The organism is Novosphingobium profundi (assembly GCF_018491765.1).
GTDB classification, from domain to species: domain Bacteria; phylum Pseudomonadota; class Alphaproteobacteria; order Sphingomonadales; family Sphingomonadaceae; genus Novosphingobium; species Novosphingobium profundi.
This window is the reverse complement of record NZ_JABWCU010000006.1, coordinates 113,327-342,298: the sequence shown is the minus strand read 5'-3', so window position 1 is coordinate 342,298 and position 228,972 is coordinate 113,327. Positions and strand designations below refer to the sequence as shown.

205 protein-coding genes and 1 pseudogene (2 of these 206 only partly in view) are annotated in these 228,972 nt (G+C 66.5%); 91 read left to right on the top strand and 115 right to left on the bottom strand.

Going from position 1 to position 228,972, the window contains the following annotated elements:
- Both HT136_RS08270 and HT136_RS08265 read right to left on the bottom strand, forming a co-directional pair.
- Window positions 1-112 carry the start of a mannose-1-phosphate guanylyltransferase gene (locus HT136_RS08270; protein ID WP_214199160.1) on the bottom strand. Its footprint begins 944 nt before the window's first position, so only the first 112 of its 1,056 coding nucleotides appear in the window; it begins with the start codon at window positions 110-112; the stop codon falls past the left edge of the window.
- A gap of 195 nt (window positions 113-307) precedes the next feature.
- Window positions 308-1,576 carry a mechanosensitive ion channel family protein gene (locus HT136_RS08265; protein WP_343222139.1) on the bottom strand — a complete coding sequence of 423 codons (1,269 nt, stop codon included), beginning with the start codon at window positions 1,574-1,576 and terminating at the stop codon, window positions 308-310.
- Window positions 1,577-1,840: 264 nt separating this feature from the next.
- Between HT136_RS08265 and otsB the strand changes: the two genes are divergently transcribed.
- From otsB to otsA, 3 genes are read left to right on the top strand one after another with little or no spacing between them, the layout of a single operon-like run.
- Window positions 1,841-2,650 (top strand): trehalose-phosphatase, encoded by an 810-nt coding sequence (gene otsB, locus HT136_RS08260; RefSeq protein WP_214199158.1) that lies wholly within the window; start codon window positions 1,841-1,843, stop codon window positions 2,648-2,650.
- Between the two features lie 7 nt (window positions 2,651-2,657).
- On the top strand, window positions 2,658-4,562 hold the full coding sequence (locus HT136_RS08255; RefSeq protein WP_214199156.1) for a glycoside hydrolase family 15 protein: 1,905 nt from the start codon (window positions 2,658-2,660) through the stop codon (window positions 4,560-4,562).
- A 59-nt stretch (window positions 4,563-4,621) separates the two neighbouring features.
- Complete coding sequence (gene otsA, locus HT136_RS08250; protein ID WP_214199155.1) at window positions 4,622-6,046, top strand: alpha,alpha-trehalose-phosphate synthase (UDP-forming); 1,425 nt, start codon at window positions 4,622-4,624, stop codon at window positions 6,044-6,046.
- Window positions 6,047-6,070: 24 nt separating this feature from the next.
- Here otsA and HT136_RS08245 read toward each other — a convergent pair whose 3' ends face one another.
- Window positions 6,071-7,204 carry an acyltransferase family protein gene (locus HT136_RS08245; protein WP_214199153.1) on the bottom strand — a complete coding sequence of 378 codons (1,134 nt, stop codon included), beginning with the start codon at window positions 7,202-7,204 and terminating at the stop codon, window positions 6,071-6,073.
- A 225-nt stretch (window positions 7,205-7,429) separates the two neighbouring features.
- On the opposite strand from HT136_RS08245, the gene fcl reads away from it, so the two are divergent.
- The 3 genes from fcl to HT136_RS08230 are packed head-to-tail and all read left to right on the top strand — an operon-like array spanning window position 7,430 to window position 11,033.
- Window positions 7,430-8,386, top strand: a complete 957-nt coding sequence (gene fcl / locus HT136_RS08240) for a GDP-L-fucose synthase (protein WP_214199151.1) — start codon at window positions 7,430-7,432, stop codon at window positions 8,384-8,386.
- Window positions 8,387-8,433: 47 nt separating this feature from the next.
- A complete protein-coding gene (locus HT136_RS08235; protein WP_214199149.1) occupies window positions 8,434-9,651 on the top strand; it encodes a WcaI family glycosyltransferase in 1,218 nt (405 codons plus the stop codon).
- 32 nt (window positions 9,652-9,683) lie between these two features.
- Window positions 9,684-11,033: a lipopolysaccharide biosynthesis protein gene (locus HT136_RS08230; RefSeq protein WP_214199147.1), complete on the top strand. Its 1,350-nt coding sequence runs from the start codon at window positions 9,684-9,686 to the stop codon at window positions 11,031-11,033.
- Between the two features lie 69 nt (window positions 11,034-11,102).
- Here HT136_RS08230 and HT136_RS08225 read toward each other — a convergent pair whose 3' ends face one another.
- On the bottom strand, window positions 11,103-12,290 hold the full coding sequence (locus tag HT136_RS08225; RefSeq protein ID WP_214199145.1) for a glycosyltransferase family 4 protein: 1,188 nt from the start codon (window positions 12,288-12,290) through the stop codon (window positions 11,103-11,105).
- 365 nt (window positions 12,291-12,655) lie between these two features.
- Here HT136_RS08225 and HT136_RS08220 point away from each other — a divergent pair, with 365 nt between their 5' ends.
- The 3 genes from HT136_RS08220 to HT136_RS08210 all read left to right on the top strand — a co-directional run bounded on the left by HT136_RS08220 (window position 12,656) and on the right by HT136_RS08210 (window position 16,758).
- Window positions 12,656-13,735: a glycosyltransferase family 4 protein gene (locus tag HT136_RS08220; protein ID WP_214199144.1), complete on the top strand. Its 1,080-nt coding sequence runs from the start codon at window positions 12,656-12,658 to the stop codon at window positions 13,733-13,735.
- A 160-nt stretch (window positions 13,736-13,895) separates the two neighbouring features.
- On the top strand, window positions 13,896-15,719 hold the full coding sequence (locus tag HT136_RS08215; RefSeq protein ID WP_214199142.1) for a hypothetical protein: 1,824 nt from the start codon (window positions 13,896-13,898) through the stop codon (window positions 15,717-15,719).
- A gap of 184 nt (window positions 15,720-15,903) precedes the next feature.
- Entirely contained in the window at window positions 15,904-16,758 is an 855-nt protein-coding gene (locus HT136_RS08210; RefSeq protein ID WP_214199140.1) for a sulfotransferase family protein, read from the top strand.
- A gap of 398 nt (window positions 16,759-17,156) precedes the next feature.
- On the opposite strand, the gene HT136_RS08205 is transcribed toward HT136_RS08210, so the two are convergent.
- The 4 genes from HT136_RS08205 to HT136_RS08190 all read right to left on the bottom strand — a co-directional run bounded on the left by HT136_RS08205 (window position 17,157) and on the right by HT136_RS08190 (window position 22,450).
- Window positions 17,157-18,251: a hypothetical protein gene (locus HT136_RS08205; RefSeq protein WP_214199138.1), complete on the bottom strand. Its 1,095-nt coding sequence runs from the start codon at window positions 18,249-18,251 to the stop codon at window positions 17,157-17,159.
- A gap of 57 nt (window positions 18,252-18,308) precedes the next feature.
- The gene (locus tag HT136_RS08200) at window positions 18,309-20,492 is read right to left on the bottom strand and encodes a GumC family protein (RefSeq protein ID WP_214199136.1); all 2,184 of its coding nucleotides are present in this window, start codon (window positions 20,490-20,492) and stop codon (window positions 18,309-18,311) included.
- 197 nt (window positions 20,493-20,689) lie between these two features.
- On the bottom strand, window positions 20,690-22,003 hold the full coding sequence (locus HT136_RS08195; RefSeq protein ID WP_214199134.1) for an O-antigen ligase family protein: 1,314 nt from the start codon (window positions 22,001-22,003) through the stop codon (window positions 20,690-20,692).
- 180 nt (window positions 22,004-22,183) lie between these two features.
- A complete protein-coding gene (locus HT136_RS08190) occupies window positions 22,184-22,450 on the bottom strand; it encodes a hypothetical protein (protein WP_214199133.1) in 267 nt (88 codons plus the stop codon).
- A gap of 102 nt (window positions 22,451-22,552) precedes the next feature.
- On the opposite strand from HT136_RS08190, the gene HT136_RS08185 reads away from it, so the two are divergent.
- The 6 genes from HT136_RS08185 to HT136_RS08160 all read left to right on the top strand — a co-directional run bounded on the left by HT136_RS08185 (window position 22,553) and on the right by HT136_RS08160 (window position 28,031).
- Window positions 22,553-23,446: a M48 family metallopeptidase gene (locus HT136_RS08185; RefSeq protein WP_214199131.1), complete on the top strand. Its 894-nt coding sequence runs from the start codon at window positions 22,553-22,555 to the stop codon at window positions 23,444-23,446.
- 177 nt (window positions 23,447-23,623) lie between these two features.
- Entirely contained in the window at window positions 23,624-24,322 is a 699-nt protein-coding gene (locus HT136_RS08180) for a polysaccharide biosynthesis/export family protein (RefSeq protein ID WP_214199129.1), read from the top strand.
- A 116-nt stretch (window positions 24,323-24,438) separates the two neighbouring features.
- Window positions 24,439-25,440, top strand: coding sequence for a UDP-glucose 4-epimerase GalE (gene galE / locus HT136_RS08175; RefSeq protein ID WP_214199128.1), 1,002 nt, complete (start codon window positions 24,439-24,441; stop codon window positions 25,438-25,440).
- Window positions 25,441-25,781: 341 nt separating this feature from the next.
- Entirely contained in the window at window positions 25,782-26,924 is a 1,143-nt protein-coding gene (gene gmd, locus HT136_RS08170; protein ID WP_214199126.1) for a GDP-mannose 4,6-dehydratase, read from the top strand.
- A gap of 73 nt (window positions 26,925-26,997) precedes the next feature.
- Window positions 26,998-27,597 (top strand): NUDIX domain-containing protein, encoded by a 600-nt coding sequence (locus HT136_RS08165; RefSeq protein WP_214199124.1) that lies wholly within the window; start codon window positions 26,998-27,000, stop codon window positions 27,595-27,597.
- Between the two features lie 131 nt (window positions 27,598-27,728).
- Complete coding sequence (locus tag HT136_RS08160) at window positions 27,729-28,031, top strand: hypothetical protein (RefSeq protein ID WP_214199122.1); 303 nt, start codon at window positions 27,729-27,731, stop codon at window positions 28,029-28,031.
- A 37-nt stretch (window positions 28,032-28,068) separates the two neighbouring features.
- Here the strand turns inward: HT136_RS08160 and HT136_RS08155 are convergent, their stop codons facing one another.
- From HT136_RS08155 to HT136_RS08140, 4 genes are all read right to left on the bottom strand, one after another.
- Entirely contained in the window at window positions 28,069-28,641 is a 573-nt protein-coding gene (locus HT136_RS08155; RefSeq protein WP_214199120.1) for a DapH/DapD/GlmU-related protein, read from the bottom strand.
- Window positions 28,638-29,777, bottom strand: a complete 1,140-nt coding sequence (locus tag HT136_RS08150) for a glycosyltransferase (protein WP_214199118.1) — start codon at window positions 29,775-29,777, stop codon at window positions 28,638-28,640. The genes HT136_RS08155 and HT136_RS08150 overlap by 4 nt, the downstream gene beginning before the upstream one ends.
- A 67-nt stretch (window positions 29,778-29,844) precedes the next feature.
- Entirely contained in the window at window positions 29,845-31,257 is a 1,413-nt protein-coding gene (locus HT136_RS08145) for an O-antigen polymerase (protein WP_214199116.1), read from the bottom strand.
- A gap of 117 nt (window positions 31,258-31,374) precedes the next feature.
- Window positions 31,375-32,511 carry an acyltransferase family protein gene (locus HT136_RS08140; RefSeq protein ID WP_214199115.1) on the bottom strand — a complete coding sequence of 379 codons (1,137 nt, stop codon included), beginning with the start codon at window positions 32,509-32,511 and terminating at the stop codon, window positions 31,375-31,377.
- Between the two features lie 288 nt (window positions 32,512-32,799).
- Between HT136_RS08140 and HT136_RS08135 the strand changes: the two genes are divergently transcribed.
- The 4 genes and pseudogenes from HT136_RS08135 (at window position 32,800) to HT136_RS08120 (ending at window position 36,994) form a co-directional block, all read left to right on the top strand.
- The gene (locus HT136_RS08135; RefSeq protein ID WP_214199113.1) at window positions 32,800-33,453 is read left to right on the top strand and encodes a sulfotransferase family protein; all 654 of its coding nucleotides are present in this window, start codon (window positions 32,800-32,802) and stop codon (window positions 33,451-33,453) included.
- 43 nt (window positions 33,454-33,496) lie between these two features.
- Window positions 33,497-34,481, top strand: a pseudogene (locus HT136_RS08130) (GDP-mannose 4,6-dehydratase).
- A gap of 66 nt (window positions 34,482-34,547) precedes the next feature.
- Window positions 34,548-35,858 carry a UDP-glucose dehydrogenase family protein gene (locus HT136_RS08125; RefSeq protein ID WP_214199111.1) on the top strand — a complete coding sequence of 437 codons (1,311 nt, stop codon included), beginning with the start codon at window positions 34,548-34,550 and terminating at the stop codon, window positions 35,856-35,858.
- Between the two features lie 482 nt (window positions 35,859-36,340).
- Window positions 36,341-36,994 (top strand): Crp/Fnr family transcriptional regulator, encoded by a 654-nt coding sequence (locus HT136_RS08120; RefSeq protein WP_213503655.1) that lies wholly within the window; start codon window positions 36,341-36,343, stop codon window positions 36,992-36,994.
- A 28-nt stretch (window positions 36,995-37,022) separates the two neighbouring features.
- Here HT136_RS08120 and HT136_RS08115 read toward each other — a convergent pair whose 3' ends face one another.
- From HT136_RS08115 to HT136_RS08090, 6 genes are all read right to left on the bottom strand, one after another.
- Window positions 37,023-38,495 (bottom strand): TRAFs-binding domain-containing protein, encoded by a 1,473-nt coding sequence (locus tag HT136_RS08115; protein WP_214199109.1) that lies wholly within the window; start codon window positions 38,493-38,495, stop codon window positions 37,023-37,025.
- A 29-nt stretch (window positions 38,496-38,524) separates the two neighbouring features.
- A complete protein-coding gene (locus HT136_RS08110; protein ID WP_214199108.1) occupies window positions 38,525-39,001 on the bottom strand; it encodes a nucleotide synthetase in 477 nt (158 codons plus the stop codon).
- A 51-nt stretch (window positions 39,002-39,052) separates the two neighbouring features.
- Window positions 39,053-40,627, bottom strand: a complete 1,575-nt coding sequence (locus HT136_RS08105; protein WP_343222137.1) for a toll/interleukin-1 receptor domain-containing protein — start codon at window positions 40,625-40,627, stop codon at window positions 39,053-39,055.
- Between the two features lie 203 nt (window positions 40,628-40,830).
- Entirely contained in the window at window positions 40,831-42,210 is a 1,380-nt protein-coding gene (locus HT136_RS08100) for an efflux transporter outer membrane subunit (protein WP_214199104.1), read from the bottom strand.
- Window positions 42,211-42,223: 13 nt separating this feature from the next.
- The gene (locus HT136_RS08095; RefSeq protein WP_214199101.1) at window positions 42,224-44,224 is read right to left on the bottom strand and encodes a MacB family efflux pump subunit; all 2,001 of its coding nucleotides are present in this window, start codon (window positions 44,222-44,224) and stop codon (window positions 42,224-42,226) included.
- Window positions 44,225-44,237: 13 nt separating this feature from the next.
- Window positions 44,238-45,443, bottom strand: a complete 1,206-nt coding sequence (locus tag HT136_RS08090; RefSeq protein ID WP_214199100.1) for an efflux RND transporter periplasmic adaptor subunit — start codon at window positions 45,441-45,443, stop codon at window positions 44,238-44,240.
- Window positions 45,444-45,549: 106 nt separating this feature from the next.
- Here HT136_RS08090 and HT136_RS08085 point away from each other — a divergent pair, with 106 nt between their 5' ends.
- Together HT136_RS08085 and HT136_RS08080 are read left to right on the top strand one after the other, a co-directional pair.
- Complete coding sequence (locus HT136_RS08085; protein WP_213503662.1) at window positions 45,550-46,284, top strand: response regulator transcription factor; 735 nt, start codon at window positions 45,550-45,552, stop codon at window positions 46,282-46,284.
- The gene (locus tag HT136_RS08080) at window positions 46,281-47,591 is read left to right on the top strand and encodes a HAMP domain-containing sensor histidine kinase (RefSeq protein WP_214199098.1); all 1,311 of its coding nucleotides are present in this window, start codon (window positions 46,281-46,283) and stop codon (window positions 47,589-47,591) included. Before HT136_RS08085 ends, HT136_RS08080 begins: the two co-directional genes overlap by 4 nt.
- Here HT136_RS08080 and HT136_RS08075 read toward each other — a convergent pair whose 3' ends face one another.
- The 12 genes from HT136_RS08075 to HT136_RS08020 form a co-directional block, all read right to left on the bottom strand.
- On the bottom strand, window positions 47,592-49,379 hold the full coding sequence (locus HT136_RS08075) for a sensor domain-containing diguanylate cyclase (protein ID WP_214199096.1): 1,788 nt from the start codon (window positions 49,377-49,379) through the stop codon (window positions 47,592-47,594).
- Window positions 49,380-49,472: 93 nt separating this feature from the next.
- On the bottom strand, window positions 49,473-51,266 hold the full coding sequence (gene nifA, locus HT136_RS08070; RefSeq protein WP_214199094.1) for a nif-specific transcriptional activator NifA: 1,794 nt from the start codon (window positions 51,264-51,266) through the stop codon (window positions 49,473-49,475).
- Window positions 51,267-51,457: 191 nt separating this feature from the next.
- The gene (locus tag HT136_RS08065; RefSeq protein ID WP_214199093.1) at window positions 51,458-51,763 is read right to left on the bottom strand and encodes a ferredoxin family protein; all 306 of its coding nucleotides are present in this window, start codon (window positions 51,761-51,763) and stop codon (window positions 51,458-51,460) included.
- A gap of 41 nt (window positions 51,764-51,804) precedes the next feature.
- Window positions 51,805-53,118 (bottom strand): FAD-dependent oxidoreductase, encoded by a 1,314-nt coding sequence (locus HT136_RS08060; protein ID WP_246543447.1) that lies wholly within the window; start codon window positions 53,116-53,118, stop codon window positions 51,805-51,807.
- A 14-nt stretch (window positions 53,119-53,132) separates the two neighbouring features.
- Window positions 53,133-54,233, bottom strand: a complete 1,101-nt coding sequence (locus tag HT136_RS08055; protein WP_214199091.1) for an electron transfer flavoprotein subunit alpha/FixB family protein — start codon at window positions 54,231-54,233, stop codon at window positions 53,133-53,135.
- A 17-nt stretch (window positions 54,234-54,250) separates the two neighbouring features.
- Window positions 54,251-55,108 carry an electron transfer flavoprotein subunit beta/FixA family protein gene (locus HT136_RS08050; RefSeq protein ID WP_214199089.1) on the bottom strand — a complete coding sequence of 286 codons (858 nt, stop codon included), beginning with the start codon at window positions 55,106-55,108 and terminating at the stop codon, window positions 54,251-54,253.
- A gap of 4 nt (window positions 55,109-55,112) precedes the next feature.
- Window positions 55,113-55,454, bottom strand: a complete 342-nt coding sequence (nifW, locus tag HT136_RS08045) for a nitrogenase stabilizing/protective protein NifW (RefSeq protein WP_214199087.1) — start codon at window positions 55,452-55,454, stop codon at window positions 55,113-55,115.
- Entirely contained in the window at window positions 55,441-56,124 is a 684-nt protein-coding gene (gene cysE / locus HT136_RS08040; RefSeq protein WP_214199256.1) for a serine O-acetyltransferase, read from the bottom strand. Before cysE ends, nifW begins: the two co-directional genes overlap by 14 nt.
- Before the next feature lie 68 nt (window positions 56,125-56,192).
- On the bottom strand, window positions 56,193-57,347 hold the full coding sequence (nifV, locus tag HT136_RS08035; RefSeq protein WP_214199085.1) for a homocitrate synthase: 1,155 nt from the start codon (window positions 57,345-57,347) through the stop codon (window positions 56,193-56,195).
- Between the two features lie 33 nt (window positions 57,348-57,380).
- Window positions 57,381-58,586 (bottom strand): cysteine desulfurase NifS, encoded by a 1,206-nt coding sequence (gene nifS / locus HT136_RS08030; RefSeq protein WP_214199083.1) that lies wholly within the window; start codon window positions 58,584-58,586, stop codon window positions 57,381-57,383.
- Window positions 58,587-58,614: 28 nt separating this feature from the next.
- A complete protein-coding gene (nifU, locus tag HT136_RS08025) occupies window positions 58,615-59,535 on the bottom strand; it encodes a Fe-S cluster assembly protein NifU (RefSeq protein WP_214199081.1) in 921 nt (306 codons plus the stop codon).
- Between the two features lie 12 nt (window positions 59,536-59,547).
- Window positions 59,548-59,868, bottom strand: coding sequence for a HesB/IscA family protein (locus HT136_RS08020; protein ID WP_214199079.1), 321 nt, complete (start codon window positions 59,866-59,868; stop codon window positions 59,548-59,550).
- 255 nt (window positions 59,869-60,123) lie between these two features.
- On the opposite strand from HT136_RS08020, the gene HT136_RS08015 reads away from it, so the two are divergent.
- The 3 genes from HT136_RS08015 to HT136_RS08005 all read left to right on the top strand — a co-directional run bounded on the left by HT136_RS08015 (window position 60,124) and on the right by HT136_RS08005 (window position 62,302).
- Entirely contained in the window at window positions 60,124-60,732 is a 609-nt protein-coding gene (locus HT136_RS08015) for a hypothetical protein (protein ID WP_214199077.1), read from the top strand.
- A 144-nt stretch (window positions 60,733-60,876) separates the two neighbouring features.
- Window positions 60,877-61,941, top strand: a complete 1,065-nt coding sequence (locus tag HT136_RS08010) for a hypothetical protein (protein WP_214199075.1) — start codon at window positions 60,877-60,879, stop codon at window positions 61,939-61,941.
- 97 nt (window positions 61,942-62,038) lie between these two features.
- The gene (locus HT136_RS08005; RefSeq protein ID WP_214199073.1) at window positions 62,039-62,302 is read left to right on the top strand and encodes a hypothetical protein; all 264 of its coding nucleotides are present in this window, start codon (window positions 62,039-62,041) and stop codon (window positions 62,300-62,302) included.
- A gap of 49 nt (window positions 62,303-62,351) precedes the next feature.
- Here HT136_RS08005 and cowN read toward each other — a convergent pair whose 3' ends face one another.
- From cowN to nifH, 14 genes are all read right to left on the bottom strand, one after another.
- Window positions 62,352-62,627 carry a N(2)-fixation sustaining protein CowN gene (cowN, locus tag HT136_RS08000; RefSeq protein WP_214199071.1) on the bottom strand — a complete coding sequence of 92 codons (276 nt, stop codon included), beginning with the start codon at window positions 62,625-62,627 and terminating at the stop codon, window positions 62,352-62,354.
- 70 nt (window positions 62,628-62,697) lie between these two features.
- Window positions 62,698-63,405: a Crp/Fnr family transcriptional regulator gene (locus tag HT136_RS07995; RefSeq protein WP_214199069.1), complete on the bottom strand. Its 708-nt coding sequence runs from the start codon at window positions 63,403-63,405 to the stop codon at window positions 62,698-62,700.
- Window positions 63,402-63,827, bottom strand: coding sequence for a Rieske (2Fe-2S) protein (locus HT136_RS07990; RefSeq protein ID WP_214199067.1), 426 nt, complete (start codon window positions 63,825-63,827; stop codon window positions 63,402-63,404). Before HT136_RS07990 ends, HT136_RS07995 begins: the two co-directional genes overlap by 4 nt.
- The gene (locus tag HT136_RS07985) at window positions 63,824-64,249 is read right to left on the bottom strand and encodes a group III truncated hemoglobin (protein WP_214199065.1); all 426 of its coding nucleotides are present in this window, start codon (window positions 64,247-64,249) and stop codon (window positions 63,824-63,826) included. Before HT136_RS07985 ends, HT136_RS07990 begins: the two co-directional genes overlap by 4 nt.
- Window positions 64,246-64,881 carry a nitrogen fixation protein NifQ gene (locus tag HT136_RS07980; RefSeq protein ID WP_214199063.1) on the bottom strand — a complete coding sequence of 212 codons (636 nt, stop codon included), beginning with the start codon at window positions 64,879-64,881 and terminating at the stop codon, window positions 64,246-64,248. The genes HT136_RS07985 and HT136_RS07980 overlap by 4 nt, the downstream gene beginning before the upstream one ends.
- An 80-nt stretch (window positions 64,882-64,961) precedes the next feature.
- On the bottom strand, window positions 64,962-65,252 hold the full coding sequence (gene fdxB, locus HT136_RS07975) for a ferredoxin III, nif-specific (protein WP_214199061.1): 291 nt from the start codon (window positions 65,250-65,252) through the stop codon (window positions 64,962-64,964).
- Window positions 65,249-65,452: a CCE_0567 family metalloprotein gene (locus tag HT136_RS07970; RefSeq protein ID WP_214199059.1), complete on the bottom strand. Its 204-nt coding sequence runs from the start codon at window positions 65,450-65,452 to the stop codon at window positions 65,249-65,251. Before HT136_RS07970 ends, fdxB begins: the two co-directional genes overlap by 4 nt.
- 13 nt (window positions 65,453-65,465) lie before the next feature.
- On the bottom strand, window positions 65,466-65,924 hold the full coding sequence (locus HT136_RS07965) for a NifX-associated nitrogen fixation protein (RefSeq protein WP_214199057.1): 459 nt from the start codon (window positions 65,922-65,924) through the stop codon (window positions 65,466-65,468).
- A 2-nt stretch (window positions 65,925-65,926) separates the two neighbouring features.
- Entirely contained in the window at window positions 65,927-66,331 is a 405-nt protein-coding gene (nifX, locus tag HT136_RS07960; protein WP_214199055.1) for a nitrogen fixation protein NifX, read from the bottom strand.
- Window positions 66,328-67,725, bottom strand: a complete 1,398-nt coding sequence (gene nifN, locus HT136_RS07955) for a nitrogenase iron-molybdenum cofactor biosynthesis protein NifN (protein WP_214199053.1) — start codon at window positions 67,723-67,725, stop codon at window positions 66,328-66,330. Before nifN ends, nifX begins: the two co-directional genes overlap by 4 nt.
- Window positions 67,726-67,727: 2 nt before the next feature.
- Window positions 67,728-69,206: a nitrogenase iron-molybdenum cofactor biosynthesis protein NifE gene (gene nifE, locus HT136_RS07950; protein WP_214199051.1), complete on the bottom strand. Its 1,479-nt coding sequence runs from the start codon at window positions 69,204-69,206 to the stop codon at window positions 67,728-67,730.
- Window positions 69,207-69,285: 79 nt separating this feature from the next.
- Window positions 69,286-70,845 (bottom strand): nitrogenase molybdenum-iron protein subunit beta, encoded by a 1,560-nt coding sequence (gene nifK, locus HT136_RS07945; protein ID WP_214199049.1) that lies wholly within the window; start codon window positions 70,843-70,845, stop codon window positions 69,286-69,288.
- Between the two features lie 36 nt (window positions 70,846-70,881).
- Complete coding sequence (gene nifD / locus HT136_RS07940) at window positions 70,882-72,384, bottom strand: nitrogenase molybdenum-iron protein alpha chain (protein ID WP_214199047.1); 1,503 nt, start codon at window positions 72,382-72,384, stop codon at window positions 70,882-70,884.
- Window positions 72,385-72,505: 121 nt separating this feature from the next.
- Window positions 72,506-73,384: a nitrogenase iron protein gene (gene nifH, locus HT136_RS07935; protein WP_214199046.1), complete on the bottom strand. Its 879-nt coding sequence runs from the start codon at window positions 73,382-73,384 to the stop codon at window positions 72,506-72,508.
- 391 nt (window positions 73,385-73,775) lie between these two features.
- Between nifH and HT136_RS07930 the strand changes: the two genes are divergently transcribed.
- Complete coding sequence (locus tag HT136_RS07930) at window positions 73,776-74,207, top strand: response regulator (protein WP_214199044.1); 432 nt, start codon at window positions 73,776-73,778, stop codon at window positions 74,205-74,207.
- Between the two features lie 148 nt (window positions 74,208-74,355).
- Window positions 74,356-74,562, top strand: coding sequence for a TOBE domain-containing protein (locus HT136_RS07925; RefSeq protein WP_214199254.1), 207 nt, complete (start codon window positions 74,356-74,358; stop codon window positions 74,560-74,562).
- Between the two features lie 50 nt (window positions 74,563-74,612).
- On the opposite strand, the gene HT136_RS07920 is transcribed toward HT136_RS07925, so the two are convergent.
- From HT136_RS07920 to HT136_RS07825, 20 genes are all read right to left on the bottom strand, one after another.
- The gene (locus HT136_RS07920) at window positions 74,613-76,001 is read right to left on the bottom strand and encodes a DUF1501 domain-containing protein (RefSeq protein ID WP_214199043.1); all 1,389 of its coding nucleotides are present in this window, start codon (window positions 75,999-76,001) and stop codon (window positions 74,613-74,615) included.
- Window positions 76,002-76,012: 11 nt separating this feature from the next.
- Window positions 76,013-77,521 carry a DUF1800 domain-containing protein gene (locus HT136_RS07915; protein ID WP_214199041.1) on the bottom strand — a complete coding sequence of 503 codons (1,509 nt, stop codon included), beginning with the start codon at window positions 77,519-77,521 and terminating at the stop codon, window positions 76,013-76,015.
- Window positions 77,522-78,001: 480 nt separating this feature from the next.
- Window positions 78,002-78,769, bottom strand: coding sequence for a siderophore-interacting protein (locus HT136_RS07910; RefSeq protein ID WP_246543446.1), 768 nt, complete (start codon window positions 78,767-78,769; stop codon window positions 78,002-78,004).
- A 122-nt stretch (window positions 78,770-78,891) separates the two neighbouring features.
- A complete protein-coding gene (locus tag HT136_RS07905; RefSeq protein WP_343222136.1) occupies window positions 78,892-79,389 on the bottom strand; it encodes a TOBE domain-containing protein in 498 nt (165 codons plus the stop codon).
- 2 nt (window positions 79,390-79,391) lie between these two features.
- The gene (grxD, locus tag HT136_RS07900; protein ID WP_214199039.1) at window positions 79,392-79,706 is read right to left on the bottom strand and encodes a Grx4 family monothiol glutaredoxin; all 315 of its coding nucleotides are present in this window, start codon (window positions 79,704-79,706) and stop codon (window positions 79,392-79,394) included.
- Window positions 79,707-79,708: 2 nt separating this feature from the next.
- Complete coding sequence (locus HT136_RS07895; protein ID WP_214199037.1) at window positions 79,709-79,963, bottom strand: BolA/IbaG family iron-sulfur metabolism protein; 255 nt, start codon at window positions 79,961-79,963, stop codon at window positions 79,709-79,711.
- 14 nt (window positions 79,964-79,977) lie between these two features.
- On the bottom strand, window positions 79,978-80,277 hold the full coding sequence (locus tag HT136_RS07890) for a 2Fe-2S iron-sulfur cluster-binding protein (protein WP_214199035.1): 300 nt from the start codon (window positions 80,275-80,277) through the stop codon (window positions 79,978-79,980).
- A gap of 40 nt (window positions 80,278-80,317) precedes the next feature.
- Window positions 80,318-81,496 (bottom strand): DegT/DnrJ/EryC1/StrS family aminotransferase, encoded by a 1,179-nt coding sequence (locus HT136_RS07885; RefSeq protein WP_214199033.1) that lies wholly within the window; start codon window positions 81,494-81,496, stop codon window positions 80,318-80,320.
- Window positions 81,493-81,768 carry a hypothetical protein gene (locus HT136_RS07880; RefSeq protein ID WP_214199031.1) on the bottom strand — a complete coding sequence of 92 codons (276 nt, stop codon included), beginning with the start codon at window positions 81,766-81,768 and terminating at the stop codon, window positions 81,493-81,495. The genes HT136_RS07885 and HT136_RS07880 overlap by 4 nt, the downstream gene beginning before the upstream one ends.
- Window positions 81,769-81,781: 13 nt before the next feature.
- Window positions 81,782-82,159 carry a DUF3024 domain-containing protein gene (locus tag HT136_RS07875; protein ID WP_214199029.1) on the bottom strand — a complete coding sequence of 126 codons (378 nt, stop codon included), beginning with the start codon at window positions 82,157-82,159 and terminating at the stop codon, window positions 81,782-81,784.
- A 16-nt stretch (window positions 82,160-82,175) separates the two neighbouring features.
- On the bottom strand, window positions 82,176-82,430 hold the full coding sequence (locus HT136_RS07870) for a nitrogen fixation protein NifZ (RefSeq protein ID WP_214199028.1): 255 nt from the start codon (window positions 82,428-82,430) through the stop codon (window positions 82,176-82,178).
- Entirely contained in the window at window positions 82,427-82,774 is a 348-nt protein-coding gene (locus HT136_RS07865; RefSeq protein ID WP_214199026.1) for a nitrogen fixation protein NifZ, read from the bottom strand. The genes HT136_RS07870 and HT136_RS07865 overlap by 4 nt, the downstream gene beginning before the upstream one ends.
- Complete coding sequence (locus tag HT136_RS07860; RefSeq protein WP_246543445.1) at window positions 82,755-83,336, bottom strand: hypothetical protein; 582 nt, start codon at window positions 83,334-83,336, stop codon at window positions 82,755-82,757. The genes HT136_RS07865 and HT136_RS07860 overlap by 20 nt, the downstream gene beginning before the upstream one ends.
- On the bottom strand, window positions 83,333-83,554 hold the full coding sequence (locus HT136_RS07855; protein WP_214199024.1) for a 4Fe-4S binding protein: 222 nt from the start codon (window positions 83,552-83,554) through the stop codon (window positions 83,333-83,335). The genes HT136_RS07860 and HT136_RS07855 overlap by 4 nt, the downstream gene beginning before the upstream one ends.
- A 6-nt stretch (window positions 83,555-83,560) precedes the next feature.
- Window positions 83,561-85,150, bottom strand: coding sequence for a nitrogenase cofactor biosynthesis protein NifB (gene nifB / locus HT136_RS07850; RefSeq protein ID WP_246543444.1), 1,590 nt, complete (start codon window positions 85,148-85,150; stop codon window positions 83,561-83,563).
- 250 nt (window positions 85,151-85,400) lie between these two features.
- On the bottom strand, window positions 85,401-85,802 hold the full coding sequence (locus tag HT136_RS07845; protein WP_214199022.1) for a hypothetical protein: 402 nt from the start codon (window positions 85,800-85,802) through the stop codon (window positions 85,401-85,403).
- A 181-nt stretch (window positions 85,803-85,983) separates the two neighbouring features.
- Window positions 85,984-86,832, bottom strand: coding sequence for an SIR2 family protein (locus HT136_RS07840; RefSeq protein WP_214199020.1), 849 nt, complete (start codon window positions 86,830-86,832; stop codon window positions 85,984-85,986).
- A gap of 5 nt (window positions 86,833-86,837) precedes the next feature.
- The gene (gene nifT, locus HT136_RS07835) at window positions 86,838-87,056 is read right to left on the bottom strand and encodes a putative nitrogen fixation protein NifT (protein WP_214199018.1); all 219 of its coding nucleotides are present in this window, start codon (window positions 87,054-87,056) and stop codon (window positions 86,838-86,840) included.
- 3 nt (window positions 87,057-87,059) lie between these two features.
- Window positions 87,060-87,935, bottom strand: a complete 876-nt coding sequence (locus HT136_RS07830) for a 4Fe4S-binding leucine-rich repeat protein (protein WP_343222135.1) — start codon at window positions 87,933-87,935, stop codon at window positions 87,060-87,062.
- A 23-nt stretch (window positions 87,936-87,958) separates the two neighbouring features.
- Window positions 87,959-88,153: a 4Fe-4S binding protein gene (locus HT136_RS07825; protein ID WP_214199016.1), complete on the bottom strand. Its 195-nt coding sequence runs from the start codon at window positions 88,151-88,153 to the stop codon at window positions 87,959-87,961.
- 299 nt (window positions 88,154-88,452) lie between these two features.
- Here HT136_RS07825 and HT136_RS07820 point away from each other — a divergent pair, with 299 nt between their 5' ends.
- On the top strand, window positions 88,453-89,457 hold the full coding sequence (locus HT136_RS07820) for a hypothetical protein (protein WP_214199014.1): 1,005 nt from the start codon (window positions 88,453-88,455) through the stop codon (window positions 89,455-89,457).
- 30 nt (window positions 89,458-89,487) lie between these two features.
- Here HT136_RS07820 and HT136_RS07815 read toward each other — a convergent pair whose 3' ends face one another.
- Window positions 89,488-90,894 (bottom strand): alginate export family protein, encoded by a 1,407-nt coding sequence (locus HT136_RS07815; protein ID WP_214199009.1) that lies wholly within the window; start codon window positions 90,892-90,894, stop codon window positions 89,488-89,490.
- Window positions 90,895-91,222: 328 nt separating this feature from the next.
- Between HT136_RS07815 and modA the strand changes: the two genes are divergently transcribed.
- From modA to HT136_RS07800, 3 genes are read left to right on the top strand one after another with little or no spacing between them, the layout of a single operon-like run.
- A complete protein-coding gene (gene modA / locus HT136_RS07810; protein WP_214199008.1) occupies window positions 91,223-91,993 on the top strand; it encodes a molybdate ABC transporter substrate-binding protein in 771 nt (256 codons plus the stop codon).
- A gap of 2 nt (window positions 91,994-91,995) precedes the next feature.
- Window positions 91,996-92,700, top strand: coding sequence for a molybdate ABC transporter permease subunit (gene modB / locus HT136_RS07805; RefSeq protein ID WP_214199007.1), 705 nt, complete (start codon window positions 91,996-91,998; stop codon window positions 92,698-92,700).
- Window positions 92,690-93,412 carry a molybdenum ABC transporter ATP-binding protein gene (locus tag HT136_RS07800; RefSeq protein ID WP_214199006.1) on the top strand — a complete coding sequence of 241 codons (723 nt, stop codon included), beginning with the start codon at window positions 92,690-92,692 and terminating at the stop codon, window positions 93,410-93,412. The genes modB and HT136_RS07800 overlap by 11 nt, the downstream gene beginning before the upstream one ends.
- Here the strand turns inward: HT136_RS07800 and HT136_RS07795 are convergent.
- Window positions 93,339-93,722, bottom strand: coding sequence for a winged helix-turn-helix domain-containing protein (locus tag HT136_RS07795; RefSeq protein ID WP_214199005.1), 384 nt, complete (start codon window positions 93,720-93,722; stop codon window positions 93,339-93,341). The two genes, HT136_RS07800 and HT136_RS07795, sit on opposite strands and share 74 nt — an antisense overlap.
- 244 nt (window positions 93,723-93,966) lie before the next feature.
- Between HT136_RS07795 and HT136_RS07790 the strand changes: the two genes are divergently transcribed.
- The 5 genes from HT136_RS07790 (at window position 93,967) to HT136_RS07770 (ending at window position 100,957) form a co-directional block, all read left to right on the top strand.
- Window positions 93,967-94,617, top strand: coding sequence for a TetR/AcrR family transcriptional regulator (locus HT136_RS07790; RefSeq protein WP_214199004.1), 651 nt, complete (start codon window positions 93,967-93,969; stop codon window positions 94,615-94,617).
- A 269-nt stretch (window positions 94,618-94,886) separates the two neighbouring features.
- The gene (locus HT136_RS07785) at window positions 94,887-96,308 is read left to right on the top strand and encodes an FAD-binding oxidoreductase (RefSeq protein WP_214199003.1); all 1,422 of its coding nucleotides are present in this window, start codon (window positions 94,887-94,889) and stop codon (window positions 96,306-96,308) included.
- Between the two features lie 28 nt (window positions 96,309-96,336).
- On the top strand, window positions 96,337-97,755 hold the full coding sequence (gene astD, locus HT136_RS07780; protein WP_214199002.1) for a succinylglutamate-semialdehyde dehydrogenase: 1,419 nt from the start codon (window positions 96,337-96,339) through the stop codon (window positions 97,753-97,755).
- A 117-nt stretch (window positions 97,756-97,872) separates the two neighbouring features.
- A complete protein-coding gene (locus HT136_RS07775) occupies window positions 97,873-99,129 on the top strand; it encodes a glycosyltransferase family 2 protein (RefSeq protein ID WP_214199242.1) in 1,257 nt (418 codons plus the stop codon).
- Between the two features lie 55 nt (window positions 99,130-99,184).
- Window positions 99,185-100,957 carry a hypothetical protein gene (locus tag HT136_RS07770; protein ID WP_214199001.1) on the top strand — a complete coding sequence of 591 codons (1,773 nt, stop codon included), beginning with the start codon at window positions 99,185-99,187 and terminating at the stop codon, window positions 100,955-100,957.
- Between the two features lie 9 nt (window positions 100,958-100,966).
- On the opposite strand, the gene HT136_RS07765 is transcribed toward HT136_RS07770, so the two are convergent.
- The gene (locus HT136_RS07765; RefSeq protein ID WP_214199000.1) at window positions 100,967-101,851 is read right to left on the bottom strand and encodes a LysR family transcriptional regulator; all 885 of its coding nucleotides are present in this window, start codon (window positions 101,849-101,851) and stop codon (window positions 100,967-100,969) included.
- A gap of 310 nt (window positions 101,852-102,161) precedes the next feature.
- Between HT136_RS07765 and HT136_RS07760 the strand changes: the two genes are divergently transcribed.
- The 3 genes from HT136_RS07760 (at window position 102,162) to HT136_RS07750 (ending at window position 104,529) form a co-directional block, all read left to right on the top strand.
- Complete coding sequence (locus tag HT136_RS07760; RefSeq protein WP_214198999.1) at window positions 102,162-102,749, top strand: CHAP domain-containing protein; 588 nt, start codon at window positions 102,162-102,164, stop codon at window positions 102,747-102,749.
- 79 nt (window positions 102,750-102,828) lie between these two features.
- Window positions 102,829-103,536 carry a ZIP family metal transporter gene (locus HT136_RS07755; RefSeq protein ID WP_214198998.1) on the top strand — a complete coding sequence of 236 codons (708 nt, stop codon included), beginning with the start codon at window positions 102,829-102,831 and terminating at the stop codon, window positions 103,534-103,536.
- A gap of 147 nt (window positions 103,537-103,683) precedes the next feature.
- On the top strand, window positions 103,684-104,529 hold the full coding sequence (locus tag HT136_RS07750; protein WP_214198997.1) for an alpha/beta fold hydrolase: 846 nt from the start codon (window positions 103,684-103,686) through the stop codon (window positions 104,527-104,529).
- Here the strand turns inward: HT136_RS07750 and HT136_RS07745 are convergent.
- Together HT136_RS07745 and HT136_RS07740 are read right to left on the bottom strand one after the other, a co-directional pair.
- A complete protein-coding gene (locus tag HT136_RS07745; RefSeq protein WP_214198996.1) occupies window positions 104,526-105,557 on the bottom strand; it encodes a nitrilase-related carbon-nitrogen hydrolase in 1,032 nt (343 codons plus the stop codon). The two genes, HT136_RS07750 and HT136_RS07745, sit on opposite strands and share 4 nt — an antisense overlap.
- Window positions 105,554-106,660 carry an LLM class flavin-dependent oxidoreductase gene (locus HT136_RS07740; RefSeq protein WP_214198995.1) on the bottom strand — a complete coding sequence of 369 codons (1,107 nt, stop codon included), beginning with the start codon at window positions 106,658-106,660 and terminating at the stop codon, window positions 105,554-105,556. The genes HT136_RS07745 and HT136_RS07740 overlap by 4 nt, the downstream gene beginning before the upstream one ends.
- Window positions 106,661-106,809: 149 nt before the next feature.
- Here HT136_RS07740 and HT136_RS07735 point away from each other — a divergent pair, with 149 nt between their 5' ends.
- Window positions 106,810-108,006, top strand: coding sequence for a CobW family GTP-binding protein (locus tag HT136_RS07735; protein ID WP_214198994.1), 1,197 nt, complete (start codon window positions 106,810-106,812; stop codon window positions 108,004-108,006).
- 21 nt (window positions 108,007-108,027) lie between these two features.
- Here the strand turns inward: HT136_RS07735 and HT136_RS07730 are convergent, their stop codons facing one another.
- The gene (locus HT136_RS07730; RefSeq protein WP_246543443.1) at window positions 108,028-109,167 is read right to left on the bottom strand and encodes an FAD-dependent monooxygenase; all 1,140 of its coding nucleotides are present in this window, start codon (window positions 109,165-109,167) and stop codon (window positions 108,028-108,030) included.
- A gap of 153 nt (window positions 109,168-109,320) precedes the next feature.
- On the opposite strand from HT136_RS07730, the gene HT136_RS07725 reads away from it, so the two are divergent.
- The 3 genes from HT136_RS07725 to HT136_RS07715 are packed head-to-tail and all read left to right on the top strand — an operon-like array spanning window position 109,321 to window position 113,788.
- Window positions 109,321-111,774 (top strand): TonB-dependent receptor, encoded by a 2,454-nt coding sequence (locus tag HT136_RS07725; protein WP_246543442.1) that lies wholly within the window; start codon window positions 109,321-109,323, stop codon window positions 111,772-111,774.
- A 53-nt stretch (window positions 111,775-111,827) separates the two neighbouring features.
- Entirely contained in the window at window positions 111,828-112,748 is a 921-nt protein-coding gene (locus HT136_RS07720; protein ID WP_214198992.1) for an NAD-dependent epimerase/dehydratase family protein, read from the top strand.
- 23 nt (window positions 112,749-112,771) lie between these two features.
- The gene (locus HT136_RS07715; protein ID WP_214198991.1) at window positions 112,772-113,788 is read left to right on the top strand and encodes a LysR family transcriptional regulator; all 1,017 of its coding nucleotides are present in this window, start codon (window positions 112,772-112,774) and stop codon (window positions 113,786-113,788) included.
- Window positions 113,789-113,804: 16 nt separating this feature from the next.
- Here the strand turns inward: HT136_RS07715 and HT136_RS07710 are convergent, their stop codons facing one another.
- A complete protein-coding gene (locus HT136_RS07710) occupies window positions 113,805-114,263 on the bottom strand; it encodes a winged helix-turn-helix transcriptional regulator (RefSeq protein WP_214198990.1) in 459 nt (152 codons plus the stop codon).
- A gap of 89 nt (window positions 114,264-114,352) precedes the next feature.
- On the opposite strand from HT136_RS07710, the gene HT136_RS07705 reads away from it, so the two are divergent.
- The 4 genes from HT136_RS07705 (at window position 114,353) to HT136_RS07690 (ending at window position 118,252) form a co-directional block, all read left to right on the top strand.
- On the top strand, window positions 114,353-115,165 hold the full coding sequence (locus HT136_RS07705) for an SDR family NAD(P)-dependent oxidoreductase (protein WP_214198989.1): 813 nt from the start codon (window positions 114,353-114,355) through the stop codon (window positions 115,163-115,165).
- Window positions 115,162-116,745 (top strand): phytoene desaturase family protein, encoded by a 1,584-nt coding sequence (locus HT136_RS07700; RefSeq protein ID WP_214198988.1) that lies wholly within the window; start codon window positions 115,162-115,164, stop codon window positions 116,743-116,745. The genes HT136_RS07705 and HT136_RS07700 overlap by 4 nt, the downstream gene beginning before the upstream one ends.
- Window positions 116,745-116,984, top strand: a complete 240-nt coding sequence (locus HT136_RS07695) for a hypothetical protein (RefSeq protein WP_246543441.1) — start codon at window positions 116,745-116,747, stop codon at window positions 116,982-116,984. The genes HT136_RS07700 and HT136_RS07695 overlap by 1 nt, the downstream gene beginning before the upstream one ends.
- A 197-nt stretch (window positions 116,985-117,181) precedes the next feature.
- Window positions 117,182-118,252, top strand: coding sequence for a VOC family protein (locus HT136_RS07690; RefSeq protein ID WP_214198987.1), 1,071 nt, complete (start codon window positions 117,182-117,184; stop codon window positions 118,250-118,252).
- Window positions 118,253-118,301: 49 nt separating this feature from the next.
- Here the strand turns inward: HT136_RS07690 and HT136_RS07685 are convergent, their stop codons facing one another.
- From HT136_RS07685 to hisD, 7 genes are all read right to left on the bottom strand, one after another.
- The gene (locus tag HT136_RS07685; protein ID WP_214198986.1) at window positions 118,302-119,144 is read right to left on the bottom strand and encodes a class III extradiol dioxygenase family protein; all 843 of its coding nucleotides are present in this window, start codon (window positions 119,142-119,144) and stop codon (window positions 118,302-118,304) included.
- 4 nt (window positions 119,145-119,148) lie between these two features.
- On the bottom strand, window positions 119,149-119,547 hold the full coding sequence (locus HT136_RS07680) for a protocatechuate 4,5-dioxygenase subunit alpha (RefSeq protein ID WP_246543440.1): 399 nt from the start codon (window positions 119,545-119,547) through the stop codon (window positions 119,149-119,151).
- Between the two features lie 141 nt (window positions 119,548-119,688).
- Window positions 119,689-119,979, bottom strand: coding sequence for an antibiotic biosynthesis monooxygenase family protein (locus tag HT136_RS07675; protein ID WP_214198984.1), 291 nt, complete (start codon window positions 119,977-119,979; stop codon window positions 119,689-119,691).
- Window positions 119,976-120,383, bottom strand: coding sequence for a VOC family protein (locus HT136_RS07670; protein ID WP_214198983.1), 408 nt, complete (start codon window positions 120,381-120,383; stop codon window positions 119,976-119,978). Before HT136_RS07670 ends, HT136_RS07675 begins: the two co-directional genes overlap by 4 nt.
- A 26-nt stretch (window positions 120,384-120,409) precedes the next feature.
- The gene (locus HT136_RS07665; RefSeq protein WP_214198982.1) at window positions 120,410-121,564 is read right to left on the bottom strand and encodes an alpha/beta hydrolase; all 1,155 of its coding nucleotides are present in this window, start codon (window positions 121,562-121,564) and stop codon (window positions 120,410-120,412) included.
- Between the two features lie 26 nt (window positions 121,565-121,590).
- Window positions 121,591-122,355 (bottom strand): SDR family NAD(P)-dependent oxidoreductase, encoded by a 765-nt coding sequence (locus HT136_RS07660; protein WP_214198981.1) that lies wholly within the window; start codon window positions 122,353-122,355, stop codon window positions 121,591-121,593.
- Window positions 122,356-122,481: 126 nt separating this feature from the next.
- Window positions 122,482-123,813 (bottom strand): histidinol dehydrogenase, encoded by a 1,332-nt coding sequence (hisD, locus tag HT136_RS07655; protein ID WP_214198980.1) that lies wholly within the window; start codon window positions 123,811-123,813, stop codon window positions 122,482-122,484.
- Window positions 123,814-124,014: 201 nt separating this feature from the next.
- On the opposite strand from hisD, the gene HT136_RS07650 reads away from it, so the two are divergent.
- Genes HT136_RS07650 through HT136_RS07640 form a run of 3 tightly spaced genes read left to right on the top strand, consistent with a single transcriptional unit; the run spans window position 124,015 to window position 126,260 of the window.
- Window positions 124,015-124,959: a fumarylacetoacetate hydrolase family protein gene (locus HT136_RS07650; protein WP_214198979.1), complete on the top strand. Its 945-nt coding sequence runs from the start codon at window positions 124,015-124,017 to the stop codon at window positions 124,957-124,959.
- The gene (locus HT136_RS07645) at window positions 124,956-125,501 is read left to right on the top strand and encodes a cupin domain-containing protein (RefSeq protein ID WP_214198978.1); all 546 of its coding nucleotides are present in this window, start codon (window positions 124,956-124,958) and stop codon (window positions 125,499-125,501) included. The genes HT136_RS07650 and HT136_RS07645 overlap by 4 nt, the downstream gene beginning before the upstream one ends.
- Window positions 125,502-125,510: 9 nt before the next feature.
- The gene (locus HT136_RS07640) at window positions 125,511-126,260 is read left to right on the top strand and encodes an SDR family NAD(P)-dependent oxidoreductase (RefSeq protein WP_214198977.1); all 750 of its coding nucleotides are present in this window, start codon (window positions 125,511-125,513) and stop codon (window positions 126,258-126,260) included.
- 29 nt (window positions 126,261-126,289) lie between these two features.
- On the opposite strand, the gene HT136_RS07635 is transcribed toward HT136_RS07640, so the two are convergent.
- The 4 genes from HT136_RS07635 to ligK all read right to left on the bottom strand — a co-directional run bounded on the left by HT136_RS07635 (window position 126,290) and on the right by ligK (window position 130,354).
- Window positions 126,290-127,522 (bottom strand): MFS transporter, encoded by a 1,233-nt coding sequence (locus HT136_RS07635; protein ID WP_214198976.1) that lies wholly within the window; start codon window positions 127,520-127,522, stop codon window positions 126,290-126,292.
- A gap of 217 nt (window positions 127,523-127,739) precedes the next feature.
- Window positions 127,740-128,630: an amidohydrolase family protein gene (locus HT136_RS07630; protein ID WP_214198975.1), complete on the bottom strand. Its 891-nt coding sequence runs from the start codon at window positions 128,628-128,630 to the stop codon at window positions 127,740-127,742.
- Window positions 128,623-129,687: a 4-oxalomesaconate tautomerase gene (locus HT136_RS07625; RefSeq protein WP_214198974.1), complete on the bottom strand. Its 1,065-nt coding sequence runs from the start codon at window positions 129,685-129,687 to the stop codon at window positions 128,623-128,625. Before HT136_RS07625 ends, HT136_RS07630 begins: the two co-directional genes overlap by 8 nt.
- Window positions 129,680-130,354: a 4-carboxy-4-hydroxy-2-oxoadipate aldolase/oxaloacetate decarboxylase gene (ligK, locus tag HT136_RS07620; protein WP_214198973.1), complete on the bottom strand. Its 675-nt coding sequence runs from the start codon at window positions 130,352-130,354 to the stop codon at window positions 129,680-129,682. Before ligK ends, HT136_RS07625 begins: the two co-directional genes overlap by 8 nt.
- Window positions 130,355-130,473: 119 nt before the next feature.
- Between ligK and HT136_RS07615 the strand changes: the two genes are divergently transcribed.
- From HT136_RS07615 to HT136_RS07545, 15 genes are all read left to right on the top strand, one after another.
- Window positions 130,474-131,625, top strand: coding sequence for a LysR substrate-binding domain-containing protein (locus HT136_RS07615; protein ID WP_214198972.1), 1,152 nt, complete (start codon window positions 130,474-130,476; stop codon window positions 131,623-131,625).
- A gap of 86 nt (window positions 131,626-131,711) precedes the next feature.
- A complete protein-coding gene (locus HT136_RS07610; protein ID WP_214198971.1) occupies window positions 131,712-132,575 on the top strand; it encodes a DUF1932 domain-containing protein in 864 nt (287 codons plus the stop codon).
- Window positions 132,576-132,578: 3 nt separating this feature from the next.
- A complete protein-coding gene (locus HT136_RS07605) occupies window positions 132,579-133,604 on the top strand; it encodes an amidohydrolase family protein (RefSeq protein WP_214198970.1) in 1,026 nt (341 codons plus the stop codon).
- A gap of 47 nt (window positions 133,605-133,651) precedes the next feature.
- Window positions 133,652-134,062 (top strand): protocatechuate 4,5-dioxygenase subunit alpha, encoded by a 411-nt coding sequence (ligA, locus tag HT136_RS07600; protein ID WP_214198969.1) that lies wholly within the window; start codon window positions 133,652-133,654, stop codon window positions 134,060-134,062.
- A gap of 1 nt (window position 134,063) precedes the next feature.
- Window positions 134,064-134,972 (top strand): class III extradiol dioxygenase subunit beta, encoded by a 909-nt coding sequence (locus HT136_RS07595; protein ID WP_214198968.1) that lies wholly within the window; start codon window positions 134,064-134,066, stop codon window positions 134,970-134,972.
- Window positions 134,973-135,068: 96 nt separating this feature from the next.
- A complete protein-coding gene (locus HT136_RS07590) occupies window positions 135,069-136,025 on the top strand; it encodes a Gfo/Idh/MocA family oxidoreductase (RefSeq protein WP_214198967.1) in 957 nt (318 codons plus the stop codon).
- Entirely contained in the window at window positions 136,025-137,014 is a 990-nt protein-coding gene (locus HT136_RS07585; RefSeq protein ID WP_214198966.1) for an aldo/keto reductase, read from the top strand. Before HT136_RS07590 ends, HT136_RS07585 begins: the two co-directional genes overlap by 1 nt.
- Window positions 137,015-137,222: 208 nt before the next feature.
- On the top strand, window positions 137,223-137,726 hold the full coding sequence (locus HT136_RS07580) for a nuclear transport factor 2 family protein (protein ID WP_214198965.1): 504 nt from the start codon (window positions 137,223-137,225) through the stop codon (window positions 137,724-137,726).
- 123 nt (window positions 137,727-137,849) lie between these two features.
- Window positions 137,850-139,169, top strand: coding sequence for a M24 family metallopeptidase (locus tag HT136_RS07575; protein ID WP_214198964.1), 1,320 nt, complete (start codon window positions 137,850-137,852; stop codon window positions 139,167-139,169).
- Window positions 139,166-140,491, top strand: a complete 1,326-nt coding sequence (locus HT136_RS07570; RefSeq protein ID WP_214198963.1) for an MFS transporter — start codon at window positions 139,166-139,168, stop codon at window positions 140,489-140,491. The genes HT136_RS07575 and HT136_RS07570 overlap by 4 nt, the downstream gene beginning before the upstream one ends.
- Window positions 140,492-140,662: 171 nt before the next feature.
- Entirely contained in the window at window positions 140,663-141,469 is an 807-nt protein-coding gene (locus tag HT136_RS07565; RefSeq protein ID WP_214198962.1) for an SDR family oxidoreductase, read from the top strand.
- 193 nt (window positions 141,470-141,662) lie between these two features.
- A complete protein-coding gene (locus tag HT136_RS07560) occupies window positions 141,663-142,442 on the top strand; it encodes an IclR family transcriptional regulator (RefSeq protein WP_214198961.1) in 780 nt (259 codons plus the stop codon).
- A 329-nt stretch (window positions 142,443-142,771) separates the two neighbouring features.
- Entirely contained in the window at window positions 142,772-145,168 is a 2,397-nt protein-coding gene (locus HT136_RS07555) for a TonB-dependent receptor (protein WP_214198960.1), read from the top strand.
- A gap of 168 nt (window positions 145,169-145,336) precedes the next feature.
- A complete protein-coding gene (locus HT136_RS07550; RefSeq protein WP_214198959.1) occupies window positions 145,337-146,803 on the top strand; it encodes an MFS transporter in 1,467 nt (488 codons plus the stop codon).
- A gap of 42 nt (window positions 146,804-146,845) precedes the next feature.
- Window positions 146,846-147,151 (top strand): hypothetical protein, encoded by a 306-nt coding sequence (locus HT136_RS07545; RefSeq protein ID WP_214198958.1) that lies wholly within the window; start codon window positions 146,846-146,848, stop codon window positions 147,149-147,151.
- 53 nt (window positions 147,152-147,204) lie between these two features.
- Here the strand turns inward: HT136_RS07545 and HT136_RS07540 are convergent, their stop codons facing one another.
- Window positions 147,205-147,681, bottom strand: coding sequence for a nuclear transport factor 2 family protein (locus HT136_RS07540; protein WP_214198957.1), 477 nt, complete (start codon window positions 147,679-147,681; stop codon window positions 147,205-147,207).
- Between the two features lie 192 nt (window positions 147,682-147,873).
- Between HT136_RS07540 and HT136_RS07535 the strand changes: the two genes are divergently transcribed.
- Window positions 147,874-148,995 carry a class I SAM-dependent methyltransferase gene (locus HT136_RS07535; RefSeq protein WP_214198956.1) on the top strand — a complete coding sequence of 374 codons (1,122 nt, stop codon included), beginning with the start codon at window positions 147,874-147,876 and terminating at the stop codon, window positions 148,993-148,995.
- A gap of 57 nt (window positions 148,996-149,052) precedes the next feature.
- On the opposite strand, the gene HT136_RS07530 is transcribed toward HT136_RS07535, so the two are convergent.
- On the bottom strand, window positions 149,053-150,429 hold the full coding sequence (locus HT136_RS07530) for an FAD-dependent oxidoreductase (RefSeq protein ID WP_246543439.1): 1,377 nt from the start codon (window positions 150,427-150,429) through the stop codon (window positions 149,053-149,055).
- Window positions 150,430-150,684: 255 nt separating this feature from the next.
- Between HT136_RS07530 and HT136_RS07525 the strand changes: the two genes are divergently transcribed.
- The 3 genes from HT136_RS07525 (at window position 150,685) to HT136_RS07515 (ending at window position 155,697) form a co-directional block, all read left to right on the top strand.
- Window positions 150,685-152,082, top strand: a complete 1,398-nt coding sequence (locus HT136_RS07525; RefSeq protein WP_214198955.1) for an MFS transporter — start codon at window positions 150,685-150,687, stop codon at window positions 152,080-152,082.
- Window positions 152,079-153,131: a class I SAM-dependent methyltransferase gene (locus HT136_RS07520; protein ID WP_214198954.1), complete on the top strand. Its 1,053-nt coding sequence runs from the start codon at window positions 152,079-152,081 to the stop codon at window positions 153,129-153,131. The genes HT136_RS07525 and HT136_RS07520 overlap by 4 nt, the downstream gene beginning before the upstream one ends.
- 256 nt (window positions 153,132-153,387) lie before the next feature.
- Complete coding sequence (locus HT136_RS07515; RefSeq protein WP_214198953.1) at window positions 153,388-155,697, top strand: TonB-dependent receptor; 2,310 nt, start codon at window positions 153,388-153,390, stop codon at window positions 155,695-155,697.
- Window positions 155,698-155,755: 58 nt separating this feature from the next.
- Here HT136_RS07515 and HT136_RS07510 read toward each other — a convergent pair whose 3' ends face one another.
- Entirely contained in the window at window positions 155,756-156,985 is a 1,230-nt protein-coding gene (locus tag HT136_RS07510) for a serine hydrolase domain-containing protein (RefSeq protein ID WP_214198952.1), read from the bottom strand.
- 138 nt (window positions 156,986-157,123) lie between these two features.
- On the opposite strand from HT136_RS07510, the gene HT136_RS07505 reads away from it, so the two are divergent.
- The 9 genes from HT136_RS07505 to HT136_RS07465 all read left to right on the top strand — a co-directional run bounded on the left by HT136_RS07505 (window position 157,124) and on the right by HT136_RS07465 (window position 165,068).
- Window positions 157,124-158,062 carry an alpha/beta hydrolase family protein gene (locus HT136_RS07505; RefSeq protein WP_214198951.1) on the top strand — a complete coding sequence of 313 codons (939 nt, stop codon included), beginning with the start codon at window positions 157,124-157,126 and terminating at the stop codon, window positions 158,060-158,062.
- Between the two features lie 63 nt (window positions 158,063-158,125).
- Complete coding sequence (locus HT136_RS07500) at window positions 158,126-159,175, top strand: class I SAM-dependent methyltransferase (RefSeq protein WP_214198950.1); 1,050 nt, start codon at window positions 158,126-158,128, stop codon at window positions 159,173-159,175.
- Complete coding sequence (locus HT136_RS07495; protein ID WP_214198949.1) at window positions 159,172-159,486, top strand: hypothetical protein; 315 nt, start codon at window positions 159,172-159,174, stop codon at window positions 159,484-159,486. Before HT136_RS07500 ends, HT136_RS07495 begins: the two co-directional genes overlap by 4 nt.
- Window positions 159,487-159,579: 93 nt before the next feature.
- Complete coding sequence (locus HT136_RS07490; protein ID WP_214198948.1) at window positions 159,580-160,788, top strand: MFS transporter; 1,209 nt, start codon at window positions 159,580-159,582, stop codon at window positions 160,786-160,788.
- A 184-nt stretch (window positions 160,789-160,972) separates the two neighbouring features.
- Window positions 160,973-161,746, top strand: coding sequence for an IclR family transcriptional regulator domain-containing protein (locus HT136_RS07485; RefSeq protein WP_214198947.1), 774 nt, complete (start codon window positions 160,973-160,975; stop codon window positions 161,744-161,746).
- Between the two features lie 152 nt (window positions 161,747-161,898).
- Window positions 161,899-162,678: an IclR family transcriptional regulator gene (locus tag HT136_RS07480; protein WP_214198946.1), complete on the top strand. Its 780-nt coding sequence runs from the start codon at window positions 161,899-161,901 to the stop codon at window positions 162,676-162,678.
- A gap of 166 nt (window positions 162,679-162,844) precedes the next feature.
- A complete protein-coding gene (locus tag HT136_RS07475; protein WP_214198945.1) occupies window positions 162,845-163,786 on the top strand; it encodes a LysR family transcriptional regulator in 942 nt (313 codons plus the stop codon).
- 86 nt (window positions 163,787-163,872) lie between these two features.
- On the top strand, window positions 163,873-164,406 hold the full coding sequence (locus HT136_RS07470) for a phosphoribosyltransferase (protein WP_214198944.1): 534 nt from the start codon (window positions 163,873-163,875) through the stop codon (window positions 164,404-164,406).
- 83 nt (window positions 164,407-164,489) lie between these two features.
- Window positions 164,490-165,068 carry an LOG family protein gene (locus HT136_RS07465; RefSeq protein WP_214198943.1) on the top strand — a complete coding sequence of 193 codons (579 nt, stop codon included), beginning with the start codon at window positions 164,490-164,492 and terminating at the stop codon, window positions 165,066-165,068.
- A 48-nt stretch (window positions 165,069-165,116) separates the two neighbouring features.
- On the opposite strand, the gene HT136_RS07460 is transcribed toward HT136_RS07465, so the two are convergent.
- The 17 genes from HT136_RS07460 to HT136_RS07380 are packed head-to-tail and all read right to left on the bottom strand — an operon-like array spanning window position 165,117 to window position 183,510.
- On the bottom strand, window positions 165,117-166,133 hold the full coding sequence (locus tag HT136_RS07460) for an adenosine deaminase (protein ID WP_214198942.1): 1,017 nt from the start codon (window positions 166,131-166,133) through the stop codon (window positions 165,117-165,119).
- Window positions 166,130-167,419, bottom strand: a complete 1,290-nt coding sequence (gene guaD, locus HT136_RS07455) for a guanine deaminase (RefSeq protein ID WP_214198941.1) — start codon at window positions 167,417-167,419, stop codon at window positions 166,130-166,132. Before guaD ends, HT136_RS07460 begins: the two co-directional genes overlap by 4 nt.
- Window positions 167,419-168,336, bottom strand: coding sequence for a xanthine dehydrogenase accessory protein XdhC (gene xdhC, locus HT136_RS07450; protein WP_214198940.1), 918 nt, complete (start codon window positions 168,334-168,336; stop codon window positions 167,419-167,421). The genes guaD and xdhC overlap by 1 nt, the downstream gene beginning before the upstream one ends.
- Window positions 168,333-170,654, bottom strand: coding sequence for a xanthine dehydrogenase molybdopterin binding subunit (xdhB, locus tag HT136_RS07445; RefSeq protein WP_214198939.1), 2,322 nt, complete (start codon window positions 170,652-170,654; stop codon window positions 168,333-168,335). Before xdhB ends, xdhC begins: the two co-directional genes overlap by 4 nt.
- Window positions 170,647-172,071 (bottom strand): xanthine dehydrogenase small subunit, encoded by a 1,425-nt coding sequence (xdhA, locus tag HT136_RS07440; RefSeq protein ID WP_214198938.1) that lies wholly within the window; start codon window positions 172,069-172,071, stop codon window positions 170,647-170,649. The genes xdhB and xdhA overlap by 8 nt, the downstream gene beginning before the upstream one ends.
- Window position 172,072: 1 nt before the next feature.
- Window positions 172,073-172,405 carry a hydroxyisourate hydrolase gene (gene uraH / locus HT136_RS07435; protein WP_214198937.1) on the bottom strand — a complete coding sequence of 111 codons (333 nt, stop codon included), beginning with the start codon at window positions 172,403-172,405 and terminating at the stop codon, window positions 172,073-172,075.
- Entirely contained in the window at window positions 172,402-173,835 is a 1,434-nt protein-coding gene (locus tag HT136_RS07430; protein WP_214198936.1) for an FAD/NAD(P)-binding protein, read from the bottom strand. The genes uraH and HT136_RS07430 overlap by 4 nt, the downstream gene beginning before the upstream one ends.
- Window positions 173,832-174,272, bottom strand: a complete 441-nt coding sequence (uraD, locus tag HT136_RS07425; protein WP_214198935.1) for a 2-oxo-4-hydroxy-4-carboxy-5-ureidoimidazoline decarboxylase — start codon at window positions 174,270-174,272, stop codon at window positions 173,832-173,834. The genes HT136_RS07430 and uraD overlap by 4 nt, the downstream gene beginning before the upstream one ends.
- Window positions 174,272-174,652, bottom strand: coding sequence for an oxalurate catabolism protein HpxZ (hpxZ, locus tag HT136_RS07420; protein ID WP_214198934.1), 381 nt, complete (start codon window positions 174,650-174,652; stop codon window positions 174,272-174,274). Before hpxZ ends, uraD begins: the two co-directional genes overlap by 1 nt.
- The gene (gene puuE / locus HT136_RS07415) at window positions 174,649-175,554 is read right to left on the bottom strand and encodes an allantoinase PuuE (protein ID WP_214198933.1); all 906 of its coding nucleotides are present in this window, start codon (window positions 175,552-175,554) and stop codon (window positions 174,649-174,651) included. Before puuE ends, hpxZ begins: the two co-directional genes overlap by 4 nt.
- Entirely contained in the window at window positions 175,551-176,807 is a 1,257-nt protein-coding gene (locus tag HT136_RS07410; protein WP_214198932.1) for a pyridoxal-phosphate-dependent aminotransferase family protein, read from the bottom strand. The genes puuE and HT136_RS07410 overlap by 4 nt, the downstream gene beginning before the upstream one ends.
- The gene (locus tag HT136_RS07405; RefSeq protein WP_214198931.1) at window positions 176,797-178,047 is read right to left on the bottom strand and encodes an allantoate amidohydrolase; all 1,251 of its coding nucleotides are present in this window, start codon (window positions 178,045-178,047) and stop codon (window positions 176,797-176,799) included. Before HT136_RS07405 ends, HT136_RS07410 begins: the two co-directional genes overlap by 11 nt.
- Window positions 178,041-179,618, bottom strand: coding sequence for a gamma-glutamyltransferase family protein (locus tag HT136_RS07400; protein ID WP_214199235.1), 1,578 nt, complete (start codon window positions 179,616-179,618; stop codon window positions 178,041-178,043). Before HT136_RS07400 ends, HT136_RS07405 begins: the two co-directional genes overlap by 7 nt.
- Window positions 179,619-179,646: 28 nt before the next feature.
- Window positions 179,647-180,573: a 5'-methylthioadenosine/S-adenosylhomocysteine nucleosidase gene (locus HT136_RS07395; RefSeq protein WP_214198930.1), complete on the bottom strand. Its 927-nt coding sequence runs from the start codon at window positions 180,571-180,573 to the stop codon at window positions 179,647-179,649.
- Entirely contained in the window at window positions 180,573-181,913 is a 1,341-nt protein-coding gene (locus HT136_RS07390) for an NCS2 family permease (RefSeq protein ID WP_214199233.1), read from the bottom strand. The genes HT136_RS07395 and HT136_RS07390 overlap by 1 nt, the downstream gene beginning before the upstream one ends.
- Before the next feature lie 32 nt (window positions 181,914-181,945).
- Window positions 181,946-183,307 carry an AtzE family amidohydrolase gene (locus HT136_RS07385; protein WP_214198929.1) on the bottom strand — a complete coding sequence of 454 codons (1,362 nt, stop codon included), beginning with the start codon at window positions 183,305-183,307 and terminating at the stop codon, window positions 181,946-181,948.
- A complete protein-coding gene (locus HT136_RS07380; RefSeq protein ID WP_214198928.1) occupies window positions 183,304-183,510 on the bottom strand; it encodes a hypothetical protein in 207 nt (68 codons plus the stop codon). The genes HT136_RS07385 and HT136_RS07380 overlap by 4 nt, the downstream gene beginning before the upstream one ends.
- Window positions 183,511-184,008: 498 nt before the next feature.
- Between HT136_RS07380 and HT136_RS07375 the strand changes: the two genes are divergently transcribed.
- The 3 genes from HT136_RS07375 to HT136_RS07365 all read left to right on the top strand — a co-directional run bounded on the left by HT136_RS07375 (window position 184,009) and on the right by HT136_RS07365 (window position 188,773).
- The gene (locus HT136_RS07375) at window positions 184,009-186,507 is read left to right on the top strand and encodes a TonB-dependent siderophore receptor (RefSeq protein WP_246543438.1); all 2,499 of its coding nucleotides are present in this window, start codon (window positions 184,009-184,011) and stop codon (window positions 186,505-186,507) included.
- Between the two features lie 133 nt (window positions 186,508-186,640).
- On the top strand, window positions 186,641-187,777 hold the full coding sequence (locus tag HT136_RS07370) for a purine nucleoside permease (protein ID WP_214198927.1): 1,137 nt from the start codon (window positions 186,641-186,643) through the stop codon (window positions 187,775-187,777).
- 78 nt (window positions 187,778-187,855) lie between these two features.
- Window positions 187,856-188,773 carry a helix-turn-helix domain-containing protein gene (locus tag HT136_RS07365; protein WP_214198926.1) on the top strand — a complete coding sequence of 306 codons (918 nt, stop codon included), beginning with the start codon at window positions 187,856-187,858 and terminating at the stop codon, window positions 188,771-188,773.
- On the opposite strand, the gene HT136_RS07360 is transcribed toward HT136_RS07365, so the two are convergent.
- From HT136_RS07360 to HT136_RS07330, 7 genes are all read right to left on the bottom strand, one after another.
- The gene (locus tag HT136_RS07360) at window positions 188,757-191,072 is read right to left on the bottom strand and encodes a beta-glucosidase (RefSeq protein ID WP_214198925.1); all 2,316 of its coding nucleotides are present in this window, start codon (window positions 191,070-191,072) and stop codon (window positions 188,757-188,759) included. The genes HT136_RS07365 and HT136_RS07360 overlap by 17 nt on opposite strands.
- A 153-nt stretch (window positions 191,073-191,225) precedes the next feature.
- Complete coding sequence (locus HT136_RS07355; RefSeq protein ID WP_214198924.1) at window positions 191,226-194,216, bottom strand: TonB-dependent receptor plug domain-containing protein; 2,991 nt, start codon at window positions 194,214-194,216, stop codon at window positions 191,226-191,228.
- A 521-nt stretch (window positions 194,217-194,737) separates the two neighbouring features.
- A complete protein-coding gene (locus HT136_RS07350; protein ID WP_343222133.1) occupies window positions 194,738-197,260 on the bottom strand; it encodes a hypothetical protein in 2,523 nt (840 codons plus the stop codon).
- Between the two features lie 220 nt (window positions 197,261-197,480).
- Window positions 197,481-199,574: a c-type cytochrome gene (locus HT136_RS07345; RefSeq protein ID WP_214198923.1), complete on the bottom strand. Its 2,094-nt coding sequence runs from the start codon at window positions 199,572-199,574 to the stop codon at window positions 197,481-197,483.
- Window positions 199,571-200,962: an MFS transporter gene (locus HT136_RS07340; RefSeq protein WP_214198922.1), complete on the bottom strand. Its 1,392-nt coding sequence runs from the start codon at window positions 200,960-200,962 to the stop codon at window positions 199,571-199,573. The genes HT136_RS07345 and HT136_RS07340 overlap by 4 nt, the downstream gene beginning before the upstream one ends.
- Before the next feature lie 253 nt (window positions 200,963-201,215).
- Window positions 201,216-201,908: a 2'-5' RNA ligase family protein gene (locus HT136_RS07335; protein WP_214198921.1), complete on the bottom strand. Its 693-nt coding sequence runs from the start codon at window positions 201,906-201,908 to the stop codon at window positions 201,216-201,218.
- 30 nt (window positions 201,909-201,938) lie between these two features.
- Complete coding sequence (locus tag HT136_RS07330) at window positions 201,939-204,152, bottom strand: penicillin acylase family protein (protein WP_214198920.1); 2,214 nt, start codon at window positions 204,150-204,152, stop codon at window positions 201,939-201,941.
- A 155-nt stretch (window positions 204,153-204,307) separates the two neighbouring features.
- Here HT136_RS07330 and ybaK point away from each other — a divergent pair, with 155 nt between their 5' ends.
- On the top strand, window positions 204,308-204,781 hold the full coding sequence (gene ybaK, locus HT136_RS07325; RefSeq protein ID WP_214198919.1) for a Cys-tRNA(Pro) deacylase: 474 nt from the start codon (window positions 204,308-204,310) through the stop codon (window positions 204,779-204,781).
- Between the two features lie 118 nt (window positions 204,782-204,899).
- Window positions 204,900-205,658, top strand: coding sequence for a hypothetical protein (locus HT136_RS07320; protein ID WP_214198918.1), 759 nt, complete (start codon window positions 204,900-204,902; stop codon window positions 205,656-205,658).
- A 12-nt stretch (window positions 205,659-205,670) separates the two neighbouring features.
- Here the strand turns inward: HT136_RS07320 and HT136_RS07315 are convergent, their stop codons facing one another.
- Window positions 205,671-207,533, bottom strand: a complete 1,863-nt coding sequence (locus HT136_RS07315) for a bifunctional sugar phosphate isomerase/epimerase/4-hydroxyphenylpyruvate dioxygenase family protein (protein ID WP_214198917.1) — start codon at window positions 207,531-207,533, stop codon at window positions 205,671-205,673.
- A 307-nt stretch (window positions 207,534-207,840) separates the two neighbouring features.
- Here HT136_RS07315 and HT136_RS07310 point away from each other — a divergent pair, with 307 nt between their 5' ends.
- The 6 genes from HT136_RS07310 to HT136_RS07285 all read left to right on the top strand — a co-directional run bounded on the left by HT136_RS07310 (window position 207,841) and on the right by HT136_RS07285 (window position 216,288).
- Window positions 207,841-208,506: a TetR/AcrR family transcriptional regulator gene (locus HT136_RS07310; RefSeq protein WP_214198916.1), complete on the top strand. Its 666-nt coding sequence runs from the start codon at window positions 207,841-207,843 to the stop codon at window positions 208,504-208,506.
- Window positions 208,507-208,563: 57 nt separating this feature from the next.
- On the top strand, window positions 208,564-209,781 hold the full coding sequence (locus tag HT136_RS07305; protein WP_246543437.1) for an MFS transporter: 1,218 nt from the start codon (window positions 208,564-208,566) through the stop codon (window positions 209,779-209,781).
- 166 nt (window positions 209,782-209,947) lie between these two features.
- A complete protein-coding gene (locus HT136_RS07300; protein WP_214198915.1) occupies window positions 209,948-210,829 on the top strand; it encodes a shikimate dehydrogenase in 882 nt (293 codons plus the stop codon).
- Window positions 210,830-212,980: a TonB-dependent receptor gene (locus HT136_RS07295; protein ID WP_214198914.1), complete on the top strand. Its 2,151-nt coding sequence runs from the start codon at window positions 210,830-210,832 to the stop codon at window positions 212,978-212,980.
- Window positions 212,980-214,779 carry a tannase/feruloyl esterase family alpha/beta hydrolase gene (locus HT136_RS07290; RefSeq protein ID WP_246543436.1) on the top strand — a complete coding sequence of 600 codons (1,800 nt, stop codon included), beginning with the start codon at window positions 212,980-212,982 and terminating at the stop codon, window positions 214,777-214,779. The genes HT136_RS07295 and HT136_RS07290 overlap by 1 nt, the downstream gene beginning before the upstream one ends.
- 108 nt (window positions 214,780-214,887) lie before the next feature.
- Window positions 214,888-216,288 (top strand): aldehyde dehydrogenase, encoded by a 1,401-nt coding sequence (locus HT136_RS07285; RefSeq protein ID WP_214198913.1) that lies wholly within the window; start codon window positions 214,888-214,890, stop codon window positions 216,286-216,288.
- A gap of 66 nt (window positions 216,289-216,354) precedes the next feature.
- On the opposite strand, the gene HT136_RS07280 is transcribed toward HT136_RS07285, so the two are convergent.
- The gene (locus tag HT136_RS07280) at window positions 216,355-216,801 is read right to left on the bottom strand and encodes a MarR family winged helix-turn-helix transcriptional regulator (protein ID WP_214198912.1); all 447 of its coding nucleotides are present in this window, start codon (window positions 216,799-216,801) and stop codon (window positions 216,355-216,357) included.
- 91 nt (window positions 216,802-216,892) lie between these two features.
- Between HT136_RS07280 and HT136_RS07275 the strand changes: the two genes are divergently transcribed.
- The 3 genes from HT136_RS07275 to HT136_RS07265 all read left to right on the top strand — a co-directional run bounded on the left by HT136_RS07275 (window position 216,893) and on the right by HT136_RS07265 (window position 221,341).
- Complete coding sequence (locus HT136_RS07275) at window positions 216,893-217,726, top strand: p-hydroxycinnamoyl CoA hydratase/lyase (protein WP_214198911.1); 834 nt, start codon at window positions 216,893-216,895, stop codon at window positions 217,724-217,726.
- A gap of 73 nt (window positions 217,727-217,799) precedes the next feature.
- A complete protein-coding gene (locus HT136_RS07270; protein WP_214198910.1) occupies window positions 217,800-219,929 on the top strand; it encodes an acetate--CoA ligase family protein in 2,130 nt (709 codons plus the stop codon).
- An 83-nt stretch (window positions 219,930-220,012) separates the two neighbouring features.
- Window positions 220,013-221,341: an MFS transporter gene (locus HT136_RS07265; protein WP_246543435.1), complete on the top strand. Its 1,329-nt coding sequence runs from the start codon at window positions 220,013-220,015 to the stop codon at window positions 221,339-221,341.
- Window positions 221,342-221,359: 18 nt separating this feature from the next.
- On the opposite strand, the gene HT136_RS07260 is transcribed toward HT136_RS07265, so the two are convergent.
- The 4 genes from HT136_RS07260 to HT136_RS07245 all read right to left on the bottom strand — a co-directional run.
- Entirely contained in the window at window positions 221,360-223,660 is a 2,301-nt protein-coding gene (locus HT136_RS07260) for an arylsulfatase (RefSeq protein ID WP_214198909.1), read from the bottom strand.
- An 89-nt stretch (window positions 223,661-223,749) separates the two neighbouring features.
- Window positions 223,750-226,104, bottom strand: coding sequence for a TonB-dependent receptor (locus HT136_RS07255; protein WP_214198908.1), 2,355 nt, complete (start codon window positions 226,102-226,104; stop codon window positions 223,750-223,752).
- A 29-nt stretch (window positions 226,105-226,133) separates the two neighbouring features.
- The gene (locus HT136_RS07250; RefSeq protein WP_214198907.1) at window positions 226,134-227,849 is read right to left on the bottom strand and encodes a dihydroxyacetone kinase family protein; all 1,716 of its coding nucleotides are present in this window, start codon (window positions 227,847-227,849) and stop codon (window positions 226,134-226,136) included.
- Window positions 227,846-228,972: the 3' portion of a spinster family MFS transporter gene (locus HT136_RS07245; protein ID WP_214198906.1), read on the bottom strand. Its footprint extends 205 nt past the window's final position; only the last 1,127 of its 1,332 coding nucleotides appear in the window; the start codon falls outside the window, past its right edge; it ends in the stop codon at window positions 227,846-227,848. The genes HT136_RS07250 and HT136_RS07245 overlap by 4 nt, the downstream gene beginning before the upstream one ends.

The following is a 228,972-nucleotide window of genomic DNA, read 5'->3' as shown; positions in this document are numbered from 1 at the left end:
GGGTCTGCTTGCCGACCAAGGGCAGAAACGGCTTTGGCTTCGAGGCGCGGCTTCGCGGCCAGAGTCGCGTGCCGTTCCCTCCGCAAAGGATAACTGGAACTATTTCTGCCATTCCCCACTTCCACATTTGAAAAATTCAGCTCTCTGTAAGCAGTGGATACTGCATTTATGCTGCATTGCAACGCCAGCCTCGCAACTTGTTGGGAAGGTACTGGCTGCAGCTGCGGATGACGAAGGTGGCGCCCTCCCCAGGGGGTTGCACTGCGCCATCTTGTACAACCTTCCTAGCCCGAACCCGCAATCTACCTCACGCCCGGTCGACGGGCGAACGCAGCCCGCCAAGTGCCTGAACAAGGTCAGCTCCGCCGGGCTTCTGAAAAACGCGCAAGCCGAAGCGGGGCATAATTGCGACTAGATGGTCGAAGATATCCCCCTGAATCGCCTCGTATTCCCCCCAGTCGACAGTGTTCGTGAAGCAATAAATCTCAAGTGGGAGACCGTTCTCGGTCGGATCGAGCTGGCGCACCAGCAAGGTGCCACGATCGGCGATGCGGGGGTGGGCCTGGAGATAGGCAGCGACGTAGGCTCGGAACGTACCCAGATTGGTCGGTTGGCGACGGTTGACCACGCCGCCCTCGGCCTCCTCCTGCGGTGCATGCGCCTCATTCCATTCACGCAGTTCCTGTTCCTTTCCCACCATGTACGGGCGCAGGATCGTGAAGGCGCGCAATTCCTCCCACTGCGCCGCGGACAGGAAGCCCGCGGTCGTCTGGTCGATCAGGAGCGCGCGCTTGATCCGCCGGCCTCCCCATTCACGCATGTGCCGCCAGTTGCGGAAGGATTCGGTGATGAGCTTCGCGGTCGGAACCGAGGTCACTGTCTTGTCGAAATTCTGCACCTTGATCGTGTGCAGCGCGATGTCGATGACATCGCCATCGGCGTTGAGCTGGGGCATCTCGATCCAGTCGCCCACGCGCACCATGTCGTTCGAACGCAACTGCACCGAGGCCACGAGCGAAAGGATGGTGTCGCGGAACACCAGCATGAGGACCGCCGCCGCGGCGCCCAGGCCCGACAGCAGGATCACCGGCGACTGGCCGATCAGGATCGCGACGATCAGCAGGGCGGCCGTGGCGTAGACCCCGATCTTGCCGATCTGGACATAGCCCTTGATCGGCCGGCTGGCCGCCTCCGGCTTGAGTTCGTAGGCATCGTTGCCCAGTTCGAGCAGGTCTGCGCCCGCGCGCGCCAGCGTAAGCACGATGAACGCACGGGCGAGCGCCTGCACCACGCTTACAAGGGTATCGGGAAGCCCTCCGATCACACCGATGCCCTGCAGCAGGATGACCGCCGGCACAACATTGGACAAATGGGTGACCAGCGCCCGGACGTCGCCCGCCTCGTTGCGCAAGGGCGTGCGCGCGATCAGCCGTTCAACCGGATGAACGACCACGCGCTTGGTCAGCCAGTTCGCGAAACCGGCCAGCAGCACGATCCCGGCGAGCGCCAGCAGCGGCCTCGCCCAGGCCACGTCCGCAAGGCCCCAATCCGAGAGCGCGATGCCCCACTTCTCCACAATCGAAATGCCGTCCTCCCGCTTGCCGTTCCAGGGTTCCGATCCCGCGGGCCGACCCCGGGGACGCCCGTGTGCCTATTTCAAGGCCGGGCCGCCGGGTCAACGGCTGGAACCCGAACGCCTGCCGATTGTTGAGCGTAAAACCGCCCCGGGCAATCCCTCGCGCGTTGCATCGCGTCACCCTGCCGACGCGGGCCTGGCACTCACCCCGTCCGCCTACCTTAGGGCTGGCCATATCGATCCAATGGTGCAAGACTGAACACAATGACCGATCCGAGCGACAGTCTCTCGCTGGCGGAACATGGCGCGGCCCCGCGCGATCTCCCGCCCCCTGCCCCTTTGCGCCTGAACGCGCGCACGGCGCTTTTCCTCGACTTCGACGGCACCCTCGTCGAAATCGCCGATCACCCCGACGCGGTCTTCGTGCCCGATACGCTGGGCGAGACGATTCACGCGCTCGCGCGCGCGCTTGAAGGGCGGCTCGCGCTTGTCAGCGGGCGGGCGATCGACGCGCTCGAGGCGATGCTCGGGCCCCTAGAGGTCGCCATCGCCGGCTCGCACGGCGGCGAATTCCGCCCGGCGGGTGCGCGTGAGGCCGAGGCCCTTGCCGAACCCCTGCCCGCGCACGTACTCGAGCGCCTGTCCAGCTTCGCACGCGCCAACGGCGACATGCTCGTCGAGCCCAAACCGCACAGCGTGGCCGTCCACTACCGCCGCCATCCCGGCGCCCTGACCGGCCTGCTCGCCTGCGCCGAAGAGATCGCCCGCAGCGAAGGCATCGCGATGAAGCACGGCAAGCAGGTCGTCGAGCTGGTCATGCCCGGCTCGGACAAAGGGTCGGCGGTGCGCGCCTTCATGCAGCGCCCCGAATTCCAGGGCACGAGCCCCTTCTTCGTGGGCGACGACGTGACCGACGAGGACGCCTTCGAAGCCGTTGGATCGCTGGAAGGCGCCGGCGTCCTGGTCGGCCCACTGCGCGCGACCGCCGCGCACTGGCGCCTGCCCGATGTCGACGCCGTCCATGCCTGGCTCGACGCTGCACTCAACCCATCTGCTGCTTCCAAGGGGATCTGACGCAAACATGACCGTGACCAGATCGACCAAGCCCGCGCCCCGCCCTGCCCCGCGCATCGCGCCCGAAGGCGACACGCACGTTGCCGGCGCTGCGCATCCAAGTTCGCTCGAACTCTGGCCGATCGGCAATTGCCAGGTCAACGGCCTCATCGACGAACGCGCCGCGCTGGTCTGGGGCTGCGTGCCGCGAGTCGACGGCGACCCCACGTTCTGCGCGCTCATGCGCGGCGACAAGGGGCAGGATGCGGGAACCTGGCGCTTCGAGCTGGAGAACCAGGTCTCGGTGACCCAGCACTATGTGCGCAACACGCCGATCCTGATCTCGCGGCTGGAAGATGCCGATGGCGGCGCCATCGAAGTGGTCGACTTCTGCCCGCGCTTCGAGCGATCGGGTAGGATGTACCGCCCGGTCGCCTACGCGCGCATCGTGCGGCCGGTGGCGGGGTCGCCACGGGTGCGCTGCGTGCTCACCCCGATGAGCGGCTACGGCGCGCAGCTCGCGCCGATGACGCACGGCTCGAACCACATCCGCTATCTGGTCGAGCGCAACGCCCTGCGCCTCACCACCGACGCTCCCATCGGCTACGTGCTCGACGAAAGGCTGTTCCGGCTCGAGCGCCCGCTGCACTTCTTCCTCGGCCCCGACGAGCCCTTCAACGGCAACGTCGAGCACGAGCTGCGCATGATGTACCGCCTGACCGATGCCTACTGGGGCAACTGGGTGCGCAGCCTTGCCACCCCGCTCGACTGGCAGGAAGCGGTGATCCGCGCGGCAATCACGCTGAAGCTGTGCCAGCACGAGGAGACCGGCGCGATCGTCGCCGCGCTGACCACCTCGATCCCCGAGGCGCCCGGCTCGCAGCGCAACTGGGACTACCGCTACTGCTGGATCCGCGACGCCTACTACACCGTACAGGCGCTCAACCACCTCGGCGCGCTCGATGTCCTGGAAAAGTACCTCGCCTACTTGCGCAACATCGTCGACGACGCCGAAGGCGGCTTCATTCAGCCGCTCTACGCGGTCAGCGGCGCCAAGGAAATCATCGAATGGGTGGCCGACGACTTGTGCGGCTACCGCGGCATGGGCCCGGTGCGCGTGGGCAACGCGGCCTATTACCAGGTCCAGAACGACTGCTACGGCCAGATCGTGCTTCCCTCGATCCAGGCCTTTTCGGACCAGCGCCTGATCCGCATGGCCAACTACGACGATTTCGAGAGCCTCGAGAAGGTCGGCGAGATGGCTTGGAAGACGCACGACCAGCCCGATGCGGGCCTGTGGGAGCTGCGCACGCGCACGGCGGTCCACACGTATTCCAGCGTGATGAGCTGGGCGGCGTGCGACCGCCTCGCCAACGCCGCCGAGCGCCTCGGCCTCTCCGACCGCACGCTGTTCTGGCGCGAACGGGCCGATACGATCCGCGCCAATATCGAGAAAGGCGCCTGGCACGCGATCGAGGGCCCGGACTTCGACGACGGCGGTGCGGGCGGACACTACGCCGCCGCCTTCGGGGGCGACCAGCTCGACGCGAGCCTGCTGCAGATGGTCGAGCTGCGCTTCGTCGAGGCCGACGACCCGCGCTTCCAGGCAACGCTTGCCGCCGTCCAGAAAAGCCTGCGCCGCGGCGAGCACATGCTGCGCTACGCCAACGAGGACGATTTCGGCCTGCCCGAGACCGCCTTCAACATCTGCACCTTCTGGCTGATCGAAGCGCTGCACCGCTCTGGACAGGACGAGGAGGCGCGCCGCCTGTTCGAGGCCATGCTTGGCCATCGCACCAAGTCAGGGCTTCTTTCGGAAGACATGGACTTCGAGACGAGCGAGCTGTGGGGGAACTTTCCCCAGACCTACTCGCTTGTCGGGATCATCAACTGCGCCGGGCAACTGTCGCGTTCCTGGCGCGACTGGCGCTAGGATTCCACCCGCGCGATGCGGATTTCTCGCGCAGGGATGCGCTGCACAGGGGATTAGACATGAGCCGACTGATCGTGATCTCGAACCGGGTATCGGTTCCCAAGGCCGCCGGTGCCGCCGGTGCGCAAGGGGGGCTCGCGGTCGCGCTCAACTCGGCGCTGCGCGAACACCGCGGCATCTGGTTCGGCTGGTCGGGCCAGGAGACCGAAACCTTCACCGGCCACCTCGACATGCAGCGCAACGACGGGGTGACGACGGCCACGATCGACCTCGAACCCCAGGACATCGAAGAGTACTACAACGGCTACGCGAACCGCACCTTGTGGCCTCTCTTTCACTACCGGATCGACCTCACCGAATACGACCGCAACTTCGGCGAGGGCTACGAGCGGGTCAACGCGCGTTTCGCCGATTCGGTGCGCCCGCTGATCGACCAGGACGACCTCGTCTGGGTCCACGACTACCACCTGCTGCCACTGGGCTCATTGCTGCGCGGCAAGGGCGTGAAGAACCGCATGGGACTGTTCCTGCACACCCCCTGGCCCCCTACCCGCCTGCTGGTATCGCTTCCCTTCCACGAGCGGCTGGTGGAATCGATGCTGGCCTACGACGTGATCGGCTTCCAGACCGAAGAGTGGCTGGGCAGCTTCCTGCATTACCTCGAGAAGGAAATGGGGCTTGAAATCGGTACGGACGGCTGCATCGAGTACCAGGGCCGCCGCATCGTCGCGCGCGCGTTCCCGATAGGCATCGACTTTGCCGAGTTTACCGAAGGCGCCAACAGCCAGGAGGCCGCCGAAGCGCATGACAAGCTGAAGGCGAGTGTGCGCGGCCGCAAGATGCTGATCGGTGTCGACCGGCTCGACTATTCCAAGGGGCTGGGTGAGCGCTTTGAGAGTTTCAGCCGCTTCCTCGCCGACAATCCGGACCAGGCCGCGCAAGTCGTGCTGCTCCAGATTGCGCCCCCCTCGCGCGGCGATGTCGCCAGCTACCAGCAGATCCGCGAGGATCTCGAGCGCAAGACCGGCCATATCAACGGCGCCCACGCCGACGTTGCCTTCGTGCCGATCCGCTACGTCAACCGTGGTTATCCGCGCCGACAGCTCGCCGGTTTCTATCGTGCCGCCGAAGTCGGCCTCGTGACCCCCTTGCGCGACGGCATGAACCTCGTCGCGAAGGAATATGTCGCCGCGCAGAAGGAAGACGATCCCGGCGTGCTCATCCTTTCGCAGTTCGCCGGGGCGGCCCTGCAGATGGAAGAGGCGCTTCTCGTCAATCCGCACTCGATCGAACACGTCAGCGAGGCCATCCAAAAAGCGCTGACGATGCCGCTTGGCGAACGGCGCAGGCGCCACGAACGACTGCTCCAGTCCGTCCGTGACGAAGACGTCCTGAACTGGCGCGAAGCGTTCGTCAGCACGCTGTTCGAAAGCCGCTGCGACAACGTCCCGGATACTTTGGCGACGACGGACGGGCCGGGGTGATTTCCGGCCTCGTGTCGCGGCCCGTCACTGCCCGCCCAACGATTCGGGAGCCGGCGTCAGGCGCGCCTTGACGAAGGCACGAACCAGCGGCGTGCGCCCTTCCGTCCACCGCGAAAAAATCCATCCGTACGCAAGTGCAGCAAGAACGACGACGCCGAGCACCAGCAACGCGGTGAGCCCCGGCATGAGCCGCTGTCCGCGCAGCAGGAATGCGGCGACGAGGGCCGCGAAGGGGAAATGCACGACGTAGAGCGAAAAGCTCGATCCCGCACCGTAGCGACCCAGTGCACGCGCGAAGCCAGGCACCTTCGGATCGAGCAGCAGCAACGACCAGAACAGGCCGGTAAAGCACAGTCCGACCACCAGATCGGCGGACATCTCAGGCAGGATCTGCAAGCGCGAAGCGCCCGCCGAGATCAGCGAAAGAATCAGCATGAGCGCGCACAAGCCCCATTTCGCGGGTCGGCCGATCCGCGCGGCCAGGACCTTGTGCTTGTCCAGACGGTAAAGCGCGCTACCCATGAGCCAGACCGCAAACCCCAGCAGAAGCTTTGGCCAGAGCACTGCGACCAGCAGGCTGGCCAGGAGAAGCGAAACGCGCCGCCGAACCGCCAGGATCATCAGCGCGGGATACCACATGTAGTACCAGAACTCGTTCGCAAGGCTCCACAAGGGCCCGTTCGAACCGAAAGTCTCTACGGCAAGTGTCTGCAAGAACAGAATATTTCCAAAGAATACCTGAGGTTGCAAGCGCGATGCGACCGCGTAAGTCATCGTCTGCGCGCCCGAATTCCCTGTGTAGAGCGGCCCGTGCAGCCCGAACGCACCAATGGCATCCAACAATCCGCCGATGACCAGCGCCGGGATCACGACGACTTCGAGACGCACGATACGATCGACCAGATAGCTGGGCCAGAAATCCGGGCGATGCATTTTGCGATCAACCGTCGAACTGATCCAGAAACCGGACAGGACGAAGAACACCATGACCGCCTCGTGCCCGAACCCGGTGAGGAAGTAGACGACTTTGTAGACCGCGCCGAAGCCCCCCACCCGCGCCGGTTGCCAGAACAGGTCGCGCGCATGTTCGAGAACGACCGCCGTCGCCGCGAGGAAGCGAAAGACGTCGAACCAGGTATAAGAAAACCTTTCCTTCACCACACTTTCATCCTCCGGCTACGTCGATCAATCGCGCGCCATTTGCCAAATACGAAACCTGCCGCCAGCAAAAGGTCCAATGGCCAACGATGCCTGTGATTTCAGTCAGAACATCCGGAATTTGAGACAAAGAGCCTCGGCGAAGTTTCCGGAAGTAATTGCGAAGACAGGTCTTACGCGCTAATCATGCGGCATTGCAACATGGAACCTGAGGTGGCCTTCCCTATGTTTGACCTTACCGGAAAACGCATTTTTGTCGCAGGCCATCGCGGCATGGTGGGTTCCGCGATCGTGCGGCGTCTCGCCAGCGAAAATTGCGAGATCCTGACCGCCGGGCGCCAGGACATGGACTTGCGCGAACAGCAGCAGGTCCGCGATTGGTTTGCACGCGAAAAACCTCAGGTCGTCGTCCTCGCTGCAGCAAAAGTGGGTGGAATTCTGGCTAACGACAGTTTCCCGGCCGAGTTCCTCTATGACAACCTGATGATCGAGGCGAACATCGTCGAAGCCGCCCATGCGGCAGGGGTCGAAAAGCTTCTCTTCCTGGGATCCTCGTGCATCTATCCCAAGTTTGCAGAGCAGCCGATCGTCGAGGACGCACTGCTCACCGGCGCGCTCGAGCCGACCAACGAATGGTACGCGATCGCGAAGATCGCAGGCATCAAGTTGTGCCAGGCCTACCGCCGCCAATATGGCTGCGACTATATTTCCGCGATGCCTACCAATCTCTATGGGCCCGGTGACAATTTCGACCTCGCCGGCAGTCACGTCATGCCCGCCCTCATCCGCAAGGCCCACGAGGCACGCGAGAGCGGGGCTGCCTCGATCACGATCTGGGGTACGGGCACGCCCCGCCGCGAATTCCTGCATGTCGACGACCTGGCCGACGCCTGCGTCTTCCTCCTGAAGGAATATTCCGGGACCGAACACGTCAACGTGGGTTCGGGGACCGACATCCCGATCCTCGAACTGGCCCAAATGGTCTGCAAGGCTGTGGGTTTTCACGGCCAGATCGTCACGGATACGAGCAAGCCCGACGGCACGCCGCGAAAGCTGATGAGCGGAGAGAAGCTTGCCAAGCTGGGCTGGCGCGCTTCCATCGAACTCGATCGCGGCATTGCCGACGCCTACGAGCATTTCCTAGCGGGCGAAGGACGCGGCCTCGAGCAAGCGGCCGTCTGACCTTGCAGGATGCAACGGCAAGCGCAGCCCCCCCCGCGCGTCGCCTGATGGTCCTCGGGCTCAATTATGCCCCCGAGCCCGTCGGTATCGGCCCCTATACCACCGGACTGGCGGAATTCTTCGCAGCGCGCGGAGATACCGTCGAAGTCGTCGCCGGCGAAGCCTATTATCCGCAATGGTCGCGCTACGCAGATCAGCCTCGTAACGGTACGCGGCACGAAGGCAACGGCGTGGGCATCACCCGCGTCGCCCACTTCATTCCGCCATCGCCCAGCGGCCTGAAGCGCATGCTGCACCTGGCGTCATTCTCGCTGACCAGCCTGCTACCTTCGGCGCGGGCCGCACGGCGCATCAAGGCCGATCTGGTCTTCACCGTCGCGCCGTCGTTGCTTTCGGTTCCGGTCGCCTGGATCGCCGCCAAGGCCAGCGGCGCGAAGTTGTGGGTCCACGTTCAGGACTTCGAGGTCGAGGCCGCGATGGCAACCGGCCTGCTCAAGCCCGGCGGCACCGCCAGCAAGGTCGGCAACTGGCTGGAATCGCGCATTCTCAAGCTGGCCGACATGGCTTCGACGATCAGCCCCCAGATGTGCCTCAAGTTGCGCGAAAAAGGACTGGCCCCCGAAGCGATCTACGAATTGCGCAACTGGGCCAACGCCGAATTCGCCACCGATCAGGCCGAGGCCGACGCCTACCGCGCGCAGTGGGGCATCGGCAACCGGCACGTCGCGCTCTATTCGGGCAACATCGCGAACAAGCAAGGTATCGAGATCATCATCGAAGCCGCCCAGCTTCTGCGCGATCGCAAGGACCTGGTCTTCGTCATCTGCGGCCAGGGCCCCAACCGGGCACGCCTGGCGGAACTGAGCGAAGGGCTGGACAACGTCCAGTTGCACGATCTCCAGCCATTCGAGCGCATGGGCGGGCTGCTCGGCCTCGCCTCGCTGCACCTGCTTCCGCAAATTCCCGGCGCGGCCGATCTCGTCCTTCCCTCCAAACTGACCAACATGCTAATCTCCGGTCGACCGGTCGTCGCGACCGCGGCACCGGACACGGGCCTCGCCAGCGAAGTCGAGGGATGCGGGGCGGTCACGCCACCGGGCGATGCCGAGGCCTTCGCGAACGCGATCGCCGCTCTGCTCGACGATACGCACGAACGCCAGCGCCTGGGGACAGCGGCCGCCCAGCGGGCCGAGGAACGCTGGCAGAAACCGACGATCCTTTCGCGCCTGTCGCAGCGTTTCGACGGCCTGCTTGCCAACGCCTAGCCGCACAACGCGGCTTTCGAGGTGACCGAAGAATGAAGAAGCGCGTTCTCATGGGTATCGTGGCGATGGGCTACAGCAAGGGCGTCGTCGCCCTGATGCAGCTCGTCATGGTGCCCGTGCTGGCCAAGACCTGGGGGCTCACCCTCTATGGACAATGGCTGATCCTGGCCTCGGTCCCCATGTTCATGGGAGCCAGCGACCTGGGCTTCGGCCTTGCCGCCAGCAACCGGTTCATCGCCGAAAGCGCCAACAAGCAGGATCGCGAGGCGCTGACGACCTTCCACAGCGCGCTGCTTCTGATCTCGATCTGCGGGGCCACACTGGTCGCGCTTTCCTATGCCCTGTGCCTGTTGCTGCCCGACAGCACGTTTCGCGTCGAGGGTGGCCTGCCAACGCACGATGCCCGCATCACGCTGGCCTTGCTGTGCACCTATGCCGTCGTCGCCCTCTACATGCCGCTGATGAACGGCGTCTCGCGTTCGGTCGGAAAGCTTGCCAAGGCGGTCAGCATCGTCGCAACTGGCCAGATGGCCGAAGGGCTGGGCGTCATTGCCGCCGCCCTGCTCGGTGCGGGCGCGATCGGTGCGGCTGCGGCCATGCTGGCCGTTCGCGTGAGCACGATCTCAATTCTCTCGTTCACCGCAACGCGGCACGCCGGCTGGGCCCACCTCGGCATCGGCCAAGCCCGCTTCCAGCGCATCAAGGACCTGACCCGGCCCGCCTTCGCCGCCATGGTCCTTCCGCTTTCGCAGGCCGCATTCCTGCAGGGCACGGCCTTTGCGGTCGGCCTTGCCGGGACGCCCGCCATGGTGCCGCTCTACACGACGCTGCGCACACTTTCCCGGATCGGCCTTCAGGTCATGTCCGCGATCGCAATACCGGTCATGCCCGAATTCGCGATCGCGCGCGCACGCGGAGACAATGCGCTCGCCTCACGCATCGGCGGCATGCTCACCATGGGCTGTGCAGCCGTGGGTCTGGGAGCCACGCTGACCCTCAGCCTCTTCGGGGTCGAGATCATCCACCTGTGGACGGGCGGCGTCGTCCAGCCCCCCTATTTGATGGTGCTCATATTCGGCATCGGCATTGGCCTGGACTTGCTCTGGGCCCCGCTTTCGGACCTGCTCCTTGCCGTGAACCGCCACGAAACCTACAGCTACACCTACCTCGTAAGCGCTTTCCTTGTCGTCGGCCTGACTTATGTCCTCGTCCAGCGCTTCGGGGTCGTCGGTGCCGCTGCAGCCAACTTGTGCCTCGAGATCGTCATGTTCCTGACGGTGACGCTTTCACTGCGCCGCAATTTTGGCCGGTTCGAATACGACCTGCATTCGATGTTGGACCTCCTGCCCGGTCGACGGCGCAAGTCCGCCAAGCCGGGCTGATGCCGTTCCCGCGGACGCGCCTCACGCCTGTCTAGCCCGCGCTCAAGGCACGCGCGTTGCGAGGAAGGCTCAGGCCCCGACGACATCCCTCGCATGGCGAACGATTCCGTCGCGAAATTGCGACCAGCGCCAATTGCCTGCCTCGGCAGCGATCGATGGAGCGTGCAACTCGCCATCGGCCTTTCGCTGCGCGGTGCCGTGCAACGCCTCGCCCAGCGCAGCGAGGTTGCCGACCTCGACGATCGTCGCCGCCTTCTCGCTCAACGGCAGATCGGGCAGGCCGGTGTTTACGGTGCCGATCACATGGCAACCCGCGGCAAGCGCCTCGAGGTAGACGAGACCGAAACCCTCGACCAGCGAAGGAAGGACGAAAATGTCCGCCTTTGCAAAAAGGGCGTCGAGCGCCGCGCGTTCCTGCCGTCCAAGCAAGACGATCGACGGGCAATCGATCATCGCCTTGATACCCGGATCGATACGGTAGCAGACCAGCGTAAGGCGGGCATTGGGCGGGGGTGAGGCCTGCCAGGCGCGGATCAGGTGGTGCAATCCCTTGCGGCTCACCCCCTGGCCGACGAACAGAAATTCGCAAGTCCCCTGCGGACGCGCTTCGGGCACGGAAGCGGGCGCGGCGAAACCATAGGGGATCACCGTGATGCGCTCGGGCGGGCAGCCGACATGCTCGAGCGAACGCTGCGTCATCGAACTCGCGCACACGACCGCATCGGCCTCGCGCCAGACTTGCGTGACCTGTACGCGGTTGAGAATTTCTTCTTCGTGCAGCATCGACCACGCCACCTCGGGGTAGCGCTTCGCATCATCGGACAAGAGCTGCCAGGTAAGTTGCGGATGCGGATGGAATTCGAAGTCGATGACCTTGATCCCTTCCGGCTTCTCTCCGGGGCGGGGCATGTAGGACGAATAGCAGTAGAGATTGGCCTTGTGCGCGGCGGCTCTCTTCATGGCCTTGCGGGCAAGAAGGCGATCCGAACGCTTGATCATGGTCCGCCGATAGCGCTTGAAGCGTTCGCCGAAGGCCTGCAGCACGAAACTGCCCCAGGTGCTCGACGCCTTTGCGCTGGGAAGCCCTTCGCAGGAACGCGCCCTCAGGATTGCGGGCAGCCACGAGCCCCCCCGCGCAGGCGCGTAGAAATCCGTCACCATCGCATCGAGAAGGCCACCCTCTTCCAGAGCGCGAGGAACATTATAACCATCTCTGTTGCGATTGGCGACAAAGACAAACTTCGTGTCCTTGGACATCGGCCCCCCAGGGTTCTGCGTAGAGACCGGAAGGGTTAGGGTTCGCCATGGCCGCTTGCAAGCATCAATCTCGCGAATGCAGCATGTTGCATGTGAAACACGACGAACGCCTGCACAATAACGATGAATCTCCCCGAAATAGCACCTCCCCCTCCTTTCGGATGGCCAAGTTTCAGCCTATTTCTGCGGCATTGCGGCGTAAGCTTGTTTGCAAATGCCCACTGGCGGGTTAGTTCCTAGCGCAAGAGCTGTCCAATCCCCCATGAACGGGAGAATCCATGCCCAAGTCTTCACCTGTCGTCTGGGTTTCCCAAGCATTTGGGTATCATGGTGACTTTCTTTATTTCGGGGAAATCTTTCAAGCCTTGCGCCAGCACGAGCCCGAGCTCGCGATCGTCGTCGAACGCGGCGTGGAGTTTCGCAATCCTTACCAGGCCAAACTCCTGCCGATGCTGCGCATGTACAAGAAGAAGCTGAAGCGGGTCGTCGATGGCACGGCTTACGAGACCTACACGAAGCTTCCACTCCCAGATCTGAGCTTCGGCCTGCGCCGCCTGGCACCACAAGCGGTCATCATGGTGGAATTCACGCCAGTCGCCCTGATGTCGCTGCTTGCCTGCCTGACCATGCCCGCAACGGCCCGGATCCAACTCGTCGAATCGGATCCGAGAAGCCGGGGGGCAAGCCGCAATCCCCTGGTCCTCAAGATGAAGCGCTGGATGGTCGGCAAGATGGACATCATCCAGACGAACACGCCCGAAGGCCGCGACTACCTCGTCGATACCCTCGGCGCACCGCCTCAGCGCGTGCGCGTCGCGCCTTATCTCAGCTCGCACCCCCCCGGCCCGCCCTCGCGCCCCCACGACCCGCAAGGGCCGGTCAACCTGCTTTTCGCCAATTCACTTACCCGGCGCAAAGGCCTCGACCGAATCGTGGCCGCGCTCAGCGCCTGCGATCCAGCGACCCGCCAGGCGCTGCGCCTGATCGTGATCGGCGATGGCCCCGAGCGTGCCGCGCTCGAAGAAAGCGTGCGTGCAAGCGCGCTGGAGGAGATCGTCACCTTCGTCGGCCGAAAGTCCTACGACGAGATGGGCCCCTATTTCGCTGAGGCCGACGTCCTGCTTGTCCCCAGCCTGGCCGACTACCGTTCGCTTGCCAGCTTCGAGGGCCTCTCCTTCGGCTTGGCCCTCATCGCATCGAAATTTGATGGCGCCTCGCGCGAGACGGTCGTCGACGGGCGCAACGGCTATGTCATCGACCCCGACGACATTGGCGCAATTGCCCGTTCGCTCACCGCATTGGTCGGCGACCGTGCGCACCTCCAGGAATGTCGGAACGCCAGTTCCGCGCTGTTCGCCGCGAAATATTCCATTCCCCAAATCGCCCAGAACCTGCACGATTCGCTGGAAGCGGCGCGCGCGCGCCGCCGCGCGCGCGCGCGTTAGGCGGTCCGCCTTGCCGGACCGAAGAAACGCGCCGAGCCGACCGCCCTGCGCGATACGCGACAAGAGGCCCGGCTGGCCGGCGTTAGCGGGGAAAGGTGGGATTAAGCCTTGGCGCGATAGCCGCTGAACGCCCTTCGCACCGTTGAAAGGAAGCCTCCGCGTGCAACACCACCTTCCCTTCCCGCCTGTTTTCGGGAAAGCGTTCCATCTGCACCTTTTCGATGCGCAGACCGGCAAGAGCGCACGCGCCTATCACGACCCCGAGCGCACGCTCGCGCACCCCGCGCGCATCGAGCCGGAGGCGAACGGGCTCCTGCCCACGATCATTCTCGATCCCGCGAAGCGTTACCACGCCAAGCTTTCCTCAGCGTCTGGCGTGCCTCTGGCGAGCTATATCATCGAGCCGGCCATGCTTGCGCAGGCCAGCGTGGGGCCCGACGACGCGGGGCTCTTCACCGGGCTTTCGGACATGTCGATCCCCTCGGGCGTGACCCGAATCCGAACCGAAGGATGGGCGCGCCCCGGCCTTGGCGGCGGCGACTACGTGGCCGATGACCGTGCCAACGCCGAATTCGCCCGTGCCCATCCGCGTTTCTGCACGCGCACCGCGAACGGCCGCTATTTCCGCCTTCTCGACAATGGCGGCCTGATCACCGTCGAACAGGGCGGCGCGAAAGGCGACAGCGAAGGTGCCAACCGGATCAACGATCGCGATGCCTTCCAGGCCGCCCTGGATTACGCCCACGCAACCGGCCTTGCCCGTATCGCCATGGCCCAGCCGCGTTACAGCCTGTGGTGCACACAGCGACGGGCCGCCGAACGCGGCACCTTCCACGAACCCGACGGCAGCGCCCTGATCATTGCCGCTGGCCAGAACATACATCTCATTGGCCTTGCCGCGGAGCGAACGAGGCTCGTCTTTCGCCTTCCCGACGGCTCCAGCTTCCAGGGAAGCGGCGGGAGCAAAGGCTATCATCTGGTCGAGGGCCGGGTATGGCGTGGTTGCGGGCTCTATGTGCGCGGCACGGGCCCAATCGATCGCACTGCGCTGCGCCGCGAAACACACCAGAGGCTGCGCATCGAGCATCTGGTCATCGATGGCGGTACGAAGAAGTCCTCGAACTGGTCGATTCCCGCCAACCCGGCGAACGGCGAAGGCTGGGATATCACGCATAAGGGCATTTACGCCGAAGCCGACCGGGCGGGCGGCGACATCGAGATCGTCGATTGCGAAATGTGTGGCTGGCGCGGCGAGACCGTCTATACGTCCAACGATCCGAGCGCCACGCTGTTCGTGCGCAACGCCAGCTTCCGGGAGGCCAGCGGACAAGGGCTCAATCCCAACGGCTGCCGGGTCGATGTCGAGGACTGCCTGATTTCGGGATGCTACATGGGCATCGAGGGCTGGCTGGGGCTGGGCGGCGGGCGCATCGTCCGGACAGCGATCGTGGATTGCTATGGCGACTTCGGGAAAAGCGGCGGGGCGTTCGCGCTCGACGGTGGCTACTACGACAATCGCAAACGCATGGACGGAAAGGCCGTGCCAAGGCTCGCGGCCGCCCAGCCCACCGCAGGCACGATTGATATCGAGGTGCGCGACTGCGGGCGCGCCTTTCTGGGTTCATGGATGAAGGGGCGCATCTCGCTGCGCGCGACGCGCCTGTTCATTGGCGCGGCCTCACCCTATTCGAGCGGCTCGCAGGATCTCGACCTGGCCATTGCCCTGGCGCCCGACGGTCGGGCAGCCTCGCAGGTCTGGCTTGGAGGGGGCGCGGGAAAACCGGGCGCGAAGCTGACCGATCGCATCGATCTTCGCATAACGGGCCTGGCCGGCAAGGCGGCGTGGAAGAACGTACCCCCCATCGTGTGGCGTGGGTCGCTCGGGCCAGATGTCCGCATTGCGCAAAGCGGCCTTTCGGATCGCGCCCGCCCCCAGGCGCTGACCCCCGTCAGCGATTTCACACCGCAACTGCGAACTCCGTGATCGGGATCGTAAAACGCCACAAAATCGATCCAAATGACGCTGATCGTATCCACCGTCCATTTGATCGCACTGCAGCAACGGGATGTACGCTGCAATGCAATAAGTGGGTTGCCCAAGGCAAATGGTGTAACTAGAACGATCGAACAGTTACATACTCTTACCCAGTAAGGCGGACAGGAACTCCATGCGCAAGCTCAAGTGGCACTACAATCGCATCAAGTCCTACATCGGCCGCCCTCGTCTGATCGTTCAGGAAAAGCCGATCGTTCTCGACGACACGAACCGGTGCGAAAATCCAATCTTCATCATCGGCGTACATCGCTCGGGTACCTCGCTCGTACGCCGCATGTTCAATTCGCATCCGGATATTGCATGTCCTCCCGAAACGTTTTTCATGCAAGGTTACGTCGATCTCTTCAACGATCACCTGAGCGAAGTGGGCTATCAGGCCTTCGGATACGACAAGGACGCCATGCGCCAGGATCTGGCCCGCAAGGCAAGCAGCCTGCACGAGGCTTTCCGCATCAGCCAGGGTAAGTCACTCTGGGCCGACAAGACCCCACAATACACCGCCATCATCGACGATCTCGATCGCCTGTTCGGACGCAAGGCCCGTTTCTTCCTGGTAATGCGGCACCCTTGCGACGTGGTCTATTCGAATTTCAAGCGCGGTTGGTCGTTCAACGATATCGAGGACCCTTTCGAATCGACCATCAAGCACGTGCGCGACGGTATCGACAACATTCTCGCCTTCGAGCAGGCCCAGCCGGATCGTTGCGCGAGAATCGACTATCGCGAGCTGTGCATCGACCCCGCCGCCACGCTGGAAACCGCCATGTCCAAGCTTGGCCTGAGCTATCACCCCGAGATGCTCGAGTTTGCCAGCAAATCGCACAATTACGGCCTCGAAGACCCGGTCGTGCGCGGCAAGAAGACGGTCGAGGCAAGCGCCGGCGCCTGGCAGTCGCTGACCTCGGGCCAGCGCGATCAGCTCGCCCAGGCTTTCGGGCAAAAGGTGAAGGAAGACGCCTACTGGTAAAGGGCGCTCGCGCGCGCCGTCGCCCCTGGACAGGCACACGCTCGCGGCGAAACGGCGCGCACGACAGGCGAGCAGAGGTCCCTTGCTCGCGTCTACAATGGGCACCGGCAGCCATCGCTCCTTCGACGCGATGAAACGGCATCATTGCCGGCAGCGAAGTCTGTCTTGCGCCAGCCACCAATCAACAACGAAACCGGTTGCCCAGCGCCCCTGCGTGACCGGGCAGCCCCCGCCTCGCAGGTCGCAGTGGGCGCCTTGCCAACGTGCGGCCACTGCACCAATTTTCCGCGACCACCCTGGCCGATTTCGGCCCGGGCGCCGTTGCACCCTAGGCGTGGCTCGTTCGTGTCTGCGCATAATCAGCCGAACGCAGCTGGTGCATTAGCGCCGCCCCCCAGTCAGGAAAAACGGATCGCCCGGACGTCGCCCTCTCCGGAGCCGACAAGAACATCGATTCGCTGCGCCGGACACCCCTTTGCAGGAATGTCAAAGGTGTCCTGCCCCAAGGCCGGATCAATCTCCTGGACGCTGGACGCACCCTTGCCGGGCACCAGGCAAATCATCCGCACCAGCAACTTGCGCGGCCTGAGACCTTGAGCATCCCCCATATCGAGGCGCACGGCATGCGAACCTGGCGCGAGCGCGACAAGGCGTTGCGCGAGCAACCTCTTGATCGCGTCCTGATTGCGGTAATGCAGGATAGGTCCCGAACCATCCGTCTGGAACTCTCGGGTCAGGCCCCCTTGCCCCGGGTAGCTCCAGTCGAGTGGTCCCGCGCCCTGATCAAACACGAAGGCGTCCGAAGTCTTCTTTGGCGTGCCCGGCTGAGCACATGCACCTGACCAGACCGCCTCCCCGCGCGCGAGTTCTCCCAGCAATGCGAAATTGCGAGCGGTCTCCGCCAAGTCCGCGCAATCGAACGCGTACCCCTTGGCGCGGGCGATCCGGAACGTCTGCACGATCGCTTGCGGCGGCAGGATCCTGGCGCCCCACAGCGCGAAGTCGTCCATCCCGTATTTGCCGCTCGTCAGGCGGCTGGTCAGCAATTTCCGGCCATCGGGGCGGTCGAGGAGAACCTTGGTCAAGGCATAGGCCTGTGGACCGGTCGTCTGCGTTTTCCACAAGGCCGACAAACGATCGGCCGCGATGCCATCCTCGTTTGCTTCCAGGGCGAAATTGGCCATCGCCACCTGAACGGTTGGATCTCGCCAACCCCGGGATGCCGCCACCGTCAAGGCATCGACTCCAGCCTGAAGGTCACCCGCCTGGATCCTTGCGACCGCAAAGGCCGAAACGGCCTCGGAGATGACCGGTCGCTTCGACAGCAGGCTGCGGGTCTGCGCTTGCAGGTCCTGCCCCTGCTCGTCGTGCGCGACTTGCATCAACAGGGCATCGTAACGAAACGGCTCAGGAACGAACCGGGTAAGACCGGGATCAATCAGGGTCTGGCGATCGAGTTGCACGAACACCGTGAGGCTGGCGAGCAGCAGCATCGCCAGCCTCCACAAGACCGTCCACGGGGCGCTCACCGAGTTCGATCCCACCATGGCTCAGCCGCCCGCGCTCTCTCCGTAGGAATAGTAGTTGTAGCCGTAATACTGCGCTTCCTTGCCGCCGCCCGCAGGGTCGTACTTGCACAGCACCACGCCAAGCACCCGCCCCTTGACGAGACGAAGGCGGCGCAAGGCGGACTTCACGGCTCCGCGATGGAAGGAACTGGCATCGACGACGAACAGGACGCCTTCCACATGGGGGGCAATCGAAATCGTGTCAGCCAGGCCCAGCATCGGCGGGCAGTCGAAGATCACGGTATCGAAGCGGCCCTTAAGGTCCTCGATGAGAGCGCCCATGCGCTCGCTGCCGAGCAATACAGTCGGGTCGGGCGGAATGGGAAGCGCCGTCATGACCGTCAGGTTCGGCTGGTCCGAGGGAAAGAGCGCGTCTTCGAGGCCGATCTTGCCGATCAGAAGATCGGTGACGCCAGGCTTAGCGCTCGCCCCCTCAAGCTGGTGCAGGCGAGGCCGGCGCAAGTCGAGATCGACCAGCAGCACCGACTTGCCCAGGCGCGCAATATCGCGCGCAAGCAAGTGGGACGTCGTGGTCTTGCCCTCCGACTCCGATGTGCTCGTGACCGCTATCGTCCGGGGAACGCCTTGCGCCGTGGCGTAAGAAAGATTGGTGGAAAGCGTGTGATACGCCTCTGCAATCATGCGCGGCGGCGCGCTGATGATCTCTCCGCGCTCCTCATCAGGATGACGCGGAATGAGACCCAGCATCGGCAAGCCCAGCTTGGCTTCGACATCCGAGGGCACCTTGATGGCATCGTCAAAGAGTTCACGCAGATAGACCACCAGGCCGGCGACGACGAGCCCGAGGAACAAAGAGACCACCATGTTGTAGATCAACTTGGGCGAACTCGGGATGGCGGCAGGCTCGGCGCTGTCGACCAGGCTGATGTTGTTCGACGTTGCCCCGGCTGAAGCGCTGAGCTGGTTGTAACGTTCCAGAAGGGCGTTGTACTGCGCCTTGTTCGTGTCCGCCACGCGCTGGAGCAGATTGTACTGCACTCGACGGTCCTGTTCGGAAAGCGCATCGCCCTGAAGCTCGGAGACCCGCGCCTTGAGCGAGTCCTCCTTCTCCTTCGCCGCCTGGTATTCGAGGTAGACCGTCCGCTTGATCGAGTTGCCCAAGCTCTGGATCCGCTTGTCGAGTTCCGCGATTTGGCTGCGCAGCGAATTGACCGACGGATAATCGGACAAGTGCCGGGTGCGTTCGTCGGCAAGCTTGGCCTGCAACTCGGCCTTCTGCTGCATCAGATTCTGAACCGCGCCGTTGGAGATCACCTGGGGAACGGAGAGTACCGGCTCCTTGGCGATCGTTTCCCAGTTGTCCTGCGCGGCGATACGATTGGAAGCCGCGACACCGAGATCGTTGTTCGCCTGCACGAGAGCGTTACTCGTGATCGAGATGGAACCGTCGGAACCATCCGAGGATTGCCCCTCGACCCGGATAAGGCCGGCGGTGCGCGAGTACCCATTGAGGTCGTGCTCTGATTGCGCAACGTTGGCGCGCGCTTCCTCAAGTTGATCGGACAGGAACTGGCGCGCGTAGGAAGAACTGTCGAACTTGCGATTGAGGTTGTTCTGGATGAACGTGTTCGCCGTCTCGTTCGCGACCCTGGCCGAATAGACGGGGCTTCCCGTTTCGGACTGGACCTGCACCACGCGGCTGTTCTGCGGAAGGTCGACCCGCAGACTACCCATTACCAGATCGGTCGCGAGGTTCAGGCGCGCCTGCTGGAGATCTTTCTCGTTCGAAACGCCCGAATCACCGATTTCCGGCATCTTCTCGTGGAAGGCGTCGAAAAAACGGGCATCGCCCGCGAAATTCGCGTTCTGCACGGTGCGCTTCGCAAGCGAACGGCTGGTAATGATATCGATCTGGGTCTGCAAGAAGCGGCCGGTGTCCGGTCCACTGTCGCTGTTCGAGCGCAATTCGCTGCCTTCCACGATCTGATCGGCTTCGTCCTCGATCAAGACCTGGGCCTCACTGATGTACTTGGGGCTCATGAGCAACGTGGCCACGACCCCCCCGGCAAGTGCCACGCCCAAGATGATCAGGATGATCAGCCAATTGCGACGAACGGCATCGATAATGCCCTGGACGCTGATACCCATGAAGGAGCTTTCGCCGCCGTATTCGACGTCAACTTCAACATCACCGGAAGAAGTCATCCAGTCTAGATCCTTACCCTGTCTGTTCATCACATCTTCCTGCAGCGATTCTGCATCAACATTATTGCACTAGGAACATTGCGTTCCCGCCAGTTCGTTCCAATCGCGATGCTTGGTGAAGCCAAGGCATTCTCAATTGAGCAGAATCATTCCACGCGATCACTCGAACCTTGCAAGCCAGAGACAAGCGCGTGCGTTCATTGCGAATTCCCCTCCCTCTTGTCGCCATTTCGCGCGACCAGCAAGCTCACAGCCAATGCTGCGACGCAAAAAAGCGACAGATTGCGCAAGGGATAGTCTACGAAGGATTGAATGGCCAGAGCCACGAGCATCGTCACATACCCGGCCGTCGCGAGATCGCTCGGCTTGCGCAGCGCAGCAAACGCCTCGCGCAGGCCCCAGACAAACCAGGCCAGCACCAGCAAGCACCCGGCCGCGCCGGCTTCGATCACGATTTCGAGATAATCGTTATGGGCACGCCCGGCGCGAAGCGGGCCGAGATACTCGAGAGACTCATGGATCTGGAAAAGGTCGGCGAAACTCCCGATACCCGCGCCGAACGGCAGGAATCGCTGCATGAGCCCCCAGGAATCGCCCCATATGAGCAAGCGAATATCCTGCAATTCATCAAATCGCCCGAGACTGGCCGCGATCCGGGCATTGCCAAGCAAGAGCGCGACAACAACAGCTCCGGACAACGCGCAAATGGCGGCTCCCGCCCACAGAACGCGGCGATCGACCTTACCCGCCCCGCCCATCCGGACGAAGCTCCAGCCCAGATAGGCCGCCGGAAGCAGCAGCAGACCCATGCTTGAGCGCGACTGCGTCAAGGCGACGACCAGAACGCCGATGAGCATCGCCGCCGCTCCCGCGATCCGCAGCGCAAGGCCCATCGGCCGGGTGGCGAACAGGATGGCAGCTGCCACCAGCACGAGATCGAAGAAGAGGCCCGAGGAATTGTGGTTCGCGAAAGTACCGAACAGACCCATGCCCCCGCGCGCCTCGCCATAGGGCATGGCAAGCATGTTGTTGCTGGCGATTTGCAGGCCGCCCAGAACCGCGACGAACACCCCGAGAAGACAGAGAAGCTGCAAGGCGCGGAGCGCCCCCTTGCGGTCGACGTCATGGAAAGCGACAAGCGTCGCGAAAGGCACGAGGAGCGCTAGCCAGCCCATGAACGTGCGCTGCGGCACCACGCTGATCGGCCACCACGCCGCCTCCCGCCCAACGAGTCCGAGCGAGCTATAGACCAGATCATGCCCCGGCAGACCTGCCGAGACCGCCGCCGGCAAAGGGACCAACTGAACAAGCGGAAGAAGAAGGGTCGCGCCAGTCAGAATAACCAGAAAGCGGGGCCCGTCCCTGAAGAAGTTCGCAACTCGCCCCGGGAACAGTGCAAGATAGCACAGCGCGGCAAGCTCCACGATCAGGTTGGCAGCCCCCTGCTGCGAACCGCCACCGCCACACACGACAGCCACGCCGATGAGCAGAAGACCCGCAGCCTGCTCCATCGTGTTGTTACCAAACTTTCGCCTACGACGCCCGGACGCATTTTCGTGCCGTACAGAATGCATTCAATTCCCTAGCCTTATGGACCGAAACACCCCTACTAAAACCGAACGGAATCGGCAAAAAAAAGGGTGCCCAGGTCTCTCCAGGCACCCAATCTTTAGGTATACAGAACGGAGGGCTCAGCCGCCGTTCGAACCGTTGTCGTCGTCGATGAGTTCGACAAGGCCCCAGACCGCAAAACCGCCAGCAGCGGCGATCAACAGACCCGTACCGGCGTTCAGATTCTGCTTCTTCTCGACGGTGGTCGACTTGCGGCTGGTTACACCAGCGAGGGACGCGGTCGACTGAGGAACCGAAGCTCCCGCAACCGTTCCCGCCTGAGCCACGGCGGGCACAGCCGCAACCGCAGCTGCAGCAGCAGCCATCATTACAGAGTGTAGCTTCATAAAAGCTCCTTTTTTCGAAACGGCCCACAGATGGACATTACGAGCCCTTTTATATAGTGCGCCGCACAATAAAAATCAATTCGAAAGGTTAGGCACTTAGCCATGCGCAAACGGCTCGTCCTATTTTTGATGCTATTCGTATCAAGCCGGGCATACGCTGCTACCGACGAACAATGGCCCGCAGCTCTGCAGAACCAGATGATTCGATTGACAACTATCGGCTATCACCTCACCGACGCAGCCAAGACGAGTTGCGCACCTCAGGAAGCGGCAAGCGGCCTGGTCCTTGATTACATCAACGCCTACCCCGAGGAAGACCGGGCCCTTGTCGCCCGTGTCACTGGCCTGCGCTCCGACCCGCAGGTCATCGGGACCGTGCCGGGGAGTCCGGCCGATTCAAGTGGCCTGAAGGCAGGCGATGCGATCGTCGCCATCAACGGCCGAACACTTGCCCAATTCCGCGAAAACCTGAAGGATCCCGACCTGCTGGGCGATGCTCTCGAGCAGGCCCTGCTCGCCGAACCGGCCGGCCAGCCCTTCACTCTTTCGGTCACTCGTAACGATCGCCCGCTTCGGTTCGAGATAACGCCCAGACACAGTTGCGCGGTACGCTTCCTCATCAAGTTCGGCGAAGGCGAAAATGCCTTCACCGACGGCGTAAACGTGGCAATTGGCGCCAGCGTAATCGACCACGCCACGAGCGACGACCAGATCGCGCTGGTGGCCGCTCATGAACTGGCCCACATTCTCAACCACGACCGCAAGGCAACCGGGCTCGGCGACCGCAGGAACATGGAGCGCCGCGCGGATATCCTGGGCGGACGCATCGCGCGCTGTGCAGGCTACAGCCTCGAGGACGGAATGGAATATCTCTCCAATTTCAACCATCGTGACTGGCTGCGCTTTTTCCGGGATCCCTCACACCCATCGACATCCTCGCGCCTCAAGGCCTTGAAGGCGGATGCGGGCTCGGTGGAGTGCCCGCCTCGGTTGTGACACCGCACTCTCCGGACCAGCCGCCGGCTCGCACCGCCGCAGCCGTGCTGCAACGCATCATAAAAATAGTTCCAGCGCGATTCTCCTGGTTTTCCTTTCCTCTGTCCCTGGTCTAAGAGGCAAGACCCATCTACTTGAATTGGCCCCACGCCAACATCGCGAGAGAGAGTGCCTTGCATGCGCAATAACGATGTCTTTCTGATTTTCATGACAAGCGTCACGCTAGCGGGGTGCACTTCGACTTCCATTGACCCAACCCTTCCGCAAGGCCAGGAATCCTACCGGTCCTTCCCGGTCAATCTTCCGCCGCCCACGGCCTACACCATTCGCGCCACCGACGTGCTGGGCATCCAAGTCTTCGGCGAACCCGATCTCACGCTCGACAAGGTCCGCGTCGACGACGCCGGCTTTATCCAGTACCCGTTCCTGGGACAGGTCAAGGCGGAGGGAATGACTCCGGACGAACTGCGCGGAGTTCTCGCCAAGGGGTTGGCGCGCAACTATCTCGTAAACCCGCAGGTAACCGTGAGCGTCCAGGAAGCCGCCCAGCAGCTGGTCTCGGTTGAAGGCGAAGTCGAGAAGCCGGGTGTCTATGAAATCGACCGCAACGCCACCCTGCTTTCGGCCATCGCCCGGGCGGAAAGCACCACCAACGTCGCCAAGCTCGACGAAATCGTGGTGTTCCGCAACCAGGGTGATCAACGCCTTGCCGCGCGCTTCAATCTGAAGGAAATCCGAGGCGGCAAGGCCCCCGATCCGCGCCTGATGAATGGCGATACGATCGTCGTGGGATCCTCAGGCGCCAAGAGCTTGTGGCAGGACGTCCTGCGGGCGGCGCCGATCTTCAACGCCTTTGTCGTGCTGGGCCGGAACTGAACCCACACGTGATGTCATGACGAGGCAGGTCTCACGGTGATGGCCTGACGAAGCCTGGGGCTTGTCCCTCGGACCATGCCAAGAAATGCGCGCCGTGTCCGATCAGGAGGATTTGAATGACTGAAAAGATTCCCGTTCTCGTGACCGGCGGCGCTGGCTTCATCGGCAGCCATGCCGTCCTGGCGCTGCACGACAATGGCTGGGACGTCAGCGTGATCGACGATCTGAGCACGGGCTTTCGCTTTGCCCTGCCCGAGAGCGTCCCGCTCTACGAAGGTGACATCGCCGACGTCGCGTTGCTCAACCGGATTTTCGAGGAGCGAAAGATCCGGGCGATCATGCACTTCGCGGGCTCGATCATCGTGCCGGAATCGGTGGAGAACCCGCTCAAGTATTATCGCAATAACACCGTCAAGAGCCAGGCCCTGATCGCCGCGGCGGTCGATGCGGGCATCGCACACTTCATCTTCAGCTCGACGGCAGCAACTTACGGGGTTCCCGAAGTCTCCCCCATACGCGAAGACGCGCGCAAGGCGCCGATCAATCCCTACGGCATGTCCAAGCTCATGACGGAATGCATGCTGGAAGATACCAGCAAGGCGCATCCGATCAATTATTGCGCCCTGCGCTACTTCAACGTGGCGGGCGCCGATCCCCAGGCCCGCACCGGACAATCGACCGCCGGCGCCACGCACCTCATAAAGGTGGCGGTCGAAGCCGCGCTGGGAGAGCGCAGCCACGTGGGTGTATTCGGAACCGATTTCGATACCCCCGACGGCACCGGAGTCCGCGACTACATTCACGTCTCGGACCTGGCCAATGCGCATCTCCTGGCCCTTGAGGCCCTCATCGCTCAGCCCGAACGCTCGCTGACCCTGAATTGCGGTTACGGACAGGGCTTTTCCGTCCTTGAAGTGCTCGATGCCGTCGATCGCGTGACCAATCGAGCGATCGAGCGGCGGCTCGAAGGACGGCGCGCAGGCGACCCCGCGATGCTCATCTCCGACAACAGTCGGATCAAGGAAGTCCTTCCCTGGACGCCGCGATTCAATGATCTGCCCACGATCGTCGAGCATGCGCTCGCCTGGGAACGCCGCCTAAAGGAAATTCGCGGCTAGCGAACGACCGAACCGGCCGTACCAGGGGAGCCGGTTCGCCGCGGAGTTGCCGATCCCGGCAGTGTTCGGCTGCATGTGAGCCGCCTCCGCCAAGCGAAGCGGTGCGGGCGCAGCAATATTCCGCGCGCGCTCGGCTACGATTTGGAGCGGCACTCTGGCAAAGCCGCTTCGCCCGGGCTGTTTCAATCGGTCCTTAAACACCTGACGTCGTTAGACAGAACTGGAAAGCTCTTTTCTCGGAGTTTGCCCTTCATTTCGCACCGACTGCCTATTTTGCATTGCAGCAAAATCCGAGGGCGACTATTGATCTGAATTCTCGAAATATACAGAAGGGCGAAAACATGGGCAGCACGTCGGGTTCCAGTCGAAAGACCGCCCTGATCACCGGCATCACCGGACAGGATGGCTCCTATCTTGCGGAATTTCTTCTGCAAAAAGGCTACGAGGTGCACGGAATCAAGCGCCGCACCTCGCTCTTCAACACGTCCCGTATCGACCACATCTATGAAGATCCGCACGCACATGGCCAAAAGCTCAAGCTGCATTATGGCGATCTTTCCGACACTTCGAACCTGACCCGCCTGATCCGCGACATTGAACCCGATGAGGTTTACAACCTGGGAGCCCAGTCGCATGTCGCGGTGAGCTTCGAGGCGCCCGAATACACCGCCGACGTCGACGCGATCGGAACCCTTCGCCTCCTCGAGGCGATCCGCTTCCTCGGCCTCGAGAAGAAAACCCGCTTCTATCAGGCCTCGACGTCCGAGCTCTATGGCCTTGTCCAGGAAATCCCGCAGAAGGAAACCACCCCCTTCCATCCCCGCTCACCTTATGCGGTGGCCAAGCTTTACGCCTACTGGATCGCGGTCAACTATCGCGAGGCCTACGGGATGTATGCGTGCAACGGGATCCTGTTCAATCACGAATCCCCACGCCGCGGCGAAACTTTCGTCACGCGCAAGATCACCCGCGGGCTTGCCAACATCGCGCTTGGCCTCGAGCCGTGCCTGTACATGGGCAACATCGATTCCTTGCGCGACTGGGGCCATGCGAAGGACTACGTGCGCATGCAGTGGATGATGCTGCAACAGGAAGAGGCGCGCGACTTCGTGATCGCCACCGGTGTCCAGTACTCGGTGCGCGAATTCATCACCTGGACTGCGCGGGAACTGGGCATCACGCTCGAGTTCTCAGGCGAAGGCGTCGAGGAAATTGCCACGGTCGCCGGCATCGAAGGCGACATGGCCCCGGCACTGGCCGTTGGCGATGTCGTGATGCGCATCGATCCGCGCTATTTCCGTCCCGCGGAAGTGGATACCCTGCTCGGCGATCCCAGCAAGGCCAAGGAACTGCTCGGCTGGGAACCGCTTATCACCGCTCAGGAAATGTGCGCCGAGATGGTGGTCGAGGATCACAAGGCCGCGCGTCGCCACGCCCTGCTCAAGGAACACGGCCTGGCGGTCCCGGTCAGCCTCGAGGGTTGACGCGCATCTTTGGGAAGGGCCCGCGGCAAGGGCCCTTCATGCTTCTCCAAGGCCAGTTGCAAAACGGTAGGCGATGACCAGCGCTCGAGACCAGAATGCCCCCGAAATCGTCTCGCGCGATCTCGTGTACGAGGGCTGGTACCGCCTCGAGCGCCTGGGCGTGCGCATGCCCGATGGTGTAACGGTTGAACGTCACCTGCTCGACAACGGATCGGCGGCGGCCGTTCTTCCTTATGATGCGGAACGCGGATGCGTGCTGCTCGTCCAGCAGGCGCGAGCCGGCGTCCTCGATGCGGGCATGCCCCCTCTGCTCGAATGCATCGCGGGCAACCTTTCCGGCGACACCCCCGAGGAATGCGTGCGCAAGGAAGCCCTAGAAGAGGCAGGCCTGCGGCTTGGCGTGCTCGAGCCGATCGCCAATATCTGGCCGATTCCCCCCGTCTCGACCGAGCGTGTCCAGCTCTACCTGGCCCCCTATCGCGCGGATGACCGGATCGCGGCCGGGGGTGGCCTGCGCGAGGAAGGCGAGCATATCGCGGTGGTGGAAGTGGATCTCGCGCAGCTGCGGCAACTCGCCCTCCAGGGCGAACTGACCGACGCCAAGACACTGATCGCGGCCCAGGCACTCATGTTGCACCATCCCCGGCTCTGGCCCCCTGCCCCATCGTCCTGAACGGCCCCTCAGGGCGATGCGCGTCGCACGCGTCTCCTTAGCCCGGAAGCTCCCCCTTCACCCGCATCAGCAGCGGTTCAGCCGCGCGCGCCGATGCCTGCAACCCGACCGGTCGAACGCTGAGTATCACGGTGCAACACTCATTTCGCTTCCTTGCCAGGAACTGGCTGGCACTTGCCTTTGCCCTTGCCGGCACGATCAGCCGATGTACCTTCCGCTATTTCGAGACACGCTGGCAGATCCTGATCTTCCTTGCGCTTGCCCTTGCCTTCGAGGCCCTCGCCTTTGCGATGGGCCGCAAGCCGAGCTGGCTCCGCCTTGGCCGCAATGCCACCGCCGCCACGATCGCCATCCTCGCGGCGAAATGGCTACTCGAGATCGTCATTCCCCTTGCGGCACGCCTGGGACGCATGGCGTTACGAAACCTGGGCTGAACCGGGCGACAGGCCTGGGCCCTGCCGCTTGCGGAAATCAGCTGCCTTCGCGCAGTTCTCGCGCACGCACGAAAGCGGCTGGATTGCCCCGGTATATCCCGCCAGCCTGCGCATCCGAGAACAGCGCGCCCCTTGCCGCCAGCACGGCGCCATCACCGATGTGAACGCCAGGCCCGACAAAGGCATCGGCCGCCACCCAGCAGCCATCGCCGATCCGCACCGGCTTGAGGACGAGCTGGAACTTGGGGTCGCGCACATCGTGCGAACTGGCGCAGATATAGGCTCCTTGCGAGATTACCGTTCCCGAACCGATCGCGATGTGGCCCTGATTGTAGAGGTGCGCGCCTGGTCCGATCAGGCTGTCCTCCCCGATCGAGAGATTGGCCGGTAACCAGATCCGCACACTTGCATGTACCCGCGCACCCGGCGCGATCCGGGCCCCGAACCGTTTCAGCACGAAGCGCCTCCAGCGGTGGCAGGGCGGTGGAGTCCAGCGCGCGAGCAGCAACCAACTCACTCCCCAGAGGACTCGGGCCATGCGATTGGCAAGCGAAAAGCTGGGGCCGCCGGCCAGAGTACTCGACTGGCTGGCATCGAGAGGCGTGCTCATGCGACAGCTTCCGCAGCCATGGGTGCACGATCCGGAACGCCGTAGGCCTCGGCCCACTGCCGCGCCACGACCTCCTCCGAAAAACGCGTACGCGCGAGTGCAAGCCCGCTGGCGGCCATTCGCTCGCGCGCTTCGATCGGCATGGCTGCGGCCTTGCCCAGACATGTCGCGATATCGCCGGCTTCGAAACCGCAATCGAGCGCCGCCCCCGAGGCAAAGCCTTCGGGCAGGTTGCATTCGCGCGTCATGAGAACGGGCGTCCCGGAAGCCCACGCCTCCAGCACGACCATGGGCAAGCCTTCGCTGTGCGAGGGCAGCACGAAATAGTCCGCTTCCGCATAAGCCTGGGCCTTGGCTTCACCAAACAACGGCCCCACGAATTGCACCGAAGGATCGCCAAGTGCCTGCAGCTTCGCCTTGAGCGCCTCGACGTGCGCCTCTTCCCCCCATCCGGCGATCTTCAGCTGCTCCCTCGGCCCATCGGGTGCGCGCCGCCCCAGTGCGGCCCAGGCATCGACCAGCGCATCTATGTTCTTCTTGGGATGGATACGCCCGAGATAGAGGAAACGCGCGCCGCAGCCAACGAGGCTGGTTTCGCTGGCCACGGGTCCGGCGTTGGGGATCACAACGCTTTGCCCCCGGCCGGTTTCGCGCTCGATATCCTGCGCTTCGCGTTCGGTCAGGGCATGGAAACGCCGAGCACTCTTCCAGCTGCCCGCCTCGTAACCGATCCGCGCAACGCGCTTCTTCAGCCTGCCACGCGCGGTAATCCAGGGGTCGAGCATCCCGTGCGGGCTGATCAGATAGGGGCGGCCGGTCCGACGTGCCCAGACCGCACCGGCCCGGCTTGGGAACGTCCAGATGCCATGCAGATGAAGAACATCCAGTTCCGCCGCCAACAGCTGCCGCACCATGCTTGGGGCGAAACCGATCTGGCGTGGCCCGATCACCTTCGCGAGGTAGACTTCGGCACCTTCGAAACGGGCGCAATCTTGCGCCGAGAACTCGTCTTCAAGAGCGAACACGACCGGCGTCGCGCCCATGCTGCGGATCGCTGCGGCCTGCTGCACGACCGCCTCGAATACCCCTCCGTTGAGCCGCGAGGCCCAGGTGGTCAGAAGACCAATGCGCATCATCCTCATCCTTCACTATGCGGCATGACTTGTCGGTGCGCCGCGCCCAGCCCATGTCCCGCCGGCGGGCTCAAACCATTCCCGTGGCGGATGGCCTCGCATTGCGGGGCCTGACGCGCAGCTTGATGGTCCCTCGCTCGATCATGGCGCGCACCCGATCCAGGCCCGGAACCCGGTCGATCTTGGCGATGACGTACCAGAGCAGGAGTGGAAAGCCGAACCAGAACGCCGTCTTCACGAAGGTAATGATGATGCCGTCACGGAAGAAGGTCAGCAGCAGGGGTGTCAGGACACAGAACGAGGCAACGGTGAAATTCGAATGCTGCGAATTCACGACGCGCTCGTATACCCATCCGCAAAGGGCACCGATGAAGGCGCACCAGATCACCACCCCGGGCCAGCCAAGCTGCATCCAGCCCTCGCCCGGCAAGGAGTAGGTCAGCCCGAAAGGCGTCCCGTAGTCGAACAGGTTGAACATCTGGATCGGCGCACCGATCGGCTTGCCCTTCCACAGCATGCGCGGGATGGGCTCGGTCAGGAGCTGGAGATTGTCGAGGAAGTAGCCGAACGTTCCCGTGCGCTTGGGCACGACATGGACGATGTATTCGTAGAATTCCATGTTGCCGAAGTCCATGCCCTCGAGGGAAGCCTGGATCGGCGAGCGGTCGTCACTGCGGTGCTTGACGACGCGGCTACTGGTCTGGTTGTCCATGACCAGACTGCGCAGCCCTGCGCCGCGGTCGGCACCGATGAAGCTGAACACCAGCAGGATGGCGACACCGGCCGCGACGGCTCCAGGCGTGATCCGGTAGCGTTGCCGCTCGTACAGGTAGAGCAGGATGAGCGATGCACAACCGATCACGAAAGGCCAGCGCCCCCCCGTGCCGCCGCGCAGGATCACGAACATGACCATCGGAATGAAGCTCCAGCTGCGAAAGCGGAACAACCATGCAAAAATCACCGCGATCGGCCCGAGCATGATATTGGCCGAAGTGATGTAGGCGGTATTGGTCGTATTGATGAGCGTGCCGGTGGCCACGTCGAGAACCGCGGTTCCGCTGCCGGTCGCCTTGCTGATCCACGCCTTGTAGGTCGAATAGAGGATCAACGGCATGCAGATCGCCGATGCGATCAGGAACGGTTTGATGAGGAATGCACGCTGGGCCTTGTGGACGATGCCCTGACGGAACGGCATCGGCGTCTTTCCGATAAGCGTGGCCGGCACGCAGAAGGCCACCAGGCCCAACATCGTCCCGAGTTGCACCGTCATCTTTTCTTCGAACGTCGGCTGAAAGGAGAAAAACCCGTAGATCGCATGAAAATCGTAATAATACGCGGCCAGCCCGCGCAGGACGAAGATCACGGAATGGAAGAAGAGATAATAGGTGACGGGGTGAAAAAAGGTCGCCGCCGGCCGTCGAATGTACCACAAGAGCACGACCACGGTTAGCAGGGCATTGAGCCACAGGACAGTCAGATACATTCACGCGATCCTTCGACGATCGAACTGCGCCCGCCCCGAGCCCATTTGCTCGTCTGACCGGCCACCATGTGCGAACAATGCAAAATCATTCCTCCAACGTCGCTCCCACGCTCCGGCTCACTTCCTGGGCGGCCGCCCGATGCCATCGATCCAGCGCCGCGCTGGCGTCTCGAACAGCTTGAAGGACAGGAATGCGGCCACCAGGATTCCTGCATAAGCCCCGAAGCATACGACAATCATCATGGGCTGCGACAGCTTCAGGAACTTGTCCGCCGCGGCACTGATCACGATCAGGACAACCAGATCGTGTATCATGTAAAGCGAATACGTAAGTTGTCCAAGGGGCGCAAACCGGCGGGTGACCCGCGACACACGCCCGCTGACATCCGCGGCGATCGCGCAGACCGCGCCACCATAGGCCAACATCAGCACGACACCTTCGTGCCATTGCAGGAACGAACCCGCCACGACCCCGCCAAAACAGGCGAGGGCCAGATACTGCGCACCGGGAAGCCGCGCGAGATGGTGGCGATACCGGAAAACCGCCATGCCCAGAAGGAAGCCCGGGAAGGCGCGCAGCACACCGAGGTAGGTCCCCCAGGCGTCAAGGCCCGGTCCCTGCGAAATGCAGATCGCCAGCACCACCGCCGGAACGAGGAACGCAAGGGGCCCCGCCTTGCGCAAGATCATCGCAAAGAGCGGAAACAACAGGTACATCGCCATTTCGGCGCTGATCGACCAGCTGACGCCATTGGGCGAAGGCCCGTTCCCGCATTCCGAGATCGCGTGCAAGAGGAACGCCGTCTTGGCGAGGCACGTCGCCGATGTGTTCGGCGGATGGTTCATGTTCACCCCGACGAAGGTGACCGCGAAGATGAAGAGTGTCGCGATCAGCAACGTCGCCCAGTGCAGGGGGATGAGCCGGCCGACGCGGCGCTGAAGAAAACGTCCGTAAGCCGGCAACGAGGTGATGCGGTCGTTGTAGACGAATGCGATGACGAAACCGGACAACACGAAGAAGAGGTCGACGAAAAGCGCAAGTCCAGCTGTCTGTGCATGCCCGAGCGTGCGCATGTCACGCGGGAGCATGAACTCCCATGAATGGCACAGCACGATCCCGGCGGAGGCGAGAAACCGCATCAGATCCACGTTCAGAAGCTCGTCGCTCGCCGCGCGCAGGGTCCAGAATTCACGCACCTTCGGGGGATTGGCGAGCGGCTGCTGGCGCATCGGGATAGTTACCTGCTCTGGCATTTCACGCCCCCCTTTATCGTCGCGCATATTGCGAGCGGATCGCATTCATCGCCTTATCGAAAGGCTGGAGCACTCTCCAGAAGTTTATTGCTGCAGTGCAACGATATTCGGCGAAAGGTGCAAAATTTCTGGCACTTCGCGGCCCGCTTTCTGTTATGCCTGATCCAGATGATTGACGCACGGCGCGAAGTCGACCTAGTTGCATCGCACTGAACGCGAGCCTTTTTCGCATTCCAAGGTGGGAGCATTCCTTTGCATCAGAAATTTGTGCAGTTCTCACGCGGCGTAATGCTCGATTTGGTTGGTGACAAGGCGCTGCGCCGGATTCGCGCGCGCCGGCGCTCGGCCGTGTTCGAGCAGGCCGGAATCGTCTTCGTTCACGTTCCCAAGGCCGCGGGCACCAGCATCGCAGATCAGCTCTATGGCCGCTTTATCGGTCACTTTTCGATATCCGACGTCATTGCGGGATGCCCTGCGCGCGTGCTGGCGCTGCCCCGCTTCACGGTTGTCCGCAATCCCTGGGACCGGCTCGTATCGGCCTGGAGCTTCGCGCGAGCGGGATCGGGTAGCGGGGGCAACGTCAAGGTCGGCATGCACCGGCCCGGACAATACACGAGCCCCGACTTCGTCGATTTCGACCGCTTCGTCCTGGAGTGGCTCCCCGCACAGGATTGGACCGCCATCGACGGCGTATTCGAGGAGCAGGCTGCCTACGTGCTCGACGACAAGGGCCAGCTTGCCCTCGACCATGTCGGCGACCTTGGCCGAATGAACGCGACCGAGGCCTGGGTTTCCGAGGCAATCGGCAAGGAAGTGCGGTTCGGCAAAGGCAACAGCAGCAGCCATGCCGACTACCGCAGCTACTACCGCCCCGAAACAATCGACGCCGTCGCATCGCATTACAGGCGCGACATCGCCTTGTTCGACTTCACCTTCGAATAGACTTCGCGCTTCGCCGTCCGCATTGCGCGCGGACCTCAGCGGGATTGAGCCCCCCACCGCCGACAGGGACACCCCATCAACCGTGCTCGTTACCGGGGTGGCCGGTTTCATTGGAGCCTCAGTCGCCGACGCCCTCGTGCAGCAAGGTCAGGCGGCCACTGGAATCGACTGCCTCAACGATTGCGACAGCGTCGCTCTCAAGCGCGCACGGCTTGCTCACCTCGAAACACGCCACGCCTCTCTCGTCCGCTCCCAGCAGCTGGATTTTGCAAAGCCCGAAGCGCCCGAGAAGGGGCTTGCCACCCATGGCCTCTCGACGATCGTTGGCACTCAAGCTGGTGTTCGCAATTCGCTCGAGAATCCCCATGCCTAGCTGGCCTCGAACCCGATGGGGCATGTTGCCTCGCTCGAACTTGCCCGATCGCGAAACCTCGCACACATGGTCCAAGCCAGTTCGAGCGCAGTCTATGGCGGCAACGAGAAGCGGCCCTTCAACGTCGAAGACCGCGCCGGCGATCTGGTGAGCCAGGCGTACGCTCGTTTCTTGCGCATCCCGCTACGGGCCTGCGGTTCTTCACCGCCTACCGCCCCTGGGTACGCCCGGACATGGCCATATGGGAGTACACCGAACGCATGTTCGCAAAGCGCCCCAACGACGTTTACAACAACGACGAAATGCCTCGCGATTTTACCTATGCCGACGCCAATGTTTCAGGAGTACGCGTATGCCTCGACCGCCCTCCAGCCCCCGACAATGCTCCAAAGCCGGGCGGCAGCACAAATCCGCACGCCCTTTGCAACATCGGCAACAACCGTGCCCAACGGCACATGGAGCTCATCGGCGGGCTCGAAGAGGCATGTGACATCATGGCCCAGTGCAACTTCGGCCGATGCGGCCGGGCAGCATTCCCGCGACCTATGCCGACATCTCAGCCCTAACCCGCGACACCAGCTACCAGCCGAGTACGTCAATCGACCCGGGTGTCCCCCGGTTCGTCGCATGGTACCACGCTTATCACGAGCTCTAGGGCGGCAAGTGGACATTTATCGGCAGAGCTCTATGAGAGAGACAATTCCCATATGACGAGGGCACAATGAAGATTGCAATGGTTGGATCGGGCTATGTCGGCCTTGTGTCCGGCGCCTGTTTCGCGGATTTCGGTCATGACGTGGTCTGTATCGACAAGGACCAGGGCAAGATCGATCGCCTGCACCAGGGCATCATGCCGATCTACGAGCCCGGCCTCGATGCCCTTGTCCTGCGCAATGTCGAACAAGGCCGTCTGTCTTTCACCACCGACCTGCCCGAAGGCATTCGCGGCGCCGACGCGATCTTCATCGCCGTGGGCACGCCTTCGCGGCGCGGCGACGGTCACGCCGATCTCACCTATGTCTACGCCGTCGCCCAGGAAGTCGGCCAGAACCTGGCGAACGACGCGGTGATCGTCACTAAGTCGACCGTCCCGGTCGGTACGGGCGACGAAGTCGAGCGCATTATCGCCGCGTGTAATCCCGCGCACCGTTTTGCAGTCGTCTCCAACCCCGAATTCCTGCGCGAAGGCGCCGCGATAAACGACTTCAAGCGCCCCGACCGCATCATCATCGGTGCCGAAGACGAATTCGGGCGGGACGTCATGCGCGAGGTCTATCGTCCGCTGTTCCTGAACGAGTCCCCGCTCCTGTTCGTCAGCCGTCGTTCCTCGGAGCTGACCAAGTACGCGGCCAACGCCTTCCTCGCGGTGAAGATCACTTTCATCAACGAGATGGCGGACTTGTGCGAGAAAGTGGGCGGCAATGTCCAGGACGTCGCGCGCGGCATCGGGCTCGACAAGCGCATCGGATCCAAATTCCTCCACGCCGGCCCCGGCTATGGCGGTTCGTGCTTCCCCAAGGACACGCTGGCCCTCCTCAAGACTTCCGAGGACTACGAGAGCCCGGTTCGCATCGTCGAGGCGGTCGTCAAGGTCAACGACCTGCGCAAGCGCGCGATGGGCCGCAAGGTCATCGAAGCGCTCGGCGGCATGGACGTCGCCCGCGGCAAGCGCGTCGCCCTGCTCGGCCTGACGTTCAAGCCGAACACCGACGACATGCGCGATTCACCCGCGATCGCGATCGCGCAGACCCTCCAGGACGCTGGCGTAACGACCACAGCCTACGATCCCGAAGGCATGGAGCAGGCCCGCCCGCTCATGCCCTTCGTCGAAATGACGACAGATCCCTACGCCGCCATCAGCGGTGCCGATGCGATCGTCATCGTGACCGAATGGGATGCGTTCCGTGCGCTCGACCTGAAGCGTGTGCAGGAACTGGCCAACAACCCCGTGCTGGTGGACCTGCGCAACATCTACAATCCCGAAGACATCCGCAAGGCGGGCTTCACCTACGTTTCGGTCGGACGCAACTGATCGCCTCCTCGGCCCACGCCTGCCATTGCGGCACGGCGCGGGGCCGAGGCCGGGACCTTCGTCGCCCTCTCAATTCGGCCCAAGCAGGCCGGCGTGGGGTCCTTGGCGGGCCCCGTGATACCAGCAGGCGGGCAAACCGGTACCGCCGCGCGCGCCCTCTCCTCGAACATCAGCCTCATGGCCAAAGGGCAGAGCACCCGATCGCCACGCGTCATCACGCCCGCGCACGCCTTCTCGCCATACCAAATGCGCATAAAAAATGGCCCGAAAGCCATTAGACTTCCGGGCCAGGTAAAAAGGTTGCTCTAACAGAGCCACCTTCGGGTCGCAGCGAGATCTTAGCTCGATTCTTGCGCGGATCGCGTGACATAGATCACGCTCTGCTCATCCACATGAGCAACAATTGAATTATCTGGATATTTCACGCACATTCCATCAAGGGTGCAGCCTGACAAATGCGGGCGGATCAAAGGCGGAACGTGGTGACGGAGGACGAGAAGATCGACGCCATCTGCGCGATTTTTCGCTGCGGCGCGGATTCGGCCCGCCTCCTGCTTCCCGTCTTCTCAACCCGCAAGGTCGCCAGCCGTCAGGTCCTCGCCAGCCAGGGCATGCCCTGCCGGCAATGCTGGATCGTGATCGAGGGGGCGATACGCGTCGACACGATCGGGCTCGACGGGCAATTGCAGCAATTGTCCCACTACGGCCCCGGCGAATTTCTGGGAAGCTACCCCGAGGAAAGCATCGGACGCGCCGAAATCAGCGCAGCGAACCGCTCGGTCCTGCTCGGCGCCGACTCTCCCCGACTTGCGGAAATGATCGAAGCCGATGTGCAATTGGCCTCGGGAATGGCGCGGCTCCTCGCCCGCCAGCTCGATCGGGCGCTCGACCGCATGGTCATGCGCACGACCTACACCGCAGCGGGCCGCGTCTATGCCGAACTGATGGCGCTGGCGGACTCCTCGAGTGTGATTGCCCCGCCGCCCAAGGTCACCAACCTGGCCCTTGCCGCCAACACCACGCGCGAGACCGCATCACGCGCGATCAACGAGTTGATCCGGCGCGGCATCGTGTCGCGCGACGAGACCCGGATGGTCATCCAGTCGCCGCGCATGATCGCCGAACTTATCTACTGATCCGCAGAGTTCTCTCGCGGCCAGCGTGTCACCCCACGCCCATCGGCGTGAAACGGGCGATCGGGATGTCTCCCAGGGGCGTGACCATCTCACCCGCGACTTCGAAGCGTGTCCCGGGCTCGAGCAGGTCGAGGCCGGCCAGTTCAGGCCAAGGTGCGCATATCTCGCTCTCGTCCGCCGCCTGTGCCAGGCAGGCGGCAAGCTGGGCGGCTTGCGCGCTCGGCCCCGGCTGCGTCGCGGCCATCCAGACGAGGCCGAGCCGGCTCTTGGGCGCATGCGCCAGCGTACGCCGGGCGTGACCAAGGGCAGCCCGTACATCTTCGAAGACGGCGACGAACACCCCTTCGTCGAGTTCGCCGATTTCGCAGGGACAATCCGGTGCCAGCGCGAACTTCGACGGGCTCGCCAGGATCGCCTGCATCCGGCCCGACGCGAGGGCCCTGCCCTCGTCGCGACCGGGCCAATCACGGCGGATCTCGAAGACCGGCAACCCGCGCTCGCGCCATTTCTCATAGCCATGCGCGGCGCCGTCGCCTTCGCGCCCGACGTGGAGCGCAAGCGCTTCGCTGGCCAGTTGTTCGGCCCGGCGCAGTGCAAGCCCCATCGCGATCTCGCACGCCTGGCCAATACCGGCCTGGCTCAGCACGGCCTGGCCGGGCAGCTCGAAAACACTGTGCGCCTCGGCGATGAGCCGATCGAAACGCGCGCCCCAGTGCGAGCCGAAAGGTTCGACCGAAACCGCGCGGAACTGCTCGAGCGTGCCCGGCAGCACGACGTGCAACTGGGCCTCGTGCGCCAGGGCCATTTCTGCGACGAGAATGTCGGTGCCGGCCGCCAGGGCGCCAAATGCCGCGCCGGGCCGTTCCCGGATGAACAGATCCTCGACCTGGCGCAGAACGATCTCTTGCGCCTCGCCCAGATCCATGATGCCGCTGAAGTAGAGGCTGGGTGGAGGCGAAAGCCCCTCGAGCAGTTCCGGCCCCTCTCCCGTCGCCAGCAATATCTCGCGCAATTGCCGGATCGTCGCCGCCCGGTCCTCCCAGGCTTCGGGAGCGACCTCCAGCGCATCGAGCAGCGCGGCGCGACACCCTGCCTTGTCGCCCAGAAGGAGGCGCGCCTCGGCAAGTGTCGCATGAAGCCAGTACGAGGTTTCGGGTTCGTGATCCCCGCTTTCGAGAATGGCCAGAATGTGCCGGGCATCCGCCCGCGCCTGCGCGACGTCGCCACACAGATAAGCGATCGTGGCGGCGTTGATCAGCGGGTAGGTCGCACGTCGGGACCCCGCGCTGGCACGATATGCGGCCGAGGCCGCACGCGCCATCGCGATACGGGCCTCTCCCTCGAGTCGCAGGGCGCGATCCTTGAGCAGGCGCCCCTTGAGCGCAAGGGACTCGGGGCTGTCCTGGACCCCGAGTCCGGCGCTCTCGAACATCTGCCACGCCCGCACCGTGTCGCCCGCGCGGGCGATCTGTCGAATCCGGGCGAAGACGGAGATGTTCATGGTCAAGCTTCCATGTCCTGCGCTCAGACTTAGCGCGGCGGCGGGTTCTGGATGTCCGGGTCGATCGACAGGCCCGTCCAGCTCACCGTGCCATCGGCCGCCTTCTGCAGCAGATCGACGTTGATGTTGAAGGGGTGCACCGTGCCGTACTTGCCGCCCTCGTTGAACAGCGCCTGGAAACGCACGGTCTTGTAGCGGTCGAGTTTCTCGTTGTAGTCCTCGTAGACCAGCCCGCCGTAGTAGGAGGACAGCTCCTCCTTGGTGGTGATCGCGTCGTAGGCCTTGGACAAGTAGAGCTGGTCGCCCAGCAGCTTGACGGTGATGTAGCAGTTCTCGGTAACCGCAATGTAGTCCTGGCCGGTCTTGGCATCGACATGGGTCAGGACGATCTGGCCGTCCACCACGCTCAGCGACACTTCGTAGACGACCGAACAGGCGTTCACTTCATCGAGACCAAGGTCGAAACGGGGCGAAAGCCCAAACTGGGTGTAATTGATCGTAGACATTGGAAGGTTCTCTCTATCTCTCGTCCCCTCCTTCAGGGGACACTCTCCATTTTAGTGCACCATGTCCTTCGGCCACGGTTCCGCCAGACGTTTCTGCCAAAGTTTCCAATCGTTGTTTTCGGGGTCCGATGCCACGAGCCTTGCCAGTTCGGCGCGGGCCTCGGCCCGCATGCGCTGCGCCTCGCCCCTGTCCCCCAGCGCGTAGCGCAAGAGCGAGGTCGAATGCTGCGCAAGCAGCCAACTGACCCGGTAGGTCGCGTTCTTAGGGTCGAAGGCACGCAAGTCCTGCGCGATCGCAAGCTGCTTCTCGCGTTCGACGAGCGCCGCGCGGTCGTCACCCTGCTTGTGCAAGGCATCGCCGTACCAGGCATGGCGGTTGGCAAGGTCGGCCTCGATGGCGCGGTTGCCCGGCTCCATGCGGCTGACCTGGAGCATCGTCTCGAGCGCGGCCTTGCATTCGGGCAGCAAGGCCGGGTCGCCACGCTCGTCCAGTCCGACCGAGCATAGATTGCCCTGCGCATAACCCAGTTCGTGGCGGTAGTCGGGATTCTTCGGCGCGATCCGGACCAGCTTGCCGGCCAGCGCGCGATAGGCACGGAAATGCGGCAGGGCTTCGCGTGGATGGAAGCCCATGAAGACCACGTAGCCGAGCCAGAACTCGCTTTGCGCCTGCGCGTAGATCCGTTCGGGATCCTGGGGTGCGGCGGCAAGGAGCGCGGCGGTCACGCGCGAAGCTTCCTCGAACTTGGCCTGGGCACCCGCCACGTCGCCGCGCCGGTGATCGTCCTCGCCCATGGCGTGGAGGATGCGCGCGCGCCGCTCGAGCGAATCGGCGGGCAGGTTGGCAAGGTCGGATTGCTCCGCGTAATAGCCCAGTGCCCGCTCGTTGACCGTCTGCAGAACGTCGAGGCGGCCAACCCCCTTCAACTTGTCCCGCAGATCCGTCAGCATGAATTCGATCAGTCCCTCGGCCTGCCGGCGTTGCTCGTCCGCTTCGCGTTGTGCGCGGATCGCGAACACCAGCATCAACGCCATTGCTAAAGCAAGACAGATGGCCAAAGCCGTGATCCCGATCACGCGTCGCATCTGACGCTGCGCGTCGCGCTGGATAATGTGATCGAGCCCGAGGCCGGTGAGGCCTGCCACGATCTTGAGGCGCGCAAGGTGCCGCCCGTCCTTGTCGCGCCGGAAATCGGCCGCGATCGGCTCGCGCGGGGTGCCGTCGGGCCCCGGCATGACCAGCGCGGGGGGAAAACTCTCGGCCGGCTCGCCGCGCAGCAAGGCCGCAATCAGCGGGCGGTCGGGATGGAGCCGACGAAACAGCGCGATCTCGGCGTTGACCCAGCGCGAGCTGGCAGCCTCGGGCGAGCACAGCACGAGCAGTGCCCCGGAGTGCGCGAGCGCACGCTCGACCTCGGAATCAAGGCAGCTCGCCGCAGGCAGTTCGGCCCGGTCGCGAAAGATCGGGGAAATGCGCGAGCCGACCGTCCCGCGCTCGGTGCGGGTACCCACCAGACGCGCGGGGATACGATAGCCTTCCAGCCAACGGTGCAGGTTGCCCGCGGCCACTTCGTCGGCATGGCTGTAGCTGATAAAGGCGTGGTAGTGCCGGCCGGACGCCTCCACGCCCCCCTCCTGCGCGTTACCAGCCTCTGGTGCATTCATCGCAAGCGACCCTCAACCACCGCCGACCCGCTCCCGGCCTACCGCCAGTCGCCGGAATTTCACGCGGTTACCCCCGGGAGGCTTCGTAAACGCTTGTTTTACCAGAGGCCCCCGACGCCGATTCAAATACCACACCCCCGCCGCGACGCAACAGGACGCAAGGCTCAGGAGGTGGGATCACCGCCAAGCGCCTGATAGACGGCAATTTGCGCGGAAAGCTTGTCGTAGCGGTTCTGGATCAGGCTGCTGCGCGCGGTGCGCAGGCGCTCCTGCGCGTCGAGCAAATCGCGCAGCGGAATGTAGCCGACCCGGTATTGCCGCTCGTAGAGTTCCTCGGCGTCCATCGCGGCGAGGTAGTTGGCATCGAGCGCGGTCCCTTGCGCAATGTATTGGTTGCGCGCCGAGAGCGCGATTTCGGTGTCGCGCAAGGCGTCGTAGAAGGTCTGGCGAAAGTCCTCGCGCGCCGCGTCGTACTCGGCGCGCGCCACCGCAGTGCCAAGGCGGATCTTCTCGGGGTTGAGTTCGGCTGCTGAAAGCGCCGCGCCCAGGCTGGCTGCGGGGTTCGCGACGAAGCCGAGCAGCGCCGAACTGGCCGTTCCGAGCGCGCCGGTCAGGCTGAAGCTGGGCAGGTAGCTGGCGACCGTCGCATCGCTCGTCGCCAGCGTTTCGCGCAGGCGCAGTTCGGCCGCCGCGAGGTCGGGACGGCGCGCGAGCAGGGTCGAGGGCACGCCCGGCGCGATCGCAGGCAAGTCGCGTTCGGGCAGGCGGGTCAGTTCGGGGCCGATGTAGTCCTGCTGGCCAAGCAGCGCGGCAATCGCCTTGAGCACTTCCACCCGGGTCTGGCGCAGCTGCGTGAGCGAGGCTTCCTGCGCGGCCACGCTCTGCTGCGCGTCACGCAGTTCGAGCCGCGAGACGGCGCCCGCATCGTACTGGCGCTGGACAAGCTGGAGCAGCTTCTGGAGGTAGGCGAGGCTCTGCTCGCCGATAGTCACCTGCTCGTTGGCAAGCCCCAGTTGCCACCACGCGCTGGCGGTCGTGCCGATCAGCGCGAGGCGGGTTGCGGCCAGATCCTGCTGCGTCGCGTCGGCTTCCCAGCGCGCCGCGTCGGCCTGGGCATCGAGCTTGCCGAACAGGTCGACTTCCCAGGACGCGCCGAGCGAGAGGCCACTGCTCTTGTCCCAGGCCGAATTGCCCGAAAGCGCCTTGGACGCGCTCGAGCTGGCACTCGCATCGAGTGTCGGGGCCTGGTTCCACCGCGTCAGCGCAGCGTTCTCGCGCGCCTGGCGCAAGCGGATGCCCGCCGCGGCAAGATCGGCATTGGCGGCAAGCACCTGGTCCACGAGCGCGGTCAGCTGCGGATCGGCGAACTCGTTCCACCACGGCGCATCGGCGCTGCGCGCGGAACCGGGCTGATCGAAGGAGAAGGCCTCCTGCGTTGGCAGGACAGGCGCCTCGTAAGGCTTGCGCGTCACCGCGCAGCCCGAGGTGAGGAGGAGCGCGGCGAGCGTCGAAAGCGTGGGAAGCGCGGAGCGAAGCGAGGTCATGGAAGCTGCATCCTTAATCGCGCGAGAGGGCATCGACGGGGTCGAGCTGCGCGGCCCGGCGTGCGGGCAGGAAACCGAAGGCGACGCCGATGAGCGTGGAGCACGCGAAGGCTGCGCCAATCGAGAACGGGGAATAGACCATCTCGAAGCCGAGATTGGCCATCGAGAACAGCACCCCGATGCCGAGCGAAATGAGCACGCCGATCACGCCGCCGACCAGACACACCAGCACCGCCTCGATCAGGAACTGCTGGAGAATGTCGGACTGGCGCGCGCCCACCGCCATGCGCACGCCGATCTCGCTGGTGCGCTCGGTAACCGAGACGAGCATGATGTTCATCACGCCGATGCCGCCCACGATCAGCGAGATCACCGCAATCGCGGCGATGAGATAGGTCATCGTCTGGGTCGTCGCGGTGATCGTCTCGCGGATGTCGTCCGAGTTGGAGATGAAGAAGTCCTTGGTCCCGTGCCGCGTCTCAAGCAGCTTGGTGACCCCGCTCTCGGCGGCGTCGGTCGAGACCTCGTCGCTCACGCGCACGGTGATGCTCGAGAGAAACGACTGGCCGAGCATGCGGCTCATGACCGTTGTGTAGGGCACATAGACGGTCAGCGAATCCGAGCCACCGAAACCCTGCTGCTGCGTGCCGACGATGCCGATGATGCGCATCGGCACCTTGCCGAAGACCACCACCTTGCCGAGCGCCTCCTCGCCATCGGGAAAGAGGGTGTCGCGGGTGTTCTCGTCGATCACCGCGTTCTGTTCGAGGCGGGTGACCGCGTCGGCGTCGAACAGGCTGCCCGATTCCAGTTCGAGCCCGCGCACGCGGAAGTACTCCGCGCCCACGCCGTTGACGTTGGCGGTGGCCGAGACGTTGCGGTAGCGCGCGGTGACGCTGGTCGAGACGCTCGGCGTCACGCTGTCGACGTAAGGCAGGCTCGAGAGCGCGTCGGCGTCGGTGTCCATCAGCGTCTCGATCTTGCCCGAACGCATGTCGCCGAAGCTCTTGCCCGGATAGACGGTCAGCGTACTGGTGCCCAGGCTCGAGATGTTGGAGAGGATCTTTTCCTGCGAGCCCTTGCCCAGCGCCACCACCGAGACCACCGCGGCGATGCCGATGATGATACCCAGCATCGTGAGGAACGTGCGCAGCTTGTGCGCCGACATCGCCAGCACCGCCATGCGGAAGGCTTCGCGGAAGCGGTCGACGACCTGCTCGACCCCGCTTCCGGCCGCAGCGGGGCGCGAGAGGGGCTCGGTGTGCGTGCGCGCGCGGTTGCGGCGATCGTCGATGATGTCGCCGTCGCGGATCTCGATGATGCGCTCGGCGTGCTCGGCCACCTCCATGTCGTGGGTGACGATGATGACGGTGTGGCCCTCGGCGTGGAGTTCGCCCAGGATGTTCATCACTTCGACGCCGCTCGCCGAATCGAGCGCGCCGGTCGGTTCGTCGGCGAAGATCACCTCGCCCCCGTTCATCAACGCGCGCGCGATCGAGACGCGCTGCTGCTGGCCGCCCGAGAGCATGCCCGGCCGGTGCCCGGTGCGCTCGCCAAGGCCAAGGCGGGTGAGGATCTGCTGCGCCCGCTCGGCGCGCTCGCGCCGGGGCCTGCCGGAGTAGACCGCCGGAACCTCGACGTTGCCGGTCGCGGTGAGGTCGGTCAGCAGGTGGTAGCGCTGGAAAATGAAGCCGAAATGCTCGCGGCGCAGCGCGGCCAGCTCGTCGGGCTCGAACTGGCTGACGTCGCGTCCGTTGACCTTGTAGCTGCCCGAAGTCGGCCTATCGAGGCAGCCCAGGATGTTCATCAGGGTCGACTTGCCCGAGCCCGACTGGCCGACGATGGCGACCATCTCGCCCGCGTGGACTTCGAGGTTGATGTCCTTCAGCGCGGCGAAGACGGTGTCGCCCGAAGGGTACTCGCGCCGCACGTGGGCAAGCGAGAGGAGCGGCGCCCGCGCGCCCGCCCCGGGGGTCTGGTCGGTGGCAGCCTGCACGTCGGTTTCCTGGTTCATCGCCTCAGCCCGATCAGAACGGCGGCGGACCGCCCATGCGGCGTCCGGAAGAACTGCTGTCCGCGCTCGCCTCGCTTACCACGATCGCGTCGCCTTCCTTCAACCCCGAGAGCACTTCGGCCGAGACGTTGTTGTTGAGGCCGATCTTGACGTTGCGCTTGGCGACCTGCTTGTCCTCGCCGAGCACCTGCACGACATAAGTGCCGTCCTTGTTGCGCGCGCCGAGCGCCGAGGAAGGGATCGTCAGCACGTTCTTGCGGCTGTCGAGCAGGATCGTCACCTTGGCGGTCATCATCGCGCGCAGCCGGTTTTCGGGATTGGCGACGTCGAACAGCGCGTTGTAGTAGATCGCCGAGTCCGAGCTGCTCGACGAGCTCGAGGAGCTCGACGAACTCGTGCTGACCTCGTCGACGATCGATTCGGGCGCCGGCTCGATCAGGCGCAGCTTGCCGTTGTAGCGCGTGTCCGGGTCGCCCAGGATCGTGAAGTAGGCCGAGAGCCCGGGGGTCACGTTGATCACGTCGGCCTCGGAGACTTCGGTTTCCACGGTCATGACGTCGAGCTTGGCGAGCACGACGATGGTCGGCGTCGTCTGGTTGGCGTTGACCGTGGTGCCCTGCTTGTTGACGATGGCGACGATCACCCCGTCCATCGGCGCGGTGACCTTGGTGTAGCCCAGCGTGACTTGCGCGTTGTCGACCGAAACGCGCGCGGATTCGATCTGGGCGTTCAGCGAAGCGACGCTCGCCTGCGCCGCCTCGTACTCCGCCTGGGCGGCCTGGAAATCGGCCTGCGAGGTCGCCTCTCCCACGCCCAGCGCCTTCTGCCGCGCGAAAGCGGCGCGCGTCTGCGCCAGTGTCGCCTTCGCGCTGGCGAGCTGGGCCTGCATGTTGGCGACGTCGGCCTGCGCGGTCTTGAGTGTGTTTTCCTGCGTGCGCGAATCGATCTGCGCGATCAGCTGGCCTTTCTTGACCGTGTCGCCCACTTCGACCGCGAGCGTCTCGATCCGCCCCGAAGCCTGCGCACCGACGCTGACCAGCTCCTTGGGCATCAGCGTGCCGGTTGCCTCGACCGTCTTCTCGATGTCGCCGCGCGCGACCTTGGCGGTCGCAACGTCGGGCCCCGCCGGTTCGGTCAGGAAGACCTTCCAGACGACCAGAGCCAGAACCAGGGCACCGAGGACGGCGCCGACAATCAGGGTGCGACGGGATTTCAACATGCTGCCAGCCATGGAACGGATGAATGTCCTTGTGGGTAAAAAGTTCGCAAGTCTCGCGTAAAGTTTCTGTAAAGATGCCCTTTCCGGCGCTGACAAGGAAAAGCCGATGCGGCATCTGCGGGCGGTGAACGAAGCAAGCGACGAGGGCGCCAAGCGCATCCTGCTGATCGACGACGACGTCGAGCTGGCCGCGCTCCTGGGCGAATACCTGGAGAGCGAAGGCTTCGTCGTGGATGCCGTCGCGAATGGCGTACAGGGCATCGCGCGCGCGCTCGAAGGCGGGCACGACGTGGTCGTGCTCGACATCATGATGCCGGGCCTCAGCGGCATCGACGTGCTGCGGCGCCTTCGCGAGACGAGCGAGGTACCCGTGCTCATGTTGACCGCGCGCGGCGACGAGATCGACCGTGTGATCGGTCTCGAACTGGGCGCCGACGACTATGTCGCCAAGCCCTGCTTCCCGCGCGAACTGGTCGCCCGGCTGCGCGCCATCCTGCGCCGCCAGCGACCGCTCCCGGGCCAGACCTTCGCGGCCACGCCCACCCTGCGCGCCGGCGCGCTCGAGATTCAGGTCCCCGAGCGGCGCGCGCTGTGGCAAGGGCGCGCGCTCGAGCTCACCCCCACCGAGTTCAACATCCTTGTCCTGCTCGTGCGTGGCGGCGAGGCCGTGGCGACCAAGGACGAACTTTCGCTGAGAGGCCTTGGCCGTGCCCGCCAATCCTACGACCGTTCGATCGACGTCCACGTCAGCAACCTGCGCCTCAAGCTCGAGGCGGGGAGCGGGGGCGCGGCGGGGATCGAGACGGTGCGCGGCGTGGGCTACCGGCTGAACCTGTCATGATCCGCCAGCGCCTGTTCTGGAAGATCCTGGTCGCCTTCCTGTTCACCTACTTCGCGGTGTCGCAAGGCATCTGGCTGCTCGTCACGCTGACCCTCGACAAGGGCGAGCCCCCTGCGATCGTGCTGAGGAACGACGTCGCGCCCGGCGTGGTCATGGCCGCGCGCAACGCGCTCCACCACGGCGGCCTTGCCGAATACCGCGCGCTCGAACGCGCCCTGCCCGCCGTCACGCGCAAACACCTCTCGCTCCACCCCGCGCAGGCGGCCGCCAACGGCCAATGGAAGCGGCCCCCGGTCCCGCCCCAGACCGGCGTGCACGATGCCGCCACCACCGCGCCCGACGGGCAGGCCTATATCGTGCGCTTCAGCTTTCCCGACGCGCGCCCGGTTCGGATTCTCAATCTGCCCCCCGTCGTCCTTCTGCCGGGGATCGCGGCGGGACTGGTCTTCGCCAGCCTGCTCGCCTGGTATCTCGCCTCTCCGATCAACCATCTGCGGCGCGGTTTCGAACAGCTCGCGCGGGGTGACCTGTCGGTCCGGCTCCTGCCGCGCATGGGCTCGCGACGCGACGAGATCGCCGATCTCTCGCGCGACTTCGACCGCATGGCCCGCCAACTCGAGGAGCTCGTCGAAGGGCGCGACCGGCTGCTCCACGACGTCAGCCACGAATTGCGTTCGCCGCTCGCGCGCATCCAGCTCGCGCTCGCGCTCGCCGAGCGCTCGCCGCAACGCTCGGGACAGGCGCTCGAACGGGTCGGCCACGAAGTCGCCCGCCTCGACGCGCTCGTCGGCGAACTGCTCACGCTAGCTCGTGCCGAAAACGACGGCTCGGCTGGTGACGATTACTTCGACATCGCCGGGGTCACCGAAAGCGTGGTCGAGGACGTGCGCTACGAGGCCGAGCCCGAAGACATCACCATCGCCCTCACCACGGATTTGCGCAACGACGTCCCGCTCGTGCGCGGCAATTCCGAACTCATGCGCCGCGCGATCGAGAACGTGCTGCGCAATGCCTTGCGTTTCTCGCCGTTGCGCGGGCGGATCTGGGTGCGCGTCGCCGAGCCCGAACGCGACCGCGAAGTCCTCATCACGATCGCGGACGAGGGGCCCGGCATCCCCGCAGACAAGGTCGATGCCATGTTCCAGCCCTTCGTCCGCGGGTCCGGACACACGAGCAGCTTCGGCCTCGGTCTGGCGATCGCCTCGCGCGCGGTGCGACTCCATCGCGGCACGATCGCCGCGCGCAACCGTACCGACGGCGGGTTCTGCGTGGAAATGCGGCTTCCGACCGAGCCGCTCACGACCTGATCAGGCCGCGACACGCACCCCGTTGCGGCCGGCCTGCTTCATTTCCTGAAGCACGTCGTGCGCCGCCGCGAGGGCGTCCTCGCCTCGCTGTCCGGGGCGCAGGCGCACGATGCCGCAACTGAGCGAGGAGAGCACCGAAACCGTGTTCGAACGGTAGACCGGGCTGTGGCGCACCGCCTCGACGATCCGCTCGCAGATGCCGCGGGCGGTGATGAGGTCGCAGTGCAGCAGCAACGCGAACTCGTCGCTGCCCATGCGCGCCAGCACGTCGCTGTCGCGCGCGGCGCGGCGGATCCGCCGTGCCACTTCGACCAGCACCGCATCGCCGATGGCGTAGCCGTGGGCCTCGTTGATCGTGTAGAAGCTGTCGAGGTCGATGAGCGCCAGCGAGACCGGGCCGCTGGGAAGCCGCACGGCTTCGGAGAGCTGTTCGCGAAAGGCCGAGCCGTTGAAAAGGCCGGTCAGTTCGTCCGATTGCTCCGGCGAGGCCTGCGACGTTTCAGCCACGCGCCGCTCGGTCACGTCGCGCAAGGTGATCACCGCACCGCCGTGGCCGCCGCCATCCGACGCCAGCAGGCCGACGATGCCTTGCAGGCGCAGCTGTGGGCGGCGGATCGGCGAAAATTCGATCGTGCGCGTGGAACGTTCCTGGTCCGCGACCGGCGCCTTCGAAAGCTCCTGCACCACGCCGTCGATCTCGAGGCACAGCGATTCCCAGGAACGCCCGATAATCTCCTGCGCGGTATAGCCCAGCAAGCTGCGGACTGGCCCCTGGACCCATTTGCACGCGCCCGTCCGATCGAAGCCGAGACAGGCCATCGGCGCGTCCTGGAGCGTCTGGAGCAGCGCTTCCTCGCGCTCCGCGAGCCGGATCACCGCCTGCTTGCGCGACGCCACGAGGGCCGCGATCGGGAGGCAGGTCAGGAGGATCGCGCCCAGGTAGAACTGGAGGAACAACGATTGAACCTCGCTCGGCTCGGGCATCACCGCGACCGGCCCACGACCCGAGAGCGTGGTGGCCAAGGCCACGAGCGAGACGATGATCACCCCCAGCATCGTCGCCAGCCGGCCGAACCGGAAGGTCATCCAGGTGACCCCGCAAATGGGAACGAACAGCAAGGGCACGTGGGGTTGCGCGAAAACCAGCACGCTCGCGGCCATGAGACCGCCACAGGCGAGCGCGGCGTGGAGCCGTTCGCGCAGCCCCGCGAGGCGCAGCCATTTCAGATAGCTGCCATCCAGCACCGCGGCCAGGAACGGCGTCAGGATCAGCAGCCCCAGCGCGTTGCTGCAATACCAGCGCAGCAGCGATGCCACGAACGGCTCGCCGAAAGCCAGCGAAGTCACCAGTGAGCCGAGCAACGCCCCCACCGCCACCGCCACCGCGATGGCCCGCAAGGCGAACGGCTTGATCGACAGATCGTGGTCGAGTGTCGGCCCGGGGATGTAATGGCGCAGCATGAGCCAGGCGGCGAGCGCGGTCTGCCCCATGTTGATGGCGCCATAGGCGATCAGGATCGGCGACCAGTCACGGGCCAGCACGTTGGCCGCGAGGTTGGCGACCCAGCCCGCACCCAGCACCCAGGCCCAAGCCCCGGCCGAACGCGATTCGCGCAGCAAAAGCACGAGGATGAGCGCATCGGCAGGCCAGATCGCGGCATGCGCATGGCCCGGTCCGGTCAGGGCGATGGCGAGAGTGGACAGCAGAAAATAGCCGATGGCCGCGACAACTGCCGCATCGGCGCGCCGCTCGAGTGCGGCACGTAGATCAAGCCCATCTTCCACCATTACGACACAGTCATAGCGGCAGATGGTTAATCAGGCATGTAGGATGACATTTTTGTAAGACCTGGGTCATTACCGCTAATTCGCGGGCGAATCTCAGAACTTGCGCACTTCGATGTCGTACTTGCGGATCGCGTAGCCGATCTGGCGCGCGGACAGACCGAGCCGGCGGGCGGCCTTGGCCTGGACCCAGCCCGAACCCTCGAGCGCGTCCAGCAGTTCGGTGCGACTCACCTTGACGTTGTCGATGGGGATGTCCCGGTCCGCCTCGCGTTCGCGCAACGGCACCGCCGGAACGTTCTCGGCGAAGGCCTCGCGCGGCGTCTCGCCTCCGCCCGGCGGCGCGAACAGGCGGTCGCGAACGCGTGGCTGGATGATGGGGAACGGATCGGAGACGGCGGTTTTCCAGAGCGTCGCCGAAAGGCACTCGTCGTTGCGGCAGGCAAAATCGGCAGCGTCGATACGGTCGTCGAGCGAAAGCGTGGCGGTGCGCCTTATGCAGTTCTCCAGCTCGCGCACGTTGCCGGGGAAATAGCAGTTTTCCAGCACGCCAAGCGCCGAGGGGCTCAGTTCGTGCTCGGTGTGATGCTCACGATCGAAGCGACGCAGGAATTCGCGCGCGAGCTGGGGAATGTCCTCGCGCCGGTCCCGCAGCGCGGGCAGTCGCACCGAGACGACGTTGATGCGATAATAGAGGTCGGCGCGGAACTCGCCCTTGGCGACGGCCTCTTCCAGATTGCGGTTGGTGGCGCACACGAGCCGCACGTCAACCTTGATCGTCTGGCTTCCGCCCACCCGTTCGAACTCGCCCTCCTGAAGCACGCGCAAGAGCTTGACCTGGAAGGCCTGCGAGGTGTCGCCGATCTCGTCGAGGAACAGCGTGCCGCCATCGGCCAGCTCGAAGCGGCCCTTGCGCTGCGCGACGGCACCGGTGAAGGCGCCTTTCTCGTGTCCGAAAAGCTCGGATTCAAGCACCGATTCGGGAAGCGCGGCGCAATTGAGCTTGATGAAGGGCTTCTTCGCGCGCGGGCTGAAATCATGCGTGGCTCGCGCGAAAAGCTCCTTGCCGGTGCCCGACTCGCCGCGCAGCAGAACCGCCGAATGGCTGCGCGCGACGCGCTGGATCTGTTGCAGTGCCTGGCGCAGCGCGGGACTGGTCCCCACGATCCCGGTCTTGCCGACATCCCCCTTGCGCTCGCTGGGCCCGCCCTGTGCGCTGCCCTCGCGGCGGGGCGCGCCATCGGCAAGGCCCTTCTCGAGCAGGCGCTGCTGGTCCATCAGCCGTTCGCGATCGCGCTGGACAAGCGTGAGCAGGCGCATCGTCTGGCCGATCAGGTTGGCCACCATGGTCAGGAAGCGCACGTCCTCGTCGGCCGCGTGGTATGTCGTCGTCTCGTCCCAGATCTGCTCGATGGTGAGTGTGCCCACCACCCGCATCTGGTCCTTGATCGGAACGCCGATGAACGAGACACGCGCGTCGCGCGGAAGCGGGCCGTCGAACGACCAGTCGGGGAACAGCGCGCTGCGTTCCATGTTGTGGACCACCACCGGCATGCCCGTGCTCGTGATCTGCGCGACCGCGCGCGCGGGCTGACGCCCCATCCAGGCGTGCGCCCGCTCCTCGCTCCAGCCGATACCGATCACGCTCATCGGCGTGCCGCCCTCGTCGAGCATGGTGACGAGCCCATGACGCATGTCGAGAAAGCTCGACAGGAGTGTCAACACGTTGTTCAAGGTCACTTCAAGGCGCCCCGGCACTGCCAGGACCTTGGAAATTTCGTAGACGCCGCGCAGCGCGATGTCGCTGCGCGTGTGGCTGGGGCCACGGTTGTAGCCGCTCACGGCGTGACCTGCGGTGCTTGGTTCGAGTGTCGAGGCATGCGCGGGCATGACAGAAACCTTTCTGCCTTCAGCGCGACCCTCTCCCTATCCTGTTCCCAACGCCGCTGCATCGTACAGTCGGCCCGCCATTTCCTGCGGTAGACAAACGTCTCAAATTCAGCGCGATTCGACAAGGGGCGAGATGCGAAAATCCGGCTTCCCGTCATTGAGATTTAACAAAGACGCAACCGAACATGATCTTATCCGAACTTGTAGAGGACACCGAATCCCCCGCGCGGATAGTTCCATTCGACTTCGCCGGTCGCCTTGGTGACGATGCGGCAAGTCCCGCATTCAAGGCACCCGTCGGCCGCGACTTCGACCTGGCCCGATTCGGCGAGCGCGTAGCATCCCGCCGGGCACAACGTGGTCATGGCCAGCAGGCTCGCCGAGGGTACCTCATGCGGCCGCACGCGGATATGGGGTTTGCCCGCGTCGACCAGGTAGCGGTTCTGGAACAGCTTCTCCTCGACCTTGGGTCCCGGAGCGATGGCAAGATCAGTCATATGCGCTTCTCCTCAGGTTCATTGGTTCGAAAGGCTCTCCCTCAGCGCCAGGCGCGCGCGACACGCCAGGCGTCGCCGAGCATCCCCCACACGCTGCGGGTCTCCCGGAAATTGCGGAAGATGGCCTTTTCCTTGGTCTTCTTGTCGATCCCGTCGACGCGAAACCAGGTCTGCATGGCCTGGCTGATAAGGCGCGGATAGGCGCCGAAGAACGTGCCCTTGTTGGCGTGGAGCAGCGCGGGGATGCCCTTGTACTTCCTGAGGTCCTTCATCACGAAGGTCGCTTCCAGGCGCCGCTCGTAGTCCTTGAGCGCAAGCGCATCCATCTCCTCGCCGCGGCGGTGGAGCGCGACCACAGTCTCGGCCGCGACGCGCCCGGTGGTCATCGCCAGGTTCGAGCCCTCGCGGTGCACCGCATTCACGAACTGCCCGGCATCGCCGACCACGATCCAGCCATCGCCGGTCAGCCTGGGGATCGCCTTGTACCCGCCCTCGGGGATCAGGTGGGCGGCGTATTCCTTGACTTCGGAACCCTCGAGCAACGGCGCGATCGAAGGATGCGCCTTGAAGGCCTCGAGCAGTTGGCTCGGCGTCACGTTGCTTTCGGCAAAGTCCGAAACGATGCAGCCGATACCGACCGAGATCGATTCCTCGTTGGTGTAGAGGAAGCCGGTGCCGGTCATGCCCTTGGTGATCGTGCCCATGGCCTCGATCACCACGCCCTCGTTGCCGCGCAAGTTGAAGCGGGCCTCGATCGTTTCGCGCGGCAGGAAGTGCATTTCCTTGACCGCGAGCGCGACGCTTTCGGGCGCGATCTCGTCGCGCAGGCCCGAACGCTGGCCGACGAGGCCGTTCACGCCCTCGGCCAGGATCACCACCTTGGCGAAGATCGGGTTGCCCGAACGATCGGTGCGCACGCCGATGACCTGCCCGGTCAGGTCCTTGACCAGCTCGGTCACGGTCGTCTCGCACAGCACCAGCGCGCCCGCTTCCTTGACCTTGGAGGAAAACCACTTGTCGAACTGCGCGCGCAGGATCGTGTAGCGGTTGGGCTTCTCCTCGTTGAAGTCGCTCGATCGGTAGTGCATCCCGGTGTGCGAAGTGTCGTCCATCGTCCACATGCGCTGTTCGATCACGTGGCGTTCGAGCGGGGCTTCCTCGCGGAATTCGGGGATGATCTTCTCCAGCGCATCGGCGTAGAGGATCGCGCCTTGCACGTTCTTCGAGCCCGAATACTCGCCGCGCTCGATCTGGATGACGTTGAGGCCTTCCTTGGCGAGCGTATAAGCCGCCGCGTTGCCCGAGGGCCCCGCGCCCACCACGATCACATCGAACCTGTCCTGCATCTCGGCCATGGTCGCACTCCTTCTCAGCTGGCCATCTTGTTGACGCGAAGGCGCCGGGCGAATGCCTGGGTGAGCGCGGGCAGCAGCGTGACCGCGTCGGCGACGATGCCCAGGTGCGCGAATTCGAAGATCGGCGCCTTGGGATCGGTGTTGATCGCCAGAATCAGGTCGGCACCCTCCACGCCGACCCGGTGCTGGATCGCGCCCGAAATGCCCGCCGCGATGTAGAGCTTGGGGCGGATCGTCTTGCCGGTCTGGCCGATCTGGCGGTCCGAGGTGATCCAGCCCTTCTGCACCAGCGGGCGCGAGCCGCCGTATTCGGCGCCGAGCACCGCGGCGAGCTCCTTGACGAGCTGGAAGTTCTCGATCGAACCAAGGCCCAGCCCTCCCGCGACGACGACGTCGGCATAGGGCAGCGCCGCCTTGTCGCTGTCGCGATCGGCGATGAAATCGAGTACCTTGGTGACGACGTCGTCCTCGATGATGTTCGGCGCAAATTCGACGATCCGGCCGATGCGCCCCTCGGTCCGCTCGGGCATGGCCATGACGCGCGGACGCACGGTCGCCATCTGCGGGCGGAAGTTGAGCGTGAAGATCGTGCACAGGAGCGAGCCGCCGAAGGTCGGCCGGGTGGCGGCGAGCGAGCCGTCCTCGTCGATCGCGAGTTCGGTGGAATCGGCGGTGAGGCCCGTCTTGAGCGTGGTCGCCACCGAACCCGCCAGATCGCGCCCGAGATTGGTCGCGCCAAGCAGCAGGATCTCGGGCTGGTAGGTATTGACGAGGTCGGTCAGCACCTGCGTCGAGGTTTCGTTGCGGTAATGCTCGAGCGCCGGATCGCAGGCGATGTAGACGCAGTCCGCGCCGTATTCGAAGCAGGCCTCGGCCGCTGCACCAAGCTTGGCGCGGTCATCGCCCATGACCACGGCGGCCAGCTCCACCCCGCGCTTGTCGGCAAGCTTGCGGCCCTCGCCGAGCAGCTCGAACGAGACCGAATGGACTTCGCCATGCTCGATCTCGACCGCCACCCAGACGTGCTTGTAGGCCTTGAAGTGCTCGGGCAATTCCTTCTTGGTGTTGGCGCGCCCCCCCGCCTTGGCGGGAGCGGGCTTGGTCTCGTCTGCCATCGATCCGGCTCCTTCTCTCAGACGTAGTGGTGAACGGCCTGGGCGTAGAGGTCGTCCTCCACCGCCGGGGCCTTGGCGAACAGCGCGTCGATCACGGCGTTGGCGCGGGCCTCCAGGTTGCCCTCGGCCTCGATCATCTCGGCCTTCTCCGAGCGCGCGGAAGGCGCGAAGACCTTCTTCACGATCGTGGGCGAGCCGCGCAGGCCGCACTTGGCGAGGTCCTCGATGCCGACGTCGGCCGCGCTCCAGGTGACGATCTCGGCGCGCGCGGCCTCGAGCGCCTTCTCGATCGAGCCGCGGCGCATCTCGTTGGTCGCCTCGAGCATGGTGATCAGCACCGGAAGCTTCGTCGCCAGCACTTGCGTGCCGGTCTCGGCGCGGCGTTCCACGGTGATCGTCCCGCGTTCCAGATCGGTTTCGACGATCCTCGAGATGTAGGTCAGCTGGTTGAGATTGAGCCGACTGGCGATGCCGGGGCCGACCTGGGCCGTATCGCCATCAATGGTCTGCTTGCCGGTGAAGACGATCTCGGGCGTGCCATAGTCCGCGCCGATCTTGCCCAGCGCCATCGAGAGCGCGTAGCTGGTCGCCAGCGTATCCGAGCCCGCGAAATAGCGGTCGGTCAGCAGCACCGCGCGGTCGGCTCCGAAAGTCAGCGCCTTGCGCAGCGATTCCGCCGCCGTGGGCGGTCCCATGCACAGCGCGGTGACGGTAGCGCCTAGGGTATCCTTGAGCCGCAGCGCCTCTTCGAGCGCGAAAAGATCGTAAGGGTTGATGATCGTCGGCACGCCCTGGCGCATGATCGTGTTCGTGACCGGGTGGACACGGATCTGCGCGCTGTCGGGCACTTGCTTGATGCACACCACGATATGCATGGGGTCAGCCTCCTGTCAGGGCGTCGAGCGGCACGAAGGGCCGGTTGGGTTCGGGCTTGGGCGCGATCGCGTCCTGGTGGACCTTGAACAGGCGCTCCTCGATCGGCGAGGAGGCCACGAAATCGGCGTAGGCCTGCGCAAGGTGCTCGCGGCACAGTGCCAGCAGCCCGGCCTCGTCGGCCCGCTCCAGGGCGCCCTCCACCTCGCTCCCGCGCAAGTACTGGCCCATGCGGCGCAGGATGTGCAGCCGCGCGACGTGGACGACCTGGGGTTCGTAGGCGACGCCCAGCCGATCGAAGAATTCCTCCGCGCTCGAAAGCTCCTGTAGTTCGTCAAGCAGGCTCATGATGGTCCTCCTGAGGCGTGGTGCGACCTTCGCGGCCATCCCTATGCGCGAGGCGCGCTTCGAGAAAATCGATCCGGTCGAGCAGTTCGGCGACCGCCTCGCCGACCGGGTCGGGCATCAGGTGGTGATCGAGGTCGATCCGCCCCGAGACGCGGCGGCGCTCGGCCGGGGCGCGCACGAGCCGCCCGGGAATGCCCACCACCGTCATCATCGGCGGGACCGGATCGACGACCACGCTGTTGGCCCCGACCCGCGCCCCCTTGCCCACCGTGATCGGCCCCAGGATCTTGGCCCCGCAGCCCACCAGCACGCCGTCCTCCAGCGTCGGATGGCGGCGCCCCGGTGCCCAGCTCGTGCCCCCCAGCGTGACCCCGTGGTAGAGCGTGACGTCATCGCCGATCTCGGCGGTTTCGCCGATCACGACGCCCGCGCCGTGGTCGATGAAGAAGCGCCGGCCGATCGTCGCGGCGGGGTGGATGTCGACATTGGTCAGGACCCGCGCGAACCAGGCGAGGAAGCGCGCGGCGAAGCGCAGCCGCGCGCGCCACAGGCGGTTGGCGAGCCGGTGCCAGATGATGGCGTGGACGCCGGGGTAGGTCAGCAGCACCTCGAGCGGTCCATTCGCCGCCGGATCGCGCGCGGCAACGCACCCCACGTCCTCGCGCAGCATCGCGAAAAGCGAGGGCTTGCGCGGGGCCTTCTTGCCCGCAAGGCCGTCGAGAGGCGTTGTGTAGGGCATCACGCGGCCCGTTCCGCCATGCCGGTGCGGCAGTAGATCAGGGCCAGGTCGGCCAGTTCGACGCCGCACTTGGTGTCGAGCGCCTTGGCGCGCACGTCGGCGAGGATCTTCTCGAGACGCTGCTGGTCGGCTTCGAGGCCGATCGAGCGCAAGCTCGAGGTAATCGCCGCCCGGCCCGAATGGCGCCCCAGCATGATCCGCCGCTCGCGCCCGAAGCGCGCCGGGTCGAGCGCCTCGTACGTCTCGGCATCGCGCAGGATGCCGGAGACGTGAATGCCGCTCTCGTGGGTGAACACCATCGAACCGACGATCGGCTTGTTCTCGGGGATCGGCCGTCCTGCCGCGCGCGCCACCGTCTCGGCAAGCGAGGCGAGCTGGAGGAAATCGATGCGCGTGGTGCGCCCGAGCGTCTCGCCCAGCGCCGTCACCACTTCTTCCAGCGGCGCGTTGCCCGCACGTTCGCCCAGCCCCAGCACGCAGACCGAGACGTGGCTCGCCCCGCCGCGCACGGCGGCGAGCGTGTTGGCGGTGGCCAGGCCAAGGTCGTCATGGCCGTGGAATTCGAGCTCGATGTCGGTCTCGCGCGCGAGCTCGCGGAAGATGTCGTATGTGCCGAAGGGGTCGAGCACGCCCAGCGTATCGGCGTAGCGGAAGCGGTGCCCGCCCGCGTTCTCGATGGCGACGACCACGCGCTTCAGGAAATCGAGGTCAGCGCGGCTGGCGTCCTCGCCGCCGATCGAGACGCGCAGGCCCCGGTCGAGCGCATAGCCCACCACTTCCTCGATGCGCGCAAGCACATCGGCGCGGCCCGTCCCGAACTTGGCGCGGATCTGGCGGTCGGAAACCGGAACCGAGAGGTGTACCCGGCTGACCCCGGTGCGCGCGGCGGCATCGACGTCGCCGCGCGTCGCCCGGCACCAGGGGATGATCTGGGCGCTGGTCGCCTGTGCCACCATCGCCGCGATTGCCGCCTCGTCCTCCATGCCCATCGCCGGGGTACCCGCCTCGATCTCGTCGACGCCCGCCGCCTCGAGCGCGGCGGCGATGGCCAGCTTCTCCAGGAAGCTGAACGCCACGCCCGGAGACTGCTCGCCATCGCGCAGCGTGCTGTCGTTGACGACGACGGGCGGGAAATTGGGCAGGAAACCGGTCATGGCAGTCAACTCCTTGGCAAAGTCATGGGGCGATCAGGCGTAGGTCGGATTGAAGGCGCCTTCCTTCTCGCGTTCGCGCCAGAACGGGCTCATCTCACGCAGTTTCGCGATGATATCGGGCATCACCTCGAGCACGCGGTCGACGTCGGCCTCGGTGTTCTCGCGGCTGAACGAGTAGCGGATCGCGCCGTGTGCGGCGGTGTAGGGCACGTTCATCGCGCGCAGAACATGGCTGGGCTCGAGCGAACCCGAAGTGCAGGCCGAGCCCGAGCTCGCCGCGATGCCTTCGCGGTTCATCAGCAGCAGGATCGCCTCGCCCTCGATGTACTCGAAGGCGACATTGGCGGTGTTGGGCAGGCGCGTCTCGGGATCGCCGGTGGTGAACGAGTGGCTGATCGAGGCCAGCAGCCCGGCTTCGAGCCGGTCGCGCAAGGCGGCCACGCGGGTCTGCTCCTCGGCCATGTATTCGCCTGCAAGCTCGGCCGCCTTGCCAAGGCCGATGATGCCCGGCGCATTCTCGGTGCCCGCGCGCCGGCCGCGCTCCTGGTGGCCGCCGCGGATCAGCGCGCGCAGGCGCACGCCCTTGCGCACGTAGAGCGCGCCGATGCCCTTGGGCCCGTGCAGCTTGTGGCCCGAGAGCGAGAGCATGTCGATCCCGGTCGACTTCAGGTCCATCGGGATCTTGCCGACCGCCTGCACCGCATCGGTGTGGAACAGCGCGCCCGCCTCGTGGGCCATTTCAGCCAGCTTCTCGACCGGGAAGATCGTGCCGGTCTCGTTGTTGGCCCACATGATCGAGACGATCGCGGTCTTCGGGCCGAGCGCCTTGCGATAGGCCTCCATGTCGAGCCGCCCCTTGGAATCGACCGGGATGATATGGACCTTGGCCTGTCCGGTCTTTTCCAGATGCGCCACCAGGCTGAGCACGGCGGGGTGCTCGACCGCCGAAGTGATCACCTCGTCGCGCCCCTTCTGCGTGTCGAGCGCGGAGAGGATCGCCATGTTGTCGGCCTCGGTCCCGCCCGAGGTGTAGACGATCTCGTGATCGAACTCGGCGCCGAGCAGCGCCTGGAGCTGCTTGCGCGCCACCGCGAGCGCACCGCCGACTTCGGAGCCGAAGGCGTGCATCGAGGAGGCGTTGCCGAACTGCTCGGAGAAGTAGGGCATCATCGCCTCGACCACGCGCGGATCGCAGCGGGTGGTGGCGTTGTTGTCGAGATAGACCGGATCACTGGCCATGGTGGGGGCTCCTTTGCGTCGGTTCGGGTCAGTGGACAGGTGCGGCGGGGACGACGAGCAGCGGCACGCCGACGGCCTCGACGAGCTTCGCCTGCACGCCCTCGATGGTCGCGCCCGACAAGTGGCAGCCGACACAGGCGCCCGTCAGCTTGACGATCACCCGGTTGCCTTCGACATCGACCAGCTCGCAGTCGCCGCCGTCGCGCTGGAGCGAGGGGCGGATCGTCTCGATGGTCTCCTCGATCAGCCGGATTTTCCGAAGCGTGGTGAGCGGGGCCTTGGCCTCGGGTTCCTTGACCACGATCTTCTTCGGCTTGGCGAGGACCGGGAAGGCGCCGGGCTTGAACGCCTCGTGCGCGGCGAGAATGCCCTCTTCCACCATCTCGGCGTTGACGCGTTCGAGCACCTCCTCGATGCCCTCGGCGCAGGTCGAGCAACCGCCGCCGGCCTTGGTGAAGTTGGTGATGTCCTCGACCCGGGTGAGCGCGTTCGAACGGATCGTGCGCTCGATCATGCCCTCGTCGACGCCGAAGCACTTGCAGATCAGCGCGCCTTCCTCGTGGTCGTCGACCCATTCGACGCCGCGGTAGTTGGCGACGGCGGCCTGAAGCGCCTCGAAGCCCATGACCGAGCAGTGCATCTTCTCGGGCGGCAGACCTCCGAGGAAATCGGCGATGTCCTGGTTGGAAATCGTCATCGCCTCCTCGATCGTCTTGCCGATGATGAGCTCGGTCAGCGCCGAGGAGCTGGCGATCGCCGAGCCGCACCCGAAGGTCTGGAACTTGGCATCGGTGATGATCTGGGTCACGGGATCGACCTTGATCATCAGGCGCAGCGCATCGCCGCAGCTGATCGCGCCGACATCGCCCACGCCGTCCGCGTCCTCCAGGACCCCGCTGTTCTTGGGGTTGAAGAAGTAGTCCTTCACCTTCTCGCTATATTCCCACATGTGCCGGTCTCCTCAGCCGAATGACTTGCCGCACGAGCAGCTGTTCGATGCGTTCGGATTTTCGAAGGTGAAGCCCGAACCTTCGAGCGCCACCACGAAGTCGATCGTGGTCCCTGCGAGGAGCGGCTGGCTGGTCGGGTCGATGAACACGCGGATATCGTCGTTCTCGACCACGGCGTCGTCCGCCTCGGGCGTGGAGACGAGCCCCATCATGTACTTGTAGCCCGCGCAGCCACCCGCTTCGACCTGGATGCGAAGGCCGGCCGGCGCGCTTTCGGCCTTGGAAATGGCACTGCGTACGGCGTCTACGGCGCTGTCGGTCAGGACGATCACGGGACATCTCCTCACAAGGGTTGCCTGAGCACCTGCAGCAAAGGCCGTGCCAGTTGGAGAAATGGTCGGAAACCGGGAGTGCCTCGCATGGCGCGACAGGCTTTCGTGTCGCTTTCGTCACATTCCGGACAGCGCGCTTGTGGCGTTGCCCACAAAGGTCGTCCCCGCAGGGCGCGCAAGGCCGCGCCAGACTTCCCAAGGCCAAACGGCCCGCTTCGTGCATGGCAAGGGCCGCCACGTACAAAGGAGCACTGCATGTCGACCGTAACGGCCCCTACGATTTCCGAGACACCCTTCGGCGCGCTGGCCGACCAGCACCGCCTGCACAACGCCGTCCTCAAGGAAGCGCTTCCGCGCCCGGGAACTTTCGGCTTTCGCGGCGACATCGCGCTCGCCTTCCAGGACCAGGTCGCCGACGAGGCACGCCCGCCGGCCTATTCGCTCGAGCAGGTGCTCGCGATCGGCGATGCGACGAGCGGCAAGATCCCCGCGCTCGCGGGCTACCTGCACAACTTCGCCTGGCTCAAGGACGCAGGCGAAGTGCTTGCCGACTTCCTCCTGCCCGAGGGCACCTACGTCTTCTTCGTCAACAACATCGATTTCCTGAAGACCTACTCGGTCGCGCTGCCGGGCGGCGCCACCGCGCGGGTGCTCCCGCTCGACGAGTCCACCGTATGGAAGGAGGCGCTCGAACTTGCCGGGATCGAGAAGAACGAGGTCAAGAAGATGTCGGGCCCCGAAAAGCTCGAATACGTGCTCGATCAATTGAGCGGCACGAAAATGGATTTCCCCGCGATCAGCTACGAAGACGGGGTCGCCGCGATGGAGCCGGTGCGCAACCGCAACGAGAACCGGCCGGTCTGACCGCAGGAACGGCCCCATGGGTGAAGGCCGATCACGCCGCCCCTGGGGCCGAATGCCTCCGCAAAGGAAGCAATTCCGCTCCCTTTCGATCATCCCGCCAAGGCATGTTACCTTACGTGCGAGACTCGCAAAGGGAGAGCTGCGATGACCTCTACCGTTTCCAAACTCGCCGTCGCCGAGCAGGCCAAGCTCGAAACCGCTCCGGCGCGGGCCGTGCGCGCGCCCATGCGGAGCGCGCTGCTCTGGGTCGAGGGGCGCAACGCCCTGCTCGACGCGGTATTCTACAATATCGAGGCCATCCCAACCGACGACGTCGCCCGCCTCGCCGCCTGGGATGCACCCGAGGGCGCTATGCTGCTCGTGCCGCCCAGCGGCAAAGGGCCCATCGCCGTCTTCGCCGAAATGCAGGAATTCCTCGACGCCGGCGGCGGGGAGGCCAAGGCGCTGGCGGTAGCAGGCGTTGGCAGTTCGGCGATCGGTTCGGCCGCCTTCGCGCGCGACATCGCCGACGCGCTGGGCGGGCCTGTCGCCGCGGTGGTTTCGGGATACGGCCTCTCGGACGTCGTGACCGAAGCGCTCGGCGGGTTCTTCTGGTTCGGCGCGCTCAATTCGTTGCGCCACAGCTTCGAGGGGCTCGACCGCGTCGCGCGCAGCCTCTCGTTCCGCTCCGGCTCGCTGACCTCGGTCGAGGCCGACAGCTTCCTGCGCCTCTCCAAGGACACCGCAACACTGATCGCGCTGTTCGAATCGAGCGACTTCAAGATTCCGCTGCTGGTGGGGCATTCCAAGGGCAATCTCGTCCTTTCCGAAGCGCTCTACGCGCTGCGCAAGCAGGAGAAGCTCGCCGCCTTCGCCGCGCGCACGCAGATCATCACGGTAAGCGCGAAAGTGGGCATGCCGGCCGAATTCATTGGCAAGGTCTTCGACGTGATGGGCCAGTTCGACAACTTCGGCGCGCTCAACTCGCGTCCCGACATCAAGGCCGACTACCTCGTGCCGGGCGCCTGGCATTCGACCAATCCCAAGTTTCCCTGGGGCATGGGAATCGATGTCACCAAGGTGATCCGCACAGTGCTGCCCATGCTCGGCAAGCAGGCCCCTCCCTCGAACGTCAGCGCGGGCGCCTCGACGATCCTCGACCTGCCGCAATGGATGACCGGGAACTTCGCCACCGCGCCCTGGATGCTGGCCCGGCCGATGCTCGCCTAGGCAGCTGACACGCGCCGTACGCGGCCATGCTCATCCAGGGTTCATCGCAGGCCTCCCACCTTCCCCGCACCATGTCACGAACCAAGGGAGTGGGCGCATGGATCCTGCACTGCCGCAATGGAGAATGGACCTCAAGCGGATCGCCCTGATCTCGCTGTGCCTGTTCTCCACCTTCGGGCTAAGTTTTCTCGTGGCCTACGAAATCGCGCCGCGCCGGGTTCAGGCAACGGTCGCGCACAAGGTCAATCTGGCAAGGAACGAGGTGAAACGCCTCGTCCGAAAGCCTCGCCTTCCCGGCCATCATGACGTGCTGACACCGCGCGAGCCCTTCGTCGCCCGCGACCTCGAGCAGGTTGCCTGAACGCCACGTTCCTTTGTCCGGAACCGACCGCAGCGCGACGCGACGCGCTTCACATGCAGGTTTCCTCGAGGTCCTCGAGCAGGGCAAGGGTTTCGGTGTCGCCCAGATCATCGAGCAGGTCACGCAAGGTCGAGACGTAATTGTGCAGGACGCGCAAGTCGTCGAGCCCCTGCGCATGTGCACGTGCCCGCTGCTCGCGAAAATAGGGCCAGAAGGCACTCGTCTCGCGCTCGAAATGCACTTGCAACCCGGCAAAGACCCGCGCGCAGCGCCCTTCCCAATCGCAGCCCTTGAAACTCAGGTAGCGGTCGTAGACCTCTCGCATGGTGTTCTCCCTTCCAGTCTGGAGAGGAGTCTAGGTAAGTGCAGGCCTCGGGTCTGTCAGGTGGCTGACATCAGGGCGTTTCGCCCGCCCAGATCCGCAAGCGCGCGGGGTCGAGCACCAGGAGCTGGCGACGCCCGAGCCGCGCGAGCCCACCCTCGCGCACCATCGCGCTGAGCTCGCTCGAGGCGGTCTGGCGCGCGGTGCCGAGCAGAGCCGCAATGTCGTCCATGCCAAGGTCCAGCCGGATTCGCGCTCCGGCGACGCAAATCTGGCCATGGCGGGTGAGGCAACGCAGCAGATAGCGCGCAATACGCCCGCGCACCGAATGAAAGGCGAGGTCCTCGATCAGCGTGATGCTCTGACCCAAAGTGCGCGCGAGAACGCGGATAACGGCGGCCTGAAGGGCAGGGTAGGTCGCCAGTTCGCGCTCGATCACGCGGCGCGGGGCGAGCAGCACGGTGGTATCTTCCTGCGCCGCGATCTCCGCGCGCGTGTGGGTCGAGAAAACATCGCCTGCGGATAGATAGGCGAGGCTCAATTCTCGCTCGGGCGTCGCGAGGTAGACCCTGAGGCGCCCCTGCCGCACGACCAGAATCTGGTCCCGGTCGTGCTGGTCGTAAAGGGCTCCGGCCGGCAGCCTGCGCTCCTGGAAGCAGGCGAGAAGCGAGGCCCCGGTCCCGGATTCGAGCAGTTCGGCCAGCGAGAGGGGCGCCCCTCCCGCCATGGCTCCAGTGTGCGGGCAGCGGCGCCGCTCGCCGCTGGCCGGATGATCCGTCACTCCAGCCCCTCTCCGCTGTCGAGATCGTCGTCTTCGACGAGACCGCTGGCGCGGATGCAGACGTCGCCCTCCGCATCGATCTCGACCTCGATCGGGGTCAGCCCCTGGCCGAGGCACGGGCCCGCGACGCATTCGCCCGAGCCCAGGTCGAACAGCGCGCCGTGCTTGCCGCACTGGATGCGCGTGCCCTCGCCATCGAGGAATTCGCCCTGCTCCCAATCGAGATTGGTGTTCTGGTGCGGGCAGCGGTTCTCGAAGGCGCGCACGTTGCGCCCCCAGCGCAAGACGAAGATCGGCCAGGGCCCGACCGTGCCGTCCAGCTCGCGCCGCGCCAGCACGAAAGGCACCGCGCGGCGATTGGGAATGTCCTGCGCCCCGCAGATCGCGAAAAGCGGCGCGCTCGCCGCGAGAGCCTCGCTCATGGTGCCGGAGCCCCTACGCTCGCCCCTGGCTTGGGCAGCGGCAGCATGCCCATCTTGAAGCTCGCGGTCATGTGCGCGGCGCGCTTCATCGCCACTTCGCCCAGGTCCGCCGGCAGCGTCTCCTCCACGGCCTGTTCGAAGGCCTTCATCCAGCGGTTGAAGTCTTCTTCCTCGACTTCAAGCCCGAGATGGTGCGAATAGGGCGTGCCGCGCTGGTAGCGATCGGTGCCGAGCAGCGCGTGCGACCAGAAATCGCGCACGAAGCCATAGTGCTCGGGAAAGTCGGATATGACCTTTTGGAACATCGGCCCGAGCCGGTCGTCCGCATCGCACAGCGCGTAGAAGCGCCGGACCAGCGCGTTGATCGCGATTTCGGCCACGTCCCCGGTCGCCACGGCCGGCCCGATGTCGCACCCGCTCATGCGTAGCCCGCCACACTGGAGGAAGCGCTGGAGGGCAGCTTGCCATTGGCGATGCGCGCCAACAGCGCCTCGCCGTCCTCGGGTCCGAAACAGGCTTCGAAATCGTCGCACTCGGTGCACACGGGCACCGAGCAAAGCCGGAACCCCTCGGAGGAACACATCATGCGGTAAAAGAACTTCTTCCACTTCATGTCGTTCGCGTTCTTGAGAGCAAGGCGCGGAAAATGCAGCCGCATCAGCATCGAGAGCTCGTCGCGGCTGGCGAATCCCAGATCCTGCCACAAGTGGTTGGGCCGCTGGCAACGCCGCGCGACAAGCCGGGCGAGCAGGAGTTCGAAGACCGAGGCCTCGCCGCAGTTCATCCAGAGAATGTCGCGCAAGGCCTGTTCCTCGTGCCCCACTTGCGGCGCGCCCTGTTCCGGCAAGCTCACATGCGGAAACGCGATGCGGCACAGTTCGGTGAGCTCCTCACCGTCGAGCCCGGTGACTTCGGCCAGCGAGCGGCCCTCGTTCTCGGCCTCGAAAAACGAGAGCGCGAGGATCGAGGCGGCAAGGTGCACGTCCACCGGCGGCACGGCCGCGCGGCCCCCCTGCCAGAGCAGTTCGGCATAGATAGATTCAGCCCGTCCCATGTGCGTTCATCCTCCTGTAGTCCTTGCCTTTGTCGCCCTTTCCCCGCGTCTCTCCCGTTGTCTTGTCTTATGTCGAAGTCTTACGCCGCCATGGCGTGGGTCTGGCAATTGGTGGGGCACACGCGCGCGCAGGCGCCGCAACCGATGCAGGCCTCGGCGTCTTCCATCGCCATGACCCGCTTCTCGATCTCGTCGTCATCGTCATCATCGAGTTCGACAATGTCGCCGTCCTCGTTGAGGCCCTTCAGGGTCATGACATTGCGGCCGCAGACCTTGAAGCAGCGCCCGCAGCCGATGCAGGCTTCGGGATCGATCGAGACCAGGTACTCGGGCACCCATTCGCGCCCGCCACGGGTTACGAAGCCGCTCACGAGGCCGCCTCCAACGCCTTCATCTGCGCTTTCATCGCCTCCAGCGCGGCGTAGCTCTCGCAGACCCGCGTCGCGGTCGCCATCACGGTGTCGAGGCCGACCGGCAGTTCCTCGGACAAGTCGTGCAGGTCCATCTTGGCCTGCATCGCGCGCGCCGAAAGCTTCTTTACCTCGGCCTTCATCGCTTCGAGATCGGACATCGCTAGGGGCTCCTCAGTAATCGGCAACCTCGGGAAACTTCCCGATCATGTCGCTGGCCTGGGTGATCAGCTTCTCGGCCTCCGAATTCAGCTTCTCGAGGCTGTCGAAGCCGAAGCGGTGGACGTCGCGCAGCGACTTGTTCACGACGACAAGCCGCCCCGCGATAAGCACCATGCGTCCGAAGCCCTCGTGGCTCATCTTCATCATCGGTTGGACCATGCGCTTGGTGCGCCGCTCGATCTCGAGACAGAGTGCTCCGTAGAACAGTTCCAGGCGCCAGAGCGTGTCTGGATCGGGATCGCCGATGATCGGGATTGCGCGGCGTGCCTCCTTGTCGAGGATGTAGGGGGTGAGCAGGTAGCCGTCGGACTTGGTTTCCCAGTGGCCGTGGGTGTCCTGCGCGCGGACCTGCCGCACCAGCGCAGCGGCAAAGCCTTCGATAGCGGGCGCTTCGATCGTGTCCTCGGGCATCGTCAGGCTTCCTCTTCCTCGAAATCGAAGGTCTTTTCGCCGCTGCGGCCCAGGATCTTGCGCAGCCAAGGCGGCGGGGTGCCCTTGAGCACTTGCTGCAGCTTGGCGAGCATGCCCTCGATCGGTTCGGGCTCGGGCACCTTCATGGGGTGGATGTTCTGCGCGACCACGCGCGCCGCGCCCGAACCGCCGATCGCGGCGACGACGAGGATCGAGACACCCTGCAAGGCCTTGAGCTTGGGCTCGAGCTTGTCCTCGTTGCCGTCCTCGTTGAGTTCGCCGGAGAACTCCGCGACGCGGTCGAGCGCCCAGCCCTCTTCGGTCAGATCGTAGATCGCGATGTTGCGGGCCCAGCCGAAGTGCGCGTCGATGCGCTCCAGGTCCTGCGTGGCGAAGGCGACTTTCATGGCACAAGCTCCTTTTCGACTGCGGGGAAGGGTCCGGGGGGCAGATTCTCGGGCCAGGCGTCGCGCCAGGCCTCGGGTCCGGGGGCGTGATGGTGGCGATGGTGCATCACCATGTTGCCCACCGCGAAAAGCAGATCGCGCGTGCCGCGATAGCCGAGCGTGACGAGGTGCGCGGCGCCCAGCGTGTCGAACATCGGGATGCCGATGCGGAAATGCGGCACGTGCAGCCGCTCGGCCGCCTGGCGCCCGTGGCTGTGGGTGACGAGGATGTCCGCCTCGCCCGACTTGGCCCCCACCTCGAGGTCCTCGAGATCGCCGATCAGCACCTCCTCGCAGGGGATCCGCGCGAGGATCGGCGATGGCGTGGTGGTCACCGCCGAGACGATCTTGCCGCCCACTTCGGTCAGCGTCGCGACGAGCGCGAAAAGCAGGTCGGGTTCGGCGCCGATGGCGAAGTTGCGCCCGCCGATGTGGAAATGCGAATCGAGCATCGCATCGACGAGCTGGCCGCGCTGGCGGCGGTAGCGCAAGGGTACTTCCCGGCCCGAAATCTCGGCGAGGTGCGCAATGAACTCGTCGCACGCAGATAGCCCGGTGAGGCGCTCGAAAAGGCGGAACGGAACGCCGGTCTTGGCCTCCAGCGCCTGCGCGGGTCCGCGCATCTGCTCGCCGATGGCGATGGTCGATCCCGCGCAACCCATCGCGCGGGCTTCCTCGGGGCCGGTCCCGCCGAGCGTAGTGGGGGTGAAGTTTTCGGGGATGTGCCCGTCGAGCGAGCCCGAGAGGTCGGGTAGGAAAGTCGCCTCGAGCCCGAAGGCCTCGAAGATCGTGCACAATTCGTCGATGTCGCCGGGCGTCACGTGGCAGCCGGGCAGGACGTTGACCCGGCGCGCGTCGCGGATCGCGGGGCGGCTATCGACGACGACCTGCTCGACCATCGCGGTGACCGCCTTGCTCCAGCCGTCCTCGAAGGCGCCCGAAAAATCGGGGGTCGAGCACTGGACGATCTCGACCCCGTCGAGTTCGGGATGACGTGCACGGATCATCTGGACGAAGCCCTTGAGATCATCGCCCTTCACTTCGGTGACCCCGGTCGAGCAAATGCCGATCAGTTCGGGCTTGGTCCTAGAGGCGATCGTCAGGACCGCCTGCTCGACATTCTCGAAGCCGCCGAGCACGGTTGCCACCTCGGACATGGCGGTGGTCTGCAAGGGAATCGCCTCGCGGAAGTGGCGCACGAAGAGCACGAGGCCGAAGCTGGTGCAGCCTTGCGAACCGTGGAGCAGCGGCATCGCCGCGCGCATGCCCATGAAGGCGAGCGCGCCGCCGATCGGCTGGCTCATCTTGAGCGGGTTGACCGTGCAGGCCTTGGTCGATTTGACGAGCTGCGCCATGGCTAAGCGGCCTCCCGCCCCGGTATGGTATCGGGACGCTTTGCGGAACTATCGGGAGCCGCGTCCTCGAGGGCCCGGTCCTGCCATGACGCATCGCCCGCCCTCTCCCACGGCGCCGGGCGACGCACTTCCTGCCAGACCGGGTTGGCAAGCGTGCGGTCGATCTCGGCCACCATCGCGACCATGCCGTGGTACCCGGCAAAGGCGACGTGGCGCTCCTGGTTGATGTCCATCCACGGCATCGAGGCCTTGAGCGCGATAAACTGCGAACGCCCGCCCGAGAGCATGATGTCGGCTTCCGCTTCCTTCAACTTGCGGTACATCTCGCGCGGGGCAAGATCGTCGAACATATGGGCATCATCACCCATGATCTTCTTGACCTTCTCCTTGTCCTCGCGGGTGGATTTCTTGACCGAGGTGCCCGCGATCACCATGCCCGCTTCCTGCAGCGCGGCGACCACCGACCAGCTTTTCACCCCGCCCGTGACGAGCAGCACCTTCTTGCCCGATAGCCGCGCGCGGTAAGGCTCGATCGCGGCCCAGGCGCGCGCTTCCTCGCGCGCGATGACGGCCTTCGTGCGGTCCATCAGTTCGGGATCGGCACCGCGCTCGATCAAGAGGCGGGCGATCTCGCGCAGCGTGTCGGACATGTCCTCGATGCCGTAGAAGCTGCCCTCGAAGAAGGGGATGCCGTAGCGCTCCTCCATCTTGCGCGCGACGTTGATCATGGCCTTCGAACAGACCATCATCGCCGCCTTGGCCCGGTGCGACCAGGCCACTTCCTCGTAGCGCGCATCGCCCGAGATGCACGAGAGGATGCGGATGCCCAGCTCGTCGAGCAGCGGCTTGATCTGCCACAGCTCGCCCGAGAGATTGTATTCGCCGATGATGTTGAGGTCGTAAGGGGTGGTGTAAGGCGGCTCCTTCGTACCGATGACGTGCTTGAGCATGGCTTCGCCCGCCAGCTTGTTGCCCAGGTTCTTGGGGCCCACGAAGCCGGGCGAATGGATCGGGATGCAGGGCGTGCCGAACTTCTCGGCCGCCGCCTTGCACACGGTGTCGATGTCGTCGCCGATCATCGCGGGAACGCAGGTCTCGTAGACGAAGACCGCGGGCGGCGCGTATTTCTCGACGATCTCGCGGATCGCCTTGAACAGGTGCTTCTCGCCGCCGAAGACGATGTCGTTCTCGGTCATGTCGGTGGTGAAGCCGGTGCGGTAGAGCTTCGATCCCGAGGAGGCCGCGCCGCGGTTATCCCAGGAATTGCCCTCGCAGGCGATCGGCCCGTGGACCAGGTGCGCGACATCGGTGATCGGCTGGAGCGCGATCTTGGCCCCGTCGAAGGCGCAGCCGCCGGCCGCTCCCCCAGGCTGGAGCTGCTTGGTGCAACCCTTCTTGCGTTCCTTCTCCGACTTGGCCTGGTTCTTTCCGCAAGCCGGCTCGTTGAACACGTCCTGGATGGTCTGGTTGAGACTGGTCATCGGGGGGCCTCTCGGGTTGCAAGCCGTCGGAAAAAGGCTCCCCCACCAATGGCGCAGGCGGTGGGGGAGCGATGCGACATCAGCGGATGATGTCGTAGCTGTAGTCGGTCTTGCTGGGCACGTTGGTGGTCGCGTCCATGTGCTCGAAGATCCGGTCGAGGATCGTCACGAGGACGTTGAGGCCGCCCTGGTAGCCCCACACCGGGTATCGGTGCTTGTGGTGGCGATCGAAGATCGGGAAGCCGAGGCGGATCAGCGGCACGCCGGTGTCGCGCTCGAGGTACTTGCCGTAGGTGTTGCCGATCAGGAAATCGGGCTTCTCGGTGAACAGCAGCGAGCGCATGTGCCACAGGTCCTTGCCCGGATAGGCCTGGCACCCGGCCCCGAACGGCGAGCTGTCGAACAGCGCCTGCATCTTGGCCGCCCAGGCCTTGCCGCCGTTGGTCGAGAGCACCACCACCGGCTCGCCGCCCAGTTCCATCACGAACTTGGCAAGGCCATAGGCCAGGTCGGGATCGCCGTAGATCGCGAACTTCTTGCCGTGGATGTGCGCGTTCGAGTCGGCAATGGCATCGACGAGGCGGCCGCGTTCCTTGGCCAGTTCGTCGGGGATCGCGACGTCGGCGAGCCGCGCCACTTCCATGACGAAGTTGTCGGTCGCCTCGACCCCGATCGGGTGGTTGAAGAAGGCGGTTTCCTGCCCGTGCGCCGCGATGAAGGGCAGCGTCTTTTCGGTGCAGTATTCCTGCATCGAGATCGTCGCCTTGGCGTGGATGGCGCTCGCCGCATCCTCGAGGCTGGTGCCCCCGTCGTACATGCGGAAGGTGCCGTCGGTGGGCGTGTCCCACACGTCCGACTGGTCGCCCAGGATCGTGTAGTCGACCTTCATCATCTCGAAGATGCGCTTCACTTCGCGCAAGTTGCCCACCGCGTAGCCGTCGAAGCCGTTAAGGAAGTTGATCTTCGCATTGGGCACGCGCTCGAGCTTGGGCGCGGTGTTGGCCTTGCCGTCCCAGAAGTGCTCGAGAATGCCCTTCATGGCGTTGTCGTAGCCGGTGATGTGGCTGCCGACGAAGGCCGGGGTGTGGGCGAAGGGCACGTCGAACTCTTCGGGGAGCGACTCCTTCTCCTTGGCGGTCTTGATGAAGGCGTTGAGGTCATCGCCGATGACTTCGGCCATGCAGGTGGTCGAGACCGCGATCATCTTGGGCTTGTACATCGAGTAGGCGTTGGCGAGGCCATCGACCATGTTGGTGAGCCCGCCGAAGACGGCCGCGTCCTCGGTCATCGAGGAGGAGACGCAGCTCGTCGGCTCCTTGAAGTGGCGCGAGAAGTGCGAGCGGTAGTAGGCGACGCAGCCTTGCGAGCCGTGCACGAAGGGCAGTGTGCTCTCGAAGCCGATCGCGGCGAAGACCGCACCCAGGGGCTGGCAGGCCTTGGCCGGGTTGATCGTCAGCGCTTCGCGGCTGAAGTTGAGGTCCTTGTATTCCTCGGTCTTGGCCCATTCGCGGACCCGTTCGACTTCCTCGGCCGGGTGCGGGTTCTCGAACTCGGCCTTCTTGCGGGCGAGCATGTCCACGTATTCCTCACCGCGGAACAGCTCGAAGTGGTCTTTGACCTTGTGTGCGTCCTGGGGCATGTCAGCCTCCTGTCAAATTGGGGTGGAGATGGCCGGTCATTCGGCCGCGATCGCGAGGTAGTCGCCGTCGTCCTTCTTCCAGGGCGTGGGCGCCATCGACCAGACCGGCGAGTTGATCGCCATGTCCATGTCGCGCGCGAAGATCGCGAAGCCGTCGTAGCCGTGGTAGGGGCCCGAGTAGTCCCAGCTGTGCATCTGGCGGAAGGGCACGCCCATCTTCTGGAAGACGTACTTCTCCTTGATGCCCGAGCCGACGAGGTCGGGCTGGATCTTCTCGACGAACTTCTCGAACTCGTAGCCGGTGACGTCGTCGTAGATCAGCGTGCCGTCCTTGACGTAGTGCTGGGCGGTGCGCTGGTAGTCGTCGTTGTGGCCGAACTCGTAGCCGGTGCCGACCACTTCCATGCCCAGGTCCTCGTAGGCGCCGATGACGTGGCGCGGACGCAGGCCACCGACGTAGAGCATGACCGTCTTGCCTTCGAGGCGCGGGCGGTACTTGGCGATCACCGCTTCCATCAGCGGCTTGTACTTGGCGATGACGCGCTCGGCGCCTTCCTGGATGGACTCGTCGAAGTAGCTGGCGATCTTGCGCAGGGATTCCTCGATCTTGGAGGGACCGAAGAAGTTGTACTCGCACCAGGGGATGCCGTACTTCTCTTCCATGTGGCGCGAGATGTAGTTCATCGAGCGGTAGCAGTGCAGCACGTTGAGCTTGGCCTTGGGCGTGGCTTCCAGCTCGGCGATCGAGCCGTCACCCGACCACTGCGCGATCACGCGAAGGCCCATCTCCTCGAGGAGGATGCGGCTCGACCAGGCGTCGCCGCCGATGTTGTAGTCACCGATGATGGCGACGTCGTAGGGGCCGGGCTCGAAGAGCGGCGCCTTGCCCTCGGCCTTGTCGAAGACCCAGTCGCGCACGGCGTCGTTGGCGATGTGGTGGCCGAGCGACTGCGAGACGCCGCGGAAACCCTCGCAGCGCACCGGCACGATCGTCTTGCCGCCGTATTCCTTGCTCTTGGCCTTCGAAACCGCCTCGATATCGTCGCCGATGAGGCCGATCGGGCATTCCGACTGGACCGTGATGCCCTTGTTGAGCGGGAAGAGCTGCTCGATCTCGTCCATGATCTTGGCGAGCTTCTTGTCGCCGCCAAAGACGATGTCCTTCTCCTGGAAGTCGGAGGTGAACTGCATGGTCACGAAGGTGTCGATGCCGGTCGTGCCGATGTAGTAGTTGCGGCGCGCGGCCCAGCTGTACTGGCCGCAGCCGACGGGACCGTGGCTGATGTGGATCATGTCCTTGATCGGGCCCCACACCACGCCCTTGGAACCGGCGTAGGCGCAGCCGCGGATCGTCATGACACCGGGGATCGACTTGATGTTGGACTTCACGCCGCAATCGCTCTTGCCCTCTTCCGAGACGTTGAGGTGCTTGGCGCGGCGCTTGGCGAACTTGGCCGGATAGACTTCAAGGACTTCCTGGATCAACGCCCGGTTGCGTTCCTTGACGTCGGCGATGTCGGTTGGGGTTGAGACACTCATTTCGATGCACTCCTGGTGGATCCGTCCTTGCTGCGGACCGGAACGCGAGACCGGTTGCCCGGCCCCCTTCGGGTCGCATGCCATGTGAGGCGCGAAGGGGGCCGGACGCTTGAGGGACTTGTCAGGCGGTGAGTTCGGCGGCGGTGAGGCCGACCTGCGACTCGTCCACGGCCTTCATGATGCCGTGCTCCATGAGCATGTCCTCGAGCTCGTCCATGGTGATGGGCGTCGGGATGATGCCGTTGCCCGAGTTGTTGTGGATCTTCTGCGCGAGGTTGCGGTATTCCTGCGCCTGGTTGCTCTCAGGCGCGTATTCGATGACCGTCATGCGGCGCAGTTCGGCGTGCTGCACGATGTTGTCGCGCGGCACGAAGTGGATCAGCTGGGTGCCGAGCTTGGCAGCCAGGTTCTCGGCCAGTTCGAGCTCCTTGTCGGTCTGGCGCTCGTTGCACACGAGCCCACCCAGGCGCACGCCGCCCGAATTGGCGTATTTCAAAATGCCCTTCGAGATGTTGTTGGCCGCGTACATGGCCATCATCTCGCCCGACATGACGATGTAGATTTCCTGGGCCTTGTTCTCGCGGATCGGCATTGCGAAGCCGCCGCAGACCACGTCACCGAGCACGTCGTACGAGACATAGTCGATGTCCTCGTAGGCGCCGTTCTCTTCGAGGAAGTTGATCGAGGTGATGACGCCGCGGCCCGCGCAGCCAACGCCCGGCTCGGGACCGCCGCTTTCCACGCAGCGGATGTCCTTGTAGCCGATCTTCATGACGTCCTCGAGCTCGAGGTCCTCGACCGAGCCGGCTTCGGCGGCGAGCGAGAGGATCGTGTCCTGCGCCTTGGCGTGGAGCATCAGGCGGGTGGAATCGGCCTTGGGGTCGCAGCCGACGATGAGGATGCGCTGGCCAAGGTCGGCGAGCGCGGCGAGGGTATTTTGCGAGGTGGTGGACTTGCCGATGCCGCCCTTGCCGTAGAAGGCGATTTGACGAAGTGACATTGCTTGGCTCCTGAGTTGTTAAAGCCGTTTGCGCAGACCGGACGGGGGGATTGATGCTCCGACCCGGCTCTCTCCCCGACGCGTCCTTCTCGTTGCGGCGGGTCAGCAGGACCTGCCCGCTGTGCCCTTCCCTCTGCACGGCGCGTGCCAAACGCAGGATATTTTATAAAATCGCGTGAAATCATAATTTTGCATGCGATATCGCACGAAGCGTCGGCATGTGACAAAGCGAACAAAGCGCGCAGCCATGTCGCAAAGGACACATCTCGGCGCATCGTCGCCCTGTGCGCTGGATCGCGCAAAACCAGCACCTGCGCATTCGGGCGCGCGGGTGGAACGCTCCTTGCTTGGATGCTTCCTCGCAGTTTCACAGGCTTGAGGAGAAAAGCCCATGCAGATCGGTGTCGAAACCGCCAAGGCCGTCGACCAGCGGCGCATCTTCGTCGTCGACGAGGACGAGATCACCCGCGCGGCGCTGCAGTTCATGCTGCACGACGAGATCGAGACCCACGAACTGGCCAGCCTCGAAGAGGCCTATGCCAAGGGGCAGGACTGGCTGAAGCCTGACGTCCTGATCCTGGGGCTCTCGATCGTGCGCAGGCAAGGCCTCGAGGTTCTTGCCGAGATCGCGACTCGCTACCCGGCTGCGCGCACGCTGATCGTGGCCAGCCCGGAGGAGGAGGAACTGGGCATCGCCGCGCTCAAGGCCGGCGCCCACGGCGCGCTCGTCAAGCCGCTGCGCATGGAGGCGGTGCGCCAGAAGGTCGACACGATCCTGGGCCGTGCCGGCGGCGCCGCCCTGGTCCAGCTGGGCGGGCTGTAGTCGCCCTATTCTATAGATCTATTTTCATATCGCCGATGTTTTGAGAACGATTGTTGGTATAGGCACGGCATTACAGCCCCGTTAGGCTCCCCCAATTGTCGGGAGAGGGTTGCCATGGCGGGCACGTACACAGGCCATGGAGACCATGATGAAGATCAGTGCGCGCAACCAGATACCCGGCACCATCACGGCAATCACGCCGGGCGCCGTCAACGGCTCGGTCAAGGTGGAGATCGCCGGAGGTTCGGTCCTAACCTCCAGCATCACCGAGGAGGCGATCGCCGATCTCGGCCTCGCCGTGGGCGACACGGTGACCGTCATCGTCAAGGCGAGTGACGTGCTGATCGGCAAGTAACATTTACCAGTCGTCGGGAGAGCATTTGCAGCCCTCCCGGCAATTGGCGATCACACGATTCCCAGGTTCCAGGTCGAACGATCGAAATTGGCAAGATTGGGCAGCAGCAAGGGAAGGTCGCTGTCGGACACCCCGAACCAGCGGGCCAGGGTGGCGGCGTATTGGTCGACCGACGTTGTAGGAATCAGGCGCCCACTACCCACGTCGTCACTGGTATTTATGCCCACCTTCGGCGGCGTGCCATAAATCCGACCTCCGTTGACGGCTCCGCCCATGATCAGCTGGTGCCCGCCCCAGCCGTGATCCGAACCATCTCCGTTCGAAGCGAGCGTACGCCCGAAATCAGATGCGGTGAATGTCGTCACCTGCTGCGCAACACCGAGTTGCTCGAGCGCGTCTTGGAAAGCAGACAGGCCTCCGCCAAGTGTTCCCAGCATCGCCTCGTGCCGCGCCAGCAAGCCGCTATGCATGTCCCATCCCCCAAGGCCGACAAAGAAGACCTGCCGCTTGGCGCCCAATTCGGAGGAAACAGCAATCATGCGCGCAATGATGCGCAACTGATCGATAAAGGCGTTGCTTGCCGAAAACATCGGGAACTGTGAGGCGGGAACACTGTCGAGAGCGGCGTTGACCGTACCGGCCATGTCCTGGGAACGGCTTGTTAACGCAGCATAGTCGCCCCCAAAGATGTTCGTGTCCCCCGCCGTCATCGATTGAAGGAGGGCCTCGTGCAGGTCAGCCGAGCCCAGCAGCAGGCTCGATCCACCAAGAAGGTCGACGGCACCCGTTTTGCCGATGCAATAGGGATTTACCGTATCGCCGCTCAGAAATACGCTCTGCTGCCCAGCACTGATGCAGGTCAACTGGGGATTGCTGTTGTAGGCCTGGACGAAGTCGCCGATCCGGCCGCCCCAACCCGAAGCTCCGGCGTCGGAGTTGCTGGTCGCGACATACGCCTGCTGGCTGTTGTGGCTGAACAACTTGGGTGGCAATTGAACGGTCTGGTTGAAGTACTGCGTTCGGGTCGTCGGCTCGATCAGAGTGCCGACGTTGAGCAACACCGCCATTTTGCCCGCCGCGAACTGCGGCGCAAGCGAAGAAAGCGCCGGATTGAGCGCATATTGCCGCCCCTCCAGATCGTTCGCCGGGCTGAGAACGGTCGCGCCCAGATCCGACCGCCCGATCGCGATCTTGTTTCGCAACATCGCGTAGAGCGTATGGTTGTCGGCATCGTAAGGCACGATCGTGTTGGCATAGTCGTTGCCGCCATGCAAAAACACGCAGACGAGGGCCTTGTAATCGGTCGAGGTGGCCGCAGAAGCCGTGCGAATCAGGTCAAGGCTTGAAAGAAGAGGCGCGGCGGCCACGCCGGCGAGCGCCATCTGCGAGGTGCGACGCAGGAACGTGCGCCGCGACTGGTTAAGAAGGATGGAAGTCATGTCGACTAGCCCTATCGCTGGATGAGGTATTCGGGAGAGACGAGCACCATGATCATGGCCGCCTTGATGCGCGTCTGCGCGTAGTCCACAGCCGTTTCCGAAATGCTCGCGATGGCGCTGCGGATCGCCTCGAGTGTCTCTTGCGACAGCTGTCCGGCCGCGAGGCGCAAGGCAATTTCATCGACGAGAGCCACCGGATCTGCAGCCAAGGCTTCGAGGTCGCTGTAATCGCCGACCAAGCCGCTCGCGAGCCCTTCGGACACGACCTTGAGCATGAAGTTCACGTAGACGATCGCGGTCACCTCGTCGGCGATCTGGAACTCGGGTGCGACAAGACCTGCGTTCGACGTCGAACTGTGCTTGGGCGCGTAGTCGGGCTGGAAGAAATTGAAGACCGAAGGCGCATGTCCCGGAGACTGGCCCAGGTGCTGGCTGCGACTTTCCAGGGTCGGCACCTGCCACAGGTCGTTCGCCGGGCTGGCGTTGAACGAACGGGCCCAGTTGGTGAAGCGTTGCACCGGCGCGCGCACCCGCCCGAAGCTTGCCAACTCGAGATTGTCGTCGCTCAGCGCCTCGGCGTCGGTCAGCACGCTGCGCACGACCGCCTTGATGTCGCCACGTACGCCGGCCCCATTATCCACGAAGACATCGGCCACACGCGCCACGTAGGCCGGAGTCGGATTGCTGGTAACCAGAGCCCTGATCATCGCCTTGGCAAAGAAGGGGGGTACATTGGGGTGTGCGAAGATGATATCGAGCGCGGCCTCCACAGCGGCATAGCCGCCACCGCTGACAGTGCTCCCCAGGAACGTCGCCGAGCCCGTCTCATTCAGCGTCGGGTCGATGACGAGATCGGCTCTCGCAAGCTCGATGTCCATCGCCGCCAGGCTCGTATCGACTTCAAATCCCGTAAACACCCGCGCAAGCTGCGTGACATCGACTTCCGAATAGGTGGACAGATAAGCGCCATTCGCATCCACCACATAGGTCCCGTCCTGGTTGAGTTGGTAGAGTCCCAGGGTGAACAGCTGCATGATCTCACGCGCATAGTTCTCGTCCGGCATTTCCCCGGTGCCGTTCTCCTTGGCGCTGCCAACGTACGTCAGGAAATCGCCCATGGCCCTGGTCCGGGTGATCTTCGAGAGCAGGTCGCGAAAATTGCCGAAGGCATGGTCAAGCAAGACGTCCATGTAGAAGCCCATCTGGAAGCTAGGCCAGCGCTTCACCAAATCGGCAATGGACACGACGAAAATGTCGAGCATGGCCAGGGCCACGCGTTGGCGAAGCTGGTCTTCGGCTTCGATCAGCTGGCGCCAGATCGAGTAGTCCCAAGGGCTGGTAAGTCCCCTGTAGCTCACGTCCGAATAGCCGCTGGCGACCATCCAGTCCCAATGCGAGATGGTGCGATCCATCAGGAACTGGGCATCGAGCCAGGCGTCGATCCCGATGTCGACCACAAGGTCGATGTCCGCTCGCGTTGCGCCGTTTGTCGCATGCCCCAGAAAGCGACTGGCCCGCATCTCCGCGGTAATTGCAGATGTCGTGGGGGTGGCCACCGGCGTGGAAGGCGCCGCAGCCGGTTCGCTTCCCTCGCCCCCACCACAGGCAGCCGTCGCCAAGGCCAGCACGGCAGGTATCGCATGTGCCGCACCGCGCGAAGGTGCGTCGGGAATTTCAACTGGCTGCGCGTCCGACATCGTCGACCCTCTGTTGCATTCTGGGAATGCGGTCGCTCAGGCGCTGTCAGCGCGAGGTAATCAGAGCGGCGACCACATTATCGTTCAGCAACTTTATAGAGAGGGGCGACGGGCCAACCGGGCGCGAGCCCGACAATTTTGGCCTCTCCGGCGCGGAAAAATCCGCCGAAATGCACGGAAGTGGATGTTCCGCATCGATAAATTGAGGACGTTGATACAACCTGCCCGAACGCAAAAATGAGACATCCGACCAATTGGCCGGATGCCATCATCGTTTGCAATTTCAGAACCTTGCTACGGGGCCTAGACTTCGGGCGTCGCCGCCTCGAGGTCCTCGCGCTTGACGAGCTTGTGGCTTTCCTCGTCGAGGCCCTGCTTCCAGTAGCTGGAGATGTAGAGTTCGGACGGCGAAAGGCCGCGTTCCTCGCGCAAGTAGCCGCGCATCAGGCGCATCGCCGAGAACTCGCTTGCCGCCCAGGCGTAGATCCGGCCCTCGGGCCAACCGGCCGCGCGCAGCGCCTCGACAAGCAGTTCGGGCTTCGCGCCCGGCTCGGGATTGACCACCCACTGGATCGCGACGCCTTCGGGCGCGTCGATCGCGATGCGGTCCTCCTCGCGCTGGATCTCGAGGACGACGAGGCCCTGCGCGGTTCGATCGAGCGCCTCGAGATTGACCGAAATCGCAGGGATCGCCGTCATGTCCCCCGCAACGAGATAGAAGTCGAAGCCTTCGGGCAAGGGCTTGGCCTGACCGGGACCACCGACCTCGATGGTATCGCCCGGGTTTGCCGTGACCGCCCAGTTGGTGGCGGGGCCCGAGACCCCGTTGTCGACGCCGTGCAGTGCGAAATCGACGTCGATCTCACCCTCGCGCTGGGCGCGGATGGTGTACGTGCGCAATGTGGGCTTGGCCGTGCCCGGCCGGGGCGGGAACATCAACTTGACGTAGCCGCCCTGCTGCTCCTCGGGGTATCCGGCAAGACCCTCCCCACCCAGCGTAACGCGGATCATCGAGGGCGAGACTTCCTTGCGGGACAGAACGGTCATCGTACGCGGGGCTGGCCGGGCCATGCGGGCTCCTTCTTGCGATAAATTTGCAAGAAGGAGATAGGCCGGAACGGCCGGAATGCAATGTCACCGCGTGCAACCGGGCCTTCCAATTTCGCGATCGGAACCATTCGACGGCACCGATGTCACATCTCGTCGAGTGTGGCGACGATGATGTGCGAGGCCTTGAAACTGGCCAGGATCTGCCGCCCGGGCTCGAGCCCCAGCGAACGCGCGCTGTTGGTGGTGACGAGCACGGCAAGCTCGCGTCCGTCGCCGATGTCGAGCACGCACTCGGCCTCGACCGAGCCGCTGGTGATCTCCACCACGGTGCCCCCGATGAGGTTGCGCGCCGAAAGCGCGAGGCCGGGCACGTCGTCGATGAGGGTGATGAAGCTGGGCTTGATCAGCGCGACGGCGCGCCCGCCCGGGCGCAAGTCGAGCGCGGCGACGCTCGAGTTGGGTACGAGCGCATCGATCACGATCCGCTCGTTGACGAGGATGCCCACCTCGGCGCTGACCGCGCCGTGGACGATCGCGGTCACGATCCCCTCGAGCATGTTGCGCTCGCTCGCCCGAAGGCGGCGCGAGGTATCGCGCTGGAACGGAACGACCGTCCCCAGCGGCTTAGGACGGCCCGCCACGCTCAGGCGCTTTCGCCAGCGAAGAGCGCCTGGAGTTCGCCGCTCGCGTACATGTCGCGCACGATGTCGCAGCCGCCGATGAATTCGCCGCGCACATAGACCTGCGGGAGCGTGGGCCACTCGGAGAACTCCTTGATGCCCTCGCGCAGGAACGGGTCGTCGAGCACGTTGATGCCCACATAGGACCGACCGATCGCGTCGAACACCTTCACGACGCCGGCGGAAAAGCCGCATTGCGGCGCCTCGGGAACACCCTTCATGAACAACACGATCTCGTTGTCCTCGATGAGCGCGCGGATACGGTCGGAAGTGGCCATCTCTATTCTCCTGCGGGGGAAGCGGTTGCGGGAACGAAAGTCTGGAGCGCGAGCGCGTGGAGTTCGCCGCCCATGTCCGCGCCGATGGCGGCGTAGACCATCTTGTGCTGGACGATGCGGCTCTTGCCCGCGAACTGCGCGGAAGTGACGCGCGCGGCCCAGTGGTCGCCGTCGCCGGCAAGGTCCACCATCAGGACTTGCGCATCGGGAAAGGCCGCGGTGATGCGGCGTTCGATCTCGGGGGCATCCATCGGCATCGCGGCGTCTCCTTTCAGACGAAGCTGAGGACTTCGACGGTCACGTCCTCGGTACCCAGGATCGTCGCCTGGCAGGCGAGCCGTGACTTCGAGCCGACGCCGACCAGCGTGTCGAGGATCGCGTTCTCCTCGCGCGTGGTGCGCGAAAGACCCTTGCGGCCCTCGAGGACGAAGAGGTGGCACTGGCCGCAGCTCGCCTGGCCGTCGCACTTGTGCGCCACCGGCGTTCCGTTGGCGAGCATCGCGGCGAGCAGGCTGTCGCCCTCGGCGACGGCGATGGACGTGGCAGAAGGCATGATCGTGAGCGTGGACATGGGTCTTGGGTCTTTCCTGTGGTCGGTCGTTGTCGGTGGTTCAGTAGATCGCCGCACCCGCGCCCGAATTGATCGAGGCGTCCTTGAGCCGCGCGACCATAAAGGCGATCTGCTCGGGGGTGAGGTGGGCGTGAAAAGGCAGCGCGACGGCGCGGTCGGCGACTTTCTCGGTCACGAAAAGATCGCCGCGCGTCCAGCCAAGCGCGCGATAGGCGCGCTGGAGATGGAGCGGGTTCGAATAGGCGTGCGCCTCGACGCCTTCGGTGCGCATGTCCTCGAGCACCGCGTCGCGCGCGCCCTTGGTGAAACGCGTGCCCAGGTGCACGATGTAGAGGAACCAGTGCACCTCCTCGACATCGGGCGAGACATAGGGCGGCTTGATCCCCTCGAAGCTTTGCATGAAGCCGTCGTACATCGCCTGGATGCCGCGGCGCCGCTCGAGCAGCACATCGATCCGGCGCAGCTGCGCCAGCGCGAGCGCGGCGATGATCCCCCCCATCGGCGCGCCGAAAGGCGCACCGACCCCGGCCGAGACCGAGGCGCGATCCGCGAGCGTGCGCGAACGCAGGCGGCGCATGGCCATGGCAAGCGCGGTGTCGTCGGTGAGCGCGATCCCGCCCTCCCCGCAGGCGATCACGCCGGGCTGCGCGAAGTCGAACAGCGCGACATCGCCGAAGCTGCCGACCATCCCCGCCTTGTGGCGCGAGCCGATCGCCTCGCTCGAATCCTCGACAAGGAACAGGCCGTGGCCGTCCGCCAACGCGCGCAGAGCCGGCCAGTCGGCGGGATGGCCGCAGGTGTTGCCCGCGATGATCGCGCGCGTGCGCGGCGTCACCTTGTCCGCGCTCTTGGTCGCCGAAAGGCATCCGGACCAGTAGTCGATGTCGGCAAAGACGGGGGTCGCCCCGCAGCGCAGCACGGCGTGGCCCAGTTCGTGATAGGAATGCGCCGAGAGGATCACCTCGTCGCCCGGCCCGATCCCCTTGGCGACGAGCGCGATCAGCAGCGCCATCGCCGCACTCGACACCGCCACGCCCCGCGCGCGGCCGCAGTAGGCGGCGAAGGCCTGCTCGAGCTGCTCGACCACGGGCGCGTCGCCCAGCCGCGCGCCGCGCAGGACCTGTTCGACCGCGACGACGTCGTCGAGCGTGAGGTCGGGATCGCTGAGCGGGATCTGCAGCGGCTCGCCGGTCTCGATCGAAACGACCTGCCCGGTCATGGTTGCGCCCTTTCGGCGAGCAGCAGCCCCGAAGCCTCGGCCGGATCGTCGGTCACCTTGATGCAGTGCGAGGAGACGTCGAGCAGGTGCAGGTCGCAAGGCCCGGCGCTGCGGAACGGGTCTTCCAGCACGTCGCTTGCATCGCACTGGCGCAGCGCGACACCGGGCACCAGACGTTGCAGGGCCACACCCAGCATCTGCGGCCGGGCCCCGTCGCCCAGCGCCGCCACCAGCGCATCGATGCGCGCGATATCGCTTTCGCTCAGGGCCATCGCCTCGTCCTCCTCATTGCCAGAAATCGCGCGCGGGATCGGCGTTAAGCCGCGCGAGCATTTCACCCAGGCGCGCGAAACGCCCCTCCTCGATCCAGCACTCCCCCACATGGTCGCGCCTGTAGAGTGTCCAGTCGCGCGCAGCCTCGTCCCAGAGCAGCAGCGCGACATCGACTACCCCGCCCTCGGGATCGAGGTTGCGCGAACAACACGGACTGCGCACGAGGTAGCCGTCGACGACGGGCACCACTTCGGGCTCAACGTAGCGGTAGCGCTGGCGCCCGCCCAGCAAGTGCAGCACGCGCGCGCGATCGAATTCGTTGGGTTGGCGCACGGCCTTGCCGGCGGAGTGGCGCAGCTCCCGGCGCGAGCGGACCTGGGCGATCGTCATGGCTGCCAACTCCCCCTCACGGCCGCTCGAGCTCGTCTTCGAAGCATCCCACGACCAGCGGGCCGCGGATGGCTTCGGACGGGAACTCGACGAGGTAGACAGGCTGGTTGCTGTCCGAGTGGTGGCCGACGTTGACGATCTCGCCGAGCGTGCCCTTGGCGGCGAGCACCGCTTCGGGGGCGACGCCCGGGAACGTCCCGTCGTTGACCAGATCGAGCGTGGCGCGCACCGCCTCGCCCCAGCCGAACACGGGTTCGCGAATGTCCATCATGGCCGCGCCTCCACGCGGGCCAGCGGCGTAGCGCCGAGCGCACAGGGCAGTTCGTCCGCATCCTCCTCGTCGGTCCAGACCGGGTCCAACTCGCGCCGCTTCATGCCCACACGGTTGCCGCTCTCGAAAAATTCGATGCCGTAGATGTAGAACTGCTGGAGGAAGGTACCGATCGAGACGACCACGCCTTCCTCACCCTTCCTGACCAGGAGTTCGCCGATCTCCTTGCCCGCGTACGTCCCGTCATTGCGCACGAGGCGCCGGGCGCGGACTTTCTCGCCATAGCGAAAGGCGGGCGGGCCGTTGAGCTCGACGACCTCGCTGTCACGAACGATGTTCGCCATCGGCGTCCTCCCCTTCCTCGTCCTCCATGCGGTCGAGCACGTCGACCAGCACGCGCGCACCGATCCGATCGCGCGGATCGAGCTCGAGCAGCTTGAGCGCCGCCTCGCGGCCTTCATCGAGGCGTCCGGTGCGCAGCGAGAGATAGGCAAAGCCCTTCAGGCTGAAGAGGAAGAAGCGCGGCAAGAGCGCTTCCCATTCACCGAAGTCCGCCTCGTCCGGCTGGACGCGGCGCCAGTTGTCGCCCAGCACGTTGAGGCGCATGGCCTTGGCGACGCAGGCGCGCGCCACGTCGAGCGCCTCGTTCAACCGCCCCTTGTAGAAGTAGAAGCGGTAGAGCGCGATCAGCACCGCGGCGTGATCGGGCGCGATCGCTTCCGCCGCGAACAGGTGCGTCTCGGCAACGTCGGTCAGGTGGTAGCGCTCGGCCGCGCGGTCGAGATGGAAGCGCGCCTCCTCGGGCAGCCCGCCGCCAAGCAGCGGGCTGGCGAGGATCGAACGCTCGAGAGCATCCGATTCCCCGCCGAAGCCCTCGAAGGGCGAGTGGTTACCCGCCGGGCTCATGCCGCCTGGTACCGGGGCTGGCTGGCGTCGAGCACGCAGGTGTCATCAACCGGGCAGATCGCCACGCACTGGGGCGTCTCGAAATGGCCGATGCACTCGGTGCACAAGGCCGGATCGATGACGAAGGTGCCCTTCGCTTCCGAGATCGCCAGGTTGGGACACAACGCCTCGCAAGCGGTGCAATTGGTGCACTGGCTGGCGACGATCTTGTACGCCATCGCGCCTTACCCCGCCTGGCTGAGCAGCGCACCCTGGCGGATGGCCGCATCGCCGCGCTGCTGGTGGACGATCTCGCCGCTCTCGATCTTCGCGAGGTAGTCCTTGAACCAGACCAGCGCCGACTGCTCGATGAACTCGTGCGCGTACTGGTCGACCGGCTCGATGCCCGCCGCCTGGAGGTCCGCCTTGGGGCAGCCGCCGATCTTGGCGACGAAGACCGCGTGGCAGTCGTTGATCGCGGTGATCACGGTGTCGAGCGCGTCCTCCTCGCCGTAGCCGCCCTGGCAATAGAGATCGACGCGGCGGTGGCCGACGAACTTGGCGCCCTTGGCGGTCAGTTCGTAGATCTGGAACTCCTTGGCGTGGCCGAAGTGTTCGTTGATGATCCCGTGGCCCTTGGTGGCGACCGCAACAAGGAGCGCGATGTCACCCGCTTTCTCGAGCCCGTCGAGCTCGCTGGCCTTGGCCGCGACCTTGGCCTGGCGCTCGCTTTCGACCGCCTGCTGGTAGGCCTTGCGCCCTTCGGCGTCGTATTCGACTTCCATTGCCATGATCTTCTCGGTCGTGAACTCGGCCGAACGGTCCTCGCCCAAGAGGCCGACCGCGTCGGCGCGACACTGGCGGCAGTGGCGCATCATGTTCATGTCGCCTTCGCACTCGTCCTGGAGCGCCTTCAGTTCCTGCGCCGTGGGCCCACGCTGGCCGTTGAGGCCGAACACCGTGCCGTGCTCGGGCGCGGAGATGAGCGGCATAATGTTGTGGAGGAACGCCCCGCGGCTCTTCACCGCCTTGTTGACCTCCACCAGATGCTTGTCGTTGATCCCCGGAATCATCACCGAGTTGATCTTGGCCAGGATGCCGCGCTCGGTGAGCATCTCGAGCCCGAGCATCTGGCGTTCGGTGAGAATCTTGGCGGCCTCGTAGCCTTGCAGGCGCTTGTTTTCCCAGAAGATCCAGGGATAGATGTGCTGGCCGATCTCGGGATCGACCATGTTGATGGTGATGGTGACGTGGTCGACCTTGTACTTGGCGATCTCGTCGACCCAGTCGGGCAGCGCGAGGCCATTGGTCGAGAGGCACAGCTTGATGTCGGGGGCGACCTCGCTGATGAGGCGGAAGGTCTCGAAGGTCTTGGCCGGATTGGCGAGCGGATCGCCGGGGCCGGCGATGCCGAGCACGGTCATCTGCGGGATGGTGGAGGCGACCGCGAGCACCTTCTTGCTCGCCTGCTCGGGGGTCAGGCGCTCGGAAACGACGCCAGGACGGCTCTCGTTCGCGCAGTCGTACTTGCGGTTACAGTAGTTGCACTGGATGTTGCAGGCGGGAGCAACCGCCACGTGCATGCGCGCGTAGTGGTGGTGCGCTTCTTCGGAATAACAGGGGTGGTTCTTCACCTTCTCCCAGATTTCGGGGGCCATGTCGGCCGGACCGGCACTCGATCCGCAGCTTGCCTTGCCGCTGCCACCTTCGGTGCCGCAGCCCTTGTGCTCGGCCATCTTCTGCATGACGTCGGAAATGTCGACCACGCCATCGGCTGCGAGATCGTCGGGACCGGTGCCGTGGTCCATCGCTTGTGTGAAAAGGGTATCGGTCATGAACAACTCCCCATCTTGCGGTCCGGCGGCGGGGGGCACCGCCGGCTTGCGCTGATGGGAAGGTAGTGAGCAAGCACCGTGCCAGATGCGGCAAACAATGCCACAAATGGCGGTTTTACGGGCCTGTCATGCTGCAGTGCAAGAAAAGCGACGCCCCGTGCATGTCACGAATGCCACGCCGGCGTGACGCGATTGTCCGGGTCGCTACACGGAAAGGATCCAGGTTTGGGGTTCTACCTCGCCGTCGAGCTCAAGCCGCCGGCATCGCGGCGCTGTAATAGCTCATCGCCGCATCGGGGTTCTGGATGTCGTAGGAGAACCAGGCCTGCGCGCCATGGTCGTAGACCTGCACCACGCCGCCGGTCAGCCGCGCGGTGAACGCGCTGTCACTGGAACGATCGTGGCCCTGCACTTCGTCGCCCTGGGGGCGAAAGGCGATGAAGGCCTTGTCGCCCTCGTCGTAGATCTCGGGAAGCTTGCCGCCGAACTTGGCCTGGCGTTCGCCGTCGAAGCCCTGCACCGCATCGCCGCGCGCATCGGCCGCGATCAGGCGGTCGCGCCCCTCGGCGTGGTCATAGACGCCCGCAACCTTCTTGCCGGTGAGATGGGCGAAGGTGGCGGCGGCGATCAGGGCGCGGGTGTGTGCAAGCATGCCCCCCATGTGGTCGTGCCGGCCGGCAATTCAAGACGCATCACGCCCCAGCCCAAGCACTGTGCCGCCACGAAAGGGCACCGCGCATCCCTCGAAGGGGAGGCGCGGTGCAGGTCATCCCGGCCTGAAAGGCACCGGGCGTCGCAAAGGGACGCTTGCGAAGCGGGTCGAAGCTGCAGGGTCAGGCCATCAGCGCCTCGAGCGCCGGAGCCAACGCCATGTCGATCGCCGCGATGTTCTGTTCCTCGAGGAAGCGCGCCTCGTTGCGGGTGAGGCGCGCCACGTCGACCACCGCGTAGTGGCGCGCGGACGAACGCTTCATGATCTGGCGCGCGTAAGTGCGCAGCAACTGGTCGTTGAACGGACAGCCCACGAAGACGAAGCCCATCCCCGTACGACGCTGGCGCACCTCCTCGGGGATCGGGGTCTGGATGTCGATCTCGGTCAGCACCTCGACATAGTCGGCATCGGTGATGAGGAAATTGGCCGCCGGCGCGATCCCGCCGTGCGGCGTGTAGAGCAGCGTCTTCATGGTTGCCGCGCGCACCGCGTTGCAGGGTTCTCCCGCAGCCTCATAGAAGCGGTACCACTGGTCCTCGCCGATATGCGCGCGGGTGATGCCCTGGACTTCGGCCCAGTCCTCGCGCCCCGAGGCCATGAGCGCGGCGCGCATCTCGCTGGCGTACCAGGCATCGATGATCAGCGGGAGCCCGAGCCCCGCCAGCCAGGCGTGGAAGGACGAGGGCGCGACGGCTTGGGCGAAGGCCTCCTGCAGCCAGAGCGTCACCGTGTCGCGAAAGCGGGTGCTCTCGATATATTGCGCCGCCGACCAGCAGTTACCCCGCGCACGCTTGGGCAGCGCGGTCTTGGTCGCGAAGAACTCGGCAAGCGCCTCAGGCGAGAGCGGGGCGGCGTGGGGGGCGAGCGCCGAGACGCCCGGCCCGACATAAGGCGCCAGCGTACCCGCACGCAGGCCCTGCGCGGCTTCGCGCAGCAGCGCGGCGGGGTTTTCAAGAGCGAGCGTGGCCATGGCGCTCAATCCTCGTCCACGGTGGCGCGCTTCTTCGCCTCGACGGTGATAGGAAGGCGCGTGTCCTCGGCCATCCAGGGCAGTTCGAGCACCCAGCCATTGGCAAGTCGCACCCAGCCGTCCCACAGGCTTTCCTTTTCGACTTCCACGATCGGTTCCTCCAGGTCCTTCTTGGGCACGTAGGCCGAGAGCTGGCCCTCGGCGCGGCGGATCATGACTTTCATCGATCAGGTCTCCTTGGGTGGGCGGGTCGGGTTGACGAGTTGCACGACGGCGGGCTGGTCGAGACGCGCCGCGAGCGAAGGCACTGCGGCAATGCGCTCGCGCGCCAGTTCGCGGATCGCGGGTTCCTCGTCGCCCAGCATCGCGAAGAGATCTTCCTCGGCGCTGCGCTCGGCGACGGTGAAGCGCACCCGCATGTCGCTGTCGCTGGCGAGCAGGCGCAACTGGTCGAGCGGGAGCCGCTCAGCCACTTCGCGGCGCACCAGCGGATCGGTGTCGAAGGCCATGTCGGGCAGCGCGCGCAAGTCGATCCGCCGCGCCACCCAGGCGCGCACTTCGGGATCGGGATCGTGACGCACCAGCGGCAGCATCTCGCCCGGCATGCGGCGCACCGCGGTGATGCGCACCATGTAGGCCGCGTCGCGCACCGCCGGAAGCAGGTCCGCGCCGGTCAGGCGGGAGGCGGCGGCAATGCGCACGTCGGTGTCCTCGTCGTGGATCATGCGTCGAACTCTCTCCTCGGGCAGCCGCAACACCGCCATCGCACGTACTTCGGGCTCGGGATCCTCGAGCAGCGGCACGAGGCGGAACACCGAGGCGTGGCGCGCGGCGCCCGCGCGCACCTCGAAATAGGGATGGTCGAGATAGTCGTCGGCCAGTTCGGGATTGCCGCGCAGGAACTTCTCGACCCGGCGCGCCCGCCGATCGCGGATGCAGGCCCGGCCCTTGGCGCACAAGCCCATCGCGTTGATCGCCTGATGCGCGCATTCGCGGCAGCGCACCGGGCGCCCCTTCCAATCGAGCGCAGCGCCCAGGTTGTCCTCGTAGACCGGTCCGGTCACGACCCCTGCCATCCCGTGCCAGCCGCCCTTCCCGGCCACGCCCTCGACCACCCTGGGCCCGTTCAGGCCGGCACGCAGGTCTTGGGAACCGGGCAGACGGTGTCGCACTGGGGATGATCGTATTCCCCCGCACACTCGGTGCACTTGGCCGGATTGATGATGAAGGTGTCGCCCTTCATCGAGATCGCTGCGTTGGGACATTCGAATTCGCAGGCGCTGCAACCGGTGCACTGCGAGGCGATGATCTTGTAGGCCATGGATACCCTCCTGCCAGAGTTTCCCCCTTGCAAAGCAGGAAGCGTGCCAGACACCAAGATACTGATTAAAGGAGAAATTTACCCGATGCGCTATGTTCGGGTCACGACAAAGCGTGTTCGGTTTCGGCCATCGCCGCGCACGCAGCGTTCATCATCGCGGCCATGCCGTTTGTCGAACAGGCGTGGCGCGCGCGCGCATTCCGGCCCATGGACGCGCGCATGGTATACCGTACATGTCGCAAGCCCGGTCCCGACGGTGCTCGCCATTGCCCGGAATGGCGTCCGGAGGCAGCACCGGCATGAAATTCCTTCACCGCCTCGATGCCCTCGAGACGCGCATGGTGTTGGTCGAGACCTCGCTTGACGCGCTGCGTGGCGCCAGCTTCCTCGATGGCCGCGAAACCTTCTGGAGCGAACAGAGCCTTGCCGACGCCCGCGACCTGCCCCCTGCGGACGAGGCCCCATCCGCCTCGGCCGCGCGCTGGATCTTCCATGTCGGCTTTTGCGGATCGACCCTGCTGACGCGCCTGCTCGACAGCGACCGGGACACCGTGTGCCTGCGCGAGCCGCAGTGCCTGATAGACCTTTCCGACCAGCTATCCGCACTCCAGTCGAGGCCTGCGTCGCAAGGCCCCGAGCACTGGCTGGCCCGGGCGACGCGCCAGCTCGAAGCGGCTACCGCACACCAGGCTCCCGTCGTCATCAAGCCTTCGAACTGGTCCAATCCGCTGCTGCCCGCGCTCGCGCGTGCCGGCCTGCTCGACCATGCGGTGTTCGTGACGATGGAGCGCCGGGCCTGGCTGCTCGCGTGCCTGCGTGGCGGCCGGGACCGGATGGCGTTCGTCGCCCGCTGCGCGCAGCACACGGCGCAGACATCGCCGGGCCACGCCGGCCTCCTCGCCGAGGCGGTTGCGGGCTCGCGCGCCACCGGACCTGGCGATGCCCTCGATCAGGTCCTGCGCCTCGCCGCGCTGCTCCACGCTTTGCAGGAAGGGCTCTTCGACTGCGTCGATCCCCGGCGCCAGCGTCGCCTCGACGCGGCATTGATCGTGCAGGAGCCTGTCCGCGCGCTTCACGCCGCACGCGAACGGCTGCACCTGCCTTGCGACGATCTCGACGAAGCCGCCATCACCTGGCACGCCAAGGACCCCAGCCAGCGCTTCGATGCGGCCCGGCGCCGCGAGGAGGACCAGGCGGTCGAGAGCGAATACGCCGGGCGCGTCGCGGCCGCGATGGGCTGGATCGAGGAGGCCCTGGCCACCGCAGCAAAGCCGCGTGACCCGGGCCCGCCTCGCGGTGCCTGACGGCCCGGCCGGCCGTCCGACTCGAGCGCCTCAGAAGTTCACTTGGGCGCTGACGTAGCCGTAGAGCGTATCGCCATAGCCATTCGCGCTCGACGCGTTCTTGAGGTAGTCGCCGCGGATCAGGTAGGTGGCGCCGGTCTCGATCTGCAGCACCTTGGGGACCGCCCACCAGGTCGCGAGACCCTCGATCTGGTGCCCCGCGAAGCGCCCGGCCTCGCCGCTCGCGTCGGTCACGCTGGTCGAGGAGAAGCTGTCCTCGGTGCTGTCCGCCCAGGCCGCGCGGTACATCGTGGCGAGCAAGATGCGCTTGCTCGGGAAGAGCTTGAGCATGGCGCCCGCCGAGCGGATATTGTTGCGCCCGAGCGCCCCGTAGAGCGAGGTCGGGCCGAACTCGAAGCGGCGCGCGCCGTAGAGCGTGTCGAAGCGGTTGTACGAACCGCCGCCCTTGTTGCCCGAGGCCACGTCGAGTTCGAGCGCGAGGCGCGGCTTCCAGCCCGACGTGGCCTGGTAGGCGAGCTCGCCGTGGGCGAAGTAGGCCGAGACGTCCGCCCGCGCCGCGCTGGCCGAAGTGCCCAGCCGCGTATTGCCGAACTGGTAGGCGCCCTCGAAGTCGAAATCGAAGGTGCCCGGCTTGGGCGGGCGCATGAAGCGGCCACCGGCGGTGCGCAAGTGCCGGTTCTTGGTTGCGGTCCCTGGGCTGTCCTCCTCGTCGAGCGCGTAGAAGTAGGCTTCCACGTGCGCACCGCCCATCTTGACCGGCGAACTCGCGAAACCGCCCCAGAAGGTCTGGTCGAAGCTCTGCGTGTCCATCTTGATCTCGTTGTCGAGGATGCTCGCCTGGTCGCTGGGGAGGCGGGTCACCGGCATCGTGTAGAAGGCCGAGAGCACCTGTCCGTCCTTGCCCTTCCAGTCGGCCCGGAAGCCGGAAAAGGCGTTGATCGTGTTGCGGAACCGGTTGCGCGCGACCAGGCGGCGCGATCCCATGTCCATGGTGAAGCGGCCCGCCTCGAGCGAAGTCCTGGTGCCTTCGCCCAGAGCCGAACCGAGATTGAAGCGAAGATAGGCCTGCGTGATGTCGAGCGCGTCGACCTCGGTCGTCGCCAGCGAGCTGCCCTTGCCGCCGCCATAGGCGCGCGCGTCGGTCACCTCGCCGCCGATCTCGACCGGCCCTGTATCGTAGGCGATCTTGAGGTCGGTCTGCAGCAGCAGCGCGTCACGGCTGTCGGCCTTGCCCGGGCGGAACTGGTTGTCGATCGCCTCGTAACGGGCGCGCACGCTGCCCTCGACGGTCAGTCCCTCGGGATCGCCCAAGGCGTTTTGCAAGGTCGGTGCGCTGGTTTGCTGCGCGAGCGCAGGGTGGGTGGAAAGCGCCAGAAGGCCCGAAGCCGTGGCCGCAAGACACAGCGCGCGAGGCGCGCGAAGATGCACTGGAAGCATGCTAGATTATCCCCCTGAAGATACCTTCGCCACACCTGCGGTCGTTCTGACCCTCATCGCTATGCGGCCGTATCTATATCCATTTGTATATAGATTTTGACAGTTGTCCAGACATTCAGGCCTGTCGCAGGCGCGAAACACGTATCCATTCGCAATAAGAAAATCCAGAAATCCGGATTATATTATTAAATCTCAATAACTTAAATATAGTATCCAAGCCATTGCGCATTCCGCATCGCAATAAGAATCGTCCACGATGCGCCCGCCCCTCTTCCCCTTTCCACCTTTTCAATATACAAATGGATATAGACAAACAGGAGGGCTCAAGATGATCCGAATCGGCCGCTGGTTTGCCGCGCTCGCGCTGCTGCTGACCTTCGCCACCGCCAACCAGGCCGCCTATGCGCAAGGACCCGTCGTCCTCGCGGCAGCCAGTCTGCGCGAATCCCTCAATACCGCGGCCGACCGCTGGGCTGCCAAGGGCCACGAACACCCGGTCATCTCCTATGCCGCCTCCTCCGCGCTCGCCCGCCAGATCGAGGCCGGAGCCCCCGCCGACATGTTCCTGTCCGCCGACGAGGAATGGATGGACTACCTGCAGACGCGCAAGCTGATCCGCACGTCCACCCGCCAGTCGTTCCTCGCCAACGACATCGTCTTGATCGCGCCCAAGGCGAGCACGGTCAAGCTCAGCGTCAAGCCCGGCTTCCCGCTCGCGCGCGCGCTCGGCAACGGACGCCTCGCAATGGGCGAGCCCAATTCGGTGCCCGCGGGCCGTTACGGCAAGGAAGCGCTCCAGAAGCTGGGCGTGTGGGACAGCGTTTCGGGCAAGGTCGCCGCAGGGGAAAGCGTGCGCGTCGCGCTCGCCTTCGTCAGCCGCGGCGAGGCGCCGCTCGGCGTGGTCTACGCGACCGACGCCAGGCAAGACCCGGGCGTGCGCGTCGTCGGGGTCTTCCCGCGCTCGAGCCACAAGCCGATCAGCTACCCGATCGCGCTGACCGCCAAGGCGGCCAGCCCCGATGCCGAGGCCTTCCGCCGCTTTCTCGTCTCGAAGGAGGGCAAGGCCATCTTCGCGCAGTACGGCTTCGGAACCAACTGAGCATGATCCTCGCCCTGTCCCCCGAGGAATGGCAGGTCGTTGTCCTCTCGCTCAAGGTCAGCGTGGTGGCGATCCTGGCGGATCTGCCGATCGCCTTCGCGCTGGCCTGGGTCCTCGCGCGCGGACGCTTCACCGGCAAGGTCCTGCTCGACGCGCTCGTCCATCTGCCGCTGGTGCTGCCCCCGGTGGTCACCGGCTGGATCCTTCTCCTGACCTGCGGGAGCAACGGCCCGATCGGCCGCTTCCTGCTCGACACCTTCGACCTCGGACTTATCTTTCGCTGGACCGGCGCAGCGCTCGCCGCCGCGATCATGGCCTTGCCGCTGATGGTGCGCGCCATCCGCCTCTCGCTCGAGGAAGTCGATCGCCGGCTCGAAAGCGCGGCGCGGACCCTGGGTGCGGGCCCCTGGCGCACTTTCGCCAGCGTCACCCTGCCGCTCGCGATGCCCGGCGTCATGGCCGCGATCGTGCTCGGCTTCGCGCGTTCGATCGGCGAGTTCGGCGCGACGATCACCTTCGCCTCGAACATACCCGGCGAGACCCGCACTTTGCCGCTCGCGATCTACACCGCGCTGCAGATCCCGGGGGGCGAGAGCGATGTTGCGCGCCTTGCCGTGATCTCGGTGCTGCTCTCGCTGGCGGCCCTCGTCGTCTCGGAAATGCTGACCCGGCGCTCGGGACAAGGTAAGGCCGGCCATGCCCTTTGACATCGACGTCACTCTCCAGCGCGCAAGCGCCCGGATCACTGCCCGGTTCGAAGTGGGCGCGGGGCTTACCGCGCTGTTCGGCACCTCGGGCGCGGGCAAGACCAGCGTCCTCAACGCGATCGCCGGCCTGATCCGCCCCGAACACGGGCGAATCGCGGTGGGCGAGGACGTGCTGTTCGACAGCGCCGCGCGCATCGACCGCGCCCCCGAGAAACGCGCTTGCGGCTACGTGTTCCAGGACAGCCGGCTGTTCCCGCACAAGACCGTGCGCGACAACCTCCTGTTCGGGTGGAGGCTCGCCCCCCCTGCACGGCGCTGGATGGCGCTCGAGGACGCCACCGAATTCCTGGGCATCGAACATTTGCTCAAGCGCATGCCGCGCACACTTTCGGGCGGCGAAATGCAACGCGTCGCGATCGGGCGCGCGCTCCTTTCAGGTCCGCGCTTCCTGCTGATGGACGAGCCGCTCTCCTCGCTCGACGAAGACCGGCGCAGCGGGGTGATGGAAGTCATTGCGCGCATCCGCGACGAACTGGCGCTGCCGATCCTCTACGTCAGCCACGACCGGCGCGAAGTCGATCGGCTGGCCGACCACGTCGTCACCTTGACCGCGCAGGGAACGCAAGTGCGCGAGGGCCTCAGGCCTTCTGGTGCGGCTTCGGTGCATCCAGCAGTGCCGCGCCCAATTCGCCCCACGCAGACGCACGCCTGAGCCCCAGGCTTTCGTCCTGCAGGCTGCGGTAGAGCTGCAGGATGCCGCGCCCGTAAGGCGTAATGCGCGCGCCGCCGCGCGCCGAACCGCCTGGCGAGGTTTCCACCAACGGTTCGCGCCAGCACCGGTTCATTGCGTCGACCAGCAGCCAGGCCCGGCGATAGCTCATGTTGATGTCGCGCGCCGCGCCCGAGATCGACCCTTCGCGCGCGATCGCATCGAGCAGGTCGGCCTTTCCGGGCCCCATCGCGATCTCGTCTCCGGAGAAGATCTGCACCTTGATTTTGAGCGCGGGTTCGGACTGGGTCATGGATCCTGTCTTGGCCCGGATAGGGGCTCGATGCAATGGTGGTCGCCCCGCAATCGGGAGAGCGTTTGCCCCCGATTCCGGGGCCGCATTGCGGGCCACCAGACGGCGCTCACACTGTACCACAACGAGACGGATTTGAATGGGACAAATGGCCACTTGCCTCGCGTGGAAACGATTGCAATACACATCTGGTCCATTGGGCGCAGACCAGACCAAAACAAAAATCGAGAAACGGGCAGGCGGGATGAGCACTCGTTCGAACAAGTCGCAGCAAGAGGCGGTGCCGCGGCCCCGTCGCACCCTCAAGCGCCAGCAACCGGGCGTCCGGCGCCAGGACCTTTTGCAGGTCACCCTGGGCTGCCTCGCCCGGCTGGGTCCGCGCGGAACGACCGGGCGGGAGATCTGCCGCCAGGCCGGTGTTTCGCACGGTCTGCTGCGCCACTATTTCAGCAATCCGCAGAACCTTCTGTTCGAGACCTACGAGGAACTGTGCGACCAGGTCGTCGTGCGCCTCGGCGATGAACTCGCCAAGCCCGCGCCCTCGCCCTGGGCCGCGCTCGACGCCTTTTTTGAGACCCTGTTCTCGCAGGAATGGGCCAATACCGAACTGCTGGGGGCCTGGCTCGCCTTCTGGTCGCTGGTCCGCAACAATCCCGAGTTCGCGCAGAAGAATGACAGCTTCAACCGCGAGGTCCGCACGCTTTTGACGGGCGCGATGGAACGGCTTCCCGCAACCTCGGGCGCCATGCCGATCGAGGACGCCGTGGCGATCATGACCGCGACGATGGACGGGCTCTGGTTCGAATACTGCCTCTCGCCCGATCGCTTGCCCCGCGACCACGCCATCGCGCTGTGCTCGCGCACCTTGCGCCGGCTCATCCCCGAAGCCGTCTGAACTGCGCGCCGCCGGCACCACGCCCGGGGCGCCCATCCTTCGGGAACAGGCGCCCGAGTGACGGGTTGCTCCAGAGCATGCCGGTGCAGCACGGCCGCAGCGACGTCTTCGCGTTTGCGCAGCATGGCCATCTTGCGATAAGCGCTGGGCAAGAGGAGATACGCCATGCCCGAACCGCTGCCTTCGCCAGCCGGACGGGGCCGCAAGGCCCTGGCGCCGCATGGGCCTATCGCTGCCCCTCCCCGCCGAACGTGAAGATTGCCCACCCCATGCGAGCCTCCACCATGTCTGTCGATGCCACGCTCATTTCCGCTTTCGAGGACGCGCTCGGCACCGGGCATGTCTTCCACGAAGCCGCAGATCTCGAGACTTATGCCGAGGACGGACGCGGCACACGCGGCGAGCCCGCGCTGGTCGTGCGCCCGGGCTCGGCCGACGAGGTTCGCGCCGCGCTCGCCATCGCCTACGCGGCCGGCTTGCGCGTCGTACCCCAGGGCGCGCGCACCGGGCTTGTCGCGGCGGGCCTGGCCGAAACCGAAGGGCAAGACCTCGTGCTCAGTCTCGAGCGGCTCAAAGGGTCGATCGCGATCGATCCGGTCAACCGATCCGCGCGCGTGGGCGCGGGCGTGCTGCTGTCCGAACTCAATGCGGCGGCGGCCGAACACGGCCTCTTCTTCCCCATCGACCTCGGCGCCGACCCCTCGATCGGCGGCATGGTAGCGGCCAATACCGGCGGCGCGCGGCTCCTGCGCTACGGCGACGTGCGCCAGAATCTCATGGGCCTCGAACTCGTGACCGCCGAGGCGGACCCGCGCCATCTCGTGCTCGGCTCCGAACTCTGGAAGAACAACGCGGCCCTTGCCCTTCAGGACCTCGTCGCGGGCAGTTCGGGCGCGCTGGGCGTGGTGACCGCAGCCACGCTGGCGCTTAGTCCGCGCCCCGCCAACACCGTCACCGCGCTCCTCGCCCTGCCCGAGCCCGAAACCGCGCTCGCCATCCTGACGCGCATGGAAGACGCCTTCGGCACGCTCCTGACCGCTTTTGAGGGCATTTCCCGGCCCGCGCTGTCGGCCGCGCTCGCCCATGTCTCCAGCCTGCGCGATCCCTTCGCCGGCGCGATCCCCGGCTACTGCGTCCTGCTCGAGCTGTCGGGCGGACGCGCCGTTCCTGCCGAATGGCTCGAGGAAAAGCTCGCCGAGACGCTCGAACCGCTGTTCGAGGACGGCACCATCGCCGACACCCGGATCGATCGCAGCACTGCGCTCTGGGCGGTGCGCCACGCCGTGCCCGAGGGCCTGCGCAAGTCGGGCCGCGTGGTCGCCTGCGACATCGCGATGAAGCGCGGCGACGTGATGCGCTTTCGCGGCGAGATCGCGCAAACCCTCGCGCAGATCGCGCCGCAACTTGAACTCCACGATTTCGGGCACATCGGCGATGGCGGGTTGCACTGCAACTGCGTCTGGCCGGACAACGCCGGCCCTTACGACGCCAAAGTGGCCGAAGCCGCGCGCGAGGCGATCTTCCGCACCGTCGTCGAGGATTACCGTGGCAGCTTCAGCGCCGAACACGGGGTCGGCCCCGCCAACAGCGCCTGGTACCAGCGCTTCACCCCGTCTGACGTGCGCGATCTTTCGGGGCGCATCCAGGCGCTGATGGCGCCGATGCCGCTTGGCCGCGTGAACTTCGGCTGACACGAACGACAATCGGGAGAGAACGAAAATGCCCCAGCCCCTGAGCGGACCCGCCTTCACCTCGCGCGATCCCGCCTCCGGCGCGGTCGTCTGGGAGGGCGCCAGCGCCACGCCCGAGGACTGCGCGCGCGCCATCGCCTCGGCGCGCGAGGCCCTGCCCGGCTGGCGCGGCGCCCCGCTCGAAGAACGCGTCGCCGCCGTCCAGCGCTTTGCCGAGGTGCTCGCGGGCGATGAGGAAGGCCTTGCCCAGATCATTTCGCGCGAGACCGGCAAGCTCCTGTGGGAATCGCGCACCGAGGCCAAGGGCATGGTCGGCAAAGTCGCGGTCTCGATCAAGGCGCAGGCCGAGCGCACTGGCGAGCGGCGCCAGGACATGCCTTTCGGCGAAGCCGTACTGCGCCATCGCGGGCACGGCGTGATGGCCGTGCTGGGCCCCTACAACTTCCCCGGGCACTTGCCCAATGGCCACATCGTGCCGGCCCTCCTTGCGGGCAACACAGTGGTCTTCAAGCCCTCCGAAATCGCCCCCGCGACTGGCGAAAGGATGGCGCAGGCCTGGGCCAGGGCCGGCCTGCCCGAAGGCGTTTTCAACCTCGTCCAGGGCGGCCGCGAAACCGGCGAGGCGCTGGTGGCGGGCGATATCGACGGGCTGCTGTTCACTGGCTCGGCGGGGGCCGGGCGCGCGCTCAAGCACGCGACGATCGACCGCCCGCACCTCGTCCTCGCGCTGGAACTGGGCGGCAACAACCCGCTGATCGCCTGGGACAGCCCCGAGGAAGCCGCCTCGATCATCGTCCAGTCCGCTTTCGTCACCAGCGGCCAGCGCTGCTCGTGCGCACGGCGCCTGATCGTGCCCGAAGGTGCGATGGGCGATGCCATTCTCGACGCGCTCGACGCCCTGACCGCGCGGCTGCGCATCGCGGCCTGGGACGAGCCGGGCGAAGCCTTCATGGGCCCGCTCGCCTCCGAGCACGCCGCGGTTCTCGCCCACCGTCAGGTCGGAGCGCTGATCGACCATGGCGCCAGGAGCCTGCGCGCCTTCCACGGCCTCGAAGGGCGCTCGAGCGCCTTCGTTTCCCCGGCGATCCTCGACGTCACCGGGATCGAGGTCCCCGACGAGGAAATCTTCGCTCCTGTCCTGCAAGTGCGCCGCGTGCCCGATTTTGACGCCGCCCTTGCCGCCGCCAACGCGACGCGCTTCGGCCTCTCCGCCGGCCTCGTCAGCCAGGATGAGGCACTCTGGAGCCGGTTCGTCGAGGAGAGCCGCGCGGGCGTGGTCAACCGCAATCGCCCCACCACCGGGGCCGCCGCCAACATGCCCTTCGGCGGGCTCGGCGATTCGGGAAACCATCGCCCCAGCGCCTACTACGCGGCCGACTACTGCGCCTATCCGATCGCGAGTTTCGAGGCCTCGCGCCCCGAGGCGGTGCCTGTTCCCGGCACCTGAGCCCCCGAGCCGGTCGGCAGATGCGCCTTTCCGCCCGCGAAGCCCCCTTCGTGCGAACTTGTTAACCATTACCCCCTAAGCCCCTCATAGGAACTGGAAACGGGAAGCAGGGGCGTGATGCAGGTGCAGTCGAAAGCCATCGGCGAGACGGTCGGGCACAACCAGCTCGTCCCGCTCGCCTCCGCGCGCCGAGACGTCGAGGTATCCGCGATCATCCCCTGCCTCAACGAGGAGCGTACGCTCGCCAACTGCATCCGCAAGGCGCAGCAGGCTTTCGCCGAGCGTGGCCTCGTCGGCGAAGTCGTGGTCGGCGACAACGGCTCGAGCGACGCCTCGGTGCAGATCGCGCTCGAGCTTGGCGCACGGGTCGTGCACCAGCCGGTCAAGGGCTACGGCGCCGCGATCCAGGCCGCCGCGCAGGCCGCGCATGGGCGCTACCTGATCATGGCCGATGCCGACGAATCCTACGACTGGAGCGTGCTCGGCACGTTCGTCGACGCGCTCGAGCACGGCGCGGACCTGGTCATGGGCAACCGCTTCGCCGGCGGGATCGAGGAGGGCGCCATGCCGCCCTTGCACAAGTACCTCGGCAACCCGGTGCTTTCCGCCGTCGCGCGCACGCTGCACCGCTCGCCCGTGCGCGACTTCCACTGCGGCATGCGCGGCTTCACCCGCGACGCCTTCATCCGCATGGGTGCGCGTTCGCCGGGCATGGAATTTGCCTCCGAGATGGTCATCAACGCCCACCGCGCGGGCCTCTGCGTCCGCGAAGTGCCGATCCGCCTCTACCCCGACAAGCGCGGCCGCGCGCCGCACTTGCGCTCGTTTCGCGACGGCTGGCGCCACCTGTCGCTGATTCTCGCCAATGCGCCCGACACGCTCTACCTTGGTCCCGGCCTGACCTTGCTTGCGCTCGGCGTGCTGGGCCTAGCCGCGCTGGCCGCGGGGCCGATCCACCTCGCGGGGCTCTACCTTGGCATCCACTGGGTGGCGCTTGCCGCCATGGCGACGCTGATCGGGCTCATGGCCGTGCTGTTCGGCACTATCGCCAAGGTCGCAATAGCGCTCTACCACCCCTTCGTCACCGGGCGCATGGTGCCGCTTCTGGCGCGCTCGCGCCCGGTCGAGGCGCTCGCGCTCACTGGCGGCCTGCTCGCCGCCGTGGGCTTCTGCGCCGACGCCTGGCTTGCCTATCGCTGGATCGCGGTGGGCGGGGCGATGGAGACCTCGGTCCACTTCGTCTTCGTCGACACCACCTTGTGCGTGGCGGGGGTTTCGATGGTGCTTGGCGCCTTCGTCCTCAAGCTGCTGCTCGACAGCCTCAAGCTCCATGGCTGGACCGGCGAAGAGCGCGAGGCCACCATCGACCGCTAGGTACCGCCGGCCTTCGGCAACCTCTCTCAGACCGAACCGGTAAGACCCGACAGCCGTGACCCTGCACCGCCTTCCCGATACCGCCCCGGGGGCCGCCCCGCTCTCGCCCGAACGCGCGCAGCGCACCTGGCGCGCAAGCCTCGCCGTTTCGGCCCTCGTGCTGATGGCACTCGTCGTCGCCGCGCGCGCGATCGGCCCCGCCATCGGCTTTCCCGGCAACCTGCTGTTTCTGGCAACGCTCTACGCGCGCCTCCAGGACGTGCCCTTCGCCCTCGCCCTGATCGCCGTCTTCGCCGTCTGCCTGTTCTTGGCCCGGCGCCGGCGCGAACCCTTGCGCGCGCCCGCACTCCCTGCGCCCGTTCTCGCGACAGGCCTCTTCGCGCTGGTCCTCCTCGCCTGGCTCCTGCGCCGTTACGCACTGTTCGACTACGACTTCAGCCGCGACGAACAGATGGCCCGCTTCGACGCCGCGATCTTCGCCTCGGGCCACCTCTACGGCGTCCTTGCGCCCGCCTGGCGCCCCTTTCACGACGCGCTCAACACGCTTTTCACGCTGACGGTCGGCAACCACGAGGGCTGGGTATCGTCCTACCTGCCCGGCAACGCGGCATTGCAGTGCGTACTTGGCCTTGCCCTGCCAGACGGCCTTGCCGTGCCGATCCTCGCCGCCATCGGCGGGGCGGCGCTGTGGTCGATCGCCCGGCGCCTCTGGCCCGCCTCGCCGACGAGCGTGACGGTGGCCATCGTGCTCTACCTCGGTTCGGCGCAAGTGCTGCTGACCGCAACCACGCGCTTCGCGATGACCGCGCACCTTGCCTGCAATCTCGTCTGGCTCGCGCTGTTCCTGAAGGACCGGCCCTGGTCGCACACGCTCGCGCTGGCGACGGGGCTGCTCGCCACCGGCCTCCACCAACCCCTCTTCCATCCCCTGTACGTCGCGCCCTTCCTCCTCGTCCTGCTGATGCAACGGCGCCTGGGATTGCTCGCGTTCTATTTCGCGGGCTACGCCGCGATCGGCCTTGTGTGGATGGCCTGGCCGGGCTGGATCACGTCCTTGGGATCGGCCCCGCCGCCGCCTTCGGGCCACGCGGTCGGCTATCTCGATCGTCTCGAGCACGCGCTCCACGTGCCCGGCCTCGTCGCGCTGTGGATCCAGTGCGCCAACGCGCTGCGCCTGCTCACCTGGCAGCACGTCCTGCTCCTGCCGCTCGCGCTGGTCGGCCTTGGCACTTTGCGCCGCGAGCCCATCGCGCTCGCCTGCGCGCTCGGGCTCGGGTTCACCTTCCTGGCCCTGTTCATCCTGCTTCCCCTGCAGGGCCATGGCTACGGCTATCGTTACGCGCATGGCCTGATCGGCAACTTGTGCCTGCTCGGCGCCTTCGGCTGGCACCGCCTAGAACAGGCCGGGCGCGCCCCGCACACCAGCTTCCTGGCCGCCAGCGCGCTCACCTTCCTCGTCGCCATGCCGCTCCACCTGGTGATGGCCCGCAGCTTCCTTGCGCCGAGCGCAGACCTCGAAGCGGCCGTTGCGGCGAGCGGCAAGGACGTCACGGTGGTCGAGGACGAAGGCGTGATCTTCGGCGACAACTTCGTGATCAACCGCGCCGACTTGCGCAACCGGCCGCTGCGTCTCGAGGCCAGCGCGCTCGACGCCCGGAAGATCGCGAGGCTGTGCCGCCACCACCGCCTCGCCTTCGTGACCGCGCCGCAGATGAACCCCATGCGCCAGCTTTACGAGCAGGCTCCCCGCCGCGCTCCAGGCGCGGACATGGCCCGGCTGATCGCCACCGCCCGGCACCTCGACTGCATCACGCCGCCAGCGCACTGAGTGCATTGATCACCCGCGCGCCAAAGCTTCGATCAGCGCGCGCTGGGCCAGGCTGCGCCGCCCTTCACGACGGAAGAACACCCCCGTCGGCCGTTCGTAGCGCGCAAGCCCGAAGTCGATCGAGACCAGTTGTCCGGCGGCAATCTCGGCGGCGAAACTGCCGGCATCGCCGAGCGACACGTAAGGCCCCGCCAGCAGGCACCCCTTGGCGAGGTTAAGCGAGGAAGTGCGCAGCGCAATCGGCGGTTCCTCGAGCCCCTCGCCCGCGAAGAGCTGGCGCCAGCCTTCGAGCAGCACCGGGTGATCGGGAACGATCCAGCGCTCGCCGACGAGGTCGGACAAGCGCACGTGCGTCCGGCTTGCCAGAGGATGGTCGGCGCGCAGGATGACCCCGGCGCTTTCCATCGCGAGCGTCTCGAAAGTCAGCGCCTCGAGATCGAGCATCGGCCCGCGCGCGCCGAAGACGAGATCGAGGTCGCCTTCACGCAAGCGCTCGAGCAGCGCGCCAGGGGGACCCTCGGTAACGTGCACGCGCAGGTTCGCGAAACGCTCGGCAAGCAAGGCGAGGCCCCGCGGCAGGCGCTGCATCGCGAACGAGGCGTCGGTCCCGATCGCAAGCGTCTCGCGCCCCTTGCCCGCTCCGGCGCGCACCGCCTCGAGCGCACGCGTGCGCTCGGCAAGGATCAGTCGGGCGCGCGGCAGCAACTCGTGGCCATGCTCGGTCAGTTCCACCCCGCGCGCGCCGCGCACGAAGAGCGGTGCCTCGAGACTCTCCTCGAGCAGCTGCAGGCTGCGCGAAAGCGAGGGCTGCGAGACCGCAAGCGCCTCCGCCGCCCGATTGAGACTGCCGATCTGCGCCACCGCGACGAAGCGTTCCAACTGCCGGATGTCCATGGCCCGCCTTGCTACAACTGATCAATCGCAAGAATCTATAACAGATCGGGCAAGTTCTACAATTTCCCGATATCCGATTCGAGCACCGTCGCATCCGCCCACGACTTTGCCCGCATCAGCTTGCCCTCCCGCGAGCCAGAGCGGGCACATTGGATACAAAGATGGAGGACCTCCCACGCTCAACCCGACGCACAGGCCCAACGCGACACGACAAGTCGAGCTTCGAACGGGACGAGCCGTGGAACCGGGTCTGGCCCAATGTAACACCATCACTTAACCAGCCTGCGGATCGCAAATTCGAGGGTTTTACATGGTACGCCTGTGGGGGTCGCACCGCCGCGCATCACGCAATGCGCAGCACGCACAATGCCGGACGACGACCGTTTCCAAGGGCTTGTTCGCCCTCGCACTTACGCTCTTCGCGCTGTCGACCGCCTCCGAGGCGGCCTTCGCCCACGTTCTGCAGTGCGTGCCTTACGCCCGCGAGGAATCGGGCATCGCCATCCACGGTGATGCGCGCACCTGGTGGAAGCAGGCGGCCGGGGTCTATGCCCGCGGCGAGGAACCCGAAGTCGGTGCGGTCATGGCGCTCGCCCCGACCGGCGCGATGCCGCTCGGCCACGTCGCCGTCGTATCCAAGATCGTCGATGCCCGCCACGTCCTGCTCGACCACGCCAACTGGTCGCGCCCGGGCATGATCGAGCGCGGCGTGCTCGCCGAAGACGTCTCGGACGCTGGCGACTGGAGCGAAGTGCGCATCTGGTTCGCCCCCACCGCTTCGCTCGGTTCGCGCCACAACCCGGTCTACGGCTTCATCTACCCCGAAGCCGAACACCCCGATCTCGAATCCGGCGCGGTCCAGCTCGCCAGCGCGGACACCGACACCGCGAAAATGTAATTTCCCGTTTCGCGAAATTCCCCTCGGGACTAGCCGCGAGGCACTTGCATTCGCCATGTGATGTTATCACATAGCACGCATGATCCCGTTTCCCGACGCTACGCTGCTCCTGGTCGGCCTCGCCGCCGCACTCGCCACCTACCTCGGCGGTTTCCTGACTCTTCGGCTGGTCCGCAAGAGCACTTTGGTCTTCGGCCTGACCAGCGGCTTCGTCATCGGCCTTGCGCTGTTCGACCTCCTGCCCGAAGCCTTCCATGGCCGATCCTCGCCCTTTGCCGCGATGCTGGTTCTCGCGATGACCCTGCTCGGCCTCGGCGCCAGCCGGCTGCTCCATCACCTGCCCGAGCACGCGGTGCCAAGCGGCGGCGCGGGACGGATCGCGCTGCTGGCGCACAGCCTGCTCGATGGCCTGGGCATCGGCCTCGCCTTTCAGGTTTCGGCCGCGACGGGCTGGATCGTTGCGCTCGCCGTGCTTGCCCACGACATGGCCGACGGCGCGAACATGGCGGGACTCAGCCTGGCCAGCGCCGACGCGCGGTCGGCGAGGCGCTGGCTTCTCGCCAACGCGCTGGCACCGATCGCGGGCATCGTGCTCGCGCAATTCCTCCCCATCGGCGAGGACGATTTCGGGTTTCTCCTCGCGCTGTTCGCCGGCGGTTTCCTCTATATCGGGCTCTTCGAACTCTTCCCGCGCAGCGCAAAGGGCGAAGGTCGCGTGCGCACCGCGCTGGCAAGCGGCGCGGGCATGGCCGTCATGGCAGGCGTGCTTTCGCTCGCCCACGGATAACCGCCCGATTTTTGCCCTCCCTTCGCGACCCTTGGCGCGGGTGTCCTCCTGACGGGCATTGCGACGCCGCCCCTGCCCCAGGCTCCCTGTTGCCGCTAGAGCCGTAACGGGGCCGCGATGGGCCCTTCTGGACATGGATTCGACGCGATGGACCCGCAAGCCGCTACGCCCCGCCTTCGCCGCAGCTTCGTCGACGTGCCCTTCGGCCAGGTCCACCTGCGCAGCGTCGCGGGCAAAGGGCGCACCTTGGTGTTTCTCCACGCTTCGCCCGGCAGCTCGCGCCAGCTCGTCCCGCTGCTCGAGCAGCTCGCAGGCACACGCCCGCTCGTCGCACCCGACACCGCCGGCTTCGGCGACAGTGCCCCGCATCCCGTGGAGGCGCCCACCGCGACCGACTTCGCCGCCGCCACGCTTGCCGCACTCGACGCGCTGGGTCTTGGCGAGTTCGACCTCTACGGCTCGCACACCGGGGCCTGCATCGCGGCGGAAATCGCGCTCGCCGCGCCCGAACGGGTCACGCACCTCGTCCTCGATGGGGTCGGCCGGTTCGAGGGCGCGTTTCTCGAAAGCGTTCTGGCGAACTACGCGCCGCGCTTCACGCCCGACCTCGACGGCGCCTATCTGGCGCGCGCCTTCCAGTTCCTGCGCGACCAGTGCAGCTTCTGGCCCTGGTACAACCGCACAAGCGAGGGACGCCGCGAGGCGGGGATCATGCCCGCCCCCGCGCTCCACGCCTGGCTGGTCGAACTGCTCAAGGCCCCCGAGACCTACCCGCTGGGCTACCACGCCGCCTTCACCTGGCCGGTGCGTGCGCGCCTGCCCGAACTGAGCGTGCCCACCCTGCTCATGGCCGCGGCCGACGACCCGCTGGCGCAGGACACCGAAACGCTCGCCCCGCTCGCGCCAGATGCGCGCTTCGAAGCGCTGCCCGCGGCAAGCGATCCCACCTTCGTCGCCCGCCGCAAGGCCGCGATCGAAACCTTCCTGGGCTAGGCCTGAGCCTCTGGCGCAGGCGCCTTGTCGCGGCCCAGCGCCTGCAAACCTTCGCGCACGCGCGTCTCCACCGCGATCATCGCCTCGAAACCGGCGGGCGGCGCATCGCCGAAGGCGTTCGAGGGCCAGAGCGGCAGGTCGCGCCGGTCCTCCTCGATCTGCGGAAGCATGCCTGCCAGCAGGTTGCCGGCGGGCTGGCTGCGTGCGCGGCGCAAGGCCTCGATGTCGATTGTGGACAGGTGGAACTCTTCGGAGACCGCCTCGCCGATCGCCCGCCCGGTGTGGTCCCAGGCCTGCGAAGGCAGCGCGCCTTGCGCAATATTGGCCATGCCGAAATAGACCGCGTTCTCGAAGGCACGCACCGGGCGGCACAAGTCCGCGCCGGGCCGGTTCAGATAGTCGATCCCCTGCATCGCCGCGATCGGGTTGAGGATCACTTCGGCGCCCTTGAGCGCCATCGCCCGGATCGGCTCGGGCCAGTGCGGTTCGGCCCCGATGGTGACGCCCAGGCCTCCGAGCGGCGTGTCGAGCACGGGCAGGAAGGCCTCATGCCCGAAAGTCTCGACGAAACGGTCGTAGACATCCACCGGGCTGGTGCGCAGCGAGAGCGAGTAGTTCTTGCGGTAGGCCAGCCCGATATCGCCCGCAGGCGTCAGGATCGCGACCGAGAAGAAATAGCGCCCCGGGAAGGCCGCGTGCTTCTCCGCGATCTGGATTACTGCGTAGACCCCGGCCTTGCGCGCCGCCTCGCCCAGGCGTTCCATCTCGGGCCCGGGAAAGGTCACCGAGGCGCCCAGCCAGGCCTCGGGGCCCAGCGGAGTGTAACCCGTCATCGCGAACTGGGGGAACACCACCAGCGAGGCGCCGTGATCGCCCGCTGCCCGCGCAATGCAGTCCGCCGCGATGGCAATGTTGGCCTCGAGCGCGCCCGCAATCGGCATGCCATCCGCGCCGAAGACGCTGCCCGTCGCCGGACGGCACAGCGCCAAGGTGTAAGGGGCCACCGAGATGGGGGCGGCCACCGTCATGCGCCGACTTTCGCGGCCGCCATCTGCGCCTTCAATTCCGGCACCAGTTCGCCCCCGATATAGGCCGCGTCGGCATCCTGATCGGGGCTGCGCAGGAGGAAACGGGTGATGCCCTGGCGGCGGTATTCCATCAGGCTGTCGGCAACCTGTTGCGGCGTGCCGACCAGCACCGAGTTGTTGCCGCGTCCCTTGAAGGCCTTGTTGAGCCCGGTCCACAGGCAGCGGTCGAGACGTTCGCCTTCCTTCGACTGCGCGAGCATGCGCTGGAAGGCGCCGGCGGCGGCCTTGTCCTCGTCCTTGTCGTGCTTGCCCATGGTGATCGCACCGTCGCTGCGCGCGGTGACCTGCTCGTAGAGCTTGCCCGCACGCGCCCAGGCCGCGTCCTCGGTCTCGCCCAGGAGAATGACCATGGTCATCAGTACCTTGATCTCGCGGCCGTGGCGCGCGGCGGCCTCATGTGCCTTGCGCGCAAGCGCGCCGGCCCCGGCGAAGGTATCGCCGCCCAGCGCGTAGACGTCGGCGACCTTGCCGCACAAGTCCAGCGCGAGATCCGACGTGCCGCCCCAGTAGACCGGCATGGCCCCGCCCGCCGGGCGCACCATCGCAAAAGCGTCGCGGTACCTGTAGTATTCGCCGTCGAAGTCGAAGGGCTGCTCGCTCGCCCAGACGCGGCGCATGACCTCGACGTATTCGGCGGCGATGCGGTAGCGCTCCTCCTTGGTATTGAAGGCCCCGTCGGCCTGGACCTCGCGGTCGTCGGCGCCTGCAATGATGTGGACGGCGGCGCGCCCTTCGCTCAGCCGGTCGAGCGTTGCGAGGTGGCGCGCGGCGTACGTCGGCTGCACCGGCCCGGGACGATGCGCCATCATGAAGCCGAGCTTCGAGGTCACGCCCGAGAGGTGCGCGGCGGTGGCAAAGCTCTCGGGCATCACCGCCGCATTGGCGATAAGCACCCGGTCGTAGCCGGCCGCTTCCTGCGACAGCGCGGCCTGACGAATGTAGGCCGGGTCGAAATCGGCACCCTGGGGCCCCGTCGCGACCGAGCCGGGACGATGGTTGACGATGCCGACGATTTCGAGATCATCCTGGATGGCGCTGTACATGGGAGCTCCTCGGGGCTTGCGTGATGGCCCCTTGCTGCCAGATAGCTATGCAAATTCCAGACGAAATTTTCGCATATTTATGCGAATAGCGTATAACCTTCTCACGTAACCCTTGCCTTCTGGTCCGGTCCTGGGGCAAGGCTCTCCGTATGAATGATACACCATCACATAGCGAGTCCCCGATCCCCGTGCTGGTGCTCACCGGGTTTCTCGGCAGCGGCAAGACGACCACGCTCAACACGCTCGTCCACGCCCCCGAAATGGCGCGCGCGCTGGTCATCATCAACGAGTTCGGCGAGGTCGGCCTCGACCACGATCTGGTGACCTCGACCAATGAGGACCTCAAGGTCGAGATGATGGGCGGGTGCCTGTGCTGCACGATCCGCGGCGACCTGCTTGCCACGCTCAAGAGCGCGCCCTGGCGCTTCGCACGCGAGGGAAAGCGCTGGTTCGACAAAGTGGTGATCGAGACCACCGGGCTCGCCGATCCGGCCCCGATTCTGCACACCTTGATGAGCGATCCCGCGCTGGAGAAGCTCTACCGGCTCGACAGCGTGGTCGCGACGGTCGATGCCGCGAACGGCATGGCAACGCTCGATGCGCAGGCCGAAGCGGTCAAGCAGGCCGCCGTCGCCGACCGCATCCTCCTCACCAAGACCGACCTCGTCGATGCACCCGCCCGCCAGGCGCTCGAGGCACGGCTGCGCGCCCTCAATCCCGCAGCCCCGATCCTGCCGGTGCTGCACGGCGAAGTCGAGGCCGCGCGCCTCTTCGGTGGAGGTGCCTACGATCCCGAGGGCAAGTCACAGGATGTGCAGGGCTGGCTCCACGCCGAAGCCTATGCGTCCGATCAGGACCAGGGGCACGGGCACGGGCACGGGCACCACCATGGCCACGGCCAAGACCATAGTCACGGGCATGCCCACGACGTCAACCGCCACGGCGATGCCATCCGCGCCAGTTGCCTGACCTTCGACACCCCGCTCGACCCCGAACTCTTCGAACGCTGGATCGATCTTCTGACTCTGATGAAGGGCGAGGACATCCTGCGCATCAAGGGCATCCTCAATCTCGAGGGCCAGCCCGGACCGGTGGTGGTGCACGGCGTGCAGCACGTGTTTCACCCGCCGGTCATGCTCGACAGCTGGCCGAGCGCGGACCGGCGCACGCGTCTGGTGTTCATCACCCGCGGAATCGACGCCGGTGCCCTGCGCGAGACCTTCACCCTCTTCGGCGAGAGCTATGATCGCTTCGTCGAAGAGGGCGAGAAGGACGAGGACGGGCCCGGGGCGTTCCCCGATCCCGGCATCGCCGGCCCCGGCGGGACGCTGCGCACGACGTACTGAGAGCGCGCCCGACCGCCCGGTTCAGAACGGCGCGTTGAGGCGCTCGAGCGCGCCTTCGAGCAGGCGGGCGTGCTCCTCGGGCGGGCGATGCTGGAGTTGCAGGTTGCCGATCGCGATACTGCTCTCGATGACGTCACGGCAGCGTTCGAAACGGCGATCCTCATAGGCCTGGAGGCCTTCGCCGACGGTGTTCGTCCGGGCCAGCTCCTCGGCCAGCACGATCCCGCTCTCGACCGCCATCCCCGCGCCCGAGGCGAGGTGCGGCGTGGTCGCGTGAACCGCATCGCCGAGCAGCACCACGCGCCCCTGATACCATGGCCGGGGCTGCAGCGCGGCGGCAAGCGGACGGTAGTTGATCCAGTCCTCGCGCGTCATCGTGTCGCGGATCCACCCCGCGTTGCCGCCGAAATCCACGAGCAGGCCCTTCAGCGTGGTGTAGAGCTCCTCGTCGGTCATGAAGCTCTCGCGCTCGACGTGCTCGGTGAGCATCCACATATAGACGCTGTCCGGGCTGCACGGGGTGATCCCGCAAGGATTGGCATTGCCCAGGAAGAATTCGCCCGCGTCCATGCCTGGAGGCTTGCGGATCGAGATGCGCCAGCACCCCTGGCCGGTCGGCACCGGCGGCGCCATGTGCGGGAAGGCGAGCGCACGCAGGCCCGAGGCCACGCTGTCCGCGCCGACGACCAGCTCGTAGCGCCCGCTCGTCGCGTCCGAGAACGTCACGTCGACACCGTGCGCGTCGCTTTCGAGCGCGGTAACGGTCAGCCCCAGCCGCACGGGTATCGCGAGTTCGCGCACGCGCTGCTGCATGATCTTGTGCAGGACGGGCCGCATGATCCCGCCGGTCGCGGGGAGCCCTTCCTCGATGACCGGTTCGTCCAGGTCCTTGATGTGCGTGCCGTCGAAGCGGAACAGCCGCGTCTTGTTGGTGATCGCGCCGGCCTGCTTGATCGGCTCGAGCAGACCGAGCCGGCGATAGGCGCGCAAGGTGGGGCCGGTGATGGTGATGCCCGCGCCATAGACCCGCCATTCGGGATCGAGATCGACCAGGTCGACCGCGACGCCCCTTTCGGCAAGACTGATGGCCGTTGCCATCCCCCCGATGCCTCCGCCCACGACAAGCGCGCTGGCGATGCTGCTGATGTTCTCCCGTTCCATGGATTTCATGACCTAACGAGAGCGGGGCAAACGACAAATCCGAAGTGTCGATGGGTGCATATCGATTCAATCGGAGTGACCTGCCCGCGCCGGAGGACTAGCGCACAGGACAAGAACATCGCTTCACAAATGCGAAAAATTGGGAGGGCGCCAATGCGCAATCGGTTTCTTCAGACCACCTGTATCGCCGCCATGGCCGTGTCCGGCCTGATCGCCACGCAAGCCGTTGCACAAGAGGCGCAAGCCCAGGATGCGCCGTCCGCGCGCGGCGGGATCAACGAGATCATCGTCACCGCGCAGCGCAAGGAAGAATCGCTCCAGGACGCGGCCATCGCCATCGATGCGGTGGGCGGCAACGACCTTGTCGCGCGCGGCATCGGCCAGGCCGAGAACCTCACCAAGGCCGTCCCAGCCCTCACCATCACCAATGGCGGCGGCTCGAACACCTCGATCTTCATCCGGGGCGTGGGCAACATCACCAATTCGAGCTACAACGACCCCGCCGTCGCCCCCAGCTACGACGGCGTCGTCATGGCCCGCGCGGCGGGGGCCTTTGGCGCCTCGTTCTACGACCTCGAACGCGTCGAGGTCCTCAAGGGACCGCAGGGCATCCTCTATGGCCGCAACGCCACGGGCGGGGCGATCAACGTGATCCCGGCCAAGCCGCAGCTGGGCGACTTTTCCGGCGGCTTTTCGGTCTCCATGGGCAACTACGACGCGGTCAGCGCGCAAGGCCACGTCAACCTGCCGATCGGCGAGAACGCCGCGCTGCGCATTGCCGCGACGCACGACGTCCACGACGGCTACAACCGCGACGGCAGCGACGACCTCGACCGCAGCGGCCTTCGCGCGCAGCTCCTGTTCCAGCCCACCGACCGCCTCTCGATCCGCGTGGGCGGCGACTGGACGCACGTGGGCGGGATCGGCGCGGGCTACAGCTATGTCGGCAACTACACGAACAGCGCCGACGGCTACGTCTTCACCTCCTCGGGCCTTGGCAAGTCGGAAGGGCTCTACACCGATGCCGCAAACGCCTACCGCCAGACCGTGCTGGGCGCGCCCGGCTTTGGCTTCCTCTCGGCGATCGAGGACCAGCAGTTTACGGACAACACCTACTGGGGCCTCAACGCCGAGATCAAATACGAGACCGGAATCGGCGATCTCACGCTGATCCCCGCCTACCGCAAGACGAAGGCGGAAAGCCGCTTCTACGGCCCCGCCTTCAACACCGCCTACACCAACGAGAGCGACGAGCAGTTCAGCACCGAACTGCGCCTCTCGGGCACGGCGGGCATGTTCGACTACGTGGTGGGCGCCTATTATTTCGACGAGAACATCGACAACCTGGGCGTCTACAACCAGGAATTCGTGCTGCCGATCCAGCACTACACGCACAAGACCACCTCCTACGCGGGCTTCGGCCAGCTGACCGCGCACCTCACCGACCGCTTCCGCCTGATCGGGGGCCTGCGCTACACCCACGACAAGAAGTCGATCGACGGGCTGATCAACAACTTCATCACCTTCTGCGGCAGCGCCGCCTCGGTGATCACGCCTCCCGATTCCTTCGCCAACGGCTGCGCGGCCGACGGGGCGCTGCCCCGCTACCCGACCCTCACCAGCACCGGCGACACGGTGAACTGGCTGATCTCCAACGGCTACATCGCCTCGGACAGCACGGACGAGGCCGCCTACCAGCTCTACGACCTCACCAGCGGTTCGGGCCAGATCCTCAAGACCTACTACCCCGTGGTGAAGTCGGGCAGCTTCTCCAAGCTCACCTGGAAGGCGGGCGTCGAGTTCGATGCGGCCGAGGATTCGCTTCTCTACGCCACCGTCGAGAGCGGCTACCGCGCGGGTGGCTTCCAGCTCTCCGAGGGCACTCCCAGCTACAAGCCCGAATTCATCACCGCCTTCACGCTGGGTTCGAAGAACCGCTTCTTCAACAACGCCGTCCAGCTCAACCTCGAGGCCTTCTACTGGAAGTACAAGGACCAGCAGATCAACTACTTCACCTACAGCGGCGGGGTGCTGGTCAACCAGATCGACAACGCGGGCAAGGCCGAGATCAAGGGCTTCGACGTCGACCTCACCGCCAAGCCCTGGTGGGCGACCACGCTCACCGCCAAGGTCCAGTACCTCGACACGGTGTACAAGGACCTGACCCTGACGACGGCGAGCCCGCGCGACAACATCAATTGCCCGAGCTCGGTCGCGGGCGTCGACGGGTCAACCACCATCCTCGCCTTCGATTGCTCGGGCAAGCCGCTGCTGTTCTCACCCAAGTGGACGGTGAACCTCGGGGTCGAGCAGGTCGTCCCGCTCGGCGACGCGCTCGAACTGGTCGCCTCGGCGCAGACCGCCTGGCGCGACAAGCAATGGGGCGCCTTCGAGTACCTCGATTTCGAGAAGATCCCCGCCTACTGGACGAGCGATGCCAACCTGACCTTGCGCATGCCCGATAAGGGCTTTGCCATCAGCGCCTTCGTCAACAACATCGAGGACAAGCGCCGCATGTCCTCGCCGCAGTACTCGCCGATCGGCTTTGCCGTCGCGCGCTACACCGCGCCGCGAACCTATGGCCTGCGCCTTAGTGCGGACTTCTGACGCCCAGCGGGCATGCTCGCCCGAATCCGGGCTCACGTGAAGGGAGATAGACCTTGCGAATTCTGGTTACCGGTGCGGGCGGCTTCGTAGGCCGTCACCTTGTCGCGCACTTGCTGGCACGCGGCGATGAGGTCACCGGGCTCGACACCGTCGCGGCGGGCATACCCGAGGGCGCACGGACCGTCGCCGGCGACTTCACCGACGCCGCCGTGCGCGCCGAGGCTCTGGGACAGGGCTGCGAGGCCCTCATCCATCTTGCCACAGTGCCGGGCGGCGCGGCCGAGGCCGATCCCGCCGCCTCGCGCCGGACCAACGTCGATGCGATGTACGATCTGCTGCTCGAGGCGAGCGCGCTCACGCCGGGCCTGCGCGTGATCTACGCCAGTTCGATCGCGGTCTTCGGCGATCCGCTGCCCGCGCGCGTCGACGACACGACCCCGCTTTCCCCGCGCATGATCTACGGCGGGCACAAGGCGATGATGGAGGACGCCGTCGCGCTGTTCTCCAACCGCGCCCTCATCGATGGCGTCACCGTGCGACTGCCCGGGATCCTCGCGCGCCCCAAGGGCCCCTCGGGGCTCAAGTCCGCCTTCATGAGCGACCTGTTCCACGCCTTGAAGGCGGGTGAGCCGTTCATCTGCCCGGTCTCGGCCGAGGGCACGATCTGGGCGCAATCGGTGGCGCGCTGCGCGGCCAACTTCGTCCACGCGCTGACCCTCGAGAGCGCGCTAGTGCCGCCCACCCGCGCGGTCACCCTGCCCGCTCTGCGTGTGACAATGGGTGAGCTGGCCACCGAGATCGCTGCGCAATGCGGCGTCCCGGCCGACCTCGTCACTTATGCGCCCGACGCCGCGCTCGAGCAGGCCTTCGCCGCCCAGCCCCCGCTTGCCACTCCCGCAGCGGACAAGGCCGGATTTGCTCACGACGGAAATCTCGCTAATCTCGCGCGAAGCGCCCTCACCACACTGCGATAAGGGAGGGGCATCGGGAGATGGCCATGCGTTTCGGAAGACTCGACCTCAACCTGCTCGTCGCGCTCGACGCGCTGCTGACCGAGCGCAGCGTCTCGCTTGCGGCCGACCGCCTGTGCCTGTCGCAATCGGCGACCTCGAGCGCGCTCGGCCGCCTGCGCGACTATTTCGGCGACGAACTGCTGGTGATCAAGGGCCGCCAGATGGTCCTCACCGCGCGCGCGGAGGAACTGATCGAGCCGGTGCGCGACGTGCTCGAGCAGATTCGCGCCACGATCACCGTCGCCCCGCCCTTCGACCCGGCCACGGCCGAGCGGCAGATCAGCATCATGGCCTCGGACTATTCGACGCAGGTCCTGCTCACCGAAGCGCTCGCGGCCATGGAGAAGACCGCGCCCGGCATCCGCTTCGAGATCCAGCCGATGAACGACAACCCGATCGACATGCTCGAGCGCGGCTACGTCGACCTCCTGCTGACCATCGACTACGCGATCTCGACCGATCACCCCAGCCAGTTCCTGTTCGAGGACGACTACGTCGTGCTGGGCTGGCAGGGAAATCCGGCAATGCAGGGCGAGATGACGCGCGAACGCTACTTTGCGCTCGGCCACGTCACCGCGCGCTTCGGCAAGTCGCGCGTGACCTCGTTCGACGACTGGTTCGTGCGGCGCCAGAAGCAGCAGCGGCGCGTCGAAGTGGTCGCCCCGACCTTCCTCTCGCTCGCCGGGCTGGTGATCAATTCGAACCGCATCGCCACCGTCCACCGCCGTATGGCGGAGGACTTCGCCCGCCACCTGCCGCTTGTCATGCGCGAGACGCCCTTCGACATCCCGCCGATCCGCGAGACGGTGCAGTGGCACATCACCAACACCAACGATGCCGCCTTGCGCTGGGTGGTCGAACAACTCGCCGCCACCGCGCAGAAGACCCGCGAGGGGGGCAACGTCGTGCACTTCGCCGACACCCCTACCAGCGCGGACCTGCGCGAGCGCGACAAGATCGAATACGAATTCCGGATGAACAGCAGCCGCGCCCGGCCCTGACCGGGAACTGGCCCCCTCAATCCGGCGTATCGGCCGCATCGTAGGCCTCGCGCGCGGCGCGAATGGCCTCGCTGCGCAAGTTGATCCAGTCGATCATCGCGCGCGCCTGGCGTGCCAGATCCTCGCCTTGCGGCGAGAGACGGTAGGATACCCTGGGCGGCACGTCGCCGCTCACCTCGCGAACGACGAAGCCGTCGCGCTCAAGCGCCCGCAGCTTGAGCGTGAGCACCCGTTGCGAGATCGCCTTTTCGTGCGAAAGCCGTTCGAGCGCGCGCTTCAGATCGGCGTGGCGGGTGGGCCTCTGGGCAAGCACCAGCAGGATCAGCGTCGTCCAGCGGTCGCCCAGCATCGCCATGACCGAGCGCGCGGGCGCATCGCGCTCGTTGCCGAAGCGCGCCATCTCACGCGCCAGCACCGCCAGCCCCTCGCCGTCGGCGGATGCGCCCTCAACCCCGCTTTCGCCCTCGCGCGTCATCGCGAACAGGGCACAAAAAAGTGCCGTCTTCCATCCATGAGGAAGAGCCTTATCCCCAAGCCGACAAAGGTCAATCACGGGAGAAGGACATGGTCGCCGACGCGACACGCATGGACGGCAAGGTCGTCCTCATTACCGGCGGTGCCGGCGGGATCGGCGCGGCGACCGCGCGGCTGCTGGCCCGGCGCGGCGCACAGGTCGCCATAGCCGACATCGCCTTCGCGGCCGCCCGCGCGCTCGCCGAGGAACTGCCCGGTTCGCTGGCCGTGCAACTCGATCTCGAGCAGGCCGAATCGATTGAAGCCATGGTCGCCCGGACGCGCGAGCACTTCGGCCGGCTCGACGTGCTGCACAACAACGCGGCGCTGCTCGGCCCCGAGATCGCCGCGAACGACACCGACGTCGAACGCATGGACACCCTGCTTTGGGACCGCACCTATGCGGTCAACGTGCGCGGCACGATGATCGCCTGCCGGGCCGCGCTGCCCCACCTTCGCGAGAGCCGCGGCGCCATCGTCAACACTGTCTCCAACCTCGCGCTCCAGGGCCATCTCATCCAGGCCGCCTATTCCTCCTCGAAGGCCGCGATCATCCAGATGACCCGCGCCATCGCCGCCAGCCACGGCGTCCACGGCGTGCGCTGCAACGCGGTGGCGCCGGGCATGACGATGACCCCGGCGCTGCGCGAGGCCTTCCCGGCGCCCCTGCGCGAGGCCGTCGAGGCCGAGACCCTGCGCGACCAGCTCGGCGATCCCGAGGACATCGCCGAAGCCGTCGCCTTCCTGGCTTCGGACGCGGCGCGCAACATCACCGGACAAGTCCTCGTGAGCGATGGCGGCTGCTCCAGCCACGTGCCGGGCATCGGCCTGTTCCGCCAATTCTTCGCAGGAGATCACGCATGAGCACCTACGACATCGTCGTCATGGGCGCGGGCCACAACGGCCTCGTCGCCGCCGCCTACATGGCCAAGGCGGGCAAGAAGGTGCTCGTCCTCGAAAGGAAGCCGCACTACGGCGGCGGCGTCTCCACCCGCGAGCTGATCCAGCCGGGCTACTGGCACGACGAGCACTCCAACGTGCACATCATGATCCAGGGCAACCCGATGCTGCGCGAGGACGAACTGGGCCTCCTGTCCAAGTTCGGCCTCGAATACATCTACCCCGAACTGCCCCACGCCTCGATCTTCGCGGACGGCACGATGGTGCGTTCCTGGCGCGACCTCGACCGAACCTGCGAGGAAATCGCCAGCTTCTCGCCCAAGGACGCCGAAGCCTATCGCACCTTCGCCAGGGCCTCGATGCAGGCGCTGCCGATGTTCATGTCGGGCCTCTACGCGCCGCCCTTCCCGATGGGCGCGTTCGTGGCGATGATGGACCAGTCGGACGAAGGCCGCTTCCTGCTCGACGTGATGCAGCGCTCGGCGCTCGACGTGGTCAACCAGTACTTCGAGAGCGACCTCCTGAAGATCCACATCGTGCGCATGGTCACCGAAAACCTGCAGATGCCCGACGAACTGGGCACCGGCATGGGCGCCTTCCTGATGCCCGGCATCATCCACGCCTATGGCTGCTCGATGCCCAAGGGCGGTTCGGGGCAATTGAGCCACGCGCTGGTCCGTGCGATCGAGCATTTCGGCGGCGAAGTGCGCTGCAACAGTGAAGTGCGCCGGGTGATCGTCTCGGGCGGCAAGGCCTCCGGCCTCGAGCTTGCCGATGGCGAAACCTTCCTGGCCCGCGACGGCGTGATCGGCGCGATCCACCCGCATGTCCTGCGCAAGTTCGTGTCCGAGACCCCCGAACCCGTGCTCCAACGCGCTGAGCGGGTCACCCAGTCGACCTTCTCGATCAACCTGACGCACCTCACCTTGAAGGAGCGCTTGAAGCTTAAGGTCGGCAACGAAACCAACGCCATGATGACCGAGCTAATGGACTTCTACTCGGTGCGCGAAATGTGCCTGGAGTACGACAAGCTCAAGCGCGGCCTTGTCTCCGAACGGCTGATCGCGGGCGGCGACAACACCATCTTCGACCCCAGCCGCGCGCCCGAGGGGGCAGGCGTGTTCTACGGCGTCAACTTCGCGCCCTACGACCTCTACCCCGACGGCCCCGCCTCGTGGGACGAACGCAAGGAGGAAATCGCGGACAAGGCCCTCGCCCAATACCGCAAGTTCTACTCCAACCTTACCGACGACAACATAACCGGGCGCCTGGTGCGTTCGCCCGTGGATCACGAGCGCGACAGCCCGGCCAGCTTCCTCAAAGGCGACATCCACGGCTGCGCGCCGTTCTTCTACCAGTCGGTCGCGCACCGCCCGACGCCCGACCTGGGCAGTCTGCGCGTGCCCGGGATCGAGGGCCTCTACCTCGTCGGCCCGTTCATGCACCCGGGCGGCGGCGTGTTCGGCGCCGGGCGCGCCACCGCGATCCAGATGATGGACGATCTCGACATCGAATACGACAAGGTCTGCGGGAGGGCGGTGTAATGGCCGAAACGAAGAAGAAGGCACCGATGATGAAGATCCTCGATGCCAACGACAAGGAATTGATGGCCGTGCGCAAGTTCGAACGCGACGGCGACAATCTCGTCATCCGCGGCAAGATCTTCGGCGCCATGCCGATGGTCGCCAAGGTGACGCCCGAGGAGGCGCGCGCGGCCCTGAAGCTGCTCGATCGCAAGACGATCCTGTTCCTCCTCACGCTGCTTTTCCGCAAGAGCGCATAAGCCCTGCGGGTCGCCCCCGGTGCGCGAATGGCTCGACGCTGGCGCGCACCGGCACAGCAAGGCGGGCGCAGGAACTGGGCGGGACCGGGCATGATTTCGGGCCGCTCGATAGGTAGTGTCCCAAAGCATGCGTTTCCGCGCGCGACAGCTCGTGGGCATAACCTGTACGATCCGACAGTCAGCAGGACACAACAAGCATGAGCATTCTGGGAGTGGAAAGCGTCGTCTTCGGCGTCAGCGACCTTGCCGAACATACCCGGTTCTGGACCGACTTCGGCCTGCCGGTCGAACATGTCGACGAACATGAGGCGGTATTCCAGCTCGCCTCGGGCAGTCGCCTGATCGTCGTGCCCCACGGCGATGCGCGCCTGCCCTCGCCCGACCCGTTTCCCGGTGACGGGCTCAAACTCACCGTCTGGGGGGTCGACAACGAGGCAAACCTCGAGGCGATCGCGACCAGCCTCGCACGCGAGGTTGAGGTCCGCCGCGATGCCGACGGCACCGTCCAGTGCGTCTGCCCCGATGGCCAGCCGATCGCCGTGCGCGTATGGGAGAAGAAAACCTTCGCCAGCGAGGCGAGCCCGGTCAACACCCCCGCTAGCCATCCGCGCTTCAACCAGCACCGCATCTGGCGCCAGAAGGCAATCCCCAAGACGATCAATCACGTCGTGTTCTTCTCGCCCGACTACGTCGGCTCCTTCGAGTTCTACGAGAGGCACCTGGGCTTTCGCTATGCCGACCATTCCAAGGGCGTGGGCATCTTCTCGCGCGCCGGCGGCACGTTCGAGCACCACTCGATCTTCTGGGTCAACTGCGATCTTCCCTTCGCGCCCGACACCTTCAAGTTCATGCACATCGCCTTCGGCTGCGACGACATCGACGAAGTCATGCTCGGCGCCAACCGGATGGAAGCCAAGGGCTGGAAGAACCATTCGATGAACAGTTCGGGCGGCATTTCGCGCCACCGCATCTCGAGCGCGATCTACTACTACTGCGACATTCCCGGCAAATGCGGCGAAGCGGAATACCACGCCGACACCGACTACCTCGACGACAACTGGGTGCCGCGCGCCTGGGATTTCCGCTTCGGATCGCTGCTCTGGGCCAACAACGCGCCCCCCATCTTCCGCGGCGACGACATCCCCTGGGACATGACCTTCGATGCCGAGCGCACCAGCTTCGAGCCCTATCGCAAGGCCAAGCCGGGCAAGCGGCCAAGCGAAGGCGCGCTCGCGCAGCTCACCGAGGATGACGAGCACGCCATCTGACGAAGCCGGGTCTCGAGCGGCATTGCGCCTTCGAGACCCGGTCGCTTGCCTAGGCCGGCTCGAGCAGCACCGTCGCGGCGGCGGTGTTCGAGATCGGGATGTGGTAGTTGCGATGCGTCTCGCGGCATCCGCCCTCGCCCAAGGCCCCGCGCGCGGCGATCCAGTTGAGGATCTCCACCCCCTGCGAGCCCGCCTTGCGCACGATCTCGACGGTGCCATCGACGGTGATCGCCTCGGGCGCGTTGACGAGGCTGTCCATGCAGAAGCGGTCGTACTCGGGGTTGACGAAGCCCGCGCGCGCGCCGTCAAGCTGGTGCGAGAGGCCGCCGGTGCCGATCACCACGATCTTCTCGTCACCCTGCCAGCTCTGCAGCGCGCGGTGCACGCTGCGCCCCAGCGCAAGGCAGCGCCTGGCCGAGGGCAAGGGGAACTGCACCGTGTTGATCGCGATCGGCACCAGCTTCACCGGCCAGGCCTCGGCGTCGGGATAGGCCAGTTCGAAGGGGATCGAGAGCGCGTGGTCGACCAGCATCGACTGGCACATGGTCACATCGAACTCGTCGCCGACGAGCTGTTCGATGACGTGCCAACTGAGGTCGGGATGCCCGGTGAAGCTCTTGAACAGGGGCAGTCCCCAGCCCTCGTCCTCGTTGCGGTATTCGTGCGCCGCGCCAACCGCGAAAGTCGGCATCTTGTCGAGGAAGAAGTTCAGGCCATGGTCGTTGTAGAAGCACACCGCCACGTCGGGCTTCTCGCGCGCCAGCCACTCGCGCACCGGGGGAAAGCCGTCGAAGAAGGGCTTCCAGTAAGGCTGCTGCTGGTCGCCGCGCACGATCGCACCGCCGATCGCGGGCACGTGGCTGGTGAAGTAGCCGCCGATGATATGCGCCATGATCTCAGTTCCTTGCCTCGGTGATGTCCTGTCCTGCGCCCTGGTCGAGCAGCATCTGCTTGAACGCGGGCACGCTCATGCCGGTCTGCTGCGCGCCGACGTCCTGCACGTTGAGCCCGAAGATCCCGGCCAGCTTGGCGAGGTAGTAGATGTTCCCGCCCGCCGCGATCATGGCGAGGACGTCGCGCGCGCGCACCGCCTCGAGCTGCTCGAGAGTGAGACCGAAGCGGCGGCAATATCCCTCCTCGTCGCGGCGGAATTCCTCGCGGTTGCGTGCGTCGTTGAATGAATAGCACATCGCGTTGAGGGCATAGCCCCGCCGCGCGGCCTCGCCGTCGAACAGCGTGGTGCCAGGGATGCGCCCACCGGGCTGCCCCAGCCTGTCCTCCTGTAGTGTCGCCATGTTCATGTAACCTGCTCCCATATCACGCACGTTATGCGTCGTGGGGAGCATGCGCCCTCGGTAGTCCGGGGTTCTTGATCTTGATCAAGCGCCCCTTGGGACGGGGCATATCATATAAGACTTAGCGCAAAATTATAGCTGTCACAGAACCCGGGTCACGTGCTCCACCTCGGGCGGCGCCACGAAGAAGGGCCCGGCGAGCGCGCGCCAGGCCTGGAACCCCTCGGAGCTGCGAAAGTCGACCGTGTGCGCCTCGAGGCTTTCCCAACCCACGACGAGCCGATAGTGCGCCGGGTTCTCGAGGACGCGTTCGAGCGCGAAGGAGACGAAGCCCTTCGCCGCCTCGAAATGCGCCCTTGCCGCGCCGACCGCGGCCTCGAAGGCCTCGGCGCGGGTCGGGTCGATGGTGAGGCGGGCAATTTCGTGGATCATGCGTCCGGTTCCTCGACGAATTCGATGAGATTTCCCGCGCAGTCGCGGATGAAACAGCCCTTGCCGAAGGCCTCGCGCACGACAAAGGCCACGTCGACCGCCTTGGCCTCCATTTCCGCCAGGAATTCCTCAAGATCCTCGACCCGGAAGGCGACGTGCTTGTTGCCGTGGGTGCGAAGATCCGCCGGGGGATGGCGTCGGTCCTCGGGCAGAGCGGCCGCGCCTTCCACCTCGAAGATCTCGAAGCGCAAGGGCCCCTTGCGGACCATCGCGGTATGCGATTTCGCCTTCTCGATATAGAAGCGCTTCTCGACCTCGAAGCCGAGCACGCGGCCATACCAGTCGATGGCCTCGTCGAGGCTGGGGACGGAAACCCCGCCGTGGTGAAAGGTGAATTCGGCCATCGTCCTGTCGCTCCCTCGCGCCTCTCTCAGCCCAGTTCCGTGAAGGTCTGCGCGCACCAGTCCGCGATGTAGTCGCGCATGCCGGTGCCGTTGTCGGCGCCGCAGTGTTCGACCTCGAAGTCCTTCTTCGTGAACATGCGCATGTGCCGCTTGGGGCTGTTGACGGCCTCGTCGTAGCTCAGTTGCGCATTGAACGCCGGGATCTGGCGATCGTTCTCACCGTGGGTGATGAGGAAGGGCACCGTGATCTTCTCCACCTGCCCGGTGAGGTCGACCTGGTCGGTGTATTCGAGCAGTGCATCGCGATCGGAAAAGCCGAAGACCCACAGCACGTGATCCCAGTAATGCGGCACGGGGTTCTCGCCCTCGTTGGCGACGCGCTCGCGCTGGCGCTTGCCCCAGACGTGGTTGGCGCCCATCACCGCGCACAGCGCGTAGCGCGGCTCGTTCGCGGCGATGCGCGGCGCGTGATAACCGCCGAACGAGAGGCCGAAGATGCCGATCTTGTCGGCGATCACATCGTCGCGCGTCAGCAGATATTCGAGCGCCGGCGTGCCCCAGACCTCGCCGTTGTAGACGGCGGGCAGATCGCGCTTGCGGATCGCCTCGCCGGTGCCGGGCTGGTCGACGAAGAGCGTGTTCATGCCCCGCTCGAGGTTGGAAAGGCCATGGCCCGCCATGCAGACCTGCTCCTTCATCGAATCGAGCCCGTTGACCGAGACCAGCGTCGGGCGCGGCGTGCCCGAACCATCGTGGTAGAAGATGGCGGGATAGCTGGTGTCGCCGTAGGGAATCTCGACCTTCTCGACACAGATGCCGCGCAGCGCGCAGCCCTTGTGGAACAAGTCCATACCCTTGTCGTAGGCGGCCCAACGCGGCGGATAATCGCGGCTCTGCATGCGCTCGGCGGCAAGGTAGTAGCCCGAGGCGCGCAAGTACTTGGTCCCCGCCGAAAGCGCGAATCCGTCCGCCTCGTCGGCTGCCGCGTTGGCCGCGACCTGATCGGCGACCGCGATCCAGCTGTCGAACATCAGCGCCGAAGCCTTGTCCGGCCCCAAGGTCTTCGAGGCCTCGACGATCGGCCGGTTCGCCTCGTCGATCTCGCCGTGATTGCCCCCGCATACGAGCGCGAGGTTGGTGGCGAGGTTCCAGACGTAGTTTCCGGGGAATGGCTCGAACATGGCGAAGTCCTTATGCGTGGGTCAGGTCAGTCGGCGGTCCAGCCGCCATCGACGACGAGACTGGTTCCGGTCATCAGCGCGGAGGCGTCACCCGCCAGGAACAGGACCGCGCCCATCAGGTCCTCCACCTGTCCGATGCGGCCGAGTTTTATCTTGGCGAGCACGCTCATCCTGAACGCCTCGTCCTCGAAGAAGGGCCGGGTGAGCGGCGTCTCGATGAAAGTCGGGGCAATCGTGTTGGAACGAATGCCGTGCGGCGCGAGGTCGAGCGCAAAGGCCTTGTTCATGCCTTCCAGCGCCCACTTGCTGGCGCAATAGAGCGAACGGTTGGGGCCGCCCACGTGGCCCATCTGCGAGCCCATGTGAATCAGCGAACCCGTCGTACCGGTCTCCATCATGCGCTTCACGCAGGCCTGCGCCACGAAGAAGGCCGACTTGACGTTGAGGTCCATGACCGCGTCGAAGTCCGCCTCGCTCGCCTCCCACATCGGCTTGGGCCGGTTGGTGCCCGCGTTGTTGAGCAGGACGTGGAATGGCGCGCGCTGCGCGAAGAAGCTCTCCACCGCCGCCAGGTCGGAAACGTCGAGTGTTGCCGCCTGCGCCTTGTGGCCCGCCGCAACAAGTTGCGCCGCAGCCGCCTCGATCTCGCTGGCCGTGCGCGCGACCAGCGTGACATCGGCCCCGGCCTCGGCCAGCGCGGCGGCGGCGGCAAGGCCGATCCCCCGGCCCGCGCCGGTCACCAGCGCGCGGCGGCCCTCGAGGCGAAAGCTCGGAGTGGAAGGCAGGGTCATCGAAAAATCCTCTCAATTCCGTCGGAACGCGGACGCGCCCTGGCGTTCATCGCAAGGGCTCCTCCACAGACGCGGCGAGGCTTGGCACACCTCGCCGTGTCTGTCAGGCCCGACGGGCCGAACCGTTCAAGCCGCGGTTTCGGGGGTCGGTTCGGCTTGCCCGGCGTAAGGCACGTTACGCCCGCCGAAGCGGCGCACGCGGATGTTGGCCTGTTCGCCGTGTCCCGCGAAGCCCTCCAGCGCGCAGAGGCGCGAGCAGTACTCGCCGATCAGCGCCGAGGCCTCGTCGGTCTCGATACGCTGGTAGGTGCAGGTCTTCAGGAACTTGCCGACCCACAGGCCACCCGTGTAGCGCGCCGCCTTCTTGGTGGGCAGCGTGTGGTTGGTGCCGATGACCTTGTCGCCGAAGCTGACATTGGTGCGGCTGCCCAGGAACAGCGCGCCGTAGTTGGTCATGTTGTCGAGGAAGTAGGTGGGGTCCACCGTCATGACCTGGACGTGCTCGGAGGCGATCTCGTCGGCGATCTTGACCATTTCCTCATAGCTGTCCGCCACGATCACCTCGCCGAACGTCTCCCACGCCTTGCGCGCGTGGTCGGCGGTGGGCAGGATCTGGAGCAGACGCTCGATCTCGGCCATCGTCTCGCGGGCGAACTTTTCCGAGTTGGTCAGCAGCACGCCCGGACTGTCGGGGCCATGCTCGACCTGGCCGAGGATGTCGGTCGCGGCCATCTCGGGATCGCAGCCCAGCTCATCGGCGATGATCAGCGTCTCGGTGGGGCCGGCAAAGAGGTCGATGCCCACGCGCCCGAAAAGCTGGCGCTTGGCTTCGGCGACGAAGGCGTTGCCCGGGCCCACGAGAATGTCGACCGGTTCGATCGAGGCGGTGCCGATGGCCATGGCGCCCACCGCCTGGATGCCGCCCAGCGCGTAGATCACGTCGGCTCCCGCCAGCGCCTGCGCGGCGACAATGGCGCGCGCGGGCTGGCCCTGGAACGGCGGCGCGCACGTCACCACGCGCTTCACGCCCGCCACCTTGGCGGTGATCACCGACATGTGCGCGCCGGCCAGCAGCGGATACTTGCCGCCCGGAACGTAGCAGCCGGCCGAGCCCAGCGGGATGTTCTTGTGGCCCAGGATCACACCCGGAAGCGTCTCGACCTCAACGTCCTTCATGCTTTCGCGCTGGATCTGCGCGAAGTTGCGGACTTGCGCCTGCGCGAACTCGATGTCCTTGCGTTCCTGCGGGGTCAGGCTGTCGACGCAGGCGTCGATCTCGGCCTGCGTGAGGCGGTAATCGTCGCGATCCCAGCCGTCGAACCTGATCGACATGTCGCGCACGGCGCTGTCGCCACGCTGCTCGATGTCCGCGAGGGCGGCCTCGACGATATCGCGCACCTTGCGATCGGCGTCCGCCTTCGCCTGCGCGGTTGCACCACGCTTGAGCCACTGCGCCATACTTTCCGATTCTCCCGTAAATACCGTCACGTTGGACGAGCAATGCCCTAGCCCCATCGGCTTGCGGGCGACCATCGCATGTTATCGATGCCTCGCTATCGATCCTATGCCGTTGTCCCTGTAAGCCCCCTTCGCTAGCGGGTTTTCTAGAGGTTCATCCGCATCGCGGATGGGTCCAAGCGATCGGGAGACGAACACGAAATGCGCCTGGCGACACTCAACGATGGAACCCGCGACGGACGGCTGATCGTCGTCTCGCCCGAGGGCACGGATTATGCGCTGGCCCCGGTGCAGACGCTCCAGGTCGCGCTCGAGGATTGGGAGGCGGCCGAACCGGCCCTGCGCGCGCTGGACGCGTTCCCCGAGCCGCTCGACCTGCGACAGTTGCTCGCCCCGCTGCCGCGCGCCTGGCAATGGCTCGACGGCTCGGTCTACCCCAGCCACGGCGCGCTGATGGACAAGGCGCTCGGGATCGAGCCCTTCAAGCCCGATTGGCCCCCGATGTACCAGGGCGTCTCCGACACCTTCTACGCGCCCATGGCCGAAGTGCCGATGGTCGACGAAGACCTCGGCATCGATTTCGAGGGCGAGTTCGGGGTGATAACCGACGCGGTGCCCGCGGGCACCCCTGCCGCCGCCGCGAGCAAGCACATCCGCCTCCTCGTCCAGATCAACGACTGGTCACTGCGCAAGCTGGCGGGCCCGGAAATGAAGTCGGGCTTCGGCTGGATCCAGGCCAAGCCACCCTGCGGGATGGCGCCCTTCGCGATCACGCCCGACGAACTGGGCGAAGCCTGGCAGGACCACCAGGTCGCCGCGCACCTTGGCGTGGCGTGGAACGGAGCCCCTTTCGGCAATGCCTGGGGCAAGGCAATGAGCCACGGTTTCGACGAACTCGTCGCGCACGCCGCACGCACGCGCAACCTTGTCGCAGGCACCGTGATCGGCTCGGGTACCGTCTCGAACGAGAACTACCGCGAGGTCGGCTCCTCGTGCATCGCCGAAAGGCGCGGGATCGAGATCGTCGACTTCGGCGAGCCCCGCACCGCCTTCATGACCTATGGCGACACCGTGCGCATGGAAGCCCGCCTCCCCGATGGCCGAACCCCGTTCGGCGCCCTCGAACAGAAGGTCGTCCAGGCATGAGCGAAGAACACCTTTCCGATTCCGGCCTCCCCCCGGTGCAGCGCGTGGTCACCGGCCACGACGAAAGCGGGCGCGCCCGCTTTCGCAGCGAAGATGTCTCGCCCACCAGGCTGGTCGCCTCGGGCGATGCGGCCATGCTCACGATCTGGACCACCGCGACGGTACCCGCCGACAACAACGACGAGACCGAAGGGCGCGAGCGACCGACCGGGACCACGCTCAACGGCGGTTCGGTCATCCGCATCTGCGACATGCTGCCCAACGCTGAAAGCCCAATGCACCGCACCAATTCGATCGACTACGGCATCGTGCTAAAGGGCGAAGTCGAACTCGAACTCGAGGATGGCGTGAAGAAGACGATCCGCGAGGGCGGGGTGATCGTCCAGCGCGGCACCAACCACTTGTGGCGCAACGTCACCAGCGAGCCCTGCCGCATCGCCTTCATCCTGATCGAGGCGCCCGCCTATCTGCACGAGGGCGTGCCGCTCGACGAAGCCAAGCCCGAACAGGTCGACCGCCGTTACGACGGCCCCGGATCGTAGGGGCGGCCGATGTTCGACCTCACGGGCAAGCGCGCCATCGTCACCGGCTCGACGCGCGGGATTGGCCTGGCCATCGCACGCGGGTTGATCGCGCAAGGTGCGCGCGTGGTGATCTCGAGCGAAGACGCGGCAGACACCGCGCGTGTCGCGGCCGAGCTCGGCATGCCGGGCCAGACCTGTGACGTGACCGATGCTGCGGCGCTCGACGCGCTGGTCGCCTGCGCCGAACACCACCTGGGCGGCGTCGACGTCCTCGTGTGCAACGCGGGGATCACCGGCAAGCCCGGCCCCTTCGCCGCGATCGACATGGACGACTACGCGCGGGTCATGGCAATCAACCTCACCGCGCACGTGGAGCTGTGCAACCGCGTCCTGCCGCGCATGGCCGCGAGCGGTGGTGGCAGCGCGATCCTCATGGCCAGCCTGTCGGGCCTGCGCGGAAACGGGCGGATCAACGCCTATGCGCTGTCGAAGGCGGGCGTTGCCCAGCTCGCGCGCAACCTCGCGGTCGAGTGGGGGCCTTCGAACATTCGGGTCAACGCGATCTCGCCCGGCTTCATCGCGACCGAACTGTCCGCGCCCCTGCTCGCCGACGCGGCCTTCATGGCCCGGCGCATGGCGATGACCCCCTTGCGCCGTCCCGGTACGCCCGAGGAAGTGGCAGGCGCGACAGTGTTCCTCGCCTCGTCCGCGGGCGCCTTCGTCAATGGGCACAACCTCGTCGTCGATGGCGGAACGCTCATCACCGACGGCAGCTGACCTTCGGGGGCTCCCCCCGGCAATCCACCTCAGAGCTGTACAACTGCCTCGCTGCGCGGCTCTTCGCGCCCGCGCGGCGTGCGGGTGCGCCCCGCCAGCAGCGCGATCAGCACCCCGCCCAGCGCTGCGAGCGAGAGAACTCCGAAGGCGCCGAGCAGACCCCCGGTGCGGTTAGCCGCGAAGGTCACCACGACGGGCGAGAGGAATTGCCCGAAGGCGAAGGCCGACTGCCAGAAGCCGGTGCCGCGCCCGCGGAACTCGAACCTGAGGATAGACATCGACCATACCAGCAGCGTGGGCAGCAGCAGCCCCGCTCCCACCTGGTTGATGAAGCAGCCGACCAGGAAACCGCTTACTGCGCCTGCCTTCGCCATCGCCAGGAAGCCCGCCGAAAGCAGCGCGAATTCGAGCAGGAGCAGGCGTCCGACCGGCCAGCGCGGTCCGATCCGCGAATAGAGGATAGTCCCCAGCGGTACGCCCACCGAAGCGATCGAGGTGAGGAAGCCGCGCTCCGCCGGGCTGGTCAGCCCCAGGGCGGCAAGGCCGCTCGGCGCCTGGATCTGCACGGTGTAGAAGAAGATCGAACCGTAGATCGTGATCAGCACGATCATGGCCATTCGCGCCCAGGGAAAACCCTCCCACGAGCGGTTGTGGGGCGCGCGCACGGCCTCCTCCTCGCCATGCGCCTCGCCTTGCGGCTCCCAGGTGAACATCCAGACCAGCGCGAACATCACGAGCGCCGAAGCGTAGGCCCAGAACGGCGTACGCCAGCCGTGCTCGCCCAGAATCCCGCCCAGATTGAAGAACAGCAGCGCCGACATCGAAGCGAAGGCGGTCTGCGCCGCCAGCCAGCGGTCGCGCTTCGCGCCCTTGTAGTAGTCCCCGATCATCGTAGTCGAAAGCACGTAGATCAGCGCCTCGGCCACCCCCACGCCGATGCGCGAGATGAGGATGTGGGTGAGGTCGGTCAGAAACACCGGCGCCACGCCGACCACGGCGTAGAGCAGGAAGGAAGCCAAAAGCAGCCTGCGCCGACCGAACCAGTCCCCCAACATGCCCGCGAAGGGGCACAGGAACGCCACGCAGAGCGAAGGCAGCGTGAGGATCATCGGCACCCAGTATTCGTGCCCCGCCACGTCGGCGTATTGCGCCATGAGGTCGGGAATGATCGGCGTCAGGAGCACGATCGCCATCGTTGTCAGCGTGATCGGAAGCAAAAGGGACACACCGGTCATGAAACCGGCTTCGTGATGACGCGGCATTGGCTCTCCCATGGTTCTCTCACGCTCTGCCCGATCCACGTCGCCCGGATCCTCGGCAGGTTCAGGCCGGTACAATCGGAGCAAGAGGCCCCAACTGTCCAATCCATTTCATGGGATGGGGTCTATCCATCCGCTGGCACGGCGTGAAATGCAAAAAGGGGGGCGGCCCGAGACCACCCCCCTTTCTTGCGACCCGAAGCGGCGCTTCGCGGTTTTTCTAGAGTTCCTCGGGCCAGTAAAGGCGCATCGGATTGGCTACGAGCAGCTTGTGCTGGAGTTCGGACGTGGGCGCGATGCGCGGGATCATGTCGACGATATGGCCATCGTCGGCGATCTCGTCCTGCATGTTGGGGTGCGGCCAGTCGGTGCCCCAGATCACGCGATCCTGGTAATCGGCCACCAGCGGCGCGACCGCTTTGGCGAAATTGTCCCAGGGATCGCCCATGCCGCCTTCCTTCCGCGCATCGAGGCGCTCGGGACAGGTGGCCTTGAACCAGATGTCCTCGCGCGAATCGAGGAAGGCCCGGAACGCCTTCATGTCGGGGCCGTCGGGACCTTGGGTGACGTCGGGGCGACCCATGTGGTCGATCACCAAGGGCACGGGGATCGCGTCCATGAACGGCCGCAGTTCCTCGAGGATGTCGGCCTCGAAGTAGATCACCACGTGCCAACCTTCGGGCAGGCGCTTGGCAACTTCGAGGAACTTGTCCTTGGGCGCGTTGTCGACGAGGCGCTTCAGGAAATTGAAGCGGATGCCGCGAATGCCCCCCTCGTGGAGCGCCAGGAGTTCGGCGTCCGAGATGTCGGGATCGACCACCGCAACGCCGCGCGCCTTTCCTTTCGAAAGTGCAATGGCATTCAGCGTCGCGGCGTTGTCGGTCCCGTGGCAGCTCGCCTGGACGACGACATTGCGCGAGAAGCCCAGGTGATCGCGCAGCGCGAAGAGCATCTCGGGGCTCGCGTCCTCAGGCAAATACTTCGCCTTGGGGCTGAACGGGAACTCGGCCATCGGGCCGAAGACGTGGCAATGGGCATCGACCGCACCCGCAGGCGGCACGAAAGTGGGCTTGCTCGGCGAGGAATGCCAGCACGTGATACGATCAGACATAGACCTCTCCATCCATCAGCTTGCGCGCGGTGCGCAGCAGAGCAGCACTCGTGACGGTGCCCTCCTCGTTCACTTCGAGCACGCAGCTCATCTCGCCGGTCGGGTGTTCGACCGAAAGCGTCTTGCGCGGCCCTTCCGGAATCTGGGCCACTTCGGCCGCCGGCGTGCCTTCGAGCAGCGCCGCGGTCGCCACGGTCACCGCCGCCAGCACGCCCACCGTCGCGTGGGCGCGGTGCGGGATGAACGAGCGGGTGTTGATCGCCCCCCCGTTCCTGGGCGGCGAGACGAGGAACATCTTGGGGACCGACTTGTCCTTGACGTCACCCAGGTTCATCCGCTCGCCCACGGCGAGACGGATCGCCTCGATCTTCTCCTTGAGCGCGGTGTCGGCGTCGAGTTCCTCGCGGCTCTCGTAGCCGGTCGCGCCAAGGTCGGCGGCCTTCATCACGACGCAGGGCATGCCGTTGTCGATCAGCGTGACCTTGATCCCGTTCACCTCGTCCACCGCGTTGCCGGTGGGCAGGAGTGATCCGCACATCGAGCCGGCGGTGTCACGGAATTCGACCGGAACCGGGGCATGGGTGCCGGGCACACCGTCGATCGCAGCCTCGCCCTTGTAAGTGACCTTACCGCCGGGCGTCTGCACGGTCGCGACCGCGATCTGGTCGGTGTTGACCATGTAGATCGTCACCCGCGTCTCCTCGCCCGTGGGGTCGACAAGGCCCCGCTCGATCGCGAAGGGGCCGATGCCGGCGAGGATATTGCCGCAGTTCTGCGCGTCGGAGACCAGCGCCTGATCGACGAAGACCTGGAAGAAATGGTATTCGACGTCGACACCTTCGCGGTCCGACTTCGCCACCACGCCGACCTTGCTGGTCAGCGGGTCGGCGCCGCCCATGCCGTCGATCTGGCGCGGGTCGGGCGAGCCCATGACCTTGAGCAGGAAGGCGTCGCGCACCGCCGGATCGGACGGCAGATCGTCCTTCAGGAAGTACGCGCCCTTCGAGGTCCCCCCGCGCATCCACATGACCGGTGCGCTGGTGGGGAGATCAGACATACTTGAGGCCTTCCTTCTCGAGGCGCTCGCGCATCTTGTACATGTCGAGGCCGAGCACCCCGGCGGCGAGCTTCTCGCGCTTCTCGCCTTCGTTGGCTTCGCGCGCCTGCGCGGCCTTGAGCACTTCGGCGGCCTTTTCACGCGGCACGCAGACCACGCCGTCGTCGTCGGCCACGATCACGTCGCCCGGGTTCACCGCGCAGTTGGCGCAGACCACCGGCACGTTGACCGAGCCGATCGTGTTCTTGACCGTCCCTTGCGCGTAGACCGCCTTGGACCAGACCGGAAACTGCATCTCGGTAAGATCGCGCACGTCGCGCACGCCCGCATCAATGATCAGGCCACGGCAGCCGCGCGCCTGCGCGCTGGTGGCGAGAAGATCGCCGAAGTAGCCATCCTCGCACGGGCTGGTCGGGGCGAGCAGGAGCACGTCGCCGTCCTTGAGCTGCTCGATCGCGACGTGGACCATCCAGTTGTCGCCCGGAGGCGAGCTGATGGTGACCGCCGAGCCGGCAATGCGCGCGCCGGAATAAATGGGGCGCATGTAGCTGGCGAGCAGGCCGGTACGGCCCTGCGCCTCGTGGACGGTGGCCACGCCGCAAGCGGCCAGACCGTCGATGACCGCAGGATCCGCGCGTTCGATATTCTGGACGACGACACCCGACATGGCAGCACTCCTCTTTCAATTCGTTCTATTCAATTCCAGGCATCCTAGATGGGACGGCACAGGGCCAGAGGGAAAGAGATCTTTGGCAATCGCCATTGGATTTGGCTAATGATTGCGTCATGGAAGTCTGGGATCTCAACTTGCGGCACTTGCGCGCCGTGCTCAAAATCGCCGAGCTTGGAACGGTCAGCGCCGCGACCGGCGCGGTCAACCTCAGCCAGCCCGCGATAACACAGGCGTTAGGTCGCCTCGAAAGTGCGCTCCAGGTCCCGCTCTTCGAGAGACGCCACGACGGGATGGTGCCCACGCAGGCCGGACGGATCCTGCAGGCGCGCATCGCCGCTGCGCTGCGCCACGTGCGCAGCCCGCACCTTACCATGTCGCGCCTGCGCGCCGTGCTCGCGCTGGCCGACAGCGGCAGCTACGCGGGCGCCAGCCAGGAAACCGGCTTGTCGCTCCCCTCGATCCACCGCGCGGTCAACGACCTCGCGCTCGCGCTGCGCCGCCCGCTCGCGGTACGCCGGGGCAAGCACGTGGTGATGACCGAGGCGGGCGCGCAATACGCCCGCGAATTTCGCCTTGCCGTCGTCGAACTGGAAGCCGGCCTTTCCGAGATCGAGGCGCTGCGCGGCCACGAGACTCGCCGCCTCGCCATCGGCGCCATGCCTCTTTCACGCGCGCGGGTGCTGCCCGCCGCGGTCGCACGCTTTCACGCCCGCCGCCCGCAAGTGCGCCTCACCATCGTCGAGGGTTCGCGCTCCGAACTCGTCGAACCCTTGCGCAACGGCACGCTCGACGTGATGGTCGGCGCCTTGCGCGCGCCGCTGATCGAGACCGACCTCGAACAGGTTCCGCTCTTTGCCGACGTGCCGGTCTTCCTCGGTCGCAAGGGACACCCCCTGATGGGCACCGCACCCGACGCGGCTGCGCTCGCACGCTATCCCTTCTGCCTGCCCGCGAAAGGCACGCCCTTGCGCGACAGCTTCGAGCGCTTCTTCGAGGAGCACGGCCAGCACCCGCAGGTCCCGCTCGAATCCGGCTCGGTCATGATGATCCGCCAGATGATGATGAACAGCGACTTCCTGACCCTCCTCTCGCGCGACCAGGTGCCCGTCGAGCTCGAAGCCGGATGGCTCTGCGAACTCAGTCGCCTGCCCGCCTCCTTTCACCGAGTTATCGGCATGACCACCCGCCAGTCGCTGCGCCCGACCGCGGTACAAGACGAGTTTTTCGCCGATCTGGCCGAAGCCGCGCGCGCCATCGAGAGTTGAGGCAAATCGCCGTCGTTAGACAAAGATTATAGCTTCAAGGCAGTTCCGATTAGCCCCTCCCGGCGCTGGCGTGCAGGGTAGGCGCGATGATAAAACACGTTGCACTCATCGGGTTCGGAGAGGCCGGATCGACTTTCGCCCGCGCTGGCGGATGGGCCGCGCGCGCCTGCGCGTTCGACATTGCCCCGGCGCGACGCACGGTGATGGCCGAACTTTCGGTCACCCCTTGCGCCAGTGCCGCCGAGGCGCTCGAAGGCGCCGCGCTGGTGCTCTCGCTCGTCACCGCCGACCAGGCGCTCGCGGTCGCCCGCACGTGCGCCGGGTTGATCGATCCGCAAGCCCTGTTCTGCGACATGAATTCGGTCGCGCCGGGCACCAAGCGCGCCGGAGCCGAGGCTTTCGCCGCCGCGGGCAAGCGCTACGTCGACGTCGCGATCATGGCCCCGGTCAACCCGGCGCGCCTCGCCGTTCCGCTCAACATTTCCGGCCCCGATGCCGAAGAGGCGATGGAGCTTCTGACCGACCTTGGCTTCCAGAAGACCAAGATCGTGGGCGAGGCCGTGGGCCGCGCCTCGGCGATCAAGCTGACCCGCTCGGTCATGGTCAAGGGCCTCGAGGCGCTCACCGCCGAGATGATGCTGGCGGCCGAGGCCGAGGGCGTCGCCGACGAGGTGCTCGCCTCGCTCGATGCCAGCGAGAAGCCGATCTCGTGGTTCGCGCGCGCCGACTACAACCTCGACCGCATGCTGGTCCACGGGCGTCGCCGCTCGGCCGAGATGGCCGAAGCCGCCGCAATGCTGCGCGACCTCGGCATCGACCCGCTGATGACCCAGGGCACCGTCGCGCGCCAGCAGGCGCTGGGCGTGCTCGGCATCCATCCGCCCCCCGAGGGCTTCGCGGCCAAGCTTGCCGCCATCATGACGTCCAAGACACCAGAGGGAGAGAACTGAGCCATGTCGCTCGTCATTGACTGCCACGGTCACTACACCGTCCTGCCCAAGGGCCACGACGCCTGGCGCGAAGAGCAGAAGGCCGCCTACAAGGCCGGCACCACGCCCCCGCCCTACCCCGAGATTTCCGATGCGGAAATCCGCGAGACGATCGAGGGCAACCAGCTCAAGCTCATCAAGGAGCGCGGCGCGGACCTGACGATCTTCTCCCCCCGCGCCTCGGCGATGGCGCCGCACGTCGGCGACCAGGCGGTGGCCAGCGAATGGGCCACCCGCTGCAACGACCTCATCTACCGCGTCACGCAGATGTTCCCCGAGACTTTCGTGGGCGTGTGCATGCTGCCGCAGAGCCCCAAGTCGGACCTTTCCGCCTCGGTCACGGAGCTGAAGCGCTGCGTCGAGGAACTGGGCTTCATCGGCTGCAACCTCAACCCCGACCCCGGCGGCGGCCACTTCGAGCACCCCCCGCTCACCGACGAGTACTGGTTCCCGATCTACGAGGCGATGTGCGAGCTGGACGTGCCCGCGATGATCCACGTCTCGGGCTCGTGCAACCCGGCGATGCACGCGACCGGCGGCTACTACCTCGCGGCCGACACGGTGGCCTTCATGCAGCTGATGCAGGGTGACCTCTTCGCCAGGTTCCCCAAGCTGCGCTTCATCATCCCGCACGGCGGCGGCGCGGTGCCCTACCACTGGGGCCGCTACCGGGGCCTTGCCGACATGCTCAAGAAGCCCAGCCTCGACGAATACATCATGAACAACGTGTTCTTCGACACCTGCGTCTACCACCAGCCGGGCATCAACCTGCTGGCCGACGTGATCGACAACAAGAACATCCTGTTCGGCTCGGAGATGGTCGGCGCGGTGCGCGGGATCGATCCCACCACCGGCTTCTACTTCGACGACACCAAGCGCTACGTCGACGCGCTCGACATCTCGGACGAAGAACGCCACGCGATTTTCGAAGGCAACGTGCGCAAGGTCTTCCCGCGCCTCGATGCCAAGCTGAAGGCCCGCGGCCTCTGAGCGAGACCGCGCCGCCAAACCGGCAACCAACCACAAAGGAGAGGATCATGGCCGGTCCCAAGGACATCCACGAATACCTCGCGGACTTCGACGACATCCCGGGCACGCGCGTCTACACGGCCGCGCGCGCACGCAAGGGATACCATCTCAACCAGTTCGCGATGAGCCTGATGAAGCCCGAGAACCGCACCCGCTGGCTTGCCGACGAGCGCGCCTATCTCGACGAATGGCCGATGACGCAGGACCAGAAGGAGGCCGTGCTCGCGCGCGACTACAACCGCCTGCTGGACCTGGGCGGCAACATCTATTTCCTCGCCAAGGTCTTCTCGACCGACGGGCTCTCGTTCGTGCAGGCGGTCTCCACCATGACCGGCATGAGCGTGGAGGAATACCAGGCGATGATGGTCGCGGGCGGACGTTCGCCCGAAGGCCAGCGCTCGATCAAGGGACACTGCTGAAATGGCCAAGATTACCGCTGGCATCGCCTGCAGCCACGTGCCGCTGCTCGGCGTCGCCTCCGACCAGGGCAAGGATCGCGACGCCTATTTCACCCCGATCTTCGAGGGCTTCGACTGGACGCGCGAGTGGATCGCCAAGCCGGAAAACAAGCCCGACGTCGTGATCCTGGTCTACAACGACCACGCCTCGGCCTTCGACATGAAGATCATCCCGACTTTCGCGATCGGTTGCGGCGAGCGCTATGCCCCCGCCGACGAAGGCTGGGGCCCGCGCCAGGTGCCCGACGTCGAAGGCCACCCGGACCTCGCCTGGCACATCGCGCAGAGCCTGATCCTCGACGAGTTCGACATGACCATCATCAACGAGATGGACGTCGACCACGGCCTCACCGTCCCGCTCACGATGATGTACGACAAGCCCTCGGCCTGGCCGGTCAAGGTCATCCCGCTCGCGGTCAACGTCGTCACGTATCCGCCGCCGTCGGGCAACCGCTGCTGGGCGCTGGGCGAGGCGATCGCGCGCGCGGTCAACTCGTTCGACGAGGACCTCAACGTGCAGATCTGGGGTACCGGCGGCATGAGCCACCAGCTCCAGGGCCCGCGCGCGGGGTTGATCAATGCCGAATGGGACAACATGTTCCTCGACGGCCTCGTCGGCGACACCCAGAAGCTGCGCACGATCCCGCATATTGAGTACTTGCGCGAGACCGGCTCGGAAGGCATCGAGATGGTCATGTGGCTGATCATGCGCGGCGCGCTCGGCAAGAGCACCAAGTGCCTGCACAAGCACTACCACGTGCCTTGCTCGAACACCGCGATCGGGCATATCGTGCTCGAGCCGGTGGATGGAACAGTTCCGCCCAGTCCCACCATCGAGGGTCACGACGCGGCGGCACAGGCCGCCATCTGATCGCCGAAACGGGGCGGGTGCGGGAACAAACCGCGCTCCGCCCCGCTCCCTCTTCACGTTCCCCTGTGAACGACCAATTCCAAGGAGTTTCTCCCCATGCGTATTGCTCTCGTCGGCGCCGGCGCCTTCGGTGAAAAGCACCTCGACGGCCTCAAGAACATCGACGGCGTCGAGATCGCCTCGGTCATTTCGCGCAATGCCGACCAAGCCGCCGAAGTCGCCGCCAAGTACGGCGCGCCCCACTCGGGCACCGATCTGGGCGAGGTCCTCGCGATGCCCGATGTCGACGCGGTGATCCTGTGCACGCCGACCCAGATGCACGCCGAGCAGGCGATCGCCTGCATGAACGCGGGCAAGCACGTCCAGGTCGAGATCCCGCTCTCGGACAGCTGGGCCGACGCCGAAGCGGTCGTCGCCAAGCAGAAGGAAACCGGCCTAGTCTGCATGGTCGGCCACACCCGTCGTTTCAATCCCTCGCACCAGTACGTGCACAACAAGATCACGGCCGGCGAATTCAACGTCCAGCAGATGGACGTGCAGACGTACTTCTTCCGCCGCAAGAACATGAACGCCAAGGGCCAGCCGCGCTCGTGGACCGACCACCTCTTGTGGCACCACGCCGCGCACACCATCGACCTGTTCGCCTACCAGTCGGGCAAGATCGTCGCGGCCAACGTCCTTCAGGGCCCCAAGCACCCTGAGCTGGGCATCGCGATGGACATGTCGATCCAGCTCAAGGCCGAGACCGGCGCGATCTGCACGCTCTCGCTCTCGTTCAACAACAACGGTCCGCTCGGCACCTTCTTCCGCTACATCGGTGACAGCGAGACCTATATCGCGCGCTACGATGACCTCGTGAACGGCCGTGAAGAGGCCATCGACCTCACCGGCGTCACCGTGTCGAACAACGGCATCGAACTGCAGGACCGCGAATTCGTCGCCGCCATCCAGGAAGGCCGCGAGCCCAACTCGTCGGTCGGCAAGGTGCTCGACTGCTACCGCGTGATCGGCGAACTCGCCCAGAGCCTCGAGGCGCAGGACGGCTGGTCGTAATGACCACGCGCACGATAAACGGGACCGCGCTCAACCCGGTAGGCCTTGGCTGCATGAATGTGGCCTGGGCCTACGGGAACCCGCCCGAGCGGGCCGACGCCGAAGCGCTATTCCGCCACGCACTCGACAGCGGCTGCAACCACTTCGACACCGCCAACATCTACGGCATGGGCGTCTCGGAAGAGATCCTGGGCGCGGCGATCATGGACCGGCGTGACGAATTCTTCCTCGCCACCAAGACCGGCATCCTCGTCGACGGGCCGCGCCGCGGGATCGACTGCAGCCCGGATTCGATCACGGCCTCGCTCGATGCCAGTCTCAAGCGTCTGGGGACCGATCATGTGGACCTGTTCTACATGCACCGCTTCGATCCCAAGGTGCCGATCGCGGATTCGGTCGGCGCCATGGCGCGCGCGATCGAGGCGGGCAAGATCAAGGCCTATGGCGTCTCGGAATGGTCCTCGGCGCATATCCGCGAAGCCCACGCGGTGCACCCGATGGCCGCGGTCCAGACCGAGTATTCGCTCTGGACGCGCAACGTGGAACTGGGCGTACTGGAAACGACGAAGGAGCTGGGCATCGCGCTCGTCGCCTTCTCACCAGTCGCGCGCGGGGCGCTGTGCGGGGACCTGGGTGATCTCTCCCAGCTCGCCGAAAAGGACCTGCGCCGCGGCATGCCGCGTTTCCAGGGCGAAGACTGGGCGAAGAACCGCGCGATGATCGCCTGCTTCGATGCCCTCGCGGCCGAGGCGGGCGTCGCCCCGGCCCAGCTCGCGCTGGCCTGGGTGCTGGCGCAGGGAGAACATGTCCACGCCATTCCCGGCACCCGCTCGGCAGCCCATTTCGACGAGAACAACGCGGCCGCAAGCCTTGAAATTCCCGCCGAGATCCTCGAGCGGGCCGCCGCGCTGGTCAATCAGGACACCGTCAGCGGCCACCGCTACCCCGAGGTGATGCGCAATACGATCGACACCGAGGACTACGCCTGAGCGCAAGCGCGTTTGGCAAGCCAAACCAGGCCAGGCCAGGCCAAGCCATTCCGGGCCCTCCCGTCGCCGCGACGGGAGGGCCTTTTTCATGCGCGAGCGACGCGGGCTGCGGCCACCCGCATGTTCACCTACCGAGAACACGAACCGAAGCGGACTTGTCAGGCACGCGGGCGACGGGCGCAATGCCCGCCTAGCCAAGGAGATGCCCATGCCCCCCAAACCCCTGCACGCGCTGCTGGCCCTTGCCCTCGCCGCCCCGGCCGCGTGGTCCCCCTCTCTCCTCGCCCGCACGAATCTTCCCTCCGGCGCCGCTACGAGCGAAGCCGAAGTCGAGGCGGTCAAGGCGCTGATCTGGGCGAAGGAGAAGGCGATCTACGCCGGTCGCGCCAAGGGCGACGTCGGCTACTACATCGCCAACGCCTCGCCCCATTACCTCGCCTGGACTTCGGGAACCAAGGCCCCTTTCGGCGTCGCGACGCTGGCAGCCGGAGCCGCGGACATGAAGTCGCGCGACAAGGAAATCATAACCAACGAACTGGTCGACTTCTCGCTCTCGGGCGACACCGCGATCATCTACTACCGCAACCACCGCAAGCGCCTGCCCGACGGTACCCCGGTCGACCAGACCTACGACAACATCCACGTCTGGCAGAAGACCGCGGGCGAATGGAAAGTGCTCGCCAGCATGTCGCGCCACCAGGAGGAGCTGTGAGCGCGACCGGGCCCAACGCGAAGTTCGCCTGCTGAATTTCGCTCCGTAGCGCCCGTGCATCGCCGCCCCGGCTGCGTAGTCTCGCGCCGGTACTTTTCCCCGCTGGTCGCAAGAGGGACTTTCATGACGCACGCCTCGCTCGCCCCTGCCACGCCTGGCCGCCTCGCCCGCTGGTCGGACCCGGAACTCATCCGCCACCTCCAGGCGGCGGCTCCGCTGGTCAACCGCCCGCGCGCCGAGGCGGTCATGGACAAGTACGGGCTCGACGCGCTCGTCGCCGCGCTGCCCTCGAACATCTACTACCTATCCAGCCATCTGGGCATTTCCGCGATGATGGGACGGCCTTATTCGAGCTTCGCCGTCCTGCCGCGCAACCCGGCCGCGCCCGCCTCGCTCGTCGTCAACGGCTCGATGGTCTACCACCTCGACTACTGCCCGACCTGGATGGACAACATCGAGACTTTCACCTGGCCCGTGCCCGACCCGGCAACGGGCGGCATGAGGGCCGAGCCGCTCCCCAGTCCCTGGGCGCAAGTCGTGCGCGAGGACAGCCTGACCGACCGCGACCGCCTGCTCATGGCGATCTATGCGAATTTCGAGGGCCGCAATGCCGCCTCAGCGGGCGCCGCGCTTGCCAGTGCGATGGGCAAGGCCGGCCTGACCAGGAGCCGCGTCGGCTTCGACGACATGCGCACCGCGCGCATCCTGGGCAGCGATTTCGCGGGCACCCCCATCGATGCGCTCAACGTTTTCCGCGAGGTGCGCATGGTCAAGACCGAGCCCGAGATCGCCATCCTGCGCGAAGCGGCGCGGCGCAACGAGGCCGCGCTCGACTACGCGATTTCGCGCATGCACCTGGGCGAGCCGCTCGAACAGGTCGAACTCGACCACCGCGCCAAATGGGGCGAGCTGGAGGGCAAGTCGCTCTGGCTCATCGTCAACCAGCGCGGGCTCAACTCGGGCGTGGTCGAAAAGGACGAGCCGACCAAGCTCGACAGCGTGGGCGAGTACAAGGGCTACAAGGGCGACGTTGGCCGCACCGTCGTCGTCGGCACGCCGAGCGACGAAGTCGCGCGCCGCGCCGAGGCCAACAGTGCCGCGCTTGCCGCCGCCTATGCCGAGATCCGGCCCGGCGTCCCCTTCGCGCACGCCGATGCCGTGGCGACCGACGTGCTGCGCCAGCATGGCTTCGCGCGCGGCTTGGGTTCGGCGCACTGCGTCGGGCTCGAGCACACCGACCAGCCCTGGCCGACCGGCCTCGAGGACCCGGCCGAGATCGCCGCCACGCTGGTCTACGAGGAAGGCACCGTGTTCACGCTCGACATGCCCTACCACGAGGTCGGCTACGGCACCTCGCACGTCGAGGACATGATGGTGGTGCGCAAGGACGGGGTCGAGGCGCTGTCCTCGATGGACACCTCGCTGCGCGTGATCCCCGCGTGAAGGCAACCGTCACCCCCGCGTCACGCCCTTTCGCCGCCTGGTGGGTGGTGGCGGTCATGTTCTTCTCCTCGATCGTCTCGGTGATCGACCGCGGTATCCTGACCCTCGTCGTCGACCCGATCCGCGCGGACCTCGGCATCGGCGATGTCGATATGAGCCTGCTGCTCGGACTTTCCTTCGGGATCTTCTATGCGCTCGTCGGCATCCCGCTCGGCCTCAGCGCGGACCGCCTCTCGCGCCGCAAGCTGCTGATGACGGGGGTCGGTCTCTGGTCGATCGCCACGTTCCTGGGCGGGCTCTCGCAGGACTATTGGCATCTCTTCGCCTCGCGCCTGTTGGTGGGGCTGGGCGAGGCGACGCTTGCCCCTTGCGCGGTCTCCATGATCGCCGACATGTTCCCCGCCAACCGGCGCGCGCTGCCGGTCAGCATCTACCTCATGGGCCAGTCGGTCGCGGGCGGGCTTTCGCTCGCGCTTACCGGCGCGGTGCTGAGCGCGGTGCCCGCGGGCCAGCTCGACTGGATTCCGGGCATTGCAAGCCTCGCGCCCTGGCGCGTCGCCCTCGTCCTCGCCGGATGCCTGGGCGTTCCCGTGGTCGCGATGATCGCCTCGATCCGCGAACCCGAGCGCCGCAGCCTGCCGGACAAGGACAGCCAGTCGTTCGCCGCGACCGCGCGCTTCCTCGCCCGGCGCTGGACGACCTTCGCGCCCTTCTACGCCGGCTTCGCGCTGCTGGTGATGATGGCCTATTCCTCGGCCGCCTGGGGCGCGACCTTCATCATGCGCCGCTTCGCGATCTCGGCCGGAAACCTCGGGCAGATGCAAGGCTCACTGTCGATGGTGCTGGGCCTTGCCGGCGCACTCTCGGCGGGCATCCTTTACGACGTCGTCGCGCGCCGCGCGGGCAGCCGGCGCAAACTCCTGGTCCTGGCCCTGATCGCCGCGCTGATGGCGCCGCTTTCCTGCATCGTGCTGGCTCCTTCCGCCCTCGCCGCCGTAGTGATGATCGCGCTCGGCGGCCTGCTGATGCCGATGATCGGGACGGGCATGGTCACCACCTTGCAGGATATGCTGCCCGGTCGCATGCATGGCGTCGGGGTCTCGCTGTTCGGCCTGTTCAACACGATGACCGGGCAGGCGCTCGCCCCCTGGCTCGTCGCCGTCGTCGCGGGCGGCCTCGCGGCGGGCGAGGGCGGAGCCGCGATCGGCCCCGCGCTCGGGCTCGTCGGCGTGCCTGCCGCGCTGGGGGCCTGCGCGCTGTTCCTGACAACTTATCGCGCGGCCCGATTGCCAGCCGATCCACGCGGGGTTGCGCAAAGCTGATCCGGCCCGCAGGCGGGCCCGCCACGGACTTGTGCGCCACCACTTCTCGCTGCTCGAACAGCACCTTACCCCATGCTGGCATTGCCTCGGCGCCCCAGTCCATCCTGAGCCCCGGGTCCGTTCGAGACCCTGACGGAACATCCCGAAGACAGAACACGGAAAGGATACACCATGGGGCCTGAACGCAAGACCGCCGTAATTACCGGCAGCACGCGGGGTATCGGGCGGGCGCTCGCCCGGGCGTTGCTGGATCGCGGGATCAACGTGGTCCTTTCCTCACGCCAGGCGGACGAGGCGCGCGCCGCCGCCGAGGAACTGGGCCGGAACGCCGAGGCCCGCGCCATCGGCCTTTCCTGCGACGTGCGCCGCGCCGAGGACGTCAACGCGCTTTGGGCACAGGCCTGTGTCCAGCTCGGCGGGGTCGACATCTGGGTCAACAACGCCGGTCTCGCCCTGGGCGGCGGCCTGATGGACCTCACCGACGAGGACGTGCGCACGATGCTCGATATCAACGTCATGGGCGTGGTCCATGGTTGCCGCACGGCCGTCCGGGGCTATGCTCAGGCGGCGCGGCCGGGCGCGGTCTACACGATGCTCGGCGCGGGCGCCGACGGCACCCTCCTGCCGCAAATGGCCGGCTACGCGGCCAGCAAGGCCGCCGTCACCTACCTCATGAACTGCCTCGCCGAAGAGACCCGGGGCAGCCCGGTCCTGACCGGCTCGCTCAGCCCCGGCCTTGTCATCACCGAGGGCTTCCTGCGCGAGAACGCAAAGGCGGGGGGCATGAACGCGCAGCGCCGCGCCCACGTAAATCTCATTGCCGACCACCCGCGCACGGTTGGAAACTGGGCGGCGCGGATTCTCGACACCAACACCGAACACGGCCGCACGTTCGCCTGGCTGACCCCGCGCAAGATTCGCGAGCGCGCCCGCCGGCCCGCGCGCGACATTCTCTCCGCCTATCCCCAACTGGCCTGAAGGGCGACGCCGGAAGCAACTTGAGATCGGCTTTTCAGGGAAAAATTCGAGATTCGATATCCGACAGGCGACCACAGTTCACTTCGGTCGCCGCGCCTGGCCGCATTGGCGTGACCTTTCCCGGGCGGGACGACGACGTCGACGACGCGTTCCCGCACGACAGGACCATCGTTCAGGGAGGTCACGCAAGGCAATGGAAGGTGTTCCCATTCGTGCCGTCAGCCGCACGATCGCCATTCTCCAGGTCATCAACACCCACGCTCCGATGCCGGTGATGGACATCGCACGCTTCGGCAAGTTGCCCTACCCAACGGTGTTCCGGATCGTGCAGACGCTTGTCCATGCCGGGCTCGTCGAGCAGGACCCGCAGACCAAGGCCTATCGTCCCACCGCCCAGGTCGAGACGCTCGCCCACGGCTACCAGGACGACAACGGTCTCGCCGCCGCCGCCCAACCCCTGATGCGCGAACTGACCGCGCGGCTGGGCTGGCCGATGTTCGTCGCCACGCGCGCACAGGCGCGCATGATCGTGCGCGGCTCGACCCATGCCCAGTCGGTGATGACCTTCGACTTGTGCAATCCGGGTGTCACCATTCCACTCCTGACCAGTGCCTCGGGCCAGGTCTACATGGCGGGGCTGGCCGACGCCGAGCTCGCCCCCATCCTCGAGTGGGCCACGCGCAACGCCTGGCGCCGCGACACGGCACGCGAGCGCGAAGCCTTCCTTACCCGACTCGAGCACGTGCGCCGCGAAGGCCACGCCGGCGCGCCCTGTTCCGCACTCAAGGTCCATCGCACCGCCAGCATCGCGGTGCCCGTCCACGCCGACGGCAAGAGCCTCGCCGCACTCACCCTCACCTACTTCCTCGAGGCCATGGACGCGGACGAGGCGATCGTGCGCTACGCGGGCGAATTGAAGGACGCGGCCGCACGGCTCGGCGAACGTCTTTCCTGCTGCGCCGTCGCCGCCTGAAGCACCCGGCAATCCGACCCACCGCGAATCGCGACCGCGCGATGGACACGCGGCGCGCTCCGGAAAGCGCGTCCGATGCAGGTCGGCGCGGCCGTTCACACGCGCATCCCCATGGCAATGGAAAATCGCCGGCACGTTCTCGGGATGTGAACAGCGGCGCATTTTTTCGCGCCTGAACGGCCATCGAAAATCAACGCGTTCCCGCTGTTTGAACGGCCATATCTCACCTGATGAGCAACGCGCGCGACGCCCTCTTGGCACACACGCGCCCAGCCGATCCTCTGTCGCCAATGCACCGGGCCGGCCGCGCCTTCGCGCCGGGACCAGCGATGCAGAGACGCAACCAGGGAAGCTTCACCATGCGCCAGACCCAGTCCCCTACCCCAGCCGCCACTCCTCGCAGCCATGCGACCTCGATCCGCGCCGCCGCGCTCGCCGGCATCTGCGTTGCAACCCTGGTGGCGAGCGCTTCCAGCGCCCACGCCGAGACCCCCGCAACCGCGGAAAATGGCGAGACCGGTGTCGGCGAGACGCCCGGGACCATCCTCGTCACCACCCGCCGACGCACCGAGAGCCTGCAGGACGTGCCCCTCTCGATCACCGCGATGAGCGACGAGGACTTGCGCAAGAGCGGCACCAGCGGCCTCGAGGACCTTGCCAAGTCGACCCCGGGCCTTGCCTTCCAGAGCATCGGCGGTACGTATCAGGCCCCCGTCATCCGCGGCCTCGCCCAGGTCGACCAGACCGCGCAAATCGGCAATGTCGGCGTGTTCCTCGACGGGGTCTACCTCAACAACCGTTCGGGGCTTGAATTCGGCTCGCTCGACCTCGCCCGCATCGAGGTGGTCAAGGGTCCGCAGAGCGCCGCCTACGGCCGCAACACCTTCTCGGGCGCGATCAACTACGTGACGCGCGGGCCCACGCTCGGCAAATTCGACGCGCTCGTCACCGGCGAAATCGGCGACAAGGGCCGCCGCTCGATCCAGGGCAGCGTGAGCGTGCCGCTCGGCGATACGCTCGCCGTGCGCGGCTTCGGCTCCATCGCCAAGTTCGACGGCACGATCAAGAACGAGCGCGACGGGGGATACGTCGGCGGCTACGACAAGCGCGCCAATTACGGCCTTTCGCTGCTGTTCGAGCCGACCAGCGACCTCTCGATCAAGCTGTTCGGCATGCGCGTCGAGACCAAGGAACGCCAGGCGGCCTATGTCTACCTGCCTACGAGCGAGAACAACTGCGGCTCCTACAACCCCAACGCTACGCTCGGCGCGCGCTATTCGCTCTATTGCGGCAAGCTTGCCGTGCCCACCACGGTCGACCTCGACGACACCGCCGCGACCGGCCTCACCGGCCACTCCTGGCTGGCTTACGCCAAGGCCGACTACAACATGGGCTTCGCGACGCTTTCGGGCACTTATTCCTATACCGAGGCCTCGTTCGGGCAGAACAACGACGCCACCGGCAATCCCGACGCGATCAGCACCCCGCTCGCCACGGGCAGCGCGCTCTCGCAGCAGTCCTTCCTGAAGGCCGTGGGCAACGGCAGCTACGAGCACAACGTCGACGTCAAGCTCGCCTCACCCGACGCCGGACCGCTGACCTGGATGGTGGGCGCCAACTACTATGACAGCTCGATCACCGACGTGCTCGAGGTCTCCTACGCCCTGCTGAACGACTACACCACCAACGTCCCGATCTTCGGCAAAGGCTCGACCGTCCACACCAAGGGCCTCTCGGGCTATGCCCAGATGGGCTACGAGATCGCCTCGGGCCTCGACCTCTCGCTCGAAGGGCGCTTCAACCACGAAAAGATCGCCTACGACGGCACCGTGCTTTCGGACGGGGTCTACCAGAGCAGCATTCCGGGTGCGCGGACCTACAATTACTTCACCCCGCGCGGGACGCTCAGCTACAAGTTCTCGCCCGACCTCATGGCCTATGCCTCGGCCGCCAAGGGCTACAAGGTCGGCGGTTTCAACGCCAACACCTACGGCACCGACAAGTTCGAATACGATCCCGAGACCAACTGGACCTACGAGGTGGGCGTCAAGGGCTCGGCGCTCGATCGCAAGTTCGCGTGGTCGGCGGACCTGTTCTACGTCGACTGGAGCAATATCCAGGTCCAGTCCTACGTCGCCAATTCGGCAACCTCGTTCATCGCCAACAACAAGGGCGCGACCTCCAAGGGCATCGAGTTCGACACCAGCTACAACTTCGACCGCCTCAACTGGCTGCGCTTCGCCGGCGCCTTCATCGATCCCAAATACAAGAAGGGCACGATCGACGGCGAAGTCACCGCCTATTGCGGCTTGCTGACCGGCACCACGATCCCCGAGGCGGGCTGCAGCAACGATGTAGGCGGCAAGCAGCTCGCGCGCACGACCAAGACGCAGATCTCGGCCACCGCCAACTTCGGCATACCGGTCAACGACATGTTCGATTTCTTCGTGCGCGGCGACTACAGCTACCAGGCCGCCAAGCACTCGCAGAGCCTGGGCCAGGACAGCCAGGGCAAGATCGAGCTGGTCAACCTGCGCACCGGATTCACCTCGGAGAAGTACGATCTCTCGTTCTGGGTGAAGAACCTGCTCGACGCCAAGTACATCGCGCGCGCCACGGTGAGCGCGAGCACCGCCGACGGCGGCGCGGCGGCGGGCATCGCCCAGACCCGTATCTATCCCGGCGAGCGCCGCACGATGGGGCTGCGCTTCACTTACCGCTACTGAGCGAGGCCCCTGCCCCGACGAAATGGCCCACCTCGCTTGCGCGCGAGGTGGGCCATGTCGCTTCGAGCCGCCTTCTCGGCTGGTGAACAGCCCGCCAGAAACTCCGGGTTCTGCACGCCCCTCTTGCGGCACAGTCCCGGCAACGACGCGCGCAGGATACGACCCGAGATGACCAGCCCCCAAGCCGCCGAGATCGCCGTTCCCGTGAGCGCTGGCCCCGCCGCGCCCCCGACGCCGCGGCCGCCCGCCCCGCGCCTTGGCCACCTGGCGCTGATCACTTACGCGCTCGCCGCGTTCGGGCCGGGCATGCTCTCGATGCCGATGATGGCCTACGTGCCCCAGCTCTACGCCAAGGAATTCGGCATCAACCTCGCCGCGCTCGGCGGCGTGCTCGTCTCCCTGCGCGTCCTCGACGCGGTGACCGACCAGCTCATGGGCTACATCTCGGACCGCACCCGCACCCGCTGGGGCGCGCGCAAGCCGTGGATCGTGGGCGGCGGCTTTCTCTGCCTCATCGCCGCGTTCTTCCTGCTCAAGCCCCACGGCGCGGTCGGGCTCGTCTACCTCGTCGCGTGGAAGGCGCTCTACGACCTTGGCTTCACGATGATCGACATCAACCAGCAGTCCTGGGGCGCCGAGCTCACCACCGACTACGCCCAGCGCTCGAAGATCACCGGGACCAAGGCCATCGTCGCGCAGCTCGGGAGCCTCAGCAACTACGTCCTGCCGATCGCCATTGCCTGGTTCGGGTTCACCCAGAGCTCGGCCTACTCGATCGGCATGCTGGGCTACTTCTTCCTTGCCGCAGCGGTGGTCTTCCCGCTGACCATCGGTATCGGCTTCCTGTTCGCGCCCAAGGGCATCGAACTTCCCGGCAAGCGCCCCGAACTCATCGGCTTCCTGAAGTCGGTGCGCTCGAACAAGCCGCTGTGGATCTACATTGCCTCGTTCACGCTGTGCGGGATGGGCATGGGCATCCTCCAGATCATCTTCACCTTCTATGACGGCTACCTCAAGCTCGGCGCCTGGTACCCCTACCTGATGACGATCTTCGCGATCACCTTGGCCGCCTCGATGCCGCTGTGGATCTGGGCTTCGGGTCGTTTCGGCAAGCACAGGAGCTACGTCGTCGCGGTCACCATCTCCAGCCTCGCGATGCAAGGCTACTGGTTCGTGAACCCGGCGACGATGACGATGGAGACGATCCTCGCGATCAGCGTGGTGGTGGTCGTGTTCATCGGCGCGGGCGCCTCGGCGATCGTGGTCATCTCGCCCGCGATCCTTGCCGACGTCGCCGACTATGGCCGCCTGCGCACCGGCGAACAGCGCACCGGGGGCTACTTCGCCTTCTACCTCCTCACCAACAAGGTGGCGCTGGCGATCGGCTCGGGCAGCGCCTTCCTCCTGCTCAGCCTGTTCGGCTACGACGCGCGGGCGGGCGCGGTGAACGACGCAACGGCCGCCTTCGGCATGCTCTTCACCGTCGCGCTGCTGCCCGCGATCCTCAAGATCGGCGGCGCGCTGGTGATCTGGCGCTTCCCGATCGACCAGCGCCGCCATAGCCTGATCCAGCGCCGCATCGCCCAGCTCGAGGAGCGCGAGGCAGCCGCCCAGCTCCCGCTGGCCCCGCTCTGAGCGCCGCGCTTCCCAACCCTTTCTCCAAGAGGCCCCAAGACCATGTCCGACGCGAAAACACCCTACCTCGAAACGATGGACGTCGAGGATCTCGGACGCATGGTGATGAGCCTCCTGTCCGAGCTGTGGATCACGCGCGACCGCGTCGCCGTGCTCGAGGAGCTGCTCGAAGCCAGGGGCGTGCTCGAAAGTGGCAGCGTCGAGAGCTTCGAGTGGACCGCGCAGAACGAGCCCAGGATCGAGGCGGTGCGCGACCGCATGATCGCGCAGGTCATGGGTGCGCCGCTCGCCGCCAGGGAGCGCACCTACGAGAAGATTCTCGAGCGCGCCGGTTTCGGGCAGGACTGAATAAGCGCGCCGACGGCCCGCCGCGATGTCCGGCGGGCCGTCGGGCGAAGAGTTCAGCGCATGACCTGGCTGCGCGCCATCCCGCCCAGCACGCGCCACTTGCCACCTTCCTGCACCCACGTATGGGTGACGTCGAAGCGGTCGTCGGCGGGGGTGCCGTCCGCCAGCATCGTGCGGTGCGTGCGGTAGTAGATGATCGCGGTATCGCCGTACAGTGTGAAGTCGAGCAGTTCCATCTCCAGCTTCTCGTGCGCCATTTCGGGCGGGGCCTTGGCGCGCTTGAAGCCGTCGACGCGCATGGGTTTGGCCAGGATCGGCGGCCAGGCGAGATAGCCTTGCGCGGTGTTGTCGGCATAGGCGCTGATGTCGCCTTTGCCGCGCCCGGCGTAGATCGCCTGCTCCATCGTCCAGATCGTCGTCTTCGCCGCCTCGATGGCGGCGGGGTCCTCGGCGGCCGAAGCCGCGCCACCACCCAGGACGAGCAGGGCGGCGGCCGCGATGGCCCCCAGGGGCCGGGCGAATGATCTCATGATACTTCCTTGTGCGGTGTCGGGAGGGCGCATCGCAGCACGAAGCGGCGGGCAAGGCGCAGTGCGAACACGCGAGCTGCTCATCTGTTGAACAGCGGGGCAGAAAACAGCGGCGCGCGCGGTGCCCTTGCATCACCCTCGCATCAGGCAGACACTCGGCCTGCCCCCATGCAGCCGACGACGGAGGGATAGATGGCCCAAGCGAACGACGCCGTAACGATGCCCGTGGCTTCGAACACGATGAGCCAGCGCAGCCGCGCCGGGCTCGACGTGCTGGGCGGCATCCTGAAATTCACCTCGGTCGCCACGCGCGGCGCGGCGAAGCAGGATTTCCTCGAGAGCGAACACGGGCGCGCGCTCAGCGAGGCCCACGCGGCAGGCACCCACGACAGCGCCGAGACGATCGTCGCGCGCGTCGATGCCGCCAAAGCACTCGCCGCGACCCTTCCCAATTACCGCATGGAACGCTTCGCCCAGCGCTACGTCGCCGAGGAGATGATGCACCGCAATCTCGTCGCCGCCGAGGAGCAGCGCGCGATGCACGAGCATCTCGACAGCCTGCCGGTGAACAGCGCCGGAGGCACGCTCGCGCTCGATCCCGAGGCCCCGTTGCCCGACTGGTACGAGGGCATCCACTTCCACCTCGCGCCGATCGGCATCGACAACTACGACCTTGGCACCAAGGGCGCCGGGATCGGCCGGGTGTTCCGCTACGGCGGGTTCGCCGCGGTGCCGCCGGGCTCGAACATCGGTGGCCAGCGCATCGACGTGATCAAGCAGTTCCGCCGGCGCGACCACAAACGCATCCTCGAGATCGGCTGCGGCGGCGTCTTCACGTTGATGGCCTTGAACAAGGTCTTTCCAGAAGCCGAACTGATCGGCTGCGACCTCAACGGACGCGGTCTCCAGGAGGGCTTCCGCCTTGCCGAGCGCATGGGCCTGAAAGTGGACCTGCGCCAGTGCGACGCGCGCGCGACAGGCCTAGAGGACGCCAGCATCGATGCCATCTTCAGCTACGCCGTCCACCACGAGGCACCCGTTCCGGTCAACCGCGAGATGTTCGCCGAGGCTTTCCGCGTGCTCAAGTCGGGCGGCGAGATCGTGATCTCCGACCCGCCCCCGTTCCGCGCGGTCGACATGTTCACCGCGGTCCTGCTCGAATGGGACAACGACCACCGCGAGGAGCCCTACTTCCGCGAGACCTGCCTGGCCAACTGGGAGGACGAGCTGCGCGCGGCGGGCTTCGTCGAAGTCGAGGCCTATGGCCTGGGCGCGCAGTCCTACCCCTGGGTCACGCGCGCGGTGAAGCCCTGAGCGAGGCGCCGCCCGCGCCGCCCGTTCCCCAAGGACGCGGCGGCGCGGACCAGCCGTTCAGCTTTCGGCCGTGACCAGCCGCGCGGCGCTGCGCCCGGCGAGCTTGCCCAAAGTCGTCGCCGTCAACAGGCCATTGCCCGCCAGATAGCCATAAGCGCCGGTGCCCGAAATGCCGCGCGCCGCGCCGCCCCCGGCAAAGAGGTTGGGCAAGCGGCCACCATCGCCCTTGCACACCCGCGCCTCGGCATCGACCACGAGCCCGCCCTGGGTGTGGAACAGCGCCCCGGTGACCCGTGCCGCGTAGTAGGGCGCCTCGAGCAGCTGGCGTTCCTCGAAACGGCGGCCCCAGGCATCTTCGGCTTCGCCTTTCGTCACCGCCGTCACCTCGGCCAGTGTCGCCGCCAGCGCCTCGGCGGGCAAACGGGTTTTCCCGGCAAGTTCGGCGAGCGTCGGGGCCGAGACCACCGCCCCGGCTTTCAGCGCATCGCGGTAATCGTCGAAGGCGCACATGAGCTGGTGCAGGCGTTCATCGAAGATCGACCAGGCGACGTGATCCTTCTGCGCGTTGACCTTGGCGGCCTGCTCGGAATAGCCCGCGCTCTCGTCGGAAAAGCGCTGCCCATCGAGATTCACCTGGAAGCCGCCCTCCATGATCAGCGGCCAGAGGATCGGGATGCCGTGGCCCATGGCGAGCCCGCCGTGGCCCTGGTAGCCGGTCATGTCCTCAAGCGCGGCGCCCAGCTCCTCGCCCCAGCGCATGGCATCGCCCTTGTTGCCGGGATGGCCGTGGAAGGTCGCCGCCGCCATCTCGGGAATGAAGCGCGCGACCATCTCGGGATTGCCCGCAAAGCCCGAGCAGGCGAGGATCAGCGCGTTGCAGGTCACGTCTTCCAGAACCCCGTCGGGACGGCGGTAGCGCACGCCGGTGACGCGCTCACCCTCGTGGAGAACCTCCTCGACGGTCGCGTCGGTCAGGATCGGGATCTCGGCCTTGGCGCAGGCGTCCTCGAGCGCGGCCATGAGCTCGCCGCCGGTCCGGTTGGGCGTGCCGTACATGCGCCGCACGCTGTGGCCGGGGTAAAGGAACCCGCCGACGAGTTCGAGCGGCACGCCGTGCGCATCGCGCATCCAGGCGATCGTCTCGACCGATTCGCGCGCGATCGCCAGCGCCATCGCCGGGTCGGTCTGACCCTTGGTCTTGGCCAGGATGTCGGCCGCGAAGAGCTCGGGCGAATCCTCGATGCCTTCGGCCACCTGCTCGGGCGTACCCGAGGCGGGGATGAGGCCGGTCGACATCGCGGTGGATCCGAGCGGGGTGTCGTCGCGCTCGATCACCAGCGCCTCGATGCCCAGGTCATGCGCGGCGAGCGCGGCGGTGAGGCCGGTTCCCCCTGCGCCCACCACGACGATCGGGAAATGCAGGGTCTCGCTCATCGGGTATCGTCCTTCGCTTCGGTTTCGTGTCCGCCCTCGCCGGGCGCTTGCGCGGCGAACCTAGCGCCGGGCCATGGCCTGTCGCGCATCGCCTGCCCGCCTTTTCAGCAGGTGAACACGTCCGGGGCCAGCCCTCGCCGTTTCATGTTCATCACGCGAACGCGGCGCGAAGTAGCGCGCGCCTTGCCGTTCCGCGCCGGTTAGCCTTCCCCGCTGCGACTGCACGAAAACGAGCCAACAAGGGATCCCGCACGCATGACGAGCACCATCGCCACACCGGCCGGCGAATCCGCGCTGCTGCCCGATCCCACGCCCGACATCCTTGAGGATGCGCGCCAGGTCCCGCTGCGCCTCCAGTATGCCTGGGGTTCAGGGGCGCTCGGCATTGCCATCCTGATGAATTCGATCGGCGCGCTGATCCTGTTCTACATGGTCAGCGTGCTCCAGATTAACCCCGCACTGGCGGGTACGCTGATCTTCGTGAGCAAGCTTCTGGGCGTCGTCACCGACCCCTTCGTCGGCACCTGGAGCGACCGCCTGCAGACGCGGGGCAGCCGCCGCCGCCCGTTCCTCCTGTGGGGCGCCTTTGCCTGCGCGGGCTCCTATGCGATGATCTTCACGACTCCGATGTTCGCGAGCGAGGCGTTGCGCGCGGCCTACGTCTTCCTCGCGCTGATCGTCTATACCTGCGGCTACGCGCTCTACAACGTGCCCTACATGTCGATGCCCGCCGAGATGACCGACAGCTACCACGAGCGCTCGGCGATCCACGGCGTGCGCATGATGTTCGTGGCCGTCGCCACGCTCGTGGTGGGCACGATCTCGCCGCTGCTGCTCGAAGCGCTCGGGCGCACCAGCCCGTTCTCCTACGCGGTGATCGGCGTTTGCGGCGGCGCGATCATCCTTGGCGCAACGATGACCGCCTACCTCGGCACCAAGAGCGCGCGTTTCACCATCAGCCAGGTCGAACGCCCCAGGATCCTGAGCGAAGTCGGCCACGTCTTCGCCAACCGCCACTTCATCCGCCTGCTCGGCGTCAAGGCGACGCAGCTGATCGGGGTCGCCTCCTCGCAGGCGGCAGGCATGTTTTTCCTGCTCAACGTGCTCCAGCGCGACCTCACCATCCTGGCGCCCGCCGCCGTCGTCGGAACGCTCGTCCAGCTTGCCGGCGCGCCGCTTCTGGTCAAGCTCTCGCGCCGGATCGGCAAGAGCCAGACCTACATCGTGGGCGGCAGCGTCTACCTCCTCGCGGTGCTGAGCTGGTTCTTCGCCTCGCCCGCCGAGCCTGCGGTGTTCTACATCCTGCGCATGGCGCTCGTCTCGTTCGGCGCCTGCGCCAACGTGATCATGGCGATGTCGATGCTGACCGACATCATCACGCTCGATTCCAGGAAGACCGGCGTGCGCCGCGAAGGCGTCTACACCGCCTTCTACAGCTTCACCGAGAAATTCACTTTCGCGGTGGGGCCGCTGATCGTGGGCATCGCGCTCTCGCTCGCTGGCTTCGACAAGTCGCTGCCCCCCGAGGCGATGCACACCCCCGACATCCGGCAGGCGCTGCTGCTCGGCGTGTGCTATCTTCCCGGCCTGCTCAGCGTGGCGGCGATCACGCTGCTCGCCGGATACAAGCTCAAGCCCGAGGACCTGGCATGACGACCAACCCGCTCGCCTTCATCCCGGCCCAGCGCGGACGCGCCTCGGTCGACTTCATGATCCACCTCGCGCGCGGATCGCAGCCCTTGCGCGGCGAAGTCGCGCGCGAGCAGGCCGAGATGGTACCCGATCCCTCCGTGCTGCCCGAGGACCTCGACCTGCGCGACCGGCACCTCGGCCAGAGCTGCGCCGCCAGCCCCGCGTTCCGGGCCAGCCAGTTGCTCGGCGAGTTCCACGCGCGCATGCACGGGCTTGTCGCGCGCGAAGCCTTCGAGGAAGTGCGCGAAGATCTCGAACCGGTGATCGCGCGCTACCAGGAACAAGGGCCGACAACCCTCGAACCCGCGCCCGAAGGCGCCGAGACCCCGGCCTATTTCGAGGGCGTCCACTTCCACCGCACCGCCGGCGGCTGGGAGGAGCACGAGATGCAGGGCTACATCCACGGCGAGATCGTCCACCGCAAGCTGGTCGAGGCGCTCTACCCCGGCGGCATCTTCCAACAGCGCCGCGCGGTCGCCGCGATGGCGCCGCGCAGAGCCTACGAACGCATCCTCGACATGGGCGCCTCGACCGGCCACTTCACGCAGGCCCTGCAGGAAACCTACCCCGAGGCCGAGATCACCGGCGTCGACCTTTCCCTGCGCGTCCTCGAGCACGCCCAGCGGATCGGCAACGCGCAAGGGTACGCCTGGAAGCTTTACCAGCGCCCGGCCGAGGACACCGGCTTTGCCGAGGCTTCGTTCGACCTCGTCGCCTCCTACATCCTGCTCCACGAGATTCCGGCCGACGTGATCCGCCGCGTCTTCGCCGAGGCTTACCGCGTGCTAGAACCGGGCGGCGACATGATCATGAGCGACGTCACGCGCTACGCCGACATGGACAAGCTTGCCGTCTGGCGCGCGGACAGCGGCGCGCGGTTGGGCGGGGAACCCTACTGGCGCGAATCCGCCAGCCTCGACCTCGCCGAGGTCGCCCGCGAGGCCGGCTTCGTCGACGTCACCGCGCAGGGCATCTACCCCCACGTCGTCATCGGCCGCAAACCCGGCTGACCACGCACCGGCGCACACCGCCGCGCCACCCTTTGCCAGCTCTCGCGGGTCTCGGGCCAGCGAGCGCCGAGCCGCGCACCAAAGCCAAATTCTCAACGCCATTTCAGGCGATTGGCCGCGCCCGAAAGCGGAAATTCGCCCCTCGAACAGCGCATTCCAAACGATTTTGCGCCGCCTCGCCGCGGTGACACTCTCCCCCCGCAGACAAGGTCGCACCAGGGACGCGGCCGCGATCATCCAGACCATGAGGGGGTTCATGAAGACCGAGACCACACTGAAGACGCGCGCCTTGGCCGGAATTGCGCTGTGCGCGCTCGTCGCCGGCCTGCCCACCGCCGCCTTTGCCGAGGCCGAGCCCGACGCTGGCTCCGGTTCGAGCGAGCCCGCCGGCACGATCGTCGTCACCGCGCGCAACAAGGCCGAGAGCATCCAGCAGGTGCCGATGTCGATTACCGCGCTCAGCGACGAGGCGATGGAGCAGAAGTCGGTCCAGGGCATGACCGACATCGCCCGCTTCACCTCGGGGCTAAGTTTCGAGAACTATTCGAGCGGCTTCCAGGTGCCCGTCATCCGCGCGCAGGCGCAGACCAGCGTGACCGCGCTCGAGACCAACGTCGCCAGCTTCTACGACGGCCTCTACCTGCCGCGCAGCTGGTCGGTCGACATGGGCGTTTCCGCGCTCGACCGCGTCGAGGTGGTCAAGGGCCCGCAGAGCGCCCGCTATGGCCGCAACGCCTTTGCCGGCGCGATCAACTTCATCCCCTACAAGGCGACGACCGAGGGATCTTTCACCGCCGAGGGCGAACTGACCGGCGGCATCTACGACCGCTTCGATGCCAGCGTGAAGGCCAAGCTGCCGATCAGCCGCGAGTTCGGCCTTGCCGCCACCTACAACCATTCGCAGTTCGACGGTTCGTGGAAGAACTCCAATCCCTGGGCCGACGCCGGGGTCAGCCCCGGAACCACCGGGCGCATCGGCGGCTGGAACAACGATTCCTGGTCGGTCTCGGCGATCGCCCGGCCGACCGAGGGCATGGTCTTCGAGGCGAGCTACACCGAGTTCGACATCGAGCGCGAGTCGAACCCCAACGCCAACTACCAGCAGGCGAGCGGCCAGCTCACCTGCGGCAACGTACGCAGCGGCAACTACAGCCTGCTGTGCGGCGAGGTACCTGGTGCAGCCAGCACCGCCAACGTCGACCCGCGCAGCTACGGCGCCTGGACCAGCACACAGCTCGCACGCATTTCGGCGGCCTACGAATTCGCCCCCCACTGGAACGCAAGCTACCTGTTCGGGCGCATCACCGGCGATGTCAGCATCGGCAACATGACCGTGTCCGACCCGTCGAACTGCATCGCCTACTGCACCTTCCAGAACGCGCCGGTCGGCTCGATCAGCTACGATTCGCACGAATGGCGCGTCGCCTACGACGGGCAGGGCCTCGACTTCGCGTTCGGCGGCTTCATCTCGAAGGGCGAGGACGACTACAAGTTCAACCTCGTCTACGCCCCGGCGCTGACCGAAAGTTCCACCGTCGTCCCCTTCGCCCAGAACCCGATCCTCTCGCTCACCCTCACCAACACGCTGACCACCACGCTGGTGCGCTCGGTCTTCGGCGAGACGCAGTGGACCTCGTCCGGCGGCAATCTGCGCCTCGGCGCGGAAGGGCGCTATTCGTGGACCGACCTTGCGGTGCTCAACCAGTCGACCAACGTGGGCTATGCCGACACTTTCCGCGCCTTCACCCCGCGCTTCACGCTCGAATACGACGCCTCCCCGGACACCCTTCTCTACGCCTCGGCGGCCAAGGGCTCCAAGGCCGGCGGCTTCAACGCCACCGCCGCCTCGGACACCGAACGCACGTATGACGAGGAGTCGAACTGGACCTACGAGATCGGCGCCAAGAACACCTTCCTCGGCGGGCGCCTGACCTTCAACGCGGCGCTGTTCTACACCGACTGGAGCGACATCCAGATCAACTCGGCGGACACGTACGCCAACGATCCCAATGCGGTGAACATCGTCCTCAACCTGGGCAACGCGACGGTCTACGGCCTGGAACTCGATTCCGCCTTCGTGCCCGACGAGCACTGGTCGTTCGACGCCAACTTCTCCTACGCCCACGGCGAATACAGCGACGATACGGTTGACGCGCGCTTCAGCCGCACGGTCACCTCCTGCAACAACGTGGTATGCTCGACCGACGGCAACGTCGGCGGCAACCAGATCGAGCGCACGCCGCGCGCCAAGGGCTCGTTCGGAGCGCAGTGGCAGACCCCTCTGCCGTGGAACGAGGGCTCGTTCTTCCTGCGCGGCGACGTCAGCTGGCAGGACAAGATGTACACCACGCCCGCCAACGAGGCCTGGATTCCCTCACGCACGCTCGTCAACGCGCGCACCGGGGTCTCCTTCGGCAACTTCGACCTCAGCTTCTGGGCGCGCAACGTGTTCGACAAGAAGTACGTCTCGAACGCCTATGTCGTGATCCTGCCCTCGGGCAACAGCTACCAGCTGTTCTACGGCGAACGGCGCACGATGGGCCTGACGCTCAAGGCCAAGTATTGAACCCAGACCAAAAAGGGGCCCGGATCATCGCGATCGGGGCCCCCTTTTCATGTCCGCTTCACGTCCCGGCAAGCCCTCGCAGGATCAGGTTGGGTAGCTTGGCGTTATCCCAGACCGGCTCCTTGGGCGGACTCTCCCCGGTGCGCAGAACCACGAGGCGGCGCGAGGGGACGATATAGACGACCTGGTTCGAATTACCGTCGAACAGGAACAGGTCCTGCGCCGCGTAAGGCTCGGAATGGTAGTTGCGCCCGTAAGTCAGCTCGGGATTGGCCGGTCCGCGCCATTCGACATAGGGCGAGCCGATGTAGACCCCCAGCCCCGCATGGGGATTCTGCGCAGAGGGCGTGCGCATCGCCGTCACGAAGCCTGCGGGCAGGAGGCGCTTGCCCTCCCACACTCCGTCGTCGAGGAGGAGCACGCCCAGGCGCAAATAGCTTTCGGCCGGCAGCAGGATGCAGCATCCCGAATGCGGCGTACCGCCCGAATGGTCCATCCAGATCTGGCCGGCCCGCGCGCCGATCCTGGCCAGCACTTCGCGGCCCACGAAGTCCTCATAGGGGATGCCCGTCGCGCGCTCGATCAGGATGGCGACGAGATCGCCGTTGGCGTTCGAATATTCGTAGCGAGTTCCCGGCGTATCGACGAGCGGGTAGTCCTCGATCAGCACCTTGTCGTGGAAGGGGTGCAGATAGGACGTATTGAGGACGTTCGCCGGATCGCTCGAACTGCCTTGCGGCAGGAGGCCCGAACGCATGCCCAGCACCTGCCGGATCGTGATCGCGGCCTTGGGGGTTCCCTTCCACGCGGTGATGAAGTCGGCCATCGGCTGGTCGAGCGAGGCGATCCTGCCCATCGCCATCGCGCGTCCAACCGCGATCGTCGCGAGCGGCTTGGCGAGCGACTTGGACACCACCGGGCTCGTCGCGGTGGTCTGGCCGAAATAGTCCTCCTCGACCATGTGCCCTGCGTGCCAGACGAGGAAGGCCGAACTGTTCGCCCCCGCCGCATAGGCCTTGGCCTCCGCCAGGGCCTCCGGCGCGACGCCGCGGCCCTTGGGAAACGCGGCCCAGTGCGCGGCGCCTGCGACGGGGGCCAGCGTGTCGTAGCCGGCCAGCCCCGCGCCCGGCGCACGGCCCATGTACCGCTCGAAGCGGGCCTGGTAGAGCGCCTCGGCCTCGGCGGGCGAGAGCGTTTCGCTGCGTGTCGTCGAAACCGGTCCTCCTCCGCCTTGGGCACAGCCCGCCAGAAGCAGGGCCAGGGCCAGCGAGCCCTTCGCACGGGTCATAAAATCTCTCCTGATCAGATACCTCCTTGTGCACGCGCGGACACGCGAGCCGAACCCTCGAGGCGCCCGATTTTCAACTGACGAATACAAATCCGAAAAGAGGGCGCGCGCCGCGGCCAACTCGTCGATCAGGAGGCCATGAACGTGCCTCTTACGCTGACCCTTCGCGCCACCCTCGGTGCTCTCCTGTGCCTTGTACTGAACCTGCCGATGGCCGCTCACGCCGGCGCCGCAGGCAAGAGTTCCGTGCGCGAACGGACGATCCAACTTACCACCGAAGACGGCCGCAACCTCGCGGTCAGCGTCTATGCCCCCGCCCGGGGCTGCCACGCCTGCACGCTGGTGATCTTCTCGCACGGCAATCTCGCGACGCCCGGTCGCTACGACGTGCTGCTGCGCGACTGGGCCGCGCGGGGGCTGGTCGTCGCCGCCCCGCTGCACACCGATTCCGAGGAATATCCCGAGCCCGGCAAATTCCCCGATAGCCGCGCGACCCGGCTTGCCGACTGGCGCGCGGTGGACCGTGCCTTCACCCCCGATGCGGTGAAGCAGCTGCCGCTCGAAGGCATCACGCTCTCGGGCCAGGTCGTCGCCGCCGGGCACAGCTACGGCGCGCTGATCGCGCTCGTCGCAGGCGGGGCCGAGCTGGCCGATCCGGCCTGGACGATCGCCCCGATCCGCAAGCCCCTGGCGGTGATCTCACTCTCGCCGCCAGGTGCGATGAAGGGACTGGCGACGCGCGAAGGGCTGGCCAAATTGTCGACTCCCGCACTTGTCGTCACGGGCACCACCGACGTCCTCCCCGGCTTCATCGATACCTGGCAGAAGCACCTCGAAGCCTACGAGGCGGCCGCCCCCGGCCTTGCCTATGGCCTCGTCTTCACCGGCATGGACCACTATTTCAACGGCGCCTACTGCCGCCCGACCGAAGACGGCATGCGCGCCTCGGAGCCCCAGGTCGCGCGGCTCAACCGCGAGATCGGCGGGTTCATCCGCGCCGCGCTAGCCGCAAAGCTGCCCGGCCCGGCCGCCTGGACCGCCCGCAGCGATGCGATGGTGACGGCCAAGGCCCACTGACATCCCAACCTCGGCGGACGGCACCGATCCGCCGCCAGCGGCACGAAGGAGGAGGAACCCCAGATGACCAATCCACTTGAACCACCCGTCCGGCAAAGGGGCCGGGCCTCGCTCGACTTCCTGCTGCATTTCGGGCGCGGGACGCAAACCCTGCGCCAGGACGTCGAGACCGAGATCGCACGGATCGTGCCCGATCCCGCCGCGCTGCCCGACGACATTGACGTGCGCTCCAACCAGATCGAGCAGCGCCTGCTGGCCAGCTCCGCCTGGCGCACCAGCGCGCTCACTGGCGAATGGAACGCGCGCATGCACGGCCTCATCGCGCGCGAGGCCTTCGAGGAAGTGCACGCGGATCTCGCCCCCGTGATCGCCAGGTACCAGAGCGAGGGTGAAACCACTCTCGAACCCATGGCCGAAGGCACGAAGGCGCCGGCCTATTTCGAGGGCGTCAACTTCCACCGCACCGCCGGGGGCTGGGAAGACCACGCGATGCAGGGCTACATCCACGGAGAGATCGTCCACAGGAAGCTCGTCAACGCCTTCTTCCCGGGCGGGATCTTCAAGCAACGCCGCGCGGTCGCCGCGATGGCCCCGCGTGCACACTACGCGCGCATCCTCGACATGGGCGCCTCGACCGGCCACTTCACGCAGGCCCTGCAGGAAACCTATCCCGAGGCCGAGATCACCGGGGTCGATCTCTCGCTGCGCGTCCTCGAACACGCCCAGCGCATCGGCAACGCGCATGGCTGGGCCTGGAAACTCTACCAGCGCCCGGCCGAGGACACCGGCTTTGCCGAGGCCTCGTTCGACCTCGTCGCCTCCTACATCCTGCTCCACGAGATCCCGGCCGACGTCATCCGCCGCGTCTTCGCCGAGGCTTTCCGCGTGCTCGAACCGGGCGGCGACATGATCATGAGCGACGTCACCCGCTACGCCGACATGGACAAGCTTTCCGTCTGGCGCGCGGACAGCGGTGCACGCCTCGGCGGCGAGCCCTACTGGCGCGAATCCGCCAGTCTCGACCTCGCCCAAGTCGCCCGCGATGCCGGCTTCGTCGATGTCACCGCACAGGGCATCTATCCCCACGTCGTCAAGGGACACAAACCGAAATGAGCGCAGCTCCTGCCATGCCGATCACCACGCCCGCCAACCCGCGCGCCTATAACCGCCCCGATCGCGCCACCCTCGTCGACGCCGATGTCGGCCGGGTGGGCGCCGCCGTGCTCGCCCTGACCCGCGAACTCTGGGTCCTCACCGACCGCATGCTCGTTCTCGAGGAAATCCTCGGGCAGAGCGGCATCGACGTCGCCGCGCAGATCGAGAGCTTCCAGCCCGGGCCCGAACTCCAGGCGCGCCTCGACACCAAGGGCAAGCAGCTCGTCGAGACGATCGTCGCCGCGCTCGCAGGCACCGAGGCCGAATAGACCCTTCCTTCCGCCCGCCAGGAACACCGGACACGCCAGCTCCGGTGCCCCTGGCGGCGCTCCCAGTCGAAAGCCCGGCTCCGCCTCCTTCCCATGACCGACACCTCCCTCGCCCCCGCGTCGCGCTCGCGCGCGCTTTTCGCGATCATTCTCGTCAACTTCGTCTCTCTCGCCGGGTTCGGCCTGATGTTCCCGGTGTTTGCCATCTACAGCCGGCAGATCGGGGCGAGCGGGATGGAGATCGCGGGCGCGGTCGCCGCCTTCTCGCTCGGCCAGTTCCTGTCGAGCCCGTTCTGGGGCCGCTGGTCCGACCGCTTCGGCCGCCGCCCGGTGATGATCGCCGGGCTCGTCACAGGCGCGCTCGTCTACGTCCTGCACATCTTCGCGCTGAGCCCGCTCACGCTGCTGGCCGCGCGCTTCGTCAGCGGGCTCGCCACCGGCAGCTTCTCGATCACCTTCGCGGTCGCCTCGGACTTGTCCACGCGTGACAACCGCACGCACGTCATGGGAATGGTCAGCGCCGGCTTCTCGCTCGGCTTCATCTTCGGCCCGGCGATCGGCGGTGTCACCGCCAGCCTCACCGGGCAGGACCACGCCTTCGCGCTGGTCTGCGTGGTGGGCGCCGCGCTCGGACTGGTCGCCGCGCTGCTCACCTGGTGGCTGATGCCCGAGACGCGCACGCAGGCGCCTGCTCCGCACGATGCGTCCTCCCCTGTCGATGGCGGCCCGCTGCTGCGTCGGCCCGGCTTTCTTGCCGCCATCGTGATCGCGCTCGTCGTCTCGGCCGCCTTCGCGCAGATGGAATCGATCCTCGGGCTCTTCGCCGACGACGTGCTCGATCTCGATCCGCTCGGCATCGGGCTGATGTTCGGGGCGATGGGCACGGTGACGACGCTGACGCAGTTCACCGTGACCGGCCGCGTGGCCAGCCGCTTCGGCGAGACCGGAATGCTGTACCTGTCGCTGGCGATCATCGCCGTCGGGCTCGCCGTGCTCGGCCTCGCCGATGGCCTCGCGCTCGCCGGGCTCGGCCTGCTGTTCACCTCGACCGGCTTCGCGCTCGTCAATCCGGCGGTCTCGGGCCTCGTCTCGATGGCCTCTCCGCCGCAGGCCCAGGGCGCTGGGCTGGGGGTGATGCAGTCGGCGAACGCGCTCGGCCGCGTGGTCGGCCCCCTCGCCGCGGGACCGCTCTACGACTTGCAGGGCGAGGCCGCGCCGCTGTTCTGGGGCTCCGGCCTCCTGCTCGCGACGCTGCTGGCGATGCCGTTGGTGCGCTTGCCTGCGCGCGAAGCGAGGCGCTGACCCCCGCAAACCGCTTGGCCGCCCCCCGCCCCACCTATCCGCTGGTCGGATCATTCGCACCAAATTTCCCACGTACCGCCCCGCGCCGCCCGCAAGCCCCTTGCCGCCCTGCCCGTCCGGACGCAGTCTCTTCGCGCGAGAAGCCCGGCATGAGCCCGACAGCAAGCAAGGATGGTTGCGAAGAATGGACAACGGCGTTCCGATCCGTTCGGTCAGCCGCAGCCTTTCCGTGCTGCGGACCATCAACCATCAGCGCGAGGTCTCGCTGACCGAACTGGTCCGCCTGGAGGAGCTGCCCTACCCCACGATGTTCCGCATCGTGCAGACGTTGCTGCACGAGGGCCTCATCGAGCGTGACGAGACCGGCAAGCGTTACCGGCCTACCGCGCTCGTCCACACGCTTTCGAGCGGCTACGACGACACCGCCCTGCGCAGCCGCGCGCAGCCGCACATGAGCGCGCTGACCCGCAAGATCGGCTGGCCGGTGCTGCTCTCGGTGCGGGTGGGCGCGCGCATGGTGATCCGCGCCTCGACCCACCACGAGACCACTTTGACCTTCCACAACTGGGAAGCGGGCACTGCCATGCCGCTCGAGGGCAGCGCGACAGGCATGGCCTGGCTTGCCTACCTGCCCGAGGACCACGCGCGCGACCTTGTGCGCTGGGGCGTGGGTCCGCACGGGATCGGCATGTTCCGCCACGATCTTTCGATCATGCTCGACGCCATGGCGCGCATCCGCGAGCAGGGCTACGCGTGGCGCCCCTCGCTCTTCGGCGACGAAAACAAGACTTCGTCGATCTCGGTGCCGGTGCTGGATGGGGAGCGGATCGTGGCCGTGCTCACCCTCACCTATTTCTCGGCGGCGATGAAGTCCGAACTTGCGATCGATCGCTACGTGACGCCCTTGCAGCAAGCTGCCCGCGCGATTGCGGCCGCCGTCGCCACACGACCCAATTGAACCAACCTCAAGTTGCCTGATAGTTCTGCATTTTACAGAATATTTTTCACCAGATGGAAAGTTCCGGCATTTCTTGCTGCGGTGCAACGCCAATGAGCGATCCTCCCTCCACCACGACGCGAAATCGCGCGAGAACAGGGGGAAGTACGAAAATGGAAGGAGTTCCAATCCGCTCCGTGTGCCGGTCCATCTCGGTCCTGCAGGTCATCAACACCCATGGTCCCTTGCCGCTGATGGACATCGCGCGAATCGGAGACCTGCCCTACCCCACGGTCTTCCGGATCGTGCAGACACTGGTCCACGAGGGACTGGTCGAGCAGGAGCCTTACGGCAAGACCTACCGACCCACCGCGATGGTCGAGTCGCTTGCGCATGGCTACCGCTACGAAGGACCGCTGACCGACGCCTGCCGCGAGCCGATCGCCGCGCTGACCCGCGAGATCGGCTGGCCGCTGTTTGTCGCGGTGCGCGTCGGCCAGCGCATGATCGTGCGCGAATCGACCCATGCGCAAACCTCAATGACCTTCGAATCGTGCAACGCGGGCGTCACCATCCCGCTGCTCACCAGCACCACCGGGCGAGCCTACCTCGCCGCGCTGCCGACCGCGCAAGTCCACGCCATCCTTGACAGCGCCGAACACAATCGCTGGGGCATCGACACCCATTTCGAACGCGACGTCTTCCTGCGCAAGCTCGAGGCGATCCGCGCGCGGGGCATCAGCGCGGCCCCGTTCACCTCGCGCGAGGCCAACCGCACCGCCTCGCTCGCGGTGCCGGTCTTCGCCGATGGCGAGGTCCAGGCCACGCTCACGCTCACCTATTTCTTCAACGCGATGAACGAGCAGACCGCGATCGGACGCTACGGCGACACCTTGCGCGCACTCGCCGCCCGGATCACCGACCGGCTCGACTGCAGGGCGGTCGCGGCCTGAACAACAGCTCCGCTTCCCCGGCTTCCTCGCACTTGCGGTTTCGCTTCCGGGCGCGAGGAAGCCGGGCGAACTGCCCGGCCTTGACAGCGCAGCCAAAAAAGCAATGCTATCTGGAATAGCGTTGCAAAAATGCGCGCAAGTGAGATCTGGGGAGATCGTCCGGAGCATGCCCGCGTTTTCGCGCTTCCTGCGCTACTTCATGGCCGTCGGCCGCCTCGGATCGATCCGCAAGGCCGCCGACGAGCTCAACTTGTCCGCTTCGGCGATCGACCGGCAAATCCTCAATGTCGAGGCTGAGCTCGGCGTTCCCCTCTTCGAGCGCCTTCCCACCGGCCTCAAGCTGACCGCCGCCGGCGAACTGATGATGGCGCAGGCCTTCCAGTGGGAACAGGGCATGGCCAACTTGCGCGCGCAGATCGAAGACTTGCGCGGGCTCAAGCGCGGCCATGTCGAGATCGCGGTGATCGACGCGCTCGCCAAAGGCTACATCCCCGAGACCATCCACCATATCCAGCAGCGCTACCCCGGGATCACCGTGGGCCTGCGCGTGCTCGACAACGACGCCGTGCGCCGCGCGGTGGCGAAGGGCGAAGTCGACGGCGGCATCATGTTCGATCCGCAAAGTTTTCGCGACCTCACCGTGCGCGCCTTCGTCGAGGTCGTGCTCGGCTTCCTCACCCCGCCCGGACACCCCTTCGGCTTGCGGAGCGAGGCGCGCTTTTCCGCCTGTGTGGGCGAGCCCGTGATCGCGCCGGCCGAGCCGCTCGCGGTCGGCCAGCAGGTCTCGGTGCTCGAGGCCGCCACCAATGTCCCACTCGAACGCAAGGTCAGCTGCGACAACATCCAGATGATCGCCTCGCTGGTGATGCAGGGCGCCGGCATCGGCATCCTTACCTCGCTCGACGTGATGACCGAGGTCCAGCGCGGAAGCTTGCAGTTCACCCGCATCGCCGAGCCGCTACTGCGCCCGATGACGCTGGCGCTGTGCACCGCTTCGGCGCGCACGCCGTCCTACGCCGCCGCGCTCGTGCTGCGCGAGATCGAAAACGGCTTCGCACGCATGAACCACCAAGGCGCGCCGGCACTCGAACCCGCGCTGGCCGACTGACGAACCAGCCTCGATCATTGTTCGTCGGCCCCGAATTGAGTATTTTTCCCGTATCCCCCCTGTGATCGCCTCGAGGAGTGACCCCCATGGCTGAAACCACCGAGCCGCAGCTGCAGTACCTCGAATACTACGAAGATTTCCTCGCCAAGGTCCGCGTCCTCTCGCGCTTGATCGCCGAGGGCGACTGGCAACCCGAATTCGTGATCGGCATCGGGCGCGGCGGGCTCGTGCCCGGCTGCTACGTCTCGCACCAGCTCGAAGTGCCGATGCTCTCGATCGACCATTCGGCCAAGCTTCCCGGATTTGCCGACGAACTGCTCGCCAAAGTCGCGGCGATGAGCGCGCAGGGCCACAAGCTCCTGTTCATGGACGACATCAACGACAGCGGCGGCACCATCGAATATATCCGCGGCCGCCTCGTCGAAGGCGGTGCGGACATGGCCTGCTGCCGTTTCGCGGTGATCATCAACAACACCAGTTCGAAGGCGCAGGTGGAACTGTGGGCCGAGACGATCGACCGCAGCGACGACAAGCGCTGGTTCGTCTTCCCCTGGGAAGCGGTCTCCACCCGCGAGGCGATCACCGCCGAGGCGCTCTCGGTGCCCGAACGTCTCGCCTGACACCCGCCGCCCGACACCCTTCGCCCGACACCCGTAGCCTGCGTTCCTCCCCCCAAACGACTTGCGAAAAGGCCGTAAAATCCATGCGCATCTGTGTCTACCTCGGCTCCTCGCCGGGGCGTAATCCCGTCTACCGCGAAACCGCCGAGGAATTCGGCACGCTGCTCGCCAAGCGTGGCATCGGCCTCGTCTACGGCGGCGGCGAAGTGGGCCTGATGGGGGTCATCGCCGATGCGGTCTGCGCGGCGGGCGGCGAAGTGATTGGCGTCATCCCCGAGGCGCTGCGCGCGCGCGAGAAGGACCACCAGGGCATCACCGAGCTCCACGTGGTCAAGTCGATGCACGAGCGCAAGGCGCTCATGGCCAAGCTCTCCGACGGCTTCGTCACCCTGCCCGGCGGCATCGGCACCTTCGAGGAGATGTTCGAGGCCTGGTGCTGGTCGCAGCTGGGCTACCACGCCAAGCCGGTGGGCCTGCTCAACGTGGGCGACTTCTACAACGGCCTCATCCAGTTCATCGACAAGATCGTCTCCGAAGGCTTCCTTCAGGATCGCCACCGCGACATGCTGCTGGTCGACAACAACCCCGAGCGCCTGCTCGACAGGATCGTCGAGTTCATCCCGCCCCAGACCGAGCACTGGCTCCACGAAGGCGAAAACTAGGCCGCTGTCGCGCCGATCGCAGGGGCCGCGTTACGGCCCCTGCGCCCCTCATCCGTGCCCGGCAACGAAGGCCTCGATCGCGGCGAGATGACCTTCGATCGCCTCGGCCGGCAGGAACGAGCCGGTGAAGCTGTTGCGCGCGAGCGTCACCAGGTCCTCGCGCGACAGGCCACGCGCGGCCGCCACGGCGCGGTAGTTGTCGGCGATGTAGCCCCCGAAATAGGCCGGGTCATCCGAGTTGATCGTGGCCTTGAGCCCGCCTTGCAGCATGGCATCGATCGGGTGACGGGCGATGTCGTCGATCACGCAAAGCTTGAGGTTGGAAAGCGGGCAGACCGTCAGCGTCATGCCCAGCTTGGCCAGCCTGCGGGTCAGCCCCTCGTCCTCGAGCGCGCGGTTGCCATGGTCGATGCGATCGACCTTCAGCAGGTCGAGCGCCTGGTAGACATATTCGGGCGGCCCCTCCTCACCCGCGTGGGCGGTCAGCTTCAGCCCCTTCGCGCGCGCGGCGGCGAAAACTTGCGCGAACTTGACCGGAGGATGGCCCAGCTCGCTCGAATCAAGCCCGACCGCCGCGATCCGATCGAGCCAGGGTTCGGCCATGGCGAGCGTCTCGAAGGCCGCTTCTTCGGACAGGTGGCGCAGGAACGAGAGGATCAACCGGCTGGTCAGCCCGTGCTTCGCCTCGGCCTCGGCCATCGCCGAAAGCAACCCCTCGATCACCTCTGCAAAGGCGATGCCGCGATCGGTGTGGGTCTGGGGATCGAACATGAGTTCGGCGTGGACCACCCCGTCACTCGCCGCGCGCTCGAAGTAGGCCATCGCCATGTCGTGGAAGTCCTGGCGCGTGCGCAGCACCATGGCCCCGGCGTAGTAGATGTCGAGGAAATCCTGGAGCCGGGTGAAGGCGTAGGCCGCACGGACCTCTTCGACACTGGCGTAGGGAATCTCGACCCCGTTGCGTTTCGCCAGCGCGAACATCAGCTCGGGCTCCAGACTGCCCTCGATGTGGAGGTGCAGTTCGGCCTTGGGCAGTCCGGTGATGAAGGCGTCGAGATCGGTCATGAAAAGGTCCTTTGCCAGGCGCAGCGCCCGAGGAGATAGGTGCGGGCAACGGCCCGATCGTCGCCCAGAATCTGGAGGGCAAAGAGCCGCTCGGCAAGGGGGGCACCACGCGTGCGGCGCGCAAGCAGCGGGGTCGATGCCGGATCGAGGACGACGAAGTCGGCCTCCTGCCCTACCTCGAGCGCTCCCACCCGATCCGCGATGCCGAGCAGCCGGGCGCTGCCCGCGGTGGCCAGATAGAGCGCGCGGAAGGTATCGAGCCGGTCTTCGCGCGCCAGCGCCGCCTGGTAGGCGAGCCCGGCGGTGTGCAGCATCGAGAAGCTGGTTCCCGCCCCGATATCGGTGCCCAGCCCCAGCTTGACGCCGTGCCGGTCGGCCTGTCCGAAATCGAAATGACCCGACCCCAGGAACAGGTTCGAACTCGGGCACACCGCGATCCCCGCCCCGCTTTCGTGAAGCCGCGAACACGCCCGGTCGCCGAGGTGGACACCGTGCGCGAAGACCGAGCGCGGGCCGACCAGCCCGAAGCGGTCGTAGACATCGAGATAGTCCGCCGCCTCGGGAAAGCGCTGCGCCACCGCGGCGCATTCGTGGACGTTCTCGGCGAGATGCGTGTGCAGCAATACATCGCGATGTTCGGCCAGGAATGCCCCCGCATCGGCCAGCTGCTCGTCGCTCGAGGTCAGCGCGAAGCGCGGGGTCAGCGCGTAGCCGAGCCGTCCACGACCGCGCCAGCGCCGGACCAGGGCCTCGCTCTCGGCGCGCCCGCTCGCCGGCGTGTCGCGCAAGCCTTCGGGGCCCAGGTCCATCAGGACCTTGCCCGAGATCACGCGCATGCCGCGTTCCAGCGCAGCCTCGAACAGCGCGTCGACCGAGTGTTCGTGAACGGTCGCGAAGACGAGCGCGCTGGTCGTTCCGTTGCGCAGCAATTCGGTGAGGAACGCCTGCGCCAGCGCTTCGGCGTGCGCGCGCGCGGCAAGGGCCTTTTCCGCCGGAAAGATGTGCCGGTCGAGCCAGTCGAGAAGCTGTTCGCCATGCGAGGCGATGCGGTCCATCTGCGGGTAGTGGACATGGGCATCGACGAAACCGGGAACGACAAGGCCGGGCAAGTCCTCGAGTGCAACATCGGCAAAGCGCGGCGCAAGTTCGGCAAAGGGCCCGCGCGCGACGACGATGCCGTCCTCGACGACGAGCAACCCATCGGGCTCATGGCGCACGGCATCCTCGCAATCGCGTGGATCGCGTGCCACCGACAGCAATTCGCCGCGAAAGGCCTGCAGCGCCATTACTGCCCCCTCAGCTGCAGCAATTGCGCGAGGATGGCGATGGCGATGACGTCGGGCTCCTTGCCCCTGACACCGGGCACCCCGATCGGCGCGGTGAGGCGCGCCAGGGCCTCCTCCCCGATCCCGTCCGCCTTCAGCCGCGAACGGAAGCGCGCCAGCTTGGTCGAGGACCCGATCAGCCCGACGAAGGCCACCGGATCGCGCCCGAGCGCAGCGAGCGTGAGATGATAGTCGAGCGGGTGGTCGTGGGTCAGGATGACGATTGCCGCCTCCGCCGGCGCCGCCTCGACGCACTGCGCGATGTCCTCGAGCGCAACCACGGTGACCCCGTCGATCGCCTCGAGTTCGGGGCGCGTGTCGAACCAGGCCAGTTGCAGCGGCAGGCCCGTGGCGTGGCGCGCTATGGCCTGCCCGACATGCCCCGCGCCGAACAGGTAGACCGGGCGCGGACGCTCGCCCACCGGCTCGATCACACGGGTGCCTGCCCTGGGCTTCGCGCTGCGCGCGGACTGGCGCGTCGCGGTCTCGCGCTCGTGGATGCGCCGGGCGATGGCGCCTTCCTCGAAGCGGGTTTCGAGCATGCGCCCCGGCTCGGCATCGTGGAGCCAGTCGAGCCCGGCGGGGTCGAGATGCTCGATCAGGAGCCGCACCCGCCCGCCGCAGCATTGGCCGAGCATGGGCCCGAGCGGATAGTCCTGCACGCGCCAGGAGCCCACCGGATGGTCGAGGATCGCGCGCGCCTGCTCCACCGCACGATATTCAAGCTGGCCTCCCCCGATCGTGCCCTCCTGCGCCCCGGCGCGCACGAGCATGCGCGTGCCCGCGCCGCGCGGTGCCGAACCTTCGGTCGCGAGCACCGAGACCATGGCGCAAGGCTCCGCTGCGAGCCGCCGCAGCCAGCCGATCCACTGGCTCATGCCTGTTCCTCGTTCCGACGGTGACCGGCAATGGCCTTGAGCACCGCCTCGGGAGTCGCCGGAGCATCGAGCGGGGGCAAGCGGCGGGTCTCGGGACAGGAGGCCGCGATGGCCCGGTTGAGTGCGGAGAAGACCGCGATGGCCAGCATGAAAGGAGGTTCTCCTACCGCCTTGGAGCGGTTGATCGTGGGTTCGACGTTCCGACCGTCCCACAGTTCGATGGTGAAGCGCTTCGCCCGGTCCGAAGCGGTCGGAATCTTGTAGGTCGCGGGGCTATGGGTAAGCAGGCGTCCGGCCTCGTCCCAGACCAGTTCCTCGCTCGTCAGCCAGCCCTGCCCCTGCAGGAAGCCGCCCTCGATCTGGCCCTTGTCGATCGCCGGGTTGAGCGAGGCCCCTACGTCGTGGAGGATGTCGACGGCCAGCACCTTGTGTTCGCCGGTCAGGGTGTCGACCGCCACTTCGCAGGCGGCCGCGCCATAGGCGAAGTAATAGAAAGGGCGCCCCTTGTGCGCGGCGCGGTCGTAGGCGATGTCGGGCGTGGCGTAGAAGCCAGTCGAGCTCAGCGAAACACGCCCGATATGGGCCCGGCGCGCCACTTCGGCGAAGGTCAGATGCGCCGCCCCGGCGCGCACGCCCTCGGGCACGAAGACGACCTCGGCCTCGGTGCAGCCATAAGTCCGGGCAAGGAACTGCACGAGCCGGCTGCGGATCGTCATGGCCGCCTCGAAGGCCGCCATGCCGTTGAGGTCCGCCCCCGAACTCGCCGCCGTCGCCGAGGTGTTGGGCACCTTGTCAGTGCGCGTCGCGGTGCAGCGAATGCTCGCGAGCGGAACTCCGAAGACGTCGGCGACGACTTGCGCCACCTTGACGTAGACCCCTTGCCCCATCTCGGTGCCGCCATGGTTCACCTGGATCGAACCGTCGGCGTAGACGTGGATCAGCGCGCCCGCCTGGTTGAGGTGCGTGGTGGTGAAGCTGATCCCGAACTTGACGGGCGTGAGCGCCAGCCCGCGCTTGATGACGGGAGAGCCCGCGTTGAACGCCGCAATTGCCCGCGCCCGCGCATCGTAGTGGGAGGTCTGGCGCAGTCGCGCGATCATCTCGGGCGCAATGTTGTCCCGAACGACCATGCCATAGGGCGTCTCCTCGCGGCCCGGACCGTAGAGGTTGGCCATGCGCAGATCGAGCGGATCGCGCCCGAGGAACGCCGCGACGTCGTCGAGCACGCGCTCGATCGCGAGCATGCCCTGGGGGCCGCCGAAGCCGCGAAAGGCGGTCGCCGAGACGGTGTTGGTCTTCAGCCGTTCGGAGACGATTTCGACATGGGGCAGGAAGTAGCAATTGTCGGCGTGGAACATCGCGCGGTCGTTGATCGCGGGCGAGAGGTCGACGCTCGCCCCGCAGGGCGAGGAAAGGAACAACGACAGCGCGAGCAGATGCCCCTCGTCGTCGAAACCCACCTCGTAGGCGACTTCGAAAGGGTGGCGCTTGCCGGTCATCACCATGTCGTCGTCGCGGTCGCAGCGAAACTTGGCCGGGCGGCCGGTCTTCGCAGCGACCAGAGCAGCCGCTGCGGCGAAGAGTGCGGCCTGTGTTTCCTTGCCCCCGAAGGCGCCGCCCATGCGCCGCACCTCCACGGTGACGTCCGCACTCGAAAGTCCGAGCATGTGCGCGACGAGATGCTGCACTTCGCTGGGGTGCTGGGTGGAGCTGACGAGGTGCACCTGCCCGTCCTCACCCGGCGTCGCCAGCGCGACTTGCCCTTCGAGGTAGAAGTGGTCCTGCCCGCCCATCGCGAAGGCCCCCGCGAGGCGATGGGGAGCGCTTGCCAGCGCGGCCTTCGCATCGCCGCGCGCCATGCGCTGGGTGGGTTCGATCAGGCTTTGCGCCGCGCGCGCCTGCGCGGCGGTGACCAGCGGCGGCAAGGGCGCGTAGTCGACCTTGCCCAGCCGCGCCGCGCGGCGCGCGGCCTCGCGGCTCGTCGCCGCGACCAGGAACAGCGGCTGACCATGGCTGGTCACCACGTCCTCGGCGAGCAGCGGGTCGTCGTGGGCGACCGGAGCCACGTCGTTCGCGCCGGGAATGTCCGCGGCGGTGTAGACCGCGACGACGCCCGGCGCCCCGCGCACCGCCGCAAGATCCATCCCCGCGATCCGGGCGTGCGCCTCTCGGCTCTGCCCGAAGGCAAGGTGCAGCATGTCGGCAGGCTCGGCCAGATCGTCGGCGTAGCGCGCCGCGCCGGTCACGTGCAGATGCGCGCTTTCGTGCGGGGGAGAGGGCTTGGCACGGACCAGTGTTCCGGGATCGCGATCAGCCATCGAGCGCCTCCAGGTCCTGTACCGAGATCGCCGTGCCCTGCTCGCGCAGCCACATCCGCCGCAGCAGGTTGCCCGCGGCCTCGAGCCGGTAGGCCGCCGAGCCACGCACGTCGTCGAGCGGCGTGAAGTCCGCGTGCAGCGCCCGTGCTGCGGCATCCATCGTCGCCATCGTGAAGCGCTGCCCGGTCAGCGCCGCCTCGCATGCCGGGGCCCTCCGGGGGGTTCCCGCCATTCCCCCGAAAGCCGCGCGGGCAAAGACGATCACGCCGTCCTCGACGTGCAGCATGAAGGCGCCGCAGACCGCCGAAATATCACTGTCGAAGCGGCGCGAGAGCTTGGCGACATGGATCACCGCCTGCTTTGCGGGGCGGGGCACGCGCACGCTCTCGACGAATTCGCCAGGGCGCCGGTCCTGCTGACCGTAGTCGACGAAATAGTCCTCGAGCGGCAATGTCCGGCGCCCCTCGATGCTGCGCAGCACGAGCTCGGCTCCGAGCGCGATCAGGGCGGGCGGACCATCGCCGATCGGCGAGCCATTGGCGATGTTTCCGCCGATCGTGCCGGCATTGCGCACTTGCAGTGCGGCGAAACGTCGCCACAGCTCGCCAAGATCCGGGTGCAGTCGCGCCAGGACGTCGTGGGCTTCAGCGTGGCGCACGTTCGCGCCCAGCACCAGCGCGTCCTCGCGCTCCTCGATCTCACCCAACTCGGCGATGTCGCCGATGAAGATCACTGTCTCGATCCGCTTCAGGCCCTTGGTGACCCACAGGCCGACATCGGTCGCCCCCGCCACCAGCGTGGCGTCCGGATAATCGGCGAGCAGCCGCGCCAGTTCGTCGGCGCGGCGCGGTGCGAACCAGCGGCGCCCCTCCCATTCGCCCGAGGCCGGAGCGGCTTCGATCTCAGCCAAAGCCTCGGCCACAGCGGCATCGTCGCGCGGCAGGCTGGGGACGGCACGCCCCGCATCAAGGATCGGGCCATAGCCGGTGCAGCGGCACAAGTTGCCTGCAAGGACGTCGCCGAGCGGCAGCTCGCTCCCGCGCGCACCGATCGCACGCCCATAAAGCGACATGACGAAGCCTGGCGTGCAGAACCCGCACTGCGAGGACCCGTTGCCGGCCATGCAGGCCTGCAGCGCGTTAGGGCCACCCTCGCGCGACAGGCTTTCGACCGTCAGCAGCGCCTTGCCGTGCAGCATCGGCAGGAACTGGATGCACGAATTGAGCGCACGCCATTGCACGGCCTCGCCCACCAAGGTCCCGACCAGCACCGTGCAGGCCCCGCAGTCGCCCTCCGCGCAGCCCTCCTTGGTCCCGGTGCGACCAAGGTGCGTGCGCAGGAAGTCGAGCACCGAACCCGTGGGATCGATTGCATCGAGATCGATCCGCGCACCGTCGAGAAGAAACGAGATCGCCATCTCAGCTGCCCCGGTAGGTCGAGTAGCCGTAGGGCGAGACGAGCAGCGGGACGTGATAATGCGCGCCCGTCTCGGCGATGCCGAAGTCGATCTGCACCACGTCGAGGAAGGGCGGCTCGGGCAAGTGGACGCCCTTTGCGCGAAAATAGTCCGCCACCGCGAAGCGCAAGTGATAGCCGCCCGAGGGAATGGAGGGCAGGCCGGGACAGCGCCCGTCGGCATTGGTCGCGCCTTGGAACAGCACGCTGCCGCCCTCGGCAACCAGCGTGATCGCGACACCCGCAGCGGGCACGCCGTGGCTGGTGTCGAGGACATGGGTGGACAGCGAATTCATGCCAGTTCTCCCGCTTCGGGCATTTCGGGAAGCGGCCATTCGCCGAGAAACTCGGGCACGTCGTAGTCGAGAAACTCGGCGAGCAGCACGTCCTTGTCGTCGAGGAACAGCTGGTCGGCGATGCTGCGCAGCAATCGCGGCAGCGCGAGGTGCAGTCCGGACAGCGCCGAGGCCGAGAGACCCAGGCTGATCAGCGCCGAATAGTTGAAGGCGAAAAGGCCGTGGAGCGGTGCGCCGTCCACACCGTCGCGCGGGAGAAATTCGAAGCCGTTGCCCAGATAGGGGTGCGCATCGATAAGTGCGTTGCGCGGGCCGGTCGGCGTGACCCGCTCACCCCAGCGCGCAATGCAATCGGCGAGACCGGCAAGCTCGGGGCGCAGCGCGGGGTCGCTGACGAGACCGGTCGAGACGATCACGAAATCGAATTCGTGGTGCCCTTGCGGCGTTGTCACCCGCACCAGGCCATTGTGCTCGCAGACGTCGAGCCAGGGCGCGCCGGTGTGCAGGTGAAAGCCCGCGAAGGAGGCCGCCCGCACGAAGGTATCGTTGGTCGGTGGCTGGTTATGGCCCAGGAAACAGGCCATCGCGGCGTATTTCGCCTGATCGTCGAGCGCAGGATAGCGCGCGGCGAAGCCGACTTTTTCCATGAAGCGGATAGGGTTGATACGCGGCAACTGCTTGCGCCGGATGAAGACTTCGGCGGCCTCCACCCCTTGCGAGAGCGCGAACTGCGCGTTGTCGAAGGCCGAGGCCCCGCCGCCCAGGATCCCGATGCGCTTGCCGTGGAGCGTAGCGAAGTCGATCGGCTCGCTGGTGTGCGCCCAGAGGTCGCGCGGCAGGTTCTCGCGCACCAGTGCGGGCGTGTGCCATTCACCGCCGCCCTGGATCCCGGTGGCGAGCACGACCTTACGCGCCAGTTCCACCCCGCCGTCGGCGAAATGGAGACGGTGCAGGCCCTCCTCCACCAGCGGCTCGATGCGCTGCAATTTGGCTTCGTTGACGACGGGCAGGTCAAGCACGCGGCGGTACCAGCGCAAGTAATCCATCCAGTCGCCGCGCGCGATCTTGTCGAGGGCGTCCCAGGCTTCGCGGCCATGCTGCGCCTCCCACCAAGCCTGGTAAGTGAGCGAAGGCACGCCGAAATCGATCGGGGTGAGCGTCTTGGGCGTGCGCAGCGTGACCATGCGCGCATATGTCTCCCAGGGCCCTTCATAGCCGGCCGCACTCTCGTCGAAGACCATGACGTTGGTGACACCCTCGCGCCGCAGGCCGAACGCGGTCGCAAGGCCGCACTGACCACCGCCGATCACCGCGACGTCAAGCACCTCCTCACCCGCGTGGCGACGCGGGCGAACCCATTGCGGGCGGTTGAAGGCGATCAGTTCCAGTTCGCGTTCGAGACGCGCTTCCAGCGCCGCAAGTCCGCTCATGTCATGTCCTCCAGCCTCAGGCGCACGATCTTGCCGATCTCGGCCAGCGCCGTGGCGATCTCCTGTTCGCGTTCGTTTTCGAGCCGTGCCTGCATCGCGGCGAGGATCCCCGCCTTGTCGGTCAGCCGCACGCAGATGATGAACGGAAAGTCGAAGCGTTCGCGATAGGCCGCGTTGAGCGCGTGGAATTCCGCGTATTCCGCCGGGGTCAGGCGGTCGAGCCCGGCGCTGGCCTGCTCGGCCGCGCTCGCCTCGGTCAGCGTGCGATCGATCGCGGCCCTGCCCGCAAGCTCAGGATGCGCGCGGATGAGCGCGAGCTGCTCTTCGACCGAGGCGGCCTCGACCACCGCCATGAGATCGGCGTGGCGATCCCCGCGCGAGGGTGCCGCATCGGCGCGCGCCTCGACCCAGGGGCTGTGTTCGAAGAGCGCGGCCATCAATGCGTGCTCCCCTCCAGGCTGACATGCGCCGAGACGACCTTCCAGCCATCGGCGAACTTCACCCAGCTCTGCGTCTGGCGCCCGCGCCGTTCGCAGCCCTCGCGGAAGAATTCGGCATCGGCGGTGGCGAAGGCCTCGCCATAAGTCACGATCGAAACCTTGCCGAGGCGGCGCTGCGGCGAGCCCCCCCGCCCCTTTCGAAATTCGCGGATTTCCGCGATGCCGTAGAGGACTTCACCCACGCCATAACGGTTGGTGGTGGGCGCATCGTGGAACAGCGCGTCCATTGCGGCGATGTCGTCCTCCATCAGCGCGCGTTCGTATTCCACGAAAGCGGCGGTGACTTCGGCCAGGCGTTCGGGATCGTTGATCGTCATGTGGCGTCTCCCGGATAGGGGTACTGCGCCTGCCAGTGGCGGGCGATGTCGATGCGGCGCGCGACCCAGGCCTCGCCGCTCGCCGCGACATGGTCGAGAAAGCGGCCCACCCAGCGCGCGCGGCCGGGCTTTCCGGCGATACGCGCGTGGAGCCCCACCGACATCATCCGCCCGCCCTCCTCGACCAGCTGGTCAAAAGTGTCGCGCATGTGGCGGAAGAACTGCTCGCCCTCGGTGAAGCCGTTGTAGGCGACGATCTTCATGTCGTTGACGTCGAGCGTATAGGGCACGATCAGCTGCGCACGGCCATGCCGGTCGTCCCAGTAGGGCACGTCGTCGGCGTAACTGTCGGCATCGTACACGAAGCCGCCCTCCTCGGCCACCAGTCGCGCGGTGTTGGGCGAAGTGCGGCCCTGGTACCAGCCACGCGGGCGGCGGCCGGTAACTCTCTCATGCAGCGCGACCGCCTCGGCGATGTGCGCGCGTTCGACGGCCTCGGAAACGTACTGGTAGTCGATCCAGCGCAGGCCGTGGCTGGCAATCTCCCAGTCGGCTGCCTGCATCGCCGCGACCGCCTCGGGGTTGGCTTCGAGCGCCTTGGCGACGCCGAACACGGTGACCGGCAGGCCACGCTGCGTGAACAGGCGGTGGAGACGCCAGAACCCGGCGCGGCTGCCGTATTCGTAAAGGCTCTCCATCGCCATCGCGCGGTCGGCATGGCTGACGGCGCCGACCATCTCGGACAGGAACGCTTCGGAGCCCTTGTCGCCGTTGAGGACGCTGTTCTCCGCACCTTCCTCGTAGTTGATGACGAACTGTACCGCCACGCGCTTGCCGCCGGGCCAGTGCGCGGCGGGCGGGTTCGCCCCGTAGCCGACGAGATCGCGGGGAAGGCCGCTCATGCCGCGATGCCCGCATTGTCCCAGGCCTCCATCGCCGCGGGCACGGCTTCGCCGGTGGGCAGCACGTAGCCGTTGGCGCGCAGGCTTGCCTCGAGCGCGCCCAGCGTGATCAGGACCTTGTGCTTCATCGCGTTGTACCCCATCGCGCCCAGACGCCAGATCCGGCCCTGGAGCGGCCCGAACGCGGTCCCGATCTCGATCTCGAAGGCTTCGCGCATCATGGCGCGCACCGCTTCGCCATCGACGCCTCGCGGGATATAGACGCCGGTGACGTTGGTCATGCGTGTCGCGTCCGAGCCGAAGACCTCAAGGCCCATTGCGCGCAGGCCCGCCGCCATCGCGCGGCCCGCGCGCGCGTGGCGGTCGTAGCGCGCAGCCAGCCCTTCGCCCAGCGCCACGCGGGCGCATTCGCGCGCGGCATAGAGCATGCTCGTCGCCTCGGTGTGGTGGTTGAGGCGCTTTTCGGACCAGTAGTCCATGATCATGGCGAGGTCGAAGTAGTTCGATGTGATGCGCGGCCCCTGCCCGTCCTCGAGCCCCGCCATGCGGATGCCCGCCTCGGTGTGGCGACGTGCGAAGATACGCTCGGCCGCCCGGTCTGAAATCGTGATCGGGGCCGAGCCCGAAGGGCCGCCAAGGCACTTCTGCAAGCCCCCCGTCACCACGTCGACCTCCCAGCGGTCGGCGGCCAGTTCCATGCCGCCGATGGTGGCCGTCGCATCGACGTAGGAGAGCGCACCGGCCCCGCGGCACAAGGCGCCGAAGCCCTCGAGCGGTTGCGCCATCGTCGTCGAGGTGTCGCCGTGGATTGTCGCCACGAGTTTGGGCCCGGTGCGTTCGATGGCGGCCGCGATCGCCTCCAGCGGCACCACTTCGCCCCAGGGCGCGTCGACGGTTTCAATCCTGGCGCCGATGCGGGTGAGGATTTCGGTCAGCAGCAGCCCGAAACGCCCGAAGTTGACCACCAGCACCATTTCCCCCGGTGCGACGAGCGAGACCAGCGCGGCCTCGATGCCTGCGCGCGCGGTGCCATCAACGAGCATCGTCCAGCGGTTGCGCGTCCCGAAGATCGGCCGGTAGAGCGCCATGACCTGCTCCATGTAGCCGGTCATCTCGGGATCGAACTGGCCCAGCAGGTCCGCCGACATCGCGCGCAGCACGCGCGGGTGGGCGTTGACCGGCCCGGGCCCCATGAGCAGACGCTGGGGCGGATCGATCTCCCCGAACAGGAGCGGATCGAGATCAACGGGCATGGCGGGATGCTCCCAGGCGTTCGAGGAAGGCGAGCATGACGGCAAGCGCGGCCTCGGCATCGGCCGGCTCGACATGTTCGGCGGGGTTGTGGCTGATCCCGCCCCGGCAGCGGATGAACAGCATCGCGGTGGGGCACAGCGCCGCCATGTTCATGGCATCGTGGCCCGCGCCCGAGACGAGGCGGAACACGGGTTGGCCGGCATCTGCCAGCGCAGCGTCCATCAGGTCCATCAGTTCCGGGTCACACGGGCTGGGCGGCAGGTCGTGGACGGTCTCGACGGCAAGGTCGAGGCCGCGCGTCTGCGCCACGTCGCGGCAGCAGGCGAGGATCGCGTGGGCGACGCGGTCGCGCCGCGCCTGCTCGCCCGCGCGCACGTCGAGCGTGAAACGCACTTCGCCCGCGATCACGTTGGCAGCGCCGGGCAACGCCTCGATCCGGCCCACGGTCGCGACCGCGTCCGAGGCGTCGGCGCGCGCGACCTGTTCGGCGGCGAGCACCATTTCGGCAACGCCCGGCAGCGGATCGCAGCGCAGCGCCATCGAGCTGGTGCCCGCGTGCCCGGCAAGCCCCCGGACGGTGAGCGCATAGCGCAGCTGCGCGGCGATGCCGGTGACGGTGCCGAGCGCCAGGCCTTCATCCTCGAGCACCGGGCCCTGCTCGATATGGGCCTCGAGATAGGCGAATATCTCCTCGGGCCTGCGACGTGCCGAAAGATAAGTCGCCGGGTCGACGCCCGCCTGCTGCAAAGTCACCCCGTCGGCGTCGGCGATGTCGAGGGCTTCGGGCGCGAGCGTTCCCGCGACCGCGCGGCTGGTCAGCATCGCGGCGGGAAAGCGCGAGCCTTCCTCGTCGCCGAAGGCATAGACCTCGATCGCGAAAGGCAATCGGCGACCGGCCGCATGGAGCGCGGCAACACACTCGACCCCGAGCAGGATGCCGAGCGGCCCGTCGTAGGCCCCGCCATGACGCACCGAATCGAGGTGGCTCGCGATCATCAACGCGGGCGCGCCGGGCGCCTCGCCTTCGTAGCGCCCGACAAGGTTGGCCGCCGCGTCGCGCCGCACGGCCATGCCCGCCGCCTCCATCCAGCCCGCGAGCGCGTCCTGCGCCGCACGATATGCGGGCGTCAGGTACCCACGGGTGAGCCCCCCCTCCATGTCCGAATAAGGGGCCTCGCGCAGGCCATCGCAACGCGCCACGGCGCGCGCCCCGCCGGGGGTGTCGAGAGCCGCTACCATCCCGCCGCCGCCCCGTCGCTGCGCGGGTCGCTGGCGCCTTCGAAGGTGCCATCGGCAAGGCGCACGATCGCACCGGCGTGGCCCATCGTCGCCGTCAGCGGTCCAACGCGCTCGACATCGTGACCGGCCCGGGCCAGCTGCGCATAAAGGCTCTCGTCGAAGCCATCCTCGAGCTTGAGCGAGGTCGTCACATCCCCCCAGGTGCGTCCGAGCAACCAGCGCGGCGCGCTGATCGCCGCCTGCAGGTCGCCGCCGAAACGCGCGTAGCGGGTGAACAGCGCGGCCTGCGTCTGCGGCTGTCCCTCGCCGCCCATCGTGCCATAGGCCATGACCCGCCCGTCCTCGAACAGCGCCAGCGCCGGATTGAGCGTGTGGAAGGGCTTGCGCCCCGGCTTCAGCGCGTTCCAGCCACTCTTCGCAAGACGGAACGAGGAGCCGCGATTCTGCCAGGTGATCCCGCTTTGCGGAAGGACCAGGCCCGAGCCGAACTCGAAATAGGTCGACTGGATGCACGAAACCACGCGCCCCTCGCCGTCGGCCGCCGCGAACCAGCAGGTATCGCCCCACTGCGGCGGCTGGGGCCAGGCCAGTGCCTGCTTCGGGTCGATCCGCGCGGCCAGGGCATCGAGTGCCTGCGCATCGTCCAGCAGGCCCTGGAAATCGAAATCGGTGAAAGCCGGGTCGCCCACGTGGACGTCACGCAGCCGGAAGGCCTGCTTGGTCGCCTCGACAAGGCCGTGGACATGGTCGAAGCCATCGGCTGCATCGACCTTCAACCGGTCGAACAGCGCTAGGATCAGCAGCGAGGCGAACCCCTGCGTGGGCGGGGCGCTGTTGTAGAGGCGCGCGCCGGCGATGGGGACCGACAGCGGCGCGGGCCGCGTGGCCGCGTGCGCGGCCAGGTCCGCGCCCGAAACCGGGCTGCCGAGCGCTTCGAGGTCTTGCGCGATGGAACGCGCAAGATCGCCGCGATAGAAGCTGGCAAGCCCGTCGCGCGCGAGCGTGCGCAAGGTTTCGGCAAGGCGGGGCTGGCGCAGGAGGTCACCCTCCCGGATCGGCCGCCCTTCGGGCTCGAACACCTCGGCATAGGCGCCCGGTTGCCCGCGCAGTTCCACACCCTTGTCCGCTGCGATCTGCGCGCCGCCCGCACTCACCGCGACGCCGTTTTCGGCATGGGCGATGGCATCGCGCAGCAGCCGCGCGAGCGGGAGCGTGCAGGAAGGGTCCGCCAGCGCCACTTCCCAGGCCGAAACGGTGCCCGCCACCGTGTTCGCCGCAAGGGGGCCGCGCTGGGGCACCGCGTCGAGCCCTGCGTAGAGCGCGCGATCGGCACGCGCCGCCGCCCCGCCACAGCCGTGGATCGCGTGGACGCGGCCATCGCTTTCCCGGATCACCCAGAACCCGTCACCGCCGATCCCAGTCATGTGTGGATAGACCGCGGCCAGCGTCGCAGCGACGGCGACGCAGGCCTCGATCGCGGTGCCGCCCTCGGCCAGCACGTCGCGTCCGGCCTTGGCGGCCAGCGCGTGCGGCGCACTGACCATGCCATGCGGTGCGGTGACGGTCTTCATCGGGGGGCGGGTCGACATGCTCGGGGCCTCAATCGGGCAAAGCCGCGAGGAAATTGCGCACGACATGCGCGGAATTGACCGAGGCGAGCGCCATGAAGGTGTTCATCTGATTCTCGCCGGTGTCGCCGCCTGCAAGGTCGGACAGGCTGCGAAAGACGATCGCGGGAACCTCGTTGGCATAGGCGACCTGGACCACCGCCGCGCTCTCCATGTCGAGCACGCGCGCATCCCAGGCGCTCTGGAGGTACTCGCGAAATTCCTTGTTGTCGGCAAAGACCCCCGCGCTGACGCCGGTGCCACCGACGACGACCCGGGGTTCGCGCGCGAGGCAATGCGGGCCGCTGGCACTGCCGGCCGGCCCGGTACAGCGCTGGAGCGTGATCTTCGCGGTGACCTTCTGCGCAAGGTCGAGCAGGCCCGGATCGACGGCGAGCCGATAGTGCCGCTCGGGCGCCCGGTTGGCGTTGCCCACGCGCACGCCGCGCGGGAACATCATCTCCCAGTTCTTCGGGGCCGCCGGATCGACCGCCTCGGGCACCACCCAGCCCTTGTCGGTCTGGCGCGCGAAGGAAACCTCGAGATACTGCGCCCAGTCCTTCGCGACGATCACGTCGCCGATGGTGAGCGACGGATCGACCCCGCCCGCGATCCCCGAAAAGACGATGCGCTTGACCGTGAAGCGATCGAGCACGAGCTGGGTGTTCATCGCCGCGTTGACCATGCTGACCCCGCTCTGCATCAGCACCACCGGCTTGCCTTCGAGCGTGCCCGCCAGGAAGGTCAGGCCATTGGCCTTGTATTCACGGGGGTTGGCGATGGCGGGGGCAAGCGCGTCCCATTCGGGCGAAAAGGCGGTCATCACCACCGTGCGCGGCGTGGTGTCGAACGGTTCGGCCAAGGCGGGCGCCGCGACGAGCGTGGCCGCAAGGGCGGCGAGAAGGGCTGGTTTGCGCATCAGGCGGCTCCCATCCAGATGAAGCGGGCCACGAACAGCGCAGCCAGGACGAGGAGGAACCCGTCGCTCTTGCGAAGCGTCCCGCGCACCAGCTTGAGCACCGCGTGCGCGGTGATCCCGAAGGCAAGGCCATTGGCGATCGAGAAGGTCAGCGGGATCATCGCCACGGTAAGGAAGGCGGGGATCGCGCTCAGTGGATCCTCCCACTCGACCTCGGTCAGCGGAAGGCACATCATGCCGCCCACGATGATCAGCGCGGGCGCGGTGGCGGCAAGCGGAATGAGCTGCGCGTAAGGTGCGACGAACATCATCGCCAGGAACAGCAGGCCGGTGACGATCGCGGTGAGGCCGGTGCGCCCGCCCACTTGCACGCCCGCCGCGCTCTCGACGTAGCTGGTGACGGTGCTGGTGCCCGCGAGCGAGCCGACCATCGTCGCCACCGCGTCGGTCACGAGGATGCGGTTGAGACGCGGGATACGCCCGTCCGCCCCGATCAGCCCGGCGCGCTTGGTCACCGCGACGAGCGTGCCCAGGTTGTCGAACAAGTCGACGAAGAGGAACACGAAAAGCACTTCGAGCAGGCCGAGGCCATGGCGCCCCGAAGTCCCGAAGACACCGCCCAGATCGAGCTGGAACGCGGTGCCGGTCAGCGCCTCGAGCGAATAGGGCTCGGGGCTGACGGTGACCATGCCGAACAGCCAGCCGAGCAGCGTCGTGGCGACGATGCCGATCAGCATCGCCCCGCGCACGTTCCACACGCTGAGCGCCCCGATGAGAACGAGGCCGAAGAGCGCCAGCGCGGGCGCGGGCGTCTTGAGATCGCCGAGCGCGACGAAAGTCGCCGGGTTGGCGACGACGATGCCCGCATCCTTGAGGCCGATGAACCCGATGAAGAGGCCGATGCCCCCCGCGACCGCAGCGAACAGGTATTGCGGGATCGAATGGACGATGAGCTGGCGGATGCCGGTCAGCGTCAGGACCAGGAAGGCAACGCCCGAGAGGAACACGCAGCCCAGCGCCACCGGCCAGGGCACGCCCATCTGCTGGACCACGGTGAAGGCGAAATAGGCGTTGAGCCCCATGCCCGGCGCGAGCGCGAGCGGGGTGTTCGAGGTGAAGCCCATCAGGATCGAGGCGAAGGCCGCGGCAAAGCACGTCGCCGCCGCCACCGCCGCCACCGGCATGCCCGCCGTGCCCAGGATCGCCGGGTTGACGAGCACGATGTAGGCCATCGTCAGGAACGTGGTGAAGCCGGCGAGGACTTCGGTGCGCGCGCTGGTGCCGCGCGCGCTGAGTTCGAAGCGGCGTTCGAGCTGCCCGTGCCACCTGCTTTCGTGCATTGCGGCCGCACCCTGCGGCGCCTCGTTCTGGCTCACGTCAATCCCCCCATGCGTGTTCCGGCGGGCAACGGCGCGCCGGGCGGCGTGGCCGCGATCATTCCCTTGTCTTCCAGCTCCCGGGCGAAGGCAAACAGCACGGGTTCGGTGCCCGGCTTGCCGATCAATTGCAGTCCGAGCGGCAAGCCTCCCGGCCGCTTGAGCGGTACCGCCAGCGAGGGCAGCCCCAGGAACGTGATCGGCTGCGTGTGGATGCCCAGGTCCGCGCGCGCCGGGCGCAGTTCGCCATCGATCCGGATGCGCGGATCCTCGATCAGGGGCGCGGTGCAGGGCGTCGCCGGGGCCAGCAGCACGTCCTGATCGGCCATCAGTGCAAGGACCTTGGCGCGGTACTCGCTGCGGAATTCCTCGGCCTCGGTCCGCAGCGCTTCAGGCAGGAGCGCGCCCGCCAGCAGCCGGTCGCGCACTTGCGGGTCGTAGTCCATCGCCTGCGTGGCGAGCGTCGCGCGGTGGAGCGCCCCGCCCTCGCAGGCCGTGATCAGGAACGCCGCCGAGCGCGCACGCGCGATCTCGGGAATTTCAAGGAGAGGCCGCTCTCCCGCGATCGCGTCGATCGCCGCAAGCTGGTCGGGATCGGCGTTCGCACGAAAACGTCCGCCCAGGCGCGCCACCCGGATCGGTGCGCAGTCGCCCCGCGTGGGCACCCGGGTGCCGGTCAGCACCTCCCAGAGCACCACCATGTCGGCCAGCGAGGCGGTGAAGGGCCCGACGTCGTCGAAGCTCTGCGCGAAGGGGAATACCCCTTCCAACGGCAGCGCCCCGTGGGTCGGCTTGAGGCCGTAGAGCCCGCACAGACTGGCCGGAACGCGCACCGACCCGTTGGTGTCCGAACCCAGCGCGAACGGCAGGAGCCCGGCCGCGACCACCGCCGCCGACCCGCCCGAGGAGCCCCCGGCAAGGCGCGAGAGGTCATGCGGATTACGCGTGGTGCCAAGGTGCGCGTTGATGGTCGCGAAACCATAGGCGAATTCATCCATGTTGAGGCTGGCCACCAGCACCGCGCCCGCCTCGCGCAGGCGGCGCACCGCCTCGGCATCGCGCGCGGCAGGCGGCGCATCGGCGCGAAAGGCCGCACCGGCGGTGGTGGGCAGGCCCGCCAGATCGAACAGGTCCTTGACGCCATAAGGCACGCCCGCGAGCGGGCCCGGGTCCTCGCCCCGCGCCACCCTGGCATCGACCGCCCGCGCCTCGGCGCGGGCCCGATCGGCCAGAAGCCGCGTGATCGCCACCAGCGGCGCGGCCCTGTCGGCAATGTCCAAAAGGCAGGCCTCGAGCACGTCGAGGGCCCGCACCTGCCCCGAACGTACGGATTGCGCGATGGCAAGAGCGCTCTTCATGCCCCCTCCCCGCCGGTCCGGTCGGATGCCTCGTATCCACGCATGCTCCAAAGGTGCGCCTCGAGCAGTGCCATGTTCTGCGCGACGCCCTCGCGACAGGCCGCCGGCAGGACAACCCCGCGGCGCGCCGCGGCCTCTGCGATCGCCTCGGCGCTGCGCGGGACGATGGCCCCCTTGGGCCCGGTCACGGTCGGTTCTTGCATCGGGCGCGGGTTCCTTCACGAAACAGCTGCCCGCGATCATGGCGCCCTTGGCGGGCGCAAACAAGGTGGCCGCGCGCCACGCGGCGGGAAAGCCGGGCTGGCATCAGCAACCGACCTCGGGTATCTGGGCAATACGTCGCATCCGCGTCTCCTGCCGAGGCCAGGCCTATCTAGCAAACGCAATGATCTGGACGGATTGTTGCAAAAAAGAGAGCGCCCTTTCGCGTACCCATGGCGTCGCGCGATGTTCTGCGCATGCTACAGGCGCTCACATTTCGGCAACACCTTGTAATATTCATTGCATTTGCCTGCACGGCAAAGCGCGATTAGCCCTACTTCCCCAGAATAGGGAGCAGCGGGAAAGAAATTCGCCACAAGTGCGAAATACTCGCTGACACATCCTTTCATGGGCAAGGGGAAGACCGGAAGGCACCAAAGAACAGAACCAAGGCCGCTGGTCAGGGCCGGCGCGCCGCCAATTCGTATGAGGGGCCTATCATGATTCACCTGCATCGTCCTGCTGGCGAGGCCACGCGTCCCAAGCCGCGTTCACGCACTCGGCGCGGCCCGCTCCTGGGCCTGTCCGCCGGCCTTCTGGGCTGCACCGCCCTCACGACCCCCGCCTTCGCGCAGCAGCAACCCGAAGCGCCGAACGCCAACCCGGCGAACGAGATCATCGTCACCGGCTCGCTCGACGCTCTGCCGATCAAGGACGTGGGCACGGTGTTCGGCTTCGACAAGACGATCGCGGAAACCCCGCGCTCGGCCTCGACGGTCAGTTCCGAGCAGATGGAACGCTTCGGCATCACCCAGATCTACGACCTCGTCTCGCAGGCACCGGGCATCTTCACCAGTTCGTTCTTCGGCACCGGCGGCGCGCTCGACATCCGCGGCGCGCCCAGCGACGTCTATTTCCGCGGAATGCTGCGCCTCGACAACCCGGGCAACTATTCGACCCCGATCGGGGCCGCCGACCGCATCGACATCGTGCGCGGCCCCGCCTCGGTGATCTACGGGCCGTCCAAGATCGGCGGCTACATGAACTTCGTGCCCAAGACCGCGCGCGCTTCCGACGGGTCCTATTCGGGCGACACCACCGGCTACGTCAGTTACGACACGGGCAGCTGGAGCCGCAACGTGCTCAAGGCCAACGTGACCGGCCCCGGACGGATCGGCAACCACGAATTCGGCTACAGCGTCTACGGCGAAGTCGAGCATTCGGGCAGCTACTACGACAACGTCTTCACCCACAACGCGCTGTTCTCGGCCGCCTTCGAGACCGACATCACCTCCAGCCTGCGCACCGAATTCGGCGTCATGTACCAGAAGTACAACTCGGTGCAGAACAGCGGCTGGAACCGTGTGACGCAGGACCTGATCGACAACGGCACTTACGTAACGGGCGTGGGCAGCCAGCTCGACACCGACGGCGACGGCAAGATTTCGCGCGCCGAGGCGGGTGCGGCCAACGGCGGCAACGGCCTCGCCTGGTACGGCAGCTACAACTGCGGCGTCTTCGTGCCCGATTCGAGCGGCCTGTCCACCGCCTGCTTCAACGCCAACACCGACCTCAATCTGGAGAACGCAGGCACCACCCACATCAGCCGCAAGACCACGCTGACCGGCAAGAACGACCGCCTCAACAACACCCAGAAGACCGCCTATTTCGATCTCATCTGGCAGGGCGCGGGCAACCTCCAGATCAAGAACCAGATGTTCTACGACGGCGGCGACAACCTGAACGAGAACGCCTACGGCTTCGCGCAAGCGTTCAAGTCCTACGTGGCCGAGAACAAGCTGGTGATCTCGGACAGCTTCGACACCTCGGCCGCCAAGATCTCGCTCCAGCTCTCGCCCTCGCTGCGCTACACCCACTTCCACTTCGGCGACGACTATGGCGTCGAGCTCTGGAACCGGCCCGACATCACGGTCGGCTACGATGCACGCTCGACCCGCCTTCTCGCCACCGAATGCGACTGCGACTATTCCGACTACCTCATCGGCCACTACACCGATCTCGGCCTTGCCGGGCTCGTCGACCTCGACTTCAACTTCGGCCTCGATGTGATCGCGGGCGCGCGCTACGACCGCGTCCACGCAGTCTCGCGCGCGATCCTCGACAAGTACGCACCGGGTGATATTTCTGGCAACGTAGGCGACGTCTCGAGCGCCTCGGGCAGCGAGAACGGCTTCTCGTGGAACGTGAGCGCGTCCTACAAGTCACCCATCGGGCTCATCCCCTACGTCACCATCGCGCGCCAGAGCACCATCGTCGCGGGCGAAGGCTCGGAACTCTATGTGAAGAATATCCTGGGTGGCCAGGTGCTCGGCAAATCCAAGCTGCTCGAAGGCGGCATCAAGGGCGAATTCCTCGACAAGCGGCTCTACGCGGCGGTCTCGATCTACAACCAGAAGCGCACCGCCGCCGCCGCCGAAAGCTCGCTCACCAACCAGATCCTGCAGAGCAAGGGCATCGAGGCCGAGATGCGCTGGTCGGTCGACGAGCACCTGCTGGTGACGAGTTCGTTCACCCACCTCAACGTCTACAACATCGGCGCCTATGAAGCGGGCTCCTACTTCAACTACTATGGCGCGGAGAGCCTTGCCGGGATCGATCCCGCGCTGTTCTTCGGCGGCTCGCAGTTCGGCCTCGTCTACTTCGACAGCAAGGCCAAGGCGCGCCGCCCCGGCCTGCCGCAGAACGTGGTCTCGGGCACCGCGACCTATGCCTTCGACAACGGTATCGCGCTCAACGCCGATGTCAGCCACGTCGATTCGACTTACTCGGACTATGCGCAGAACAACAAGTTGCCCTCCTACTGGCTGGTCAACCTGGGCGCCTCGTTCACCACCGGCCCCTGGCTGTTCCGCGCGGTCGTGAAGAACGCCAACAACGCGCGCTACTTCCGCGCCGGCGGGCAGGACCTGTTCGGGGCCGACATCGTGCTTCCGCAGGTGCCGCGCAACATCCAGGCGACCATCGAATACAAGTTCTGAATTCCCCCGAGCCGGAGGTGGCCGACACACCTGCCACCTCCAACTCCTCATGCCCCTCCGGCCGGAACCCGTCTGCCATCTGGCGTCCACGGGTTCCGGCTGCCTTGTCTGGGCCTTTTCGACGAGTCCCGCCATGCCCCGATTCCGCTTCCCCGCCGCCCTGGTGCTCGCCTGCGCATTCGCCTTCGCCAACCTTGTCCTGCTCCCGGTTGCGGCGCGCGCGCAAGGCGATGCCCGGAGCTTGGCCGAACAGGCGCTTGCCGCGTGCAAGCCCGCCTACCCTTGCGCCCATCCGCTGCCCGTTCGGGTGGTGATCGTCTCGCTCTTCGAGATCGGTGCGGACGAAGGCGATGCGGCGGGCGAATTCCAGCTCTGGAAGGAGCGGCGGGGCCTGTCCCTGCGCATTCCCTTCCCCCAGGGCTTCCACGACCTCTACTACAACCCCGAGACGCAGGTCCTGGGCGTGGTCACGGGGGTGGGCACCGCACGCTCCACCGCCGCGACGATGGCGCTCGGCCTCGACCCGCGTTTCGACCTGCGCCAGGCCTACTGGCTGGTCGCCGGGATCGCGGGGATCGACCCGGCGGACGCCTCGATCGGCTCGGTCGCGCTCGCGCGCTATGTCGTGGATGGCGACCTCGCCCACGAAATCGATCCGCGCGAAATCCCCAAGGACTGGAAATACGGCTATTTCCCGCGCGGTACGCAAGGACCGAACGATACCACCACCCCGCTCGATCGCTCGGGCGGAGAAGTCTTCGCGATCAATCCCACGCTGGAGCGCTGGGCCTTCGCGCGCATCCGGGCGGTCCAGCTGCCCGACAGCCCGGCGATCGCCAAGGAGCGCGCGCAGTTCAGCGGCTTCCCCAAGGCGCAGCGCCCACCTTTCGTACTCGAGGGCGAGCAGCTTTCGGCGATGACCTTCTGGCATGGCGCGCGCATGACCGACTGGGCCAACCACTGGGTCAAGACCTGGACCGAGGGCAAGGGCGAGTTCGTCACATCGGCCATGGAGGACACCGGGGTTATGCAGGCGATGACCTACCTCGACGCCGCCGGGCGCGCCGACCGCGACCGGGTGCTGGTGCTGCGCGCCGGGTCCAACTACACGATGCCCCCGCCCGGCACCGATGCCACCAGCTACCTGCTGCGCGAGAACGAGGGCTATGCCGGGCTCGAGGCGGCCGTCGAGAACCTCTACACGGTCGGCTCGGTACTGGTCGACGACCTCCTCACCCATTGGGACCGCTACGCAACGGCCACACCCTGATCGCTTCCCCCGCACACGGCCGGGCTCGACAGCCCCTCTCGCGCATGCCAATCATCGGGCACTCTACGGACAGGCCCGATGACCCCCAGCACGATCCCCACGTTCCTCCTCTACGGTGAAGACCCCGGCGATGCACCCGCGCAGTTCGGTCACATAGAGACGATCGCGGCGCGCAGTTCGCTGCTCGACTGGGAAATCGGCGCGCATCGCCACCTGCACAGCGTGCAGATCCTGCTGGTATCGCACGGACAGGTCTCGTTTCGCTGCGACGGGCGCGCGGAAGACCTATCCGGACCCTGCTTCATGGCCATTCCCATCGGCAGCGTGCACGGCTTCCACTTCCAGCCCGAGACGCGCGGCTTCGTCCTCTCGCTTTCGGGCGGCTTCCTGGCGCGCGGGACATCGCCAGAGGACCCCTTGCGGCGCATGCTGACGCTGGGGGCGAGCGGATCGATCGCGGCCAGTGCGACCGAGCGCGTCGACTGGCTGTGCCGCGAGATGCTCGCGCTCCAGACCGACTGGCGCAGCCCCTCGGCCCTGTTCCTGGCGCTAGCCGAAGCGCTCGTGCGCAGCCTGGAAGAGCGCGGGGCCGCCGAGCGCCCGACGCTTCCCGACGACGCGCGCCTCGCCGGCTTCCGGCGGCTGATCGAACAGCACCTGACCGAGCACCGCCCGGTCGAATGGTTCGCCGAACGGCTCGGCGTCAGCGGCAAGACCCTGACCCGGATCTGCCGCCGCACGCTCGACTGCACGCCCAGCGACCTCATCCACGCGCGCCTGCTGCTCGAAGCCCAGCGCCTGCTCTGCTTCACCAGCGCCAGCGTGGTGCAAGTGGCCGAGGATCTCGGCTTCTCCGATCCCTCGTACTTCTCGCGCTTCTACAAGCGAATGAGTGGGCACCGCCCGCAGCAGGACAAGTCCGGCGCCGCGCTTGCAACGGCCGGGGACGCCGCCACCCAGCCGGGCGTCCCCGACGCGCTCAAGGCTTCAACGTGAAGGCCGGCAGCGCGACGGCCTGGACGCCCTCGACCGTTCCGGCATCGACCCCGACGCCGATCCGGTACGTGCCCGAGGCGATCGTCCAGGCCTTCGCCTTGGCATCGAAATCGGCGAGCAGACGCGGGTCGATCGGCAGCGTCACCGTCCGGCTCTCACCCGGCGCCAACGCGACCTTGGTAAAGCCGAGCAGGCGCCGCGCCGAACCACCCGGGCGCGCGACGAGGTAGAGCTGGACCACGTCGCTGCCCGCCACCTTGCCGGTGTTGCGCACGGTCACGCTCGCGCTCGGCGCCTTGCCGCCACGTAGCTTGAGCCCTTCGTGCGCGAAGCTGGTGTAGCTCTCGCCATGTCCGAACCAATAGCGCGGGGTCGCCCCCTTGCGGGCGAACCAGCGATAGCCGACGTCCGCGCCCTCGATGTTGTAGTCGACGTCGACCTTGGTGCCCTCGGGTTCGCCCCAGCCGGGGATCGTCGGGCGCGGGAGCTGGCTGGCGCTCGCCGGCCAGGTCAGCGGCAGTCGGCCCGAGGGGTTCACCTCGCCGAACAGCACGCGCGCGATCGCCTCGCCGCCCTTGTTGCCCGAATACCAGGCCTGGACGATGCCCTTGACCTTGTCGGCCCAGGGCATGTCGACCGGATTGCCCGTCTGAAGCACGACCACGGTGTTGGGATTGGCCTTGGCCACCGCCTCGACGAGGGCGTCCTGCCCGAAGGGGAGCGACATGTCGGGCACGTCCTCGCCCTCGCCCGAGGGCTGGTAGACGAAGACCACGGCTAGGTCGGCCTTGCTCGCCGCCTGCGCCGCCGCTTGCGGGTAGAAACCGGTGTCGAAGGTCACCACCGCATCGCTCGCCTTGGCCTTTTCGCCGGGGTAGATGCCCATCGCGGCCTGCGAGGAGGCCCCCACCATCTCGCGGATTGCGGCAAGCGGCGAGGAGGGATGGAACACCACGCGCGCGAAGGCCGCCATCATCCCCTCGCCGCCCAGCGGCACGCTGCGCGGCGGGAACGGGCTCTCCTGGTAGGGTGTGCTCACCTGCGAGGAGCCGGTGCCCGAAGGTACGCCCGCATCGGCATGGCCGCCGATCACCGCGATGCGCTTGGCGGTGCGGGCAAGGGGCAGGATGTTGTCGCGGTTCTGGAGCAGGACGATGCTGTCCTCGGCCTCCTTCTGGACCGTCTTCATGTGGGCGGCGAAATCGATCGGGCCCTTGACGGGGGGATTGTCGAAGAGGCCATGCGCGAACATCGCCGAGAGGATCCGCCGAACCGCGTCGTCGAGACGCGCCACGGGGATCGTCCCGGCTTCCACGCCCGCCTTCAGCGGCTTGTCGAACCACACCTGTTTGTCGAGCTGCTCACCCGACTGCTGGTCGAGCCCGGCGGTGAAGGCCTCGAGGCCATGCACCGCCCCCCAGTCCGACATGACCCAGCCCTTGTAGCCCCAGTCCTTCTTGAGGACGGTGTTGAGCAAGTGGTCGTTCTGGCAGGCGTAGACGCCGTTCACCATGTTGTAGGCGCACATCACCGAGCCGGGGTCGCCCTGCTCGATGGCGATTTCGAAAGCCAGCAGGTCGCTTTCGCGAAAGGGCGCCTCGTCGATCACCGAATTGGCGGTCATGCGCAAGTGCTCCTGCGCGTTGATCGCGAAGTGCTTGATCGTCGAGACCACGCCGGTCGACTGGATACCCGCGATCGAGGCGCCCGCAAGCGTGCCTGCGAGCAGCGGATCCTCGCCCAGATACTCGAAATTGCGCCCGCCGCGCGGATCGCGCAGGAGGTTCACACCGCCTGCGAGCTGGACGTTGATGCCCTTGGCGCGCGCCTCGGTGCCCACCACCTGGCCACCCGCTCGCGCGATCGCCGGATCGAAGGTCGCCGCCAGCGCCAGGCTCGAGGGAAGCGCGCTCGACAGGTCCTTGTCGCCGCGCACCGATCCCGGGTTGGTAACGCCCAGGCTCGCATCGGATTCGTTGATCGCGGGGATACCGAGGCGCGCGTTGCCGGGAATGAAGCCGGCCGAGCCGATCGCGCCTTCGGGCAGCGTCGCCCCGCCGAAAGGCATGGCCATGGGTCCGTGCAACATGGCGATCTTCTCGTCGAGGGTCATCTGCGCGAGCAGCAGGTCCGCACGGCGTTCGGCCGGCAGCTTCGTGTCCATCCAGGGGCGCTCCTTCACGGCAACAGGGGCGCTCTTGCCCGAGGGTGCGGCCTGCGCCGCCGCGGTGAGCGAGGGGATCAGGGACGATGCGAGCAGCACGGCGATCGCCGTTCCGGCCGTAAGCGCGGATTTCATCAGGGTACCTCCGGGAAAGAGCCTGGCCCAGGCATGGACCTCTCGGCTCGAAGACTAGCGACTTTTGCGATTACATCTATGGGCTTACGTGGCAAATTCACACAGCGGGCAGACAGGCGCAGAAGTCCTGTCGTCCGCCATGCGAATCCGGGTTCAATGGAAGGCCTTGGTCAGCGAGAACTGCACGATCGGCCCATAGGGATTGGCGTTGCGCATATCGATCGCGCTCTGCCCGCTGAGTACGATGGGCGGATCGGCGTCGAACAGGTTCTGCACCGTGGTCGAGAAGCGCACCCCGCGCATGAAATCCCAGCGCGCGTCATCGTCGAAGGCAAAGCCGATCGAGAGATCGAAGGTCGTCCACGAGGGCACCTGGCTGTTGGGCTGGACGACGTTCTGGATCGTGATCGGCTGGTCGTTGAGATAGCCGCCCACGTGGTTCATGTAGAGCGTCGCCGAGAACGGGCCGTTGAGGTAGCCCAGGTTGCCGCGCGCACGGAAGCTGACCGGATAGTTGATGCGATCGAGCGCGTCGAACGTGGGCAGTCCGGGCGCCAGTTGCTGTTCGTTCTTGAGGATCTTGGTAAAACTTCCTCCGAGCAGGAACGTGCCGAGGTCGGTCGGGATCATGTAGTCGGCCTGGAAGTCGATGCCCGTCTGCACCGCGGTCGCCACGTTCTGGTAGCGCCCGTCGAGCACCACCGAAATACCGCAAGGGTTGGTGATGCTGGCCGAGCCGTACAGGAAGTTCTCGAGGAAGGGCACGAGCGCGGGGTCATAAGTCGACGAGTTCCCGTTGACGCACGAAGCCCCGTTGGAAATCGGCACGATGTAGTCGCTGTAGACGCTCGCCGTCTCGGGGCTGGTGAGGAACGAGGCCCAGGGCACGCCCAGGATCTGGTCCTTGTATTCGATCCGGTAATACGTCCCCGAGATCTTGAGGCCCGGGACGTAGCTGGGGGTGAAGTCCGCGCCCAGCGACCAGGTCGTGCCCTTCTCGGCCTTGAGCTCGGGATTGCCGCCCAGGCGTATGAGGATGTTGGAATAAGGCAGACCCGCGATCAGCGCGATGTCGTCGCGCCCCGAATTGTTGGGATAGACCGGCACCTGCACCGCCACCGAAAACAGTCCCGGCTCGAGTTCGGGCAGGCCCGGTGCCCGGAACGAGGTGCCCCACGAACCCCGCAGCGCGAGGTCGTTGTTGATCGTCCAGGTCGCGCCGATCTTGGGGTTCACCGTCCCCCCGAAATCGGAATAGTCATCGTAGCGGATCGCGGCGTTGACCAGGAACTCGTCCATCAGCGGCACGTGCATGTCGGGCGAGATAACCGGCACGTAGAGCTCGCCGAAAGCGGCGTACTGCGTACGCGTGCGGCGCGAATTGGCATCGTTGCTGGCATCGAGGATGTTGTCCGGCCCGCGCGAGGCCCCGTTCTGCAGCTTGTTGATGGTGAAAGTGTATTCGCCGCCCAGCGCCATCTTGACGGTGCCGCCCGGCAGGTCGAACAGCGCACCGTTCACCTTGGCCACCACGTCGTGGAAATAGTTCTGCGAATACTGGTAGTTGGTGCCCAGGATCAGGTCGAGCTGGTCCTGGGTAAGTTGCGCATCCGAATAAGGGTTGATCAGGCCCTGGTTGACCGCCGCGTTGAATGCGCTGTCGCTGTCGCCGTTCACGAAATTGCCAAGGTAGCATACCCCGCAGGTCTTGTTCTGGCCGTAGGTGTAATAGACCTCGCCCTCCCAGTCGGAGAACAGCTTGGCGCGCAGGCCCGTGGTGGTCGAAATCGTCTCCTCGGGGTTGTAGTTGATGAAGGCCGGGCCGTTCGCCATGTGCGCGGCAAGATTGTACTGCACGGTATAGGACGAGCCCGCGGCCACCCCGGGGATGCCTTCGATGTAATAGGGCGTGCCGGGCTGGATGGTCACGTCGAACGAGGAGGACGAGGTGTTGTTGGGCAGGAACGTGCGCGTCCAGAGCTGGCGCTTGTTGTAGAAGGTCTGGTTGTAGAACTCGAGGTCCTCGGTCAGTTCCTGGTTGAGGTAGACCACCACCTGGTTGCGCCGCGACTTGGGCAGGAAGTCCTCGTAGTCCGACCGGTCGACGAGGTTCGCGCTGTCGGCGATGAGGCTGTCGACCGAGGGAACCCCGGTGGTCCCGGATGGAATCGCGTAATAGATGTAGCCGCCCGCCTCGGGGAAGGCCGGATTGGTCGCGCCGGGCTGGCCGAAGGCGCCCGAGGGCACCACGATGTTGCCCGGACTGCCCGGCGAGGCAACGTTGCCCACGATCCGGAAATCGGCACCGCCGTAGCGGCGCAAGTCCTGGCGCAAGTAGGGAATCTTGCCACGCGCGACGTAGCCCCGCTCCGAATGCTCGTAGGCGACCATCACGCTGCCTTCGCGCCCGTCGAAATCCCAGGCGAGGCCCCCGACTGCACTCAGCGCGAACTCGTCGTAGTACTTGTTGAAGTTGTAGCGCCCGCCCAGTTCGATCCCGTCGAACTTCTTGCGCAGCACGTAGTTGACCACGCCCGAGATCGCATCCGAGCCGTAGATCGCCGAGGCTCCGTCGGCGACGACCTCGACCCGTTCGAGCGCGGACACCGGCACCTGCACCGCATCGGTGAACGAATTGGCCGCACCCGAAGGCGCCACGCGGTGCCCGTCGACGAGGATCAGCGTCGCGTTCGAGCCGATGCCGCGCAAGTTGAGCGTGGTTCCGCGGTTGCTGTTGCCGCTGGCATTGGCGTTGGCCCCGGTCGCGGCCTCGTCGAAGCCCAGGTTCTGCATCTGGGGCAGCGTGCGAACGACGTCGGCCACGCTGTTCTTGCCGGTCTGCAGGATCGCGTTGCGGTCCATCACGACCGCCTCGCTGCCAACCGGCTTGACGCCCGAGATGTTGGTGCCGGTGGACGCGGTGACGATGATCTCGCGCTCGAACGCGGGATCGAGGTCGCTCTTGTCGGTTATGCTGGCGGGGTCCTCTGCGTCGGCGCTGTCGGACTGCTCTTCGCTCGTCCCGGCCGGCTGCGGTGGCGGCGCGGCCTGCGCGTGGACGGTGGCCGCCCCCAGCAAAGCGCGCGCAAGCACGAAGCTTCCGACACCCGACGACAGGCGGAAAACGCGTTTTGGATCAAGCATTGACCCCTCCCATTTGTTTTTTGCCCCGGCCCCGTCTTTTTCGCGGAGGCCCTTGAACCGACGGACGCCCCTATGTGCCCGTCGCCTACTTGGCTAACGCGAATTGCCACATGTTGTAAAATAAAAAATACATACTGAAATTTATACGCAACCTGAAACGACAGCGCCCCCACAGGATCGACACGGTGCCCGAACGGTCGCGCACTTGCACCATGGGACCCTGGGAAAAGCCTCAGAACAATCGTTTAAAAACGCATTTTTTCGCTATTTATCATAGGCAATGAACATTGAGGTGCACTGCAACACGCGGATCAAGCGGAGCTGGGTCAAGGCTTGGCCAACCCCCGCCAGCGACACGCGCGACGCGGCAATCCCAATTTAATTCATTATAAAAAAAATTTATTCGCGCTCAGACAGGAGGGGCTTTTCGAGGGGCACGGTCACGCGCCTCGCGCAGCTTGGGCAAGGGCTCGAATCGAATGGGCCACGATGGCACCGAAAGGCGCCTCGAGCGCCTCGGCTCAGCTGTCCAGCGTCGCGACCGCTCCGGCATCGTCGCGCAGCCGCAGGTAGAGCTTTCCCTCGGCCGGGCGCGGCACTTTGACGTCCTCGCCGGTAAAGCCCGGCGGCACCGAGATGGCCTCGTCGAAACCGGCGTGGCCCGCCACCGCCGAAACCAGGAACAAGTTGCGTCCCGTCAGCGTGCACGTCCCCACCCCGCCCTTGGGACAGGTCACCCCCTCGATCCGCGGCAGGCGCACCAACGTCGCCAAGGGCTGCCAGTCGCCCGCCACCCCGCTCTCGACGAGGCGGTAGCGCAAGGGACCGTAGCTCCCTTGCGGCAGGACCGAGGAATCGAGGCGCCCGACGACGACCCCCGGGCTCGAGGGCACGAGGCCCTTGCCGATCGCGAGCCGCGCGAGAGCCGCACCCGAGGAAGGAGCGATCTCGACCGCCACGTCGCGCGTGAAGGGCTGGCCCGCGGCGCCCTCGAGCGAGAAGACGAGTTCCCCGCCCGCGGGCAAGAAGTCGTCGGAGGTAAGCACCAGCGCTCGCTCGCCTTGCATGGGAGCGGGCAGACGCACGCTGCGCGACAGGACATGCGCGGAGGGACGCGGCGGCGCGACGCTGGTGGCAAGCGCAATCGTGCGCCCGCTGGCCAGCTCGACCTGGGCCTGGATGGGAGTGCCGGCCTTGGGCAATTCCCCGCCCGCGACCGCGAGGCGCAGCACGTCAAGCCCGTCGCTGCGTTCGAGCCCCTCGGCCACGGGCGCAAGCACGAGCGATCCCGCCGTGATCTTGCGGACCTGGTCGAGCCGCTGGCCCGAAAGCTCCGCCAGCCTATCGCCTTCGTGCAGTTCGAGGGCGTCGATGCGGCTGGTCTCGGCGCGCGTGTCGAGCGTGACCGAGACCGGCTGCGCCACGCCCTGCAGGTGCAGCGTCAGGCGAACCGGGCCGGGGCGGGCATCCTTGAGCGGGACGGGAACCGCCAGCCGCTCGTTGTCCTTGACCGACCATTCGAGCGCGCGCGGCGCTCCTGCGCCCTTGACCGCGCCCTCGGGCTCGAGCGTCACCGCGCTGACGCAGCCCGGCGCGCCCCCCGCGAGCAACGCGGTGCTGTCGCGTCCAAGCACGAGCGCGCCCTCCTCGCCCACCGGCTGCCAGTCCGAACCGTCGGGGCGCTGGAGCACGAAGTCGGGCCCTTCGAAGGGCGCAAAGCCCCACTGGCCGTGCAGGTGCGCGCGCAACGACCCGGTGAAGCCCTTGGGAATCGAAGCGGAGTCGAACACGTATCCGCCCCGGTCGGCCTGCGCCGCGACGGGAATGTCGAGGCTCTTGCCGTCGCTCGCGGTGACCCGCAGCGCCATGGCGTGGGCAAAGTCGGTGGCGAAGACCAGCGGCGCGCCCTCGACGGGCAACACCACACTGCCCTGCACCGCGCAGATCGGGGCCGGACTCTTCGCGCGCAGCTGCGGCGGCACGTCGGCCTCGATCGCGGGCATGCCCACCACCATCACCGACTTGGGCTTGGCGAAGGAAGGCGCGGTGTTGAGCAGCAGCGAGAGCTCGTCCTTGCGCCGCATCGCGAGCGCGGGAAGATAGCCGAACTGGGGGTTGTTGAAGGCGCCGAGCAGGCGCGCAATATCCCGCGCGACGCCGATATAGGCGCTATAGGTGCCCGATCCCGCCTGCGGCGTGGCGCTCAATTGCAGCGCGAGATCGGTCGGCGTGCCCGTCAGCGTGTCGGCGAGCGAGCTGGTGTGCAGGTCGCTCAGCACCAGCGAGGAGCGCCCTTCGACGAGGCACGAGGCCTGTTCCTCGAGCACCTTGTCGAGGCAGTCCTTCTGCAGCTTGATGCCCAGGCTCGAGGCAAGCACCGGCGCCACCTTGCGCAGCGCCTCGGGGTTGCGATCGCCCTGCGCGCGGATCGAACCCATGAAAGTCTCGAGCCGCGCATGGTCGAGCGAGGCCTCGTAGAGCTCGCCGCCGGCGCGCACGAATTCGCCCGGCTTGCCCTGCACCGCGTCCTCGAGCACCCCTTCCGCACCCTGGGTGCGCGGCACCAGCAGCGACACCATCTGGCGCGCGCCCTCCGGCACCGTCAGTTCGAGGGTGTTGTCCTTGGCCTTGGACTTCCAGCCCTGCGCGGAGTGGATCCACTGGTCGGGCGGGGGATTGACCGCACCGCGCAGGAAGGCCGTGACGAGGAGGAAGTCGCTCGCCCGGTCCTTGACCGCCTCGTCCTTGTCATGCTTGCCGTGCTTTTCGTCGCCATCCTTGTCCGAAGGCAACGGCAGGTGCATCGTGATGGTATCACCCGCCTGGAGGTTGGGCACTTGCGCAATCGGCAGTGTCTTCCCGCCGCGCGTGACCTGCATCAGGAGCGCCGGGCCGCTCAGTTCGAAAGCCGCGTTCTTGTTGTCTTGCGCGGCAAGCACCGAGCCCGTGCCAGCCAGGGCAATCCCGGTCAGCAGCGCGATCCGCGAAGGACGCACGAAACGACGGGGGCGGGAGTGGACACGGGATAGGGAGGCAATGGACACGTCAGCGCTGTTCCGAACTGGGATATCGGGCCGGGCGATCGGCCGAGGCCTACCCTTCGCGCATTGCACGATGCACCCACGGGACAGGACAACGGTCGAACCACCAACCCGCAGGAGGGATCCGGGTTCCGGTCCTAGGAACAGGCGAGGCCCAGCGTCAAGAGAAGCAGGCCCCACGGCGGCTCGGCCCGTCGCAACTGCGCGGCGGGCCGAGCGCGGTTCAGTGCTGGGCGCCTTGCGCGCGCACGTGCTCGGCAACGGCCCGGACATGGTCGCGGCTGAGCCCGGCGGCCATTTCCTTCATCTTGCCCTCGGTGAGCACCGAGACGATGCGCTCGAGCGGGTAGGTTGCCAAGACCGTCACCGGCGGGGCGCCCGAACTCGCCGCGCTGTGGCAACTGGAGCAGCGCGCGTCGTAGACCGCCTTGCCCACCGCCGCATCCGATGTCGCCACCGCCTTGCGCACCGGGGCATCGGCGAAACGGGGCGTCGTGGCGGTGCGCAGGCCAAAGGCCTGGAGCCGGTCGGTGCCGACGATCACCATGCCGTCCATCGCCGCAACCTCATTGTACTTGCCCGAAGTGTAGAGCGCATTGCCGCTGTTCCACAGCGGCTTCAGGGTCTGCGCGTCGAAAGCGTGAAGGCGCGCGCCGGGCGCGTCCTTCTGGTAGACGTCGACGCTGCGCGGGGCGTTGGGATCGAGCACCCAGACCACACCGCCCTCGCCGCCGTGGCTCGTCACCACCGGCGGGCCGGGGTTCTGCAAGGTCACGCTCATCTCGCGCGCGTCAACCCGCAAGTAGGCGTCCTTGCCCGGCTCGGCCACGACCCGCGCACGTACCAGGCTGGGCGGCACGTTGGTGCCGAAATCCTCGCCCTCCTTCGCGCTGCCCGCGAAGTAGAGGTAGTCGGCCCCGTCGCGGCTGCGGAAATGCGCCAGAACGCTGCGGCTCTTGGCCGAATTGCCCATCCCGATGGTGTCCGAATAGGGCCCGAACACCAGCGTCGGCCCGCGCGATCCGAATGCGGGCTGCACCGCCGGATCGAGCAGCGAACCATCGCTCGCTGGATCGCTGCTGCAGGCGTGGCGGCGCGTCACGTTGCCCGGCATGTGCTCGCGGTCGAGCAGGTAGGCAAGGCCCTGTTTGGCCGCGCCGAGGCCCAGCAGGTGCACCGTGCGCGAGCTTCCCGCGGGCAGGTCGAAGGCGACCACCCCGCTGCTGGCAATGTCGATGTCCGAGGCCGCCGTCTGGCAGTAGTTGAACGGCGAGAAGGCGCCGATCAGCGTCAGGCCCGTGCCCGGCCCCTTGCCGGGCTCGTCGCGCAGTTGCAGGATCGACTGGCCCCAGGCGTGGTCGACATCGGGATAGATGCCGGGAATACCGCCCTGGTTGAGCGCGTTGAGCACGCTGGCGCCCGAGGCGATGGCGATGCGCCCCTCGCCATCGATCGCCGGGCCCGAAGCACCCCACATGCCGCCCTGCTGCATCGTCTCGCTGGGCATCGAGGAAAACGCGCTCGTGATGGCTGGCTTCGCGCGACCATCGGCCCCGGTGTCGAGCGAAACCAGGAAGCCCTGCATGTCGGGCCCGAAGGCGACGTAGAGCTTGCCTCCATCGGCCGAGAGATTGAGCGCGCCGCGCTGGAAATAGGTCTGCCCGGCCACGAAATGCGAGGTGCCGTTGCGGTTCACGTCCGCCGTCACCGTGCGCGCACTCACTTCGAGCGGCCAGCCGGCGATCTCGGCGCCGGTGCGCAAGTCGAGCGCGTGGACGTCCCAGACCCAGTCGTCGCGGCAGCTCGTCACGTAGAGCCTTCCCGCCGCGCGGTCGATCACCGGGGTCGAGAGATTGCCCATCTGCCCGTCCTGGCAAGGGGTTTCGGTGAGGCGGCGCTTCCACAGTATCGCGCCCGGCGCCGCGCCCGCGTTGCGCCCCGCGTCGGGCCCGGCGTGGATGGCATAGGCATAGCCCGTGCTCGTCACCGCGAAGGCCAGCGGCAGCGCCTTGCCCGCGAAGGGCCCTGCATCGAAGGCGAGATCGGCGATGTAGAGCGGCGAGGCGAAGAGGCGCGCGGGCACCTCGCCGAAGCCGTCGAGCACCGGCGACTGCCAGATCTGGCCGAACGCGGGCCCCGCGACCGCCTGCGGGGTCAGCTCGCTCTCGCCGTCGTACCAGCCCTGGCGGCCCGCATCGTAATGGTAGGTGAGCTTGTCGGCCTCGCGCCGCGTATCGGCGCCCGCGCCCTGCGACAGCGCCAGGGCAAGGCCCGCCAACCCCGCACTCGCCGCCAGAGCGATCCGAACCGGCTTCATGCCGCGTCCTCCGGGCTGGAATGAGGCACGAAGCGCCAGATGATCAGGGCCGCCATGGCCATGAGCGCAGCCGGGACGTAGCCGAAGGCGTAGCGGATCGCCGTGACGGCCTCGGCGCTCTGTCCCAGGTGTTGCTTGGCCGCGGCGGAATCGAAGCCGCCCAGCGTCAGGATCGCGCTGACGACGAGCGTACCGCCCAGCGCAATTCCCGCTTTCTCGAGCATCGACCAGATCGCCGCGAAGGCCCCGGCGGTGTCGCGCCCGCTCGCCTGGCGCGAGGCGGCCATGGCGTCGGTCAGCAGCGAAAGCGCGATCAGCCCCCAGCCCGAGTTGAACAGGCCAACGAAGCCCGAGCACACATACGTCACCCATATCGAGCCCGGCCCGCTGCCCGCGTTCGACCAGACCAGCAGCGTCGCGACGTGGCCGAGCGCACCCAGCACATAGGCGTTGCGCTTGCCCACCCGCTTCGCCACCCAGACCCAGAACGGCGAGGCAACCAGCACCACCCCGCCCGCGATGGCGACGAGGATGCCCAGTTGCACCAGCGCGTCGGCGCGGCCCATCGCATAGGTGATGAAGAAGGCGAGCGCGGCCGAGCAGGTCCCCGCCGCGACCGTCATGCAGATCGCCGAAAGGCACAGGATGCGGAACGGGCGGAAAGCGAGCGTGCCCAGAAGGACGCGCAAGGTCAGCTTGTCGCTGCCCGCCTCACTCACCGCCACCTTGCGCACCGCCGCCCAGGCGGTGACGAGGCTGATCGAGGAGACCACCCCCAGGAAGGCCGCCCCCGCGACATAGGCCAGGCGGTCGCCTCCCATGCGGTAGATCAGCCAGGGCGTGAGCGCCGAGCCGAGCAGCAGCCCCGCGCCGGTCCAGGCGTGCTTCCACGCCATCAGCACGGTGCGCTCCTGCGGGTCCTCGCTGATCTCGGAGAAATGCGCGAGGAAGGGCACCGAAAAGCTTGCGAACGTCAGCATGTAGAAGCTGAACGTGGCGATCACGTAGGCGACCTGGCCGAGCGTTCCGGCCAGGGGCACGAAGAAGGTCGCGATCATCGCGACGGGCGCCAGCGCCGCACCGACGAGCAGCCAGTTGCGCCGGCGGAAGCGATGCAGGTTGCGGTCCGAGACGATGCCCACCGCGAAGTCGGATAGCGCGCCGACGAAGACCTTGGGCACGAAGATCGCCGCGCCCGCAATCGCCGGCGCGATGCCGATAATGCTGGTGAGGTAGAACAGCAGCAGCATCATCGGCGCGTCGCGGAACAGCTGGTTGCCGATATTGCCAAGGCCATAAAGCGCCTTGGTGCGGGTGGGCAGCCCGCCCACCTTGACCGCGGCGGCTTCGGGGGCGCGCAAGGCTTGCGCGTGAAGCGGCTCAGCCATGGTTCGCCACTCCGTTCCCCGCCCGCTCGGGCAGGCCCGCTGGGCCCGCCACCGGCTTCTTGCTATCCATGACCGCTGCTTCCCTTTTTTCGCGTCTTTTGCCCGGATCGGGGCCGCACCTTGCCGGGGCGAACCTGGCCCGCAAGACTTCAGCCTCCCTGCTACCAAGCCGGGCGCCGCGAGGGTCCCCAAGTGCAGCGCCTGTCCGCACAGGGGATAAACGGCCGCGCGCTGCCCGCGGCCGAGGCAAGGTTCAGCGCGCGCCCTCGAAGCGGTATTCGGCGAGGATCTCGACGATCTGGCCATGCCCGTCGACCCGCGCGACGCCGATCCCCTCGACCGAGCCATGGGCCGCGGGAGGGGTGCGCTGCGCCTCGGCAAGCCAGTCCTCGAGAGCCGGGCTGGTCTCGTTGGCAAGCAGGGTCAGGTGCGGCTCGAACTGGGTGAACACGTTGGGCGAGCCGTAACGCTCGAAGAAGGGCAGCTTTTCGGGGTAGGCGCTCATCCACTCGGGCGCCGTGCCCCCGGTGCGGCGAAACGGGGCGGCGGTCACCGTCACCAGGTCGGCGAGCTGCTGCAACGCGCGCGAGGGCTGGACATGGAGGAAAATCCAGTTCGAGGCGGTGCGCTCGGTCCCCGCCACCTCCAGCGGGAAGGCGCGGCCTCCCTTGGCCAGGGCTTCGATCGCGGCCAGCAACGGCGCCTCGACCCCGGCATCGTAGCGCGTGAGGTAGAGCGTGACGTGCGGCGCCTGCCCTTTTGCGTAGAAACTGGTCATGCCGTGACGGGCAAGGCTCGTGCTGGCCTCGGCCACGGCATCGACCACGCGGGGCGAAGGAATGGCATAGATGTCGAGGCTCACCTCGGGCGGGCTCTCCTGCGCACCTGCAGGCATGGCCAGACCGAGCGCGGCCAGCAGGCCAAGGGTGATCGCTCGCAGCTTCATGTCAGGGTTTCCTTCGCAGATGACAGGGCCTCAGGCACCGGGATGGTAGCGCGTCTCGACGTGCCCGGTCAGGTCTTCGGGGTAGAAGTAGACCTTGCGCAGCTTGCCCTGCGCGTAGAGCTCGATCTGGTCGTCGAAATGGGGCGAGGCCGGATTGCCGCTCTCGCCCCCCGCCGTCACCGCGAAGGCGCGCAGGCGGGGCCCGAACTCGACCACCGCGACGAAACTGTTGCCGCTCGTGCCATAGTACTTCTTCGTGTCGGGGTAGGTCTTCGCCCCGAAGGACGCGAGCGAGCCCCAGACCGAAGAGACGAAGGGCACCGGCAGGCTGGGTTTGGCATCGTCGAAATGCGGGGTGATCGCATCATCGAGGCGCTGGAAGCGGTTCACGTCGCCCCAGGCGACGCGCCAGGTGCCGAAATCGCGTTTGAGGCGCGCGACACTGGCGTGAAGCGCGGCAAGCCGCGTCGCCGCGTCAAGGTCCTGCGCGATGTAGTCGGGCAACTGCTTGCGCGCGGCCTTGGCGGCGGCGCGGTGGTCCTCGCCCAGGGTATCGCCCCAGAACACCGCCAGCGTGGTCGCCTGCGAGGCATAGCCCCAGCGGCAGTCCCAGCCGCGCAGCAGCGCAATCGGCTCGGCGAGCTGTGCGCGCAGCGGGTCGCTCGCAGGCAACGCGTCATAATCGGCAAGCAGATGTGGCAGCAGCATCGCGAAAGCGGGCAGATGGCTGTCGAACGCGGCCGCGATCAGCGCCTCGGGGGTGAAGTCGCGCCGCGCCGCGAGCACCTCGTCGGCGTGGACGCCGCGATAGTTGGGGCCGAACTGGTCCATGTACTTGGGAAAATCGGCGGCCTTGGGGCTGTCGGGCCCGGCCGCGTCCCAGGGCCAGTCGTTGGTGTTGTGGACCCAGCCCACCTTGGGATAGATCGCGGCGGGAAGCGTGTCCAGCGTGTGGAGCCCCTTCCAGTCGGTCGCGGGGTCGGCGCCATCGACGGTCCGGGTGTAGTCGAAGGCGTCGTCGCGCAGCGGCACGAACTGGGGGTGGAGATAGGCGATCTCGCCCTTCGCGTCGGCATAGATCGTGTCGTTCGAGGAATTGGCCTTGCGTTCGGCGACCTCGAGGAAGCCTGCGAGGTCTTCGGTCTTCGTACGCAGCCAGGACTGTTCGAGCGCGGGCACCGGCTTCCACATCAGCGCCTGCGCGATCCAGCGCCCGTCCGCCTCCTCGGCCACCACCGGCCCGTGGGTCGTGCGGTAGACCGGGAAAGTGCGCCGGGCGATCTCGCCCGTGGCGGTGCGGTAGGCAAGCGTCACCCGCGTCTGTGTGACCGGGCGCAGTTCGTTACCGTACCGGGTGAAGAGCTTGCCATCCTTGCGCACCACCGTCTCGGCGAAGGCGTCGATATTGTCGACACCGGACGAGGTGTGCATCCAGCCCGACCTCGCGTTGAAGCCCTGGTAGATGAAGAACTGCCCCCAGGTGCTCGCGCCATAGGCGTCGAGGCCCTCGTCGCTCGTCATCTGCAGTTCGGAACGGAAGTAGAAGCTGGTGTGCGGGTTGATCAGCAGCAGGGCGTGGCCATCGCGCGTGTTCGCGGGCGCGATGGCCACGCCGTTCGAGCCGCTCGGCTCGCGCTTGACCGCCCCGGTCTCGCGCGCGGTGGGCGCGATCTGGCGGTGCTCGTAGAAGCCCTGGAGGCGGGTCAGCGGGATCGAGCGCTCGATGTCGCCGCCGATGCTGCCCTCGGTGAAGGAAAGCGCCATCCAGGGCTCGAAGCGGGTGAGCACTTTCGGGCGCACTTCGGGGTGGCACGCGAGGTAGTAGTTGAGCCCGTCGGCCCAGGCCTGCATCAGCGCGCGCAACCAGCTCGGGCTCGCCACGTACTGCGCCTTCAGCTCCTCGGGATCGACGTAGAGACGCTGGCGCAAGTCCTGCCAGATCGCCGCTTCGCCCTCAGCCTCCGCCACGCGGCCGAGTGCGGTCAGGTAGTTCATCTCGATACGGGGAAAATCGTCCTCGGCCTGCGCGTAGATCGCCCCGAACACCGCATCGGCATCGCTAGCGCCGTGGACATGGGCGATGCCCCAGTCGTCGCGGGTGATGGTAACGGCGGCGGCCTCGCGCGCCCAACGCGCCGCTTCGGCGCGCGCGTCGGGCGCGGCGGCAAGGGCAGGAAGCGGGGCCAGTCCGGCGAGCAAGGGGAAGAGACAAGTGGCAGCGCGAAGCGGAAAGAGACGAAGCATGGTTCCCTCCTGCTATGCAGCCCGAAGAGGTGTGGCAAGAGGTGCGGCAAGGCGCGAAGGCCGCCAATCGCGGGAAAGTCCCCAGAACGCGGACTTGGCCAGGCTGCGCACCTGCGCTAATCGGCGCTCCCACACCGGCGAGGCAGGAGGACGCCATGGCGCAATCGACCCGCGCGACGACAACGCTCGAGAAGGCCGGCGTTACCTTTACCCTGCACGCCTACGACTACGACCCGGGGGCGGACAGCATTGGCCTTGCCGCCGCGCAGGCGCTCGGCGTCGATGCGGGGCAGGTGTTCAAGACGCTGATGCTGCTCGCCGACGGCAAGCCGGCCTGCGTGGTCGCGCCGAGCAATGGCGAGGTCTCCATGAAGAAGGCCGCCGCCGCACTCGGGGCCAAGGCGGCGGCGATGATGAAGGCCGACCAGGCCGAGCGGCTCACCGGCTACAAGATCGGCGGCATCAGCCCGTTTGGCCAGATGCGCCCCGTCCCCACCGTGATCGACGAGACCGCGATCCTGTGGGACGCGATCTTCCTCAACGGCGGACAACGCGGCCTCCAAGTCCACCTGCCCGCAGACGAAGCCGTGCGCGTGCTCGGCGCCCGTTTCGCCGACATCGCCGCCTAGCCGCCCAAGCCCCCTGCCTGCCTCAGGTGATGTCCCCCGCCAAACACGGGGGGAACCCGTTTGACGCGTGGTTCGCCGCTCCATAGCCGTGGAAGCTGGGCAAAGGCGGGGAAGCGGCATGGATAACCTATCGAAGTTCAGGGCTCGCACCGTGCCCCGACTGGCGCTTGCCTGCACCCTCGGGGCCTCCATCGCGCTGGCAACGCCGCTGCGCGCCGAGGAAGACAAGGCGAGCGAGCCATCCAGCGAACAGGCCGCCGAACGGGGGAAGGCCGCCGAGGACCCGACCAAGATCGCCACCAAGGCAGGGGTTTCCTATTCGGACGAACTCTCGGCCTCGGGCTCGGTCGCGGTTGGCCCCAAGTTCAAGTTCAACGGGCGCATCGCGAAGTCGGGTCAGTGGTCGGCGGGGGCCTCGTATCTGTTCCCGGTCGCGATCCTGACGCTGACCGCAGGACGCAGCGAACTCGACACCGGGGTCAAGCAGACCCGGCTTTCGGTGGGGGGCTTCGTGCCGCTCAGCCAGCTCGGCCTCAAGACCGGCAGGTGGCAGTTCTTCGCCCCCTTCGGCTATTCGCATACCAAGAGCGAACAGGCAGTGACCGACCTCGACATGCAGGACGGCATTCCCGTCTCGATCAGCTCCGACAGCGTCTATGTCGGCCTGTTCACGATCCGCCCGCTCTCCACGCGCCTGACCCTGCTTGCGGGCGCGAACTATACCCGCGGTTCGCACGACTATTCGGGCATCGCCGCGGCCGGCGGCCTGTCCTACCACCTGACCGGGCGCGATACCGTCTCGGTGCGCGGCAGCTACGTGCACAACTCGTTCGGCCAGAAGCAACGCATCGGCATCGCCTACCAGCACGAGTTCTGAAGCCCGCTCAGGTCAGTCCACGAAGGGGGGCTTGAAGCGCACTTGCGCGGTCAGCCGGATCGGCGCGTTGGCCGCACCGTAATGGGTGTAGCCGCGCCGCTCGACGAGCTCGAAGAACACGCTGCGCTCGAGCGCGCGGGTGTAGAACTGGAAATATTCCGCTTCGCCGTCGCGGTCGTAGAGGATGTCGAGCCGCGCCATGCGCTCGAGGAGTTCGGGTGCGAGATCCCAGCGCGCGGCAAGGTCGTCGTAGTAGTTTTCGGGAATATCCAGCCGCTCGATACCCGCCGCGATCGCGTGTTCGGCCACCGCGAAAATGTCGGGCACGTGCATTGCAATGTGCTGCACCCCCGCGCCGAAGTAGTGCTGGACGAAACGCGCCGAGAGCGACTGGGCCGCCAGCGATCCATTGAGCGTGAAGCAGACCGCACGATCGCGCGATTCGACCGCCTGGCTGTTGACCAGCCCCATCGGGTCGATGATGTCGACCGGCGCGGTCTTGGTCATGTCGAACAGGCTGACGTAGAGCAGGAGGATGCTCAGGAAATCGTCCGAATGCATGGTCTGCGCGATGTGGTCGACGGCGTCGACAAGGGGCTCGGCAAGCGGCTCCTCGAGCGGGGTCGGAAACTCGTGCGCCCACATCGCCGCGGCGCTCTGCGCCTCGACGAAATAGAGCAGGCTTCCGCCCAGCCCGCGCACGCTGGGAATCGCCCAGTCCTCGGGGTTCGCCGGCTGCTCGAAACGGGCAATCCGCAAGGCATCGGCGCGCGCGAGCGCATCGACGGCGCGATCGACCGTGATCCCAATCGCGCAGACCGAGAGGCCGTGGACGACGTCGAAGCTATGCGCGAGCCCTTGGTCCTCGCAGTTGACGACGATGTTGACTTCACCCTGCGTCCAGCGCGTCACGTCCTTGCTGCGGTGGCGCGCGGCGGGACGAAAGCCCAGTGGGCGCAGCGTGGCACCAAGCGCCTCGGCCTCGGCCCGGCTGGCGGCGAACTCGATGAACGCGACCCCGCGCGCGGCGACTTTGGGCGGGAGCGGTTCGGCAAGCGGCGGGATCTTGGCGATCCCGCTCGCCAGGAGCTGGAGCGAGCGGTAGCCGTCGCAGGCGATGCTGCGCGCCGAGCTCGCGCGGAAGCGGTCGTTGAATATCTCGAGGCTCCAGTAGCCCTCGTAACCGATGCGCCGGATCGCCTCGGCCCAGTCATCGAGCGCGAAATCGCCTTGTCCCGGCATGCAGCGGAAATGGCGGCTCCAGCTCAGCCGGTCCATGTCGAGCTGCGGCGCGTCGGCGACTTGCACCAGGAACAGCTTCTCGGGGCGGATGTCGCCGATGCTGGCCGAGGGGATCGCCCGCGCGAGCGAATGGAAGCTGTCGAGGATGAGCCCGAGCGCAGGATGGTCGACATCGCGCACCAGCGACCAGGCCTCGCGGTGGTCGTGGACGTGACGCCCCCAGGCAAGCGCCTCGTAGCCGATGCGAAGGCCGCGCGCGCCCGCGCGTTCGCCCGCTTCGGCAAGGTCGGCGAGAATCGCCTCGCGATCGCCCGAGGCCTGGGGCGAGCAGCTCGAGCAGACCAGCAGGAGATCGGTGCCGAGTGCTTGCATCAGGTCCATCTTGCGTTCGAGCCGGTCGAAGGCCCGTATCCGCTGGGCGCCTGACAAGCCCTCGAGGTCGCGGAAGGGTTGGAACATCGTGCACACCAGCCCGAGGTCGGCCATGCGCTGCGCCACCTCGCGCGGCGAAAGCGGCGAGGAAAGCAGGTCGTTCTCGAAGATCTCCACGCCTTCGTACCCGGCATTGGCGATGGCCACGAGTTTGTCCTCGAGGACACCGCTGACGCTGACGGTGGCGATGGAAGTCTTCATGATGCGGCGCAGCCCTTGTTCTCGAAACACGTCCCGGAAGCCAGAGGCAAGCGGCCCGAGGATTGCGCGCGGGAAGCCTGCCGCGCCACCGCCTTCCTCGTCCCGCCTGCCTGCTCTGGCGGACCTGATACCACCCGCGGACCATTGACAAAAGCATAAATGTTAGGAACTAGTTCGTTCCATAGATGTGGGACAGGAAGCATGAAGGCCGGGAGACGCGGCCCAAGAATGGCGTTATGCGACGCGGGTCTAGTCGTGCCCGCGCCGTGCTCCGAGCAAGGCCGGGCAGGCCCTATCGGAGAACCACGTGACCACGCCCGCCAAGCCCCAGCGCCGCTCCCACGCCCAGGCCCGCGAAGAGGCCATCGACCAGATCCTCGACATCGCCACGCGCGAATTCGTCGAGAAGGGCCTGGCCGGCGCGCGCATCGACGAGATCGCGGAGCAGACCAGCAAGCGGAAAATCTACTACTATTTCGGCGGCAAGGACGAGCTCTACCGCGCCGTCCTGGAACGCGCCTACCACCGCATGCGCGACAGCGAGAGCACGCTCGCGCCGGGCGATGGCACGGCAGCCGAAGCCTTGCGGCGGATCATCGAGCACGACGTCACCTACCATGCCCAGCACCCCGACCTGGTGCGCCTGGTGATGAACGAGAACATCCACCACGCCGAGCACCTGCGCCAAATCGAATCGATCCGCGAGAAGAACCGCGGGGTCATCGACGTGCTCGCGGGCATCCTCGAGCGCGGCGCGCGCGAAGGGCTTTTCCGCGACGCGATCAACCCGGTCGAGCTGCACATGACGATCTCGGCACTGGCATTCTACAACGTCTCGAACCAGCACACCTTCAGCCACAACTTCGGGGTCGACATGACCAGCCCCGAGGCCGTGGCACGGCGCGCAAAACAGGTTGCGGACATCATACTGGCGTGGGTGGCGCGCTCGGCCGTGGTGTCCCCGGGCGTCTGACGACGCCCGCAGGTCCCTCTGTCCGAGCCGCCGCTTCCGCCCCATCGGGAGAGGACCTTGAATACCATTCCAAAGACAGCGCCCGGCCCCGCGCTGGATCGCTGGACACCGGCCGGGCTCGCCGCCGTGGCGCTGTGCTTCGTCATCAACATGGCCGACGGGATCGACGTGACGATCCTCTCCTATATCGCCCCGCGCCTCCAGGCGGATTGGGCGATCGGCCCCGAACTCATGGGCCGCCTGTTCAGTGCGGGGCTGCTGGGCATGGCCATCGGCGGAATGTTCGTCGCCCCGCTCGCCGACCGCTTCGGACGCCGCCCGATCATCCTCACCGCGCTCGTCGCCATGACGCTGGGCAGCCTCGCCTGCGCCGCCGCCTCCAGCCTTGCCGAACTCTTCGCGATGCGCGTGCTGGTGGGCACCGGGATCGGCACCGTGCTCGCCGCGATGGCCGCTCTCGCCGCCGAGAGCGCGCCGACCGCGCACCGCGACCTGGCGGTCGGCATCGTCCAGGCCGGCTACCCCTTCGCCGCGATCTTTTCGGGCCTCATCGTTGCCGCACTGCTGCCCAGCCACGGCTGGCGCACGATGCTGCTGGGCGCGGGCCTCGTTACGCTTGTCCTGCTGCCCGCTGCGTGGTTCATCCTGCCCCGCCATGCACCCGCACCGGACAGGGCTCGCGGCGGACACCGGCTCGCGCATCTCTTCGCGCCCGGATACCGGGGCCGCACGCTCGCCCTGTGGGGCGCGGTCTTCTTCGGCCTGATGGTGCTCTACTTCATCGTCAGCTGGATTCCCAAGCTCGCGATCGAGGCCGGAATGTCCGAGACCGACGGTATCTACGCGGGCGCGATCTACAATTTCGGCGCTTTTGCAGGCACGAGCCTGATGAGCGTGCTGACCACCCGCGTGCGCCTGCGCGTGCTGGTCCCCACGATGCTGGTGGGCGCGGCAGGCACCCTCCTCGTGTTCGGCGCCTTCGCGATGCCGGTCGCGCTCACGCTCGTGGTCGCGCTGGCCATCGGGGTGCTGCTCCAGGGTGGCTACAACGGCGTCTGGCCGATCGCGGCGGCGGCCTATCCCGCGACCATCCGCGCCACCGCCGTCGGCTGGGCGATCGGCATCGGCCGCGCGGGCGCGATCATCGGGCCGCTCATGGGCGGCTACCTGCTCGCCGCGAAAGTCTCGCTGTTCACGCTGTTCGCGTGCTTTTGCGGCCCCCTCCTTGCCTGCGCGCTGTGTGCCGCGCTGGTCCGACGCGAACCGTGCGATTGATTCCGCCTCCCCTCCGTCAATTTAATTTGACAGGAACTAGTTCGTAACATAAATGGCATGAAGGGGCTGCACCCAAGCCGCCCGCTCCCAGGGAGGGGCTCGTGCTCCATCACGTCACCGCGGCCGCACGGTCCGCCCGGCCCAATCCACGATCGGAAATCGCCCCATGAACGCCCCGCGCTCGCTGACCGCCGGCCTGATCGGGCGCGGCATCCTCGCCTCGCAGTCGCCTGCCATCCACGAAGCCGAGGCGTTCGACCACGGCGTCGCGCTCGCCTATATGCTCGTCGACTTCGACCATCTCGGCCTCGACGACGCGGCACTGGGCGATACGCTGGCATTTCTACGCGGCGTCGGCCTGACCGGCGTCAACATCACCCACCCCTTCAAGCAATGCGTCATCCCGCTGCTCGACGAGGTTGACGCGACGGCGCAGGCGCTGGGCGCGGTCAACTGCGTGCGCTTCGAGGAAGGCCGCACGATCGGCTTCAACAGCGACTGGGTCGGCTTTTGCTGGCTGCTTGAAAGCGAGCTGCCCGGCCGGTCGCTCGAACGTGTCGCCCAGACCGGAGCGGGCGGCGCCGGCTCCGCCACCGCCTGGGCGCTGCTCAGCATGGGCACCCGCGAGTTGCGCCTGCACGACGTTTCGTACGAGCGCTCTACCGCTCTGGCCGAGCGCCTGCGCGCCCACTTCCCCGAAGCCCGTGTCGAAGTCTGCGACCATGCGGCCGAGGCCATCGCGGGCGCCGACGGCGTGGTCCAGTCCACCCCCGTGGGCATGACCGACCACCCCGGCATGCCCTTCGCAGCCGAACTGCTGCGCGCGGGCCAGTGGCTGGCCGACGTGATCTACTTCCCGCGCGAAAGCGAGCTCGTCCTCGCCGCGCGCGCGCGCGGCCTTGCGGCGGTCGGCGGCGAGGCAATGGTGGTGGGCCAGGCGGCCGATCCTTTCCGCCGCTTCACCGGCCTCGAACCCGACCGTGCCCGTATGATGCGCAAGCTTCGCGAGCGGCTCGCGCCGCGCACGCCGCAAGGCGCCTTGCCCTGATTGCCGCGCAGCGAGGCGGCGGAACCGGACAGGAAAGCCCAGGACGCAAGCGAAACCGTCAGCCCCAACGAGATCATCGTGACCGGCCAGAAGCGCGCCGAGACGATGCAGGACGTGCCCTCGGCGGTCAGCGTCCTGGCAGGGGACAGCCTCGCCGCCGCCGGGGTCGAGGAAATCGCGGACCTCCAGAACTCCGTGCCCGGCCTCTCGGTCAGCGCGGCGGGCCTGACCCAGGCGGTCAACATCCGCGGCATCGGCCTCGCGAGCGGTTCGCCCAATGCGGCCAACGGCGTCGCGACCTACTTCGACGGGCTGTTCCAGCCGCCGATCGTCTCGACCAACAGCTTCTACGACATCGGCTCGGTCGAAGTGTTCCGCGGGCCCCAGGGCTCGTTCGTCGGTTCCAACTCGACCGGCGGTGCGATCTTCATCACCAGCAAGAACCCCGAGCTCGGCCACTACGGCGGCTATTTCAATCTCGAGACCGGCAACTACAACCGCGCGGGCATCGACGGGGCGGTCAACCTCCCGGTAAGCGACACGCTGGCGCTGCGCGCGGCCGGGATCTACCGCAACCGCGACAGCTACTATGCGATGGAAGACCCGAGCCTGGGCCAGCCGGGCAAGCTCAACGAATACGCCGGCCGCTTCGGCCTCGCCTGGGATCCCTCGGACGCTTTCAGCGCGCTCCTGAAGGCCGAAATCGCGCGCAAGGACACTGGCGGCTATACCTATCGCCCGATCCTGGGCACCCGCTACGAAGCCGCGCGCAGCGACGACATCTACACGCTGAACTACAACTCGCCCACCGCCAACACGGAGAAGGCCGAGCAGTACAGCGCGCGCTTCGATTACACCACCGGGGGCGGGGTCAACTTCCGCTCGATCTCGGGCTACCAGAACAAGCGCATAACGAACTTCTACGACGTCGACGGGACCAACGCTGCCTCGCTGACCCAAAGCCAATTCGTGCGCGAACGCGTCTATTCCCAGGAATTCAACGTGATCTCGCCCGAGACCGGCGCGCTGCGCTGGATCGCAGGCGGCTACTACCAGCAGAACCGGATTCTCGTAGACATCTCGAACAACCCCGCAGCGGCGGTCCACGTCGACGTCGACATCCGCAACAAGAAGGTCACCACCGGCTGGTTCGGCCAGATCAGCTACTACCCCGCCCCGAACCTGTGGTTCGACCTGGGCGCGCGCTACAGCACCTACAAGGTCAACGGCAGCGGGGCGGTGACGCTGGTACGGCCGGGGGCGACGGTGTTCCTCTCGGATCCCGGCGGCCACGAGAACGACGACCAGGTCACCGGCAAGATCGCGGTCAACTGGGAGCCCACCGGCGATCACCTGCTCTACGCCTTCGTCGCCAAGGGCTACAAGTCGGGCGGCTATTCCTCGACGACCACGACGTTCGCGCCTGAAAAGGTGATCGACTACGAACTGGGCTGGAAGGGCACTTTGCTGAACGGCGCGCTCACCACGCAGCTCGGCGCCTTCTACTACGATTACTCGAACTTCCAGCTCGACGCGCTCAACCCCACCAACGGGAGTTCGACGCTGATCAACCTCGCCAATGCGACGGTCAAAGGGCTCGAGGCGCAGGCCCAGCTCGCGCTCGGAGGGCTTCGCCTCAACGGCACGGCGTCCTACACCGATTCCAGCCTCTCGGGCACCGACTTCATCGATTCGCGCGGGGTCGCCTATGCCTATCCGGGCGCCAGCAACGTGCCCGGCTGCAGTGCGGGCCAGACCCCATCGCCGACCGCGCCCTACACCTGCATCAACTACGAAGACTTCACCCTGAGCACCGCGGGCGGGCCCAACCTGTTCTCGCCCAAATGGACCTGGAACCTCTCGGCCGAATACACCATCGCGGCGGGCGACGAGCTGACGATCACCCCGCGCGTGAATGTTTCGCACGTGGGTTCCCGTTACACCTATATCGCCTATGATCCCGTCCGCGATCGCCTCAAGGCCTACGAGCTGCTGGGAGCCTCCGTGGCCTTCTCGCTCGACCGCCTGACGTTCGAGATATGGGGGACGAACTTGACCAAGGAAAAATACAGCACCGGCCAAACCAACAACACGAGCGAGTTCTACGGGGCTCCGCGCGAGTATGGCGTGCGCCTGAAGGCCATGCTCTGATGGCGCGCCGCGCCCCTCGCCCCTCGCGCGCCCGGCTGGCCTGTGCCGCGCTGGCCTGCAGTAGCCTCACGCTCGTGGCGGGATGCGCCGCCAAGGGGGACGCGAGGGTCGCGGCCGATACGCCTGCGGCGCAAGCCGTGCCCGCCATGGCACTCGGGGATGCGCAGGCGCGCTGCGCCGCGCTCGGCCAGGGACTGGGAGCGGCCAGCCCGGTGCCGGGGCTCGTCGTCACGCAAAGCGCGTGGGTTCCGGCCGGACTCACGCTCAAGACCCGCGAGGGCGATACCGCCCCGCTGCCCGCGCACTGCCTGGTCGAGGGGCATTTCGCCGAGCATGAGGGCCGCATCGGCGGTCCCTATGCGATCGGCTTCCGCATGCGCCTGCCCGGCAAGTGGAACCAGCGCTTCCTGTTCCAGGGCGGGGGCGGCTCGAACGGCGTGGTCGGCGATGCGACCGGCCCCAACGGCGCGGGCAACCCGCTCGCGCTGGTGCGCGGCTACGCCGTGATCGCGCAGGATTCCGGCCACGACAACACCGCCAACACCCTGCCCAGCCACCAGGGCGAGCTGGTCTTCGGCTTCGACCCCGAAGCCCGCCGCAACTATGGCCACGCCAGCCTGCCGCAGACCAACGCGCTCGCCCATGCCCTCCTCGCCGCGTTTTACGGCCACGACAGCAGCACCAACCTCTACTGGGGCTGTTCGAAGGGTGGGCAGGAAGGCATGGCCTTCGCCCAGCGCTATCCCGAGGCCTTCGACGGCATCGTCGCGATGGCGCCGGGCATGTCGCTGCCGCGCGCCGCGCTGGCGCAGGCCTGGGACGTGCAGCAGGTCGCCTCGGTGCTGAAGGCGCGCGGCGAGCCGGTGACGCTCGAGGGCTTCAAGACCGCGTTCCGGCCCGAGCAGCTGCAGCTCGTCGCACAGACCGCGCTCGCACTCTGCGACCGCGACGACGGCCTTGCCGACGGGGTGATCGGCGCGGTCGGCCAGTGCACCAGCGCGCGGGTCGTGCCCGAGCTGCGCAAGCACCAGTGCGGGCCGGGCGCCGCGGGCACCTGCCTCGAGGACGCGCAGATCACCGCGCTCACCCGCATGATCGACGGCCCGCGCGATCACGCCGGCAAGGCGCTCTACGCACGCTTCCCCTGGGACACCGGCATCGCCGCGCCGGGCTGGGCAATGTGGAAGGTCGGACTGGTCAACGGGCCGCCCGCGTTCAACGTGCTGCTCGGCGGAGGCTCGCTCGCCGCCGTGTTCACCTCGCCGCCGACCGCGCTCGGAGCCGATCCCGCGAGCCTCATCAAGTGGCAGCTCGGCTTCGACTTCGACACCGACGCGAAGCGCATCTACGCCAAGGTTCCACCCTTCACGAGTTCACCGTGGGAAGACGTGGGCATGCGCGCAAGTGACCTTTCGAAGTTTCGCGCACATGGCGGCAAGCTGATCGTGCCCCACGGCGCGAGCGACCCGGTGTTTTCGGTGCTCGACACGATCGCCTGGTGGCGCGAGGTCGACGCCGCATCGAAAGGGCAGGCCGCAAGCTTCGCGCGGGTCTTCGCGGTGCCGGGCATGAACCATTGCGGCGGCGGCCCGGCGACGAGCCGGTTCGACAGCCTCGGCGCCCTCGAGAACTGGGTCCTCGCCGCCAAGGCGCCCGATGCGATCCCCGCCGAAGCCGGGGACGACAGCTCCCTTGCCGGACGGCGCATGCCGCTTTGCGCTTTCCCCACGATCGCGGTGGGCCGCAAGGTCGATGGCGTGGTGCGCTACACTTGCGCACCGCCGCCCCGACAGGAGTGATCGCCGCGCCCGGTCGCTCTCCGATGATATTACTATTGATGATAGGAAAAAATTCGCTATCCATCATAGCCAAGTGAATCAGGGCCACAGAGCCAAGGGAGATACCGGATGTCCGAATTCGTACGCCTCAACCCGCTGACGGGCGAGGTCGCGTCGCGCGCCAAGGCCATGAAAGCGGCGGATATTCCCGCAATTGCGGCCGCCGCCGCCGCCGGACAGGGCGAATGGGGCGCGATGGGCCCGAACGCGCGCCGCGCGGTGCTGACCAAGGCCGCCGAAGCGCTTGAGGCGCGCAAGGACGATTTCGTCGCCGCGATGATGCACGAGATCGGCGCCACGGCGGGCTGGGCGATGTTCAACCTGACGCTGGCGGCGGGCATGATCCGCGAAGCCGCCGCGCTCACCACCCAGATCTCGGGCGAGATCATCCCCTCCGACAAGCCCGGCTGCCTCGCCATGGCCGTGCGCGAACCGGTCGGCGTCATCCTCGGTATTGCACCGTGGAACGCGCCGATCATCCTGGGCGTGCGCGCGATCGCGGTGCCGCTCGCCTGCGGCAACGCGGTCATCCTCAAGGCCAGCGAAACCTGCCCGCGCGTCCACGCGCTGATCATCGAGGCTTTCGCCGAAGCCGGCTTCCCGCAGGGCGTCGTCAGTGTCGTCACCAACGCGCCCGAGGACGCGGGTGAGGTTGTCGGCGCGCTGATCGACGCCCCCGAAGTCAAGAGCATCAACTTCACCGGATCGACCCACGTCGGGCGCATCATCGCCACCCGCGCGGCGCAGCATCTCAAGCCCTGCCTGCTCGAGCTGGGCGGCAAGGCCCCGCTGCTGGTGCTCGAGGACGCCGACCTCGACGAGGCGGTCAAGGCCGCCGCGTTCGGTGCCTTCATGAACCAGGGCCAGATCTGCATGTCGACCGAGCGGATCATCGTCGTCGACGCGGTGGCCGAGGCCTTTGCCGAGAAGTTCGCCGCCAAGGTCGCCTCGATGGCGACCGGCGACCCGCGCGAGGGGACGACCCCGCTCGGCGCGGTCGTCGACCGCAAGACCGTCGAGCACGTCAACGCGCTGATCGAGGACGCGCTCGCCAAGGGCGCGACGCTGCTCACCGGCGGCATGGCGGACAGCGTGCTGATGCCCGCCACGGTGGTCTCGGGCGTGACCGAAGCGATGAAGATCTACCGCGACGAGAGCTTTGGCCCGGTCGTCGCGCTCCTGCACGCGCGCGACGAGGAACACGCCATCGCGCTCGCCAACGACACCGACTACGGCCTTTCTGCCGCCGTCTTCACCCGCGACACCGCGCGCGGCCTTGGCGTCGCGCGGCGCATCAAGTCGGGCATCTGCCACGTCAACGGCCCCACCGTCCACGACGAGGCGCAGATGCCCTTCGGCGGCGTCGGCGCCTCGGGCTATGGCCGCTTCGGCGGCAAGGCCGGGATCGACAGTTTTACCGAACTGCGCTGGCTGACGGTCGAGACGCAGCCGGGCCACTACCCGATCTGAGGACGCGGCCGGACTTCGAAAACGCCCGCGATGCGCCTCGCCCCGCTCCTTCCGACCTCGCCCGCCTCAGCGCCACAAGGCGTTGAGCGCGGGCACGAAGTGGTCGCGGTGCTCGGTGGGGATGCGGCGCATCAGGTCGCGCTCGAAGTCCTGCGTGATGCGGCGCACCTCGCCCAGCACCCTGCGCCCCGCATCGGTGAGCACGACCGCCAGCGACTTGCCGTCGAGCGGCACGCGCGCGACGAGCCCGCGTGCATCGAGGCGGGCGACGAGCGGGGCCATGTTGGCCGAACGGATATCGAGCGCGGCGCCGATCTGGGTCGAGGTCATCGTCGCGCGCCCGTCGATCAGCAGCAGGATCGAGGCTTCCGAGACCCGCAGGTCCACCTCGCCCAGCAGCGTGCCCAGTTCGGCCATCATCGCGTTGGCCGCGCGGCGCAAGGTGTAGCCCGGCAGGATCGCCAGCGGATCGCTGTCTTCCACGGGCGCAGGATCAAGGGGGTTTCCGGTCACGTCGACCACAGGCTTCCTCCGCAAATGGGCTTCTTCGAGCCTCTTCATACCTATCGAATATAGTCAAATACACTGTTCAAGGAAAACTGCCATGTCTGATCGCAAACCGGAAGATACCGTCTCCTACACCATCGAGAACCGCATCGCCTGGGTCTCGTTCAACCGCCCCGAAAAGCGCAACTGCATGAGCCCCTCGCTCAACCGGCGCATGATGGAAGTGCTGAACGAACTCGAATTCCGCGAGGACGTGGGCGTGCTCGTGCTGACCGGCGAGGGCACCGCCTTCTCGGCGGGCATGGACCTCAAGGAATACTTCCGCGAGAACGAGGAAAAGGGCCTTGGCGCCATCCGCCAGGCGCAGCGCGAGGCCTATGGCTGGTGGGAACGCCTGCGCTGGTATGAAAAGCCCACGATCGCGATGATCAACGGCTGGTGCTTCGGCGGCGCCTATGGCCCGCTGTTCGGCTGCGATCTCGCGGTTGCCGCCGAGGACGCGCAGTTCGGCCTGTCCGAGATCAACTGGGGCATCCTGCCGGGCGGCGGCGCCTCGAAGGTGATCGTCGAGCTCACCGGTTTCCGCAACGCGATGTACCACGCGATGATGGGCGAGAACGTCGACGGCAAGAAGGCCGCCGAATGGGGCCTGGTCAACGAGGCCGTGCCCGCCGACCAGCTCAAGGCGCGCACCACCGCGATCGCCGAAGTGCTGCTGGGCAAGAACCCGACGGCCCTTCGCGCCACCAAGTGGGCCATCCGCCGCGTGCGCGAGATGTCCTTCGACAATTCGATGGACTACCTCGTGCGCACGCAGGAAGCGGCCAACTTCTTCGACAGCGAAGGACGCAAGGAAGCCACCCGCCAGTTCATCGACGAGAAGACCTTCAAGCCGGGGCTGGGCGGCTACGACATCACCAAGTCACGCTGATACCATCAAGGGGGCGGCGGCACGCCAGCCGCCGCCCCCTCTCCTTACGTCCAAGCCCGGGAGAGGCTCTGCAATGACCGACAATACCCTTTCGCACGATGCACTCTCGCGCCTGCTGCGCCCGCGCTCGGTCGCCGTGATCGGCGCCAGCGACAAGCCCGGCGCGCTCGGCGCCTCGGTGCTCGGCAATCTCGAGCGCAACGGCTTTGCCGGCGAGATCTACCCGGTCAATCCCAAGCGCGAAACGATCGGCGCGCGCCGCTGCTATCCCGCGATCGAGGCGCTGCCCGAAGGGGTCGACGTCGCCGTGCTCGCCATTCCCCAGCCCGCCGTGCTCGACGCGATCAAGGCGCTCGCCGCGCGCAAGGCCGGCGGGGCGATCATCTTCTCGGCCGGCTTCGCCGAAGGCGGCGAGGAAGGCAAGGCGCAGCAGGCCGAGATCGGCCGCATCGCCGCCGCCCACGGCATGGCGATCGAGGGGCCCAACTGCCTCGGCCTCGTCAATCACGTCGACGCTATCCCGCTCACGTTCGTGGAGACGCAGACCGCGCCGCCAGAGGGCCGCCGCGCGCTCGGCATCGTCTCGCAATCGGGCGCGATGGCGGCCGTGCTCGGCTCCACCTTCGCTGCGCGCGACCTGCCGATCAGCTACTCGGTCTCGACCGGCAACGAGGCCGCGAGCGGGGTCGAGGACTACGTCGAATGGCTGATCGCCGACGAGGCGACGCAGGTCATCGCGATGATCGTCGAGCAGTTCCGCCGCCCCGCCCGCTTCCTCGAGGCCGCCGCCCGCGCGCGCGGCGCGGGCAAGCCGATCGTCCTGCTCCACCCCGGCAAGTCGAGCGCCGCGCGCGAATCCGCCGCCACCCATACCGGCGCGATGGCGGGCGACTACGCGCTCATGCGCCGCAAGGTCGAACGCGAGGGGGTGATCTTCGCCGAGACGCTGGAAGAGCTGGGCGACATCACCGAGATCCTCATGCGCTGCCCGCCGATGCCCAACGCCGAAGTTGCCGTGCTCGGCGAATCAGGCGCCTTCAAGGCGCTGACGCTCGACCTCGCCGAGGAATTCGCGCTTCCCCTCACCCACCTCGACGACACCAACGCGCCCGCCCTGCGCGCCGCGCTGCCCCTCTTCGTTCCCGTGAGCAACCCGCTCGACATCACTGCGCAAGGGCTAAGCCAGCCCGAGATCTATACCGAGACGCTCGCCGCGCTGCTCGCCGACGATCGCGTCGGCGCGGTCCTTGCCGGGATCATCCAGACCGATCCGGTGACGATCGGCATCAAGGCGCCCGCCATCCTCGCCGCGCTCGGGGACGGCGAGCGCAGCAAGCCGCTGATCTACGCCGGGCTCGACGAGGGCGCGCCGATCCCTGAGAGCGTCGTCGCCGACTTGCGCGCACGCGGCATTCCCTGCTTCCCCAACGCCGAACGCGTGGTGCGCGCGCTTTCGCGCCTTGCCGCCTTTCACGCGCGCGAACTCGAGAAAAGCCCGGCCGCCGGAACGCCCGTGGCGGGCCTCGACGAGCACCATGGCGTCGTGGCCGAATACCAGGCCAAGGCGCTGCTCGCCCCGCTCGGCTTCGCGTTTCCCCCGGGCGGCTTTGCCGACAGCGCCGAGGCGGCCGTGACCGTGGCCGAGCGCATCGGCTACCCGGTGGCGATGAAGGCGCAGGCCCAGGCACTCGGCCACAAGAGCGATGCCGGAGGCGTCCTCCTCAACCTCGCCGACGCCGATGCGGTGCACCGTGCCTGGCAGGCGATCCACGCCAATGTCGCCGCCTACGACGCAAAGATCGCGCTGGACGGCGTCCTGATCGAGGCGATGGGCGAACGCGGCCTCGAGATGATCGTGGGCGGACGCAACGATCCCGAATGGGGGCCGGTCGTGCTGGCCGGCTTCGGCGGCGTCACCGCCGAGATCCTGAAGGACGTGTGCCTGCTCACCCCCGACATGACGCCCGCGCAGATCGAGGCGGAGCTGATGGGTCTCAAGAGCGCGGCACTGCTCGCAGGCTATCGCGGCTCGCCCCGCCTCGACGTCCCCGCGCTCGCGGCGATGGTCGGCCAGGTCGCAGCGGTCCTCAGCGCCGAACCCGAACTGGCCGAAATCGATCTCAACCCCGTCATCCTCTACCCGCACGGGCGCGGGGCGGTCGCTCTCGACGCGCTCATGCTGGTCGAGCCCGCGGGCGGCTGAGCTTCGACGGCGGCGAGCCCGACACCACCCAAAAAGCACAAGAGGCCGGGCAAGACGCGGCCAGTTGGAGAGTATCCCGAGACATGCACCCACCGTCCCCCGAGGCCGTCGACCCCCGCAGCATCGTCGCACAGGCGCCGATGCGGCCGCGCCAGATCCTGGCGATCGCGATGTGCGTCCTGCTCAACGCGCTCGACGGCTTCGACGTGCTGGCGATCAGCTTCGCCTCGCCCGGCATCGCAGCCGACTGGGGGATCGACCGCGCCGCGCTCGGCGTGGTGCTTTCGATGGAGCTCATCGGCATGGCGGCGGGGTCCTTCGTGCTGGGTCCGCTCGCCGACCGGATCGGGCGCAAGCCGACCGCGCTCGCCAGTCTTGCCTTGATGGCCGCAGGGATGTTCGGCGCCGCGCAGGCGCAGGGGATCTGGCAACTGGCCACGCTGCGCCTCGCCACCGGACTTGGCATCGGCGGCATGCTCGCCTGCACCAATGCGATGGTCGCCGAATACGCCAACGCGCGCTGGCGCAAGGTGGCGATTTCGGTCATGGCTTCGGGCTACCCGGTCGGCGCGATCGCAGGCGGCGCCTTCGTCAGCGCGTTCGTCCTCGACGAGGGCTGGCGCCATGTCTTCAGCTTCGGCGCGATCGTGAGCGCGGCGATGCTGCCGCTGGTCTTCCTGCTGGTGCCCGAAAGCGTCGAGTTCCTGCTGCAGCGCGCGCGCCCGGACGGCCTGCGACGCGTCAACCGCGCGCTCGCGGGGCTCGGCCATGACGGTGTCGCGGCCCTCCCTCCAGCTGTCGGCTCCGCGCAGGCGAAAGCCTCGCTCGCGCGCCTGTTCGCAGCGGATCTGCGGCGCAGCACGGTCCTGCTCACGCTCGCCTATTTCTGCCACGTGATGACCTTCTACTACATCCTGAAATGGATCCCCAAGATCGTCGTCGACATGGGCTACGCCCCCTCCTCGGCGGGCGGCGTGCTGGTCTTTGCCAATGTCGGCGGGCTGCTCGGCTCGCTGCTGCTCGGCGCGCTGACGCTGCGCCTCGGCCTGCGCCCCCTGATGATCGGCGTGCTCGCGCTGGCAAGCGCGCTGGTGATCAACTTCGGACGCGGCGCGGTGGACCTTTCCGGCCTGTCCTGGGCCGCCGCCAGCGCGGGCTTCTTCACCAACGCCGGGATGGTCGCCTTCTACCCGCTCATCGCGCAGAGCTTCCCCGCCGAAGCGCGGGCGGGGGGCACCGGCTTCGTGATCGGCGTGGGGCGCGGCGGCGCGGCGTTGGGTCCGGTCGTAGCCGGGTTCCTGTTTACAGGTGGCCTCGGCCTCCTTGCAGTCTCGGCCGCGATGGCGCTCGGCTCGCTCCTCGCGCTTTGCGCCATCGCCGCACTGCGCGAGGTCCCTACGAGCTCGCGGTAGCGCCCCAAGAATGCCTCATCACGGAAAATCGAGGGTCACGGCGTTGATGACGCCCGGGTAGACAAAGGGCCCCGGCGCCGCGTCGCTCAACGTGGTCCCATAATCGCGACCGATCGAGACGCCGCCTTCGCTCACGAATAGATAGCCCGGCGTTCGGGGCACTCGCCCGGACGCGATGGGGTTGCCGTCTGCCGTGATGCGCACGGTCGCACCGGCTCCCCTCTCGCTACCCTCATAGGCGAACTCCACCGTAATCCGGTGCGCGCCCGGTGCCAGCGGCGCTGCCCCTGTGATCGCGCTGTGATCGCGCTCCTCGATCGAGGCGTTGTAGCGGAACACGGGCTTGCCGTTCTCGATCATCAGGCCCCATCCGCACAGCCGCCCCCCTTGCGAGATGATCGCGCCATCCGCCGAACCCTGCGGCACGACGATGTCGGCGGTCAGCACCCAACTGCGGTTCATGATGCTGGGGAAGCCGTAGCGCGAATAGCGATGCGCGCTGTTACGAAAGACAAAATGCTTCTGCCCGTTCGCAATGAACGGCCAGGGAACCCGCGCCTGATGTTCCGGCAGGCCGACGCCGTACCGCTCTGCCGTTCGCGCGTAGGCGGCCTTCAGTTCCTCCAGCTTGCGCGGATTGGCCTTTGCCAGGTCATGCGACTGGCTGAAGTCATGATCGAGATCGTAGAGCTCCCACTGCACCGGCACGCCCGATGCCGGAGGAGCCTCCTTGTCCCATGGCAAGACGCGCGGCTTCGTCGATGCCAGCCAGCCATGATCGTAATAGGCGATATTGTCGCGCAGTTCGAAATACTGGCTGGGGTGCTGCGTGGGCGCATTTGCCGCCGCGAAACTGTACGTCAAACTATGGCCGGCCAAGGGCTGCTGCTCGACACCGTCGACGTGTGCGGGGGGCGTGATGCCGGCCGCCTCGTAAAGTGTTGGCGCAATATCGGTCACATGCGCGAACTGCTGGCGGACCTGGCCTTCGCCCTGAAGGTGCCCTGGCCAGGACATCACCATGCCGTTGCGCACGCCGCCCAGATGCGAGGCCACCGCCTTGCCCCACTGGAACGGCGTGTTCATCGCCCAGGCCCATCCGGCGGGATAGTTGTTCCAGGAATAGCGCGTGCCGAAATCGTCAAGGTGCGCCAACTGGTCCTGCAGGTCGTCCGGCATGTGGTTCTTGCCGCGCGCCACTTCGTCGATCGTGCCTTGCGGCGATCCTTCCAGGCTCCCGCCATTATCGCCTTCGATAAAGACGATCAGCGTGTTGTCGAACTGGCCATTTTGCTTGAGCTGATCGATGATCCGACCGATTTCGTGATCGCAGTAGGCAAGCTGCGCGGCGTAGACTTCCATCATTCGCGTGTAGACGCGCTTCTGGTCCGCCGACAGCGACGACCAGGCCGGAATGGCATCGGGACGCGGTGTCAGCGCCGCGTTCGCGGGGATGACCCCCATCTTCTTCTGCCGGGCAAACGACTGTTCGCGGGCCTTATCCCAACCCGCGTCGAATTGCCCCTTGAAGCGTGCGATCCACTCCGCCGGGGCCTGGTGCGGCGAATGCGCGGAACCCGGCGCGTAGTACATCAGGAAAAGCGTTGCAGGGCGGATGCCGTGCTGCATGTTGAGCCAGTCGATCGCGTGATTGGCCAGATCCTTGTCGAGAATGTACGAAGGATCGTCCTGCGCGATCTCCTTGGCGTTGCGGTTCTCATAAAGGGTCGGCGCGAACTGGTTCGTCGCGCCGCCGAGAAAGCCGTAGAAATAGCCAAAGCCCAGGCCATTGGGCCAACGCTCGTAAGGCCCGACCGACGTGATCTCCCACAAGGGCGTGTTATGGTGCTTGCCCAGCATCGCCGTGTCGTAACCATTGCGTGACAGGACTTGCGCGAAGGTCGCCGCCGATTTGGGAATGTAGGAATTGTACCCCGGGTTGGGCGAGGCTTCCTCGCTGATGACGCCGAAGCCGACCGAGTGCGCGTTTCGACCGGTGAGCAAGGCGGCGCGCGTGGGCGAGCACATCGAGGTGGTGTTGAAGTTGTTGTAGCGAAGCCCCCTGGCCGCAAGCGCGTCGAGCGTGGGCGTGGGGATCGGCCCGCCAAAGGCGCTGCTGGCGGCAAAGCCGACATCGTCGGTCATGATGACCAGGATGTTCGGCGCCTGCGCTGCGGGCTTGGGCTGACTTGGGTAGCTGGCCGGGGCTGCAGCTGCCGGTGTATCGCTGGCCCCCGCTCCGCCCGCAAGGCCGACGGCCAAGAGTGTCGCGATCGAACACAGGGACGCGCCGAAGCTCCTGCGGATTAGTTTGCCCATCAGATCGTTTCTCCCGTTTTCTTTCGGTCCGGCAATTTGGTTTGCCTGGACGAATGGCGGGCCGGGAGCAACCCCGGCCCGCCTCGTGGTCAGAATGACTTGCGAATGCCGATTTTCCATTCGCGCGGCTCGGCCGGCGTCGCCGAAACGATACCGATCGGATACTTCAGCGCGCTAATGTAATAGTACTTATCGAAGATATTGCTGACCGTCAGCGCGACCTGCAGGTCGCCGCGTTCGTTTTCCCAGCTCAATCGTCCGTTCGCCAGCGCATATCCGTCGATCTTGGTGCGCGGATCGTTGTCCACCTGCGGGAAGAAGGAAGACTGGTAGCTCACGTCCAGCCGCGGCGAGATCGTGCCGAAACCATCGACCGGGACCGCATATTGGATGCCGAAGTTGCCCTTCCATTCCGGGGCGAAAGGAGCACGGTTGTCGAGCGTGATACCGCTGATCGTCGCCCCGGTCGCGCCGATGCGCTCGAACTGGAAGCCCAGGTAGCTACCCGAGGCATCGATCGTCAGACCGTCGAGCGGACGGATGTTCAGTTCCAGCTCCGCGCCCCAGAAGCGCGCATCGCCTGCGTTGACCGGTGTCGAATTCAGCGTGCTGTTTGCCGTGGGCGACTGGTTGTTGAACAGGATGTCGGTGTACTTGTTCAGGAACACCGCACCGTTCACCCGCAGCGCACGTCCCAGCAGGTCGGCCTTGAAGCCGGCTTCGTAGGCCTTGAGCTTTTCCGGCTCGAAAGCGACCACCTGTTCCAGGACATAAGGCCTGGGGTTCACACCGCCACCGCGATACCCCGTGGAGAATTGCAGGTAGGTCATCAGGTCGCGCGACCAGCGGTATTGCACACTGGCACGGTAATCGACGTTGTCGCCGGAGTAGTGCCCGGTCAGACCGTCGATCGCGCCCGCGGCGGTATAGGACGGCTGGCTCGGGTCATAGGGATTGCGCCGCCCGAATTCGTAACTCTTGGAATCCTTGGTGTAGCGAAGGCCGCCGATGACCGACAGAGCATCGGTCAGGTTGGCGGTCACGTGCGCGAAGAGCGATTTGCTTTCCGACGGAATCCGGTCGCGCTGGGAATAGAGATTCTCGCGGGCCGTGCCGGGCAGAATGTAGTTGGTCCCGCTGTAGCGTCCCACCGACTTGAAGTAGTAGGCGCCCACCGTGTAGTCGATCAGGTCATCGGCCAGCGTGCCGCCCAACCGCAGTTCCTGCGTGAACTGCCGGTAGTTGTAGCGCTGGGATACCGTGTTGATGCCGTAAGGCGTCAAATCGATGTCGGTGGCATTGGCCCCGGCATAGTGCTGATAGGCGGTGATCGAGGTGAGCTTCATGGCGTCGCTCAGTTCCCAGTCGATCGTACCGGAAAGGACCTGAGCCCGCAGTCGGAATTCCGGAACGAGCGAGGTGGAGGGATGGCTGCCCGCACCGTCCACGCCGCTGTAGCTGGCCGGGTCCGTAAAGGCCGGATTGGTGTAGGTTGCATAACTGGTCCGGCTCTTGGAGCCGGTGATGAAGATATGCGGATCGATGCCGCTCGGGATGTTCGTCGTCGTCGTGATATCGAGCAGCTTTTGCGGAGTAACCTCCGAGTTCTCGCTGCTGACCATCCCGATCAGGTTGATCTCGAGCCTCTCCGAGGGAATGAGACGCACCGCCATGCGCCCGGCCTGAAAATTGCGCCCCCCTTCGGTGCCGGCCTTGCAACTGCCGTCCGATGCCGAAGCAACACCGCTGTCCGGGTAGAGGCAGCCGTAATCGTAGCGCTGGAAATAGCCGTCGGATTTCTTGGACACGCCCGACAGTCGCACCATGACCTTGTCGGGGACCAGAACGAAGTTGGCCGCGCCCTTCAGTTCGATCCGGTTGAAACGGCCATAGGCCAAGTCGAGATAGCCGCTGTTCTCGTCGTTGGGCTTGAGCGAGAACATCTTCACCGCACCGCCGATCGAGTTCTTGCCGGCCAGGGTGCCTTGCGGGCCGCGCAGCACCTCTACGCGATCAAGGTCCAGCAGATCGAAGATCGAACCGAAAACCGTGCCATAATAGACATCGTCGATATACATGCCCACGCCCGGCTCGAAGGCGAAGGAGGAATCCGACTGGCCGACGCCGCGCACGAAAATCTGCGCCCCGCCGCCGTTGGCACCACCGGCCTTGCGCATCGTCACGTTGGGCGCGCTGGAGGCCACATCGAGAACGGTGGACGCCCCCTTGGCTTCCAGGGCCTCGCCGTTCACCGCAGTGATCGCCAGCGGCGTATCCTGCAGGTTCTGGGCCCTGAACTGCGCGGTGACGATGATTTCCGACGTCGCCTGATCATTTTCCGACTGGGCGTTTTGTCCGGTTTCCTGCCCGAACGCAGGCGCTGTCCAACACAGTACCATTGCCGAGCTGCAGAAAAGCTGCAGCCCCTTCATACCGATCCCCATGCTCGCTCTCCTCTTTCACTATGTTATTATTATGAAAATACGTGTTCGATCGCGTCCAACCATCGCGACACCGCCATCGCGCCCGGATCGATCTGGCCAACTGCGATTTCGCCCAGGTAGCTGGCCCGCCCAAGTTGCGGTGCCAGCATGGCGGTCCGTTCGGCGCCGTGGCTGGCGGCCTGCGCAGCATCGGCAAGCGCGCGGCGCGTCGTCTCGCCGGTCCGTGCGGCGTGCGAAAGCGCGGCGGAAGCCGGAAGCAGCGCATCGAGCATGGTGCAGTCGCCTTCGCGGGCCCCGCCCAGGCGCGTGATCGCCTCGCACCCGGCGGCCATCGCCGCAGCCCAATCGGACAACCGCAGGGGCAGTGCGGCGTCGCGCAGCGATGCCGACACCGCCAGCGTGAAGGCGGCATAAAGCGGCCCGGACGTGCCCCCGATGGCCCGCCGCAAGATGTTCGACACGGCCTGCAGCGCCGGCGCCGGGTGCGACATGTCGAGTTCCCCCCGGGCCTCGAGCACAGCCCGTGCCCCACGTTCGAGGCTGATGCCCAGATCGCCGTCGCCCACGATGCGATCGAGATCCGTCAGGTCGGCTTCCGCCGCAATGAGCGTCCAGGCGACCCGCTCGATCGCAGCAGCCAGCAAAGCCTGGTCCGCCTCGGCGAGCGCACCGGTCGCATCGCCAGCGTGCGTCGCATCGGTTGCCGACGCCTCGAGCAACCGCATGTCCGCCGCGGGCCGCGATGCCCGTGGCCACGCCGGAGCATCGGATGCAGCGTCGATCCATTCGATCAGGCCATCGTTGGCCCGGGCCAGCGAGATCGAGCACCCCGCCATTTCAAGCGCGGTCAGCAGCGATCCGCTCACCACCCGCTCGACCCGCAAACCCTGCATGCGCACGCTGTTCAGCGCGCTTCCCAGCACGATCGCGATTTCGGCCGGCGGCGTGCCCCCCAGGCCATTGACCATCAGGACAACGCGCTCGTCGCGCCCGAACCCCTTGGCTTCCACGATCCGTGAGACCAGGCGCGACGCGACCGTGTCGGCATCGCTGTTCGCTTCGCGCGAAAGCCCCCGTTCGCCGTGAATGCCAAGGCCATATTCGATTTCGTCAGGCCCCAACTCGAAACTGGCGACCCCCGCCGAAGGATTGATGCAGGGCGCCAGCGACACGCCCATGGTGCCGATACCTGCGATGAAGTCCTGCAACATGGACACGATCGCGCCCAGAGGACGACCTGCTGCCGCGGCGGCGCCCGCAACCTTATGGACGAGGACCGTTCCCGCCAGGCCGCGCGCGCCCGCCCGGCTGTGCCCCTGGTCGAGAGCGACGTCGTCGTCGACCAGCACCATCTCGACAGCCAGCCCCTCGCTGCGGGCGATCGCTGCGGCGAGACCGAAATTGAGCCGGTCGCCGGTGTAGTTCTTGACGATCAGCAGGCAGCCCGCCGGTCCGGTGACGAGGCGAATGGCCGCGAGGACCGCGTCCACGCTCGGCGAGGTGAAGACCGCCCCCGTCACCGCGGCCGTCAGCATGCCCTTGCCGACATATCCGGCATGGGCCGGCTCATGTCCGGCTCCGCCGCCCGAGATGAGCGCCACCTGCCCGTTCGCGTGCAGATCCTGGTAGTCGGCGCGTACGATGACGTCATGCGCGGGCAGCAAGGCCAGCCGGTCATCCGACATCGCCAGGCCGGCCAGCATGTCGGGCACCAGGGTCGCGGGCGAATTGATCAGCTTTTTCATGCGTAATTCATCCGTTCCTGAATTTTCTGCGAGAATGTGAGACTGACGAAGCCGAACAGCGCAGCACCGGAGGCCACCAGTGCCAGCGACTTGCCGACGGCGTTGGCGTCCTGGAAGAGATAGTCGGTCGAGATCGCGATCAGCGTCGAGCCCGCCATCATGCCGATCAGCGTGACGGCAAAGAGGTAACAGGCGGTCACTTGCCCGCGGAACTGATTGGGCGTGATCGCATAAAGCGCGACCGGTGCCAGGCCGGTCGGAAGGCCGAGCACGAAGCAGGTCCAACCCAGCAAGATCAGCGCCACCAGCGGCGTCGAGGCGAAACCGAAGCCGACGAGCGAAGGGATCATCAGCAAGGCACAGCCCCGCATGACCAACAGCACGCCGCCTTTCCCGATTTTCGCCACGACCTTGTCGGAAAGCCATCCTCCCACCCAGATCCCGGCAGAGCCACAGACCATCAGCAACGTGCCGTAGATCGCCCCGATCTCGCCTGCAGAATAGCCGAACACGCGGATGAAGAACGTCGGGGCCCAGCCCGCAAGGCCGAAGTTTATCAGACCATTCGCTCCGAACGCGGCGATCATCGTCGCGAGGGCAGGCCCTTTCCTGCGAAAGAAGGCGAGCGTTTCCTTCACGCCGGCTCCCTCGTCGCTCACTTCCCGGCGTGGCGGTTCGCGCACCGCCATGACGAGGGCCGCGACCAGCAAACCGGGCGCGCCCACGACGAAAAACGCCAGTTGCCAGGGTTCGAGAGTTCCCACGATGGGCCATGCCGTGCCGGCCCAGGCCTGGGTCGCGTCGATCGCCGCCCCGCCGGCAACCAGCGCCAGTCCGGACCCCATGAAGACGCCCATCGAAAAGACGCTGATCGCCCGTCCGCGTTTGGCGGGTGGGAAATAGTCGGCGATCAGCGAGAACGACGCCGGCGAAAGAGTCGCCTCGCCGACCCCGACGAACATGCGCGCAACGAACAGGCCCGCGAAACTATTGGCGAGGCCACAGCCGATCGTGGCCATGCACCAGATGACCATGCCGATCGCGATGATGTTGCGCCGATTGCGACGATCGACCGCGCGGCCGATCAGGATGCCGAACGCTGTGTAGAACAGTGCGAAGGCGA

Bases quoted from the DNA above. Each gene is read 5' to 3' on its own strand.
- HT136_RS07705 (WP_214198989.1), top strand. From the start codon at position 114,353: ATGGTCGCCGACGCGACACGCATGGACGGCAAGGTCGTCCTCATTACC.
- nifE (WP_214199051.1), bottom strand. From the start codon at position 69,206: ATGACCAGTCTCAACCAGACCATCCAGGACGTGTTCAACGAGCCGGCT.
- HT136_RS07300 (WP_214198915.1), top strand. From the start codon at position 209,948: ATGAACGCCCCGCGCTCGCTGACCGCCGGCCTGATCGGGCGCGGCATC.
- HT136_RS07650 (WP_214198979.1), top strand. From the start codon at position 124,015: ATGCGCCTGGCGACACTCAACGATGGAACCCGCGACGGACGGCTGATC.
- HT136_RS07680 (WP_246543440.1), bottom strand. From the start codon at position 119,547: ATGGCGACACTACAGGAGGACAGGCTGGGGCAGCCCGGTGGGCGCATC.
- HT136_RS07585 (WP_214198966.1), top strand. From the start codon at position 136,025: ATGACCACGCGCACGATAAACGGGACCGCGCTCAACCCGGTAGGCCTT.
- HT136_RS07560 (WP_214198961.1), top strand. From the start codon at position 141,663: ATGGAAGGTGTTCCCATTCGTGCCGTCAGCCGCACGATCGCCATTCTC.
- HT136_RS08075 (WP_214199096.1), bottom strand. From the start codon at position 49,379: ATGGTGGAAGATGGGCTTGATCTACGTGCCGCACTCGAGCGGCGCGCC.
- HT136_RS07670 (WP_214198983.1), bottom strand. From the start codon at position 120,383: ATGGCCGAATTCACCTTTCACCACGGCGGGGTTTCCGTCCCCAGCCTC.
- HT136_RS07335 (WP_214198921.1), bottom strand. From the start codon at position 201,908: ATGAAGCTGCGAGCGATCACCCTTGGCCTGCTGGCCGCGCTCGGTCTG.
- HT136_RS07800 (WP_214199006.1), top strand. From the start codon at position 92,690: ATGCCCTTTGACATCGACGTCACTCTCCAGCGCGCAAGCGCCCGGATC.
- HT136_RS07505 (WP_214198951.1), top strand. From the start codon at position 157,124: ATGAACGTGCCTCTTACGCTGACCCTTCGCGCCACCCTCGGTGCTCTC.
- HT136_RS07715 (WP_214198991.1), top strand. From the start codon at position 112,772: ATGCGTTTCGGAAGACTCGACCTCAACCTGCTCGTCGCGCTCGACGCG.
- HT136_RS07340 (WP_214198922.1), bottom strand. From the start codon at position 200,962: ATGGCTGAGCCGCTTCACGCGCAAGCCTTGCGCGCCCCCGAAGCCGCC.
- HT136_RS08190 (WP_214199133.1), bottom strand. From the start codon at position 22,450: ATGAAGCTACACTCTGTAATGATGGCTGCTGCTGCAGCTGCGGTTGCG.
- HT136_RS07815 (WP_214199009.1), bottom strand. From the start codon at position 90,894: ATGCTTCCAGTGCATCTTCGCGCGCCTCGCGCGCTGTGTCTTGCGGCC.
- HT136_RS07745 (WP_214198996.1), bottom strand. From the start codon at position 105,557: ATGACGGTGGCCGCCCCCATCTCGGTGGCCCCTTACACCTTGGCGCTG.
- HT136_RS07970 (WP_214199059.1), bottom strand. From the start codon at position 65,452: ATGTCCGATCTCGAAGCGATGAAGGCCGAGGTAAAGAAGCTTTCGGCG.
- nifU (WP_214199081.1), bottom strand. From the start codon at position 59,535: ATGTGGGAATATAGCGAGAAGGTGAAGGACTACTTCTTCAACCCCAAG.
- HT136_RS07290 (WP_246543436.1), top strand. From the start codon at position 212,980: ATGGCGCGCCGCGCCCCTCGCCCCTCGCGCGCCCGGCTGGCCTGTGCC.
- HT136_RS07845 (WP_214199022.1), bottom strand. From the start codon at position 85,802: ATGCTTGCACACACCCGCGCCCTGATCGCCGCCGCCACCTTCGCCCAT.
- HT136_RS07875 (WP_214199029.1), bottom strand. From the start codon at position 82,159: ATGACGATCGCCCAGGTCCGCTCGCGCCGGGAGCTGCGCCACTCCGCC.
- HT136_RS07525 (WP_214198955.1), top strand. From the start codon at position 150,685: ATGACGAGCACCATCGCCACACCGGCCGGCGAATCCGCGCTGCTGCCC.
- HT136_RS07550 (WP_214198959.1), top strand. From the start codon at position 145,337: ATGACCAGCCCCCAAGCCGCCGAGATCGCCGTTCCCGTGAGCGCTGGC.
- HT136_RS07475 (WP_214198945.1), top strand. From the start codon at position 162,845: ATGCCCGCGTTTTCGCGCTTCCTGCGCTACTTCATGGCCGTCGGCCGC.
- HT136_RS07460 (WP_214198942.1), bottom strand. From the start codon at position 166,133: ATGACCGATCTCGACGCCTTCATCACCGGACTGCCCAAGGCCGAACTG.
- HT136_RS07915 (WP_214199041.1), bottom strand. From the start codon at position 77,521: ATGCGGGCCAGTCGCTTTCTGGGGCATGCGACAAACGGCGCAACGCGA.
- HT136_RS08185 (WP_214199131.1), top strand. From the start codon at position 22,553: ATGCGCAAACGGCTCGTCCTATTTTTGATGCTATTCGTATCAAGCCGG.
- HT136_RS07755 (WP_214198998.1), top strand. From the start codon at position 102,829: ATGATCCCGTTTCCCGACGCTACGCTGCTCCTGGTCGGCCTCGCCGCC.
- puuE (WP_214198933.1), bottom strand. From the start codon at position 175,554: ATGAGCGGCCTTCCCCGCGATCTCGTCGGCTACGGGGCGAACCCGCCC.
- HT136_RS07330 (WP_214198920.1), bottom strand. From the start codon at position 204,152: ATGCTTCGTCTCTTTCCGCTTCGCGCTGCCACTTGTCTCTTCCCCTTG.
- HT136_RS07665 (WP_214198982.1), bottom strand. From the start codon at position 121,564: ATGTTCGAGCCATTCCCCGGAAACTACGTCTGGAACCTCGCCACCAAC.
- uraH (WP_214198937.1), bottom strand. From the start codon at position 172,405: ATGAATTCGCTGTCCACCCATGTCCTCGACACCAGCCACGGCGTGCCC.
- HT136_RS08205 (WP_214199138.1), bottom strand. From the start codon at position 18,251: ATGCTGCTGCTCGCCAGCCTCACGGTGTTCGTGCAACTCGATCGCCAG.
- nifN (WP_214199053.1), bottom strand. From the start codon at position 67,725: ATGGCGCAGCTCGTCAAATCGACCAAGGCCTGCACGGTCAACCCGCTC.
- HT136_RS07635 (WP_214198976.1), bottom strand. From the start codon at position 127,522: ATGCCGCGTCATCACGAAGCCGGTTTCATGACCGGTGTGTCCCTTTTG.
- HT136_RS07490 (WP_214198948.1), top strand. From the start codon at position 159,580: ATGACCGACACCTCCCTCGCCCCCGCGTCGCGCTCGCGCGCGCTTTTC.
- HT136_RS07395 (WP_214198930.1), bottom strand. From the start codon at position 180,573: ATGCGCAAACCAGCCCTTCTCGCCGCCCTTGCGGCCACGCTCGTCGCG.
- HT136_RS07730 (WP_246543443.1), bottom strand. From the start codon at position 109,167: ATGGAACGGGAGAACATCAGCAGCATCGCCAGCGCGCTTGTCGTGGGC.
- grxD (WP_214199039.1), bottom strand. From the start codon at position 79,706: ATGGCCACTTCCGACCGTATCCGCGCGCTCATCGAGGACAACGAGATC.
- HT136_RS07895 (WP_214199037.1), bottom strand. From the start codon at position 79,963: ATGCCGATGGATGCCCCCGAGATCGAACGCCGCATCACCGCGGCCTTT.
- HT136_RS07725 (WP_246543442.1), top strand. From the start codon at position 109,321: ATGCGCAATCGGTTTCTTCAGACCACCTGTATCGCCGCCATGGCCGTG.
- uraD (WP_214198935.1), bottom strand. From the start codon at position 174,272: ATGGCCGCGCTCTTCGAACACAGCCCCTGGGTCGAGGCGCGCGCCGAT.
- nifT (WP_214199018.1), bottom strand. From the start codon at position 87,056: ATGAAAGTCATGATCCGCCGCGCCGAGGGCCAGCTCTCGGCCTACGTG.
- HT136_RS07700 (WP_214198988.1), top strand. From the start codon at position 115,162: ATGAGCACCTACGACATCGTCGTCATGGGCGCGGGCCACAACGGCCTC.
- nifK (WP_214199049.1), bottom strand. From the start codon at position 70,845: ATGCCCCAGGACGCACACAAGGTCAAAGACCACTTCGAGCTGTTCCGC.
- HT136_RS08180 (WP_214199129.1), top strand. From the start codon at position 23,624: ATGCGCAATAACGATGTCTTTCTGATTTTCATGACAAGCGTCACGCTA.
- HT136_RS08060 (WP_246543447.1), bottom strand. From the start codon at position 53,118: ATGGCCGAGATGCAGGACAGGTTCGATGTGATCGTGGTGGGCGCGGGG.
- nifW (WP_214199087.1), bottom strand. From the start codon at position 55,454: ATGAGCCTGCTTGACGAACTACAGGAGCTTTCGAGCGCGGAGGAATTC.
- HT136_RS07615 (WP_214198972.1), top strand. From the start codon at position 130,474: ATGGAAGTCTGGGATCTCAACTTGCGGCACTTGCGCGCCGTGCTCAAA.
- nifD (WP_214199047.1), bottom strand. From the start codon at position 72,384: ATGAGTGTCTCAACCCCAACCGACATCGCCGACGTCAAGGAACGCAAC.
- HT136_RS08010 (WP_214199075.1), top strand. From the start codon at position 60,877: ATGACCTCTACCGTTTCCAAACTCGCCGTCGCCGAGCAGGCCAAGCTC.
- HT136_RS07920 (WP_214199043.1), bottom strand. From the start codon at position 76,001: ATGACTTCCATCCTTCTTAACCAGTCGCGGCGCACGTTCCTGCGTCGC.
- HT136_RS07735 (WP_214198994.1), top strand. From the start codon at position 106,810: ATGAATGATACACCATCACATAGCGAGTCCCCGATCCCCGTGCTGGTG.
- HT136_RS07660 (WP_214198981.1), bottom strand. From the start codon at position 122,355: ATGACCCTGCCTTCCACTCCGAGCTTTCGCCTCGAGGGCCGCCGCGCG.
- otsB (WP_214199158.1), top strand. From the start codon at position 1,841: ATGACCGATCCGAGCGACAGTCTCTCGCTGGCGGAACATGGCGCGGCC.
- HT136_RS07595 (WP_214198968.1), top strand. From the start codon at position 134,064: ATGGCCAAGATTACCGCTGGCATCGCCTGCAGCCACGTGCCGCTGCTC.
- HT136_RS08015 (WP_214199077.1), top strand. From the start codon at position 60,124: ATGTCGACCGTAACGGCCCCTACGATTTCCGAGACACCCTTCGGCGCG.
- HT136_RS07740 (WP_214198995.1), bottom strand. From the start codon at position 106,660: ATGTACAGCGCCATCCAGGATGATCTCGAAATCGTCGGCATCGTCAAC.
- HT136_RS08095 (WP_214199101.1), bottom strand. From the start codon at position 44,224: ATGAACCAGGAAACCGACGTGCAGGCTGCCACCGACCAGACCCCCGGG.
- HT136_RS08125 (WP_214199111.1), top strand. From the start codon at position 34,548: ATGAAGATTGCAATGGTTGGATCGGGCTATGTCGGCCTTGTGTCCGGC.
- HT136_RS07545 (WP_214198958.1), top strand. From the start codon at position 146,846: ATGTCCGACGCGAAAACACCCTACCTCGAAACGATGGACGTCGAGGAT.
- HT136_RS07790 (WP_214199004.1), top strand. From the start codon at position 93,967: ATGAGCACTCGTTCGAACAAGTCGCAGCAAGAGGCGGTGCCGCGGCCC.
- HT136_RS07675 (WP_214198984.1), bottom strand. From the start codon at position 119,979: ATGATCCACGAAATTGCCCGCCTCACCATCGACCCGACCCGCGCCGAG.
- HT136_RS07870 (WP_214199028.1), bottom strand. From the start codon at position 82,430: ATGATGGACATTCGCGAACCCGTGTTCGGCTGGGGCGAGGCGGTGCGC.
- HT136_RS07515 (WP_214198953.1), top strand. From the start codon at position 153,388: ATGAAGACCGAGACCACACTGAAGACGCGCGCCTTGGCCGGAATTGCG.
- HT136_RS07555 (WP_214198960.1), top strand. From the start codon at position 142,772: ATGCAGAGACGCAACCAGGGAAGCTTCACCATGCGCCAGACCCAGTCC.
- HT136_RS07990 (WP_214199067.1), bottom strand. From the start codon at position 63,827: ATGAGCGAGGCTCTCGCGGCGAGCGCGCCGCTTTTCGCGATCTGCGGG.
- HT136_RS07320 (WP_214198918.1), top strand. From the start codon at position 204,900: ATGGATAACCTATCGAAGTTCAGGGCTCGCACCGTGCCCCGACTGGCG.
- HT136_RS08145 (WP_214199116.1), bottom strand. From the start codon at position 31,257: ATGTATCTGACTGTCCTGTGGCTCAATGCCCTGCTAACCGTGGTCGTG.
- HT136_RS07640 (WP_214198977.1), top strand. From the start codon at position 125,511: ATGTTCGACCTCACGGGCAAGCGCGCCATCGTCACCGGCTCGACGCGC.
- nifV (WP_214199085.1), bottom strand. From the start codon at position 57,347: ATGACCGGTTTCCTGCCCAATTTCCCGCCCGTCGTCGTCAACGACAGC.
- HT136_RS07885 (WP_214199033.1), bottom strand. From the start codon at position 81,496: ATGACCGGGCAGGTCGTTTCGATCGAGACCGGCGAGCCGCTGCAGATC.
- HT136_RS07345 (WP_214198923.1), bottom strand. From the start codon at position 199,574: ATGAAGCCGGTTCGGATCGCTCTGGCGGCGAGTGCGGGGTTGGCGGGC.
- HT136_RS08200 (WP_214199136.1), bottom strand. From the start codon at position 20,492: ATGACTTCTTCCGGTGATGTTGAAGTTGACGTCGAATACGGCGGCGAA.
- HT136_RS07760 (WP_214198999.1), top strand. From the start codon at position 102,162: ATGGTACGCCTGTGGGGGTCGCACCGCCGCGCATCACGCAATGCGCAG.
- HT136_RS07265 (WP_246543435.1), top strand. From the start codon at position 220,013: ATGCACCCACCGTCCCCCGAGGCCGTCGACCCCCGCAGCATCGTCGCA.
- astD (WP_214199002.1), top strand. From the start codon at position 96,337: ATGCCCCAGCCCCTGAGCGGACCCGCCTTCACCTCGCGCGATCCCGCC.
- HT136_RS07270 (WP_214198910.1), top strand. From the start codon at position 217,800: ATGACCGACAATACCCTTTCGCACGATGCACTCTCGCGCCTGCTGCGC.
- nifX (WP_214199055.1), bottom strand. From the start codon at position 66,331: ATGAAAGTCGCCTTCGCCACGCAGGACCTGGAGCGCATCGACGCGCAC.
- HT136_RS07405 (WP_214198931.1), bottom strand. From the start codon at position 178,047: ATGGTAGCGGCTCTCGACACCCCCGGCGGGGCGCGCGCCGTGGCGCGT.
- ybaK (WP_214198919.1), top strand. From the start codon at position 204,308: ATGGCGCAATCGACCCGCGCGACGACAACGCTCGAGAAGGCCGGCGTT.
- HT136_RS07785 (WP_214199003.1), top strand. From the start codon at position 94,887: ATGCGAGCCTCCACCATGTCTGTCGATGCCACGCTCATTTCCGCTTTC.
- HT136_RS08230 (WP_214199147.1), top strand. From the start codon at position 9,684: ATGAAGAAGCGCGTTCTCATGGGTATCGTGGCGATGGGCTACAGCAAG.
- HT136_RS08140 (WP_214199115.1), bottom strand. From the start codon at position 32,511: ATGCCAGAGCAGGTAACTATCCCGATGCGCCAGCAGCCGCTCGCCAAT.
- galE (WP_214199128.1), top strand. From the start codon at position 24,439: ATGACTGAAAAGATTCCCGTTCTCGTGACCGGCGGCGCTGGCTTCATC.
- HT136_RS07695 (WP_246543441.1), top strand. From the start codon at position 116,745: ATGGCCGAAACGAAGAAGAAGGCACCGATGATGAAGATCCTCGATGCC.
- ligK (WP_214198973.1), bottom strand. From the start codon at position 130,354: ATGTCGGGTGTCGTCGTCCAGAATATCGAACGCGCGGATCCTGCGGTC.
- nifB (WP_246543444.1), bottom strand. From the start codon at position 85,150: ATGACCGATACCCTTTTCACACAAGCGATGGACCACGGCACCGGTCCC.
- nifS (WP_214199083.1), bottom strand. From the start codon at position 58,586: ATGGCCAGTGATCCGGTCTATCTCGACAACAACGCCACCACCCGCTGC.
- HT136_RS07315 (WP_214198917.1), bottom strand. From the start codon at position 207,533: ATGAAGACTTCCATCGCCACCGTCAGCGTCAGCGGTGTCCTCGAGGAC.
- HT136_RS07410 (WP_214198932.1), bottom strand. From the start codon at position 176,807: ATGCCCGTTGATCTCGATCCGCTCCTGTTCGGGGAGATCGATCCGCCC.
- HT136_RS07795 (WP_214199005.1), bottom strand. From the start codon at position 93,722: ATGACCCAGTCCGAACCCGCGCTCAAAATCAAGGTGCAGATCTTCTCC.
- HT136_RS07750 (WP_214198997.1), top strand. From the start codon at position 103,684: ATGGACCCGCAAGCCGCTACGCCCCGCCTTCGCCGCAGCTTCGTCGAC.
- nifH (WP_214199046.1), bottom strand. From the start codon at position 73,384: ATGTCACTTCGTCAAATCGCCTTCTACGGCAAGGGCGGCATCGGCAAG.
- ligA (WP_214198969.1), top strand. From the start codon at position 133,652: ATGGCCGGTCCCAAGGACATCCACGAATACCTCGCGGACTTCGACGAC.
- cowN (WP_214199071.1), bottom strand. From the start codon at position 62,627: ATGCGAGAGGTCTACGACCGCTACCTGAGTTTCAAGGGCTGCGATTGG.
- HT136_RS07580 (WP_214198965.1), top strand. From the start codon at position 137,223: ATGCCCCCCAAACCCCTGCACGCGCTGCTGGCCCTTGCCCTCGCCGCC.
- HT136_RS07820 (WP_214199014.1), top strand. From the start codon at position 88,453: ATGAAATTCCTTCACCGCCTCGATGCCCTCGAGACGCGCATGGTGTTG.
- HT136_RS07355 (WP_214198924.1), bottom strand. From the start codon at position 194,216: ATGCTTGATCCAAAACGCGTTTTCCGCCTGTCGTCGGGTGTCGGAAGC.
- HT136_RS07930 (WP_214199044.1), top strand. From the start codon at position 73,776: ATGCAGATCGGTGTCGAAACCGCCAAGGCCGTCGACCAGCGGCGCATC.
- HT136_RS07775 (WP_214199242.1), top strand. From the start codon at position 97,873: ATGCAGGTGCAGTCGAAAGCCATCGGCGAGACGGTCGGGCACAACCAG.
- HT136_RS07565 (WP_214198962.1), top strand. From the start codon at position 140,663: ATGGGGCCTGAACGCAAGACCGCCGTAATTACCGGCAGCACGCGGGGT.
- HT136_RS07965 (WP_214199057.1), bottom strand. From the start codon at position 65,924: ATGCCCGAGGACACGATCGAAGCGCCCGCTATCGAAGGCTTTGCCGCT.
- modA (WP_214199008.1), top strand. From the start codon at position 91,223: ATGATCCGAATCGGCCGCTGGTTTGCCGCGCTCGCGCTGCTGCTGACC.
- HT136_RS07360 (WP_214198925.1), bottom strand. From the start codon at position 191,072: ATGAAATCCGCGCTTACGGCCGGAACGGCGATCGCCGTGCTGCTCGCA.
- HT136_RS08055 (WP_214199091.1), bottom strand. From the start codon at position 54,233: ATGGCAGACGAGACCAAGCCCGCTCCCGCCAAGGCGGGGGGGCGCGCC.
- HT136_RS07575 (WP_214198964.1), top strand. From the start codon at position 137,850: ATGACGCACGCCTCGCTCGCCCCTGCCACGCCTGGCCGCCTCGCCCGC.
- HT136_RS07980 (WP_214199063.1), bottom strand. From the start codon at position 64,881: ATGGGACGGGCTGAATCTATCTATGCCGAACTGCTCTGGCAGGGGGGC.
- HT136_RS07530 (WP_246543439.1), bottom strand. From the start codon at position 150,429: ATGAGCGAGACCCTGCATTTCCCGATCGTCGTGGTGGGCGCAGGGGGA.
- HT136_RS07430 (WP_214198936.1), bottom strand. From the start codon at position 173,835: ATGAGCGGACTTGCGGCGCTGGAAGCGCGTCTCGAACGCGAACTGGAA.
- HT136_RS07890 (WP_214199035.1), bottom strand. From the start codon at position 80,277: ATGTCCACGCTCACGATCATGCCTTCTGCCACGTCCATCGCCGTCGCC.
- HT136_RS07590 (WP_214198967.1), top strand. From the start codon at position 135,069: ATGCGTATTGCTCTCGTCGGCGCCGGCGCCTTCGGTGAAAAGCACCTC.
- HT136_RS07610 (WP_214198971.1), top strand. From the start codon at position 131,712: ATGATAAAACACGTTGCACTCATCGGGTTCGGAGAGGCCGGATCGACT.
- HT136_RS07485 (WP_214198947.1), top strand. From the start codon at position 160,973: ATGGACAACGGCGTTCCGATCCGTTCGGTCAGCCGCAGCCTTTCCGTG.
- HT136_RS07370 (WP_214198927.1), top strand. From the start codon at position 186,641: ATGCCCCGATTCCGCTTCCCCGCCGCCCTGGTGCTCGCCTGCGCATTC.
- xdhC (WP_214198940.1), bottom strand. From the start codon at position 168,336: ATGAGCCAGTGGATCGGCTGGCTGCGGCGGCTCGCAGCGGAGCCTTGC.
- HT136_RS08225 (WP_214199145.1), bottom strand. From the start codon at position 12,290: ATGTCCAAGGACACGAAGTTTGTCTTTGTCGCCAATCGCAACAGAGAT.
- HT136_RS07765 (WP_214199000.1), bottom strand. From the start codon at position 101,851: ATGGACATCCGGCAGTTGGAACGCTTCGTCGCGGTGGCGCAGATCGGC.
- HT136_RS08090 (WP_214199100.1), bottom strand. From the start codon at position 45,443: ATGTTGAAATCCCGTCGCACCCTGATTGTCGGCGCCGTCCTCGGTGCC.
- HT136_RS07865 (WP_214199026.1), bottom strand. From the start codon at position 82,774: ATGGCGAACATCGTTCGTGACAGCGAGGTCGTCGAGCTCAACGGCCCG.
- HT136_RS08100 (WP_214199104.1), bottom strand. From the start codon at position 42,210: ATGACCTCGCTTCGCTCCGCGCTTCCCACGCTTTCGACGCTCGCCGCG.
- hpxZ (WP_214198934.1), bottom strand. From the start codon at position 174,652: ATGACGATCAACGATCCCGAACGCCTGGCCGAAGTCACCGCCGCTTTC.
- HT136_RS07500 (WP_214198950.1), top strand. From the start codon at position 158,126: ATGACCAATCCACTTGAACCACCCGTCCGGCAAAGGGGCCGGGCCTCG.
- HT136_RS07535 (WP_214198956.1), top strand. From the start codon at position 147,874: ATGGCCCAAGCGAACGACGCCGTAACGATGCCCGTGGCTTCGAACACG.
- HT136_RS08210 (WP_214199140.1), top strand. From the start codon at position 15,904: ATGCGCAAGCTCAAGTGGCACTACAATCGCATCAAGTCCTACATCGGC.
- HT136_RS07255 (WP_214198908.1), bottom strand. From the start codon at position 226,104: ATGGGGATCGGTATGAAGGGGCTGCAGCTTTTCTGCAGCTCGGCAATG.
- HT136_RS07375 (WP_246543438.1), top strand. From the start codon at position 184,009: ATGATTCACCTGCATCGTCCTGCTGGCGAGGCCACGCGTCCCAAGCCG.
- HT136_RS07260 (WP_214198909.1), bottom strand. From the start codon at position 223,660: ATGGGCAAACTAATCCGCAGGAGCTTCGGCGCGTCCCTGTGTTCGATC.
- HT136_RS08065 (WP_214199093.1), bottom strand. From the start codon at position 51,763: ATGACTGATCTTGCCATCGCTCCGGGACCCAAGGTCGAGGAGAAGCTG.
- HT136_RS07685 (WP_214198986.1), bottom strand. From the start codon at position 119,144: ATGGCGCATATCATCGGCGGCTACTTCACCAGCCACGTGCCCGCGATC.
- modB (WP_214199007.1), top strand. From the start codon at position 91,996: ATGATCCTCGCCCTGTCCCCCGAGGAATGGCAGGTCGTTGTCCTCTCG.
- xdhB (WP_214198939.1), bottom strand. From the start codon at position 170,654: ATGGCTGATCGCGATCCCGGAACACTGGTCCGTGCCAAGCCCTCTCCC.
- HT136_RS07630 (WP_214198975.1), bottom strand. From the start codon at position 128,630: ATGTCTGATCGTATCACGTGCTGGCATTCCTCGCCGAGCAAGCCCACT.
- cysE (WP_214199256.1), bottom strand. From the start codon at position 56,124: ATGCTGCGCGAGGACGTGGGGTGCGTTGCCGCGCGCGATCCGGCGGCG.
- HT136_RS07365 (WP_214198926.1), top strand. From the start codon at position 187,856: ATGACCCCCAGCACGATCCCCACGTTCCTCCTCTACGGTGAAGACCCC.
- HT136_RS07645 (WP_214198978.1), top strand. From the start codon at position 124,956: ATGAGCGAAGAACACCTTTCCGATTCCGGCCTCCCCCCGGTGCAGCGC.
- HT136_RS07510 (WP_214198952.1), bottom strand. From the start codon at position 156,985: ATGACCCGTGCGAAGGGCTCGCTGGCCCTGGCCCTGCTTCTGGCGGGC.
- HT136_RS07390 (WP_214199233.1), bottom strand. From the start codon at position 181,913: ATGCACGAAAGCAGGTGGCACGGGCAGCTCGAACGCCGCTTCGAACTC.
- nifA (WP_214199094.1), bottom strand. From the start codon at position 51,266: ATGCCCGCGCATGCCTCGACACTCGAACCAAGCACCGCAGGTCACGCC.
- HT136_RS07470 (WP_214198944.1), top strand. From the start codon at position 163,873: ATGGCTGAAACCACCGAGCCGCAGCTGCAGTACCTCGAATACTACGAA.
- HT136_RS07480 (WP_214198946.1), top strand. From the start codon at position 161,899: ATGGAAGGAGTTCCAATCCGCTCCGTGTGCCGGTCCATCTCGGTCCTG.
- HT136_RS08150 (WP_214199118.1), bottom strand. From the start codon at position 29,777: ATGATGCGCATTGGTCTTCTGACCACCTGGGCCTCGCGGCTCAACGGA.
- HT136_RS07625 (WP_214198974.1), bottom strand. From the start codon at position 129,687: ATGTCTGATCTCCCCACCAGCGCACCGGTCATGTGGATGCGCGGGGGG.
- HT136_RS08115 (WP_214199109.1), bottom strand. From the start codon at position 38,495: ATGAACATCTCCGTCTTCGCCCGGATTCGACAGATCGCCCGCGCGGGC.
- HT136_RS07825 (WP_214199016.1), bottom strand. From the start codon at position 88,153: ATGGCCTACAAGATCATCGCCTCGCAGTGCACCGGTTGCAGCGCCTGC.
- HT136_RS07385 (WP_214198929.1), bottom strand. From the start codon at position 183,307: ATGAAGAGCGCTCTTGCCATCGCGCAATCCGTACGTTCGGGGCAGGTG.
- HT136_RS07520 (WP_214198954.1), top strand. From the start codon at position 152,079: ATGACGACCAACCCGCTCGCCTTCATCCCGGCCCAGCGCGGACGCGCC.
- HT136_RS08165 (WP_214199124.1), top strand. From the start codon at position 26,998: ATGACCAGCGCTCGAGACCAGAATGCCCCCGAAATCGTCTCGCGCGAT.
- HT136_RS08135 (WP_214199113.1), top strand. From the start codon at position 32,800: ATGCTCGATTTGGTTGGTGACAAGGCGCTGCGCCGGATTCGCGCGCGC.
- fcl (WP_214199151.1), top strand. From the start codon at position 7,430: ATGTTTGACCTTACCGGAAAACGCATTTTTGTCGCAGGCCATCGCGGC.
- HT136_RS07380 (WP_214198928.1), bottom strand. From the start codon at position 183,510: ATGCAAGAACCGACCGTGACCGGGCCCAAGGGGGCCATCGTCCCGCGC.
- HT136_RS07710 (WP_214198990.1), bottom strand. From the start codon at position 114,263: ATGACGCGCGAGGGCGAAAGCGGGGTTGAGGGCGCATCCGCCGACGGC.
- HT136_RS07855 (WP_214199024.1), bottom strand. From the start codon at position 83,554: ATGGCGTACAAGATCGTCGCCAGCCAGTGCACCAATTGCACCGCTTGC.
- HT136_RS08195 (WP_214199134.1), bottom strand. From the start codon at position 22,003: ATGGAGCAGGCTGCGGGTCTTCTGCTCATCGGCGTGGCTGTCGTGTGT.
- HT136_RS07250 (WP_214198907.1), bottom strand. From the start codon at position 227,849: ATGAAAAAGCTGATCAATTCGCCCGCGACCCTGGTGCCCGACATGCTG.
- guaD (WP_214198941.1), bottom strand. From the start codon at position 167,419: ATGGCGCTGCAGGCCTTTCGCGGCGAATTGCTGTCGGTGGCACGCGAT.
- HT136_RS07495 (WP_214198949.1), top strand. From the start codon at position 159,172: ATGAGCGCAGCTCCTGCCATGCCGATCACCACGCCCGCCAACCCGCGC.
- HT136_RS08255 (WP_214199156.1), top strand. From the start codon at position 2,658: ATGACCGTGACCAGATCGACCAAGCCCGCGCCCCGCCCTGCCCCGCGC.
- gmd (WP_214199126.1), top strand. From the start codon at position 25,782: ATGGGCAGCACGTCGGGTTCCAGTCGAAAGACCGCCCTGATCACCGGC.
- HT136_RS07925 (WP_214199254.1), top strand. From the start codon at position 74,356: ATGAAGATCAGTGCGCGCAACCAGATACCCGGCACCATCACGGCAATC.
- xdhA (WP_214198938.1), bottom strand. From the start codon at position 172,071: ATGGCGATCTCGTTTCTTCTCGACGGTGCGCGGATCGATCTCGATGCA.
- otsA (WP_214199155.1), top strand. From the start codon at position 4,622: ATGAGCCGACTGATCGTGATCTCGAACCGGGTATCGGTTCCCAAGGCC.
- HT136_RS07880 (WP_214199031.1), bottom strand. From the start codon at position 81,768: ATGGCCCTGAGCGAAAGCGATATCGCGCGCATCGATGCGCTGGTGGCG.
- HT136_RS08085 (WP_213503662.1), top strand. From the start codon at position 45,550: ATGCGGCATCTGCGGGCGGTGAACGAAGCAAGCGACGAGGGCGCCAAG.
- HT136_RS08050 (WP_214199089.1), bottom strand. From the start codon at position 55,108: ATGCATATCGTGGTGTGCATCAAGCAAGTGCCCGACAGCGCGCAGATC.
- HT136_RS07860 (WP_246543445.1), bottom strand. From the start codon at position 83,336: ATGAGCCCGGCGGGTAACCACTCGCCCTTCGAGGGCTTCGGCGGGGAA.
- HT136_RS07540 (WP_214198957.1), bottom strand. From the start codon at position 147,681: ATGAGATCATTCGCCCGGCCCCTGGGGGCCATCGCGGCCGCCGCCCTG.
- HT136_RS08080 (WP_214199098.1), top strand. From the start codon at position 46,281: ATGATCCGCCAGCGCCTGTTCTGGAAGATCCTGGTCGCCTTCCTGTTC.
- HT136_RS08110 (WP_214199108.1), bottom strand. From the start codon at position 39,001: ATGTCTACGATCAATTACACCCAGTTTGGGCTTTCGCCCCGTTTCGAC.
- hisD (WP_214198980.1), bottom strand. From the start codon at position 123,813: ATGGCGCAGTGGCTCAAGCGTGGTGCAACCGCGCAGGCGAAGGCGGAC.
- HT136_RS08005 (WP_214199073.1), top strand. From the start codon at position 62,039: ATGGATCCTGCACTGCCGCAATGGAGAATGGACCTCAAGCGGATCGCC.
- HT136_RS07910 (WP_246543446.1), bottom strand. From the start codon at position 78,769: ATGGCCCGGCCAGCCCCGCGTACGATGACCGTTCTGTCCCGCAAGGAA.
- HT136_RS07840 (WP_214199020.1), bottom strand. From the start codon at position 86,832: ATGGCCACGCTCGCTCTTGAAAACCCCGCCGCGCTGCTGCGCGAAGCC.
- HT136_RS07605 (WP_214198970.1), top strand. From the start codon at position 132,579: ATGTCGCTCGTCATTGACTGCCACGGTCACTACACCGTCCTGCCCAAG.
- HT136_RS07400 (WP_214199235.1), bottom strand. From the start codon at position 179,618: ATGAAGACCGTCACCGCACCGCATGGCATGGTCAGTGCGCCGCACGCG.
- HT136_RS07275 (WP_214198911.1), top strand. From the start codon at position 216,893: ATGTCTGATCGCAAACCGGAAGATACCGTCTCCTACACCATCGAGAAC.
- HT136_RS08235 (WP_214199149.1), top strand. From the start codon at position 8,434: ATGGTCCTCGGGCTCAATTATGCCCCCGAGCCCGTCGGTATCGGCCCC.
- HT136_RS07285 (WP_214198913.1), top strand. From the start codon at position 214,888: ATGTCCGAATTCGTACGCCTCAACCCGCTGACGGGCGAGGTCGCGTCG.
- HT136_RS08155 (WP_214199120.1), bottom strand. From the start codon at position 28,641: ATGAGCACGCCTCTCGATGCCAGCCAGTCGAGTACTCTGGCCGGCGGC.
- HT136_RS07465 (WP_214198943.1), top strand. From the start codon at position 164,490: ATGCGCATCTGTGTCTACCTCGGCTCCTCGCCGGGGCGTAATCCCGTC.
- HT136_RS07985 (WP_214199065.1), bottom strand. From the start codon at position 64,249: ATGAGCGGGTGCGACATCGGGCCGGCCGTGGCGACCGGGGACGTGGCC.
- HT136_RS07690 (WP_214198987.1), top strand. From the start codon at position 117,182: ATGAGCATTCTGGGAGTGGAAAGCGTCGTCTTCGGCGTCAGCGACCTT.